Raw genomic sequence first — 175,750 nt, forward strand, 5'->3', positions numbered from 1 at the left:
AAATATTCGTTTTTATAGAAAAAACAAATATTCTTTCATTTTTTCTAGGAATACAGCAGTATTCAATTCGTTTAAAGAAAATAAATTTTAATAAAATTAAAAAACATTTTAACTTTATTAAAAAAAGTATTACTTTCGTAAAAAATATAATCCATGAAGTTACCCATAGTCTGCCCAAGTTGTGACCATACCTTAAACGTAAGCCAGATGAAATGCCCAAGCTGCAAAACAGAAGTAAGTGGTGATTATGAACTGCCGGTTCTCCTGAAGCTGAATCGTGAGGAGCAGGACTTTGTTCTTAATTTTTTTCTATCCAGTGGAAGCATCAAGGAAATGGCTAAACAGGCAGGGCTCTCCTACCCAACCATGAGAAATAAAATGGATGACCTGATCACAAAGGTTGAACAATTGAAAACTAACCTGTAAACTCACTCATATGAACTGGAAATCCATCTTTAACCCGTTTGAAAAGTTTGATGAGAAATTACTCCTCCTTATCGGAATCTTCACAGTAATTATTTCTATTGGAATAGGATATTGGACAGATTCTAGCTTTACTAGTATATACAGAATCAACTATTTAGAAAATGCCTCACTCAAAACGATAGCGTTATCTACTTTATTAAGCTTCTCATTGGCCATTATTGTTCTTTTTATTTTAGGAAAATACCTCAACAAAAAGACAAGATTCATTGATATTGTAAATACCGTTTTAATATCCCAGCTCTTTTTGATTATCTTACAGGTATCTAAAAAGATACCCTATATCCGGACAGCAGGTAAAAACATTGCTCAATATCAGTCGAATACTTCCGGTGCATTTCCCTTTCTGGATTTTATGATCTCGATTTCCACCACTATTATTGCCCTTATCATACTCATATATAGTTTTACCCTTTATTACAACGGATTCAAAACTGCAACCAATATTAAAAAATGGCAGCATATTGTACTTTTTTGTGCGGTGTCACTAATCAGTACCCTGGTCTGCCAGATTACGATAACTAAAATTATTTAAATACTATGAAAATCAAATTATTACTAGTGCTGGTATTCCTGGCACATCTTTGTCACGCCCAAATTGAAGGAATCTGGAACGGAGAAGTAGACACTCAATCCATGAAACTTCCAGTTGTTCTTACAATTTCAAAAGAATCAAAAGGTTATACTTCTTCAATCATCAGCCCAAAACAAAGCCCTAAAGAAATTCCTGTAGATAAAATTGATTTCAACAATAATGAACTCACTTTTGAAATAGAGAAGATTAATGCTACCTACAAAGGGAGCTATAAAACAGACCATTTTGAGGGAAATCTTATCCAGCATGGAAAAACCATGGCTTTAAACCTTTACAGGGATAAAAAATCTGAAAATTCTGACGTTTCTTACCTTAATGGAAAGCCTATCAGTACACAAAAGATTGACGACTTTTTAAATTATATGGTTCAAAACAACCAGGTGATTGGAAGTGTTTCCATCTTCAGAAACGGATCACAAGTCTATCAAAAAGATTTTGGACAACAGCTTTTATCTGATGTTAACTATGATAAAAATATAGCTTATCAGATAGGCTCCATTAGCAAGCTTATCACAGCCGTAATGCTTCTTCAGCTTGTAGAGAAAGGGAAATTAAAACTAAGCGATCCACTTTCAAAATTCTACCCTGAAATTCCTAATGCTAAAATCATTACCATCCAAACTATGCTCAACCACACCAGCGGATTGGGAGATTACGTAGGGAAATCTATTGAAAACAATTGGCTTTTTGGAAAACCGGTAGGTGATCAGGCTATTATTAAAGTTATCAAAAAAGATGGTGTGAGCTTTAAGCCTGGAGAAAAAATGAGCTATTCCAATTCAGCTTACTTTCTTTTGAGCAGAATTTTGGAAAAAATACATAATAAACCTTATAATGAGATTTTAAAGGAAAACATTCTTGAAAAAGTCAAAATGCCTCATACTTTTTCTGTTCTTGACACTCCAAAGAATATTTTTAAATCCTATGAACTTAAAGATAAGAAATGGGCTGAAGTTAAAGATTTCGATTTTCATAACTGCATCGGACTAGGTGATATCACTTCCACTCCTGAAGACCTGAACATCTTTATCAATGCATTATTCAATGGTCAGTTTATACAGAAAGAGACCCTTGACATGATGATTTCCAACAAAAATGAGAAACATTTTGGCTTAGGAATCATGAAAATGCCGTTTTACAACATTACTTTGTATGGACATGGAGGAGATACGGCAGGAAGTCATTCTACAGTAGCTTTCGAGCCGAATGATCAATTATCTTATGCTGTTACCATCAATGGTCAGGAGTTTCCGCATAACAATTTCTATGTTGCTCTTTTGAATTTAATCTATGGCAGAGATTATCAGTATCCTGTATTGGATAGTCCTAAACTTCCGGCAGCTAATCTGGAAAAATATATCGGAGATTATACTTCAAAGGATATTGATTTGGGATTAAAGGTAACTGCTAAAAACGGGGCATTGTATGCTCAAGGCACCAACCAACCCGAGTTCCCTCTGACTTCGGTAGCAAAGGATCAGTTTACCTTTGACAAAGCTGGTTTGAAACTCACTTTCATCCCTGAAAGTAATCAGCTTAAACTTACACAGGGTGGAAAAACTTACCTATTCAGCAAAAAGTAAATAAAATACATTCTAATTACGCTCCTTTGGAGAGGTGGCAAATCAAAGATTTGACCGGGTGATTTCAAAGCATAATAAAAAATCCTTAGATGCATGATCTAAGGATTTTTGTATTTTAAAATATTGTTTTTATTAACATTCAGGAACGTTCACTGCAATAGCTAATCCTCCCTCAGAAGTTTCCTTGAAACGGTCACTCATAGACAAAGCAGTTTCCCACATTGTTTGGATAACTTCATCCAGTGTTACTTTTGCCTTGGTAGGATCACTTTCCAATGCAATATTAGCCGCTGTAATAGCTTTCATAGCTCCCATTGTATTTCTTTCAATACAAGGAATCTGGACAAGTCCCTTGATTGGGTCACAAGTTAATCCAAGATGATGTTCCATAGCGATTTCGGCTGCCATCAATACCTGTCCAACGCTTCCACCCAAAATTTCAGTAAGTCCGGCTGCTGCCATCGCTGATGAAACTCCGATTTCAGCCTGACAACCTCCCATTGCTGCTGAGATTGTTGCATTTTTTTTGAATAAGGTTCCAATTTCTCCTGCTACCAGTAGAAAACGGGCAATATCATCATCACTTATAGATTCTGTAAAGGCTTGTGAGTACATTAAAACTGCAGGAATCACTCCACTTGCACCATTAGTTGGCGCTGTAATGATTCTTCCGAAGCTTGCGTTTTCTTCATTTACTGCCAGTGCAAAACAGGCAATCCATTTATTGATATTGGTAAAGTTTTCTTCGGCATCAACAACCTGCTGAAACCATTCATCTTTATTTTTATAGATTTTCTCACCTAATAACTTTCTGTTGATTCCTGCTGCTCTTCGGGAAACATTTAATCCACCCGGAAGAATTCCTTCTTTATTGACACCTTTATAAATACATTCTTTAATTTGCTGCCAAATATAAAGTGCTTCCTCTCTTGTTTCTTCCTGAGTTCTCCAGCTTTCTTCATTAATTAAAATTAAATCTGAAATTTTATCAAAGCCTAATTTCTGGCAATATTTTGCAATATCAGAAGCCTTATGGCAAGGGTATAATGTACGTACGCATTGTTTTTCTATGGAGTTTTTTTCCTGACTTGCAATAAATCCTCCCCCTACAGAATAAAAATCCTGAACAAGTTCAGTACCATCTTCAAAAACGGCCTTAAAGATCATTCCATTAGGATGAAAATCAAGGGATTTTTTCATATTTAAAATCAAGTGATGTCCATAGATAAATGGAATTTCTTTTTCACCACCCAGATTAATGGTTTGTGTATCTTTTATGTATGCTATTTTCTCATCAATTTTTGAAGTATTGATGGTCTTAAAGTCTTCTCCATTCAAACCGAGCATTCCCGCAATATCTGTTCCGTGCCCAATTCCCGTTTTTGCAAGTGAGCCAAAAAATTCAAGAAAAACTTCTTTAACTTCAGCTATTGATCTTTCTCTTTTTATAATTCTGATGAACGCAGATGCTGCATTCCATGGTCCCATCGTGTGCGAACTGGATGGACCTATTCCTACTTTAATAATCTCAAAAACCGATATTGATTCCATAAATGATTCTTCATTTTCCTCCAAGCAAAGATACATGATAAATCTTAATAAAAATCAGGTTTTAGTAGGGATTAATGATAATTTAAGAACGGAAAAAGTCATTGGAGACTCTCCTCATGCTGAGAAAGATCAAGACCTCTATTTTCAGATTCCTCGGAAACCCTTAATGTAATAATAGAATCTGTAATTTTATATAAAAGCAAAGATCCAAAAAAGGTAAAAATAGAAACCAGAATGAGCGCTGCCATGTGATGAAGAAATACTTCAATACCGCCATGAAGCAGGCTTGCATTTTCACCATGGGCAAAAATAGCAGTCAGGATCATTCCCATAATTCCACCTACACCGTGACAGGCAAAAACATCCAGTGTATCATCAATCTTCTTTAAGGCTTTCCAGTTGACCATCACATTAGAAACAATGGCCGAAATAAAACCTATAAAAAGACTCTCCTGAATACTTACAAATCCACATCCGGGAGTAATGGCCACTAACCCTACAACAGCACCGATGCATGCCCCTAACGCAGAAACACTTCTTCCGTTGATTCTATCAAAAAATATCCAGGTTATCATTGCTGAAGCAGAGGCTATCGTAGTTGTTCCAAAAGCCGTAGCTGCAGATGCTGAAGCACTTAATGCTGATCCGGCATTAAACCCAAACCAACCAAACCACAGCATCCCTGTACCCAAAAGTACATAAGGAATATTAGACGGTTCATGGTGGGGTATTTTTCTGTTTCCTACAACCAAAGCTCCCGCAAGCGCTGCAAAACCGGCACTCATATGCACTACGGTTCCTCCTGCAAAGTCTTTTACTCCAAAATATTTGTTCAAAAGACCGTCAGGGTGCCACACCATATGGCAAAGCGGTGTATAAATGAAAAGGGAGAAAAGGACTATAAATAAAAGATAGGAAATGAAACGAACTCTTTCCGCAAAAGAACCTGTAATAATTGCCGGAGTAATCACCGCAAACTTCATCTGAAACAGAGCAAAAAGGATAAAAGGAATAGTAGAAGCCATCATTTTGTGAGGGAAAACTCCTACTCCATTAAAGAATGGATAACTCAATGGATTCCCTATGATTCCGTAATGCTTCCCATTGATACTGGGGCCTAAAGATTCTCCAAAAGATAAAGAAAACCCTACCACTACCCATAAAATTGAGATAACTCCCAAGGCAATAAAGCTTTGCAACATCGTGGAAATTACATTTTTCTTACCCACCATTCCCCCATAGAAAAAGGAAAGGCCAGGAGTCATTAACAGAACTAGACCTGCCGCAGCAAGAATCCAGGCTACGTCTGCACCTACAATCTTATCTTCACTCAGGAATTCACCAGAACTGGTAATATCTGAAGTCGGACTCCAGAATAAACCACCAACTGCCACAAGGGCAACAATGGAGAACGAAACGATCCATTTTAATCCTATTTTCATAAAATTTCATATTTAACCCTATCAAATTTAAACATAAAACCTTATAAAAATACATTTTTAACAAATCAACCCCATAAAAAACTATTCAGAAAATAATATTATCTATTTTTACTGAAACACTTCATTCAATATTTTAGAAACTTCTTTAGATTTGGTGGCAGGAAATAAATGAGTTCCGCCCTTAATTACATAGTCTGGTTTTGAGTAACGAACCGGAAAAACAATATCCTTATCTCCCAGTATTTGGATCACCTTTGGATTTTCTTCAAATTTCCACTCAGAAACTTTCTCCACAGACCATTTTAAATAATAAGGATCTCTAACTTTGAAATATTGTAGAAGTTTTGGATTTTTAGGATCAAAAAGTTTTCGCACCAAGGCATATACACTGGCTGCTTTGGTATTAAATAATCCAACAGGAAGTATTCTGGGGATCTTCGTTACTTCACCGGTTTTGATAAACTTGGATTTTTCTTTATCTGATTTGATACTTCCCAAGATAACCACTTTTTCTGCAGGTTTCAGCTGATTGATCTCCTGCACCATAATTCCTCCAAAAGAATATCCCAGCAGACAAAACGGTTCTGAAGTATCAATTTTCTCAGCCATCCTTTCTACATAAGCATGAAAGGGCTCGTCTTTTTCAGGAATGAGCCAATCTATAAAAATCAATTCATAATTCTTGGGAAATTCTATTCTTTCCAGTACTTTAAAATCTGCTCCAAGACCGCTTACAATATAAATTTTCATAGTACTAAATTATAAAAAATACAGGAAAAGGAAATGATTTAATTCTAAAGAATTTGATCAATCCGAAAGAGCATCTCCAATAATTATTTTCTTTTGAAAAGATGACAAACTGAAAGTTTTACAGGATGATTCAAACATTATCTTACAGTTATTCAAAAAAAAGAGCGGATTCCTTAGAACCGCTCTTTTTTTATCAATATTATATTTAATTTTATTTCTTCTTTTTCACAGGAACTCTGTTATCATTATCCAGCAGCTCTGTAGAAACTTTGAACTGAATATCCATTTCATTCTTGATGAAATAATCTTTTAATGAAGACTGATAGAATACCTTAAAGTCTCTTCTGTTCAAAGAGAATTTAGCAGATTCAATAGATGTTGTAAACTGAGTAACATATACATTCGCAGGGAAAGATATTGTTTTTCTCACCCCTTTAAGGGTAAGATCTCCGTATACGGTAGAATTGTACTCACTGTTTGCTAAAGGAATAATTTTAGTCAAATGGAACTTGGCTACAGGGAATTTTTTTACTTCAAAGAAGTTGGTACTTTTAAGGTCATCAGTAAGCTTGATCTGATCTTCATCAGAAACATCTCCTGCCATCATACTTCTCATATCTATTATAAACTCTCCGTCTACCAAAACGGTGTGGTCAAAGTTGAATTTTCCGCTCTTCAGTTTTACAGTTCCGGAATGTGAGGAAGCTTGGGTTTTTACAACCTTATAGCCCCACCATCTGATCTCTGATGAAGTCACCTTTGATACTTTATCAAATTTCTTTTGAGCAGAAACAAATGATATACTTGCGCACACCATAGCAAACAATAGTAATCTTTTCATTCTTTTTTATTTACAATTCAACAAAAATAAAAAAAAGTGTAGAACTTCTACACTTTTAATAATATTTTTTTGATTAATTTATTGAGCAGTTACCTTAACTAGCATATCAATATCATCTTTCACAAAAACATCCTGCATCGTAGACTTGTAAGCTACATCAAATTTCTGTCTGTCGAAAGAGAATTTGTTAGATACTAAACTTACTACTCCTTTGCTGTAAGAAATCTTAGCAGGGAAAGTAACCGGGCTTGTTTTTCCTTTTAAAGTAAGGGTTCCTGTTACTAAAGAATTGTAAACTTTATCGTTGTTTTTCTTTACTCCTGTAATTTTGAAAGTAGCTGTCGGGAATTTTTCAACTTCAAAGAAGTCACCGTTCTTAAGGTGTCCGTTTAATTTTTGCTGATATTCTCCTGTAAGGTCAGTAGCATTAATAGAAGTCATATCCAATACGAAGCTTCCTCCTACAAGTTGGTTTCCTTTCATTACCATGTCTCCTGACTTTACTTTTACAGTTCCGTCGTGAGAACTTGCCTCAGATTTTGCTACTTTATATCCCCACCAGTGAACATCAGATGCAACTACTTTTTTTGACTGTCCGAAAGCTAAACCACCAGCTAAAACTGCTAATAAAAATATTTTTTTCATTGATAGAATTGTTTACTTATTTATTGATGCAAATGTAGCTATCTTATTCGATAGATTTCATTGATGTATATCAAGAAATTTAATTATTTTCATGAATAATATCATCCTATAAAAAAACTCCGAATTTCTTCGGAGTTCTCTTTATTCTTGGTAGTATGCAGTATAAAGTGCCATACCTTTTAATGCCGTATGATTTTGCTTGACCAGATAGATCGGAATGTTTCTAAGCATTCCCTCCATTTTATCACTGATCTTGAATTTTTCATAAAATTTAGTCTTATCAACATATTCTATGACCATCTGAGGAATATCTCCCGCAATCAGTAATCCTCCGGTTGCTTTCAGTTTTAAGGTCAGGTTATTCGCTTCTCTTGCCAAAAACTCAAGGAAAGTATCTAAAGCGATTTTGCAGATTAAAACATTATCCTCTACTGCTGCCTTGTAAAGTTCTTGAGCGAAGTTTCCATTACTAAGACGTTCTCCCAGCCATTCCGGCTCCGGATGTCTTTTCACATCTCTTAAGAATCTGTAAATATTGAACAAACCTGTCTTGGAAAGTACATTTTCCCAGCTTACAATTCCATAGATATTATTCAGGAATTGGTAAAATTCAACTTCTACATTGGTTCTTGGTGAAAACTCAGAATGCCCACCTTCCGTTGCAAAAGGTCTTAAGTTTTTTCCATCGAAGAAATATCCAGCTTCTCCAAGTCCGTTTCCGGGAGCAAGGATTGCTACATTTCCTTTTTCAAGATGACCGCTGGTATAGATTGCTTCAAGATCACTGTCTTCAAGAAGAGCCATTCCGTAAGCTGATGCTTCCATATCGTTCAGCATATCTACTTTTTCGAACCCGAAGTCTCTCTTAAACTCTTCAACGTCTAAGCTCCAGCCTAATCTTGCAGGACTACTTTTACCGTCAATAACCGGTCCTGGCACTGCCATTCCCAGACGTTGTACATTTTCAAGCTGATTGTCCTGGATAAACTTTCTTAGAATATCATTAAAGGAAGCATATTCTTTGGTAGAATATGTATTTTGAATTTTTATCTCAAGACCTCCGTTACCGGAAACGAAATAGCCTAAGATTGTTACATCTTCACGGAGGCTTGCCCCAATGATAGAAACATTATCATTATTACTGTTCTCTACTCCTGGTAAATAAAGTGGAAATTTTGGATTCAGAATCATAACCTCAAATTTTACCAAATATAATAATTGTTTTCGTAAATCCTGCACAGAACAAAAAAACCTTTCCACTTTCGTGAAAAGGTTTTGGTTAATAATTGTTTATATATTAAATCTAACTACTTTCCTAATGGAATATTATAACCGAATCCTACTCCGATATTCCCCACATTATAGTCCTGACCAACTAAATCTCCTTTTGTTCCTACAAAAACCTTTTGGTATTGTACGAAGAAGTTCCAATCTCTGTTGTGGTATCCGATCTCCGGTTTAATGTAGAAACCACCGTTAGCTCTCTCTACATTTGTGTTGGAAGCTACTGTTTTATCTCCAACCAAGAACCCGTATCCTAAGTCAGTTCCAAAATAGAAACCTGTTTGCTTTGGATAGATTCTTATTAAAGCTGCTACAGGAACTACTCCTACATCATTATTTTTATAACCGTTATTTTCTTTTCCAAAATAGTGAGTATATCCTGTTGCGATACCTAAACCAAATCCAGGAGTAATCAAGTTCTGATAAGCAACATCCACTCCTACTGCAGCAGAAAGATTATCTGAGGGAACTGCCAAACCAACATTCGCACCTACCTTGATCATATTAGTCATTTTTGAGTCCTGTGCGCTTGCTATACCTGCTGTTAAAATCCCAGCTAGCAATATTGCTTGTTTAAACATTTTCATAACTCTAATTTTTTAAATTTTACTAAACAAGAGGATGTAAAAATCGTGCCAAGCAAGGGTTTATTTGTTGTTTTAACACTTATCAAAATCATAAAACAATGAATATCAATACGTTATTTTTAACTAAATTTAAATGTTTGTTTAACAAAAATTATCAAAAAAGGAGTTAAAAAAAGTAGAATTAAAGAAAATTATGTTCAGAATTAGAAATCGGGAGCTATATTGTAACATCAACAGGAAACAGAATAACATTTGGGAAATAAATACTATTTAATTTTAAACTCAAGTATCCTGCTCTATTCTATAAAAATAATATTAACAAACCTTAACCCGTTATTATTTTAACCTTATACCATCAATTCCATCAAAAAAATAAATGATCTCACCATGGCTGATTCATTATTAAAGAACAAGCATCTTCTTTGGCGAGCCGGCTTCGGTATCGGCATCCATCAGATCGACGATTTGAAAAATAAAAACATCAAAACGTTGATGAATGAATTATTTAAAGAAGACAGCTTTAGTGAGGTCACCTATGACACTCCCGACATAGATTCAACAGCGGATTATATGAACAGTACTGCTCCGGCTGAAAAGAAAAAGGAAATGCAGCGGATTAACAGGGAGCAGAACAATGAGCTGAACCTCAATTTTCTGGATAAAATAGTAAACAGCAAAGAACAAATGAGAGAAAAGATGGCTTTTTTCTGGCATGGACATTTTGCTTCAAGGGTTGTGAATCCAAAATTCAACCAACAGCTTTTAAATACAATCCGGAAAAATGCTCTGGGAAATTTTAAAGAGCTTCTTTTTGAAGTAAGCCAATCGCCGGCAATGCTTAATTTTCTGAATAATCAGCAGAACAAAAAAGATCATCCCAATGAAAATTTCGCCCGTGAAGTAATGGAACTTTTCACCATGGGAAGAGGAAATTATACCGAAAAAGATGTAAGAGAGGGTGCCAGAGCATTTACAGGCTGGAGCTATGATAAAGAGGGAAATTTCAAGGAAAGAAAAAATCAGCACGACGAGGGAACAAAGACTTTCTTAGGTAAAACCGGTAATTTTGACGGAAGTGATGCTTTACATATTATTCTTGAGCAAAAGGCTACAGCCCAATTTATTACTACTAAAATCTATAAGTTTTTTGTGAATGAAAATGTAGATCATGATATAATCAATAAGCTAAGTTCTAATTTCTATAGTTCCGGCTATGATATTAAGAAACTAATGACTGAAATATTTTCAAGCTCATGGTTCTATGATCAGAAAAATATAGGAAACAGGATAAAATCCCCTGTAGAACTAATGGCCGGAATGATGCGGATACTACCTATGAAGATTCAAAATCCCGAAAACCTCATCGTTTATCAAAAATTATTGGGACAAATGCTACTTTATCCGCCCAATGTTTCAGGATGGCCTAACGGAAAATCCTGGATTGACAGTTCTACATTGATGCTGAGACTTCAGATCCCACAGATATGGTCCGGTCTTCGGCCATTAGAATATAGTCCACGACAGGACGATGACATTGATATGGGAATGAAATCTAAGGAGAATGCTTTAAACAAAAGCTTTAAAAATCCCAATATCATCATAGACTGGGATCGTTTAGATAAAATTTTCGCTCATAAAAACTGTGAAGATTATCTGATTCAAAATGCTCAAAGTCTGGATATGAATACGGTAAATAATTTCTCTGACAAGAGTTTAAAAATGAATATTATTAACCTTATGTCTACCCCTGAATATCAGTTAATGTAAACATGGAAATAGCAACTCTATCTATCACCTACGCTCTAAATAAAATGCTATGTTAATCAAAAGAAGAGAATTCCTTAAAATAAGTTCATTGGCAACAGCTTCCTTACTGATGCCAAATTTTCTAAAGGCGATGACTTTAGATGAAGCCTTAGCTCCTAATCAGAATATCCTTGTAGTTCTTCAATTTACGGGAGGAAATGATGGATTGAACACCATTATCCCTATGAAAAATGATATTTATTTCAGAGAAAGGAAAACACTTGCTGTTCAGGATGCTTTATCCCTTACAGATGAAGCAGGAATTAACCCGTCCCTCTCCTACTTTAAGGAACTTTTTGACAATGGTGAGCTTTCTGTGATGAACAATGTGGGGTACCCCAATCCGGACAAATCTCATTTCCGAAGTATGGATATCTGGCAGTCTGCGAGCAGAAGTGATGAATTTCTGGAGACCGGCTGGCTTGGTCGCTTTCTGGATGAGGAATGTTATCGTTGTGAGCATCCTACCCAAGCATTGGAAGTAGATGACATGCTGAGCCTTGCCTTAAAGGGAGAAAACAATAAGGCATTTGCATTTAAAGATCCCAAAAGACTGTATCAGACCAGTCAGGAAAAGTATTTCAAGTCACTTTACGACCATCATCATGATGATGAAACGGTTTCTTATCTTTATCAAACATTAGGGTCTACGATCAATAATGCAGATTATATTTTTGAAAAAAGCAAGGCAAAAAAAACGGAACAGACTTATCCTAACTCTCAACTGGGAAAAGACTTTAGAACAGTAGCATCCCTCATCAAATCAGACATCAACACTCAGGTTTATTACCTTTCTATTGGTAGTTTTGATACTCATGTCAATCAGAACGACAGACAAAAAAAACTATTTGGAGACATCAATGAAGCAGTGAAATCCTTTGTTGCTGACATGAAAAGTAATGGATTATTTAATAACATCCTATTGATGACATTTTCTGAATTTGGACGTCGTGTTGCCCAGAATGCCAGCAATGGAACGGATCATGGAACAGCTAACCAGATGTTTTTCATCGGTGGAAATCTCAAAAAGAAAGGATTATTAAATGCGCTTCCTGACCTGCAAAATTTAAATGAAGGAGATCTTATCTATAAAGAAGATTTTAGAAAAGTCTATTCTACTATTTTGAGAAACTGGCTTAAAGCCGATTCTTCGAAAGTTTTAGGATGGAAAGACGGAATCTATGATTTTATATAAATTCAATGGAATTGAAACCACAAAGTCACAAAAGTTTTTTAAACACTTAAGCTTCTTTTAAGTGATAAGGTTTACGTGTAGGAAGTTCACTTAAGTCTGCTAAAAATCTTTGATTTTTAGGAAAAGATGATATCTATGATTTTATATACTGGTTAATAGATTTTTATATCTATATCATTTATTAACCAAAAAAAAAAGAGACCATCCGCTATAATAGGACAGTCTCTTTTAATAATTTTAAATTTTAACTACTTTTACGTTTAAGCAGTAATCTGCTTAGGTTCTTTCGGTTCCTGATCAACTTTTTTATCAAGTTTTTCAGATATTTTTTTAACGATATATTCAATCGCTATAGGGGCTATAATGGCAATTAATGCTTTAAATATTCTTGATTTCATAGTGCTATTTTGTACCTAACTACTACAATTTCCAAGCCAAGATAAAAAAATGAAGATAATTTTGTGGTCATGCTTCGCGCAGAGCGGATGAATCATCTGTAAGAGCACCCACTATTGATCTTGGATAGTTTCTTCTTTAAGAATGTTCAGATCCTGATAGTTTTTATGTCCCATCCTGAATTTTTCTTCCATTTTCAGTTTTAATTTCTGCGGTTTATGTACAATCAAAGTATCTCCAAATCCTAACAGTAGTCTTTCCAGTTCAAAGTTAATCTGCACACAGATTTTAAACAGAGTCCCATCTTTTGTTTCACTAATGATCTCCTGACTTTTATGGAGTGGTTTTGTTTTCACATAAGGCGCATTAGCTGAATCTACAAAAAATATAATGTTTCTGGGAAGCATAGATTCTGCAACGGTAACACCTACGATATCTTTGAAGTATTCATCGCCATCCAGATCTTTATCTATGTACGAAAGATCTTCATCAATTTCAATATTCTCCATTCTGTCCAGGGCCAGATTATACATTTTCTGCTTGTAAAGGCAGATCAGAAACCAACGGTTGTTAAATTCTTTCAGTAATTGAGGATGAACGGTATAAATACTCGATTCTTTTGCTGTAAAGCTTTTGTAAAGGATTTTCAACACCTTTTTATTGGCAATGCTTTCATACAGTATATCAATATGCTCCAACCCTTTCAACTGCTCATTTTTATCTAAATGAATAATTGATTTCTGGTTGGTTGCATGAATAGAATCTTCCAACTTCTGAATCACCCCATTCATCTCCTTAAACATGGAAAAATCCTTGAACTGTTTCAAAATCTGAATGGCATTATTCATTGCTTTCAGATCACTTTCATTCACAGAAATGTTATGGATACTATAATCCGGATCGCTGTAACGGTAGTATTTTCTTTCATACACCTCAATGGGAGCTTCGTATCCGAACTTTTCACTTCGCATATTCTGCAGATCGAGCTGGATTGTTCGTTTGCTTACATAAGATTCTTTTCCTTCAAACTCAAACAAGGCCTCAGAACATTCGTCAATAAGATCTTCAAGGGTATACTTTCGATACTTATTTTTGAGACATTTATCTAAAGTCTTGTAGCGAATCAGTGCATTTTTATTGGATGACATGATTGTAATATTTAATTGCTTGACTTTAATGCAAAACATAAGTAAATTAGAAAATTCACTTTTTACATTTTTTAGATAAATTATTTCTCTTTCAAAGCTTCACCCTCAAAAGAAACACCCTCCCATCCGAAATTCATAAAGTTTCTGATATTCTGATGATCATTTCCATTAGGATTTTTTAGCACGTCTTCTCTATAAAATTCACCAAAAAGAAAAAGAGTCTGCCCCTTGGTCAATCCCTGAAGTTTGGCAAAGCTGAAGACCTTACACGAACCATTATTTTGTCCTGCTTCGTTTGCAGTGCTTCCATTTTTGAATGCAGTAGGCGTAAAATCATAATGTTGATCAATGTAAGCAATAACTTCATTGAATTCAATAGTTTCCGGAAAATGCTGTAACTGTTCTAATAATACCATAAAAATTGGTTTTAAATTATATTATTTGATAGCTAATAGATGGATCTCCAATTAGCTATTTTGTTTATTTTAATTTGTTTTTGTAAAAATAATCAAAATTTTCTTATCTACGCAAAACTATTGCGCAACAAGGATATTACTTTGCATTATCAAAATGAGAAAACAAATGGAATTTAATGGAAATCACTTAATCGAATTAGGATATAGACCAGCTAAATGGTTCAAAGATGCCATTACTTATATCAATGAAAATAATCTGGATGAACATCAGATCAGAGAATATCTAGAGGATTTCAAACAACCGGAACTTATTCCGCTTCATGAAACACCCAAGGATTTTATCATCAATATCAGGGCTGAACATGAAAGTGAGGATGATAATGTAGAAAAGGTAATCAAAACGATGAAAGTTCTGATGAAAACCCCTACACTAATAGATGGAGCTATCATGCCTGATGCCTGCCCAACAGGCCCTGAGGGTCATATCCCGGTAGGTGGTGTGGTGGTTGCCAAAAATGCAATTCATCCGGGATTCCATAGTGCAGATATTTGTTGTTCTGTGATGCTTACAGACTTTGGAAAGGTAAATCCTAAGGATATTTTAGATGCAGCCCATTCTATAACGCACTTTGGATATGGAGGAAGACCAAGAGGTGAACAGATGCCTATGTCTCAGGAATTGATGGATGCTTTTAGAGAAAATTATTTTTTAAATGATGAGAAACTGATCAGCATTGCACGTTCTCATATGGGAACTCAGGGAGATGGAAATCATTTCTTATTTGTAGGAATCTCCAAAAATACAGGAAATACAATGTTGGTGACCCATCACGGATCAAGAGCTCCTGGGGCGGCATTATATGATAAAGGAATGAAAGTGGCTAACCGTTTCAGACAGGATATTTCTCCTGAAACGTTAAGGGAAAATGCATGGATTCCTTATGATACTGAAGAAGGTAAGGCCTACTGGGAAGCTCTCCAGTTAATAAGAACATGGACGAAGGAAAACCATACATCTATTCACGATGCGGTATTAAACAAACTGGAAATAGAGAAAGAAAACAGATATTGGAATGAGCATAATTTTGTCTTCAAGGATGGTGACTTGTTTTACCATGCTAAGGGAGCCACTCCGTTGGATGATAAGTTCATGCCTGATATCACCGGACCAAGACTGATTCCGTTGAATATGGCTGAACCTGTATTAATTGTTCAGGGAAAAACGAATGAAAGAAACCTTGGTTTTGCCCCTCATGGAGCGGGAAGAAATTTCAGCAGAAGTCAACATAAAAGATCTATGGCTCATAAAACGACCGAAGAGATCTTTGATGAAGAAACTCAAGGGTTGGATATCCGTTTCTACTCCAATGAAGTTGATATTTCTGAGCTACCAAGTGCTTATAAAAGTGCTAAAAACGTAAGAGCCCAGATTGAGGAATACGGACTTTGTGAAGTTCTGGATGAAGTGATGCCTTACGGATGTATCATGGCTGGTGATGTTCAGAAAAATGCACCATGGAAGAAAAAGAAAAAATACAGAAAGGCATAATCTGTAATTTTTAATTATAAAAAAAACTAATAATTATGGATGGGCAGTAGCTCAGCTGGTTAGAGCAACAACAACTTTCCGCTGTTGGCAAATAAAGTTCCTCCACTTGTGGGGCGCAGGTTCGAATCCTGCCTGCTCAGCAAAAAAATGATAGAAAGCACAGGCTTTCTGTTCACAAAAAATAAAGGCAAAGAGAGTTCCTATAATTCACTGGTATTACTCCCCGCTTTTTTCAAAAATTATAGGTAAAAGGAGTTCCTATAACATTTTTCTTTTAAAAAAAATACTCCTCACTTATTTAATTTTTATATCATGAAAACACTTCAACTTTTCAATGCCGTACTGGCTAAAAAAACGGATGAAAAACCTTTTATATCCAATGATGGTTTTATCATTGAACCTGATGCACTTTGGGCAAAGAAAGACATCATCAAATATTATTCAAAGGAAAAATTAAACGGTAATGATCTTAATAAAACCTTCCATAAATCTTGGGAAAAGATAAAGAACAGTACAAGATGGGAACTATTGATGGATCAAATCGAGCATTATCTTTCTACCTATGGAAGTAATTTTCAGGATGAAATTTACATTCCCAATGAGGTTTTGAATATTCCTGAGATGAAACTTACTTTCAAGGTAATTAAAGCTTATTCTGTGGATGAAATGACAGAGAAATGTCTTTCATTGCTGAAATCGGGAATTGCTTTAAAGGAGGAAACCATCAATGATCTTTTGTATATTCTGAACGAAGAACTAGATTATAAATTCACAGGAAAAGAAAACATCAGAAATAAGGAAGCCATTGTAAAAATTGCAGACCTTTATAAGATCTATCCTGAAAATCCTGTGGAATTTTTCAGATATGTTATTTTCAAAACAACAGCGACAAGTCTATTGATCAAAAATAATACATTGATTGAAAGCATCAAAGAAAGTAAATTCAACCCATCTGAATTGTTTGAAAACTTCGGACTGGAAAGACTTGCAGAGATCTTTAACAGATTTAAACCCTTGTTTTTGGCTTATAAAAGTAAATCTCCAAAGACTATTAATAAAATCTCCAAGTTATCAAAGACACACCATAAGCCGCTGGTTTCTAATCCACTGAATAATGCAACCCATATCGTATTGGATGAAAATGATCTGCATTGGCTGGATAATGCGACACCGTTCGCCCTATTCAAAGCTTTATCAGCCTGCTATTTAAGGATGTATGGACAGGATACTTTTGTATATAGAGTCCGAAACGGAAAATCGTGGGTGAAAACCGGAAAAAATAGTTCGGTAAATGAAATGAATTTTGAGTTTATCCTTACCTATTTAAAATCTAGATTTGATCTTTCTGGAAAGTCATTTTACTTCCCAGAAGATGTTGAGTTCGGACTTCCGACTTCTGAAAAGATGTTTGTAGGAAATATTCCTACAGGAACACGATTCTCCGGTGAAAAACTTGCAGTAGGAATCTATTGGGAAGATGCCTGGGGAGCCTATGACCTTGACCTTTCTGCATTAAATATTGGTGGAAAAACCGGTTGGAATGCAGCTTATAATCAAGAAAATGGAAACCTGATGTATTCCGGAGATATGACTTCTGCGCCTAACGGAGCTGTTGAATATCTATATGCCAACAAAGGATTGAATGTTCCTACCCTAATCATGAATAATGTATATGGAGGAAACCCTGAGTGCGGGTATAAGATTGTGATTGGAAAAGGAGATATCATGTCTAGAGACTATATGATAAACCCAAACAACCTATTTGCAGAAGTTAGATGTAATTCTGTCCAAAGGCAGACCATTCTTGGAATGCTGCTTCCAAAGGGAGAAAAACAGACTTTTGTCTTATTGAATTTTGGAGCGGGTCATTCTCATGTTTCAGGAAATACCGAGATTGCAGTGTTGGCAACCAATGCACTATATCAGCAATGGTATGAACCTATTTCTTTCAATGATCTTGTACAGGAATTGGGTGCGACAGTTACCACGGAAAAATCTGAGGCAGATCTTAATTTCTCTCTGGAAAGTTTGGAAAAAGATAGCTTTATCAGAATTTTTAAATAAATATGCGCCATTTGATTGAATCGAATGGCGTTTTTACAGCTCTATTATTTAACATAATTTTTTCTCAATATAGCTCACCCAACCCATTCATTCACAAACAGATCAATTCTAACAAAAGATTTGATTTTTTTTATATATTTGCCAGCCTTAATTTAATAAAACTAAATAACTTAAAAAACTATTATTCATGAAGAAACTATTATTTCTAGTTCTCTCTATTTTTGTTCTCTCATCATGTGGGTCAGATAATGGCGGGGATGATAACAATGGAAATAACAATACCAATGTATATCCAAAGGTCACAACAGGACAGCTTACTTTTAATTTGGCTCAATTCACGTTCCATGGGACGGTAACCTCAGCAGGAACCGGATTTTCATCTCGTGGATTCTGCTGGTCAAAAACAATCAATCCTACAATCAGTAGCTCTAAAACAATCTCTGAATTTAATAATTCTGTGGGAGATTACGCACTTACGGCAGATTATGGTGCAGATTTTGAAAAATCGACCCTTTATTATATCAGAGCTTTTGTTAGGGCTAGTAATGGGGAAACCATTTACGGAGACAATGTTACATTTACCTCTCCTGGAAAAATGGACATTAACTTCAAAATGGTTAAGCAAATCTATACAACATCTGCGACCTTCGATACAGACAAAATTACAGTAAACTATCTTGAGCCATTCTTTCCGGATGAAAAGGGATTCTGCTACAGAACTTCTGCAGGAGTAGACATTTCAAATGGACAAACGGTTAAGGTTACAACGGCCAACAATTATTCACCTTATGAACTGGAGGCTAACGGACTACTTCCTAATACAACCTACTACGTAAAGTCTTATGTAAAAGAAGGGGCACAAGTGTATTATTCAGCTGAAAAGACATTTAAAACAGCCGGTGCAATAGGTGCTTCCGGTGGATATGTTTTTTATGATAAAGGAGAAACTACAGATGGCTGGAGATATTTAGAAGCAGCTCCTGCGAATTTGATCTATAACGGATCTGATAAGGTTGAATGGGGATGTCCTTTCGATGTGATCAATCAGACTCAGTCAGTAATGGGATCAGGTCCTTCCAATACGGTTAGAATTGTTTCTCAATGTTCGGATGCCAACTCTGCAGCAAGATTATGTGATAATTATGCGATCAATGGTTTAACTGACTGGTTCCTTCCATCAGAAGATGAACTCATGGCATTTTATAAAAGTTCCAAGAATGTTTACAATATAGCTTCAAATAATGTATCACAAAAGTATTACTGGAGTTCTACAGAGATACCTGGAAGCAATCAGGTAAAGATTCTGGAAGGATATAATGGATCTATGTGGAGCTACACCAAAGATTATTATTCAGTGAGGGTAAGACCTGTCAGAAGATTCTAAAAATATTTCATAAAAATTAAAACCGCTGAAAGTAGCGGTTTTTTTTATTTTTATAAATCGTTGAAATACACCTATGCATTTACACTTTTGATTGAAAACAAGCCTTTTTCAACTTTCACAATGGCTTTCTTTCCATAATCAATCTGAATGCTGAACATATTCTCAAGAGGAAATTGTAAAACGGTTTGAAGTATCAGACGAATGACTCCTGCATGAGCAATAATCAAAACTTTATCAGCATTTTTTTCCTCCAATAATTCATTCCAGAAACTGAGTACACGAGTCTGCATTTCAAGCAAGTTTTCTCCTCCTGAAGCTTTTATATTGATGAAATCTTTATACCACGGATTGATTTCTTCCTCAGGAATTTCAGTCCATTTCTTCAGTTCCCAGCTCCCAAAGTTCATTTCCCGCAGCCTATCATCTGTGGTATAATCAAACTTAAAGTGATCAGCCAAAAGACAACAGCGTTGGGCGGGACTTGAAATCACCAGGTTAAAATCCTTATCCATATTCAAATGTTTAAAATCTTCAGAATAGTTCTTTCTTAAAGGCATTTCGGCAAATCCATAGCACAGGTTTTCCGGATTTTCTACGGCTGTATGTCTAATCAGATGAATTTCCATACGATCATTGTTCCAAGATAAAATAAAACCTCACAAACCTGCTGTACAGATCCCAAACAGTCTCCGGTATAACCACCGATATGTTTTTTAAAGTACCATCCCATGCAGATCTTTCCCAAATATGCCAGTGCAAAAGCAAAAATCAAACGCCAGTCAGGAATCAGGGCAAAAGATATTAGAACACTAATGAATCCTACCAGCAGAGACATTCCATCCAAGGGTTTATTAGCTAAAGGTTTTGACTTGCTTACATCAATATCTGTAACATATTTGTGGGTATAAATCATGGTTCCTGCAATAAAACGACTTGATGTATGGGCAAAAATGATAATCCCTAAAGTTTTAAACAAATCAATGGTTCCCAACGCCTGAATACTAAAAAACTTTAAGGCAAATAGCAAAATAATTCCTACAGCTCCATAGGCTCCTACCCTACTGTCTTTCATAATGGTAAGGATCTTCTCCTTTCCGTATCCACCTCCAAAACTGTCGCACACATCGGTAAAACCATCCTCATGGAATGCTCCGGTGAGCAAAACACTGCTGATCATCATCAGAACAATTCCTATTTCAAGGTTAAAAAGCTGAAAAGACAAATACAAAACAATAGCATTAATCAATCCTACCAATAGTCCGATCCAGGCAAAGTATTTCTGGGATTTATTCATAATCTCACCGGAATACGGAATGGTAAACGGAATCGGAATTCTTGTGAAGAACATGAGTGCCGTTGCAAAGTAGATCAGTTCATTTTTTACAGTCTTCATTTATTCTTTATTTGAAACATGAGCGTCCTCAAAACTAGACATTTCATTCAGGAAATTTACCGCACTTTGGATGATGGGATACGCCAGTGCGCAGCCTGTTCCCTCTCCCAAACGCAGATTAAGATTCAGCAAAGCTTTTTGTCCCAATAATTCAAGAAGCTGAAGATGCGCATTCTCATCACTTACATGGCAGAATATACAGTTGTTTAGGATTTCAGGATTCTTTTTCCACACGGTGGCAATGGCAACTGTAGCGATAAATCCATCCACCATAATCAACATATTCTGACGGAAAGCTTCTTCCATCGCTCCTATCATCTGAGCAATTTCCAGTCCGCCAAAAGTTTGAGCAATCTCATCAGGCGTTATGATATTGGGATGTTTTTCTATGGCATTTGATAAAATATTGATCTTATTCTGTAACTGATCATCATTCAGCCCTGTTCCACGCCCGATACAGCTTACAATCGGTAGATTAAACAACTTACTCATCATCAGAGATGAAGCAGAAGTATTTCCAATTCCCATTTCCCCAAAGCCAATGATATTACAGCCTGTTTCTGCAATTTCTGCAACGACTGAACCTCCGTTTTGAAGTGCTTTCTGATATTCATCAACGGTCATTGCCGGTTCATCCAGAATATTACGGCTGGATTTTCTGACTTTCTGATCTATTAAATCCAATCCTGCAGGAAAATCAAAATTAACTCCGGCATCAACTATTTTAATTTCAATTCCATTTTGTCTGCAGAAAACATTAATGGCGGCACCACCACCTAAAAAGTTCATCACCATTTGATAGGTTACCTCCTGTGGATAGGCACTTACTCCTGTTGTTGCAATGCCATGGTCTGCGGCAAAAACCACCATATGAGGTTGGGATAGCTGAGGAGAAGTTGTCTTTTGAACCATCCCTATTTTATAGGCAAGATGTTCTAAATATCCTAATGCTCCTAAAGGTTTTGTTTTAAAATCAATTGTATGCTGTAGTTCAGTTGTCAACATGGTTATAATAATAGTTATGTTAAATAGAGAAAGTGCAATATTAGTGAAATGAGGGCTAAGAGCCAAGAATTGAGAAGCAAGAGTCAAGACTAGAAATGCCAGATTTAAGATTATTAAGATGAAAGGAACATTCAACTTAAAAACTCTTCACATAAAATTACTACGTAATAAGATTGCGCATATTACCATTTACTTTGCAATATAAAATTGAAAACAATGACACCAAAAATAATAGAAAAGATAAAAGAAGTTGAGGCTAGTAAGGGCGTAAAAGTTCTTCTGGCCGTTGAATCAGGGAGCAGGGCGTGGGGTTTTGCCTCTCCAGACAGTGATTATGACATACGATTTATATATTGCCATGAAAAAGACTGGTACCTTTCGCCCTGGGATAAAGATGAAACCATAGAATTTATGACAGAGGATGATCTGGATGGTTCTGGATGGGATCTACGGAAAACCTTTCACCTTTTACTAAAATCTAATGCTGCTTTATTGAGCTGGTTCTACTCTCCTATCGTTTACATGGAAGACAAAAGGTTTATGGAATTGTTCAAGCCTTTGGCAGATGCCTGTTTTTCACCAATAGCAGTATCCTATCACTATTTAAGCATGAGCAAAAAATATCTGGAAGCCTGCAGAGCTGATGAAGTAAAGTTAAAAAGCTATTTTTATTGTCTGAGAACTGCATTAACGGGGAAATGGATCATAGAAAAAGGAAGTGTCCCGCCGGTATTATTCAGTGATTTGCTTATATTGGTTGATGATGAAACCAAAGCAAAAATAGAAAACCTTATATCATTAAAAGCCACAAAAGGAGAAAGCTATTATCACCCAAACGACTGGGAGTTATTTAGATTCTTGGAGAAAACGATAGCCTATAATGAAGAAAAATCAAAGAGTTTGACTGGAGGAAAAGCGGATAAAAAAGAAATGGAAAGGGTTTTTAGAGAAATTGTAAAATTGTAAAAAAGAAACAAAATGAAAAACATCGTCGCACTTTCTCCCATATATACGGAAGACAGCAATAACCTGAAAAAAGCCTCTCTCAATTCACCATATGAATTAAACCGTTTCAATGCAAAATGGAATGTCCCAGAGGAATTTCGAGCAGATGTAATTGCAGTGTATGGTGAGGATATTTATGCAGAAATTGTTGCTGAGCAGTGTAACCTAACTTTAATGAAGCCCTCTGATAATTGGCTTGCAGGTATTTCGGAGAAATTTACAAAACGTAAAATTTCCTATGGACAATTAAAAGACTTTGTTCATGAGGAAAACATCTTTATAAAATGCTCTGACTTTAAAAGCTTTAAGGCCGGAGTTTTTGATAAAGTGACTGATATCAAAGGTTTTGATTCTTTGGACCTGAGCTCTACCGTTTTCACTTCAGAAGTTGTGGAATGGGAGCTTGAAGTAAGATGTTTTGTGCTTAATAATGAAATAAAAACACACTCAACTTATTGGCGAAACAACAGCTTCAATACCAATTTACTTTCTGAAACTGAAAGCAATGAGATGTTTGAATTTTTTAAAAACTTTATTGAACAATATTCTTCAACATTACCTAATGCAATTGTTCTTGATTTTGGGATCATTAAGGGAAAAAGCTGGGCTTTAATTGAAGCCAATCCGGCTTGGTGCTCAGGATTGTATGCCTGTGATGCAGAGAAAGCCTTAAAAGTAATTGTAGAAAGTTGTATTAAAAATTAGAATTGTAAATCATGACCATCCAAGACCTCAAAGACAAAAACCTCCTCCTCTTCGAAGCCATCTCCGGAAGCCGTGCTTTTGGACTGGCAACGGAGAATTCTGATACAGATATCCGTGGAGTGTATTATCTACCCAAGGAAAACTTCTTTGGACTGAACTACATTCCACAGATTTCTAATGAGACGAATGATATTACGTATTATGAAATCGGGAGGTTTGTAGAACTTTTACAGAAAAATAATCCAAATATCCTGGAAGTATTGGCGAGTCCTGAGGATTGTATTCTTTATAAACATCCGTTAATGGACTTATTGAAAATAGAAGACTTTCTATCCAAATTATGCAAGGATACTTTTGCAGGATATGCTATTTCACAGATCAAAAAGGCTAAAGGGCTTAACAAGAAGATTTTAAACCCAATTGATAAGGAAAGAAAATCAATTCTTGATTTTTGTTTTATTCTGGACGGTCAAGGTTCTATTCCTTTGAAAAAATGGCTTTTGGAACATGGGAAAGTTCAGGAAAAATGTGGATTAACAGCTATTGACCATACCAAAGGAATGTTTGCCTTATTTTATGACGATTTACAAACATTGGGATATAAAGGAATTATACAACACGAGGAAGCGAATCAGGTTTCTGTATCCTCTGTTCTCAAGAATGAAAGTCCGGAAGCTTATCTATTTTGTAATTTGGATGCCTACTCTACGTACTGTAAAGATTACAGGGAATATTGGAAATGGGTAGAGGAACGCAATGAAGACCGCTACAACGTTAATCAAAATCATGGGCAGAACTATGACAGTAAAAATATGATGCATACCATCCGATTATTGCAGTCATGCGAACAGATATTTACTACTTGTTCTCTACAAATTCGCGTGGAAAACCGAAATGAATTATTGGATATCAAAGCTGGAAACTGGCCCTATGAAACGGTAATGCAGAAAGCAGAACGTCTTATAGAATCCATTGAACATCATCATCCAATCTCCAGTCTTCCCGATTATCCTGATCTGGAAAAAACGACAAAAGTTCTGATTGAAATAAGGAAAAATCTATATGAAGAAAATTAATACATGATGAGTAATGAACAGTGGGGAAACTACAACAATGGATACCCACTCTCATACTCTAAAAACCTCAACCCTATTTCTTCTTTGAAGCCTTAGCAATTGAATTATACTCAAGGCAAATTTTCATCCAATACTCAAAATCTGAGGGCTGCTGAAATCCGACAGGTTCCACATAGCAATAATCTTTGAGCTGCTTTCCTCTCATGATCATGGGAAGAAATCCTTTTTTCTCTGAAACTTCGTCTTCCAATTCGGGGTTATAACGGCACATCAGATTATCATGACTAATGTTGATACACATTTTTCCATTCACCAGAAATGCCAACCCGCTGAACATTTTCTTCTCTTCAACTTCAATATTATCTACACTGGAAAGCCATTCCCGCACTCTGTCTGCAAGTTCAATACTATATCCCATAATACTCTATTTATAATGAAAAGAGCTTATCTGAAAATATTCTGATCTACAATACATCCGGAGATTTCCCACACATTTCTTATTCCAAATCTGCTCTGTTGCCATAGTAAAATTAAGTGATTTAGTTGTAAAAACGTAGTGAATGAAACTATAAAAACGAATATCAACACCGACAGGTTTTAATTTTTATAAAAATATTTTCAGCGGGTTGTAACAAAATAAAAATGTGATCAACAAATTAATTGACATATCAATAATTGATAAGTCATTTTAATTTAAAAGTATGGAAAAATTAAATTCAATCATATTCTATAACATAGACAAAGCGATCAGATCCTATAGAAACTATGCGCAACGCCAGCTGAAAGCACATGGCTTTACAATCACCATTGATCAGTGGCTTATCATCAAAGCTATTCTGGAAAACCCGGGAATTACCCAGAATGAAATTGGTGATCTTGTTTTTAAGGACAACGCGTCTGTGACGAGAATTATTGATTTAATGGTAAAATCTGAATATATCACAAGGCATATTCACCCTGATGACCGTAGGAAAACAAATCTGGAAGTAACAGATTCCGGTAAAAAAGTCATCAAAGAGGTTCAGAATATTGTCGAAAAGAACCGCGAGGTTGCCTTGAAAGGGGTCTCAAAGAATGAGCTTGAGGTGATGTATTCGGCTTTACTTACAATTTCAGAAAACTGTCTTAACCCTAAAAAGTAAAACATTATGACCAGAATATTTTCACTCATTTTTGTCTGGATTTTTATGCTGTTCTGCAACTTGCTTTCAGCCCAGACTATGCAGAGTTTTTCATTGTCAGGAAGTATCAAATCTGACAAAGCAGAACAAATGGAGATTATCCTTTTGGATGCTGATAACAAATTAATTAAAACAGAAATTGCAGATTCCAACGGGAAATTTGATTTCAACGATATCAAAGGAGGAGCCTATCGCTTAAAAATCAACAGAAATGGTTCTGAAGTATATCATTCGGACAACATTACATTGATCGAAAATATGACCCTGCCATCTATTGATCTGAATGTAAAATCAATTGAAGGGGTCACCATCACCAAGACCAAACCGATGATTGAAAGACAGGATGGAAAAATGATCATGAATGTTGAAAACAGCATTGCCAGTACCGGAAATTCGGCCTTTGAAGTATTGGAAAAGGCACCGGGAATTACTATTGATAACAATGATAATATCAGTCTTCGCGGAAAGGGAAATCTTCTGATCCAGATTGATGGTAAAAATACGCCCATGACTGGAAGTGATCTTGCCAATTATCTCAAGGGAATGCCCTCATCCACCATTGATAAAATAGAGTTTATCACCAATCCTTCATCAAAGTATGATGCAGCCGGATCATCGATCATTAATATCAAACTTAAAAAGGAACAGAGAAAAGGCACGAATGGGAGTATTTCCACTTCTTTAGGAATGGGTAAATATGTGAAGAACAATAACAGCTTCAGCATCAATCACAGAGATAAGAAGATCAACATTTTCGCCAATTACAGCTTTGCTTACAGGGAGGCTTACAACGGATTGGTTCTGGATCGGAATTTCTATGTGAACAATAATTTTGAAAAGGCTTATATACAGGACAATTATCTGAAATTCAAGTTTAACAATCATATTGCAAAGGCTGGAATGGATTATTATCTGAATGATAAAAATGTATTGGGCTTTTCGGTAGGATTGGTCTCTAATAAATTCGGACTCAATGGAGATAATGCCAACACAACTCTTGGCAGTGCCTATACTCCCGAAAGCTATTTCAATACTCAAAATACCTCTAATGATCAATGGACCAACGTTTCGGTGAACCTGAATCATAAGTACACTCTTGATTCTTTAGGTTCAGAAATATCTACTGACTTTGACTATATTAACTATTCCAATTCTTCTTTGCAGAATTTTGAAACGAGAACACATACAATAACTCCTCCTCTGGATCAGCTTGATATTATGAAAGGAGATATGAATGGAAAGCTCAATATTTATTCATTAAAATCAGACCTTACCAAGAACTTCAAAAACGACTGGAAACTGGAAAGCGGAATTAAAACCAGCTTTGTGAAAACAGATAATGACCTGAAATTTTTCAATGTCAACTCTGGAATTTTAGTTCCGGATCCTAATAAGACCAATCATTTTATCTATGAGGAAAACATCAATGCATTGTATGGAAATCTGTCCAAAAAATGGGATAAATTTAAGGCTACAGCAGGTTTAAGGGTGGAAAACACCAATGTAAAGGGTACTCAGATTACGACCAATCAGGTGAATAAAAGAAATTATACTCAGTTATTTCCTAGTGCGGTATTATCTTATGATGTAACAGAGAAAAGTAATCTGGAAATTAACTTAAGCAGAAGAATTACCAGACCTAGCTACAATCAGCTGAATCCTTTTAAGCTTTATCTTGATCCTACCACCATGAGAGCCGGAAATCCGGACCTGAATCCACAGACGACGATGAACTATGAGCTGACCTACAGTTTGAGTAATAAATACTTTGCAACCTTAAGCTACAGTAAAACATCAGACAATATCACAGACATCATTAAACCTATTGTAGATGCTGGCCAGAATGTAACGGTACAGACCTTTGAAAACCTGAACACAGCTTCATATCTTGGATTATACCTTATTGCTCCTGTGAAGGTGACCAAATGGTGGGACATGAACAACAGTGCTAATTTTTATTATGGATCATATACCGGAAATGTTTCCGGGACACAGATCAATAACAAAGGGAACTTTACTTTTAATATTAACAGCATCAACTCCTTTAAGCTTGGAAATGGCTACACCGCTGAGCTTACCGGAAATTATAAGGCAAGAGAGGTCTACGCTTATCTGGATATAAGTTCAAACTGGTACCTGAATATTGGAGCACAAAAGAAATTTAAAAATAACAGTGTCCTAAAGCTTTCTTTTACCGACATGTTCTTTACGAGCAATATCAATGGACAAAGTCTTTACAATAATTATATTGAAAACTTCGCTGTAAAAAGAGATACCCGAGTAGTGACACTTTCTTATACCTACAATTTTGGTTCTTCCAAGAATGGACAACCTAGAAAAACAGGTGGTGCTGAGGATCTTAAACAAAGAGTCGGAAGCTAATTTTCATTAGTGGTTTGCATAAGAGTAATAAAAACAAAAATCCCTCAAAATTGAGGGATTTTTTATATCTAAGAATAAATCTTATGCTTCTGAAGAAGGTTCTTGGTTTTCTACAGGTCTTTCATCCTGTGGTTTCTGTCCTTCTGGTCTTCTTTGTCCCTCAGGTCTTCTTTGCCCTTCTGGTCTTCCTTGTCCCTCTGGTCTTCCTTGTCCTTCTGGTCTTTCAGGTCTTGGAGGTCTTGGTAAAAGAACTTTACGGGAAAGTTTCATTTTCTTACGATCATCATAACCCATAAATTTAACTTCTACTTCATCCCCTTCAGCGTAAGGAACTTTGTCTAAACGAGCCCATTCAATTTCTGAAATGTGAAGAAGCCCTTCTGTTCCTTTAGCAATAGCAACGAAAGCACCAAAGTCCATTACTTTTACTACTTTACCATTGTAAACTTCGCCTACAACCGGTACGAAAGTAATTTCATTGATCTTAGCAACAGCAGCATTAATTTTCTCTCTGTCTGTTCCTGCAATTTCGATACGTCCGATCTCACCAATTTCTTCAATGGCAATAACCGTATCCGTATCTTTCTGCATCTGCTGAATGATTTTTCCTCCAGGTCCGATTACAGCACCAATGAAGTCTTTAGAGATCTCCATTACTACCATTTTAGGAGCGTGAGGCTTCACATCTGCTCTTGGCTCAGAAATAGTTTCAGTGATTTTATTTAAGATGTGTAATCTTCCGTCTCTAGCCTGCATCAAAGCTTTTTCCATGATATCCATAGAAAGTCCCTGAATTTTGATATCCATCTGACAAGCAGTGATACCATCTGCAGTACCTGTTACTTTGAAGTCCATATCTCCAAGGTGATCTTCATCTCCTAAGATATCAGAAAGTACTGTGAATTTACCTGATTTTGCATCAGTGATCAATCCCATTGCAATACCAGAAACAGGTTTTGTAATCTTTACCCCAGCATCCATTAGTGCCAATGTTCCTGCACAAACTGTTGCCATTGAAGATGAACCGTTTGATTCTAAGATATCAGAAACAATTCTGATAGTGTATGGATTTTCTTCAGGAATAACTGCCTGTAATGCTCTCTGAGCAAGGTTACCGTGTCCTACCTCTCTTCTTGAAGTTCCTCTTAAAGGTCTTGCTTCACCAGTTGAGAATGGAGGGAAGTTATAATGTAAAAAGAATTTTTCGTCGTGCTGACTGATTACGCTATCTACCATGTTAGCATCCTTAACAGAACCTAAAGTTACAGCTGTTAAAGACTGAGTTTCACCTCTTGTAAACACTGCAGAACCGTGAGCTCCAGGAAGGTAATCAATTTCTGACCAGATTGGACGGATCGTTTGAGGATCACGACCATCAAGACGGATATTGTCTTCCAAGATCATCTGACGCATTGCTTCTTTCTCTACATCATGATAATATACTTTTACGAAAGGAGTTACTCTTTCTAATTCTTCTGCATTATCTGCATATTGAGCAAGGAATTCTTCACGAACTGCTTTGAATTTTTCTCCTCTCTCTTCTTTACCAGATGGAGTTCTTGCTACTTCATATACTTTATCGTAAGTTTCTTTCCATACTTTTTCACGAATTTCTTCATCGTGATTTTCGTGAGAATATTCTCTCTTAGGGAAAGCCTTTCCTACTTTTTCAGCTAATCTCTCCTGAGCTTCGATTTGCTTTTTAATTTCAGCATGACCAAAATTAATAGCTTCCAACATTTCCTGCTCAGAAATTTCTTTCATCTCCCCTTCTACCATTACAATTGAATCTTTAGTAGCTCCAACCATAATATCTAACTCAGAACTCTTCAATTCTTCGTAACTTGGGTTAACAGAAAGTTTTCCGTCAAATCTTACTACTCTTACCTCAGACATTGGTCCGTTGAAAGGAATATCAGTAATAGCAATAGCTGCAGAAGCTGCTAAACCTGCTAAATCATCAGGAATAGTTTTTCCATCATAAGAAATTAACGAAATCATCACCTGTACTTCCGCATGGAAATCTTCAGGGAAAAGCGGACGTAGTACTCTATCTACTAAACGCATTGTTAAAATCTCCTGATCAGAAGGTCTTGCTTCTCTACGGAAGAAGTTTCCAGGGATTCTTCCACCTGCATAGAATTTCTCTCTATAATCTACTGTTAATGGTAAAAAATCTACACCTGGGTTGGCTTCTTTATTGGCTACAACAGTTGCTAAAAGCATTGTTCCACCCATTTTTACTACCACAGATCCATCAGCCTGCTTTGCCAATTTCCCTGTTTCAATAGTGATTTCTCTGCCATCAGCAAGAGTAATCAGCTCTGTAAACGCTTGAGGTATACTCATAAATTTGTCTTCTTAATACTCCGTATTGAGTATGAATTAATATTTAAACTCTTTAAATTTCGTGTGCAAAGGTACTATATAATAATGATATATTAAATTTTTCGATTGCATTAATAGGCCTTTAAAATACAAAAAATTGGCTATCAGTAGATGAAAGATTCAAAAATTTTCATCGGTAATCTGAAGTTATTCATTATTTGTGAAAATAAAAATCTATTTTTTTAAAGATAATACATTGAAAAATCCTGTTGTTTTTGTATTATTGTCTCAAAAAATGGAAATAATATTTTCATTAAACAAAAAGTATACATATCATTATAAAAAATGCTAAAATAATTGCAAAAACATAGGCTGATACCTATATTTGCCCTACTTCAAAAAAAATAATGCTGTAGGCAAAAAAGATAAGGACATTACCTCCTTACCACAGATAAATAAATGTTTATGAATAATAAAGAAGTACAACTACAAAGCAGGAATTATACGGTTCCATTGATTACCATCACCCTGCTGTTTTTTATGTGGGGATTCATCACATGCATGAATGACATCCTGATCCCCTATCTGAAGCAACTTTTCAAGCTTACCTTTTTCGAATCTATGCTGGTACAGTTCTGTTTCTTCGGAGCTTACTTCATCGGATCTCTGATCTATTTTATGATTTCTATTTCCAAAGGAGATCCTATTAACAAATTAGGCTATAAAAAAGGAATTCTATTTGGGATTTTTCTGGCAGCTTTTGGCTGTATTTTATTTTATCCGGCAGCTACATTCTCTTATTACCCATTGTTTTTAGGAGCTTTGTTTATACTGGGACTCGGCTTTACAGTTCTACAAATTACGGCCAACGCTTATGTTTCTTTATTGGGAAGTGAAGAATCCGCATCCAGCCGTTTAAATATGACCCAAGCATTTAATGCATTCGGAACAACGATTGCTCCGGTATTGGGAGGTCACTTAATCTTTGAATTTTTCTCCTCACCGGACGGATCATTCAGTGCAGTAGCAACAAGAATCCCTTACCTGATCTTTGCAGGAATCCTTTTATTGGTCGCCTTATTAATTTCAAGAGTAAAGCTTCCATCATTCCAAACGGGAGAAGAAGAAATTGTAAAAGGTTGGGGAGCTTTAGAATATAGTCATCTGAAATTTGGCGTTTTTGCAATGTTCTGTTACGTAGGCGGAGAAGTTGCAGTAGGAAGCTTTATTATCAGCTTTCTTGAACAACCTCAAATCATGGGGTTCGATGAAATTATCAGCAAAAATTATCTTTCTCTTTATTGGGGAGGTGCAATGATTGGACGTTTTCTTGGAGCCATCTCTCTAAATCAATCATTAAGTCAAGGGAAAAAAGCCATTTATATGCTAGGCGCAGCAGGTGCTGTATTTCTTGTGATCTTCAGCATTGTGAATCTTAGCTTTGCTCAAATCAGCTTTTTCCTTGTATTTATCGTTCTTAATTTCATCGCATTCTTCATTGGCAAGGCAGCCCCTGCTAGAACACTATCCATCTTCGCAGCCATCAATGTTGTATTATTGATCTCTGCAATGGTAAATCAGGGTGAAATGGCGATGTACAGTATCTTAGGAATCGGAATTTTCAACTCCATTATGTTCTCCAATATCTATACATTGGCAATCTCAGGATTAGGAAAATATACCAGCCAAGGGTCATCATTAGTAGTAATGGCCATTTTGGGAGGTGCTATTGTTCCTATTTTTCAGGGATATCTTGCCGATCAGTTTGGAGTACAGCATTCATTTATCATTCCTGTATTCTGCTATTTGGTAATTTTAATTTTCGGAGCCTACTGTACCAAATATCTTGGACATGTAGAAAATACTGAATCTAAGTCAGGACATTAAAATAATTATATCAATTATATAGAAGCGGGATATCTGGAGATGTCCCGCTTTCTTTTTTAAAAGAAACTGAAATGTAACTTTCTTCTGAAAAAAACTACTTATTTATAAAATTCCTTAAACCTAAATTGATGAAAACCCAGCTAAAACTTGAATATGCAGCATTTCTATTGTTAGGAATATTTGCTTTTGCCCACACAGAATACTCTTGGTGGTGGTTTGCAGGGCTTTTTCTTGCTCCTGATATTTCCATGCTGGGATATACCATTAATAATAAAGTGGGTGCATTTTGCTACAATCTTTTTCATCACTTGGGGGTTGCCATTGTTATTTACATTGCCGGAACAGTCCTATCTCTGCCTTATTTACAAATGATTGGGGCTATTTTATTCTCTCATTCCGCTTTTGATAGAATATTAGGCTATGGACTGAAATATCCTGATAGTTTTCAGAATACCCATTTGGGAAAGATTGGAAAAAAGGTTGAATAAGCGATATTACAAGCCTTAATTAACTCCCATTAAAGTTTAACATAAAACAAAAAAGCAACCTCTTTCGAAGTTGCTTTTATTTTGAAAATCTTTATAGATTATTTTCTTAAACCTAGTGCAGCAATAATAGCTCTATATCTTGCGATATCTTTCTTTTTAAGGTAATCTAGTAAACTTTTTCTCTTACCTACCAATTTCACTAGAGATCTCTCTGTGTTGAAATCATGACGGTTAGCCTTTAAGTGCTGAGATAAGTGATTAATTCTGAAAGTGAAAAGAGCGATTTGTCCTTCTGCGCTTCCTGTGTCTTGTGCAGATTTTCCATGTTGTGCGAAAATTTCCTGCTTTTTGTCTGTTGTTAAGTACATTCCAATATTGTTTAATGATTATTATGTAACGGGTGCAAAATTACGACTATTTTTTGATTCTGCAAACATTATTGATTTCATAAATCAAAATTGATAGAAAAAAATGTTAAAAATTTCTTAATAAATTTTATGTCATCCAAGGAAAAGGCAGTAATTTTGCATTCGAATTACAAATGAAAAAAATTATATTCTTTACAGCAGTTACTACTCTTTTATTAGTTGGCTTTACATCTGTAAAAGCACAGAAAAATGCTGACGATAAAATAAAGAAAGTTCTATACTTCAATCCCGAGGTAGAGCCCGATCTTGATGAAATAAAGGAGCCTACCAACAATGCATTTTTCGATGCCGTTTCAGATAATTTCAGTGGAAGAAGAAATAAAATGCTTCGTGCTGAAGTTCAGGTTCCCTTTGACAGCATTGATAAAAAAACGATCGTGGATTACTGTATTAATAATGACGCAGACTTTGCTATTGTCTCTAAAGTACGTTATTTCAAGGTAGGTTTTGGAAAATATGTATTCTCCAATCAGGTTGTGGTAAGTATGAAGCTCTTTGGTGCAGACGGAAATCTAGTGACGGAAACCGATTATGATACCTATCGTAAAAACATGCGCTTATTGGGATCTACAGTAAACTCTGTAAAAATAGGAACCGACGGAGCCATAAAAGGGATTATAAAAAAGCTTCGAAAAATGAAACCTACAGAGAACGAGCTGTAACTTCAGGATTTAATACTTCATTTTTTTCTATTATAAAGTAATTTGTGAATGGTCAATCTTCTTCACAAGTCAAGTCTCAACCATTTACACTGGACAAATTTTCTATATCTCTTGTAGTCTCAATACTCTATTGACAGGTCTGCTAATCTTTAATCAGATCTAAAATACTTCATAATTATTCGTCTTACATTACAAACAGCTTTATATTATAAAGCAAAAAATAAGCTACAAACAACTGATTGTTAATTAAATATTTTCACCAAACAAGGAATAATTAAAAAATATTTACTATTTTAGCTCAACATTAAAACCTAAATCACATGAAAAATCCAAATCTTAAAAAAATCAGTAGACAAGAGCAAAAAGAGATTAAAGGTAGCGGAATTATCAAGCGATGCTTTGAACATTTTGAATGTCCGGGCGGATCATGTTGCCATAACGTATGCGTTTTATATCCTTGCCCATTGGAATAAAGCTCCACAAAATATACCATGACATCTGTTTTCTAGCAGATGTCTTTTTTTTCGGAAAAACCCAATAAAAAACTGAATATCAGTAAAATATTTTCACCAATTGATGAATAATATGAAAATATTTATTATTTTAGTGATGCATTAAAATCTAAATTGTATGAAAAATTTAAAGAAACTCAGTAGAGAAGCAACAAAACAGATTAAAGGTAGCGGTCCAAGAAGATGTACCGAAAATTACGAATGCATTTATGGAGCCTGCTGCAAAGGTGTTTGCATGGAATATGCCTGCATGGAAGATTAAATAACAGTTTTTATTTTAACGAATAAACTCCACAACTATGAAAAATCCAAATTTCAAAAAACTGAACAGAAAGGAACAGAAAGAGGTTAAGGGAAGTATTCAGATTAAAAAATGCAGAAACAGCACACAGTGTAATTCGGGAGAATGCTGTACGGGTGGCTTTTGTCTTCCCTCTCCTATTACAGAATGTGAACCACCTATTCTTGACTAAAGGATATTTTTAAATTTAATTTTTGAACATCTGCTTCGGCGGGTGTTTTTTGCTTTTATTATATGCCTTAAACTTTAATTAATCCTTAAATTTCCCAGTTTATGGCTCAGTCTTAAAAATTTGAATTATTTTTGCATATCCTAAAAATTTCACGTTTTGAATTCTAGAGAAGAACTTATCTTTAATCCTGCCGACATCGCCGAAACTCTCAGCAACCTTCCAGCTGACGAGAGGCTTCTCGCGTTTTTGAAGGTTCCAAAAGAATACAAAGCGGAGGTTTTTTCCCATCTTGATCCAGACTTTCAGGAAGATACCATCAGAAGTATCGGAAGCGACGAGGTTTCTGAGATCCTGAATGCCATGACTCCTGATGATAGAACTGCTCTTTTTGAGGACTTTCCGGATGAACTGATCAAGTATTCTATCAATCATCTTAATCCGCAGGAAAGAAGAATTGCCCTAAAACTATTAGGTTATAATTCAGATTCTATTGCCCGTCTGATGACTCCTTATTACATCCAGATTCGTAAGGAATGGACTGTAAAGAGATGTCTTCAGCAAATCAAAAAGGTAGGAAAAAGGGTAGAAACCATGAATTACCTGTATGTAGTGGATGAAAGGAACCGTCTGATTGATGACCTTGCGATTGGAACACTGCTATTGGAAGAAGAGGATACTTTAGTTTCTGACATTACGGATAATCACTTTGTAGCCATTACTACTACAACTTCAAAAGAGGATGCAGTCACTTACTTTGAAAAGTATGACCGCGGTGCTCTTCCTATTATTACGGAGGCCGGTGTTTTGGTAGGAATTGTAACAATAGATGATATTCTTGACCAGATTGAACAACAAAATACAGAGGATATTCAGAAATTCGGGGGGTTGGAAGCCCTGGATCTTCCCTATATTCAAACTTCCTGGACAGAGATGATCAAAAAAAGAGCAACGTGGCTGATCATTTTATTTGTTTCCGAAATGCTTACTGCTTCTGCAATGGGATATTTTGATAAAGAAATTGAAAAGGCAGTTGTTCTGGCCTTATTTGTTCCTTTGATTATTTCAAGTGGAGGAAATTCAGGATCACAGGCTGCAACGCTAATTATCCGTGCTATGGCTCTTCAGGAAATCGGATTGAAAGACTGGTGGTATGTAATGCGAAAGGAAATTATCTCAGGAATATGCCTTGGGCTTATTCTGGGAACTATTGGATTTGTCAGAATTATGCTTTGGCAGCAAATAGGACTTTTTGATTATGGACAGTACTGGGTTTATGTGGGATTAAGTGTTTCAGTTTCTCTTATTGCCATTGTGTTGTGGGGAACTTTATCAGGTTCTATGATTCCGTTTGTTTTAAAGAAATTAAACCTGGATCCCGCTACATCTTCTGCTCCTTTTGTGGCAACTTTAGTAGACGTTACGGGACTTATCATTTATTTTACGGTAGCCGGACTTTTCTTAACCGGAAAACTTTTGTAATTTTAGGCATCTTCTAAAATGCCAATATGAAAATCGTTTCACTTGTACCCTCTATTACTGAGGCTCTATTTGACTTAGGACTGACCGAAAATGAAGTGGTAGGCAGGACAAAATTCTGTATTCACCCTCAAGACAAGGTAAAGAATGTACCTGTAATCGGAGGGACCAAAAACATTAATATTGATAAGATAAAAGCTTTACAACCTGATTTGATTCTCGCCAATAAAGAAGAAAATATCAAGGAGCAGGTGGAAGCTTTAATGGATGACTTTAAGGTTACAGTAACCAATGTTGAAACCATTGAGGACAATTATTATCTTCTCAAAAATCTTGGAAAGCTTTTAGGAAAGGAAGACAGAGCACAATTATTCAATCTTAAAATCTACGATATTCTTCTTCAATCGAAACTTGAAACTCCTGTAAAAGCAGCCTATCTTATCTGGAAAAATCCTTATATGACCATTGGTGCAGATACGTTTATCAATAGAATTTTATCAGAAATAGGCTTTGAAAATATTTTTAAAGACAAAACCCGTTATCCTGAAATCAAAACTGAAGATCTGACGAATGCTGATGTGATCATGCTTTCTTCTGAACCGTTTCCCTTTAAAGAAAAACATATTGAGGAACTGCAAGCCTTTTACCCTGATAAAAAGATTATGATTGTAGATGGTGAGGCATTTTCCTGGTATGGAACACATATTGCAAAATGTGAGAATTATTTCAAGGAATTACTGGCTGAAATTCATCTGATGCAGCAAAGTTGATTTTTTACCCTCAAACTTTACCTATTAAACATTTACCCCATATGTCTGATACAATTATATTATCTGAAGGAACTGAATTTGATCACGTTATACGAGAAGTTTCAAAATATATCAACCTTTATGTAATGGCCTTTGAAAAGGAAGAACGAACTTTCACACGCATTGATAAACGTGAAAATATGTATGGTGGAAACGGAACTGTACATATGATACAAATGTTTGATCAGGAAGAACTAGCCAATAATCGTTTGGCCGCTTATATGGTTTTACTGAATAAAGGTGACGAATCTGGCTTTCATACTCACAATGCAAGGAATGAAGAAGAATTGTATGTTGTAGTACATGGAACCGGAGAATATCGCGAGAGAACCGGAACAGAAGGACCAGTACGCAAAAAAGAGCTTCAAAAAGGTGATATTACGGCTATCAGCTCTATTGGTTATCATTCTATTGAAAATACAGGAGATGAACCTCTAATCATGTTTGTCATTACCACCAATAATCCATAAGACATAAAAAACTCCAACTAAAAAAGCTGGAGTCTGTTTATTTATTCTTATTGAATTTCAATTATAAAATCTTGGAAACTTCATTACAAAGCCATTCCAAAAGCTCACGATCTTCATTGGTAAAAGGATCTACCGTATGAGAATCAATATCAATCTGACCGATGTTTTTTCCATCTTTAAAGATTGGAACTACAATTTCAGCCTTTGTATCAATTGAACAGCTTAAGTAGTTGCTTTCTTCATGTACATCAGGTACTACAAATGTCTCATTGGAAACAGCAACCTGCCCGCAGATACCTTTTCCATAAGGAATAATGGTATGATCTGTAGGTGCTCCTACGTAAGGGCCTAGGATTAATTCATCCTTATCTCCATTTTTAAAATAGAAACCGGTCCAGTTGAAATAAGAAATTTCCTGATCCAATAAATGACAAACTTTTTCAAGTTTCTCTTCTGTATTGTGCTTAGGACTTTCAAGAATAGAGGAAAGTCTTTTCTTTAATTCTGACATTGTTTTAATTTTTTTTAAGAGAATTGTTTTAAAGGAAGTTCGTCTTTATATCCGAACATTCCACGCTCTTTGATCATTTCGGCAACCCCATCCGGAACCTGAGTTTCCCAACCTTTAACACAACATGCTATTTTTCTCAATATTTCTCGTGAGTAAATTTCCAAAAACTCAGGGTTATGATTGGTAATATCTACAATACGGTTGTTACGTTTGAAATATTTGTATAACTCCTTAAGGTTTTCTTCTACTTTAAGATTTGAAGAGTCTAATAACTGGTGTGTTTCCGGATCTTTATAAGGATATAGATACACCCTCATTCCGTTTCGGAAAAACTTACCAAATGCTTCAAGGATTCCTCCTGAAAGGTTTTTATAATATTTCTCGTCGAATACCATCAATAGGTTATTTACCCCCATTGCTACCCCGATATCTCCACTTGTATAAGATGCAAAATAATCGATAAGTCTGTAATATTCTGAGAAGTTTGAAATAATAACAGTATATCCTAGTTTTCCTAAAATATCTACTCTATCCAGGAAATCCCTTTCATCAATATCCCCATCTGCCCTAAGGTTGGAAATAGTAATTTCAATAAGGACTTCTGTCTCTTCATGGGTACAGATGGCGTCTTTAAAGAACATATCCATCCCATTTCTAAGCATGTCAATATTTACCTTGGTAACGGGCCTGAAACTTCCTCTTACTGCAAAAATATTTTTTTTGTACAACACATCTGCAGGAAGCATGTTACTCCCTTGAGAGTTGAAGATCACCGCATCCGTCATTCCGTTTTTCACCAACTGAAGAGACATTAATCTATTGTCTACATATTCGAAAGCAGGACCACTGAAATCAATCATATCAATTTCAAGATTGTCTTTGGCTACATCATCGTATAAAGATTCTACTAATGTTCTTGGATTGTCAAAGTAATTGAAAGCTCCGAAAATAAGGTTTACACCCAGATTCCCTAAGGTTTCCTGTTGTAAGGTAGCATCATTTTCTTTGAATTTTACGTGAATTACAATCTCATTGTAATCCTCATTTTCCTTTGTTTGAAAACGAATCCCTACCCAACCGTGACCTCTTACTGTCTTATCAAAATTGATGGTAGTTACAGTGTTAGCATAGGAAAAGAACTTTCTATCAGGATTGTTATCCCTTGAAATTCTTTCCTCGATCAATGCTACTTCATAGCGAAGCATTTTACGAAGTCTGTTTTGGGTAACATACCTGTTTTTTACTTCCTTTCCGTAGATGGCGTCACTAAAATCCTTGTCGTAGGCAGACATTGCCTTAGCAATCGTACCGGAAGCCCCCCCTGCTCTAAAAAAGTGACGAACAGTCTCCTGCCCTGCTCCAATTTCTGCGAAAGTACCATAAATAGTAGGATCTAGATTAATTGTTAATGCTTTTTGTTTAGGAGTTAGTTTCTGATACATTAGGACATGAAATTTTTTGTAAATTTACCAAAATTAAACCAACCTCAAAACAAAATGAAGTTGAAATTTTTAGGAACTGGTACTTCGCAAGGTGTGCCCGTTATAGGCTGCACCTGTGAGGTGTGTATTTCCGAAAATCCAAAGGATAAGCGCTTGCGTTCTTCCGTGATGGTGACTACGGAGGAAAATAAAAAAATACTCATAGATTGCGGCCCCGATTTCCGGCAACAAATGCTTACTAATCATGAACATAACGTAGACATTGCACTCATTACGCATGAGCATAATGATCATGTAATTGGTCTTGATGATATGCGTCCGCTTATTTTTAAAAGTGGGAAAGATGTACCACTCTACTGTTATTCGAGGGTTGCCTATGAAATAAAAAATCGTTTTCCCTACGCTTTTGCAGATGTAAGATATCCTGGAGCACCAGCATTTGAACTTCACGAAATTGAAAACAAGCCGTTTCATGTTTTGGATACAGAGATTACCCCTATTGAAGTGATTCATTATAAAATTTCTGTGTTTGGGTATAAGTTTAAAAAGCTTGCCTACATTACAGATGCCGGTTTTATTTCTGATACGGAAAAGGAAAAACTAAAGAATCTGGACGTCTTAATTTTAAACTGTATTAGAAAATTTGATCCACATCCTGCCCATTTTATCCTTCCTGATGTTATCAAGTTGTTTGAGGAGCTAAAACCTAAGAAATTATTTTTAACCCACATCAGTCATCATTTGGGATTGCATGATATTGAAGATAAGCAGCTTCCATCCGGAATGCACCTTGCCTACGATGGTTTGGAAATAATTTTTTAAAAAAAATTCTTCGAAAAGCTTTTGAACATTGAAAAAAGTTCCTATATTTGCACACCAATTTGAAACAAACAGTAACGTTTGGAGTAAACATCAAGCCCAGGTGGCGGAATTGGTAGACGCGCTGGTCTCAAACACCAGTTCTTAGGAGTACCGGTTCGATCCCGGTCCTGGGTACAAAAAACCTCTGAAATCATTTGATTTTCAGAGGTTTTTGCTTTTTAGGATAATCTTCTATTCTAAAATTTCAATTCTTTAGAGATTTAATTAAATCTGAACTGAAAAAGTTAATATTAATTCATAAAAATATTTTTTTCCATTTTCCAATGGTATTACGGCTCATATTGAATTTTAATGCTAATTGTTTATTATTCAATTTATTTATTTTTTGGTAATCGAGAATTTCTAAAATGGCTGTTTTATCATATGACCGATGTTTCTGATTCAAAATAAAATCTTCTTTTTCGCCAAATATTCTTTGGTTTAATTTAATAATATCCAGAGTAGACAATGTTTTCTTTTCCAGCATAGATTTGAATTCTATTTTTTTCTCAGGATACTTCCTATCAATCAAATCATTATAGATTCGTTTGTAATCAGGTTTCAATATTTTTTTCTGTATTTGTCTATCCATTTATGTAAAGTGCTTTTGGGAATTCTATAGTCTTCTATTACCTGTTTTATAGTTTTATCTCCGGACTCTACAAGCTCTACGAGAAAATCTATAACTTCTTTTGTGTAAATATTTTTCTTGAATACGGGTAATGAATACTTTTTACCAGATATCTCTGTTTGCTTAAGGGAAGCCGGTGGAGAATATAATATAAGATGCTGGGAATATAGTCTGAAAAAGTCGTATTCAAGAAGCTTAGACCATCTAAGAAGAATTTCTGAATCTAAAGAGGGTTGATCGTACATATTTTCAATTTCCACAGCATTTAAGCTGAAAAAATTACAAATTCTTAAAATATCTATATCCGCTTCATTGACCCTTATTTTAATCAGGTTCCCTATATGTATTTCTTTATATAAACTCATTGTTCTGATTTATAATTTTTGTTAATTCACTTTCTAAACATAACTGCTGAGCATTATTTAATCTATAAAATTTGAATGATTGGTTATGGAAACTAGATTTGTACATTTCTCCTCGTCTAAATGATATTTTAAGATTTGTTTTAAATAGTGTCCTCTTTATTTTGTATTTAACAAGTCTTTGTTTTGGAAATTCTGTAAGCATCTTTGAGTTATGGATGTGCTTTTTCATGAAAGGATGAGAAATAATAATACTAAGGACTTCACTCGTGCTATCAATTTCAATTTTATTAGTAAAAATCAAATTATTAATTAACCAGATTATGATCAATGTAAGAGAAATGATCATTAATAGTATTTCTGAAATATTATAAAAAACAATTAAAAAAAACAGATATAGAAAAGTAACAATGAGCAGAAAACAATTTATTATTAAAAATGTTCGTGCATGGCTATAGTTATTAAATTTCATGAAAATTCTATAAGGTTTTTGGGAGGATATTAAAAATGTTGCCTTCTTTATTTACTATATATATTGAAGTTGTGTTTTTTTATTTTGAGGAAAATAAGAAGGCAATTAATTTTTATTTATCACTGTTGTTTAATAGCAACAACAGTGATATTAATTGAATAATCGCTTAATTTGGTGCCCAGAAAGACCAAACAGAGCCATTAAAAAAAGCTAATCTTTTAGCACCAATTTTATTAATATACACCATCATTCCAGGTGAGGGACTGGGGATATTATTAACATCGCTTACAATAGGTATAATCATTGCTTTTGTTACAGATTCCAATATTAATACTCCATCTGCAGAACTGGTATTAGATCCAATAATAACTTTTGCATTAGTATTTTCGATATCATTTGTTTGTTGAGTAAGAACCGTTCCCATGTTACCGTCTTTTCCACTTAGATCCTGCCAAGCCCCGTTATAATATTTAATTCTTGCTTTTGAAGAGTTGGAAGCATCCAGCAGGAGTGTTCCAGGAGTAGCTGCACTAGGCAGACTTTTTACGTAAGGCAGGATAATACCTTTATTATTTGTGTTTGCAAATTCTAGCAAAACGGAAGTTTTATTAGCTGCCGTTCCTATTGCATCACCAAAAATTACTTGAGCAAAAAACATTTTATATAGAAATATTGCACTTAGCGTTATAATTTTTTTCATGTCTAATGGTTTAAATTTAAAAGAGGAATAATAATTACGGACAAGACGGGGTAGAAAAACATTTCCAGGTTCCATCGCTATATATTTTCAAGCATTTTGCTGTAGTATCATATACCATCATTCCCTCTTGTGGGGTTGTGATTGCAGATAACCCAGTGGTTGGAATCCTCGAAATCACAAAACCTTTGGTATTGGATTCTAAAACAGCATATGCTGATTTTCGGACCATTGGCCAATTTCCATTATCGGCGCCAGCCCTTTGTTGTAGGGTTATACCAAATTTTGTATCTATACCCGCATTTGTATTTGTAACCGGATTATAGCAAGAGCAATTCCCTACATTTACGACTAATTTTGATTCGCTTACACAGCCACTTGCATTAGTATGATTATAAATAATTTCCGCAGTTCCAGAGGCCCCATAAACGGCTGAAGCAAGTCCTGTATTAGGGTTAATTGTAATTAAGCCGGGATTATCTGAGCTCCAAACTCCTCCTGCCAGAGAATTTGTAAACTGGTATTGTGTAGGGTTATTACTCATATTGCTGCATATAGTTGTCAACCCGCCTGTCATTTCAACGTTGGGTATGTCCGGAGGAGCCGGTGCAAAGGTGATATCATCAATGGCAATATCATTCCCATCACCTCCAACTGAGTTATTCTTTAAAAATATCTCTCCGGTTGTAGAAGTTGCAGTAAACGTAAAGCTATATCTCTTCCAGATAGTAGATGAGATATCTCCTGTATTAATAGAAGCCAATAAAGTTCCATTATTAGGATCTACTATTCCCATTGTAACATTTGGACGTATGGAGAATGACGGGCCTAGATCTGCAACCCAGAAGGCAAATTCATACTTTGTACCTACGGATAAACCTGTAACTGTTTGCCTAAAGAAGTCATCCGTTGCATATGAAGCATTGAAAAGCGCAAAATAGCCGTTAGGATCATTAGGAGTATGATTTAATAAAGGCGGCACCGGTCCACCAGCAAACCATCCGGCACTTGTTTTAGCTAAAGTATAATAGCCATCAGCCACTTGTCCGTTAGCAAAATAATGATATGAAGTAAATCCTTGTGCCGCATTTCCATAGGTAGAAGCACCTTGCCCAAAAGTTAAAATATAGTTTGTAGCACAAACAGCAGGGGTTACTATGGGATTTTCTAAAACATTACTATAAACTATATTAACCACTTCATTGGCAGAAACATTTATTGTAGAGGTGGAACTCGCCAAATTTGCAGAACTGTTATTAGTAGGATCATATAATTTGATATCACTATTATTCCATCCCGACGGAACTATCTCAGAAAGGTTGTAAACTCCTGCCGGAACTGGAATCATGATAGAATTACCATTTGTACTGGTTCTTACTCTTTCATCATCTAGCCAATCCCCTGTTGATGTTCTAGTATAAATAGTATGCTGAATAAGGTTGGAGTTATTTTTATTAATAGACCAAACCTGATCACTAACCCCTGCCGTAAGACCATATAAATTTCTTGACTTTGGGTTTGTAGTCCATGATCCATTGGCATACCGAGAGATCGTTACACCATAATTTGCATACACATTATCATTATTACTAACGGCAATATCACGTGCATTGTCTGGGGCATTACCTGAAGGTGCATTGGTAACGAGAACCGGAACTGCTGAAGAGGGATCCGCAGAGGATATTCTGTAAATATTCCCATCACCTTTGTTCTTTATAAAAACAACATCTCCTGTACCTGGATGTACATCTAATCGAAATGGAAGACTAGTCCCGTTATTCGTTACTTTAGAAAATACAATCCATGAGTCATTAGTTCCATCTCCTGTGTATTTGTAGATCATTCCATTATCACCCACTACGGCTATAATTCCTGTAGGCCCACCAGAAGCAACATCTACAATTCCTACATTAGAATGGGAAGCGGGTGACCAAATAACAATAGAACTTCCATTATTATACAATCCCACATTACCAGATGCATCGGAATATACAGCAGTATTCTGCCCTATTCCATCTACAGATTTTGCATTAGTAATTGAGGTTCCAAGCCAATTAGAGCTACCCACCGGCCTCGTATAAATTGTTCCGGCAACAGTATGTACTTCTTGTGCATTACTATTATTATTGACAACAGTCCATAACTGTCCTTCTCCTGCATTATGACTATTTCCTATATCAAATGAGTTAAATCCCTCTGGTTTATCATTAAGGGTAAAATTGGCAACAGAATTGCCTCCGGAATCAGTTAAATTAAAATTAAAATTGAGCGAAGCCACTTCACTTATAGCCTTTTTGTGAACATAAATATATCCGTTTTGGGCCTTTATGTTTTTACCAAAAAGACAGAAAATAATTAGTCCGTAAATGTGTTTTTTCATTCCCTAAAGTTGTATTTTTTTGATTTCTATTGTATATTAATTAGTGTTTTTAAAGTGGTATTATTAAGGCGTGCGAAAAGTATGTTTAATCTTTTTTTTCATTGGAAACGTCCTTTTTTTTGAATAGATATTCGATCCTATTCCTAGTTGGGATATGGCGATGTTATACAATACAAAATTTGCGTTTCTTATAAAATTTCACGAGGCAAAACTAGTATTGATATTAGAGAATAAAAACAAAAACACTATAAAGCAGCAGGAATTGAGATAGTTCAACCTCATCATAAAACACTAAAAATCAATAGCCTTAAATTGTATAATAGCTTTTTTAAAGTATCATTGAAAATTTAGAATTTTGGAACAGCTAGAATCACGAGGATGCTCATAATTTAGCATCAACTTAAAATTTGTAATTGGAAAGAGATAAAAAATAACATGACAAAGCCATCACTTAAACAGCAAAAACTGAAAATGATGGTATAGATATTTTGATTAAAAAAAATTTCTACTGAACTTAAGATTTATTTTTCTGTTCCTCAGTTAAAAAACTAATATACTGGCTGGGAGAAATATTCTTAATTGATTTAAAAATACTTCCAAATTGGCTATGAGAATTGTAGCCACACATATCAGCTAATACAGAAATCTTATATTGTAGTAAATGAGGATTATCGTGAAGTTCTTTCACAATATAATTAATCCGTTGGGTATTGATGTAGTTGTAAAAATCCGAATTCCTATATTTTTTTATAATGTAATTAAGATATTTCGTATTTGTTTTGAGCATTACAGACATTTGTGCAGCAGAAATTCCTTTCGTTGTATAAAGTCTCTTCTTTTCAAAAGCGTCCAGCTTTTTTAGAATTTCTCTTTCTGTCTCCTCGCTTATTAAGATTTTTTCCTTTGAGGAATCACTTGCACTTGTTTGGGATTCTGAAAAAATAGTAGACTCTGAAAGTGGATTTTCAAGCTCCTTAATGATTTTTTGATATCTTGATTTTATTTTTTTATTTTTTGCTCTAAAAATGAAAATAACACAGATGATTAATACAATGATAATAAAAATAAAAATGATCAGATTTAGCTTTATATTTTCTTTTTTTTCTTTTATGCTGTTTTTATCTTTAGTGGTTTCTTCTATTGTTAGATTCTTTGTAACTGTAATTTGAGAATTGGTAATATCAGAAATGATTTTCGAAAATTTTAATTGCTCTGTGGGTGTATCTATATTGGCTTGTAATCTATTCATTAGAATTTCTTTGATAACAATTCTGTCTATATTAGGCTGAGAATAAGCCAAGTCGAAGTTTTTTCTCGCCTCGGACAAATTATTATCTTTGACATTAATAAGAGCTTTGTCCAATAAATAAAACTCATATAAATTTATAGGAGATTTATCTTTAATTCTTTTGAGAGTAATTTCAGTTTTTTCTAAAGTTTCTTTAGCTTCATCAATTCTACCACATCTAATTTGTTCATAACACAATTGCGCCAGCATTGCAAAATCAAACATATTCTTATACTCTGTGCTTGGTATTTTTCTGATATGATGAATATATTTTTTTCTGCTATCTGCTGCTTTACAAAAATTGTCATCAATATCAAAAATTTTTGCCTGAGTATATAATAAATTTGCAGTCTTAATAAATGGGCTTGATTCCTTATCAAGCTCTTTTACCAATTCCCACGTTTCCTCAGATTCTACTATTAGTCCAGCTCTTCGGTATGAATTTATAAGTGCATATAATATCGTTATTCGATTTTGGGTAGAGTCGGTTTTCTTTATAAGAGAATCTGCTTTTTGCAAAATTTTTACAGATTCCACATAATTTCCTTGTCCATACAAGCAATCGCCCAAATTAGAGTAAGCAAGGGCTTTTTCATAATCATTCTGTGCGTATTTAAGCATGTTTTTTGCTCTTGCCAACAGTTTATCCGGATTATATGATTTATCATCGTAGTGTTGATAGAATAATTTTCTCTTATTTACATCAATCTTAGCCTGAGAAGAGACTTGTATAAACAGGAAAAGAGAGCCAAAACTAAATAAAAATCTTATCATTTTATATTTAGCCTTACATGTTAGTTTCATACCCCACATCAATTATAAAAAAGAATGAATATATATTTTGAGACTAATTTAGTTAATATTTTTTCATTGGTGAGTATTTGTTTTTAAGACCAATCAACATTAGAAGTTATAGGATTACTATTGAATCTCTAAAGACTAAAATTTTTAAATGAGAAGGTTGTTTCGTTAATTGATTAACTCTTTCTACGGTTTTACACTCAATAAATGCTTTATCCCAAACAATTAAATAGTCGTTTTTTGAGATTGGGCTATATAAATTAATTACTTTAGGTTGTTAACTAGATTGTCAATTTTGTTTGCGATTTCATTCAGCATCATCTTGTGTCTAATTATTGCAATCAACCAGCTCATTCCGCCTGACCATAAGAAGCAAAATATTCCAAACCAAACCTCTTGAGAAACTGTCGCCATAAACACGGACATAATGGTCACTGCTATAAATAGATGATACATATAAAACTCATATGTCAATATAGTTTTTTCTCCTTTGTCAACAATATTAAAAACTCCTTTTTCAATAGGAACAAGAATATTAGTATTCAATCTGCCCCATTTGAAAAATTTAGATTTAAACGTCAACTTGTCGTTTTCAATAACTATGTCAACACCTGTTTTTTTCGTTATAAAGGCTTCAATAAATTCAAGGGCTTCTTTGTTTCTACCAATAGAAAAATTGTTGCTAAGTCGTGCTGAATATTTTATTGAAAATGGAAATATCATTGTATTCTCAGTTGTCTGTTAGGGTTGCTTGTAACTTCCAAATTTATGCAGATTTATATAACTTTCGTAAAGCTATTTCTGTTACCATTTTAAAGTTTATTATCAATTCCAAAAGGAAATGATAATATAATACAAAATGATAAAATAACAAATAGAACAGTTAACTGAAAATATTCTCCCTCCAGAAATCAACAGTTTGAAAAAGAAATCCTGCTTTTTCATCTTTAGTGTATCTTGTCATTTCATCAATTTATTATTAACAAATTTAATATCGTAGCATAGGCGCTAAGGAAATTTGTCCACTTTTTTGTAGGAAGCTCAGTAATTCAACCGTAAATTTATCAGTTAAAGAACTCGCTAAAATAAAAAAGCCACCTTAACGGGTGGCTTTATTATTAATTATTTAACATAAGGAAACTTTACAGTAAGATCGGGGCCTGTAAACCCTACTACGCCGTTAATTTTTTCAATAGCTTTTTCATTAAGCATATATACACGTAATGTTTTAGGATCTGGAATATATCTTAGTAGACCATTGTCTAAAAAGTATATTTTACCAGTCCTTGTATCTTCAATTAGCTTAGCGCCAGCATTTACTATTTTTCCCCTTGGTCCAATTAATTCATCTATATTTACTTCAGGGTAATAGTTACCATCTTTAACACCAAATACTCTATTAGCAACCTCCATGGTTTCTAAAATCCTTATTCTACCTTCAATAATGATATATAAATAACCTGTAGTTTTATCTTTCATGAGTAGCCCGTCATGAACCTGGCGAAGTTCTTGTTCGGTTGTTTCGTTTTTTAAGTAGAATGCAATACCCTCATAAACAAATCCAAACTTACCATCCCCTAACTCATTTCTATCTCTTGTGTAAAAATGGGAACTTGTTTTTTGTCTATAGTATCTATATATTGGAAAGCTTCCTGGCTCATCTCCATTATAACTTTTCCCTAGATCATCGTCTTTTCTCCAACCATTTTGCCCATCAAGTTCTTCCGGAGTGGTTGTTAGTAGTAAGTCCTCATTATTAACATTAAACCAAGCAGTAATTTCTTTACCTTTTCCACTTGCTGAACCTAGAAATCTTTCAAGAAAATAATAATATTCACCAGGTTGGGTCCTGGGTAGCATATTTGCAATGGAAAAATGAGAATACAAATGCTTATTAGTATGACTACTGTAAAATCCATAAATTGGATTTTGCGAAGCTGTGCGTAGGAAATATATTCCATTTGATGGCAACTCATCGTCAATAGTGACTCCAACATCGCCTCTGAAACTTTCAGTCGATAGGTCTAAATTCTTTGATTCGCCAAAATTTTGTATATTATCATCATTTGTAGCTGAACAACTTGCTAATATTACAATACATAATCCTATAAAATAATTTTTTATCATAAATAAATTTTTCACAAAAATAGACTTATTTCCTTTAAACAGGCTATTAATGATTAGATGTTATGTTATTTTATTTTCTTTTTTTATCATTCTTTAATAAAATGCATTTATAATTATTTTTCACCATATGGATTGCAATTACCGATTTGGGTCTAAAGTAAAGTAGAGTTTATTATTTAACTGATATACAAATAGTTGAAGTTTTATTTTAATTTATCAATCTCTTGTAACGACGGTTTTAATGTTTTATTCCAAAATTTCACTTCCTGCGCATTGAAAAAAGGACTTATCAAAATAAGAGAAAGTACTATTATTACTTTATCTTTTTTAATGAGATCAATAATATAGGAAAGAGAGTTTACCATTAGAAAATATATTATTTTGATTCTATTCTTGAATGAACATATCTGGGAATCTTTTTAAGATCTTTTTTTTGAGTTTTCATTAAAGTAAGATATTCCTTATAGTAATTTATTGCCTTATCTTTTTCACCTATATTCCAATAGCTGTCTGCAAGGTTAAGATAAGCAACGGTTCTATCAGGGAATTTGGTAATAATCTGTTTCAAAAGCTCAATACCGGCTTTCTGATTTCCATTTTTGGAAAGAGCAAATGCTATGTTATTGTAATCATCCAGATTGCGTTGTGATAAAGTAAATTTCTTTTTAAAATCCAGTAATACTGCTTCATTAAAACGATTGGCAAGCAAAAGATAAACAGATAAATCTGTATAAAGCTTTTTAAGGTCTTTATAAGGTTTGACTATTCCCTGATTATCAAAAAATGTTAGTGATTTAAATCCTTTAGAATCAATCTCCAACTTTTCTGAATTTACATCTTTAACAGAGAGGTTAATACTTTTTGTCAGAATCTTAAAATTCTGATCTTCACATTCCTGGCAGGGATTATAGAAGTTAATATTTTTTATGTACCAGTCTTTTTTATACAAAATATTTAATGCTCCATACAATCCACGGTCTCCTCCATAATAGATGGTGAGTTCCGAGGGATTTGTATAGCCAAGACTTGTGTTACTAAGGGCTGTAATTTCGGGTAATTCGAAACTTCCTGACTTTTTATTTCCGAAATGAACTGTTACCAAACCATTTTCCAATACAACCTCATCCTGAAGATTATCATTATCCAAATCATAATAATTGGATTGAGCTGATAGGAAGCTCAAAGAAAATAAGCAGATTATATTCAGGACTTTCATTTAATTCTTTATTTTAAGACCAGACAATTAAAAAATAATTTTACCATCATTAACCCATCTATTTTGTTTATTCCAGCTTCCTCCACAATCTCCTTGTAGTTCAGTCACCACTTTTCTTTTCGTAATGTCAACAATCACACATAAATAATTCTCATGTAAAGTTTTATTTACGCCATCATCTACATATCCTTTTGATATATAATCCAGTACAATGTATTTTTTATTAGGAGACATGCTTAAGATCTGGCCGCCTGAATAATTCTCGTTATCATATCCTTGTATTTTATATTTCTTACCACCTTTTAAAATAAAAGGCTTTTTATACAGTTTAAATTCTTCGTTATACTCACTAAAACTTAGCTTACAACTTTTCACTAAAGGAATGAGTGGTAACTTATTTTTCGTTTGAGCCAAAATAGTAGTGGTAAATAACAATAAAAATATAATAATAGCTTTTCTCATAATTTTGATTTTAATTTTGTGTATCTATCACTTGCAGAAGTCATTGTATAAGGTTTTCTCCCACGAAGTGGACCATAAATCTCTAAAATATCCTTTTCGTAAGTTGCATGATTTTCTTTCCAATCTTCAGGGTCTTTTGATACCTTTTTATTGGCAGCGAAAAATTGATTAAGGGCATCTCTAAAACAATTTGAAACATGTCCTGGTCTATTCACATCATGATCCAATACCGTAGCTTTTCCAAGCTTTGATTTTACAAAATCCTTGATGCTGTTTGTATATCCTGTAGGTTTTTTATTAATAGCACTATGTAATCTTTTAATAAAGTCGACAATTTGCTTTCCTTGAAAATCTACATCTTTACAAGCATTAATAAAAGGCTCTATAGGTGCACAAACTACATTCTTCTTATTTGTTTTCGCGTCAAACCCTTTTCTGATCAAAGTTTTTAAAGCACTTCCTGTCGTATCATTATAATATGCTTGATATTTCTTAATAACTTTTTTATTTTTTTGAGGAATTTCTATTTCTTTTACTTTCCAACCACAATTCTCAAAAAGCTCTTTAAATTTATCCGGGTAATCCTGTTTAAATTCCCACATTTGTATAGGCAACTCTCCATATCCATCCGTAGTCAATGTTTTCTGCATTGCTCCGACAGTTAAAGCTTCACTGTCATAAGATTGTATAGCATCCATATTTCCTTCGTTCTCTGACATTGCCAAAATAATTTCTTTTTCCTCTACACTTACCTTTCCGGAAGAAACGATTGTGCTCCAATTCTTATAAGATCCCAATTTTAAGGAACCACTATACAACGGTCCATAAGCCGATCCATATTTTACGCAAGTAACATCCTTTCTATACTGAATTCCACATGTTTGTTTTTCTTTCTGTTCCGGCACCGGTGCTCCTTTAGCTTCAATACTTTCCGGCTGATGAATTTGTCCGCTGTCTGTAATTTTAATATCAACTTTTCCGTATTTGCAGGGGATCGTACTTTGCTGTAACAGGACAAGTTGTTCCTGAGACTGGTAAGTTCCTACCCCTTTCCACTCTCCTAAATTCATTACCGTAGCACAAGGGAGTTTAGCATAAGGGCTTTTAAGGCAGTTTCCTGTAAAAACCAAGCTTTTAGGACCTTTTTCCTTTACAGTAGCGGTTTTCTTTTCCTGTATCGTGGGGGTATCATAATTCACGACCATTATTCCCTTGGGATTGGTACATTGTGTACACTCTAGGGTTGCTGTATCTATCACGACTTTCAAACCAGCTTCGGCTTTGTCTTTTCTTTCGTCTTCAGCACGCTTATCATCCATCTTCTGCCTGTTATCCGCTTTCATCTGGTCATTGTCCTGCGTTGTACTTGGATTCTGAGTTGCCGGAGCACCTCCTCCTCCATCGTTATCTAACCTACCCATAATAATGAATGTTTTAAATGGAAATTGTCTTTTTTTATTTCTATAAATCCTTCTTCAAAATGATCTCCTATGCATACAAATAATCCCTTGAAATCTTCAGTATTTGTCTGTTCCAGATTTTCAGCGGAGATCTTTAAAATCATTTTATCGCCGTCTTTTACGGGTGTCATAATTTCTGTAAACCCATCGGAAGATTCTCTTTTTCTTTTCGCATCAAATGATTCTAATAAGCCATTGAAAAGCAGTCCAAACATGGTATAGCTTCCCAGAAAATCAATTAACTTCATTTCATCTTCCAATAAACTGCTGATCTGACTGAAATAACGGTCTACAGCTTCTCCTTGATGTGTTTCAGACAAATCTGCCTGAATCTTACCCCATCTTACTCTCAAAAAAAGCAAATTATCTACCGAAGTAATATTTCCCTCTGCATCTACTTTACATTCTATTTCATCAAATAAATAACTGATCTTTTTTAAAAACTTATCCATTGTACCCTCTTCCTCAGAAAAAATAAAATCAGTAACTAAAATCTGAAAGTCATGTTCATCTTTTACTTTTCCATAATAATAAACCTCAACTTCTCTTGCATAGCTTTTCTTAATGGAATAGAATGGATTTTTCTGCTCTGTGACAATGGTTTCCAACCGAAATGTTTTCTGATGAAGATTCTGCAATATATTTGACATCTTTCTTAATATACCTTTCTTTTGTAATCACTATTCGGATCCATTCCCATCCAGTCTCTGTTAGCTGACCAGTGAAGATATCCGTTTCTTAAAGTTCTTAATAAATCCTGCCATCTGTCTACATGAATGTTCACTCTAGGGATATTCGTAATCTTTTCTCCGTTCTCAATGGTGGTTGTAGGATGCTGAACAGGCTCATTAGCAACTATTCTTTCTTTTTCTTTTTTAAGTTGTTCATCACTAACAAATGTCCATGGTTCTCCACCGTCAAAAACATATTGTTTCAATCTATTTTTTGCCGCAACCAAATTGTCATCGTGGGTTATTGAATAACTGCTTTCTGTTTTTGAAACCAACTGATGATCATATATTTCTTTTCCGTGCTTCTCCATAAAATGAAGTGGAATATAACTGTATTCTTTTCGTAAAAACCGGATTCCTGTTATTTTCCGATATGCACTTCCAAATGTTAAAATATTAAGGGCTGTATTATTAATCGTAAGCTGCGGATCCTTGAACCAATGTTCATCAATAAGCTGTTGTCTGCGATTTTTCAATGCCCAAAGTGGTTTATGGTTGGAGGTTTCTATTTCGTCTACGGTTTCTGTTCCGTTTTCATAAGCTCCTCCAATGTCACAATGAACACCCGGAAATTCTTTTTCAATAACATGAGGATTATCTTTTGGATCTTTTACTCCTTTTGCGGTGAATGTTGTTAATGAAAAATTTTCACGATGTTCATTCTCTGCAGTAAAGTGAACTGCTTTACGGAATGGTCCGGGATTTCTGAGTTGTAACTGCTCTACGTCATCTGCAAAATTGAATTGAGATCCTATGGAAGCATGTAATATTCCTCTATAACCTACTCTTTCCATTGTACCCATATCGCCAAATTCTTCATAAGAGGAAACGGTATCGTATACTCCTATGAAACGAACTTCCAGATCCAAATCATCCAACTGCTTAACGGATACTATTTTTTTGCTTAAAAGATAGTATCCTAAAAAACCGAATTTAGGAAGCTTCCCATCTATAAGATATTTTGGATCTACTTCTATTTTATCTTTATCCAGCCAGGTATCTTCATATTCTGCAACCAATGCATCATTTCCATAGGATCCACTTTCTCTATATCCAACTACTTTTCTTGATTTTTTGATCTCAATATCTTGTGTTCTTTTGTTTCCATTGATCTCGTAGGCAAAGTTTCTTGCAGCAGCGGCACCACGGCTAAAACCAAATGTATCTATTATGATTTTTGTTAATTTCTTCTTAGTATTTACTTCCAGCAAAAGGTCTTTAATTCTATCTGCAACCTGCTCACAGCCGATTCTTACCTTACCCCTTACTCCTGATTTGCCGGATCCGTATTGAAATCCGTCATCCACATCTCTATTATTATTCAGGGTACCAATTCCCTCTACGTAGACTCCGTATTTTTTCTGCTCACAGCTTTTGTACATACGGGCTACATTGGTATGATCGTTACTAAAACTATTATCTACACCCTGACTATCCAGCCATCCTCTGTGACTGGACCTGAGATACTGAGCATATTCGGAATTATCTTTATCATCCAAATTTTCAAATTCTTTTTCCTGCTTTTCTCTTGTTGCTTTTATGGCTTTTTCTTTGGCTTCTATTACTTCTACAGAGTCTGTACTTTCTATTTTATTTTTTCCATCTCTGTAGCTCTCCCGTAGCTCAGTATTCTTTAGATTATTTAAAGTACCATCGAAAAAGACTCCTATTTCCAAATGGAATTCATCTATAGGAGGTTCTGCATTACCTGTGTTATATACAAAAGTCTTTCCCATACTATTTGTTTTAAAAAACCTCTATTTTGTCTGCTTTTATGAAAGCTTCTTTACCGTTTTCACCTTTCAGTTTTATGGTAAAATAACTATTGGCCTCGTTTACTTTAATGACTATTTCAGCTTTGGTTGAATTGGGGTTATCACCAAATACGGTTTTAAATACTTCAAAGCTTGATTTTTCATTTAAATCACAATTGGCGCCATATTCTTTACCGTCAGCACCTACAAAATCAAATACAATTCTTCTTGGTATTGCTCTTGGTTCGTTTTCGGCTAATGGCGCTTTAGCAGTATCAAACTGTTCTTTTTCTCCATTAACTGTGGATAATTTCACATTGGCCAAAGGATTTAATTTAGCTTTCTCAGGAAATTCAAAAACGGGCTTCCAACTGTATCGTATTCTATAAGTATCCCAAAGACCGAACGGAATTGGTTTTCCTTTATTTTCCTCTCTTACTTTTGCAGGAATAATCTGCTCCCGGGTATGAACCATATCCAGATAATCTTTTCTCCAAAAACGATTTTGATGACTGTCTAATTTTGCAATCTCAGACTCAGGGATTGTTACTTTTTTTCCTTGGTACCTACCTATTTCTTTTTGAACCCCAATGCCTTCAACCCAAAGAACGACCACTCCTCCGGGAGCTATTCCTACACAAATCGTTTTATAATTTAAATGTTCAATGTCCCCGCTTCCATTCGTTACTTTTACATCATACCCTTTTTTAAAATATTCTCTAATCTTATTGGTATCAATAGCTGCATCCACAAGATAGAACTGGTTTTCCAGATAAGACATCCAGATAAAATCGAGACGGGTAGGAAGGCTTTTAAAACCCTTTGACATTCCATTATTAACGCTTCCCCAAATATCATTTCCGGGAATCATTCCATCATCTAAACTCACCCATTCTCCTCCTTCACAATCTATTCCTCCTTTATATACTTCCATCGGATATCCCAAAGATGCAGATCTCCCTTCAGACCATTCGTATTTTATCATTGGTTCAGTTTTTTTCTGGTCTTTTTTTTCCTGACACGAGATCTGAGCAAAGAACAAAAAGCCTAATAGATATTTTATTATTTTATTCATTATTAACGTATTGCAACCATTTATTTAAAATGATATACAATTATTTTTATCTGTTTATTTATCCCTTATTCACCTTGGCATCTATTTTACCGAGCATTTTAGCAACACCGGAGCTTTGCAATAGAATATCTCCATTTTTAGCTTTATGGGTTGTGGTAGAAGTAGTTTCTTTTAAATCACCTGTTATATTAACTGTTTTATTTTCATTAACAGTCTGCTTATAATTTTTTGAAGCGAACTTATGATTATTGATGATATTAATAGCGTTGTCATTTCCTACACTGGTTTTCATGTCATTCCCTACATTAATGGCAAGATTTTCTCCTACATTGAAAGTCATATTTTTAGGGGCTGTCACGGTAATATTTCCCTTTCCATCCATAAAATAATTGTTTCCGCTTGGGTCAATAATAGTGACACTTCCCTCTGCATCATTCATTAAAACTCGGATTCCGCTTCTGGTTTGAATGGATTTCAAATGATTATCCATTCCGCCTCCAAGAGCCGTTCCGCCATGAAACATTCCTCCCATTACAAAAGGGCGATCCGGATGATTGTGTACAAAGCCTACCATCACCTGATCCCCAACCTCTGGTATGGCTACATATCCTCTGTTTTGAGTAATCTGATCTGTACCTCCCGCATCGGGAGACATCATTCGAATAAAATTGGTTGTATCATGCAGCTGCCAGTCGAATCTTACCGTAATTCTGCCCTGTCCAAGCGGATCTGTATTGGATATTACCGTTGCAATCTGTGGTTCTGCAATAGGAACAATAAAATCAGGTGTTGGAATATATCCTGTATCTGAGGCAATGGCTTCAAATCTACCTTTATAACGACCTAAAGCATCCACTTCATGAATCACCTCTGTCATCATCAGTTTGGTAAAATAAGAAGTTTTATTACTATCAGTTTGTCGCATATTGATATCTGCCACGCATCCCGGATATAAAAAAGGAATAGTTGTACCTCCTGAAACAGTAAATACATCCACGGCTTTACTTCCTGCAGTACTGGTTTGGGAAATCACTACATCCATATCAGTTGCCGCCTTTATTGGAGCAACTTGCAATGATGGGGTTTTAAATATTTTATCATTATTCTTATACGCTGTTTTTGCAAGATTTCCTACATGTTTAATAGGCGTTTCTCCAGAGGCAAGCTTAGCATTTGAACTGCTGTTATATCCGTAAAAATTGGGTTTAATATGAACCGCTTTCAATTCAACATTAACATCGGAAACATTACTCCCGTAGATCAGTTCCAAAGCTTTATCCTGAGGCGGCATATTTCCAAAGTGAAGAACTTCACCATCATAATAAAACTGCTCACCATAGGCCTCTGCCATTCTACAGAGATAATTGTAATGGGTTTCGTTATACTGAGAGCTGTAAAGGATTTGAGAGGATGCCTTAGCATTGATTTTCACATCAAACTTACTGCTTTCAATTCCTTGCTTAATGACATTCGTGGCAATAATCCCCATATTAACGGGCTGATCTCCGCCAAAACTTTGGGTATGAGGAGCTGCATCCAATAGCATTGTAGGACTATATCCTTTCAAGACAATGTTTCCAAGGCTGTGATTTTCCTGACTGAATCCCACTTTTGTAATGACGCCCACAAAGGTTCTTTCCGGACTCCCTTCTACATCTTTATATTTGAAAACTACAGTTAAACGTTTTCCTAAAAACTGCTGAGCCTCTTCCAGATCATGGTTTTGTACTCCGTCTAAGGTATCATGTGCTAATGTAAGTTCAAAATTATGGTGTTTTTTTACACTTTGCTCCAGACGAAAATGCTTAAAATGCTTAATCATCTTGCCTTCAATCACAATATCCAGCTTCACCACACGGTTGATTCCAGGAATATGATTCTCCGAAATCTTTTCGGAATTCGAGGTATTATTATTCATATTATGTAAAGTGTTTTTGGCGGGCCGTTAGTTTTTGAAAAAAAATCTAAAAACAAACAACCTTTATCTAAAATTATAAATTTATCACAACATAAAACCTGTTTCTATTAATTTAATCTTTAAAATCATGATAATTTCATAAAAAAATTCATCAGTGTATTCAATATTCTGACAAAACGATTTGAGACGAAAAAACAGAATAATATTCTTTATCTCGGAATACCATTCTGTTTTTATATTGATTTAATTTTAAGAAATCAGATTCTTATGCTGAAGGCCAAGCTCCATCATAAGCAGAGTTTCCTAGATCAATTTGTTCAGCACTGATAACAAAGCTGATGTACATACTGTTTTCATCCACTGCATCGAAGTCTACTTCATGCTGGATTACATAACCGTTTTGCCATTTCAATGTTGTTAATGTTCCCTCCTCGTGAGATTTGTTGAATGTTACTTCACCCACGGTAGGCTTGTACTTTCCGTTGAGAAGGCTTTCCAGAATATCAGATTTTTCTGTAGCTTCTACGGTGATCTTGATAAGAGCGTTGGAAGGATCAGATGCTACACGTCCTGAAACGTCTGTAGCTCTTGATACGCTGTAATTAAGCTTTAATAACTTTTGTCCTTCTCCGTTGTTGAATTTTAAAATTCCTCTTGAATTTCTTTCTGCCATGATCGTAAATTTTAATCGTTAATATTTTGTGATTTGTTGTTTTCTATATCACCAAAGATAGAAGTAAATGCAATAACAAAATAACATCTTATTGGAAATTTGAAAAAGTGTCGTATTTCTACTACTAACAGTTGTTAGGCTATATAACCTCTGTAAATCAAAAGATTACCTGATTAAACATTTCTAAAACAGAGATGAATAGGGATATTTTAATTGATGATTTGTATCAAAAGAATTAAGATATATTTACCCCAAAAAGACGACCAACCACTGCTGTAATTCCCATGGCTATGGTTCCCCAAAAGCAAATCCTCAGAACGGCAACTTTTATTCCCGCACCTCCGGTCTTAGCTGAAATTGCACCCAAAAGCATCAGAAATACGATGGAAAATCCATACTGAAAATAAACCATTTGCTTAATGGGGGCGAAAAGAGAAACGGTAAACGGCAATAATGCTCCTACTGCAAATGAACCAAATGAAGCCATAGCAGCTTGTAAGGGTTTTGCCTGGGTAATTTCATTAATGCCCAGTTCATCTCGGGCGTGTGCTCCCAATGCATCGTGTTCTGTAAGTTCAGTAGCCACCTGCATCGCCGTTTCTTTTGTACATCCTCTTTTCTCATAAATTTTGGCAAGTTCTCGAAGTTCAAATTCCGGCATTTCTTCCAGTTCTCTTTTTTCCCGCATTAAATCAGCCTTTTCTGTATCTTCTTGTGAACTAACGGAAACATATTCACCAGCAGCCATAGACATTGCTCCGGCAATCATTCCGGCTAAAGCAGCAAGAATAATGATATCCCGTTCAGGTTGTGCCGCGGCTACTCCAATAACAATACTGGTTGTGGATAATAGCCCGTCATTAGCTCCTAATACTGCGGCCCGAAGCCAACCTACTCTATTTACATAATGTTTTTCAAGTTGATGATGCATATAAGAATATTTCTGTGATTGATTGTTTAATTAATAGGAATAAAGAAATTGAGTTTTAAAAGAGAAGAACTTAAAGTTAGTTCTACACTATTGAATTTTGATCTTCCCTTGTTTAGCTAACTTCATTTTTTCATTCTAAACTCAGGTTAAAGTTATAAAATGTTTCTTCAAGAATCATTTTAAATTATACGATATATAAACCTCATTTATTAAAAATATCCCCGGCCAGAAACATGGAAAATATTATTTTAAAATGTTATAAAACAGGCTATAAGGCTTTCAAAACCGTGCTATCTTAATCAACAGTTCCTATTTTCTTATATTTGCACCCGTAAATCCAACAACACTATCAATGAATTTATTATACATCGATTGGAATGTCAATCCTGAAATCTTTAATATTTTAGGAATTCCTGTAAAATACTATGGTCTATTATTTCTTGCAGGATTAGTTCTGTGCTTTAATATTTTGAAAAGTATTTATAAAAAAGAAAATTTAAGCATGCAAGCCCATGAATCCTTATTTTCATATGCTCTTATCGGGATTTTGGTAGGAGCCAGACTGGGTCACTGTATCTTTTATGATTTTGATTATTACTCTCAGCATATCCTTGAAATTTTCTTACCTATCCAGAAAGGGCCGGACGGGGTATATCACTTTGTCGGATTTGCAGGATTAGCAAGCCATGGTGGTGGTATCGGACTTGTAATAATGCTCTTATTATATTCCAGAAAATTCTCTATACCTTTTATGAAAGTTTTGGATGCCATAGCCATTGTGCTTCCATTAGGAGGTGTTTTTATCAGGCTGGCCAATCTTATGAACTCTGAGATTATTGGTACGCCTACCAATGTGCCATGGGCTTTTATCTTCCGACAGGTAGATGATCTTCCAAGACATCCCGCACAGCTTTATGAAGCAATCTCTTATTTTGTAATTTTCCTTTTAATTTATTTCATTTACAAGAAAGATATATTTAAGATCGGGAAAGGATTCTATTTTGGAATCAGTATTCTTTTAATCTTTATCATGAGAATTCTGATTGAATTCATCAAGGTAGATCAGGTTGAATTTGAACATGGAATGAGCATGAATATGGGACAACTTCTAAGTATTCCATTTGTTCTTCTAGGTTTATTTTTTATTGGAAAAAGTATACTGGAAAAGTCCAAAATGAAAACTTCATAATCTTTAGATACAAATAAGAATAGCCCACTGAAAATGATTTTCAGTGGGCTATTTTTTTAAGTTTAATTTAAATTATCTTGTTGTATAACCTCCATTGGCAAAAATAGTCTGCCCAGTGATCCACCAACCTTCTGTTACCAAGAACTCTACCAGTGGAGCAATATCTTTAATATCGGTAAGCCCTCCTAATGCAGATGCTGACTTATGATAGGCCACTGCATCGTCTGTTTCCTGTCCGTAGAAAAAAGGAGTATCCATTGGGCCGGGAGCAACTGCTGTTACAGAAATTCCTCTTGCTCCAAATTCTTTAGAAGCTGCTCTGGTAAAATGCTCCACAGGTGCCTTTGCTCCTGCATAAGTAGAATACAATCCTGTATAAGCAGCCAATAATGAAGTAACAATCGTACAGATCTTCCCATGGTCGTTCAATTTTTTACCGGCTTCCTGTAAAAAGAAATAGGCAGATTTTGAATTCACATTGAACATGGTATCATATTCTTCTTCTGTAGTTTCTGAGAATGTTTTTTTCAATACCATTCCTACTGTATTAATGGCAATATCTACTCCTCCAAAACGAGAAATTGCTTCATCAAAAAATTGAGTGATATTGTTTACTTTGGTCAGATCTCCCTGAAACAGGAATGCTTCAGCTCCTAACGCCTGAACTTCAGCCAGTGTTTTTTCACTTTCAATTCGGGAGCTTTCACTATTGTAGTGTATGGCCAGTTTCGCTCCTTTTGCAGCAAAATCTTTACTCAATAATCCCCCTAAGTTTTTACCGCCACCGGCTATTAAAACAACTTTTCCCTTTACATCTTGTGTTGACATTATTTTTATATTTTAAATGTTATTGAGGCAAAGATGGATAATAAAAGTCATCTCAACATGGTGAATTTTTCGGAAGTTATCTTAAAATTCAATGTCATCCATAATTAGAGTTAAAAAATTAAGTAAAAAAATATTAAACTTTATGCAAACGATCCATTTTCAATACAACACTATTTACCAGACAGATACAGGTAGATAGTAGGTTTTTCTATTCAACGCTTGTTTTCTTTTTCTAACTTAAGTGAATTTTAGGCATAACATTTGATGCTCTCCCACCCGTATTAACACACACCACTTCAATTTTAATATATTTTTTTAATCCTCAGCTCCCTGAGGATTTTTTATCCCCTCTTGGTTTGGTTATATTCACTGTTATATTCCTACAGCAGCCTATTTTAGCGAAATTCTGTTAAATCCATTTCTGATAATCAATCATTTAAAACTGTATTATTCGTTTTATTGTTGTATATTTGTACATTAATAACTAAGTTAATACTTTGTTTTCTGTAACGACCGGAATATATTTTATTCAGTCATTGCTTTTTGAGCAGTCCTATTTTTAACATCTTATTCTTCTACCAAGAACAATACTTGTCGGAATTTTACAGCTCCGTATGATTGGAAATCCCAGGACAGAAAACATCAGTGGACTTTAAGGTCTAAAGCAGACCAGTGTGAACAATACAATTTATAGAAACTAAATACTAAAAATAATTTATGGCAGATTCTTTTTCTAAAAAGGAAAATTTCAAGAAAAAAATTCAAAAGCAAAAAGAAAAAGCGCTAAGACGCGAAGATCGTAAGACGAACAACAACAAAGGAAAGGATATGGAGGATGTATTCATGTATGTGGATGAATTCGGAAGACTAACCTCTACTCCACCTGAACAGAGACAGGAAGTAAACCTTGATGAAATTCAATTGGGTGCAGCTCCTATTATTGAGGAAGATCCAAGAAAATTAGGAATCATTACTTTCCACAGTGAGAAAGGATATGGTTTCATTACTGAGGACAGTACTAAAGAGAATATCTTCTTCCATAATAACAACTGTACAGAACTTGTAAAAAAAGGAAACAGAGTATCTTTTGAAAAAGAGAAATCTCCTAAAGGGTTTTCAGCTGTTAACATTCAGATTGTTAAATAATACTTATTCATACAACGATCTGTTTGATACAGATACGTTTGAACAATACAAAAAGAGACTGTCCTCAAAAGACAGTCTCTTTTTTATTTGCACAAAAATCAATCTCAGTTCTGAGTACTATTCCCCTAACAGGAAATCTAACTTTATAGCTCTTGGTTTAGATTAAAAATCAAAAGAAGCTGCCTCACTTTGAGACAGCCTCTTTCTTCATCGTAAAAATAAAAATGGTCGGTTTACAAAACCGAAAAACATTATTGTCTTAAACCATTAGGAGAGTAAAGTAAACAAGGTTCTTCTTGAGATCCTTAAAAACTTACTCAACCCAATGATCATATTTAATCTAGTTTACCTCCCAGCGCCTTAAATAGCAGAACATTATTTCTGGTATTCTGATGCTGGAACTGCAACAGATCAAGCTCAGCAATCAGCTTACTTTTCTGAGAATTGATAAGTTCAAAATAATTGGCATACCCTGTAAGGTACAAATCATTGGAAACCTCAACACCACGGTCAAGAAAACCCACCTCTTCTGATTTTAATTTTAAAACACGTTCGTAAATCTTGGTCTGTTTCAAAATAGACTGAAGTTCATTGAATGCAGTGGTAATACTCTTTTGATAATTTAAAAAAGCAATCTCCTGCTCCTTACTGGCTACTTTAAATTCGTATTTCAATTGTCCTTTATTGAAAACAGGAACCATCAGCCCTCCCAGCAACTGCCCAGCTAATGAACTTGGTTTAAAAAGGGTTTCCACAGAAAAGGAATTCATTCCAATACCTGCTCCGAGATCAAGTTTTGGATAAAAAGCAGCTCTTGCAGCCTTTGCATCTGCCTGAGAAGCCTCCAATACATAATAATTCGCGGCTACATCTGGTCTTGAATGAATTACAGCTTCTACATTAATGGTTTTATTTAAAATATCCATATTGGTAGGCATCAGTACTTTTCCGCGTTTTACATCTCCACCATAACTTCCTGTTAAGGTAGTGATGGCTTGTTCAACAGTAACAATCTCTACTTTGATGTGTTCAATTTCTGCAAGCCAGTTATTATTCTGTGCTTTAAACTGCTGAACGGCAAGTTCTGTAGCTTTACCAACTTCACGCTGCGCTAAAACAATTTCAAAGGCTCTTTGCTGAAGATTATAGTTCTTCTGGTAAATGGCAAGACGATTATCCAGAGCTACCAATTGATAATAAAGATTGGCAATATCAGTGAAAAGCTCTACCTGAAGCAATCGCAACCCTTCTGTGGAAGCCAGATATTTCTTCTGAGCAGCGATTTTTTTATTCTTCAATTTTCCCCAGGCATCAATTTCCCAGCTGCTTCGTGCTCCCAGCCAATAATTAGGCGTAAAATCACGGTTGATCTTCTGATCCTCGGTTATATTAGGCGAAAGATTGGTATCATAATTACCAACTCCCTCCATCGTATATTTCCCATATCGGTTTCCTGAAGCTTCCGCTCCTACTTCAAGAGATGGCAAAAGATCCATCTTTGATCTTTGTAAAAAGCTGTTTGCAATTTCTACCCTTTGCTGTGCAATCTGAAAATCCGGATTAGCCAGTACCACTTTATCAAAAAGTTCCAAAAGATGAGAGTCTGTAAAATAGCCTTTCAGATTAAGTTGCTTAAACTCTTCTGAATTTACTGCTTTAGCTGGTATCTCAGGTAATTCCTGAGCTTTTTTCAAATCAGCAACCTTTGGAACGGCACAGGATACTAAGCTTAGTGCTGCAATTCCGTACAATATACTTCTATGATTTAATCTTTTCATCTTTCTTCTTATTTTCAAGTTTTGCAAAGAATATATACAGCCCAGGAATCACTACCAACCCGAAGATTGTTCCGATTAACATTCCTCCCGCTGCTGCTGTACCAATGGAACGGTTTCCAATAGCTCCTGCTCCTGATGCAATACAGAGTGGAATAAGTCCTGCCACAAAGGCAAAAGAAGTCATCAGGATAGGTCTAAGACGTTGTCTTGCTCCTTCAATTGCAGCCGGAATAATATCAAATCCCTGCTTATTTCTGGCAACAGCAAATTCTACAATCAGGATGGCATTTTTCGCTAAAAGCCCGATTAGCATGACCAGAGCCACCTGTGCATAAATATTATTATCCAGCCCCGCCAGTACCAATGCGATATAGGAACCGAATATTCCTGTTGGAAGACTTAATAATACAGGCAATGGAAGAAGAAAGCTTTCATATTGAGCTGCCAATAAAAGGTATACAAACAACAGACAGATCAGGAATATGTAAACGGTTTGGTTTCCTGATAAGATTTCTTCCCTTGTCATACCAGACCATTCAATATCAAAACCTCTCGGCAGGGTTTCTTTAGCTATACGATCTACGGCTGCAATGGCATCACCAGAGCTGAAACCATCTGCCGGCTCACCATTGATCATAGCAGACATATACATGTTATACCTCGTTAATACTTCAGGTCCGTATACCTTTTCAATGGTAATAAATGTTGAAAACGGAACCATTTCACCTTTGTCATTTTTCAGATATAAACTCAGGATACTTTCAGGGGTATCTCTGTGCTCCGGACTTGCCTGAACCATTACTTTATACATCTGACTGAAACGGATAAAGTTGGTAGCATAGTAAGAACCAAGCATCGTTTGCAGGGTGGACATGGCATTATCTACTGAAATTCCTTTTTTCGCAGCCATATCATAATCTACATTAATCATATACTGCGGGAACGTAGCATCAAAACTGGTAAAACTATTCTGTAATTCGGGAGCTTCATTTAGTTTCTTCACAAAATCTTTGGTGATCTTATCTGTATTTTCGATCGTTCCTCCGGTTCTGTCTAATAAACGCAATTCAAAACCACTGGTATTTCCGAATCCGGGAACAGTTGGCGGAGCAAAGATCTCGATCTGTGCGTCTGCTATGCCTTTTGTTTTTTCTGAAAGTTCTGTGATCAAGTCATTCACTGAAATGGACCTTTCTTTCCAGTCTTTAAGGTTGATCATCGCCATTCCATAGGATGACCCTGCAATTTCTGTTACAATACTGTATCCGGCAAGTGTAGTCACGTTTTCCACGCCTTTTATTTTCTTGGCAATGACTGTTACTTCGTCCAATACTTTTTCTGTTCTTTCTACCGTTGCTCCCTGTGGTGTGGTAACACTCACATACACCATTCCCTGATCTTCCATGGGAATAAATCCGGTTGGCAGGAATTTACTGGTCACAAAAGTTAATCCTACAAATAAAAATAATAATCCAAATGTAACTGTAGTTCTTGTGGCAAACTTGGATAGAATTCCTACATAACCGTTTGTTAATCTATCAAAACCTGTATTAAAGCTTTGGAAGAATCGGTCTACAATGGTCTTCTTTTTATTATGATTGTGAGGTTTTAAAATAATAGCACAAAGCGCCGGAGTAAGCGTTAATGCATTCACCCCTGAGATGACAATACTGATGGCCAACGTCAATGAAAACTGGCGATAAAATACTCCTACCGGACCATCAAGGAATGCCACAGGAATAAATACAGCAGACATTACAATAGTAATTGCTACTACTGCCCCTGCAATTTCTTTTGTTGCATTAATAGTAGCATCCATCGCGTTCATCCCTTCTTCCATTTTTACGTGAACTGCCTCGACGACGACAATTGCATTATCCACCACAATTCCGATGGCAAGAACCAAGGCAAACAAAGTCAGTAAGTTTACCGAGAAATCAAGCATATTCATGAACGCGAATGTTCCTACAAGAGCAACCGGAACTGCCAGTACAGGAATTAGCGTAGATCTCCAATCCTGAAGGAAGATAAATACTACAATTCCTACCAAGATAAAGGCTTCAATAAGAGTCGTTAATACCGCACTAATGGAAGCATCAAGGAATCTGGAAACATCATAGGCCATATTATACTCCATTCCAGGTGGAAAAGAAGTACCTTTTAGCTCTTCCATTTTGGTCTTTACACTTTCAATAACTTCAGAGGCATTAGACCCCGGACGCTGCTTCATCATAATAGATGCTGAAGGTCTTCCGTCTGTTTTGGAAACCATTCCATAGTTCATTGCCCCGAATTCTACCTTGGCAATATCCTTAAGCTTTAGAATCGTTCCATCTACATCAGATCGGATCGGAACTTCCTCGTATTGCTTAGGCTCAAAGAATTTCCCTTTATATTTGATTACATACTGAAGCTGACTGGAAGTTTTTCCTGATGTTTCACCCACCTTTCCGGGAGCTGCTGAAATATTCTGCTTTTGTAATGAAGTGATTACTTCATCAGCCGAAATACTATATGCCGCCATCTTCTGCGGATCTAGCCATATCCTCATGGAATATTCTTTCTGTCCCATGATCTCTGCACGTCCTACTCCATCAATACGCTTTAATTCCTGAAGAACATTAATATCTGTAAAATTGTAAATGAACTGCTCATCCTGGCTTGGATCTGTACTTGTGATATTAAGATACATCAGCATACTGTTCACCTCTTTTTCAGTGGTTACCCCTGCCCGAATTACTTCTTCAGGAAGTTCATCAAGGATGGTTGTTACCCTGTTCTGAACGTTTACCGCTGCTACATCAGGATCTGTTCCTACTTCAAAGAAAACCTGAATCAAGGTAAGCCCATCATTAGAAGTTACCGTTGACATATACGTCATTCCCGGAACCCCGTTGATGGCACGTTCCAATGGAAGTGCAACTGCATTTGCTGATACTTCAGCATTTGCTCCTGTATATTTTGCCGTTACCGTTACTGAAGGGGGTACAATATCCGGGAATTGTGTAATCGGCATCTTTAAAAGTGCCATAATTCCCAGTAGTACAAATAATATGGAAATAACCAACGAAAGAACCTTTCGTCTTATAAACATTTCTACCATAGTAAATTGATTTAAAGATTATGAAAGGTTAATATTTCTTTTTGATTTTGATAATATCTCCATCCTTTAAAGACTGAGTCCCTTCATAAATGATTAAATCACCTCTTTTAAGACCACTTTCCACCATATAGGAATCTCTTAACGTGGCTCCGATCTTGATATTGGTCATTTTTACCTTATTCTGCTTATCTAATACAAAAACATAGGTTTTATCCTGAATAGAGAAAGTAGATTTTTGTGGAATAAGAATGGCATTATTCTGATTTTCTGAAATAATCAGTTTTCCGGATGTACCATGTTTAATCAATCGATCAGGGTTCGGGAAAAGTACTTTATATCGAATGGAACCTGTAGTTCTGTCGATTTCTCCCTCGGCTGTCTTTAAGGCTCCGTTAAACTGATAATTCACACCATTTGGTAAGGTAAGTTCAATTTTTTGGTGACTTCCAATCTTATCATTGGCTAAAAGCTCAAAATATAAGTTTTCCGGAATTGAAAAGTAAGCGTAAACTTCATTAAGCTGGGATAGCGTTGTTAATAGCGTACCATTTTCTACCAAACTTCCGTCTTTAAGAGGAATAACGTCAAGAACCCCGTCAAAAGGTGCTGTGATCTTTGTAAAGTTTATTTTTTGAAGTACAGTTCTTTTTTCAGCATCCGCAAAGGCATGCTTAGCTTTCGCTGATGAAAGCTTGGCTTTTACCATTTCCAATTCGTTGTTGGCTACAAACTTTTTAGCATGTAAGCTTTGAATCTGCTTCAGTTCCACTTCTACAATACGAACATCTGCTTCAGCCTGTTTTAAGCTGGCATTTGCTTTCAAAAGTTCCATCTGCAATTCAGCATCATTAATCTTAAATAAAGGCTGTCCCTGATGTACAAATTGTCCCTCATTTACATAAATATGCTGTATAATTCCTCCAATTCTGGAACGCATTTCTACGTTTTTCTTGGCCTGGATATCCGTTACAAACTGATTGCTTACCAGTGTATCTTTCTCCTTGATTTCCAGAACGGGAACTTCCTTTTCTTTCTCGTTGTTTTTTTTCTTGTCTTTACTGCATGACACAGCGAATAATATTGCAAAACTGCAAATTATTACGTTTTTAAAATACATTCTTAAATGTTTAGGTTATAAAATCTTCGTTAAAATAAATTGAAATTCAATACCTTAAACTAGTACAACTGGAGGAGATGGAGAAAGGATTTGACCCCACAGATAATAGAAACTGCAATATTAGGCAGTGTAATTTTTGGAGCAATTTTTAGAATGGCCGAAAAATCACCAATGGCCTGGTCATCCTTACGGGGAGAGTGTTTTACAACTTTGGAAGCAGCAGGCAACGCATGCGTATTCATATCTGCTTCTTCGTAGATATCCAGCAAGTGGATATTACTTACATGCGGTAGATGAGGAATATTCTGTAATGAATTTTCCACCCAATTCGAATTGAAAAGGGTAAAAACCATTATAATATAGAAGTAGATAAATGACCTCAGACCTGCCATGTCAATCAGAACACAATTAGTTTTTTAGTAAAAACGATAGTCCTGCAAAAGTAGGGATTTTTTAATGGAGTTCCTGTGTTTAAAATGTTAAAAAAACTTAAACAATGCAGATTAAACCGCAAAAAGTCACACCGTATTTGATGTTCCTCTATAGTTTTAAAATAATCTGCTTAGTACCCGAAAACGATAATCAAAAATGTATTCCAGTTTATTTTTCACGAATAAAGAATGTGCTATTTCTCCCAAAAATCCCATTGGCAATTCATAATCAATAGTATCCTTCATCAGAACGCCATGTTCATTAGGAATAAACTCATGGTGATGGTTCCATAATTTATACGGTCCTTTTCTTTGGAAATCAATAAAGCTTTTTTGAAAATCTACATGGGTAATTTCTGTCTGCCACTTCATTTTGATGCCAAGCAGGGGTGAGATATAATAATCAATGAGCATTCCTTCATAGATCTCATCGTCTTCCATTTGGGTAAGAACAATAAAACCCATATTCTTTGGGGTAATTTCTGAAAGGTTATTGGCGGATGAAAAAAATTTCCATGCCGTTTCTATATCGCAGTTGAGTTGTTGTTCACGAAAAAGCCTGTGCTTCATAAATAGTTTTCCTTAAATCATTTTTATTTATAATGCTGAAAAATTCCAAAATCAGAGGGTGTCCAAAGTGCTGCTTTTTGCCCTGCAGCTTTCAAAGCATCATTACTCCATGTATTACAGGTATAAAGAAAGCTATAGGTTCCTTTGGCATCGTAGAACGCATCATTATCACCATAAACAGCATTAGTAGGGATCAGCATAAATTTTCCATTTTGATCTCTGTCGAATTTATCTTCTACAAATTTAATCAGATTTTTATACTGGCTCTTGCTGATCATGATCATTTTGCAGTCGTCCCCCTCTTTCATTGTATAATAATAAGTAGAATGCATTGCAGAATCACTCATCCAAAATGCAGCCTTTACAGCGGTTGAAAATTTAAGGTCTGCCCAGGTTGGAGTATCCAGATAAAAACCTTTATCGCCCCATCCTATTCCAATATAATTATAATCTGTTTTTTTCGATCTGGTATCTGCAAACGGAATCATAAGGCTCCAATCTTTCAGATCATTTTTTACAGGCATTACAATATCAGTATGCACCCCATTGGTATAAATATAAATGGGAATATCTTTCTTTTCTCCGTCATCCTTTGCTGAAACCGGTATATAGGGTATCAATAGTCCCAGTAGCACATACACAATTACAATTCCCAGAATAATTCCCAAAACTTTCAGGATAAACATCAATATGGTTTTCAAAGTCATGTTTTTTAATAAAATTTAATATGTGATTTTTCGTAAAAGTATTTGTTTTAATCGGAAAAATGACTAAATTTAGTTACGAAATATTCACAAATATGCGTAAAAATATCAAATCCCAGAAAAGATTTAAAGTTAGAGTAAAAACTGCTCCAAAAAGAGTACAAAAAAAACGTTGATTTTCGGTGAGATCTTAATCTCCTGAAAGTCAATTTTTCTTTTTAGGAAAGGCTTTTAAAGCAATTTATTCTATCAAATCTTAGCCTCCTTACTGTAAAAAACATAGGGAATGGTCAATCGTCAGCTTTAATTTGGAACTCTGAAAAATTCCAGATAAGGGATTATCACCAAAAGTTTAGCCTAAACTTAGTCTGAAGACTTCTGTAAAAATTCAATATTTCTCTTTAAACCAGAGAATTTGGTTCGTTTCACAGGTGATTTTTTGAAGACCTCGGAGAAAATTTCCTGAGTAAGTTCTTTCCATTCTCCTTTTTTAAAGTTCTTTAAAGCTTCATTAGGTTTAAATCTGCTTTGTTGATTAGGAGCTGAAAATCGATTCCAGGGGCATACATCCTGACAGATATCGCAGCCAAACATCCAATCCTCCATTTTATCTTTAAAATGATCCGGAATTTCATTCTTTAATTCTATGGTTGCATAAGAAATACAACGGCTTCCGTCGATAATTTTTTCTGAAACAATGGCATCTGTAGGACAGGCATCAATACATTTTCTGCAGGTTCCACAATGATCTGTAGTTTCATGATCGGGAATCAGTTCCAGATCGCAGATAATTTCAGCCAAGAAATAGAAAGATCCATTTTGTTTTGTAATGAGATTGGCATTTTTTCCGACCCAGCCAATTCCTGATTTTTTCGCCCAACTTCTTTCCATAATCGGTGCTGAATCTACAAAAACTCTAAATCCGAATTCTCCTATCTCCTCCTGCAATTCGGCAACCATTTCACGGAGTATTTCCTTGATTACTTCGTGATAATCTTCTGCATAGGCATATTTTGAAATTTTAAAATTCTCCAGAATAGAGATCTTTTCTTCGGGAAAGTAGTTATAGGAAAGTGAAATAACAGATTTGGAACCCTCTACCAATAATCTTGGATCAAGTCTTTTATCAAAATGGTTTTCCATATACTTCATTTCACCATTGAAGTTATTCTTCAGCCATTTTTCAAGGTGTGGGGCATCTTCTTCCAAAAAATCTGCTTTGGAAATTCCACAACTTTGGAACCCAAAACTTTTTGCCTTGGACTTGATAAGTTGAGAATATTTTTCGGCACCAGCATTCATGAATTTCACACTGCAAAATTAAGATTATTTTATCAATTTTCTAATGGCTTTCCAAATCCTTTCTTTAACGTTAATATGGCTTCATTTCTAAAAATTTATGTTTTAATTAAGATTTTTTTCAAAAAAAAAATACGTAATTTCGTTTATAATTTAATGTTTAAAATAAACAACTATGTCTTTAATAGAAGTAATACAATCTGGAAACTATGAATTAATTGACGTTCGTGAGCCAATGGAGCTTGAAATGGACGGAAATATAGATGGTGCTAAAAATATTCCCCTAGGTGAAGTAGAAGACAGACAAGGCGAAATTTTGTCTATTGAAAAACCGGTAATCTTATTCTGCAGAAGTGGAAACAGAAGTGGAAAAGCATTAGAATATCTTAATTCACAAGGACTAAAGGACGGTTATAACGGCGGAGGCTGGGCTGAGCTAAAGGCTGTTCTTGAAGCAAATAGAGGAACTTTTTAAAAGTTCCTTTTTTTATATCTATCCATCATGAATCTAAAGGATCAATTTGAACAGCTTTGTTTACCATTTTCTGAAGACTCTAATTTAATCAATACGCAATGGCATGAGATTGAAAAAAGATATTCTGAAAAAGGCAGACACTACCACAATCTTCTTCATCTTGAAAATATGTTTAAGGAACTTGAAGCTGTAAAAAACAAGGTTTCAAATTTTACAGTTGTTTCCTTTTCTATATTTTATCATGATATTGTTTATAATGCTACTTCAAAATCCAATGAGGAAAAAAGTGCATTACTTGCAGAAACAAGACTGGCTGAGCTTACCCTAAACAAAGATTATATTACGGCTGTTTCTGCTCAAATTCTGGTTACGAAATTTCATCAAAAATCAGATGATGAGGATACAAATTATCTTTTGGATGCAGATCTTTCTATTTTAGGAAAAGACTTTGAAAGCTATTTAGCTTATACCCAAATGATCAGAAAAGAGTATTCTATCTATCCTGATCTTCTTTACAAACCTGGGAGAAAAAAGGTATTAAAACATTTTCTGGAGCTTAACAGTATCTTCAAAACAGATTATTTTAAAGAAAAGTATGAAGTACGGGCCAAGGAAAATATTTCAATGGAAATTCAGCTTTTATAATATTCGAAAATAAAAAAAGAGATGCAGATCTGCACCTCTTCAACACATTCATACCAAACATATAATTATAAAGATTTTCATCATTATAATTCTAGACTCTTTTTCTCAAACCAATTTTCAATGATATTATTATTTTCTTACATCACTAAAGTAAATTTAAATTACATGATATAAACATGTTACGTTTGTAATTTTAGTGTTTTTTTTATGTATAAAATACTTTCTTATAAAAGAAAAAAAGAGTTCATTATCGTCTATACAATCAATAAATTTTTTAAGTATTTATTTTAAAATCAAAGAACACTTTCCACATAAAAATACAATTGGTGAATGTTTTAATTTGAAGATATAGAGATGATTAAAAAGTCTAAGACCAGATCTCCAGATAATATGCATAGCTTTCTCTTGATTTTTGCATGCAATTTTCCAATAGACAATCAATATGTACAAGATTAGGCCTTAGTGCCCATAAAAAAACACCTTGCAAGCAAGGTGTTTAATTTCATATGGATGTTCTTCTTATATCAATGACTTTTATTGGTAAGTTTTGTCATTTTTTTGTTACCAATCCATCAATTCAATAGATATTCTTTTATTTTTTAATTATTTTTCTTGAAAAAGTTTCCTTTTTATTTTTCACAGATATTATATAATTTCCGGATTTAAGACTTCTAAGATCTACAATATTCTCTTTCCATGAAACATTAATTAATTTCCCACTTATATCGAATAATTCAACGTTCATAATTTTCTCTTTAGAATTAATATGAAGATAGTCTGAGACTGGACTTGGATATACTGATATATCTGATTTAGTATTAGAAGCTTCTGATACTCCTAATGATAAATCACCATTATTTGTAAATCTCAAGTTAACATTATCAACTCCTACATAATTTTGAACCGTATTTCCATCATTAGTAGTTGCAACAATCCTCATTTCAACAGGAATTTTTCCTAAAGTTACACCAGTAGATATAGTTATTTCTTCATTAGGGGTTGTAAATTTATCTATTCCCAGAGCCTTGTCATATTGAAACGAGACATGTATCCAAGTATTATCTGGGTATACTGTATTAAAAATATGTCTTTGTCCAAACACTGCAGGCCACGTATATGTACCTTTCCCATACCCTTTTATTTTTTTAGTAGTATAATCAAAACTGATTCCTACAATTCCATTTTGGGCACCATTAACAACACCACTTTGGTCTTCCAGAAGATAAAACATGAGTTCACCTTTTCCATTAGCTGATCCTGTAAAAAAATCAATACTACCTAAAATTACATTATTATTGGAGGCTGCATTAGTCGTTATTGCTTTTTTAATAACTCTTGCATTAGAATTTAAAACTGGAGGATCAACCCACATATTAGGTACCGAAGTATAGCTATTTCCTGTAGTAAGATATAAAGCTTTGTCATTAACAGCTTTTTCTATAATCTGATAATCGGCTGTACTGCCGTTTTTAATATAATGACCTCCTTGTCCAGGTATGCTTCCTGTAGTATCTGTACCAAGATCGCCTAATGTATATTGATTAAAATCCTCAGTTGCAATAGCCTGACCGTAACTGTAAATTGCCAAAAATAATGGCAAAAAAGTAAATAATTTTTTCATGATTTTATTTTTAGCAAAAATATTAAATAATTTATAAATAGCAATTACTGATATCAAAATTCTATAAGGATTTCGGCCCGTAAAATTATTGTCGGAAAAACAGCATACAAGGAGTTCATAGATGTCAACACATTCTATCTTATAAATAAAAAATATCCTGTCCAAGATAAGATATTTTTTATTTATTTACCTGTAGTATCAAATATTCTTACTGATAAATCCAGTTACTTTTTCCAATACTAATTCCGGAGCTTCCTTATGTGGTGTATGACCTATCTGTGGAATGATGTACTTCTCAGCGCTTCCGCTTACCTGAGAAACTGTTTTTTCAACCTGATCCAAAGTACCATATTCATCAGCTTCTCCCTGAATAAATAAAAGAGGGCAAGTGATGTCTTTTAAAAGGTATTCGATGTTCCAGTTTTTGTAATCATCGCGGGTCCAAGTCTCTATCCAGGCTTTAAACAACATTTCTACTTTATCTCCATGGTATTTTTTCAAGCGCTCAGGCAAATTGGTAGTTTTATAAGCTTCCCAAGCATCATAAACGCCCTTTAGAGTTACATCTTCTACAAAGATATGTCCAGCTTCACAAATAACAACTTCTACTCTTTTCGGATATTTTGCAGCAGTGATTAATGCAATTGTGCCTCCATCACTGTGACCAAATAAAATGGTATTATTAATATTTAATTCAGCCAAAAGATCATTAAGTAAATCGGCCTCCAGTTCCATATAATTAACTGGTCTTTCATGGGTAGACATTGGATTGGATTTTCCATATCCCAAACGGTCATAAGCAAGGACATTACATTTTGTAGCCTCGGATAATTTTACAGGGAAGTCTCTCCAAAGTTCTACTGATCCTAATGAATCATGCAAAAATACAATGGTAGGTCTGTTTTCAAATGGCTTATTGTATTCTATATATAATTTTTTATCCTTTACATCAATTACTCTCCTTTCCATTGAATAAAATTATATTAAAAATTGGGCATTTTTGTTTCTTCAAATTCTTTTAGCAAGTGACTAAAAACTGTTTCTACCGGAAGAATATCATTAATAAGGGCTGAAACCTGTCCTATTTCCAGTTCACCATCTTCCATGTCACCCTCAAACATTCCACGTTTCGCTCTTGCTCTGCCTAATGAAGAAATCAAAGCTTCTTTATTCCTTCCATCCTGATAAATCTCCTCCAGTTCGTTGAAAAATTTATTCTTAACCATTCTTACCGGAGCAAGTTCTTTTAAGGTAAGATGAGTATCTCCTTCCTGAAGTTCTATAATCTTCTTCTTCCAGTTTTCATGGGCACTGGCTTCAGTTGTTGCAGCAAATCGGGAGCCGATCTGTACCCCGTCTGCTCCTAAAATCATGGCTGCTTTCATTTGAGAGCCCAATGCAATTCCTCCAGCTGCAATCAGGGGTTTTGAAATATGTTTTTTCACATTAGGAATCAGGCAGAATGTTGTAGTCTCGTCTCTTCCATTATGTCCACCAGCTTCAAAACCTTCTGCTACTACAGCATCTACCCCTGCTTCTTCACATTTTACTGCAAACTTAGTAGAAGAAACTACGTGAGCAACCTTTACGCCTTCTTTTTGTAAGGTTTCTGTATAGGTTTTCGGGTTCCCGGCTGAAGTAAATACTATTTTCACGCCTTCCTCAAGAATGATCTGAATGATTTCTTCAAGATTAGGATATAACATAGGAACATTCACCCCAAAAGGCTTATCTGTTGCCAGTTTACATTTTTGAATATTCTCTCTTAGGATATCCGGGTACATGCTTCCTGCACCTATTAATCCTAATCCGCCACAATTGGAAACAGCTGATGCCAATCTCCATCCTGAATGCCAGATCATTCCAGCTTGAATAATAGGATATTTTATATTGAAAAGCTCTGAAATTCTATTTTGGTCTCTCTGCATGTCATGTAGTTTTTTTGCCGAATTGAAATCTATAAAATTGCTCATGTGTAAAAATACTAAAAACAATGGTTGCCAAGCATTTCTCTTGATTAAAAAATAGGTGGAAAATGTATTAAATTTTATCTTTTTTATATTGCATCAAGACGCTATCTATAATAAAACTTACTTTTAAAAAATTTTGAACCAGTTTCTGTACGTTTTCCTGTAGGTTCCCTATTTTGAGATCAACCCAACCCTGCATTAAGGTCAATGGACCATATTCTACACTTACATTAGGCCAGTCTTTCTGATATTTCGCAAATTCATTTCTGAAATCTTGTGCAAATTTTCTACTGGATATTGAATAGTTTTTCAGTGTTCTTAATTTCAATGCATGGATATTATAATACATCTTTCCCTCCTGAATAGATTGATCATTGATCCAGATTGAAAAGAAAATTCTTCCTGCTGCATCTAAAGGTGATTGCAGATCTCCGGACCATTCTGGTTTATATACTTTAAGAGCTGCAGACTCTAAAACAATATCTACCGTTACTTCTAAATTACAACGCTCAAACTCTTCTTTAGGAATTATTTCTATAGCAGCGTTGAATTCTTTAAGATAAAAAGCATAATCCATCTTGTGAGTTTTTGTAAAGATATCAAATAGTATTGTTTGAATGTATAGAAATAGAATACTTGAGCTTAGTTGGAAATCATTTATTTATATCCTACTGAATATCATAAAAAAAACCTTCAGAAATTCTGAAGGTTTTGATTTTATTTTTTGATTGACTCTTTCTTCCAATTGGACTTAAAGTTACAACTATCGTAACGTCCGTCTATGGAGATAAAAGTTGTTGGTAACTTAGAGTTAACAAACTTCTCAACCAATTCATTTTTCTTTTTATTAAGAGCCATCTGCTTGATTCTGCTAAAGTCTGTTTCCAGAGTGATCTGGTGTGCAGGAATAACATCATCCATTTTAATAATCTTTACAGCTTTTCTTCTGTTCTCTTCATCGTCAAAAGCAGTTGTAATATCTCCTTTATTCAAACCTGCCAATTCGTAGCTGATTGTTCCTGGGATACTTTCTCTTTCAATTTTATCAGACCCGTCCGCCCCAGGAATTACCCCTGCATTGAACTTTGTCTTTTTATCATCTGAAAACTTAAATGCGGCATCTTTAAATGTAATTTTACCATCTACAATCAGACCTCTAATACTGTCTAGCTTTGTTTTTGCTGATTTAAGTTCTTCATCAGTTGGAGTAGCCTTCAACAGGATGTGTCTTGCATCATATACTTTACCAGATCTCTTCAATAACTGAATGATGTGGTATCCGAATTCAGATTCAATAGGCTCAGAGATCTCATTTTCCTGCAGGTTTAACGCTGCAGCTTCAAATGGCTTTACCATCTGTCCTTTATTGATGTTTTTATATAATCCTCCGTTGGTAGCAGAGCCCTCATCTTCAGAATAAATTCTCGCCTGGCTTTCAAAAGTTTCTCCACCAAGAATATCTTTCTTGATTTTATTCAATCTATTGATAAGATCTTGTTTGTGAGCTTCTGTTAAGGTAGGATAAATCATAATCTGAGCTAAAGTAACCTCATCTTTCACCTGTGGCAACTGCATTTTATACATATTGTAAAAGTCAGTAACCTCATTCGGTGTTACGTCTGCCTTTTCAGTAACTCTTTGGTATTTTGCCTGTCCATAATACTGATCCGTATCGATTTTTTCGATAGCATTCTTCATTTCATACGAGTTTCTGAACTTGTATGCAACAAGTAATGCTTTTTCGTCCGGAAATTGAGAAAGCAACTGACGGTATTTTGCATTAGCCTGTTCTTTGATAGATGCAGAACGGTTTTCAATTAATGTATCCTTTTTTGCTTCGTATACAAGAAGTTTATTGCTGATAAGGTTTTCAAGGAACTCACATTTATCAGTGTTTGAAGCTCCCTGCTGTTTTCCGTAATTCATCTGCTCGGTTACATCTGATTCCAAGACAATCTCATCTCCGATAACAGCAGCAATACCATCCACTAAATCTCCTGGTTTTAGCTGGGCATTCATCATATTGGAAGAAAAAATCATGATGAAAATCCCAAGAAGATAAGTGATTTTTAGTTTATTTGTCATTTTACTATTTTAACAAGTTGCAAATTTAGAATTCTTAACGAATTTCACTCAATTTTTTATTATAAATATTTCTTAAAAAGACTTATTTACTGCAGTTCAATATCAAATGTCGTCAATTCTTTGAATTGTCTCAATCTGTGGAACATATCCGACTCCTCTACTTCCTGAATTCTTTCTGTTCCGAATTTCTCTACTGTGAATGAAGCCATTGCTGATCCTACTATTAGAGCTGACTTCATTGTTTCGAAATCAATTTTCTCTTTTTTAGCAAGATAAGCTGCAAAACCTCCTGCAAAAGTGTCTCCTGCTCCGGTTGGATCAAAAACTTCTTCTAGAGGTAACGCAGGGATTGCAAATACTTTATTATCATGGAACAATAAAGCTCCGTGTTCTCCTTTTTTGATGATTACATATTCAGGTCCCATTGTGTGGATCTTCTTAGCAGCTTTTACTAAAGAATATTCTCCTGAAAGTTGTCTTGCCTCTTCATCATTAATGGTAATTACATCTGTTTTTGCAATCATATCCATTAAGATATCCCAAGCACAATCCATCCAGAAATTCATGGTATCAAGGATAACAAGCTTTGGACGGTTGTTCATTTTTTCTAATACAGATAACTGAACGCCAGGGTGTAGGTTTCCAAGTAATAAAATCTCAGCATCCTGCATTGAATCCGGGATTTTCGGATCAAAATTTTCCAATACGTTCACTTCAGTAGCTAAAGTATCTCTGGTATTCAAATCATTGTGGTATTTACCTGACCAGAAGAATGTTTTTCCTTCTTTAATAATTTCAATTCCCTCGATGTTTACATCTCTGTTTGTAAACATATCAAGGTGTTCCTGTGGGAAATCTCCTCCTACTACAGAAACAATTCCGGATTTAACCCCTAAAATAGATGAAGTGATCCCAATATAAGTGGCTGCACCGCCTAAAATCTTGTCCGTTTTACCAAATGGTGTTTCAATTGCATCAAATGCAACACTTCCTACAACTAAAAGTTTCATATATTTTTCAATGTATATTAAAAATAATTATTTTTTCCATTCAAAAGAGTCCAGCAGATGCTTCATATCGTTTTTGATATAGTTTACTGCAGGAGCCAGAGAGTCCGGTTTCGGTCTCGTATTAAAGTATAAATAAGCAGTTACGAAGTGCTTCGTACTGTCTGTAATGTAAAATTGAAGATTGGAAGCGCTTTGCCCTTTCAGTTCATAGAAATTCCCGTAAACTTTCTTTTCCGGATATTCAAAGGATTTTGTATCTATGGAACTTGCTTTAATGGTATGTTCGTAAACCATTTTTTCGGCTTCCTTAATGTGTTCTGCAAAGTCATTCTGTATCGGATAATAGGTCACGAAAATCTTTGCTTTCATTTTAGGATAATTCAAATAATACCAGCAAGGCTTTTTAGCTGCTGTAATATTAGCAAAATCCGAATATTCAAATGTATAGGCACAGTTGTTTTCAAACTTCTGATATTTCGGTGCCGGATATTCCAGACGCAGTTCTCCGTAAGGTTTTGGAACCGGATCTTTTCCACATGAAATTAAAAGCAGTGATACAAAAATAAAAATGACCTTTTTTATCATTTTGCAAAAGTACAAATTAGATTTTAGATTTCGGAAGACAAATTTCAGTCTTTCAATGAGTTTTGGATGTAATTTTCCAAAGGCTTCGGAAAGGATTTTTCATGGGAGCCCTGAATATCTGTAATTTCATATTGATTTTCAGCAATAAAGTCATTCCAAAGCGCTTCTGAAGTCACATTAACATTAAATATTTCAATGATTAAGTTTTTGTGAGTCAATTTATGAGTGATCGTTTTTGAATTGGTGATAAAAGCTTCCATTTCTGCTGAAATAGATGAAGGAAATTCGAATAATTTTTTCCAGATAAAATCATCACCGCGCTGACGGATCAAAAACTGTTCATTTCTGTGAACAAAATAATAGGTCAGAGCCAAATCTTCTGCCTTTACCTTTTTTGTTTTTACAGGATAATCTGATATTTTTTGCAGAGAAAATGCAATACAGTCTTCATTAATCGGGCATTCTCCACAAAGAGGGTTCTTTGGTTTACAGATTTCGGAGCCAATATCCATCATTGCCTGATTGAAATCACCAACATTTTCCGGCATTACCAAAGCTGCCAATTCTGAGAAATAGGTAAATGCCCTTGAGTTTGAAATATCAAAATCGTCTGCAAAGAAACGACTCAACACACGGTAAAAATTTCCGTCAACAGCAGGCATTCTTCCACCGAAACAGATGCTTGAAACTGCCGCAGCCGTATACTTCCCTACTCCTTTTAGTTTTAAAATCTCTTCATATTGAGCAGGAAATACACCTTGGTAATCATTCATGATCTGCTGGGAAGCCTTATGGATATTGATCGCCCTGGAGTAATAGCCCAATCCTTTCCAGTAAAGCAAAACTTCATTTTCCTCAGCTTCTGCCAAGGTTTTTACATCCGGAAATCTTTTAATGAAATTATTATAATGGTTTAACCCCTGATTGATCCTTGTTTGTTGAAATACAATTTCACAAATCCATATTTTATAAGGATCTTTTGTCTGTCTGAAAGGCAGATCTCTTGCATTATTCCGATACCATTCCAAAAGCCTGTTTCCTACATGAAGAAAATCTGAGCCTGTATTATTTTTTTCCAAAAACCAATCTATTTAAGCCATGAAGAGATTATTTTCTCTTCACATCTGAACATTATTTCAGCGCTGCAAAGATAGGGTTATTTTATTTTTTCTTTACAGAATATACCGGTGCTGCTTTTAACCATTGATATTTAAGGTTTCTGTCTTTTGCAATTAAACGATACCCCTCAAGATTTTTCAGATAAACATACATGGAATCATTTTTCAGCTTTAATTTGTAAGGAGAAAGGAACTCCATTGGAAATTCTAAGGTAGAATCCCTTACTGTCTTCAAAACCTTTCCGGATCTGACTTTATAAATGAAAAATGACTTTCCGCGTCCTTTTGAACTGTCTGCCAGCTTTACATTTGAGCTTGAAAGAACCAGTTCACTGCCATCGAAACATTCTTCTTCGTCCATGATATAGGCCTTTCCTTCTTGACGTTCATCTGCAAAAAGATCTTCTTCGTATTGGCCCGGACTTTGGTATTTTTTTTCACAACTTACCAAAAACACCATCAGTAGAGCCGGCAATCCGATGATAAGCTTTTTATTCATATTAAATTTCATAGATATTGGTAGAAAAAAACCGATGTAAAATTGCATCGGTTTTTATTATTTAAAATAAGTTTTCTTATTCTTGAGAGTATTCTGCATCCCATTCGTTACCATCATCTCCTTTGTGTCCGTCTAGTTTAATAACGAAACTTTTTGTTGGGAAATAAGGGGTCATACGGATATCAAGCCATACTCTGTCTTTGTTTACTCTATCTTGTTCGAAACGTACAATTTTGAATTTTTCGATCAACTTGTCCGGTCCTTTGATGTTATCAAGGAACGTTACAATTTGTCTTCTTAAATCGTCTTCGTTTTTAGCATTCCAGTTTTCAAAAGCTCTTCTGTTCAGGAAGTCTAGTAATACTTTAGTTACATAGTCGAATACACGAACTACGGAATAAGTCTGAAGACCAATATTGTCTCCTGTAAATAATGTCTTTGCAGAGAAAGCCATAATTTTTCCATATTCGTTAACCATTGGAACAAGACCCATTTTTTCTAACTGAGAAATTTCACTTTTCTTCAATTCGAATTTTACGGCATCTACTTCATTGATATTACCATGTTTTTTACCTGCTGCTACCTGAGACATTAGTGTCTTATGGATTTTTCCGGCTAATGAAGTGGAAGGTGGAAGTTCTACGTTTTCTTCTTCACCTACTTCTTCAGCTTTTCCACGTCCTACTAACCAGTTACATGTCATAATAACGTTACTTCTGTGAAGTTCACCACCTGTAAGGTTTGCAGAGTGGAATAAGTCTACTACGTCATCCGGCTTATCAAGGTTAGCGAAGTCTGTAACCATCATTACTTTATTCTCGTTACAGATTTTTGCCCATTTTTCGATCACCTTATTGGATCCTAAATAACCAGGAATGGCAAGGATAGAATAGTTATCTCTAAGGTCTAAACGGTCGTAATAGTTTTTAAATTCTTCAGAAATAGCATCAATGAATAAAGGATTATCTAAATCCGAAACCTGATCGATGCTTGCGTTAACGATACTTACGTTATCCACTTTGTCCAATTCTGTATTTTTGTAGAATTGAGCAACCGTTCTGTAGTTAGTTTCTAACAAACGAACTTCGTCCAGTGTATTCTTAAGATTTTTCTTTAGGTTTTGATCAGCTTGTTGTGCTTTTGTTTTGCACGTTTCAGCCATTTTATCTGCAGATTCACTTCCTTCTAAAAGGCTTACCCAAAGGGCAATCTTTTGAAGAAGTTCTTTTCTTTCTTCTGCTTTATTTCCGTCGTTAAGAAAGATTTCTTTCCTAGCTTTTCTTGTTGGGTTCATATTGGCGATGCCGTCTACAACGGATTCAACAAAGCCAAAACCTCCCATTTTATTGAGTTCCGCAAGCGGATTACCTTTCGGTTGTCCCGAGTGTTGTTGTTGATCCTGCTGCTGGCTTTCTTGTGCCTGTAATTTGCTATCCATGATTTAATGTAAAGTCTTTAATTATTTTTCAAGTTCTTGTGCCACATCTTTCAATACTTCTATGAACGCAGCTCTTGTCTGATCGTTCTCCAGCATATTGCGTAGAATTTTATTTGTTTTCAGTTGGCGTACAATTTTGTTGTACTGCTCCTGCTCCATGCTCAGTTGCTGTAGATAGTCTGATTTCTGAGTAAGGCTTTTGGGAGTAAAGTCTCCAAGATTTTGAAAACGGAATTCTTCTTCAATTGTTCCTCCATCTTCTGTTTCATGTTGTACTGCTACAGAAGGTTGAAAATGTTTGAAAACGTCTTCCACTGTTTTTAATCCTGTTACAATTTCAGGGGTGTAAGATTCTTCTGTTGTAAGCTGGCTTACTATCAGTGATTTATTTTCCTGTATTTCCTGAATAGCTTCATTAGCGTCTACTTTTACTTCGTTTCCGCCAACACCATAATTAAACATTGCCATATTATTATTATTTTGAGATTTACGATTTTGGTTTGGATCTGTTTTTGAATAATTTACAGACGTATCAAATAAATTACCAATCCAATGTTTAAATTTAAAAAAAAACTGTAACATACAAAATTTTGTCAAGATTTTTCTTGAATTATTTAAATTTAACTACACTTATTTAACATAAAATCAAATTCTTATGATGTCACTAAGCTATGAAAAAATAAATAAAAATAAACCAAAGTGAGATAAAATAAAATCGTGGTGAGTTTTGCATTGAGAAAAAACATAAAACTGGTGTTAAAATAAGAATTCTTCCAACTTGAGGAAAAAATATTCTTTATATTTAAATAAAAGTAAACAGAGTAATGAAAGATGTGAAGATTGCGTTTAGAAAACCGATATATCCTGTTTCAGAAGCATTAGAGCAGTATTTGGAAAAACATAACAGAACAACCAAGATTCAGTTTCTATATGAAGACCTATTAAGATTCAGTGATAGTGTAAATATTCTGGATAAGGAGGGCAAAGATACTTTGTGGCTCGGTGTATTGTATTCTGAATATGAGTTTAAAGAAATAGAAGCTAATTTAAATAAGATTTATACTCTCCTTCATTCCGATGGAGATGAAGCTACTTTACCTTATCTGAAAGTGGATACCATTGACTTTTGTACTTTTGGAAATTCTAAACCTTTTCGAATTCGGGTCAGAAATATCCTGAATGATAATTATACTAATTTTTATATTAAACAGGCAGATGCTTCCCGTATCTATGGACTGGAACTTGAAGATCTCCTTTCTCCTAACCGAATTAACTTTCTAATTTACAAAAACACCCTCATCGAAGAACATATTTTAGGAATTCCCGGGGATGTATTTATTCAGAAACATATATCTAACTGTACAGAGTTGGAAAAGGCACAAATTTCCAAGGAATTTGTAAAATTCAATGAGCGCTGTCTTATTGGATTACTGGGTGACATGCGTTCTTATAATTATGTTATTATTCCTATACACGATTTTGATCAGGTTATTTACAGAATTCGCCCCATCGATTTTGATCAGCAAAGCTATGAAGGGAATTTGAAGGTTTATCTTCCTCAATATTTCAAAGAAAACAACCTGATGGTTACTATGGTAATGGAAAAACTGAAGCCTAATTCTATAGAACAGTATCGGAAAGAAGTACGTTCACAAATTGTAAAAAGGGTGACCAGCAGTAAAAACAGATTCGATGAACTCATTTCTATTATGAAAAAAGAAAATATTGCTCCGGAAGCCAATGTTATAGAGCTAAGAACAGCTTTGCAAAAACTCACCTATGATGTCAATTTCAAGTATTGTAAGACTATGGGAGATATTATAGAAACCGGAATAAAATTTGTGATCCGGAATTATAAGAAAGCATATTAAAAGGAGAATCCGCCTCACATATAATGGAGACGGATTCTTTCTTTTCTAACAATTTTATTGGTAATCCTACCAGATTTTTATTCTGTCTTCAGGAGCTTTATACATTTTATCTCCTGGTTTGATATCAAATGCTTTGATGAATGAGTCTTGATTCACTAATGGACCGAAAGCTCTGAACATCCCCGGAGAGTGCGGATCTGTCTTCACCTGATTGATCATATACTGATCAGTTGCCTTTGTTCTCCAAACGGTTGCCCAGCTCATAAAGAATCTCTGATCCTGTGTAAATCCACTAATTTTTCCTGGGTTTCCTTTATCTTTTAAATACATCTGAAGGGCATCGTAAGCTACTGCTACTCCACCTAAATCACCGATATTTTCTCCACTTGTGAATTTACCATTCACAAAGCTTCCTTTTACAGGCTCATAACCACTATATTGAGCAGCTAACTGACCTACTTTTGCATCGAAATTCTTACGATCTGCATCTGTCCACCAATTGTTTAGGTTTCCATCACCATCGAAACGGGAACCACTGTCGTCAAATCCGTGAGAGATCTCATGTCCGATAACAGCTCCAATTCCACCAAAGTTTACCGCAGCATCAGCTTTAGGGTTATAGAAAGGAGGTTGAAGAATGGCTGCAGGGAATACAATTTCGTTGTTTGATCCGCTGTAGTATGCATTTACTGTTTGTGGAGACATTCCCCATTCTGTTTTATCAACCGGTTTTCCTACTTTATCCAAACTTCTTTGGTACTGCCAAGCTGATACATTTTGCAGGTTAGAATATAATGATGCTCCCTGTTTTGGAGATTCAACCTTTAATTGGGTATAGTCTTTCCACTTATCCGGATAAGCGATCTTTACTGTAAATTTGGATAGTTTTTCCTGAGCCTTTACTTTTGTTTCAGGAGACATCCAGTCTATATTGGCAATGTGGGATTTGAATGATTTTAAAAGGTAATCAATATAGGTTTCCATCTGCTGTTTTGCTTCCGGAGTAAAGTATTTGTCTACGTATAATTTACCAAAAGCCTCACCAAGAACGGTATTCACAAGGGTAAGACCTCTTTTGTTCATAGGACGCTGTTCTTTTTGGCCTTGTAATTCTTTTGCATAGAAATCAAATCTGATCTGCTCCAAACCTTCATCAAGGTTACTTGCATTACCATTAATCAAATGATATTTCAGATAGTCTTTCAATAATGGAAGATTCTTCTGAGTCAAGAACTGATCCATGTTCTGGTAATATTTCAGTTCACCAATGATTACTCTGTCTGTGTTTACTCCGGCCTCTTTAAGATATTTGGCAAGATCAACGTTTTTCACTAATCCTGAAAGTTCTGATACATTTTTAGGGTTGTATCTTAAATTGGCATCTCTGTTCTGCTCAAGAGTCAATAAATAATTGGCTAATTGTTTCTCAAAATCGACAACATTTTGTGCTGCCTGAGCTGAGTTTTTATACCCTAAAACGCCAAATAATTTTCCAATATAGGTCTGATATTGTCCTAATGTTTTTGTATTGGCATCATTTACTTTCTGATAATAATCTCTCCCCAAGCCTAGATCCGGACCTCCAAGATATACTGCATTCATATTAGAATTCTTCATATCTGCTCCGGCTCTCCATCCGTAAAAAGAGTTATCGCCTAATCTTGTAGCTTCCAAAAGATACTTCTGAAGATCATTAAGGCTTTTAATACCATCAATTTTTGCAAGATCTCCCTTGATAGGTGCTAATCCATCTGCATTTCTTTTTGCTGTATCCATAAAAGATGCATAAAGATTCTGGATCTTTTGTCCTTCAGATCCTGCAGGATAGTTTTCGGTAAGGATTTTATTTAAAATATCTAATGAAGCATCATCCACATTTTCTCTCAAAGCATTGAAAGACCCCCAATTGGCTTTATCTGAAGGAATCTGAGTAGTTTTCACCCAATTTCCGTTCACATAGCTAAAAAAGTCATCCTGCGGACGAACAGCTGTATCCATATGGGATAAATTGATCCCCTCCTCTTTCACTTGTTCTTTTACAGGCGTTGCAGCAATTGCCGTAGCCTCCGTTTTTTTCTCTGTCCCTGCAGTCTTTGCTGCACCACACGAATTTAGAAATACAATACCCGAAAAGGCAAGTATACCAATATTTAGCTTTTTCATTGAAGATAATTTTTGATTTTACACAAACTTATCAAATATACGAACTTTAACAATATATGATGAGGATAATTAAAATGTGGAATAAGAAATGATTATTAAGCTATTTTGTTAATTTTAACTACCCCGTCAAATCTTCGATTTGCCACCCCCTCCAAAAAAGGGGGATGATGGAAATCGTTTCTTATAGATTATAGTTAACACAACCCCATCACCCTAACGTCTAACTTCTTTCTCCCTAATTCCTATCATCTGATACCTGCAACCTAAAAAACAAAACCGTTCATTGCTGAACGGTTTATATTTTTTACCAGATTTTAATTCTATCCTCTGGTGCTTTGTATAATTTGTCTCCTTTTTTCACATCGAATGCTTTATAGAAAGCGTCAACGTTGATCAGTGGACCAAAACTTCTGAAGTAACCCGGAGAGTGCGGATCTGTCTTCACCTGGTTGATCATATATTTTTCACTTGATAAAGTTCTCCAAACAGTTGCCCAGCTTAGGAAGAATCTCTGATCTTGAGAGAATCCGCTAATCTTACCTGGGTTTCCTTTATCTTTTAAATACATTTGAAGTGCATCATAAGCGATGTTTACACCACCTAAATCTGCAATGTTTTCACCGTTTGTGAAAGTTCCGTTTACAAATGTTCCTTTTACAGGCTCATATTTGTCATATTGAGAAGCAAGAGCTTTTGTCGCTTTTTCGAAGTTAGCTTTATCTTCCGGCGTCCACCAGTCTACCAAGTTACCTTCTGCATCAAACTGTGCACCTGAATCATCAAATCCGTGGCTCATTTCGTGACCAATAACAGCACCAATACCACCAAAGTTCACTGCTGCATCTGCTTTAGGGTTGAAGAATGGCGGCTGAAGGATAGCTGCAGGGAATACAATCTCGTTAAATACCGGGTTGTAATAAGCGTTTACAGTTTGTGGAGTCATTCCCCATTCTGTTTTATCAACCGGCTTTCCAATTTTAGCTAAATCCTTGTTGTACTGCCACTCACCAATGTTCTGAAGGTTTTGGTATAATGTTCCACCTTTAGATTCAGGAGTGATCTCTAGTTTAGAATAATCTTTCCATTTGTCTGGATAAGCAACTTTTACAGTGAATTTATTCAATTTCTGCATTGCTTTTTCCTTAGTTGTAGAAGACATCCAAGCTAAGTTGTTGATGTGAACAGCAAAGCTTTTCTTTAAATAATCGATCAATTCCACCATCTGAGCCTTAGCTTCAGCCGGGAAGTATTTCTCAACATATAGTTTACCAAAAGCTTCTCCTAAGTTTCTGTTGATTAATTCAAAACCTCTCTTGTTAAGAGCTCTTTGTTCTTGTTGACCTCTTAGATATTTACCAAAGAAATTAAACTTCATATCTCCTAGCTTTTCGCTTAGGTAAGAAGCGCTACCATTAATCATGTGGAACTTCAGATAATCCTTAATTACAGGAAGATTCTGAGCGTTTACCAACTTATCAAAGTTTTTATAGTATCCTAGTTCTCCGATGATAATTTTATCTGTATTTACACCCACTTTTTTAAGGTAAGCAGGAATATCAGCTCCTTTTACCAAAGCTGAAAGCTCAGCCATTGTCTGAGGGTTATACTGAAGAGTATTATCACGGCTTTGTTCGTTTGTTAAATAGGTTTTTGCAATGCTCTTTTCATATTCAACAATACCTTTTGCAGCTGCATCAGCATTTTTATAGCCTAACTCTGTTAACATTGAAGCTACATATTTCTGATATTCAGCAATAGCTTCTGTATTTTTTTCGTTTACTTTTTGGTAATAATCTCTACCTAAACCAAGAGAAGCTTCTCCTAAGTAAACAGCATTCATGTTAGAATTCTTCAGGTCTGCATATACTCCCCATCCGTAGAAAACATTTTCGCCTTCCTTAGTTACAGAGATCAGATAATTCTGAAGATCAGCCATATTTTTGATCGCATCAATTTTACTCAGGTTATCCTGAATAGGCTTGATTCCATCAGCATTTCTTTTTTGCATGTTCATGTAAGAAGCATACAAATCCTGAATTTTTTTACCCTCGCTTCCATCAGCAAATTTATCTTTCAAAAGAGAGTTCAGGATGGTCATGGAATTGTTATCCGTGTCTTCTCCAAGTTTGTTGAAACTTCCCCAAGTCGGTTTGTCAGATGGAATTTTGGCTGTTTTCATCCAAGTTCCACTCACATAATTATAAAAATCATCCTGTGGACGTACCGAAGTATCCATTAAGCTAAGGTCTAAACCTTTATCTGTGTTGTTAACTGCTACTTTAGCAGTTTTAGCTTGTGCACTCATCGTATTTTGAGAGCAGATCCCTGCTATTAAGAACAAAGAAAGCGTTAGTTTTTTCATTATGATAACAATTTATACAATATGTATGATTTATTTACTATTTGTTACTTTACCAGAAAACAAATTTAAACAAATCTTAAGAAGTTGCTATCTCTTTTACATTTCCGGTTCGTTTTAAGAATCCCCAGGACTGTATTTCACCTTTCAATGCCTTTCTTAAACTTTTAAACAATACTATATACATCAGCCATCTATACCCGAATCTTTGCGGAATAATATACAGAAGATTCGTTAATTTTTCTCGTTGCAAAATGAACGCGACCAAAGCCAGCGAAGCATCCACTAAAAGGAAAATCAGGTAATAGGTAAATATTTTGTCTCCATTTCCGGATAAAATTCCAAAAAACATGATCAGATCTGCCAGTGGCGAAAAAAACGGAATGATGTATTGAAACAGTAAAATATTTGGCATTGCCCAAAGCCCTAATCCTTTATATTTGGGGTTAAGGAAAGTCTGTTTTTGTTTCCAAAACATCTGCATAATTCCGTAAGTCCATCGGAAACGCTGTTTCAAAAACTGTTTCACGGTTTCCGGAGCCTCTGTTACTGCTACGGCTCTATTTTCATTGGCAACAGTATATCCAGCTTTTAAAATTTTCACCGTGATATCACAGTCTTCGGCCAAAGTATCTGAAGAATAACCACCTGCCTCAAGAATAACCGATCTCTTAAATGCTCCAATAGCCCCAGGAATTACTGTAATTGCATTGATATGTGCATATGCCAGTCTGTCAAAGTTTTGACTTGTAGTGTATTCTATTGCCTGCCACTTGGTAAGCCAGTTGACGGTATTTCCAACTTTTACATTTCCTGCTACTGCTGCAATCTTTTCTTCAGGATTGGAATTTAAGAATCTTGCGATTAAATATTTTACGGCATCCTGCTGTAGCTTGGTATCGGCATCAATACACACTACATATTCAGCATCAGTTTGTGAAATACCAAAGTTGAGAGCGGTTGCTTTTCCTCCATTTGTTTTGGAAAAAATTTTCAGATTCGGGTGATCCGGAAATTCATTTCTTGCTTTTTCATAGGTTGAATCTTTACTTCCATCATCCACCATAATAATGTTGAAATTTGGATAAGTCTGCTTCAACAGATTATGCAGGGAAGAAACAATATTCACTTCTTCATTATAAGCCGGAACAATGATGGAAACCTTTGGATAGGATTCCAGAACGGGAAACTTACTCAGTTGTTTTTCTTTTTTTCTTTCTTTAAAAGCCCAATAAGCCATTAACAGCAATCTGATCAGCCCCAGTACAATAAAAATACTAAACAGAGCAACCAAAAAGTGGCTTATTCCGTAAATTACAGTAGCCAATACAAGATTAAGCTGCATGATATAGTAGGATTTCGTTTTAGGAACTTCGGGCATCAGCTCGCTTTTACTTTTATGCAAAAGACTGGTAAGATTGGTAAAATGATATCCTTGTTTCTGCAGTGTCGGAATTAAAACTTTCAATGCTTTCACGGTCTCTTCTCTGGTATCACCTCCTGCATCATGAAGCAAAATAATATTTCCTCTCTCCTGTTTAATTCCTGCCATTACCCGTTTTATAATTTCATCAGCCTTTATTCCCGGCTGCCAGTCTTCAGGGTCTATGTTTTCTCCAATATCCAGATAGTTTTGCTGTCTTGCCAATGCTACAGGAATAATCTCTTCTGATGTTGTAGGCTCCGAGTCTGCATTATAGGGTGCCCGAAACAGAATGGTACTGTGTCCGGTTACACACTCTATCAGTAATCTCGTCAATTTTAGCTCAAGCAACGCTCTTTCTGGACTTACTTTGGCAACATTCTCATGGGTAAAGGTGTGATTTCCTATTTCATGACCTTCCCGATAGATTCTTTTAACAAGCGGAAGATTTTTTTCTGCATTTAAGCCTACTAAAAAGAAAGCAGCAGGAACATGATACTTAGATAATATATCCAATACCTGCGGAGTATAGGTTTCATCCGGGCCATCATCAAATGTCAATACCAAATCCTTTTGAGGGGCGCTTCCGTATTTCTTTACTTCATAGGAACTTGGGTAGGTAATGTAATTTTCATCTGTAATAATTTTCTCCTTAGGATCTATTTCTAAGGCTATTTTTCCGTCGTGAGGGGTATTTAAAACATCCAGGACTTCACCATCTCCAATATAATCGACCATGGTTTGTCCTTTTACATTTTCCAGTGTTTTCAAATTCAGTTTGGACAGTCCGGCAAACGTAAGATCCTTATCGTAAAAATTCCAAACCCTGCTGTCTTCACTTCCTAATCTCCAAAGTGCAGTTCCCGCCAATGGATATTCCGATGAAAAACGCATCGTATTAAAAATAGAGGCAGCATCATTGAAAAATACAGTATGGGTATTATTTTTAGAATCTGTATAGGAATAATTTAAGTTAAAAGTATTGTCATTGAAATCAATAACTGCTTTACTTGCACTAGCCTTTGTAATAGCCTGCATATAGGTAACGGAATTATTATCATCAGGATTAGAACTCCAGTCGTAACCGTAGGCTCCCAATCCTAAAATAATCTTCTGAGGAGAAGTCTTTTTTACGAGCTTACCTGCCTGCTCTTCTATCCATTTCTGTGAAGAAACCGGACCTGCATCGCCACTGGCAGAATATTCATCATAAGCCATCAATACAAAATAATCTACATAGGGATCTAGTTTTGGGATATTATAATCATCATTATCCGTCATGATATCCATGGTAACCAATAATTGATTCTGCTTGAATGTTTCTGAAAGCTCTTTCATAAAAGCAATCAGGTTTTCATCAGAATTGAGGTTCATATCCTCAAAGTCAATATTAATTCCTTTGAAATGATATTTTTTACACTGCTGGGTAATTTTCTGGATAAGATTTGTTCTTTTCTTCGGATCATTCAATACTTTTCCCAATCCTTCAGAACGGAATTCTCTATCAGAGTTATTACTTAGGATAGGCATTGCTGCAATTCCTGTTCTTTTGATGATTTTATACCCTTCGGGGTCAATGTTCGTTTTCAAATCTCCCGTTTTAGGATCAAGGAAGAACCATTCCGGAAAAACAAGATTAATATGTCTGATATTTCTTTTCAGAGACATCAGAGACTGTGGATCCCACGCTACATAAAATGCAGATCGAATTCCTCCGGGGAACTGTGCCCAGTTTCTGTTTTGATTTTTATATCTCTCTGCTCTTGCCTTTTCGATTTTGGAGAGATTCGTATGAATTGTTTTTTCAGAAATAAAGCTTCTGAATCCTTTATATTCTTTAGAAATTTTGTTCTCTTGAAGATAGGGTTTGTTCGCAGTTATCACTGCCTTATAATCTTCTTTAAAAGGAATTTTTGGACTTCTGTCCAGGGTCATCATCAGTCCCAAGGCCAAAAGAAGAAGCACTGCCATAAAAATAAAGATGCGGCTTCCCCATTGTACACTTTTCCAGCGTTTTTTGCTGTTGGTCTGAAAAATCTGTTTTGAATTTTCCACGTTTATGAAATTTTAATGAATGAATCTCAAAAAGCGTGAAAAAGAAGATAAAAATTAATTAAAAAAAAATTAAAAAACTAAAATCTTAATTTATTGGTTTACAAGAAGTCCTACCAAGTCCTGAATTACCTTTTGGGAAACAAAATTCATAAAATCCAACCTTTCCAGATGAGGCATATATAATTTTGATGTTACTTCCTGATCTTTAATTCTTATTGTATAGAAAACTGTTCCTATGTCCTTGCCATCTTCTCCTTTTCCCGGACCCGCCACTCCGGTTGTAGAAAGGGAAATATCTGTATCAAATAAGTGCTGACATCCTTTGGCCATTTCCTGAGCTACCTTCTCACTAACTACCGTAAATTGGTCTACAGTTTCTCTGGAGACGTTTAGAATTTTAATCTTTTTTTCTGTAGCATAAGGAACCATCCCTCCAAGAAAATATTTTGAACTACCGGAAATTGATGTGATCATTTTTGCCAATTCACCTCCGGTACAGCTTTCCGCCGTAGAAATGGTCAAATTTCTTTCCGTAAGAATTTCTGCCAGAATACTTTCAATTTTATCTTCAGAAACCGCAATAACATTATCCTTTATGAGAGGAAGAAGTTTTTGAATTTCGTCTTCTGTCTGTTGTTTTAAGATATCTTCATTATCACCGGATGCTGTTAACCTCAGCTTTACACGGGTTCCCACCGGAAGATAAGACAAGGAAATGTTTTCAGGAAGGGCAAGTTCCCAATCTTCAATGGTATCTGCAAGAATACTTTCAGGAATCCCAACTACAGAAATAATTCTTCCATGAATATAATTAAGATTGAATCTCCCCTGTAAATAAGGTATAATCTGATCCTTGATTAATGGTTTTACTTCATAAGGAACGCCGGGCAGACTATAGGACAGCTTTCCGTTCAGCTCCATCATCATGCATGGTGCAGTTCCAAAATGGTTTTGAAACACGATGGATTTTGTAGGAACAAAGGCCTGTTCTTTATTTCTTTCGAGAATATCCAGACGTCCGCGTTTTTCCATATATCCTTTAAGGTGATTAAAGGTAACCTCATCCAGTGCAATTTCATCGTTGAAGAACTCTGCAAGCGCTTTTTTGGTTTTATCATCTCTGGTAGGGCCTAATCCTCCTGTTGTGATCACTAAATCACCCATTTCAAAGGCTATATCTAATGTATTTTTGATTGTTTCAATTTCATCTGAAATTGTAAAGATCTGTACAACCTTTATCCCGATATTCTTCAATTCGGTAGCAATAAAATTGGAATTGGTGTCTATCGTATTTCCGGAAAGGATTTCATCACCAATAGTAATCAGAACAGCTTTTTCCATATATCAATTTCTTGAAAAAATTCTCCTGCAAATGACGGGAAAATCTGCGGCTATGGCAATATAAATTGATTTTTTCTATTTTTGACAAAAATTAGTTAAAATTATGTCTAAATATGATGATGCTTCATGGCATTATGGTGGTGATTTTCCCGAAGAACTTCCTGAAAAAAATGGGGCTACCCATACAGGAATGTTTCTGAACTGGTGCATTAATAATGATCTTATTTCTAATGAATTAAAAGAAGACGGAAAAGAGGAAATTGAAAAAGTAAAAAGAAGAGAAATTACTGGTGCAGAATTCGTTATGGATTTTTGTGACGGAAAATTTTCTGAATATGACCTGAGTGATCTTGGAAACAGTTTTGCAAAGGATTATTATGGAGATGACACTGATTTTGGTAATAGATACAGTTCATTTGCAGATGACTATGTTAATCTTTTTGATAACAAAGCAGAGGAGAATGATTATGAATACGAAACTTTCTACCACATTGAAGATACCTACGAGAATTATGATCTGATGAAGCAGGTTATTGATCATCGTTTTGAGGAATGGAAAGAATATATTCAAAGTTAGAAACAAAAAAGTAAAAAGGCAAAATCGTAAAATACATGTTAACGATTTTGCCTTTTCGTTTAGGTATGCTTCACCCAGATCAATTCCTCAGTATTATAACCAATTTTTCTTGCTTTTTCAATAAAGCGTTGTCTGATACTTTCAGGGATTGTAGTCGTTCGGGAAAGGATCCACAGGTATTTTAGACTGCTTCCTGCCACTAGGGCATACTGATAGTCTTCATCTATATCTATGACATTATATCCGGCCCAAATGGGTTTAAAAAAAGAGACTTTAAGTCGGGCTTCGGTTGTATCTTTTACAAATTTGGCTTCACCAATGGATTCGTTCCACAGTTTTTTTACATAATTATAGCCTTTATTTCTCACCTGAACTGTTCCATCGGGATTTTCTGAGTATTCTGCTGTAACATTATCCATATTTTTCTCGAATTTATAGTCAAATCGTGCGATTTCATACCATCTTCCAAGATATTTTTTAACGTCAAAATTCTTTACAGCAACGGCTCCTTTTGGAATTCCCACAGAATATGAATGAAAGGCGATGTATGCCAATGCTCCTAATGAAACGGGAAGTATAATTTTATGAAAGGTCTTCATGACAGAAATATTTTGTGTGATTCTTATAAAAACTTCAAAAATAATGCCTTTGGGCTGTTAAGGAACAATAAATTCTATGAGAATACTCTCAGAAAATTATCCTTAAAGCTTCCCGAAACCTCAATTTCAGTATCATCAGCCAGCATTACGGTTCCACTTTTATGATAGGATTTTACAAAAGTTGTATTGATGATATGGGAACGATGAACTCTTACAAAAGGACTTTCCAACAGATCATCAAAGTGCTTTAAAAAGCGGCACACCATTTTCTTGGAGCCATCGGTAAGATAAACCTGCGTAAAGTTTCCATCTGCCTGAAGTCTTACAATATCTTCGGTTTTTACGACATCAAATCCCTGTAGAGTCGGGAGAATAAGCTGCTGTTTTTCTGGTTTCAGCTTTAGGTTCTCCAATAGAATTTTGTTACGATTAAGCTCATCCTTCTTTTCAAGACTTTCAGCAACTTTGTTTACTGCAAGGATCAACTCCTGGATGTCAATCGGTTTTAGAATATAATAGCTTGCCGACTTATTCAAAGCCTGTAAAGAATACTGTGAAAATGCGGTAATGAAGATTGTTTCATAAGAAAATTCTTTCGTAGCTTCCAATACGTCAAAGGCGTTTCCAAAGGGCATTTCCACATCCAGAAAGACCAATTGTGGCTGCTTTTCAGCAATCAATGGAACGGCTTCCTTGATATTTTCCGCTTCACCAAGAATTTCTACCTGAGGACAGTATTTGGTGATATAACTTCTCAGGACCTCTCTTGCTATGATTTCATCGTCTACGATTACGGCTTTGATCTTCATTAGGTTTTAACTATTAGATTGCAGATGCAAATTAGGGATATTTGACCAACCCTACAATTTTCCTAATACAGGTCATACTTTTTTCCACTTCCAGGCATACCCTACTATCAAGATTGTTATCATGCATTCTACAGCGGCAAGGAAAACATAGAATAGATACCATTCTGAAAAGGATGAAATACCAATAAGCAGCATCACCACAGTAAAAAATATTCCGAAAACTATATTGAGAATCCTATTGATAGCAGGTTTCAAAATAAGGGAAAGAAATACCATGACAGCCGGTATCGCTAAAACGACTGCAGCCATCAGTAAATTCAGTGGAGAATTCAATAAATTATGACCATCTACAAGGCCCTGGGCTTTTCCTGGGGTATACAGCTCAAAGTAATCGCCATATAAGTAACATAGCGTAACAGAGGTCCAAAGCCCAGCAAGTATAATCTTGATATTTACCTGGATGTCTTCAAATTGGGTAGATTTGTTCATGGTTACATTAATTTTGATGAATAGTATTAACAGGTTTACTTCTCACACCTATAATCAGCAGCCATAGGCATATTCCTATTTCTCCTATTGATGCAGGTAATGTTATATAGCTTGATAGTGCATAGCTGGAAAATTCAGGAATCGTTATTCTTCCAAAAACATTGATAACATATCCCAAGCAGCCCAACATTAAAAAGACTCCCAAAACCTTTGGTAAAAAGTTTGACTTGTACACCAGATAGCCAAAGGGATAAAGCCAAAGTCCCCAGAAAATCTGAACAATCAGAATTCCATTATTGTAATTTTTCAACAAAAGCATGACTTGTGCTTGTAATTCTTCTGTTTTATAGATTTTTAGATAATCTGCGGCATCTATAATCGTAAGCACTGAGAGTTTACTTTGAAGATTAATAAAAGAAATGGGCACACTGATAAGCGCCAAAATAACCATTAGTTTAGCATAGGTTCCGTTAACATTTTTCAAGAGCTTATACAAAACCAAAGGGAGCAAAGTAAAAGCCGTATAGCAAAGTATACTGCTCGCAATACTTAAACTGAATAAATATCGTGAAGAAGAAATATTATTAAAAGTCAGTTTGGGATTTTCCCATTCAATCAGCTTTGAAGGTACATACATCAAACTGAAAAGCCCAGTTATGACAACGACAAAATAAATAAAACCTGCCCATCTTGCTATTTTAGTATTAGAATCCATCTGATTAGTTTTTACCTAATAAGACGTTTTTATATAAATTTCGTTACAAAAAACTCAATTAAATAATAAAAACTCAAAACACAAGCAAAAATACCAACACTTTGATAAGCACTATTACTATGAAAAATTTAGTGATAATAACTGCTTTTGAATTTCAGCGTTTTATAGAAAGTTTTTGATGTTTCCTTACTTTCACATTCTCCTTTTACGTCCTTATTTATTGTAGTAACAGAAATCGTTTTTATTTTAAGGTCTGTGAAATTATTGGTTTTGGATTGCTCTAGTATAATATAGGAGTGATTATCTTTAAACTCTCCATTGCATCGCATATCCCATTCTCCGTGGTACTGATCCATAGTAAACTGATCCATAACTTTCTTAAAAGTTTTACCTTCCGGATAATACATAGACATTGTACTTAGCTCATAAGGATTAGGTCTGCTGCTTCCTACAAAATCAGCTTTCACCCCAAAAGCGCGGATATTTGTCCCAATAGTATATAATCCGGTATCAATTGTAAAACTTCTTAAACTAATGGCATCAGAATTTATATCTGTTGGATCTAGATATTTATTCTTTATAGTTCCATTAGCATCTGTAATTAAAATATAATTCCGGACTGTGAACACGTAATCATTATTTTCCTGTTCTATTACAACAGGAATAACTGCAATATAGGAATCTTCTGTATTGGGCATTTTCTTTTCAGTACAGAGCTCTTCTTTGGTTTTTGTCTTATCTAATTTTAAACTTTTCAGAATATTATTCAACCGAATACTATCGAAATCCTGTCCGGATAAAATACCGGAGAATAAACAAACCATTAGTTTTATCAGGAATATATTCTTTTTCATCTTACCGTTTTATATCAGATTAATTTGAATGGTAACCACTACTCCGCTATTATTTTCTTTATCTTTTACAGAGCAGGTAATATTTTTTTTATAGAGATCATTCAAAAGTTGGATTCTTTCCAGCGTATTTTTCATCCCTCTGCCCTCTCTTGTCTTTTGATGTTGGGTTTTCTGTTTTTTGCTTTCTTCAATTCCTATTCCGTTGTCATCAATAATAATTTTCAGATATTGATTACTTTTTTCAAAGCTGAGCTTTAACAAACCTTTTTCCGTTCTGTACCGAAGTCCATGCCAGATAGCATTTTCGAGAAACGGCTGTACGAGCATTCCGGGAACCTGCAGGCTGTGCATATTTAAGCTTTCGTCTACATCTATTTCATAATCAAACTTATCTGTAAAACGTGTTTTTTCCAGAGCCAGATAATTTTGCAGAAGATCCAGTTCTTGTTGAAAAGGGATAAAATCATCCGTAGAATTTTCCATCACCCCGCGCATCAGCTTAGAGAATTTTGTCAGATATTGGTTGGCCTCTAATTCATTATTGGTTGCTATGAAATGATTGACACTATTCAAACTGTTGAAGATAAAATGCGGGTTCATTTCCCGTCGAAGCGACTGTAGCGCAATTTTTTTATTCTTAGTCTGAACTTTTTTAAGTGTTCTGAAAATAAAAATAACCAAACCTGTCAATAAGATCAAAGCTCCAATTAAACCATAATTGAAGACATTTTTCTTACGAATCAATTCGTCTTTCAGTTCTTTTTCCTTTTCCAGTTGTGAAATTCTCTGCTCTGTATCTTCCAGAATCTTATTATCTACAAGGCTTCTGTCTTTCGAAACCAGATTCGGAAGTTTTCCCAGAAAATCTCTGTACAATTGAACAGAAGCATCTGTATTTCCTGAAATGGCATAAAGACTGTCCAGTCTTTTCACACTCTTCTGGGCTTCAAGTGTATGTCCTTTATCTAACGCAATTCCGTAGGCATTTTTCAATAAATCTACCGCTTCTTTTGGATCATTTTTCTTAATATAAATATCCGCCAGTTCTTGAATTTGATTAACCTTTTCCTGTGAATTTTCTTTTACAAAGTCTTCTTTCAGGACTTTCTTTTTGGCTTCAATCGCTTTGTCAAAATTTTTATTTTCAACATAAAGGTCAGTCAATTTTTGATTGATAGCTAAGGCCTGTTGTGGCGCTCCTCTTTTTGAAATTTTATAGGCGTTATTCAGATTTTCTTCTGCCTTATTGATATCTTTCTGCTGTAAATTGATCTCGGCCAACTGACTGTAACCCTCTGCTACGCTAGCCTGCTCATTTTCTTTTTTACTGATATTAATATTATCCTGAATAGCTTCTACTCTAAGTTCCGGTTTCGGGGAAGAAAGCCTTGCCACATCATTAGAATTTACAGCCTTGCTTTTTTCACTGTAATTCATCTGTGCCGCCATGCTGTAATTGCTGAGGGCAGGTGTTATTTTATTCTGTTTTTCCTGTGACTGAGCTAGTTTTCTGGTAACAGATTCCAGGTTTTTCTTATCATTAAGCTTTTGAAAAAGAGTTTTAGCCTTGGTTAAATATTCTTCACTTTTAGCATAGTTTCCCTGATTATAGTAATCACCCGCCATTCCTACATACGTATCGGCAATGGCCTTATCATCATTTTTATCCACCGCTTTCTTTAGCTTTGCAGCAGACTTCAACACTTGTGACACCTTTGTAGAATCCTGTGCAGAAAGGAAATTCCCCACAGCAAGCATTGAAATAAACAATATTTTAAAAACTAATTTCACAGACTTTGAATCTTTACTGCAAAGTAACTAAAACTTTATCTATCGTCTCCCATTCCTTACCAAGTCAAAACCTCACTTCACCAAGTCCCTTAGTAAAACACTAACAATCATTATTTTAAAACCAATACACCTTATTATATATCTTATTATTTACATTAAAGATGAGCCTCCTTATACTTAAAGCAAAGCTTACTTTCATATCCCTACTTTTTACATTTTTAAATATGATACTCTTTTCACAACAACTCACCAAGTGAAAGCTTCATTTCACCAAGTCTCCCGATTTACAGTTTCAGATCTGGCTAATTTTACATCAGAATTTAAACTTAAAAACAGGAAATTATGAAATTGAAACATTTTTTATTAATCGGAATTTTAACGCTGGGAAGTTTTGTAAACGCTCAGGAAGTAAAGAAAAATGCAATCGAGGTAACAGGTGTTGCCGAAATGGAAGTAGAACCGGATGAAATTATCTTCAGTATCGGAATAAAAGCAGATAACAAAAATGATCTGGCAGACAATGAAAAGAAGATGTTTGATATTTTAAAGAGTGCCGGCGTAAAAAACGAGGATATCAAATTCAAGTCGATGTATCAGAATATCTATTCAAAAACAGCAAAGTTTTCCAAGAACTATCAGTTTAAGGCGAATACAAAATCAAACATTAGCAAGATTTTTGAAGACCTGAACCAAAAATGGGTAAGCAGCCTGAACATTTCAGAGGTAAAGAATACCAAGATTGCTGACTTCAGAAAAGCAGTAAAGATTAACGCCTTAAAAGCCGCTAAGGAAAAAGCCGATTATCTATTGGAAAGTATGGGTAAAAAGACTGGCAACGCCATTGAGATTGTAGAAATAGAAGATTACACTAGTGACATGGTAATGCCTGTTGCCTATAAAGGCAGAATGAGCAGTGTACAGATGGAAATGGCCGATGCTTCTGCTGATATTTCCTTTGACAATATAGAAAATATCAAACTGAAATACAGTATCAAAACGAGATACGAAATCCTTTAAAATAACAGATTTAAGAAAGCAGCTCCTTTTGGGGCTGTTTTTTTTTATGTCATTATCGGGTTCACCAAGTGAAAGCTTCACTTCACCAAGTTTCCCCATTTTCAGGGCTAAATACGGGTAATTTTACTTCATAATTTAAAATAATAAACGATGAAACGCTATTTTTTAATACTCATGACATTTTCGGTTGCTTTCCTAAAGGCACAGGAAATAAAAAAGGAAATTGATGTAAAACAGGCTACAGTATTTCTTCAGGGAGCCAAAGTCTTTGGAAGTACCAATGTAAGTCTTCAGAAAGGCCGAAATATGGTAAGAATTGTAAACCTTCCCAATGACCTGGATGAAAACACCTATAAAATTAATCTTGAAAAAAACACCACTCTTCTTTCAATTACCCCTCAAAATAATTTTTTGAAAAATGATGAATTATCTGATGGTGAAAAGAAGCTTGATGATGAAAGAAAAAAGCTTCAAAGACAAGTAAACCTATTGAATATTCAGGTTAAAAACCTTACCGGGGAGCAGAATATCATTAATGATAATTTAAAAGTATCTACCAATGATAAATCTACACCGCAGGAGCAGCTCATTAAGCTTACGGAATTCTACAGAAAGAGAATGCTGGAAATTGATAATCAGGTCTTTTTACTGAATGAACAGAAGTTTGTTCTGGATGAAAGTATTGCAAAGCTCAACAAGCAATCTACTGAGGAACAAACTCATAAAAATACCAACAGAAAAGAACTTTTGCTTGAAATTCTTGCAGATAATGACACCAGTCTGAATCTTGGGGTAAGCTATATTGTTTCTGATGCAGGCTGGGTACCATCCTATGATCTACGCGCTGAGTCTGTAAAGAAGCCTCTCGAAATGGTTTACAAAGGGAAAATCTACCAGAAAACCGGACAGGACTGGAAAAATATAAAATTGTTTGTATCTACTTACAGACCATCCTACAACCAGGACAGACCTATCCTTTCTCCGCTCTATGTTGCAGAATATACAGGTCACAATCCAATGCAGGAGATTTCTGGCTACCAGTTAAAAAACAAAGCAGCAGCAGTAAATGCCTATCAAATGAGAGAGGATGCCGTAGCAAAGCCAAGTCAGGTTCCTATAGCTTCTGTTTCTGATAACCAGATGAATGTAATCTATGAACTGAATTACAATCAAACGATTCTAAGTCAGGAGAAAGAACAATATGTTATTTTGGATAAAAAACAAATTGATGCCACTTACAAATACCATACAGTTCCAAAGGTTAATAATCAGGTATTCCTTATGGCTTTTGTGAAAAACTGGCAGAACCTCAACCTTATCAACGGCGAGGCCAATATTTACTTTGAAGATAATTATATCGGAAAAACCAATATTACCAGTAATTATGTGAAAGATGAGTTCCCAATCTCCCTTGGTGTAGATGAAAGAATAACGGTAAAAAGAATTAAGCTTGAAGATAAAACCTCTCAAAAGCTAATGAACTCTAATAAATGGGAAACTGAATCTTACCAGATAAGCATCCGAAACAACACCAATGAAAGCATTGAACTGGAAGTTCTGGATCAGCTGCTAATTAGTGAAAACTCCAAGATTATGGTAAAAACAACAGATCTGGGTGGTGGAAGTCTTGATGAAAAAACAGGAAGTATTCTTTGGAACAAGAAGATCAGTTCCGGAGGTTCTGAAAAGATCAATTTCTCTTATGAAGTAAAGTATCCGAAAGAGATGCAGATACAATATTACAGCAGATAATCTTTAAAGCGGTGGCTAAAATTTAGTCACCGCTTTTTATTTTGAAACTGTTTGCTTTTTAATAAAAACGCAAACCACAAAAGTCACAAAAGATTAAACACTTAAGCTATTTTAAGGGACAAGTTTTGCGTGTACAGAAACTATCTCCCGAATTTAAAGTATCTGGACAGTGGATGTTTTTTATTCTTTAAAAATGAAGAAACCATTTCCATACCCGCCAATGAAAAAGTAATTCCGTTTCCTCCAAAACCTAGTACGAAATAGGAATTCTTGAATTTTTCATGTTCACCAATATAAGGCAGTCCATCTTTAGTTTCACCAAAAGTTCCTGCCCACACAAAGTCGGGATAAAAATGATAATCTGGTTTTATTTTCTTAAGGTTTTTTAAAATCTCTTTTTTCTTTTTCTCCAATAGGGCATCACGCTTTTCAGCATCATAAAAATCTTCATCACCGCCGCCAATTAACAGCCGCCCGTCATCCGTTGTACGCATATAAATATAGGGGTCGTCTGTATTCCAAACCAATGTGTTATTGATATTTTTAAACTTGTCTTTATCCATTTCGGAAACAACAGCATAGGTACTTTTTAAGTCTACAAAATTCTCTTTCAACAAGTTTTTGCTTTCATAACCAATGCAATAGATTATCTTTTTTGCCTTAATCTGAAATCCACTATCTACCGTGGCAAGGTTAAAACCTTTGTGATATTCCACATTTACCATTTCAGTTTTATCAAATATTTTCAAACCTTTCCTTACATTGTGCTTAAACAATTCATGAGCAAACTGGAACGCATCAATGCTGGCTCCCTGTCTGGATACTATTCCACCATAAGTATTTTCAAATTCAAAATTCTTCAGGATCTGTTCTGTATTTAGCCACTTTACCTCAAAACCTGCATTTTTTCTGGCCTCATATTCTTTTTTCAACCATTCTACATCTTTCTTTTTTGAAGCAAAGTACAGGGACTTTTTACGCTTAAATCCGGCATTGGATCTTATTTGTACTGAAATTTTCTCAATATTATCAATAGCATCTGAGCAAGCTTTGTAACTTTCAACAGCACCTTTCTTTCCTATTTTCCCAATCAGCTCATAGAGAGGAACGTCTATTTCATACTGAAGCATTGAAGTAGTGGCAGAGGTGCTTCCGTTACAAAGTTCCCGTTTATCAATAAGAATTGTTTCATAGCCATCCTCAATCATCTGATGAGCAATAAGGCTTCCGGTAATTCCGCCACCAATAATTAAGACATCACATTTTTCATCGGATTTTAAAGAAGGATAGGAAGCCATCAATCCATTTTTTAAAAGCCAAAAAGGTTCGTTTGATTTGAGATCCATATTAATATTTTACATTAAAAATAACAATATCTATACCTATTTTAACAATTTATGTGGAAATTATGGTGTAGTTATTGTTACTTTATTAAGTTCCAACCACCATAAAATATTCACTATGATAACAATTATTCCAGAAGCTCCGGAGAATGTTGCGGCATTCAGTGCAACCGGAGAAGTAACGAAAGAGGATTTTGAAAAACTGGTAATTCCGCGTGTGAAAGAGAAAGTAGACCAATTTGGTGAACTGAATTACTTACTGTATTTGGATACTGATCTGGATAAGTTTACCATGGGGGCATGGCTTGAAGATTTACTTTTAGGATTCAAAAACCTGGCAAAGTGGAATCGTGCAGCCATTGTTACAGACAAGCAAAGCGTTCAGAACTTTACAGATATCTTCAGTGTTCTGATGCCGGGAGAGTTTAAATCTTTCCCAAAAGAAAATTTATACAATGCGCTCTACTGGTGCAAAAACGGCAATGAAGTAGAGGTATAACCTATTAATAAAAAAAAGAGCCTGTTTCTATGTTGAAAACAGGCTCTTTTTTATTATAAGATTAAATTGATTTCTTTATTTATCACAAGAAATACATTCTTTAACCGCTTCTTCTTCATTAGATGTTTTAGAACTATACAGGTACATATACCTTACACTGATCACAAATCCTATAAAAGTCATCCCCACTCCTACCAGTGACGGGTAATTGAACGGCAAGTTATATTCCAAAGGAATACCGCCAAGAAAAGCTCCCATGGCATTGGCAATATTGAAGCCTGCCTGCATAAAAGCAGCTGCCATCATTTCGCTTCTTGGAGCAGCTTTCATCATCATAATATTAATGGGTGCTGCAATAGACATTGATAAAGCCCCGCACATAAATGTTAATATAAAGGCAATATTCTGATGTTCGGAAAGGAAAAATACGCCTATCAGGGAAATCATCATCAGAAAGATAAGAACAGCACATGTTTTCTCCGGTCCCAGCTTATCGGAAACAATACCCCCAACGAGGTTACCTACCACCATTCCGGCTCCGGCAAGAACCATTACATAGGCCATCTGACTGCTTTGAACTCCTGAAATTACCGTCATTAAAGGCGTAATATAGCTAAGCCATGTAAAAAGTCCCCCAAACCCAATCGCAGTGATGGCTAGTACCAACCAGGATTGTTTATTTTTCAGGAATTTCAATTCTTCCAGAAAATGGGTATCTTGATTTGCTTCCATGGCAGGAAGCCATAATTTTAAAAACAATAAGGCAAAAAGACCAATCACTGCTACAATAATAAAGTACAGTCTCCAATGGAAAGTATGTCCGATATATGTCACCAGAGGAACCATCGCGAGGTTCGCAACCGTGAGCCCTGTAAACATCATTGATATATAGAATGCCTCTTTACCTTTTCCGGCCATTTTTGAAGCGACAACCGTTCCTACTCCAAAGAATGCTCCATGAGGAAGCCCGGACAGAAATCTGATAATCAGCATGGTTGTATAATTCGGTGCAAGAGCGGAAAGCCCGTTAAATAGTGTGAAAAGGATCATAAAGGCAATTAATACCTTTTTTGGCGGAAACTTTACAGAATACCCGATAAGGAGAGGTGCCCCAATCACCACTCCCATAGCGTAGGCAGAAATTAAATGTCCCGCCTGAGGAATGCTAATTTGTAAAGTATTTGCAATGTCCGGTAATAGTCCCATAACGGTAAACTCCGTGGTTCCTATTCCCAATCCGCCTATTGCCAGCGGTATTATTCTTTTATCAATCTTCATTGGTATATTCTTTTTTCTGAATTAATTGGTAGAAATTTTAAATGGTTTCCCATCTACTATTTTGACAGTGCAAAAATCGAAAGAAAGATTGAATTTTACTTCTCTTTGAATGATAAAAATTTGCTCCGTATTAACCTTTTTGTTTAATTTTAAATTCACAAACAATCAAAACAGAACAAAATGAAAATCCAGAAAGAAATTATTGAGTTTGAAAAAGGGAAATCTTTCAAGCTATTTTCTCCTTCTCTGAAAAACTGTTTTTTCTGGCATTATCATCCTGAAATTGAATTGGTATACGTAGAAGCATCTAACGGAATCCGACATGTTGGAAAAAATATTTCAGGCTTTACAGACAATGATTTGTTATTAATTGGTTCCAATGTTCCTCATCTTAACTTTGACTATGGCATTCAGACAGAGTGCAAACAGTTGGTTCTACAGATGCGTGAAAACTTTCTGCAGGACATTATTCTACCTGTTCCTGAGTTTGATAACATCAGAAAGCTGCTGGACAGATCTTATCTTGGATTATCATTCTTCGGAGAAACAAAAAACATTGTTGTTGAAAAACTTCAGATCATTAAAGATAGAAACTCTTTTGAGTCATTGATGGGAATGATTGAGATTTTACAGATTCTTGCAGACTCTGCGGAGGTAAAGGAACTCAACAAAGAGGATACAAGGATCAAATGGTTCTTGAACGACAAGATTAGAATGGGAACCATCTACGACTATATTCATGAGAATCACGATAAGAAACCGAATGTGAATGAAATCGCAAAAATTGTGAGCCTCAGTACCCCTGCTTTTTGTAGGTATTTTAAAAAGCAAACCAATATGACATTCACAGATTTTGTAAATAATTACAGGATTAATCAGGCAAAAATATTTCTGCTAAAAGATTATTCTGTAACGGAAGTATGTTTTCAGGTGGGATTTGAAAGTCTGTCGTATTTTAATAAACTGTTTAAGCAGCATACCGGTGAAACTCCGTCAGAATTTAAGAAAAAACACTTTAAGCCTATCGAAATAAATGGGCGGATAGGAACTATTATGAGGGATTCTTCCTGTAATAAATAAATTTTGAAGATAAAACAAAACCGCTCATCACTGAGCGGTTTATATTTTAATGTATATGTTTTTCTGCGTGGTAAGAACTTCTTACAAGAGGAGAACTTTCAACGTGTCTGAAGCCTAAACTTCTTGCAAAATCTCCGAACTCATCAAACTCTTCGGGTGTAATGAATTTTTTTACGGGAAGATGTTTTTTAGTTGGTTGAAGGTATTGCCCAAGAGTAATAACATCCACATTGGCATTTCTGATGTCTTCAATCGTTTGGAAAACCTCATCTCTAGTTTCTCCCAGACCTAGCATTACACCAGTCTTTGTTCTTCTTTGCCCAGCTTCCTTTAAATATCTTAAAACCTCAAGGCTTCTTTCATATTTTGCCTGGATTCTCACTTCTCTGGTTAAACGTTTTACAGTTTCCATATTGTGAGAGATCACTTCCGGAGCTACTTCTACTAATCTATCAAGATGTTTTGTAATTCCCTGAAAGTCCGGAATTAATGTTTCCATGGTTGTTCCCGGAGAGATTCTTCTTACAGCATTTACTGTTTCACCCCAAAGAATAGATCCCATGTCTTTCAAGTCATCACGATCTACAGAAGTAAGAACAGCATGCTTAATCTTCATTAATTTGATTGAACGAGCCACTTTTTCAGGTTCATCCCAGTTTACATCAAGCGGTTTTCCTGTTTTTACGCCGCAGAATCCACAGCTTCTTGTACAGATATTTCCTAAGATCATGAACGTTGCCGTTCCTTCTCCCCAACACTCTCCCATATTCGGACAGCTTCCGCTCTGGCATATGGTATTTAATTTATATTTGTCCACCAAAGTCCTAAGCTCTCTGTAATTCTTTCCGGTAGGAAGTTTTACACGAATCCACTTTGGTTTTTGAACGGTAGTATCTTGAACTAAATTTTCCATTTCTAAAATTGAAGTTCAAAGTTAAGGATTTTTTAATGGAAACCATCAACTGGAAAAATTGATGAAACTAATAATACAAAAGTAAAATTATTGGAAAAAGTAGGAAAGCTAAGATTTTCAGCAAGAATAATGACTATAATTAATTATCCTCAAACTCATTATTTTTCAATAATTCAGCAAGGACTTTTTTAGCCCGCATCACCCTTACCTTAGTATTGGCTACAGAAATGCCTAATTCCTCAGCAATTTCCTTAATGCTTTTTTCTTCGAAAAACCTGAGTTTAATAATGTCCTGATAATTGGCATCAAGAGATTCTATGGTTTTGATGATCTTTTTTTGTTCTTCTTCAGAAATGAGAAGTTCTTCCGGAGATTTTGCGTACTGGTTTTTAACCTCATCAAGGTTCTCAACAGCATCCTCATTTTCGCGGTTTTTCTTTCTCCAAAAATCAATAACCGTATTTTGGGCAATGGTTAAAATCCAGGTTTTAAACTGAAAATGGGGATCGAACATATCTAATTTAGACAATACCTTGGAAAAAACATTTACAGTAATTTCATCAGCATCATTTTCATCTCTTACTTTCTTCATCACAAAAGAGAAAACATCCACCCAAAAAACATTGATGAGTTTCGTCTGGGCCTTTTGGTCTTTATCTTTGGCCTTTTGGATGAGCAGAAATAGCTGTTCGTCGTTCATTAATAACAAATATAGATTATTTGGGGCGAAAAGACAAATCTGCAAAAAGGTAAAAAAGTAAAGAGGAGAAAGATCGAAATAACTAAATTATGGACATCTCTATAAATTTCTATCAAGAATAGTGATTTGCAATATTGCCTTTTCGTCCTTTTGCCTTTCATACTTCTGAATTTACTATCTTTGCACCGTAAAATTTTAAAGTAAAAATCAATGAATTCCTTTATAGAAGAACTGAAATGGCGTGGTCTATTTGCTGATATGATGCCCGGAACCGATGAACAACTGAATAAAGAGGTAACAACTGCATATATTGGTTTTGATCCAACTGCCGATTCTTTACATATCGGAAGTCTTATTCAGATAAAAATCCTTGCTCACTTTCAACAGCATGGTCACAAGCCTATTGCTTTGGTAGGAGGTGCTACAGGTATGATTGGTGATCCATCCGGAAAATCTGCAGAAAGAAACCTACTGGATGAAGAAACCCTTTTACATTATGTAGATTGCTTGAAAAACCAACTTTCAAGATTCCTAGATTTCGCAGGTAATGAGCCAAATAAAGCCGAGTTAGTCAACAACTACGACTGGATGAAGAATATCTCTTTCCTTGATTTTGCTAAAAATATCGGAAAGAACATCACTGTTAATTACATGATGGCTAAGGATTCTGTGAAGAAGAGATTCTCAGGAGACGGAGGTGCTGATGGGATGAGTTTCACAGAGTTTACTTACCAGTTGATTCAAGGGTATGATTTCCTTCACTTATATCAAAACAACAATGTAAAGTTACAGATGGGTGGTTCTGACCAGTGGGGAAATATCACTACAGGAACAGAATTGATTCGTAGAAAAGCTCAAGGTGAAGCGTTTGCATTAACGGTTCCTTTGATTACAAAGGCTGATGGTTCCAAATTCGGAAAGTCTGAAAGTGGAGAAAACTATTGGTTGGATAAAAAGAAAACTTCTCCATACAAATTCTACCAGTTCTGGCTGAATGCTACGGATGAAGATGCTGAAAGATTCATCAAGTTTTACACATTCCTTGGAAAAGAGGAAATTGAAACTTTAGTTGAAGAGCACAAAACAGCTCCACACGAAAGAAAGCTTCAGAGAAAACTGGCTGAGGAAGTAACCGTTTGGGTACATGGAAGAGAAGAGTACGAAAAAGCTCTTAAAGCTTCTGAAATCCTTTTTGGACGTTCTACAGCTGAAGATTTAGTAAGCCTTGATGAAGAAATATTTCTTGAAGTTTTTGATGGAGTTCCACAAAAAGAAGTTGCAAAAGCAGATGTATTGGGAGTAAATATTATTGATCTTCTTTCTGAAAAATCAGAATTCCTGAAATCTAAAAGTGAGGCTCAGAGAGAAATGAAAGGAAATTCAATTTCTGTGAATAAGCAAAAGGTAAATGATACTTTTACAGCTAACGAAACAGACCTTATTGATGGGAAATTCTTATTGCTTCAAAAAGGTAAAAAAAGTTACTTCATTGTAAAAGTGATCTAATTTTAATACAATATAAAAAATGGGCGCTGAGATCAATCTCAGCGCCCGTTTTATTTAGAAAGTTATTAATTTTTAAAATACGTAGCTTGCAGAAGCTGATAAATACTGGCCACTAGAAGTTCCTTCTTTTTTCAATTCACCATCTACCCAGATCTGAACTTTTAGGGTGGAAGAAGCATTGGTTCCTACTGCATTTACTGCTACATTCGCGTTATAAGCTCCTGCTTCTGATGTTACTTCAGGACTTGTCCACGTCGTTCCGCTAAGGCTTGTTGCTGTTGTAGGATTACCATCAATTCCATACACTGCTACATCAATATCAGCTCCTGAAGAAGCAATGGCTTTAAAAACTACTTTATGACTCTTACCTGCTCCATTCACATTGTTATCATCATCATCTTTACTACAAGAGGTTACAAACCCGAATAACATGGTTGCCAACAATACAAAAAATGTACCTCTCAACAGTTGACTCATTCCCGCTTTTTTCATAATCTTTTTGTTTAAAATTTAGTTACTTTATTTAATATTCTATGATTAGTGATTCTGTACCTGCAAAGCTATTGGAGTCATTAAACTTTATCAATCCTGAAAAATGTGTAATTTTTTCTACCTAAATTCAGGTATTTTCTATGCTAAAATTTTTAATTAAATTGAACAGTTAAAAATATATTCTACAGAACTGATTATCTAATGAAGAGATTACTTATCCTGTTAAACATATTGCTGTCCTTTAGTTTACAATCACAGCAAATAACTCCGCTCAATGAGAAACCTTATTTGGACAGTTTACAAAATATAGTAAAAACCAATTCTTCCGGAGCTTCAAAGTCCAATGCCTACTTTATCTTATCAAATTATTATAGAAATATTGATTCTCTTTTAAGCAAAAAGTATCTGGAAAGTGGAAAAGCATTCATTAAGGGTAATCCTCTTCTTTCCGCAAAATATGACTATTACAAAGCCCAGTATTATCTGGACCGAAACAAAGAGAAAGCCGGAATCTCCTATCAACAGGCAATTAAAGCACTATCCAAGATTAAAAATGAGGAATCGGATCTTCTTCAGGCTTCAGCATGGTATAGTTATGGAGTAACACAGAAAGATAAAGAAGGCTATCCTTTTTTGGTGAAGACAATTCTTGAAAAAAGTATTCCGTTGGCTAAAAAATATGAAAACAGCAGAAACCTCGGATTTTTATATACTCAATTTGCTGTAATTCTTACTTACAATACTGAACTTAAAAAGTCCGAAGATTACAACAACAAAGCATTGGAAATTCTCGAAAAACACTTCCCTAATTCTTCCGAGTTATTTTTCACATACCTAAACTTTGCCAATAATTATTGCTATCAGGCTAAAGGAGATGAAGCCAAAAAGTTTTTGGATAAAGCTGAAACTCTAATCAATCCTTATCCGGAATCTTCAATCAATGCTTTTTATTATTATAGTAAAACACTTTATTATATTACCAGACAAAAAAATTTAGAGGCGCTCCCTGTTATTGAAAAGGGAATCTTTTATACAAAAAAATTCAATCAGAGCCTATTGGCACAGATGTTTTATTTCAACAAATATGACATCCTGAGAAAGTTAAAAAGATATGATGAGGCTAAAAATGTTCTGGAAGATATTTTAACAGAAAAATCTCTTGCCCTTGATCTTAGAAACAGAAAAACCATTTATAAGCAGCTTTCTACGTTGAATGAGGAAATGGGAAATTCTAAAGAAGCTTTAGCATGGGAACAAAAATATTCTAAGCTTAATGATAGTCTGAATACTGAGAATGTAAATCTTGAAATCAATAAAATTGAATCTAAGTTTAATACTGCAGAAAAAGAAAGAAAAATAGCAACCTTAAATGCTGAAAAAAACCAGAAAGATCTTGAAGTTAGCAAGAAAAACTTTTACTTATGGATGCTAAGTCTTGTCTTACTGCTCCTTATAAGTCTTCTGATCTTCCTTTTTATCATCTTTAGAAAAAATAAAAAGATATCTGTACAAAGGATCAATGAGATTAAACAAAAAGAAAAACTCTCATTAACCAAGGCAATTCTGGATGGAGAGGAAAGAGAAAGAGAACGTATTGCAAGGGATCTTCACGATGGTTTAGGCGGAATGCTGGCGGGGGTAAAGATTAACTTTTCAACCTGGTCTGCCAATCATTTGGATGCTGAAAAGGATAAAGAATTTTATAAGATTCTGGGGCAGTTGGACAATTCTGTGAGTGAACTTCGGCATGTTGCAAGAAACCTAATGCCTGAGTCATTGCTTAATTTTGGTTTGGAAACAGCAATCAATGATCTCTGTGAATTTTATACCCGAAAAGATCTTGAAATTGACTTTCAGGCCATCAATATTGAAAAGAATCTGCCTTTAAACATTCAACTCAATATCTACAGGATTGTTCAGGAATTATTAGCCAATGCCATAAAGCATGCTGAAGCTGCCAATATTTTACTGCAGTGTTCTCAATCAGGAAAGAACTTCTTCATTACTATTGAGGACAACGGAAAAGGCTTTGAAAATAATGCGGAGCAAAAGGCTAAAAGCATGGGACTTCGGAACCTAAGAAACAGGGTTGATTACCTGAAAGGAAACATGGAGATCAGTTCGGACAATCAAGGGACAACAATTAACATAGAACTCAATATAGATGGAGAATGAAAGAATAAATATTGTTATTGTAGATGATCACCCTATTGTCATCGAAGGAGTAAAAATGATGCTGAACAGCCAGCCTTTTATCAATATAGTGGAGACTTTTACTTCCGGCTCTGAAATAATCAGTTTTATAAAATCTAACAAGGTAGATATTATTCTTCTTGACATTACTTTACCGGATGCCAATGGTACAGAATTGTGCAGGGAAATTAAAAAAATAAGCCCTAGTATTTCTGTCATTATGTTCAGTAATCGTTCTGAAAGAAGTATCATCATGCAATCTATCCAAAATGGAGCCAGTGGTTATCTTTTGAAAAACACCTCAATACATGAACTGATCGTATGCATCGAAGGTGCATTATCAGGCGATATTGTTTTCTGTAATGAAACGAAAGAGATCATTAGCCGGCCTTCTCAAAACGAACTGCAAATTCCAAGACTGACTAAAAGGGAAAAACAAATTCTGCAATTGGTAGCCCGGGGCAAAACAAGTAATATGATTGCGGAAGAGTTATTTTTAAGCCCACTTACCATAGATACTCACCGTAAAAATCTGTTACAGAAATTTCAAGCAAAAAATTCTACGGAACTTGTTAGCTATGCCATACAGTTTCATATGATTGAAGAATAAAAAAACCGCTCACAGAGCGGTTTTTATTTATATAAAAATATTTTAATTTAAGGTTCTAAGAAACTGAAATCGATTGATGCAACTGCTACACCTTTTCCTTTTTTCTTATCAGTTTTTACGATTTCTCCATCTATCCAAAGATTAATAATAAGCTCTGCATTATCATCCGGTAACGTTGCGTTAGCATCCAGGTTTAATTGTGCCTGACTAGAGTTTACCCATACATCACCACTTGTCCAAGGGGATGTTACAGGAGATGCTGTAGTATTGTAAATGGTATTTTGGGTGGTACCTACCTGTGTTACAACAGATATGATTTTCCCTCCTCCGGTTGTTTTCACTTCAAATTGAACCATATGATCCTGAAATTCTTCATCGTCATCCTTTTTACAGGAATTCAAAACAGTGATTGCAGAAAATAATAAAACGAATAAAAAAGAAAGTCTAAGTAAACTTTTTGAATTGTAAAATTGCTTCATTTCTCCAAATAGATTTTTTAATGTTTCAAATATAAGTTTTTTATTAATATAAAAATAATTTTTATAAAAAATTTCCAATAAAGATTTACAAATAATATCAAATTGATAAAAAACAAAATCAAATTATAAAATCCAATAATACAATTCAAATAACCAATTCTTACACATAAAATAACCGGATATACGTTTAAATAGTGAAAGCCGAAAATAGGTCTTTAGATTTCAATGGCTCACTCCTTTGTATCCTTAGCCTTTTTTATGATTAAAATTGACTATTATATGAATAGCAAAAGTTAGGATTTACAATGTAATTTATTAATTATATTTGCTGTATGAATTTAGATTACATAGTAAGAGAGCCGGAAAATATTACCTCTACTACTCCTATACTTTTTATGCTTCATGGCTACGGCAGCAATGAGCAGGACCTTTTCAGCTTTAGAGAAACGCTTCCGAATGATTGGATCATCGTCAGCTTCAGAGCTCCGAGAGATACGCAGTTTGAAGGATATTCTTGGTTTGATATTAATTTCAATGAACCTGAGAACTTTATGGATGTTCCCCAAGCTAAAGAATCTTTAAATTCTGCATTGGAAAGTATACTAAAAGTGATCAATCATTATGGACTTACTGAAAGCAATGTGCACTTGTGCGGATTCAGTCAGGGAGGAATATTATGCTATGCTCTGGCACTTAAATATCCCGAACTGTTTAATAAAATAGCCTGTATGAGTTCTTATCCTGAAGAAAAAATTCTGGATGGTATTGTAAAGGATAAAAAGAAACTGGAAAGACTTCGATTCTTTGTATCTCATGGTACAGATGATGCTGTTATTCCACTTGAATGGGGAAGAAAAGCGGCTGATCTGTTGTATGATCTAAGCTGCTATTTCACTTTCAGAGAATATATGAGCGGACATGGTGTCAATCAGAAAAACTACATGGATTTAATGGAATTCTTCTCTAAATAGACTAGAATCAATTTCAAATAAATTCAACAAATACCACTACATCATTGTAGTTTATACAAACATTCCTGTATTTGGAATGTTTTTTTATTACAATAAAGATAAATTCAGTAAATTCAGTAAATGAAACCACGGCTCTTTTTACTGGGATTACTTTTATGCATTTTTGCCCATGCCCAGAACTCCTTTGAGTTAATTAATACAAAAAAAGCAGTTATCCCTTTTCAGTTTATCAACAACCTGATCTTTATCCCTATTAATGTAAATGGTGCAGAGCTTACCTTTCTATTGGATACCGGAGTAGCAGAAACCATTCTCTTCAGCCTGGAGAATAAAGACCTTAAACTTGGAAACGTTGAAAAGATAAAATTTTCAGGTCTTGGTGGAAGTTTAAGCATCGACGGTTTAAAGTCTGATCGCAATACCGGACGAATTGGAAGTGTCCTTGTAAACACTTCAATGTCTCTTTATGTGATTATTGATGAAGAATTCAATATTTCATCCCACGTAGGAATTCCTGTAAACGGAGTTATAGGCTACCATTTCTTCAAGGATCATCCTATTTTCATAGATTATATTTCAAAAAAAATTACAGTTTATGAAAACACAGATCTTTTAAAAAAGAAAATCAGAAAATTTGAAGAACTCCCAATCACCATTGAAAGAGACAAACCTTATCTTTATGCCGGTGTGGAAATGACCAGTGAAAAAAAGGATTCAAAGCTATTAATTGACCTTGGAAACAGTGATGCTATATGGCTCTTCCCTACTCTCATCAAAAACTTCGTGTACAACCGACCTAATATTGACGATTTCCTTGGCCGGGGATTCAATGGAGATATTTATGGCAAAAGAAGTAGAATTCATAACTTTTATCTTGGAGATTTTAAATTTGAAAAACCGCTTACCGCAATGCCTGATGAATTTTCTATTCAGCATGTAAATCTGGTAGAAAACAGAAAAGGTTCCATTGGTGGAGAAATTACACGTCGGTTTACAGTTATTTTTGATTATCCCAACAAAAAACTATATTTGAGGAAAAACAGAAACTTTAATGATCCTTTTCATTTTAATATGAGTGGATTAGATTTCAAACAGGATGGTCTGGAATGGAAGCAGGACAAAATTAATATTGAAACCCAGAACTTAGCAACTATGGGATCTGAAGGATATAAAAATTCCTTTCAATACAAATTCAGTCTCAAACCTATATTCTCCATTGCTGGGGTAAGAAAAGATTCTCCCGCCTATGAAGCTGGTCTACAAAAAGATGACAGAATTATCAGTATCAATGGGAACAGATCTTCAGATATGACCCTGGAAAAAATCATAGAACTTATGAAATCTGATGAAGGACGAAGTATTATTATGGTTATTGAAAGAAAAAACAAAGAGCTTACTTTACGTTTCACTTTAGAAGACCCAATACCCTATCAAGAATAGAATATGAAAACCGAAGAAACCACCTTAGACAGAATAAGAACCCGACCGAGATTTAAGATGTTTACCCATCTCACGAAAGAAGAATATGCAGAGAATCTTAAGAAATATCTCGTAGAACATAAAGATGAATTTTCTGGTAATATCAACAAAGAAGTTGCTACCATTTGGGTAGAAACAGAATATGATAATTACTGGAAACCCCGCCTTGCCCTAAGAGTTGAAATGGAGGATGATGACATTGCAATACGCGGAGTATTTGGTCCCAGCTCTGCGGTTTGGACGTTTTTCATGTTTCTTTACTTCTCCTTTTCTATTCTTTGGATGACCTTTTTCACCATGTACTATGTAGAAAAGCAAATAAAAAGCGCTGAATACCCTTGGGCACTGAGCGCTTCTTTTGTTATGTTATTTTTTATTCTTCTTACCTATCTCGCTGCAAGATTCGGGCAGCATAAAGGGAAAGATGAAATGCTTAAATTAAGACGGTTTGCTGAAGAATCTACTTTACAATTTGAAAAGAAGATTATTTAGACAGCGTATCTGTAGGTCTTTCGTTTGGAACTGGTGTCGCCATAGCTCTTGCTGTTTTAATGGAATCGGCTACTTTTTCTCTATTAGCCTGTTCTTTCAGCATTTTTGAAACATCCGGTTCCAATAGCTTCGTAAGTTCTTCCACTGAAATGTTATTGGCATTGGGATCATCCAGAAGTTTCTTCCAAGGTCTTCTTCCCCCCCAGTTATAATCACCAAAGACCATTACTGCTGTACCTTTTGCCTTTGTGGTGGCACCACCAGGATTCAGGATCCAAGTATCAGCATAGGAATATAACCATTGTGCATCTTTTCTTAGTAATCGCAGGCAAGAATGGGAAGCCGGATATCCGGGAAGAGTATATTCATGCCATCCAATACCTCCTATGTTGTGGATATTAAAGTTGTAAGGAAGCTTCCATTCAGTGCTTACTGTGGAAATAGATAATTTCTTTTTCCAGTTGGCAAATGTAAGCCCTCTCGTCGTCTGTGCTGTTTTCTTCCCCATACTCGTTGGCCCCCATTTAACAAGGCTTCCGTTGGAGTATACACCATACGCCTGAATAGGATATGAGAATATTACAAATTTTTTCACGCCACTTAGTACATCCAATTGCATTGGAAATGGTGAATAAGCCATTAATGTAGTATCTATTTTAGCAGGAACTACCAATGTATCAGCATTCCATTTGCTTTTAGAATCTAGCCTATTTAGGGCTAAAATAGCTGTGCGCTCTTTCTCATCATACTTCTTGCTGAACTCTGCATATACTGAGTCCCTCATTTTTTTATCTTTTGGAAGTACAAATGCATTATAAAAGCCATTTTCCTGCATAACAGGTGGAGCAGATTCTTTTTTCACCACAGGAACAGAATCTTTCTTTATAGAATCTTTTTCTGCTTCCGGAATCTCAGAGGCAGAAACAGTATCTTTAAAAGTATCACTTATTTTTTCTATTTCTTTCTTACAGGAAACAAGAAATACTGCACATAAGCAAGCATATAGAAATGATTTTTTCACAAGTATGTTCTTCATAAATAAATTAGGTCATTTAGTTTGGCTACCCAGTACAAATATCAGACCTAAAATCGAATCCCAAAAGACATTCTGAAAAATACCGTAAAAAAACGGTGGTAAAGGAGGTTTCCTAAAGCAGTTTATTAGTTTTAGCGTAAGATAATGCCTCTGCAATATTATTAACTCCAATTTTTTCAAAAAGCTTTTTACGATGAAATTTTACTGTATCTGCCGTAATAAAAAGCTTAGCCCCTATTTCATTGATTGTTAACCCACTAGCATATAAGCTTAAAATTTCATATTCTCTGGAAGACAATTTTATTTTTTCGCTTTTCTCCCATTTTTCTGCTGTCAGGTCATATTTCCAAATATCATTGGAGCCTTCCTTGCTAAGCATTACATTTCCTGAAGAGCTATTATTAGAAAGGGATACAGCACACAAAGCTTTCCAAACCTGCCCCTCTTCTGTAAGAAACATTGGAGTAAGCTTATGATTAACAAGCACAAGGTTCTTTTTACTGTTGATAAGATAAAAATCATAGGAAATAGAATACAGCTTTCTCTCTTCTATCGGAGTTTTGTCAAAAAATTCAAATCCTACTTCATTAATTTTAATGAGCATTTCTACATCCTCAGATTTTACATTTTGAAAATAGAAAACATAGCCCAACTCTTTTACTTCCTCCGAGGTTTTGCCACACAGAAAAAGAGGATTTTCCGATACATATTCAAATCCCTTGGTTTGATAATTGATGACATACAGACTTTGATATGTGGTTCTTGCAAGTGCCTTTATAGCCTCCAGATAATCTCCGGACTGGCTGAAATCAATATCGGCATCTTTGCTGATCTCATTTTTATCATTAAAAAACCTTTTAATTCTTTCCATCTTTTCTTAAAAACATCTACTTACTACCCTAAAGGATAGTTTTCGATTTAATACTACAAATCTACACAAAAGTGTAGCGACTTTCAAAATGGCGTGATATAGATTTGCAAACGATTTGCATGATTGTATCTTTTGTTAAAATACCACCTAGGGTGAGTATAAAAACAAGTACATACAGGCTTATATAACATTGTCATCAATAACCATGATATAAAGAAGCTGCCCAAACAATTCGGTCTAAAAAAGTTGACTCGTCAAATGAAGTTTTTATCGTAAATAACTCAGACAACGACACCTAATTCAGACAAAAATATTAAATGACATTGACCGAATGTAAAGCAGTTCAAAAAGATCAGCCTTTTAATCAGCATAAATCTCTGCTTAGAAACACACACTGATCTACACCCTATCACAGACTATTATTATTTATTATTACTGTCTCATTGACAGTAATTTTTTTTGCTTTATATTATACAAGAAGATCTCCCCTACAATCCATAGAAATAAATCTCTTTTTATGACTCTTTATGGATGATTTGAATGAATCTGTAATAAAAAAATGTCCAAAGGGCAAGCCACGGAAAGTTCGCAATCAGAAAAAATAGAATGTCTTCTCCATTGATTTTTTGTCCTTCAGTAATCATAAAGAAATAATAGATGATGAAAAGAATTGGAAGAAAGAACCAACACAGAGCTGTTTTTATTTTGCTCTGACACGATTTTAAAAGAGAAAACAGACTGCTAAATGAGGCTATACTTAGAAATAAAATCCAAATAATTACAAGACCATAAGCCAAACCACTCATATCGCAATTTCTCGGATGTTCTCCCTCTTCGGGTTTAGTCAGGTTCATAAACACAATGAGAAGAACAGCTGAAACAACCGTTGAAAAAAACCAGGTCTTCAATATTGACAATAATATGAACTTCTTTTTTGACATCAAATTCTGCTTTAAATGCTAAAGTAATAATAACTTTTCAGTTTTACAAAACCCTCCTCCATTCATTTCTAGATTGATATTTAATAATTTGTTAAAGATACCATGTACATATTATCTATAATTTTGACAAAATATCAGTTATCATGTTATACATCATTATGGTAGTTGTACTACAGGCACTCATCACCCTCTCTTTATTATTATCTCTCATCAAAAACAGAGAATCTGTCCTGAATATGCTGTTATTGTATATCGGAGTGGTTGCACTGGACATGGGATATGAATATTTCATTATTCAAAGATTCGGCTATGAGTCTGTTTTATATGAAATTCCGGGAAGTCTGCGTGTTTTTAAAGGTCTCATTTTCCTGTATATTACCACTTATTTAATTCAGGCAAAATGGAGAGATAAGCTTAAGTATTTGATTTTCCCACTCACGTTAGTAGTTTTTCATCACGCAATTGCTCTGACTGCAAAAATCTTTGATCTGTCTTGGGCAAATATGATCATAAAATCTTACCAGGTTTATTTTATTTACTATAGCTATTATTGGATTGCTTGTCTTGTTATCTGTATTTATTTTCTAACAAAATACCGTAAAAATATCATCCATCCCATGTCCCGTAATTTCCGTTATCTGGTTTGCTATGTATTATTGGGAGTATTGGTTTTTTGGGCTGTTTATCAATTGGGCTGGAATACACTGATTTATCAGAAAATCTATAGCCTGCTATTCCTTTTCCAGTTTGGATGGATTTTGTACGTTTATATTTTAACGCACCAGTACAAGCTGCTGGGACAGCAGAATACTCTTCACCTTTCTGCCCCTAAAGAAACCTATCAGTATAAAGATCTTTCAAAAATAGATTTTGATACTGTACAAAATGCCATTGTCTCTTTTTATCAGGAAAGTCATATTTATCTGGATGAAGAATTTACATTGGATCTGCTTTCCAGCCATTTAAAAATAAGTAAGGCCAATTTAAGCATTACCTTTAATAAACACCTCAATACCAATTTCCACGAATATACCAACAGAAACCGTATTCAGCATTTTAAACAGATATTATCGGAGGATCCATCTGCCAGTGTCATTGATCTTGCTTTTCAATGTGGATTTAAATCCAAATCTACTTTTTATAAATATTTTAAAAAGGAATTTGACTGTCTTCCTTCTCAACTTATTCACTAAGTTACAATTATTTAATATTAGTAATTGTCTGATTTACAACACAGTTCACTTCAGACTCTAAAGAAATGGTAGTCTGAAATTTAAATGAACTAAAACTTTTTGGTGACCTGACATCTTTGCAAAAAATTTCACTAAGATGTCACGAGAAAGTCTTTTTCTAACAAAAGCAGCATTTTTTCTTTTGGGTCCTTTGGCCTTTGCACAGAGCTCAGTTCACGGAACTGTAGTAGACAATCAGGGAAACCTTCCTAATGCTTTGGTTTATATCGAAAACAGTGGGCAAAAGGTTACTTCCGACACTGATGGATCTTTTGTTCTGAATAATGTTCATGATGGAAGTTACCAACTTGTTGTAGAATACAAAGGGTATGACACGGTTTATATTCCTTTCAATGTTACAGACAAAAAGGAAGTAGACCTTGGATTGGTTAAGTTCGGAACTAAACTTAAAGAAAACAACATTCAGGAAGTAGTTGTTACCAGTGTCTACAAAGCTTCGCAGGCCAGAGCGATTACCATGAAGAAAAATTCCAATACCATCACAGAAGTGCTCTCTGCGGATGCCATTGGAAAGCTTCCGGATCGTAATGCTGCTGATGCAGTACAACGGATGCAGGGAGTATCTATTGAGCGTGATATGGGAGAAGGACGCTTTGTAGCAGTAAGAGGTACTCCTATACAATGGACCGCTTCTACTCTAAATGGCAACAGAATGCCAAGTGCAAGTGGCGATAATGCCAACCGTGGTGTACAAATGGATATCTTCCCCTCAGAACTCATTCAGAATGTTCGTTTATCTAAAGCCTTAACTCCTGATCTGGATGGAGATGCTATTGGTGGCAATGTAGATTTCATTACCAAAACTTCTCCCAATAAAGAAACCTTGGCAATCAGTATGTCTTCCGGATACGTTAATATGTCGAAAGCCCCAACATATAACTCTTCAATTGTCTACGGAAACAAGATTACCAATAAACTAAAATTTATTAGTTCTGCAGTTATCTGGGAGCGTTCTACTGCCCTAGATCAGATGAGAAATATTTTCAACTACGGATTGAAAGACAAAACAGCCTCCTACTCTATCAATCAACTGCAGCTTCGTGATTATCTTGCCAACCGAAGAACACTTGGACTTAATTTAGGCTTTGATTATGAGATAAACAGCAGAAATAAACTCTATTTTAAAGGTTTATACAGCCAATACAAAGATGGGCAATCGGTAAGGGAAACCTATTTTAATTTTGATAATAAAAATGTAACCCTTCAGGCTCGTCATGCGGATTATCTTACAGACCTCTATTCTATGCAGGTAGGTGGAAATCATCAGGTGGGGCAACGTCTTGAAGTAAACTGGTCGTTATCCAAAGCCCGTTCAGAGTTCAGATTCAATTCCCCGGAGAACCTTGATAAAAATGAAAGAGGCTATCCTATGGTGAATTTTGTACAACCTATGACCTATGGGGGACTTTCCACTGATGGAAGAAAATATATGGCTATGGATGCTCCTGATGGCATTGGAGATACCGGAAGCTATACTTTACCTTATAACCAGCAAATGATAGCAGCGGATAAATTAAGATTAAATCAAATTATCCTAAGCCAAAATCATAACAGTGAAACAGACCTTAGAGGGCAAATGGATTTAAAATATAAAGTATCTGATAACTTTGAACTTAAATTCGGAACAAAATATAACAATAAAAATAAAATTGTCGACAGCTCTTTACTGGTATGGATGCCTAAATCGTCTCTTGGAGTCCCCGGAGCTCCTATAACCTATATGAACCAGCTTGAACGTGAAGCATTCCCTTACAGAGGTGGTTTTATGAACCCTCTTGGAAATCCTTATAATTCGGCTATCATTGATCAGATTACCAATGGACAGATCGATCAAATGTACCATCCAACAACACAGAATAACTTAGGTTTGATGCAGGTAAGTAGTAAAGACAGCAGTTCCAATATCACAAGTTCTTATCGAGGTACCGAAAATGTATGGGCTGCTTACATGATGGGAACCTGGAGAGTAAATGATCAGCTTCAGGTATTGGGAGGTTTCAGAAATGAATACAATGACATTACATTCTGGGGTAAAAAAGTAGTTTCAGACAAGAATAGTAAAACAGAAGAGATCAAGGATAGTAAAACCTACAATGTCCTGCTTCCTATGGTCAATATGAAATGGAATATCAGCAATGACCGTATTCTAAGACTGGCTTACACCCGCTCTTTTGCAAGACCAGATTTCAACGATCTGAATCCAGGGACTATCGTAAACGATATTACCAACACCATCACCCAGGGAAATACTAAACTAGATCCTACATTTTCCAACAACTTTGACCTTATGTTTGAGAACTACTTTGGAAAGTTGGATCTGATTACAGCAGGAGTATTCTACAAAGACATCACCAATCTCATTTATAAAGATCAGTCCGTAATAGATACTGGAGGCAGAACCTATACTTTCACCTCTCCTAAAAATCTGGAAGCAGCAAAATTGTTTGGTTTTGAGTTTGGAATCTCCAAGCGCTTTGAAAATCTGCCAGGATTTTTGAAAAATATAGGCTTTGAAGGGAATTACACCTATATCTCTTCCAAAATGAATATGCCAATCTATGAAAACGGTCAGCAGATCGGAACCATGTCCACTACAATTCCTAATCAGGCTAAACATATCTTTAACACCATATTATTTTATGAGACCAGTAAATTTATGCTTCGTGCTGCCGGGAATTATAAAGGGAACTATGTAAGTGAGATCAGGGCTGCTGCCGGTGCAGATCATTATCAATATTTCGATAAAAACTTTACCGTGGATCTTTCTACCTCATACAGCATTTCAAAGAAAGTTCGACTGTTTTTAGAGCTTAATAATATTTTCAATGAACCCAACCGCTACTATATGGGAGTAAAAGACCGTGTAGAAAATATTTCCTACTCAGGAATGCGAGGGCAAATGGGATTCACCTACAACTTTTAATCAAAAATTTTATTCATCAATGAAAAAGTATATATACGGAGCTGCATTTTGTATGACAGCATTAGTACAGGCCCAAAACCAATGTCAGAATCCAAAGATCAATCAATTGCAGATTGTGGGAACGCATAATTCATATGCTCAACCGGTAGATCCCAAAGTTTTGGATATGGTGAACCCAATCATTAGCGGAATGATGCAAAAATATGACAGCATGATGTCCGAAGAACAAAAAGCTAAATTCAAAGAGTATCACCCCAACGGGATGGATCTAAAAGAAGGGTTAAATTATAACCATCCTGATTTTATAGAACAGCTGAATGCCAATCTCCGTGGTCTGGAAATAGACGTTTATTATGATCCGGAAGGCAACAGGTTCAGCCACCCTGCCTCCTATGAAGTTTTAAAAGCAAAAAAAGTAACGGATTTAGCTCCTTTTAATACTAAAGGATTGGACCAGCCAGGATTTAAAGTATTGCATATGGCTGATATTGATTTCAGAACCCATTACCCTACTTTAAAAGATGCGCTTACTACCCTTCGTACATGGTCAGATCAACATCCTGGACACACTCCTATCTTTATGATGATTGAAGCAAAAGATTCAGGATTTCCTATTCTTGAAAACAGTACAAAGGTTTTACCATTCGACAAAAAGGCTTATGATGACTTGGATGCAGAAATTATAAAGTATCTCGGAAAAGATAAGATCATCACTCCAAAAGAAGTCCAAGGAAAATACAGCACATTAAAAGAAGCCGTTATCCATAACAATTGGCCAACATTGAATGAGAGCAAGGGGAAATTCATTTTTATGTTGTTACCTGGAAGTGCAGGTACCTTATCTTCTAAAAACAATCCTTACCTTATAGATGGTTCTCTAAAAGAAAGAATAATGTTTTTGAACAGTGAACCAGAGGACTCCTTTGCCGGATTCATATTGCGGGATAATGCCATTGTAAGACAAAAAGAGATTCAGGATCTGGTAAAGCAGGGTTATATGGTGAGAACAAGGTCAGACATTGAGACCTATGAAGCCAAGAAAAATGATTTCACCCGCGCTAAAGCAGCTTTCAGCAGTGGTGCCCAGGTTATTTCCACAGATTTTTTCCGGACAGGAAATACCTATGGTACTCCTTACTTCGTGCAACCACCTCAGGGGGAAAGTTATCTTAACAATCCGATCAATACTTCATGTAAATAATTTACCACCCGGCTCTGTTTCAGAACCGGGTGTGTTATCATTAAGATTCCTTATATTCTTTACAGTAAATCATCTTTCTTTTTTACAAGCTTATGATATACAAAAGCTATAGAAATAGAACGTATGATATAAACAAAAAAAAGTCTTCTATTTCTAGAAGACTTCTTGCGATCCGGACGGGACTCGAACCCGCGACCTCCGCCGTGACAGGGCGGCATTCTAACCAGCTGAACTACCGGATCAATTTTTTTAAAGTAAATTGACAAAACTTATGCGATCCGGACGGGACTCGAACCCGCGACCTCCGCCGTGACAGGGCGGCATTCTAACCAGCTGAACTACCGGATCAATTTTTTAAAGAAATTGATAAAACTTCTGCGATCCGGACGGGACTCGAACCCGCGACCTCCGCCGTGACAGGGCGGCATTCTAACCAACTGAACTACCGGATCTGATTTGTTAAAGAACTTCGTTTCTTTTTCGTGGTTGCAAAATTACACCTTTTTTTATTACCCGCAAATTATTTTCAAAAAAAAAGCCTCCCAATAACGGAAGGCGTTCATTATCACAATAGTTTTTTTTATAAGTGAGCGCTTAATTTCTCAGCGATTACCTCTTTTGGAGCTACACCTACTAACTTATCTACTACCTCTCCGTTCTTAAAAATAAGAACAGTAGGAATATTTCTGATACCATACTGCATTGAAATTTCCTGGTTGTTGTCTACATCCACTTTTCCTACTACTGCTTTTCCTTCAAAATCTGAAGCAACTTCTTCGATGATTGGTCCCAAAGTTCTACAAGGTCCGCACCACACTGCCCAGAAGTCAACTAATACTGGTTTGTCTGATTTTAAAACTGTATCCTGGAATGAGCTGTCTGTAATTTCTAAAGCCATTTTGTTTCTTTTATTTTAATTAATATTATTTTCTTGTTTTTCCCTTTGTTGAGTCTTCAAAATTACAATTTTTACATCATAAGACTATCTATGCTCAACATTAGTTTTTTCTATAGTGTAATCACTTGAAATTTCCTTTAGAGCATTCGCCAATGCGTCAATTTCTGCCTTTGTAGTCATATGGCTAAAAGAAATACGTAATGGAGTACAATGATCCATTTCATCTTCAGAAAGCACCATCATCATAACCATTGACGGTTTAGATGCGCCAGAAGAGCATGCACTTCCCTGAGAAATTGCAATCCCTTTCATATCCAACTGAAGGCCGATCAAAGGATTTTTGTATGGAAGCAATGCGCTTAAAACACTGTCAACACTATGATCCATTTCTCCACTTCTTCCATTGAATTTAATATGAGGAACCTCTGCAGATAATTTTTCGATAGCGTATTCTTTAATTTCTCTGATATGGGCAGCATAAGCCTCCATATTGTTGATGCAAAGCTCTAAAGCCTTACCTAAACCTACGATACCGGCAACATTTTCAGTTCCAGCTCTCAAGCTTCTTTCCTGAGGTCCACCAGTAATAATTCCTTTCAAACCGGTAGCTTTTCTAATAAAAGCAAAACCTACTCCTTTTGGACCATGAAACTTATGAGCACTGCAAGAAGCAAAATCTACAAGGATATCTGAAAAATCAAATTCCATGTGAGCCATAGTCTTTACAGTATCGGAATGATAAAGAGCATTATTCGCTTTGCATAATGCAGCAATTTTTTTAATATCAACGATATTTCCAATCTCATTATTGGCATGCATTAAGCTTACCAACGTCTTTTTATCTGAAGCTTTTAAGAGTTCTTCTAATTTATTCAGGTCAATATCTCCTTTCTCATTAGGACGGATGTAGTTTACTTCTACCCCTTTTCTGCTTTTCATGTCCAAAATACTTTCAGAAACACATTTGTGTTCTAAAGGAGAGCTTATGATCCTTTCTACCCCTAGATGTTCTACTGAGGATTTGATGATCATATTATTGGATTCTGTTCCGCAAGATGTGAAAATGATCTCAGCAGGAGTTACATGAAGATAGTCTGCAACCTGTCTTCTTACATTTTCAATAAGGATTTTTGCTTCCTGGCCAAAACTGTGGGTTGAAGACGGATTTCCGAAGTTCATCTTCATTGTACCAATCATTGCATCTATAACTTCATCTGCAAGCGGAGTGGTTGCGGCATTATCTAAATATATTTTATCCATTATTATTTTGAATATTTTAATTCTACGGAGGTAAACTGGTAATCTGCAGGAACAGCAAAAAGAAACCAAGGATTAGAAAGCACCTGAATTTCCATTCCACCGGATGGTTCTCCTGCCGGAACTTCTACATATAGGACATTATCCTTTACAGAAATGCTTTTAATTTCACTAATGGTATGGCTTCCTGATCTGAAACTTCCCAAATTATATAAAACAACTTTTTTATTTTTAGGGAATTTTGGATAGTTGATGGCAGATTCTTTTCCTTCTTCTACAAAGTTAAAGCCCCCCTTTACAACAGCAAGGAACTCTTTTTCATCCTTAATGATTCTAAAGCCACTTTCCTTTGCTCCGCCTTGAGATTCAGAGGCAATAAGTTCTGCGTTTTTCTGCATATCAGGCGATTTTTGTTGAGATGATGTTGCACTGGTACAGCTCATAAGCAGGGCTGTCAATGCAATTAACAGGCTTTTCATTTTTTACACTTTTATCACCCAAAATTAGTGAAAAAATTGGTAATGTCCCTCATTTGCCCATTTCAACATTGGCTTATCTCCGGAAGTATCACCAAATGCGATAATTTTATCATATCTAGAATCATTGATTTCTTCCTTTATTCTGACTAGTTTTTCCTTTCCGTTACAATTTTTACCGATAAAATTTCCTGTGAAAACACCGTTTTTAAACTCTGCACGCGTAGAAACAAGCTGCATTTTCAGTTTCTCGGCAAAAGGTTTTACCCAGATATCTAATGAGGCTGTTACTAATAAACTCTGTGTATTATTCCTATCGATATTTTGTATAAAGTCTAAGGCATTTTCTCTTACAATCTTAGGGTAGTGTTGCTCAAAAAATTGCTTAGACTTTAGCTCAATTTTTTCCTGGGTCTGTCCCTTTAGGATAGATCCGATAAAACTTTTCTTTACTTTTTCTGTTTCTGCCAATTTAAGCTTTAACAGGATAAAGAGAGGAACGTGTCTTAAAAATTGTATTCTATATTTTGTAGAATCATAGAATTTAAGATACATAAACATGGTATCCTTATACGTCAGGGTTCCGTCAAAATCAAAACAATACAATTTTTTCATTTTTAAAGCTTTAACTTTTTAAATATAAATTCAGGAATATTCCTGATAATCATCATAATAATACTCCAAATCGGCAAGACATATGCTACATCTTTTTGCTTATTAAAAGCTTTATAAATGCAGGCTGCTGCTTGTTTGGGAGTGGCTGTCAACTTAGGATTCAAAGGTAATCCTTCTGTCATTTTGGTAGCCATAAATCCTGGTTTTATTGTCAGAACATGTACTTTTTTACTAAAAAGATAGTTTCTCAAACCACTCAGATATGCTGTAAAAGCAGCCTTTGCACTTCCATAAATAAAGTTACTCTGTCTACCTCTATCTCCTGCCACTGATGAAAGACCGATGATTGTTCCCGACCTTCTGCTTTCAAATTTATGAGCAAAATAATTCATTAACGGAATCAGCTTGGAGTAATTGATATTAATAATACGCTCTGTATTCTTATTATCATACAAACCCTCCTCTGTTCCATCACCTAAATATCCTACGGCACAAAATAATACATTTGAATTGATATTATCAAATCTATTGTAATCAATTTCTTTCATCAGATCCAGTTCTATGACTTCCGACTGCTGTAGAAACTTTACATCAATATGTCTTGCAAATCTTTCTGTAGTTTCTTTATTTGAGGTAAATAGATAGATTTTTTCAAACTTTTCTCCTTCCTGAAGTGTTTTTTCCACAAATGCTTGTGCTACTTCAGATGTACTTCCCAGAACTATCATTATGAGTTATTATTTATGATTCTTTTGTGCTGTAAAGACACAAATTTAGGACTTTGAATATTTTTCAGGTAATTGGTCAATGATGATCTACTCATACTGTCCTTGGTAAGATAAATTCTTCCACCAAACTCCTGTACGATGCTGTCTAATTGATCCACCAGTTTCTTTAGTTTTGAATTCACTTTAAAGTCAAGTGCCAATGTATATCCTTCAACCGGGAATGAGTTGTAAGCTTCCGGATTATGTTTTCCAAAAAGCTTTAAAACCGCCAGGAATGAACCATTTCCACTATTGGCTATTGTTTCGAGAATTTTTTTCATTCCCTCTTTTCCTGCTTCTTTAGGAATAACCATCTGATACTGTATAAATCCTGATTTTCCATAGATTTTATTCCATTCATTAATGGCATCCAAAGGATAGAAGAACGTTTCATAATCGATAAAGTTCTTCACCTCTTTTTTAGATTGTTTTTTATAGTACAGCCAGTTGAAGATTTTCACCGTCAATGCATTCAATACAAATCCAGGAAAATAGAACGGAATTGTTGGTTGTAATTTTTCCTTTAATCTTAAAGGAGTTTTTGCCATATTTTGTGGCAATTCATGTTGAAAGGCGTGCTCACCTCTCATCAGAATACTTCTTCCGATATTTTTTCCTTTTTGAAGACAATCAATCCATGCTACCGTATACGTCCAGCTTTCGCTTTCATCAAACAGTTTAAAGATCTCATCCAGATTTTCTGCTTTAATACTTTCCTGACGAATGTATGCAGATTCTATGTTTTTAAGCTTAAATTTTGCAGTAAGAATAATTCCTGTAAGTCCCATTCCACCAATGGTAGCCCAAAATTTTCCAGAATTTTCTTCTCTTGAACAGGTAATAATTTCCCCGTTTTCAGTCATTAATTTAAATTCAATAACATATTCTGAAAAGCAGCCCTCTGCATGATGGTTTTTTCCATGAACATCAGAAGCAATGGCTCCACCTACGGAAATAAATTTTGTTCCCGGGGTTACATAAAGAAAATACCCTTGTGGAACTGATATTTCAAGTACATCCGAAAGTAAGACTCCGGATTCGCACTCTATAATTCCGTTTAAGCGGTCAAAACTGATGAATTTATTTAATTTTTTGGTAGAAAATATGGTCTCTCCCAACGAAGCATCTCCATAGCATCTTCCGTTTCCTCTTGCGATAACTTCATTGTGATTGAGTACAAACTCTTTTATTTTTTTGAAGCTGTCTTCAGATCTCATTTCTTTTTCCACTACCGGGAAATTGCCCCAGTTTGTAACTTTCTGTGTGAAATTCGGCTTCATTTCTTAAAGTAAATTTGAATTAAAAATGCGGCAACCCAAAGTAATAGGGTAACCTGTATATAACGATCTCTATACACAATTTTTGTGGGAGATTCTGTTCTGTTGTAAACAAGTGTCTGTTGCAGGTACCTCAAAAGGGCAAAAACTACAAAAACCACTGTGTAGAAAACTCTTTCATGGAATCTTGCCTGAACTTCCGGTGACAGGGTAAACATCAGGTAACATACGATAGCAAGCGTTATGGAAATAGACAGCGCAATATCTGCAAACTGAACATTATATCCATCTAATGCTTTTCTTGTTTTTCCTGAAACCTGAGCGTTAATAAGTTCTCCTCTCCTTTTTCCAATGGCAAGCACCAAAGCTAATACAAACGTAAGCAAGATCGCCCATTGCGAAATACTAATCCCGGTAATATAACCACCCGCAAGAACTCGTAATACAAACCCTATGGCAATGATAAAGATATCAATAATCGGAACATGTTTCAACCTGAATGTATAGGCTAGATTCATCACTACATAAAAAGCGATGATGGTACCGAACTTCCATAAAAACTGATGGAAATAAAGCTGAGCAATGAACACAAGGGCAATGTCTGCGATGACAAGCCCGATGAGAATTCCTATTGCCTTAGATTTTGAGATTGCACCACTTGCTAATGGACGTCTTCTCTTCTCAGGATGCTTTCTATCTGCTTCAATATCATTATAATCATTCAGGATATAAACGACACTCGCAGCTAACGAAAAGATAATAAAAGCAAAGATACTTTTGGCAAGGAGTTCTACATTGGTAATGTTACCAGAAAAGAATAGAGGGACAAATACAAAAAGGTTTTTCACCCATTGCTCCACACGGAGCAGTTTAAAATATTTCTTCATTTATGTTATTTCAATTGCAAAAATAATAAATTCAAAATTACCAGCCTAAAAATACAAAAAAAACCGCCGAAGCGGTCTTTTACGAAAATATTTATATGTTAAATTAATTACTGCCCTTGCTTGGCATCGTTAATCATTTTTTCATTTGCAGTAATAGCGAATTCAACTCTTCTGTTTTTAGCTCTTCCTTCGTCTGTATCATTGCTTGCAACTGGCATGTTTTTACCTTCACCTTTTGTGAACATTCTGCTTCCAGCAATTCCTTTTCCTACTAAATACACTTTTACAGCATCTGCTCTTCTTTGAGAAAGGGCTACGTTGTAAGCATCTTTACCAACGCTGTCTGTGTGACCATAGATGTTGATATTAGTATCAGGGTTGTTAATCAATACCTGAGCTAGTTTTTCAAGGTTACCTTGAGCTACAGAAGTAAGGTTTGAAGAGTCAAAAGCAAAGTTTACAATACTTTCATTCATTGTAACTTTGATACCATCTCCTACTCTTTCTACTTGAGCACCTGGTAAAGTTTCTTTAATATCTTTAGCCTGCTTATCCATTTTGTTACCGATAACGTTACCTGCAACACCACCGATAATACCTCCTAATACGGCACCAATAGCACCATTTCCACCTCTACCTACATTGTTTCCAAGGATGCCTCCTAATACGGCTCCTGATGCAACACCTACAGCGGTACCTCTTTGTTGGTGATTTGAATTTTGAACGGCTTCACAACTTGTCAATAATAATGCTGATGACAAGAATAGAGCTCCTACGTATGTTTTAGTAAATTTCATTTTTTTATCTTTTATGTTGTTAAATTATTTCATTCCAGCTCTTTCAAAGTTGTAAACAACTTTTACGCTTCCATTTTCAAATGGAACGTCTTGCTGAAGAGAGAATTGATCTGTACTTTGGTTGATTACTGTTAAAGTATAACCTGCAGTATTTTGTTTTGCTTTTGTACCCTCCATAATTTTTTTAAACATAAACGTATCACCGTTTTTTATTTCAAATTTGATAGGCTGTGTAATAGCTGGGCAGCTTCCACCTCCATTCAAGGTATAAGCACCTGTCCAGTTATTAGGGATCAGTCTCCAGTGGCTTCCTACGAAACACTGAGCATCGGCACCTTCGTCAAAAGGTTTAATTTTATATCCTTTTTCGTAATCTACGCTCACAATCTGCCAATCTCCTTTTAATTTAAGAAATTCAGCTTTTTGATTTTGAGCTGTAGCTGCGTTATTCACAGAGGAACAAGACACTGCAAAAAGTGATGTTCCTAACATCCCTGCAAGTAGTAACTTTTTCATTTTGTTGTTTATTATTTTGTTACAATAAAGTTACAAAAAACCGTGCCAAAATTTCAATTTAAAAATAAAAAAGTCCGAAAAAATTCGGACTCCTTTATTAGGTAATTAAAAATGAATATTTTAACATGTTTCCATTTGGTAATTTTTATACTGCTGCATTGGCTTCCCATCCGAAACCTACAGATTATCTGATTACGAAAATGGATATTATAAACATATTTTAATAATTATTTTCTAACAGCTTTAGTTGCTTTTTTTACAACAGGAGCTTTAGTTCCGTCATAAAAATTGTTATACGCATATTCTGCTGCTTTTTTTACATCTATAACTCCTCCTGCTCCAGAAAAATCATTAAAACCATTTGATTGACTTAGGTTACTTGATTTTTTCAATGCTTCAATAATCTGAACCGGTTTCAGATTTGGCATATAAGCCAATAAAACCGCTGCCGCTCCTGCTACTACCGGAGATGCCATGGATGTTCCATCCAGATATTCATATTTGCTTCCTTTAACGGTAGAATAAATTCTTTCTCCCGGAGCAAAAACATCAACCATTTTTTTATTATAATTTGAAAAGCTTGCTCTTAAAGCATTGTTGTCATTTGTACTTGCTCCAACTACAATTACGTTATTGACAAACGGTTTTTCATCGGTAACGTTTTTAAAGTTTGTAGGATATGCTAAATGTTCAGCTACATCTTCGTTCTCATTTCCGGCAGCTTTTACTAAAAGCACTCCTTTGTCTTCTGCATATTTGAAAGCATCCCAAACTACATTTTTACCTGGAGAAACCGGTTTACCAAAACTCATATTCAGAACTTTAGCACCGTTATCTACGGCATATCTTATGGCATTAGCTACGTCTTTATCTCTTTCATCACCATCCGGAACAGCTCTTACTGTCATTATTTTAGCTACCTTAGAAGCTATACCATGCTGTATTTCTTTTCCTTGTGGAAGTCCGGCAATGATTCCGGCAACGTGTGTTCCGTGCTCAGCATCAGGGCCTTCATAATGATTATTTCCATAGTTCTTTTCAGAATAATCATCATAATTATCTCCTACAATTTCTTTTCTTGGATCGTATGAAAGATCATATTGTTTTGCTGAAGGGGCATAATGATCGATTGCTTCTTTCATTTGCTCTTTCATCAATTTTTCAAATTCGGCAGATGATTTTCCTTTAAATTCAGGTCCTTGAGATACCTGTCCCAGAATTTCTAAAGCAATTGCATCTTTCTGTTCTGTAGGTTTCTTAATTGCTGAAATATTTTCTGCAGTAACTGATTTTCCTGCCAATAACTTTACCATATTCGGGATAAGGTCATTAATCATGGAATAAGTTTGGAAGTTTTGCTTTGCTTCGATGCTTTTCTTTGTGAAAAGTTCTCTAGCCTTCATGTACATAGCAAATTCTTCGGGCATTTTGGCTTGATTTGCTTTGTTTTTAGCAGAATCATCTCCTTCGAAAAGTGGTTGATATTTCGCAACAACTCTGGTTACTTCCATGTTATCAATTCCAATATCGCCATTCTTTCCCCCTATAAAGTTCCAACCGTGGATATCATCAATATATCCGTTTCCATCGTCATCTTTTCCATTTCCAGGGACTTCATTAGGATTTGTCCACATATTTTTCACCAATCCTGGGTGATCTACCTGTACTCCACTATCCAAAACCCCTACGATTACTGTTTTCGGCTTCAAACCTTTTGATTCCAGATATTTATATGCATTTTCTGTATTTACACCATATACTTTTGAAGTACCAAAATCTTTATGATACCACATCATCAGATCTTTATCTTCTTTTGGGTCAATACTTTTAGTTTTAGACTCTTGTGCAAAAGAGAAGCTAAAACCTGTCAAAAAAACTGCAGCTAATAATACCTTTTTCATATGTTGATATTTATTTTATTATAAAGTCACATGTAATCGTCAAGGTCATCTGTTTTTACTTATCAGAAAATCCGGTTCTACGATTTCATATTAATATGACTGTTTTATTTTCTTTATATAGGTAAGTGATTCGGGGCCTTTGTTACAAATAAGATCCAGAATCGATAAATCTTCCAAAAATCCTAATTTATCTGAGAAAGTCTGATAATAGTCTTCCATTTCAAATTCTGAGGAGGTCTTCGCAGAAAATCTCTCTCTAAAATTGATACTTTCAGGATTTTTGATATATTCTTCATTCAAAGAGTGTGCCTTTTCTGTTTTAAGTATCTGTTGGATTACTTCCAGCCCTTTAAGGTTAAAGTCCAAAAGAAACTTTTCTTTGAGGTCAAATATCTTTTTGAATTTATCTTCGTAGTATTCAAAATATGGAGAACTCTGATAGGCTGTTTTGATTGACTTCCAGTGAAGTTCTCTCCAATCTTCTCTGTAAGAGATTTCTATATCTTTTATCTCTCTCTTCCCATTATGATTGATAGGGATAATAAGAGATAGTTTTCCGTTGGCTCCATAGATATTGGCTCTGTTTCTATAGGTTTGCTTTGGAAAGTTCTCAAACTGTTCAAATACAACTTCGTTTTCAGCATCCAAAAACACTGAAAACCATGAAACCGGTGGCATGTAGAATACCGGCAATAAAACATTCTTCATATTCATAATGTAAAAATGAAGTACTTTTTCAAATACTTCATTTTATTTTAAGTTTAATTTTATTTTTATGCTTCGTCTTCTGACTTTTTCTTATTAAATAATTTCATAAAGTATTCCCAGCCGAAGAACAAGATCAGAATCATTGCTGCAATCCACCAGTATGAAGTTTTATTGGCTTCTCCTGTGTTTGTTGCCTTAAACATTCTTTCCCAACGGATTTTCTTAGGGGCCTGATACGTTGAGCTTGCATCTGGGAATACCCCCTGTACACTCATCCAAGTAAACATTGGTTTTCCTACAATATTTTCTTCAGGAACAAAACCAAAGAACCTTGCATCTAATGAAGCGTCTCTGTTATCTCCAACCATCATATAATAATCCTGTTGAATGGTATATTGATTAGCTTCTTTTCCATTGATAAAGATTTTTCCGTTCTTTTTCTCTAAACTGTTGTGTTCATATTCAGAGATAATCCACTGGTACATAGGAAGTGTTTCATTATTGATGGCAACAACATCTCCTTTCTTAGGAATTCTTACCGGGCCATACCAGTCCTGATTCCAAGGTTTATTGATCGGAAATATAGATTGTGTTGTATCAATTTTTGTTTTAGCTTCATCTTTATAGTATACGGCAGCTTCTCCTTTAACAGAAACATCCTCTTTCATATCAATAACCTGAGGAAGTTCTTTAATTTCTTTAGCTGTTTTATCTGTCAATCCCTGGAAAGCATAAAGATACCCTCCATTGGACTGCTGTACCTCTTGAACCGGTAAGAATCCATAGGCTTTGTATAAAGTTGGAATATCCAGTTGATTTTCTGTAGTTACAATATATCTGTGCTGTACTTCCTGATCTCCTAAAACAGTTTCCGGTTTTCCGTTTACAAAAAGTCTTCCCCCTCTCATTTCAAAACTATCACCTGCAGCGGCAACACATCTTTTAACGTATGGATCTTTTCTGTCGATCGCTGTATGTACAGAATCCTGAGGATAGTTGAAAACAACCACATCATTTCTTTGTGGTTTATTGAATTGTAAGATTCTTGTGTAAGGCATCTTTACTCCATCTACGTAAGACTTCGGGTCATCTTTTGGATTTCCTTTTTGTCCGGTATCCATGATCGTTCCCTGAAGGAAAGGTATGGCTAGAGGACGCATTGGAAGTCTGTATCCGTAGCTCCATTTATTTACAAAAAGGAAGTCACCTACCAACAATGTTCTTTCCATGGATCCTGTAGGAATCCCGAACGGCTGGGTTACAAAAACGTGGATAATTGTTGCAAAAACAACAGCAAAGGTAATAGAACCTAAGAATGTGTCTTTCTTCTTTGCTTCTTTTTCTTCATCTGTAAGGAATAGGTCATTTGCATTTTCCTCTTCCAACTCTACATCTTTAGAATAGTTTACAGTGGCCATATAAATAAACGGCAGGATTACTGTAAGGATCTGATCTTTGAAAAGAGTTTTTCCAAATTTTTTCATCAAATAAAGATGAAAAACAGACATCATGATTGGTCCTACAATCGGAAGATACGACAGGATAGCCCACCACTTTGGATGTTTGGTTTCTTTTAAAATGATAAAGTAGTTGTAGAAAGGTATAAATGCAAATAAGGGGCTATACCCCATTTTCTTGAACAACTTCCAAGTTGAAACCCCCATTAATATGGATAAAATGAGGACATACACTGTATAAGTTAAAAAATAATTCATAAATTTTTGTGCCTATTCTTATGATATAAAATGATAAATGATGAGTAATAAATGATAACAGCTATATGCTATTTATAATTCACTATTCATCATTCATCTGTATAATTTGTCTGCAATTTACAGAATTTGTTACAAATTAAAGCCCCAAAACATCTTTCATTCCGAAGTTTCCTTTTTTATCTTTGATCCATTCTGCAGCGACTACAGCTCCTAATGCAAAACCATTTCTATTGAATGCAGTATGTTTGATCTCGATTTCATCTACTTCACTTCTGTAGAAAACGCTGTGAGTTCCCGGAACCTCATCCTCACGAATGGCAAAAATTCCAAGTTGATCCCCTTTGGTTTCTTCCAGTTTCCATGCTTCAAATTTCGGGTTGTTATTGATAATTCCCTCAGCTATTGAAATAGCAGTTCCGCTTGGTGCATCTTTTTTGTGAATGTGATGAATTTCTTCTAATTGACAAGAATATTCATCTACATTTTTCATTAGATCCGCAAGTCTTTCGTTTAGGGCAAAGAACAGATTAACTCCTAAGCTGAAATTTGAACCATATAGGAATGCTGTATCGTTTTCTACAGCCAGTTTTTCTATTTCATCTCTTTTCTCAAGCCAGCCTGTGGTTCCACAGATAACAGGGATTTTATTTTCAAGGCAAGCCTTTATATTTTCAAATGCAACTTCCGGCAAGGAAAACTCGATAACAACATCGGGATTATTAAGATTTTCAGAAGTTGGGGTTTCCTTTAGGCGGGCAACTACTTCATGACCTCTTTTTTGAGCAATCTCATCAATGATCTTACCCATTTTCCCATAACCAACTAATGCTATTTTCATATAATCTCTTATTTTTATTACTACCCAGACTTTTTCAGTCTGATGTATTTATTATGTTAAAATCTATAACTTAAAACAAATCCTGTTTTTGGCGCATCATAACCATATTGATCTTGGATAACTGATGGCTTAAAGGTAAGATCCGGATCATGGCGGCTTTCATAAAGATGAGCATCCACTACTGCATCTACAATATTTAAAATGTAGATTAATCCTGTAATGGCAATGGCATAGTCTCTTTGTCTTTTAGCCCTGTCCTGTGCATTTCCTAAAGCTTTCTTGTCCAGCCAAGGATGGCTGTCTACGAATTCATTAGGTGTACCGTTAAGCTTAGCAACATAGTATTCACGGTATTTCCTGTACTGGCTGTCATTCCAAGCTGCAATACCAACACCTGCTCCTACTGCACCCCAAACAATTGGAATCTTCCAGTATTTTTTATTGTAAAACTGCCCCAATCCCGGTAAAACGGCTGAATACAGTCCTGCTCGGGTAGGATTTAACTTTACGGTTTTTCTTGTGGGCCCATTGGCATTTTCTAAGTCAGCAATGATCTTAGATTCTGTTTTTCCAGGTTTTACTGCAGGAACATTCTCTTTCGGAGGTGTTTGTACCTGAACAGTATCAATAGGGGCTACAACTTGTGAATAAGCCATTACAGCGATACACAAGAAAAATGTGAAAAATATTTTCTTCATTTATTTAATATGGGATAAAATATATTCCAGCTCTTCTTCATTTTTGAAGTCCAGAACAATTTTACCTTTTTTACCATTTCCAGAAGCCTTGATTTCCACTTTTACATCCAGGATGTCAGCGATGGTCTTCTGTGCTCTTTTATAGTTATTGGAAAGCTCAGCATTTACTTTTTTTGCTGCAGGAGATTTCGGGTTTTTCAATGCAGCAGCAGCCTGTTCAGCCTGACGAACATTTAATTTTTCCTTGATAATAAGGTCAAATAAAACCTGTTGATCTTCCTCACTTTCAAGACTGATGATTGCTCTTCCGTGTCCTGCAGAAATTTCACCGCTTCTGATGGCATTCTGAATATCCGGGTTCAATCTTAAAAGCCTGATGGAATTGGTAATTGTACTTCTATCTTTTCCAATTCTCTGGCTCAGATTTTCCTGAGTAAGACCAATTTCCTCCAAAAGTCTATGATAAGTAAGGGCAATTTCGATGGCATCAAGATCTTCTCTCTGAATATTCTCAACAAGAGCCATCTCCAGAAGTTCCTGATCGTTTACTAAACGAATATAAGCAGGAATAGTCGTTAAACCGGCAATTTTAGTTGCTCTGTAACGTCTTTCCCCAGATATAATTTCAAACTTCTCACCATCTTTCCTTAGGGTAATAGGCTGGATTACACCCAGATTCTTAATAGACTGCGCAAGTTCGTTTAATGCTTTTTCATCAAAATAAGTTCTCGGCTGCGTCGGGTTAGGATAAATATCTTCAAGCGCAACTTCTACTATATTTCCCACAAACTTATCTGCTCCCTCATCGGTAGCTGAATTAATAGTTGCTTTAGATTCTGCACTTAAAATGGCGCCCAAACCACGTCCCATAGCTCTTTTTTTGTCCTTCATAGATATAATTGATAAATGATGTTTAATAAGTGATGCTCAGCATTCACCCATTTCCCATTTATTATTAATTTAATTCTTTATTAAGTTTTCGTTCTTTAAAAGAACTTCTTCTGCTAACTGAATATACTGAACTGCACCTTTACTTTCGGCATCATAATTCAGGATACTTTCTCCGAAGCTTGGTGCTTCACTCAATCTTACATTTCTGCTGATTATTGTTTCAAAAACCATTTCCGGGAAGTGTAGGTTTACTTCTTCCACTACCTGATTTGACAATCTTAGTCTGCTGTCATACATGGTAAGAAGAAGTCCTTCTATTCCAAGGTCTTTATTATGGATCTTCTGAACATTCTTAACGGTGTTCAAAAGTTTCCCAAGTCCTTCTAATGCAAAGTATTCGCACTGGATAGGGATAATTACAGAGTCAGCTGCAGTAAGAGCATTCACTGTAATAAGACCTAAACTCGGCGCACAGTCGATAATGATATAATCATAATCATCTCTTACACTCGCTAAAGCTTTTTTCAGCATATATTCACGGTCTTCTTTGTCTACCAGTTCGATTTCTGCTGCTACCAAGTCAATATGTGACGGGATAATATCCAGATTCGGGGTAGCAGTTCTCTTGATACAAACTCTTGTATCAGCACTATGCTCCAGTAGATTATATGTAGAATACTGAACATCTTCAACGCCTAATCCTGATGTGGCATTAGCCTGAGGATCAGCGTCAATAATTAATATTCTTTTTTCCAATACTCCTAATGCTGCTGCTAAATTTACAGCGGTGGTAGTTTTCCCAACACCTCCTTTTTGATTAGCAATACCTATGATTTTTGCCATTATTAGAACTTTAAGTTTCAAAAATACACTTTTTTCTTTGCTCTCGATGAGTGGCGAAAATCAAAATTGAGTTAAAGTATTGTTAATAAACATTTTAACTGTTAAAAAAATTATCCACAAAAAAAAATCTTTGTGGATAACTTTAAAAAAATCGTTTTTTGATATTAATTATCAAACTTCATGGAAATTGGAATTTTGAAGTAACTTCTTACAAATTCTCCTTTTTTATTTTTGGCAGGAGTCCATTTTCCTTTGTTGGAAATTAATTTCACTGTTCTGATTGCCTCATTATTAAAATCGGCGTTGGTTCCATTAGCTTTTACCCCTGATATTGTTCCGTCCATTTCTACAATAAAGGTTACCGTAGTTTTCATGACATCTCCTGATTCAAAACCAGAACTGTCGAAGTTGCTCATTACTTTATTTCTGAAAGCATCTATTCCTCCATTAAAATTGGCTTCTACACCTAGTTCTCCAGCATCTACAATTTTATTTTTATCCACCGGATCAGAAACTACTGGTGGAGTTGTATTAATTACAGGGCCTGTTCCAACTGATACAGTTGGGACATTTGGTGTATTAGGAGCCACTGGATCTCCTTTAAAATGATTTACTAAGCCTGCAACTGCATCATCAGGAACAGGGTCTTTTTTCACATTATCCCGAGCTGTACTTGATGGTGTAGGAACTGTACTGTCAAACGTTTTCTTATTTGAAGATACTGTAGGTTTCACAGGAGTAATTGTCACTGGTGGAGCAACCGGATCATCAGGAATGATCACTGGTGGAGGAAGCTTCCAGGTATCTTCTACAATTTCCGGAGTTTTAAATGCTGAAATTACAAACGGCGTAATTGATACGGCAGCCATTAAACTCGCTCCTATAAAAAGCGCTTTGGTTAAAATTCTATCTGATTCGTTTCTTAATGCATAGGCACCATATTCTTTGTTCCGGTGCTCAAAAAGAACTTCGTTGAAGCGAAATTCTTGATTTTGGTTCAGGTGTTTCATCACTATTACTATTTAAACTGTTAAAAAAAGTGATTATTAGTTTTATTAGTTCTTATCGATAAGCAATGAGTCAATATCAAAATATCTGCCATAATTTTATCAAAACAACATAATTTTACAAAAATTTATGACAAAGTTGAAAATTTAACATTTAAAACATGAACACTTTCTTGAAATTCGCATTATTTTTTAGAGGAATGAGAATACTACAATAAGCTTATAGCTGCTGAGTTTGAGAATATTGAATTATGTAAAAGCCACCAACAAGAGAGCCAGAGGAATTAATAATCCTAGTGAATTAATAATGATCAGAATAATTGAACTCTTCTTTACCTCTTTATAACTTTTTGCTGCGAAAAAAATAGCTGCTAAAGTAAACACCAAACCACAGACAATAAATAGTTTGAATCTAAAATTACTGATTTGATCAAGGGGCATTTCATTATATATAAATAGCAAAACTCCATAAGCCACTGTAAAAAGCAAGCTGAATAGGATATTGTTCAGCATATTATGAGATTTATTATTATCCTCCATTTGATAGAATTAATTGATTAAATATAGGCATTATCAACAACTATGAGAGATAATCGGGGGTGATTTATAAAAAAAGAGACCGTCAAAACTGACAGTCTCTTTTTTATTTTATGTTCAAAGAATATTAGAATAATTCTTTTCTGATAATGTTCTGACTTCTTTCAGGTCCTACAGAAACCAAATACACATTGATTCCTAAATATTTCTCGATAAATTCGATGTATTTCTGAGCATTGTCGGGAAGTTCATCGTAGCTTCTTGCTTTTGTGATATCTTCCTCCCAACCTGGTAAATCCTGATAGATTGACTCGTAGTTATATAATTTCTCTGTAGATGAAGTGAAATAATCGATGATTTTTCCGTCTTCAGTTTTATAGTGAGTAACGATTTTAAGATTTTCAATTCCTGTAAGAACGTCTAATTTTGTTATTACAAGGTTATTGATCCCGTTAATCATACAAGCGTGCTTTAGAGAAACAAGGTCTAACCAACCTGTTCTTCTTGGTCTACCTGTAGTAGCTCCAAATTCACCACCAATTTGTCTGATTTTTTCACCTAATTCGTTATCCAGTTCAGATGGGAAAGGCCCATTCCCTACTCTTGTACAGTATGCTTTTGCTACACCGATTAAGTTCTGAAGTGAAGTTGGCGGAACACCAGCTCCTGAACAAACACCTCCTGTAGATGGAGAAGATGAAGTAACGTATGGATAAGTTCCAAAGTCGATATCAAGCATCAAAGCCTGCGCTCCTTCGAATAAAACGTTTTTACCATCTCTGATCGCTTCGTTCAGCTCTAATTCAGTATCAACGATTCTGTCTTGAAGTTGTTTTCCGATTTCTAAATATTCGTTGTAGATTTCTTCAACGTCTAATGTTGGCTTTCCGTAATATTTTTCAAAAAGAGAGTTCTTAACTTTTAAGTTTTTCTCGATTTTGTCTCTTAAAATCTCAGGATTTAAAAGGTCTACCATTCTGATTCCAACTCTTGCTATTTTATCTTCATAACAAGGTCCGATTCCTTTTTTGGTAGTTCCGATTTGTGTTCCTCCGTGTTCCTCTTCACGGTAAGTATCCAAAAGGATGTGGTAAGGCATGATAACATGCGCTCTTCTACTGATAAAAATATGATCTGTTCTCAAGCCTTTGCTTTCGATCTGACCAACTTCCTTAATGAAAGATTTAGGGTTTACCACTACTCCGTTCGCAATGATACATTTCCCTTTGCATTGAAGAACTCCTGAAGGAAGAAGGTGTAAAACGAATTTCTCTTCACCCACATAAACCGTGTGACCAGCGTTGTCTCCACCTTGGAAACGTACTACATAGTCCGATTTTGCTGATAAAACATCCGTGATTTTTCCTTTGCCTTCATCTCCGTACTGAAGACCTACAACTACATAAGTTGACATAATGTACTTTTGTTTTTAGATTCATGCAAAATTACTTTTAAAAAAAATGACGGCCAAATTATAGGGGATATTTATTTTCGGTTGGGGTGAAAATCATGAGGTTGAGAGTACAGAATAATTATGTATATTTGAGTATTACCTCAGGAGGTTAAACATCAATTTTAGCTTTTAACAGGAAGAATTTTGATTATTTTCATCAAAAAAATTATACTTCAACAGGTCTTTTCAAACAAATTAAGAAATAATGAATTTCGAAATAACAGATCACATTCAACTAAGCATTAAAAATCTCAAGGATAATTTAAATAATGATTATAATTTTTCTCCTGTTGCCACTGAAAAAGAAGTAGAAAATTTTGAAAAAAGATTCTCAATAATAATTCCTGAAGATTTCAGATGGTTTTTACTCAATATTGCGAATGGTGTTGAAAGCTCTGATCCGATGCAATATGATTTGTTCCAAAAGATTGATTTTTCAGATTATTATTTTGAAGAAGATATGCATAATCCATCATTACCATTTAAGCTGACAAGGTCATTTAATTATCATCATGATGAGTTTGAAGATTTTAATAATGGAACGATTCATTTGGCAGGATATGGCTGTGGCTGTTATTCATTTTTAGTGATCAACGGTGAAGAATATGGCAATATATGGACTGATAATTATGCTTCAAACTCTGAAGTTTATCCTGAAAAAACTGCGCATAGAAAAAGGATGAAGTTTTATGAATGGCTCAGTCAGGAAGTAGAGCAAGCAGTTCATCGGAAAAGAAACTATGAAAAGGAGAACCATGGCAAAATACAAAAAGAAAAAAAACTTGTTATGAACTACTCACCCCACAAATCAGCATACCTAGCCTCAAAAACAGATAATAAATCTAAACTTTTCTACTCCCTATTTTCTCAGGAAATAGTAAAAGCCACCCTCCTCATCGTTCACGGTATGCAGGAACATAGTGGAAGATATGCAGAAATTGCAGAATATTTTGCCAACCACGGAATTGCTGTATTGACCTATGATCACCTAGGGCATGGAAAGTCTGTAAAAGAGAAAAAAGACATTGGGTTTTTCCAGCTTGAAAAGCCAGATGAGAGATTGGTTGCAGATGCAGAATTGATGGCTGACCATCTTGCAGAGCAATATCCCGATGTACCTCATTTTATTTTGGGGCATTCTATGGGTTCTTTCATCACCCGTTGTCTTCTTCAAAAGGCAAGTGCTAAGTTTTCTGGTGCTATTATTACGGGAACCGGTGGTCCTTTGCCGGGAATAGATATTTTAAGAGGGTATTTATCATTAGCAAATGCCATTGCTCCACGTCATCGTACTTTTTTGAATTCTGTTTTCACGAATGTTAATAACAAGCATTTTAAAAAGGATAAAGATTTTGGTGCCACCAGCTGGCTGAGTATTAATCCTAAAAACAGAACTGCTTTTGAACAGGATGAGCTTTGCGGAATTCCATTCACTCACAACGCGTTTTACACTTTGTTTACGGTTTACAAAAGAGCTACGGCAAGAGATTGGGCTTCTTCTATTTCTCCGTCATTTCCGTTATTGTTTGTAAGTGGGCAGAATGATCCGATTGGAGATTTTAGTAAAGGTGTGATCTATACTGTTGATCATTTAAAAGCTGATGGATTTCAGGATGTGAGTACCAAGATTTATCCGAATATGCGTCATGAGATTTTAAACGAAGAAATACGAGAAGAAGTACTGAATGAAATTTACAAATGGATTTTAAAACATTGTAAATAGTCTATTACAGGTTTAAAGGATTTTTGCAGATCTCTATTTTCAAAAGAAATTACTATTTTAGGACACTGAAAAAACAAAAATCAATCACTGTGACCATAGAAGATCTTTTTAAAGACAAGACTACAAAAGCAAAGGAAAAAACCGAAATTCTCAGCAAATGGATCATTGAAACATCTCTTCCTACCGATGAACTGATTGTTTTTGCAGAAAAATCTAAGGATCCCATAAAAGGAACCTGCATAGAAGCTATTGAATATGCTACCAAGCAAAACCCTCCCATCGCAGATGAAACAGTATTTACATTTGTTACCCATACACTTACTGAAAAAGCACCAAGAATAAAATGGGAAAGTGCTAAAGTGATAGGCAATACTGCCTATTTATTCACTGAAAATTTGGGCGAAGCGATTACAAACTTACTAGCCAATACAGAACATGAAGGAACTGTAGTACGTTGGAGCGCAGCTTTTGCATTGGGCGAAATACTTAAGTTGAAAACCAAGCACAATACAACTCTTCTTCCCTCTCTTGAAAGCATTAGTGAGAAAGAGGAAAAGAACAGCATTAAGAAGATTTATCTGGATGCGATTAAAAAGACAAAGAAATAACACTTTTTAAATCCAATAAAAACCTAATAAACAGAAAGCGGACTAAAGTCCGCTTTTATTGAATTTATATAATCTGTTAGAATATTTCCTGCTATTTCAGCTTCACTTCCCTATCAATTCCTATCTCATCAAGAAAAATCTCATCATGAGAAATCACCAGTAAAGTTCCGTGATAATCTTTAATAGAGTTGGTCAAAATCTCCACATTTTGTAAATCCAGATTGTTCGTTGGCTCATCCAAAATAATTAGATCCGGAGCTTTATTGCTTATTGACAAACCACACAGAAGTAATCTTAAACGTTCTCCACCACTCAAAAATTCACATTTTTTGTCCCATGTTTCTTTACCAAACAAAAATCTGGATAACAAAGTTTTTACTTCCGATTCTTGTAACGCACTGTCATTAAAAGTCTGAACAAACTCATAAACCGTTAATTCAGGATTAATCAAGGAATACTCTTGATCAACATACATGCTTTGAAACTCTGTTCTGCTTAATTCCCCCTCAAAAGGCTCAATATTTCCTAATAAAAGCTTTATTAAAGTAGTCTTCCCGGATCCGTTTGATCCTTTAATAGAAATTCTTTCACCACTGCGAACTTCAAGATTAAGATTTTCTGCCCAAAGCTTCTCCGTTCCGTATTTAAAATTGATATTCTTCACAGCTAATAAAAGCTTACCAGAATGCAGGCTGGAATCATTAAAATTCACTTTCATCTGATCAGAGTTCCTTACAGTAGAACGTAGGTCACGCAGATCCCCTGAAATATCATTGATCTTCTCAGCATGTACACTTTTCAGTTTGGAAGTATTTTTTTCTGCATTGTTTCGGAGCGTGTTCATCATAATTCTGGCAACTCCGGATTTCTCCTGCTTCTGTTTTCCTCTTGCGTCTAATTTTTGTTTACGCTCCAAGGTTTCCCGCTCCTTTTCTTTTGCCTTTTTTAAAGCACGTTCCTTAGCATTGATATCATTGTGTAAAGCCTCCTCTTCAACTTCTTTTTGTTCTGTATAGAAATCAAAGTTTCCTCCATAGGTAGTGATTCCCTGATTGCTTAGTTCAAATATAGTATCAACAAGATTCAACAATGATCTGTCGTGGCTTACAATAATAACCGTAGCATTTATTTTTTCTATAAGGTCATACAATAGTTTTCTTCCCTCCAGATCCAGATGATTGGTAGGTTCATCCAAAATAATAATGTCTGGTTGATTAATTTGAATTCCGGCCAGAAAAACTTTTGTCTTCTGCCCTCCGCTTAATCCTTCTAGTTTTTGGTTTAATTCAAAATCCTGAAGTCCCCAATATTGCAAGGTATTCTTGCATCGTTCCTCAATATCCCAGTCGTCATTTAAAGTTTCAAAATATTTTTCATCGACTTCTCCCTTTGTTATTTTTTCAAGCGCATTGAGCTTTTGATCTATTTTCAGGCACTCTGAGATCGTTAAGTGATTAAAATTTCCAAACATCTGGGGAACGTAGAATATTTCGCCATGAATATGCTTATTCCCGCTTAAAGGTTGTATTTCATGAGCGATTATTTTCAGCAAGGTAGATTTCCCCATGCCATTACTTCCTACTAAAGCTGATTTAGTATGAGATTGTATCGTTAAATTGATATGATTAAATAGAAGATTTCCTCCCGGAAACCCAAAGGATATATTTTGCAGTAAAATCATGATTTCTTTCTTAATAATGGTTAAACACCAGTAACTTATTGGTTACTGCTTGAATGATTCTGAAAGAAATTATATCCTACATGTCTGTATTTATGGGTTTTGAAAGAACAAATATAGGGCAAATCCGGGATTAAACACAAAAAGATTTTATTCAAAAATCAAAAATCCGTAACTTTGCCTCCTACTAAAAATTTTATGGATAGCATTAGAGTTCACGACAAAAATTTCGTTCCTTATTTAACGGATGCCGAAATTCAGGAAATTGTAAAAGAGACAGCGTTAAGAATTTATGAAGATTACAAGGATGAAGTTCCTGTTTTCATCGGAGTATTGAATGGAGTAATCATGTTCTTCTCAGATCTTTTAAAATATTACCCGGGTGAATGCGAAATTGCTTTCATTCAAATGAGTTCTTATGTAGGAACAGAATCTACGGGGATTGTTTATCAGAAAATGGAACTGACTAAAGAAGTAAAAGACCGTCACATTATTCTTGTAGAGGACATTGTTGATACAGGAAACACTGTAGAAAGTCTTTTTAAATATTTCAAAGAAACCCAACGTCCAAAATCTATAAAACTGGCAAGTTTCTTATTGAAACCTGAGATTTATCAAAAAGATTTCAAGTTGGATTATATTGGAAAAGAAATTCCAAACAAATTCGTACTTGGTTACGGATTGGATTATGATGAATTGGGAAGAAACTTACCTAATTTATACCAATTAGAAGACGGACAAATCAACCATTAATTATTGTCATTAGCTACCGGCTATTGGCCTTTAGCTTTAAAACTTAATCGAAATAAAAGTAAAATATTAACTTAAAAAAGCTAAAGGTCAACTATTATACGATTACTAGACCGGAAGCGAATCAAAATTATGATAAACATTGTTCTGTTCGGCCCTCCAGGAAGTGGAAAAGGAACACAAGCTCAGAATCTAATCGAAAAATTCAACTTAAAGCAGGTTTCAACAGGTGATCTTTTCAGATACAACATGAAAAATGACACTGAACTTGGAAAACTGGCTAAGTCTTACATCGATAAGGGAGAATTGGTTCCGGATCAGGTAACAACAGATATGCTGATTGATGAGATTAAAAAACCTACTGATACCAATGGTTTTATCTTTGATGGTTACCCAAGAACAACTGCTCAGACAGAAGCCTTGGAGACAATCGTTAAAGAAGAACTGAATGACGAGATTGATATCTGTCTTTCATTGATAGTAGAAGATAAAATTTTGGTTGAAAGACTTCTTAAAAGAGGAGAAACCAGCGGTAGATCTGACGACAGCAATGTTGAGATCATCGAAAACAGAATTAAAGAATATTATGCTAAAACAGCAGAAGTAGCCGAACTTTATAAGCAGCAAGGAAAGTATGTAGAAGTAAACGGCGTAGGTGAAATTGATGAGATTTCCCAAAAACTTTTCGCTGAGGTAGAGAAAATTAAATAAGGATTTAGGATTTAGGGATTAGGATTTAGCATAGTTAAATATCTATTCCCTAACCCCTAAGGCCTAAACCCTAAAAATTATGTCAAACTTTGTAGATTACGTAAAGATTCATTGTAAAAGCGGACACGGAGGAGCAGGATCTGCCCACCTTCGCCGTGAAAAATATATACCTAAGGGAGGTCCTGATGGTGGTGACGGAGGTCGTGGAGGACACGTTATCATGAGAGGGAATGCCCAGGAATGGACTTTACTTCCGCTTCGTTATACCCGTCACATAAAAGCTGAACGTGGTGAAAACGGAGCGAAAAACCAGCTTACCGGAGCTGATGGTTCTGATATTTACATCGATGTTCCCATTGGAAGCATCGCTAAAAATGAAGAAGGAGAAATTATCGGAGAAATCCTTGAAGACAAGCAGGAAATTATTTTAATGCAAGGTGGAAAAGGAGGAAGAGGAAATGAGTTTTTCAAATCTTCTACCAATCAGACTCCAAGATATGCTCAACCCGGAATGGATGGTGAGGAAGGCTATGTTGTCTTCGAGCTTAAGATTTTGGCAGACGTAGGGTTAGTAGGGTTTCCAAATGCCGGAAAATCCACACTTTTGGCTTCTGTTTCGGCAGCTAAGCCTAAAATTGCAAACTATGCCTTTACCACATTAACTCCTAACCTTGGGATTGTTGATTATAGAAATTACAAGTCATTTGTAATGGCTGATATCCCGGGAATTATTGAAGGGGCAGCAGAAGGAAAAGGATTAGGACACAGATTCCTGAGACACATTGAAAGAAACTCAATTCTGTTGTTTTTAATTCCTGCAGATTCTGAAAATCACTTCCAGGAATTTAAAATTCTTGAAAATGAATTAAAAGAATACAATCCGGAGCTATTGGATAAAGATTTCATTATTTCGGTTTCAAAATCCGATCTTTTGGATGATGAGCTGAAAAAAGAAATTTCAGCAGAATTTCCAGAAAACAAGCAACCACTATTCTTTTCAGGAGTAACAGGGGAAGGGCTTGTAGAATTGAAAGATGCTATCTGGAAACAGTTACATGGATAAAATAATTTTGATCACAACCCGTGATTAATATTGTAAGAAATAAAATAAAGAGGAGCAATCATGCTTCTCTTTATTTTTTTATCATTTTCACTTTATAACTTTTTCTCCGATTCAATTGGAATAATTATTGAAAGACCATTCTGAAATTTAAACTATGAAATATTTACTAGGCCTTTGTGCATTGATCTTTCTATTTTCGTGTACTTCACAGACAACAAATTCAAAATATACTAAAATTGAATATCAGGCAGGTGCTTGCTTTGGATTTTGTCCTGTTTTTAAAATGACCATCAATCCGGATAGAACTGCCATTTTTGAAGCTGAGCATTTTAATTTCAATGATAAGCCATCAAAAGATGAGTTTTCAAAACCTCGCGAAGGCACTTTTACGGGAACAATCAAAGAAAAAGATTACAATAAATTGATCCGTTTGCTTGACGGCTTGGATGTAAAAAACCTAAAGGATAAATATGGAAGCAGAAATATTACTGATCTTTCTACAGCTTATTTAAGAATTAACTTCAATGATGGAACTTCTAAAAATGTAGAAGATTATGGGAAACGTGGGAGTGAAAAGCTTTCGGAAGTTTATCATTTTATTGAGGACTTAAGGAAAAATCAACAATGGACTAAAGTTCAATAGTTCCTTTTAAAGTATTTAAATTATTTTTGTACAATAATTCTTTCATTTTGGGGGAATTATTTTTTTATAAAACAGTAATCAATTAATTCAAAAAATAAACATGAAGAAGAACATTTTTTTCGTTGCACTATTAGCTGCTTCATCATTCCTTAATGCACAAAAGACACCGGATAAATCTATCAGTTTTGGAGTAAAAGGAGGATATAATTTATCCAGTATGAAGTTTTTTGATGAAAAGCTGGATTCAAAATCTTATTTCTATGCAGGTATTGTAGCAGAACAAACATTATCACCTAAATTTGGATTACAGGCTGAAGTTCTTTATACTCAATTAGGAGGTAAAATTACATTTCCTACAGTAGACGTAATAGGAAATGAAGTTGTGAATACAGGAAATACAACATTCGAATACCGTCTTAATCAGATTCAGGTTCCTATTTCTGTAAAGTATTATATTATTCCAAATCTTTCTGCATCTGCAGGGATGAATTTTGGATTTAATATTTCAACAAAAGCAGAATCAAAGAACGCTATTATTGGGACTGATAAGAGAAACTATGATGGAATAAAGACATTAAGCCTTTTCCCATTTTTAGGGGCAGAATATAAGATCAATGATCATTTTTTTGTGGATGCAAGATATAATTTCAACTTCATTGAAGTTAACAAAAACAATAGTATTCCTGTGAAAGTCGGCTTTCTGCAGGCTGGTGTAGGGTATAGATTTAAATAATATCTATTTCTTAATAAAAAACAAATGGCTGCCATATTTGGATAGCCATTTTATTTTCCAAGGATAAGCCATCCAAGGATGAATTTTCAAAAACTCGCGAAAGCACTTTTACAGGAACAATCAAGAAAGCTTTCGGAAGTATATCATTTCTTCGAGGGCTTAAGGAAAAGTCAGTAATGGATAAAGATCAAATAATCTTTATAAAATATTTAAACTATATTTGCAGAAATAATTCCCTCCATACGAAGGAATTATTTTTTTATAAAAACGTAATCATTTAACTCAAAAAAATAAACATGAAGAAGAATCTTTTTTTCGTTGTACTATTAGCTGTTTCATCATTCCTTAATGCACAAAAGACTCCGGACAAACCTATCAGTTTTGGAGTGAAAGGAGGATATACTTTATCCAACATGAAAATATATGACACTAGTTTGTCATCAAAATCTTCTTTTTATGCAGGTGTTGTAGCAGAGTATCCCTTATCTCCTAAATTTGGCATTCAGGGTGAAATACAATATACACAACTAGGAGGCAAAGATGTATACCCTTGGTTTGTTGTTATGAACCAACAAATTATATACATGGGAGACAGAACTTATGATTATCAAATAAACCAAATACAAGTTCCCGTGTCCCTAAAATATTATTTTATCCCTAATTTTTCGGTTTCCGCAGGTGTAAATTTTGGATTTACAGCCTCCACAAAGATAGTGGTAAAAGACAATACAGGGAATACTTACGAAGATGCTGCTGACAATGATGGGATAAAAAAAATGATGATATTTCCTTTCCTGGGTACAGAATATAAAATTAATAAGCATATTTTCGTTGATGCTCGATATAATTTCAATTTCTTTGAAACCTCTTCTCCAGTTAATATTGGATTTTTCCAGGCTGGATTAGGGTACCGATTTAAATAAGAATTTAATAATTACAGTAAAAAAAAAAAAGTGGTTGCCTAACATTGGTAACCACTTTTTTTTACTATTAAAATCCTACTCATTATTTGGTAAACTGTTTTGAAAATGAGGAATATTTCTTAATTTTTTTTAAACTACCTTTGCAAAATGTAATTCTTTCAAACAGAAGGAATTTTTATATAAATTTTAAAATAATTCATTTGAATTTTACAGACTTAAACTTAATAGAACCTATTGCGAAAGCAATTAAGGAACAAGGATATACAACTCCAACCCCCATTCAGGAAAGATCAATTCCTGATATCTTAGATGGCAGAGACTTTTTAGGCTGTGCACAGACAGGAACTGGAAAAACAGCAGCTTTTTCTATCCCTATTTTACAGAACTTATCTAAAAATAAAATTCCTAATAAACATATAAAGGCATTAATCCTTACTCCAACCAGAGAGTTGGCTATTCAAATTGAGGAAAACATTAATGCTTATGGTAAATACCTTCCTTTAAAACAACTTGTTATTTTCGGAGGAGTAAAACAAGGAAGTCAGGAAGCAGCTTTAAGAAAAGGAATCGACATTTTGGTTGCAACACCAGGAAGACTTCTTGATTTTATTGCACAGGGAATTATCAGCTTAAAAAATATTGAGATATTTGTCCTTGATGAAGCAGATAGAATGCTTGACATGGGCTTTGTACATGATGTTAAAAGAATCATTAAGCTTTTGCCTCAGAAAAGACAAACTTTGTTCTTTTCAGCAACAATGCCTGGTGAGATTCAGAAGCTTGCTAACTCAATCCTAAACAATCCGATAAAGGTAGAAGTTACACCAGTTTCCTCTACTGCAGATACTATCAAACAATCTGTTTATTTTGTAGAAAAGGACAATAAACTGAACTTATTATCCCACATCTTGGAAAATGATATTTCAGAATCTGTATTGGTATTCGCGAGAACAAAACATGGGGCCGATAAAATCGCAAGAAAGCTTCAAAAAGACAATATCTCTGCAGAAGCCATTCACGGTAACAAATCTCAAAATGCAAGACAGAATGCTCTTAATAATTTCAAATCTGGAAAAACAAGGGTTCTTGTAGCAACAGATATTGCAGCAAGAGGAATTGATATTGATGAGCTAAAATTTGTTATCAACTTTGAGCTATCAGATGTTTCTGAAACTTATGTGCACAGAATCGGAAGAACGGGAAGAGCCGGTGCTGAAGGGAATTCTATCTCATTTGTAGATGGACTAGACCTTTTAAACCTAAAAAATACAGAGAAACTTATTGGAAAAAAGATCCCTGTTATCAAAAATCATCCATTCCACACTGATGACTTGATAGCACAGAAAAGAGATTCTAATAACAAGCCTTTTTCTGGAGGTTCTGAAAGACCTAAGACTTCTAATAATAACTCCAGACCGAATAACAACAAGAAACCGGCTGGTGCTGGTGCTCCGACTGGATTTAAAAAGCCTAAGAATAAAAACTTTACTAGAAAAAAATAGTTCTTAGCGGGACGCTGTTCTATACTTATTTTTTAAAACAAGAAATCTCTTTTCAAAGTATTGATATGAGAGATGGGAAATGAGTATAGTAATCAGTATTACTGAAAGGAAACTGGAAATAATAATTACGGGATCACTTAATTTGTATTTGGAAACGATCTTAAGGAGGATAAATCCTACAGGTTGCATTACAATAGCATGATACATGTAGATCCCGTAAGAAATTTTCCCAAGATGAATCAGTCTTTTATTCTCAAAAAAACGGATAGGTTTATGGGTGAAAAAAATAAGAAACACGCCAAATAATACCATTCCAAAAATATGATATTGTAAATCTGACATATTATTGACGAAAATATCAGTTGTAAAGTAAATGAGTAACAAAATACTACTTACAACACACATAAAGCTATTGTACTTACTGTCTTTAATTCTCAACAAAGAACACCACCCCGTAAAAGAAAAATAGAAAAACATCATTTGATATTTACTTAAAAAGCTTAAGGCTGGGGCAAAGTATAAACCTATAAATAAAAAGCTAAAAATAAATAAAAAGGCTTTGATATATTTTTGTGGGACCACAAGAATGAGAGGTGCTACCAAAAGATAAAACTGCTCTTCAACCCCTATAGACCAAAGCATTTCTAGAATTCCTCCAGGTCTTGCAACAGCAAAAACATTAGGAAAAAATGTAAACAGAAGAATGGCACCCTCTATGAGGTTATAATTGCTCTCAAAATCAAATCCCATATTAGGAAGGATAATATGATAATAAACCATTCCTATGATGGCAACAAGATAATATAACGGAAAAATCCTGAGCATTCTTCTTATATAAAAATTCTTCAGATCAATTCTTCCGGAAATTGTCTTCTCTTCAAATAGCTGTCTGATAATAAGAAAACCACTTAAAGAAAAAAACATATATACAGCTTCGCTTCCTTTATTAAATATAGGTAAATCATTGAATGTCGCTAGCCCTCTATTTCCAAAAAATTGTGGGATATGAAAAATCATAACCAGAAAAGCCAGGAAAAACCTTAATGAAGTAATGTTAGGAAGCAATTTCATATTTTTTAAGTATGAAAGATATTTCTTGCGTTCTCAGTAGTAATTCTATCTATCTCTGAAAAGTCCTTGCCATAGATATCCACCAGCTTCCCGGCAACTAAATCAAGGTATGAACTTTCATTTCTTTTTCCTCTATGGGGAACAGGAGCCAAATAAGGAGAGTCTGTTTCAAGTACAATTTTATCTAAAGGAATTTCTTTTAGAAACTGGTCTATTTTCCCATTTTTAAAGGTTACTACTCCACCTATTCCTAAAGTAAAATTCAGATCAATGGCATGTTGTGCCTGCTCCAGATTTCCAGAGAAGCAGTGAAAAATCCCTCTTAATTTTGGATGTTTTTTTCTTTCCAGCACTTCGAATGTTTCATCAAAGCTTTCTCTCGTGTGAATCACAATGGGAAGATCTTTTTCTACGGCCCAATCGATCTGTTGCTCAAAAGCCTTTACCTGAATATCAAGGGTAGTTTTATCCCAATATAAATCAATTCCAATCTCTCCTATCGCAGGAAAATGTCTTTGATCAAGATAATTTTTAACAATCTCAAGCTCCTTTTCCCAAGATTCCGGCTTCACATAACAAGGGTGAAGTCCCATCATTGAAAAAATCTGCTTTGGATACTCTGCTTCCAATTGCAGCATTTTCTCATGAGATTCAGAATCAATGGCTGGAAGATAAAACTCTGTAATACCTTTGTCTAAACCTCTTTGAATTGCTTCCTTTCTATCTTCATCAAATTCTTCTGCGTATAAATGTGTATGTGTATCAATCATTTTTTTATAATTTTAATAGATCTTCGTAGGGATTTTTCAGATTCATCAGCATTCCAAATGCCGGCTCTGTTTTTATCCCTTGCTTTTTAAGATCTATTATTCTCTGTTTAAAATCCTCTCCTCTTTCCTGCAAAATATTGTATTCTGCAATCATATGTCTGTAAGCATTCTGTTCTGTAACAGATTTATTTTGTCCGAAAATCTCAATAGGAAACTCTTCAAGCATAAAGTTCAGAACAATACTTTTCTCTCCGTTTACGGTTATATTTTCGATCTTAACATCCGTATCAAATGGAATTAAATTGCTAAGTGTCAAATATTCCAAAAAATCTTCTTCAAATCTCAGATCAACCTCACAAATAATATCAAGATCGCTGCTTTCAACATCAATTTCAATAGGAATGGTTCCGGCCAGAACAGCAGAATAAGGTTCTAGTTTTTCTAAAATATGATATTTTTTAAGAACATCATAGACTCTTTTTTGCCTTTCATTTCCATTTTTCAAATAGTCAATTCTTGTAAAATCAATCATCTGAATATAGTATGTTTTACTTTCTTACGCTGATTTTCTATCCTTTGATCCAGCTTTTCCCTGAATTCTATAAACTTCGGATCTTTCTTATCATTGGTTTTGTGTTCCAATGCCTTGATGATTTTAAAGTTTTCTTTGATAAAGTTTTGGGTTTCTTCTGAAAAATAGGAATCTCCGAATTTGTCAAAAATATAATTAACAGCCTGCATACTTGGATGAATCATATCTTCCTTGTAAAAACGGTAATCCCTCAAATCATCCATCAAAATCTCATAGACTGGCAAATAATGACAGTCTTCAAACAAAGAAATAGATTCATGGATGGCCGTAATTAATTTTGATTTGCTCAATTGATTTTCAACCATTCCATCCTTGGTATGTCTTACCGGTGACACCGAAAACAGTATTTGTACATTTTCCTTACAAATATCCTTAAGCTCCAGGATTGTATTGTAGATAGAAGCCGTTAGTTCCTGATGGGAAAGCAGCCTCTTCTCAAAGAATTTCTGTGGAATTTTATGGCAATTAGCCACCAGTTTATTCTTTGGAAGAAATTCATAGATAAAAGATGACCCGTACGTGATGATAATCCAGTCAGCTTCCTGAAGAAAGGCATTTCCCTCTTCAATGTTTCCGTTAATTTTATCTAACGTCTGATGAATATACCTTGTGTCAAAACTGGTATGATGATCCAATGAAATATATTCCTCATTGTATATAATCAACTCCTCTTCCTCATAGAATGCAGAGTCATGAAGTCTCTTTACAGCATTATTGATCGAAAAAGGATTAAAAATTGTACCGAAAGAATTATTAAGCGTCTGAAGCTGCCCATCTTTCAGTAAATCAGTCATTTCAGTAGCAAAACAAGACCCGATTGAAAATATTTTATCTTCAATCTCAATTTTCTTTTCCGATTTTGGGATGTCAACCTCTGTTCTGAATTTCATTATGTAGATATTAGGTTGCAGGAAATAGGTAACAGATCATTTACTGATAACCGCTACCTACCCTCTGCTGCCTATATTTAGCTTTCTCTTCTCAATAAATAGTTTGCCAATTCAATGAATGGTTTTTTCTTCTCGTCAGGAATATCAATTTTCTGAAGATAGCTTTGACCGATTTCGTTATGTTTTTCAATTAAACGGAGTGCTTTTTCATCTACTTTTGTTCTTCTGAAGATCTTTTCAACACCGTAGATTTTATCGATATTATCTGTCTTTTTAGAATACCAGTAATCCAGTTCTTTTCTTTCCTCCTCTGTAGCATGCTCTTTTGCCAAAAGATAAAGAACTGTTTTCTTGTTTTCGTAGATATCCCCTGCATGCTTTTTACCAAATTGTGCCTGATCTCCGAAAACATCAAGATAATCATCCATGATCTGGAATGCAATTCCGATGTGTTTACCGAAGTTGAAGATAGCTTTTGCATCCTTGAAGTCAGCTCTTGCAATCAAAGCTCCGATCTCAAAAGAAGAAGCACTTAATACCCCTGTTTTATAGGTGATCATTCTGATATAATCATCAAAGGTTACATTTTCCTGAGTTTCAAAATTGATATCATATTGCTGCCCTTCACATAATAGAAGTCCGGTATGGGTAAAGATTCTGATACAAGCCTTGAAGATTTCTGGTTCAAGATCCTCAAAGAACTTGTATGCCTTAAGCATTAATCCGTCTCCGGAAAGAATCCCAACGTTTATACCGTGTAATGTATGAATTGTAGGCTTATTTCTTCTTAAAGGAGCCTCGTCCATAATATCATCATGGATCAGGGTGAAGTTATGGAAAAATTCAATAGCCAAAGCTGGTTTTATAGCCTGTTTAAGGTCTCCCCCAAACAGATCACAAGCCATTAGCACCATAATAGGACGAAGACGCTTTCCACCATGGGAAATAATGTAATTCATCGGATCATACAGCTCTGTAGGTTTATCTTTAAAAGTGTACTTATTAATGGCGTCAGCAACAATCTGTTGGTATCTGTCTAAAAATTCCATAAAATCTTATAATTTGAACAAAAATACGATTTTTCGAGGCTTTATAAAACAAAAAAACTCATCGTTTCACCATAATTTTTGATATTATAGATTTAGCAGAGCATTCATTATAAAAGCCCCCTTATGATCACCATAAGAGGGCTTGACTTTGAAGATAAATCCAGATATTGACTGATTATGGTTTAAAAAAATAAGTACTCAAGTCGAAAATGTTGGAAGAAATATTTTTGTTGAAATATTTTTTCTTTATCTCTGAGGAGCTATCATATTTCTCAATTTGTTCTCCAAAATATATAATCTTGGCTTTTACCATAAATTTTTTCTGTTTCTTAAAGACTAAACTATTATTAAAATCAGAAACATTATAAATGATTTCTTTTTTATCAAAAGGCTCAAGGATTATAGTATTCTCAGCAACATACTCTGAGGCGGAAAGATTTTGATGTATCCCGTACATTTTTTCTCTTTCTCTCATAGGTACAATACTAGATTGATAATTGTAATGTTTCGGATATTCAAAACAGATTGCTAACCTTGCAAAATTACTGGGTGACGACCATCTGTTTTTATAATCACAAGAGTATTCTAAAGCTTTATCATCTATTATCAGCTTAATTGTTTCAGTCTCACTGACATTTTTAATACTCACTAAAATATTTGATTCATTTAGCTGTTTTGCCTCAATACTTAAAGATTGAGCAAATAATATGTTACTGATTAATAATAGTAAATACTGGATTTTCATTACTTTTTTATGATATAAATGTTTATAATTTTCACACACATTAGTTCAGCTCGAAAAAGAGGACTTAAATAGTACAACAACAATTTCACCATCTATAGTTGAAGTAATACTTCTACCATTTATTTCTTTACTGGTTATTTTAATATTCTCGCTGCATCTTGTATCTGCTTCAAAGTCATCATCTTTATTGAGAATACTCTCTAAATCTAACTTAATATTACCAATAGGAATAGCTTTTACTACCAATAGCATTGCTTTAGTAAAGAAATGTTCTATTTTCCCATATGTCTCTTTTACTTAGGTAAGGCTTCAGCTTACTTATAAGGCTTTCCTCTGCAATACCAATCGTGTCTAATAATAGTATCCTTTTTGTGAATAGCAAGCATTAAATCTCCTCTTTTCTTAATTATTGTATCTCCCTCTTCAACTTCATTATAATCGTCAATCCAATTATTATGTACCATAATATTAGATTTTTTATTTGTTATGGGATCATAACCTATAATTTTGATCCATGAATTATCTATATTTGATTCTCCGACAATCAAATTGTATTCATCCGGGTAGTATGCTTGTTTCACAATATTACAATCAGGCTCTCCACATGCAGATAGCAACATTAAAAAGCTTAAAAAAACAAATATTTTCATAATTTAATCTAATTGAGGTCTATGACCAACATAACGTCCAATATTTTTTTTAAACGAACTTTCAAGAAACAAAAAACTTTGCCCAAATGGACAAAGTTTATATAATAAGCTGTAATTTTTATCTTAGGAAAGGAAAGTTACCAAAAGATAAGTAGTTGCTGCTACAATAGCTGAAATTGGAATGGTTAGTACCCAAGCCCAAAGTAAGCTTACTGTAATCCCCCATCTTACGGCTGAAATTCTTTTCGTTAGTCCAACCCCGATGATAGAACCTGTGATCGTATGTGTTGTAGATACAGGAATACCGAAGTGGTCTGTAATGAATAGAGTGATTGCTCCTGCAGTTTCTGCACTTACTCCTTCCAATGAGGTTACCTTAGTAATCTTAGTTCCCATTGTTTTGATGATTTTCCATCCTCCACTCATGGTACCTAAAGCAATAGCGATAAATGAAACTAAAGGAACCCAAATATAGTGTTGAGCAAAGTAATCAAAACGTCCTGCAGAAGGAATATTCAAATACTGTGCATCCTGAAGCATATTAACGTGATAATAAATTACCGCTGCTCCAATGATTCCCATTACTTTTTGAGCATCATTCAAACCATGTCCTAAACTAAACAGAGCTGATGAAACCAACTGTAGTCTTTTAAAAGACTGGTCTGCTTTATGTGGATTTGATTTTTTATAAAGGTGTACAATAATCAATGTAATAATGATTGAGATAATCATCCCTATGATCGGTGCCATGAAAATGAACAGGAAGATAGGAATAACTTTATCAAACTTTACAACACCCTGATGAGTTACCTGGCTGAAAGCTTCTTTAATGGTATCCCACATCCCAAGCTCTGGCTGTGCTGCTGCAACATCATGATAATCCATCATGAAAGCATGCATAAGAGCAGCCCCTAAGAAACCTCCAATCAACGTATGCGATGATGATGAAGGGATCCCGAACCACCATGTCAAAAGGTTCCAGGCAATTGCAGCTATAAGACCGGAAAATATAACCTCAAGAGTGATAAAATTCTCATTAACTGTTTTGGCAATTGTATTACCAATTTTGAATTCTCCAATAATATAAGCAGCAATAAAGAATGCTGCAAAATTCCAAAGCGCCGCCCAAAGTACAGCCTGGAATGGAGTTAAAACTTTTGTAGAAACTATAGTTGCAATTGAGTTAGCTGCATCATGAAAACCATTGATATAATCGAAGATCAGAGCCAGCGCAATAATAACTATAAGTAAAATAGGAAATTCCATTTTTTGCTATGTTAAATATTGTTTAGGCGTATTTAATCATGATGTTCTCAATCGTATTGGCAACATCTTCTGCTTTGTCAGTTACAATTTCAAGATAGTTTAATACAGATGAAACTTTAATAATGTTAATAGCATCATTGGTTTCAAATAATTCTACCATTGAGTTGGAAAGCAAGTCATCTGCAATATTTTCAATAGAGTTTACTTTAATACACGCTTCTTTCACCTGCTCCATGTTCTTGAACCCTTTAAGGTTCTTCATTGCATTCTGAATCTCAAGACATGCTTTGTGGATCAATAGAGAGAAGTCTGAGTAAGCTTTCATCTCCGGAGATTTGTATAGGAAGATATATTTTGTAGAAGCGTAGATATAATCAGCAATATCGTCTAATCCGGTTGCTAATGTGTGAATATCTTCACGATCGAAAGGTGTGATGAAGTTTTTCCCTAGTTCTACGAAGATCTCGTGAGTAAGTTCGTCATTTTTATGTTCGAAATCACTCATTTTTTTCAACATTGAATCGTCATTAAGATCGAAATCCTTGATTCCAGTGTTGAATTCCTCAGACATTGCAACTAGGTTTTCAGTTACCTTTTCAAAAAGTACAAAGAAGATTTTATCTTTGGGTTGAAAAGCGTGGAAAATATTACCAATTCCCATTTTTTAGTATTTATAATTCGAGTGCAAATTTCCTAAAAAAGGATCGCACGTGAAACTATATAACATTAAGTTTTGTTAACATTCGCTTACCATCTGATTATCAAATAAAAAAACCGGCAGTAATGCCGGTTTTGTATAGTATGAACAAGGGGTTAGTTTGCAACTTCAGCCCTCATATCTTTTCCTTTGAACTTCATAGATTGGATATTGCTCAAGACATTGTCTTTGAACGATTTTTCAACCTCGAAGAAAGAGAATTTTTCTAAGATTTCGATATCACCGATTTCAGCTCTTCTCTTGCTTTTTCCATCGTCTGTAGCTTTATTGATAATATCTAAAACATCAAGCTTCTTCAAGTGATCTTTTTTTCCAAGATTGAAGAAGAACCTTACCATGTTCTCATCTTTTCTTCTTGGCTTTCCACCACGATCTCTATCTCTTCCGCGATCTCTGTCTCTGCTATCTCTTACATCTCTGTCACGACCTCTATCTCTGTCTCTGTCTCTATCACGTCCACGATCTCTTCTTGAGTAATCATCATCTCTGTTGCTCAATTTCTGCTCAACAAGATCATGTTTATCTTTGTAATACAAAGCAAGATCCTTTAATTGGAATTGTAGCAACTGGTGCACCAATTCTTCTTTCGTGAATTTACTTAGATCTGGGATTAAGCTATCGTCAAATTCGAATAAGTCTTCGTGTTCCGTGAATAATTTCTCGAAAACACCTCCTACCTGAGCCTTGATAATCTGGTCTCCTGTCGGGATAAACTTTTCGTTAATTTCAATCTTTGTTGCAGACTTGATTTGTTTCAATTTTCTGCTTTCTTCAGGCTTAATTAAAGCCATAGAAATACCATCTTTTCCAGCTCTACCTGTTCTTCCACTTCTGTGAACGAATACTTCTGGATCATCAGGTAAAGAGAAGTGAATAACGTGAGTCAGAGAGTTTACATCCAATCCTCTTGCTGCAACGTCTGTAGCTACAAGAATATCAATGTTCTTCAATCTGAATTTCTTCATTACCGTATCTCTCTGTGCCTGAGAAAGGTCACCATGAAGAGCATCTGCTGCATAACCGTTCTGCATCAAGAAGTCAGCAACTTCCTGAGTTTCCATTCTTGTTCTACAGAAAATAATGGAATACTGGTTAGGGTTTGCATCGATCAATCTCTTCAATGCTTCTTTTTTCTGACGGTACCCCACCACATAATATTCGTGCGTAATGTTCTTCTTCACTTCGTTGATAGAACCTACTGAAATACGGTGTGGTTTTGTAAGGTAATTCTTGGAAATTCTTTCCACTTCTTTATTCATCGTAGCCGAGAATAAGAAAGTTTGTTTTGTTTCCGGAGTTTCTCTTAGAATGGTTTCCAATTCATCTTTGAATCCCATGGAAAGCATTTCATCAGCCTCATCTAATACCAACCAATGAATAGCAGAAAAGTCAAGTGCTTTTCTGTTGATAAGATCAATTACTCTTCCTGGAGTTCCCACAATAATCTGTGGTTTGTCCTTCAAAGATCTCATCTGCTCTACAATACTACTTCCACCATAAACCGCTGTGGTTTTGATGTCTTTCATGTACTTAGAGTAATTCTTTATGTCCTTCGAAATCTGAAGACATAATTCCCGTGTCGGACAAAGCACCAATAATTGGATTTTGCGACTCGTATCGTCAATCATATCCAAAATCGGAAGCGAAAACGCTGCTGTCTTGCCTGTCCCTGTTTGCGCAAGTGCGATCAAGTCGCGAATATCTGAAAGAATAAAAGGGATAGTCTGTTTTTGGATTTCTGTTGGGCTTTCGTAGCCCAGTTCGCCAATTGCCTTAAGGATATCAGGACTTAAATTGGTTTCCGTAAATAAATTCATTAACTATTTTAAAATTTTTGCAAAGATACAATAAATATTTGACTTGTTTTTAAACAAAGTTTTAAATATACAATCTTAAATTCACAATTCTTTAATATTTTCTTAATTTTTAAAAAATAAAACCCAAAAAAACGCCTCTATAATTAAGAACTTGCTAAACAATATTTTTTTTTATTAAAGTAGATTGATTTTTTTGGTACTATTTATGAATTTTCAAACAAAACCACATAATTGTACTTTTTTATTTTGATTTTCTTCCTTATTATGTAAATTTGAATACTGGAATGATTTTGAAATTCAGGAGATAAGGTTCAAAATAAGAAAGAAGAAAGAATTCCAAAAAGCACAAATCCCCAGTAAAACCAACCAAAATAAAAACACCAATACTATATGTCAGCCAGTATTTCTCCCCAAACATTTGATTTTCTAAAAAAACTAAGCAGCAACAATAACCGTGAATGGTTCAATGAAAATAAAAACCTGTATACAGATTCCCAGGAAAACATTATTTCTTTTCTGGATGACCTGATCAGGGAAATGTCCGATTTTGATGAAGAGCTTGCTAAAATCGACAGCAAAAAAGCATTATTTAGAATTTATCGTGACACCCGGTTTTCAAAGGATAAAATTCCTTATAAAACCAATTTTGGGGCTTCCCTAGGAATGGGCAAAGGAAATCAGAAAGGAGGATACTATCTTCATCTGGAACCTGGCAAATCATTTTTAGCAGGGGGAATCTATATGCCTGAATCTTCTGTATTGAAAGAAGTACGAAAGGAAGTATCATTATATGGCGATGATTTCCTTAAAATTCTAAACAATAAAGATTTTAAAAAATATTTCCCAGAACTTGATCAGGATGATAAACTGAAAAAAATCCCTCAAGGTTTTGAAAAGGAAGATCCAATGGCTGAATATTTAAAGCTTAAAAACTTTATCGTACTACATCATCTAAAAGACGAAGAGGTTCTGGACAAAAATGCAGTAAAAACAATGACTAAGATCTTTAAACTGATGAAACCGTTTAATGATTTTTTGAATACGCCTTTTAACTAATTTACTCATATTATTAAAATATTCTAGGGAATTTCATTGTTTGGAATTCCCTACATTAATTTTAAGCATCAAAATACTTACCCCTTATTTTTTTAATTTAAATCTTTTTTACTTACCGTTCGCTAACCAGAGGTGTCTATGTGACAAATCAATAACCTGTTAAAACTCATTTTTTATGAAAAACAGCCAGCAAAGCCTTTTCATTGAAAATCAACAGATTATATTTAACATTTTTTAAGATAAGTTTTACATTTTTGTTTATCTTTGCTATTCGTCAAAAAGCTAAGGATGTCTTTATACCAAAAAATTGCAGAAAAACTACAATATATAAGTCCGAATTTTTACAAAAAAAGATATTTTAAGACCCTAAATAATCTTAATAAAGATAATTTTTCGGAACGCAATGTAGAACCAGAACTGGTATGGATCAAGGAATACCTTCCTAAAAGTGCTATTATACTGGATATTGGTGCCAATGTAGGGACTTTCTTATATCAACTGGAGAATAAATTGGATCATGAGCATATCTATGCTTTTGAACCTAACAAAAGGCTTTATAGAAGATTGAAAAGGCTATTCCCAACTATGAGAATACTCCCTTTAGCGCTTTCTGATGAGAATACGGTAGCCGAGTTTAAGGTTCCGATTATCAATGGAAAAACGATTGCTTCTCGTGGGACTTTAAATACCTCTTACAAAGAAAAAGGTGAAGAAAAAAGCTACACCGAAAAGGTAAAGGTCATCAAGCTAGACGAATGGGCAGCCATAGAACACTTCAGCAGATTAGATTTCATCAAGATTGACGTTGAAGGAAATGAAATAAAGACTCTTTTGGGAGCCAGCGAAACCATCAAACAGTTTCTTCCAACCCTTATGGTTGAGATGGAACAAAGACACCACCAAACACCAATATGGAATGAAATCTCTAAAGTAAAAGACTGGGGATATGAAGCAAAGTACCTTAACAGAGAAAGCTTCATCCTGGAAACACTTACGGAAGACATTCTGCTACAAAATACAAACGACGAAAAAAATAAAACTCAGTACATCAACAATATTATTTTTATACCTAAAAACCCTTAAAACAACTTTATGAGTGTAGTAGCGAGACAAGGCTTCAAATATTCCATTATCGGTTATATTGGTTTTTTGCTGGGCACAGTTTCCGCAATATTCATTTTTCCTAATGATTTTGAATTTTACGGAAAGCTTCGCTATATCCTTCCTACTGCTGAAATGTTGGTTCCTTTTGTGGTATTGGGTATCTCCTATTCCAATGTGAAGTTTTTTCACACAGTAGAAAAGGATGGCAAAAAACAGAATATGTTATCGCTATCATTACTTACTGTTTTTGTTAACTTTCTTATTTTTACGGCTGTATTTTTTATACTGCCTTATTTTTATCCAAAATTCAGACATTCGGAAGCATGGAAGATTAAGGAAATGATCCTTCCTTTGATTTTAATTCTTTCATTCTGTGCTATTTTCAATAAATATACATCCAATTACAAAAGGATTGTTGTCTCTAATATTTTCGACAATTTATTTCCGAAAATAGCCAATCTTGGAGCTTTCTGTCTGTTTTATTATTTTGCTTTATCTCAAAAGATTGCATTTGCATTTTTCTTTGGCATATTTACCCTGATGCTTTTCGGGTATATTTACTATACTAACAAGCTGGAAAAAATTCAGCTCGATTTCAATACGGATTACTTCAAGAAAAATAATTTCTGGCAGCAATTTTTCAATTATAGCTTCTTTGGATTTTTGGGAACTTTTGGAAATTATCTGGCCATTAATAGTTTTATGATTGGGGAATTTATGGGTATGGAAGAGGTTGGAATTTATTCTGTCCTGTATGCCTTAATCTCCTTGATTTCAATCCCACAGCTGGGGTTGTTCAATATTTCTGCTCCTATCATCAACAAGACACTGGCTGATGGAGACATGGAGGAACTAGACAGGTTTCACAAGAAAACCTCGTTATCTTTATACTTTTTAGGCGCTGTTCTATTCTCATGCATCATGGTTGGATTCCCTTATCTTACTCAGTTTATGCCCAAAAACGGGACAATGCTTAGGGAATACGAACCTGTAGTATGGATCTGGGGTTCTGCGGTTTTAATAGATCTGGCAACCGGATTCAATGGAAATATTATTTCACTTTCAAAATATTACAGATTCAATATTCTGGTGATGCTTTTATTGGCAGGATTAACGATTGGACTGAATTATTATTTCATCAAAAACACAGATCTGAAGCTTATTGGAATTGCTTTATCTACCGCAATTTCTCTAACCATTTACAATGTGGTTAAGATTGTCTTCAACTACTTTGTATTTAAGGTTTCGCCTTTGACGATTGAAATGATCTTTGTTTCCATTATCTGTACTCTAGCTATTACAGTAGCTATTGTTTTACCTAATTTCCACAGCAATTTCATCAATCTGATTTATAAACCAGCTGTAGTTTTAGCGTTGATCTATGTAGGAAATTACTTTACAAAGATATTCCCGATAGAAGATTACCTGAACGCCAGGTTTATTAAGAGTATTTTTAAGTTTAAATAATGAAACTAAGAAAGCCGGGAGGATTAAATTCAGATTCAAAAAAGACTTTTATTTGGAAATAAGCTTATTCAATAGCTGTTCTAATCTTTTTTGGATTTCTTCTTTGCCATAGCTTTTTTGGAAGTCAAAATAATTATTTGAAAGCTCATTCAATTGCTCTTGAATGCTTTCTTTTTCAGGCAGAATAAAATCTAGTTTTGAGGGATAGTTATTAGGAAAAACAGCCAGTTTTCCATAGGCAATAGCGTCTCCAAGGTTTCCTGTCATCTTGGTCTTTCCATAAACCTCCTTGATGCTGAAAAATTCTGTTTCTTGTTGAATAGGACACCAAAGAACATCAGCTTTTTGCATCCATTTCTCAAAGTCTCCTACAGAAACTCTTTCTGAAAAATAAGTAATTGTGATATTTTGGGGTAATGTTGAGGATAAGTTTTCAAGTTGTTTTAATTCGTGATCCTTTGCTTTACCAAGGAAAACAAATTCACAGTTCATACCTACTCCTATTTCCTGAATGGTTTTAAAAATATGATTATAATCCCTCCTTTTCTGCGAAACACCTCCAGGAATAACAATAACCCGATTTTCATTTTCAGTTTTATCAAAGGTTTTTGTATAAAAAAGAGGTAAAAACTGATATCTGTCTGAAATCAATGCCTCATCCAATACAACAAGAGATCCGGATTTCTGATATACCTTGGTTGAGTAAAGCAAGCCTTCTTTCCACCAAAGTTTCAACCTGTACATGATATCTCCTTTGAATACACTTTTTATCAAATCAAGTCTTGAAGCTTTTGTAAAGTTCAGATTATGTGTAACAATAGCGGTATTGTATTTTTTTGTTACGGCTAAAAATGTATTGAAAAAACGATGAACAGTTCCAATAATAACCAAATCATATTTCTTGGTTTTCAGCTGATCTAAAATCATAGAACTATCCGAAAGAAATACGGCTGCATCAGATTCATTGATCTGATCCTTGATTTTTTTTGAATAATAATAATCTACACTGAAATGTTGATTTCCCTCCATGATATTCATAAAGGCCTGTGCTATTTCTGCATGGGTGTCAATTTCTATGTAGGCTATTTTTTTCACTGATTAATTGGATTAGATAGTTTTGGCTTTGGCCAATTGAATTTTTGTTTTATTATTAAATGGGTTAAAGCCCACTCCTATTGATATTGATAAGATTTCGAAAACCACTTTAAATCATTTTCTATTCTGTGATTTTCCAACTCTCCTCTATATCTTCAGCCATTTTTTCTTCAACATTCTCCAACGTTGATCATTGACTGCTTTTTGTTCTTCTTTTGTGATTTTCAATTCCAGCTTTTGAGATTTGCAGGTTTCATAAGCATTAATAATATCAAAGAAAAACGATGGTGACTTACTTTTCATTGCTTCTTTTGAAGAGGCAATATAGGCCAGAAATCTACTTAATCCTAGGAAATAAAAGTATCGACCATAATAATCGGCAGGTCGTATGGTATAGTCTGCGCCTTTTACCTTGATCAGCTTTACATGAAGTTCCGGTAAGACAACTTCTTTCCATCCCAAGTGTTCCAACAGTATGGAGTCTATATTATCCCAGCCTAAGGTTTCCCTTAAACCACCCATTTGAACAAAGCATTCCTTTCGATACGCTTTCATTGGACCTCTTACATGGTGTTTATTGGAATTTCCCTCGTACACCCAGTTTCCCTCTTTTTCTACATAGAGCAACCCTCCTACTAACCCATATTTTGGATTGTTTATAAAGGCATTAGCTACAGCTTCTAGATAATTTTCAGGTAGAATAATATCGGCATCAAATTTACAAATGATATCAAACTCATCAAGAGATTGGGTCTGTAAGCCGTTTTTAAAGGCATGAACAACCTTAGATCCGGGCTGATGCTCTGATTTTTGAAGATTAATGGTTTCAAAACGGGAATCACTCTCTGTATATTTTCTGATGACTTCAGGTGTCTTATCAGTGGAACCGTCATTAACGACCACTACTTTAAAGTCCCTGCTACTTTGCTGCTGCAAGGAATCCAGAGTGAATGAGAGGTTCTGCTCTTCGTTGTGGGCAGGAATAATGATTAAAAACCTCACGAATTATTTTATAAATGTTGAATAATAAGTGCTAAGTGACATAAAGCTGCCACTTAACACTTATTTTATGTTATTTGTTATGCGGTTTCAGCATGTTTTTCGGATCAAGGATTTCGTCCAGTTTTTCCTGGGAAAGAATTCCTTTTTCCAATACAAGGTTGTAAACGCTTTTTCCTGTTTCTAGTGCTTCTTTTGCAATCTCTGTGGATTGTTTGTAGCCGATGTAAGGGTTAAGAGCTGTTACAATTCCAATGCTGTGTTTTACCATGTTCAGGCACACTTCTTTGTTGGCTGTAATTCCTACTACACATTTTTCACGAAGGGTATCCAACGCATTGCAAAGGAAATTGATGTTTTCCATAATGGCATGGGAAAGTACCGGCTCCATTACGTTAAGTTGTAGTTGTCCTGCTTCTGCTGCAAAAGTTACTGTCAGATCATTTCCAAACACCTTAAAGCAAACCTGGTTTACTACTTCCGGAATAACAGGGTTTACTTTCCCTGGCATAATGGATGAGCCTGGCTGCATTGGAGGAAGATTGATTTCGAACAATCCTGCTCTTGGTCCTGATGAAAGTAGTCTTAAATCATTACAGATTTTAGATAGTTTTACTGCAAGACGCTTCATCGCAGAAGAATAAATCACATAAGATCCGGTATCCGGAGTTGCCTCCACCAAGTTAGGTGCAGAAATAACCGGGTAACCTGTAATCTGAGCCAGATTTTTAGCACAAAGAACGGCATAACCTACCGGAGCATTTAATCCTGTTCCGATAGCTGTTGCTCCCATGTTAACCTCTACAAAAAGGCTTGCATTATTATTCAGCTTGGAAATATCTTCTTCCAAAGTGGCTGCGTAGGCTTCAAATTCCTGTCCTAATGTCATGGGAACAGCATCCTGAAGCTGTGTACGTCCCATTTTAATAACATCCTGAAATTCTTCTCCTTTTGCACGGAAAGCTGCTATAATTTTTTCTAGTTTTTCTACCAGACCGATATTCATCTGCAACAATCCCATTTTGATTGCTGTAGGATAAGCGTCATTGGTAGACTGCGAAAGGTTGATATGATCATTTGGTGAGCAAAATTCGTACTCGCCTTTATTTTTTCCTAATTTTTCTAATACAACGTTAGCAATTACTTCATTCGCATTCATATTGATTGAAGTTCCTGCCCCACCTTGAATCATGTCTACCGGAAACTGGTCATGATATTTCCCATCTACAATTTCGTCGCACGCTTCTGCTATCTTGAAATACAGGCTTTCTTCAAGAAGACCTAATTCATAGTTTGTTTTTGCGGCTGCTTTTTTTACAAAAGCCAATCCTTTGATAAAATCCGGATATGAAGACAAAAGCTGTCCCGAAATCTTGAAATTATTGATTGCTCTTTGTGTCTGAACCCCATAATAAGCATCTAAAGGCACGTTCAATTCGCCTAATAGATCACTCTCTTTTCTGAAATTTTCCATTACAGATATTTTACTGTTTTTGATCGTTTAAAGATAGCAAAAACGCATCTAACCGATGCGCTTTACTTGATATTTATTTTATTGAATATTTTACGTTTAAAGCTTGCAGTATTGCCCATGTCTCGGCATCCATGATTCCGTCATAATTTTGTGGACGGAAGTGATACTGAAATGCTTCAATCGTCTTCTTGGTAGCATCATCCCATTTTCCACTAGGTTCTACTCCATATCCGAATTTTTGCAATGCAGTCTGAATACCGAAAATAAATGATGGATCACTATATTTTACAGCAAAGTCTTCCTGTGCAAGATCAAAGTAATCCTGCTTGGTAGCTTGGTCATACCACATCCCTATTTGATACTCATCATAAAGCTTTTTCCAAGGGAACATTGGACCCGGATCCTGCTTTCTTGTAGGGGCAATATCTGCATGAGCAAGAACATTAGTTGCCGGAATTTGATATCTTGTAATAATATCCTTTGCCAATGCTGCTACTTTTCTTACCTGATCGTCACTAAAAGGAGCAAATACTCTTGTACCTGTTCCGTTAGGGAAACCTGCATTCACAATTTCAATTCCGATGGAAGTATCGTTAAGATTTTTATCGCTTCTCCAAGAGCTCACTCCTGCATGGTAGGCACGCTTATTCTCATCCACCAGTTGATAGATTTCATTGTCTCCGGTATTATTTACCAGATAATGGGCACTTACAGCCTGTTGTGTAAGGACTGTAATGGATTTGTCATCCGGAAGTGCTGTATAATGTAATATAAGGTAACGCTGTCTGAAATTCTGAGCAACGGCAGGAAAATAAGTTTTTACTACTTTATATCCGGCCGGTTTTGCAGATACAATAGAACCGTAACTTGCCGTATTATCATTTTTTGTTGCGTCAGCTATATTAGTAGTAAAAAATTCTACTCCGTGCTCGTTTGTAATTTTTGGTTTTGGAGCTTCCTGAGTTTGTGTTTTAACTACAGTTTTTGGCTGTACCACTGGAGTTTTCGGTTTGTATGTATTTTTTTTTACATTTTGCTGGGAAGTACATGAAAAAACGAATGTGCTTAATCCGATGATATATAATGTTTTACGCATCAGTTTGGTTTTTGAATGATTTATTACCTCAAAAATACACAAATTTTTCTTGAATTTTATTTGGTAAATAAAGAAATCTATTCTATATTTGCACTCGCAATAACGGAACAACGATCATTAAAAAATAAACAAAAAGGAGGGTTGCCAGAGTGGTTAATGGAGCAGTTTGCTAAACTGTCGACGCGAAAGTGTCGCAAGGGTTCGAATCCCTTACCCTCCGCACTCTTATATATTCGGGGCGTAGCGTAGTCCGGTCATCGCGCCTGGTTTGGGACCAGGAGGTCGCAGGTTCGAATCCTGCCGCCCCGACTGTTTTAGTAATTTTTTCAAAATTACAAATGGGTGCGTAGCTCAGCTGGATAGAGCATCTGCCTTCTAAGCAGACGGTCAAAGGTTCGAATCCTTTCGCGCTCACAAATAACGCCATTTAAAACATATGTTTTGAATGGCGTTATTTTTTTATATATGGTTCTCTAGAATTTCCATTCATTGTCAAAAATCTACTTCACTCTAAAAATTACGATACCTATTATTATTCCTACTTATTTCTTTAAGGAAGCTAGACATTTTTCGTATGTATCATTTAAAGCTTTTGCTACAATTTTGGGATCCTGCTGGTGTATTCCATGGCTGTAACGCGGTAACAGGATAAGCTGACTATTGCTATTGTTTTTTATCATCTCTGCATAATGCTTTATTCTTAATTCATCCAACTCTTTCCACCACGGGGCTAAATTGATCCCTAATTTCAGTTTTTCGTTCATTTTTGTTTCATAATCTTCAATATGTTTGTTATATGAAATCATTACGGTTACAGGAATATCTTTAAGAGGCTGTAAAGATTTGTACCTTTTAAAGAACTCCGGTGAATTCTCATTCAACTCTCTCTTTGCTTCATTTCGAAAACCCTCTGATGTTGAGCTATCATTGATGATATTTTTAAGATTTATCTCAAATAATTCTCTATACCCTGTTGAGCTTGATGTATTTATTTTCACTTTGCTGTCTTCATCTTTTGTAAGCATAAAATCTGTTGGATCTATGAAAAACAGACCACAAACTTCATTTGGATACATTGAAGCGTACAAACGTATAAACGGCCCGCCTATCGAGTGTCCTACTAATAAATAAGGTGGGCTTATTTTCAAAGCTGCTAACAAATCGTGAAGTCTTTTTATAACATCTTCATCTGTTTTTATAGAAGTATCAATTTCCGATTCTCCAATTCCATTTCTATCATAAACTATTCCTGGATATTTTTTTTGAATAAAAGGGAACAAACTCCCATAACCACCACCACCTGAGCCTAGTCCACTTTCAAAGACTACAATTGGCTCATTAGCTTTTCTTTCATCAAGCCCAAAGGTTTTATATGCCATTTGTTTATTGTTAATGGATACAAATTTCCTTTCAGAAGCCTGCGAAAAAACTAATGTAATTGAAAAGAAAGTAATAAATACAGATATTATTATAGATTTCATCTCTATTATTTTTTTGTATAAGTATAATGAACTTAAAAGTGCTATGAGCTCAAAAATACACGCAATGTGTATTCTTAATATTTTAAACAATATTAATGAATTTTTAAAGGCTACAATACACTTTATCAATATCATCATAAAAAAACCGCTTCAAATGTTGAAGCGGTTTTTTTCTTTAAATCTACAATCTATTTCAAAACTTTATCATAGATTGTATTGAGTAGGTTTTGTCTCATTTTTGAGTTTCTTTGGTTTAAAAGAATGATAAATCCCCATTTTTTAGCCCTATTGTAGCAGATGATTGAAGATTGTCCCATAGAGTCTCCAGACTTTAAATAGATTGTATTCTGATCATCAGTACTAATGCCAAGCCCTAACCCCATTTCTCTTTTTTCATCTTTATAATAGATCTTTTCTGTTATTAATGCAGCTTCAGATATAGGATTTCCTTGGTTTAAAATTGCTTTCAAATAGATTACCATATCAGAAGCATTTGATTTTACCAATCCGGCAGGTGCAGTAACGTTCCATTTGAAAAATTCCTGAGCACCACCATCAGGATTGTAACCTGTTGTTTTATTTTTCACATTAAATTCCTTTGTGAATGTATTTCTCATTTTTAAAGGCTGAATTATTTTCTCACGGATTATTTCATCATAACTTTTACCGTACACTGTTTCCAGGATTTCTCCCATTAAAGTATATCCAATGGTAGAATAACGAAACTTCCCATAGTCAATAAGTTCAGTACAGCTATTGATCATAGAAGCCAAAGATTTCTCAGTAACACTACTTACAGGCTGCTGTGGATTCAATTCCATTAATTTTCCAAAATCCAAGTCAGGTAAGCCTGATTGATGAGATGCCAGATCTGAAATTTTTATCTTGTTTTTAAGATTCGCGTTTAAAACATATCTTTTTGGTAGATAGTTGTCAATATAATCATCTACTTTAAATTTATGATCAATAACAGCCTGCGCAATTAAATTGGAAGTCAAAATTTTAGTAATAGAAGCAATTTCGAAAATGGAATTTTTATCAATATCAACTTTGCTTTCTTTACTCAGCTTACCATATGCTGTGAAAAATTCTTTATTGTTGTTGATAAACCCAACACTAATTCCTACACCAGGATTCTTTTGATAATTATCCTTTACGATGGAATCAATTTTCTTGGAGAAATCTTGCCCAAAAGAAAAACTGCTGATTAATAATAGAACTGCTAAAAAGGTGAATGAAGTTTTCATTGTATTGTTATTTAATGTTATAAAATTATTTCGATACAAATTTGAAAAAGTAAAACCTCTTATGCGACCGAATAAAAATATTCGACCTTATTTATCTAAAAAAATGAGTATGAATAGTTAGAAAAAAGAGTACGAATAATTACAAACCACTATAAAACAAAATGTTACAAAACGAATTCAATACACTTTTAGTTTATCTTCAAAAGAATTATTAAATGAATATTATAAAGTAAAATCCACTTCAGCCAATATTTCTATTATTAATTTTTGGCAACTTGATTTTTTTTACTTCGCTGCTCCCTCTTCATTTTCCTGTACTCCCATGGAGCCATCGCATGAACATCTTGCCAAAGACCAATCTTAGTACGTTGTGCATTTTGCTGTAATTGTCCCAGAGAAGCATCTTTGGAATAAGAGAAGTACCACCACCCCATTCCTGCTTTTATCAGCTCTTTTGAAAGGTACTTGCCATTATCATAGTAGACCTTGGCTACGGAACGGCCATAGCGGTCTTTATTGGTTTCAATAAATTTAACTGTTTTACCAAATACCTGAGCTGAGGTAAACTGCTTGGCATTTTTACCAAACGGCTGTCCACTTTCCGGACAATCCACCTCAGCAAGTCTTAGCTTTTTTTGTTCGTTTCCTTTTAAAAGTAAGGTAATAGTATCTCCATCTGAAATTTTAATTACTTTTCCGCTTGTTTGAGAAAACATGATTACCGGAAAAAGTAAGCTCATCAACATTAATCGTTTCATCCGGCAAATATAGGAATTAAGGAGGATTTTAGTATTCTTAGATTAGAAAAAGAAGCTCATGAATTAACTTTCCTCCTTTTGTGCTGACTTAATAATTTTATTCATTTTAAAAATTCTGCCCTTGCTATCTTTTGCTCTATTTCTTCATCATAGTTTAAAAAATAAAAAATAGCATACATCATAAATCCATGGTTATTAACTCAATAAAGACAATCAAAAGTCTTCACAAAAAAATAATTAAAAATTCTTATCATTTTATTTTTTTTATTCCAAAAAGTATTGCAACTTTGCAACCCCAAAAACGATGTAAAATTCGTTATTGATGGCCATCTCGGGGCGTAGCGTAGTCCGGTCATCGCGCCTGGTTTGGGACCAGGAGGTCGCAGGTTCGAATCCTGCCGCCCCGACTGTTTTAGTAATTTTTTCAAAATTACAAATGGGTGCGTAGCTCAGCTGGATAGAGCATCTGCCTTCTAAGCAGACGGTCAAAGGTTCGAATCCTTTCGCGCTCAC

At 35.0% G+C, this 175,750-nt stretch carries 163 protein-coding genes and 10 tRNA genes; 61 read left to right on the top strand and 112 right to left on the bottom strand.

Annotated elements, in window-relative coordinates; translation table 11 throughout:
• The first annotated feature begins 153 nt into the window (after positions 1-153).
• From C1638_RS09245 to C1638_RS09255, 3 genes are read left to right on the top strand one after another with little or no spacing between them, the layout of a single operon-like run.
• Positions 154-426, top strand: coding sequence for a DUF2089 family protein (locus tag C1638_RS09245; RefSeq protein WP_076353689.1), 273 nt, complete (start codon positions 154-156; stop codon positions 424-426).
• Between the two features lie 10 nt (positions 427-436).
• Positions 437-1,018, top strand: coding sequence for a YIP1 family protein (locus C1638_RS09250; protein WP_109620259.1), 582 nt, complete (start codon positions 437-439; stop codon positions 1,016-1,018).
• 5 nt (positions 1,019-1,023) lie between these two features.
• Positions 1,024-2,661, top strand: a complete 1,638-nt coding sequence (locus C1638_RS09255) for a serine hydrolase domain-containing protein (protein WP_109620262.1) — start codon at positions 1,024-1,026, stop codon at positions 2,659-2,661.
• Between the two features lie 132 nt (positions 2,662-2,793).
• Here C1638_RS09255 and C1638_RS09260 read toward each other — a convergent pair whose 3' ends face one another.
• From C1638_RS09260 to C1638_RS09290, 7 genes are all read right to left on the bottom strand, one after another.
• A complete protein-coding gene (locus tag C1638_RS09260; protein ID WP_109620658.1) occupies positions 2,794-4,212 on the bottom strand; it encodes an L-serine ammonia-lyase in 1,419 nt (472 codons plus the stop codon).
• 98 nt (positions 4,213-4,310) lie between these two features.
• On the bottom strand, positions 4,311-5,654 hold the full coding sequence (locus C1638_RS09265) for an ammonium transporter (protein WP_109620263.1): 1,344 nt from the start codon (positions 5,652-5,654) through the stop codon (positions 4,311-4,313).
• Between the two features lie 108 nt (positions 5,655-5,762).
• Positions 5,763-6,404, bottom strand: coding sequence for an alpha/beta hydrolase (locus C1638_RS09270; protein ID WP_109620266.1), 642 nt, complete (start codon positions 6,402-6,404; stop codon positions 5,763-5,765).
• 211 nt (positions 6,405-6,615) lie between these two features.
• Positions 6,616-7,245 carry a YceI family protein gene (locus tag C1638_RS09275; RefSeq protein WP_109620268.1) on the bottom strand — a complete coding sequence of 210 codons (630 nt, stop codon included), beginning with the start codon at positions 7,243-7,245 and terminating at the stop codon, positions 6,616-6,618.
• 78 nt (positions 7,246-7,323) lie between these two features.
• The gene (locus C1638_RS09280; RefSeq protein WP_106916551.1) at positions 7,324-7,890 is read right to left on the bottom strand and encodes a YceI family protein; all 567 of its coding nucleotides are present in this window, start codon (positions 7,888-7,890) and stop codon (positions 7,324-7,326) included.
• Positions 7,891-8,031: 141 nt separating this feature from the next.
• On the bottom strand, positions 8,032-9,081 hold the full coding sequence (locus C1638_RS09285; RefSeq protein WP_109620270.1) for a glucokinase: 1,050 nt from the start codon (positions 9,079-9,081) through the stop codon (positions 8,032-8,034).
• A 116-nt stretch (positions 9,082-9,197) separates the two neighbouring features.
• Positions 9,198-9,761 (bottom strand): hypothetical protein, encoded by a 564-nt coding sequence (locus tag C1638_RS09290; RefSeq protein ID WP_109620273.1) that lies wholly within the window; start codon positions 9,759-9,761, stop codon positions 9,198-9,200.
• Between the two features lie 387 nt (positions 9,762-10,148).
• Here C1638_RS09290 and C1638_RS09295 point away from each other — a divergent pair, with 387 nt between their 5' ends.
• Positions 10,149-11,528: a DUF1800 domain-containing protein gene (locus C1638_RS09295; protein WP_109620275.1), complete on the top strand. Its 1,380-nt coding sequence runs from the start codon at positions 10,149-10,151 to the stop codon at positions 11,526-11,528.
• Between the two features lie 49 nt (positions 11,529-11,577).
• Positions 11,578-12,762: a DUF1501 domain-containing protein gene (locus tag C1638_RS09300; RefSeq protein WP_109620277.1), complete on the top strand. Its 1,185-nt coding sequence runs from the start codon at positions 11,578-11,580 to the stop codon at positions 12,760-12,762.
• Between the two features lie 260 nt (positions 12,763-13,022).
• Here the strand turns inward: C1638_RS09300 and C1638_RS22305 are convergent, their stop codons facing one another.
• The 3 genes from C1638_RS22305 to C1638_RS09310 form a co-directional block, all read right to left on the bottom strand.
• Complete coding sequence (locus C1638_RS22305; protein WP_164463093.1) at positions 13,023-13,160, bottom strand: hypothetical protein; 138 nt, start codon at positions 13,158-13,160, stop codon at positions 13,023-13,025.
• A 111-nt stretch (positions 13,161-13,271) separates the two neighbouring features.
• Positions 13,272-14,306 (bottom strand): helix-turn-helix transcriptional regulator, encoded by a 1,035-nt coding sequence (locus C1638_RS09305; protein ID WP_109620279.1) that lies wholly within the window; start codon positions 14,304-14,306, stop codon positions 13,272-13,274.
• 80 nt (positions 14,307-14,386) lie between these two features.
• On the bottom strand, positions 14,387-14,722 hold the full coding sequence (locus C1638_RS09310) for a HopJ type III effector protein (protein ID WP_109620281.1): 336 nt from the start codon (positions 14,720-14,722) through the stop codon (positions 14,387-14,389).
• Positions 14,723-14,888: 166 nt separating this feature from the next.
• Here C1638_RS09310 and C1638_RS09315 point away from each other — a divergent pair, with 166 nt between their 5' ends.
• From C1638_RS09315 to C1638_RS09330, 4 genes are all read left to right on the top strand, one after another.
• A complete protein-coding gene (locus C1638_RS09315; protein WP_109620659.1) occupies positions 14,889-16,271 on the top strand; it encodes an RtcB family protein in 1,383 nt (460 codons plus the stop codon).
• Between the two features lie 40 nt (positions 16,272-16,311).
• A tRNA-OTHER gene (locus tag C1638_RS09320) sits at positions 16,312-16,411 on the top strand.
• Positions 16,412-16,583: 172 nt separating this feature from the next.
• The gene (locus tag C1638_RS09325) at positions 16,584-18,335 is read left to right on the top strand and encodes a hypothetical protein (protein WP_109620283.1); all 1,752 of its coding nucleotides are present in this window, start codon (positions 16,584-16,586) and stop codon (positions 18,333-18,335) included.
• 187 nt (positions 18,336-18,522) lie between these two features.
• A complete protein-coding gene (locus C1638_RS09330) occupies positions 18,523-19,719 on the top strand; it encodes an Lcl C-terminal domain-containing protein (protein WP_109620285.1) in 1,197 nt (398 codons plus the stop codon).
• Between the two features lie 71 nt (positions 19,720-19,790).
• Here C1638_RS09330 and cobC read toward each other — a convergent pair whose 3' ends face one another.
• Genes cobC through cobT form a run of 3 tightly spaced genes read right to left on the bottom strand, consistent with a single transcriptional unit; the run spans position 19,791 to position 22,129 of the window.
• Complete coding sequence (gene cobC, locus C1638_RS09335; RefSeq protein ID WP_109620287.1) at positions 19,791-20,345, bottom strand: alpha-ribazole phosphatase family protein; 555 nt, start codon at positions 20,343-20,345, stop codon at positions 19,791-19,793.
• Entirely contained in the window at positions 20,330-21,112 is a 783-nt protein-coding gene (locus C1638_RS09340) for an adenosylcobinamide-GDP ribazoletransferase (RefSeq protein ID WP_109620289.1), read from the bottom strand. Before C1638_RS09340 ends, cobC begins: the two co-directional genes overlap by 16 nt.
• Positions 21,113-22,129, bottom strand: a complete 1,017-nt coding sequence (gene cobT, locus C1638_RS09345; protein ID WP_262509806.1) for a nicotinate-nucleotide--dimethylbenzimidazole phosphoribosyltransferase — start codon at positions 22,127-22,129, stop codon at positions 21,113-21,115.
• Between the two features lie 204 nt (positions 22,130-22,333).
• On the opposite strand from cobT, the gene C1638_RS09350 reads away from it, so the two are divergent.
• Genes C1638_RS09350 through C1638_RS09360 form a run of 3 tightly spaced genes read left to right on the top strand, consistent with a single transcriptional unit; the run spans position 22,334 to position 24,903 of the window.
• Entirely contained in the window at positions 22,334-23,083 is a 750-nt protein-coding gene (locus tag C1638_RS09350; RefSeq protein WP_109620293.1) for a nucleotidyltransferase domain-containing protein, read from the top strand.
• A gap of 12 nt (positions 23,084-23,095) precedes the next feature.
• Positions 23,096-23,827, top strand: a complete 732-nt coding sequence (locus tag C1638_RS09355) for an ATP-grasp domain-containing protein (protein ID WP_109620295.1) — start codon at positions 23,096-23,098, stop codon at positions 23,825-23,827.
• A gap of 11 nt (positions 23,828-23,838) precedes the next feature.
• Complete coding sequence (locus tag C1638_RS09360) at positions 23,839-24,903, top strand: nucleotidyltransferase domain-containing protein (protein ID WP_109620297.1); 1,065 nt, start codon at positions 23,839-23,841, stop codon at positions 24,901-24,903.
• 73 nt (positions 24,904-24,976) lie between these two features.
• Here the strand turns inward: C1638_RS09360 and C1638_RS09365 are convergent, their stop codons facing one another.
• On the bottom strand, positions 24,977-25,321 hold the full coding sequence (locus tag C1638_RS09365) for a TfoX/Sxy family protein (RefSeq protein ID WP_109620299.1): 345 nt from the start codon (positions 25,319-25,321) through the stop codon (positions 24,977-24,979).
• A 283-nt stretch (positions 25,322-25,604) separates the two neighbouring features.
• Here C1638_RS09365 and C1638_RS09370 point away from each other — a divergent pair, with 283 nt between their 5' ends.
• Positions 25,605-26,045: a MarR family winged helix-turn-helix transcriptional regulator gene (locus tag C1638_RS09370; protein ID WP_109620301.1), complete on the top strand. Its 441-nt coding sequence runs from the start codon at positions 25,605-25,607 to the stop codon at positions 26,043-26,045.
• Between the two features lie 6 nt (positions 26,046-26,051).
• Positions 26,052-28,466 carry an outer membrane beta-barrel family protein gene (locus tag C1638_RS09375; protein WP_109620303.1) on the top strand — a complete coding sequence of 805 codons (2,415 nt, stop codon included), beginning with the start codon at positions 26,052-26,054 and terminating at the stop codon, positions 28,464-28,466.
• 81 nt (positions 28,467-28,547) lie between these two features.
• Here the strand turns inward: C1638_RS09375 and C1638_RS09380 are convergent, their stop codons facing one another.
• Positions 28,548-30,815: a polyribonucleotide nucleotidyltransferase gene (locus C1638_RS09380; protein WP_109620305.1), complete on the bottom strand. Its 2,268-nt coding sequence runs from the start codon at positions 30,813-30,815 to the stop codon at positions 28,548-28,550.
• Between the two features lie 444 nt (positions 30,816-31,259).
• Here C1638_RS09380 and C1638_RS09385 point away from each other — a divergent pair, with 444 nt between their 5' ends.
• Complete coding sequence (locus C1638_RS09385) at positions 31,260-32,681, top strand: sugar MFS transporter (protein ID WP_228428098.1); 1,422 nt, start codon at positions 31,260-31,262, stop codon at positions 32,679-32,681.
• Between the two features lie 128 nt (positions 32,682-32,809).
• Positions 32,810-33,169 carry a DUF4260 domain-containing protein gene (locus C1638_RS09390; RefSeq protein WP_109620308.1) on the top strand — a complete coding sequence of 120 codons (360 nt, stop codon included), beginning with the start codon at positions 32,810-32,812 and terminating at the stop codon, positions 33,167-33,169.
• A gap of 98 nt (positions 33,170-33,267) precedes the next feature.
• Here the strand turns inward: C1638_RS09390 and rpsO are convergent, their stop codons facing one another.
• Entirely contained in the window at positions 33,268-33,537 is a 270-nt protein-coding gene (gene rpsO, locus C1638_RS09395; protein ID WP_045494446.1) for a 30S ribosomal protein S15, read from the bottom strand.
• Positions 33,538-33,710: 173 nt separating this feature from the next.
• Here rpsO and C1638_RS09400 point away from each other — a divergent pair, with 173 nt between their 5' ends.
• From C1638_RS09400 to C1638_RS09415, 7 genes are all read left to right on the top strand, one after another.
• Positions 33,711-34,259, top strand: a complete 549-nt coding sequence (locus tag C1638_RS09400; protein WP_109620310.1) for a pyruvate decarboxylase — start codon at positions 33,711-33,713, stop codon at positions 34,257-34,259.
• A gap of 320 nt (positions 34,260-34,579) precedes the next feature.
• Positions 34,580-34,732, top strand: a complete 153-nt coding sequence (locus C1638_RS22310) for a bacteriocin-like protein (protein ID WP_165826515.1) — start codon at positions 34,580-34,582, stop codon at positions 34,730-34,732.
• A gap of 157 nt (positions 34,733-34,889) precedes the next feature.
• Positions 34,890-35,033 (top strand): bacteriocin-like protein, encoded by a 144-nt coding sequence (locus tag C1638_RS22835; RefSeq protein ID WP_423775437.1) that lies wholly within the window; start codon positions 34,890-34,892, stop codon positions 35,031-35,033.
• Positions 35,034-35,070: 37 nt separating this feature from the next.
• Positions 35,071-35,244 carry a hypothetical protein gene (locus C1638_RS22315; RefSeq protein ID WP_165826516.1) on the top strand — a complete coding sequence of 58 codons (174 nt, stop codon included), beginning with the start codon at positions 35,071-35,073 and terminating at the stop codon, positions 35,242-35,244.
• A 156-nt stretch (positions 35,245-35,400) separates the two neighbouring features.
• Positions 35,401-36,723 (top strand): magnesium transporter, encoded by a 1,323-nt coding sequence (gene mgtE / locus C1638_RS09405; protein WP_076353649.1) that lies wholly within the window; start codon positions 35,401-35,403, stop codon positions 36,721-36,723.
• Positions 36,724-36,749: 26 nt separating this feature from the next.
• Complete coding sequence (locus C1638_RS09410; RefSeq protein ID WP_109620312.1) at positions 36,750-37,490, top strand: ABC transporter substrate-binding protein; 741 nt, start codon at positions 36,750-36,752, stop codon at positions 37,488-37,490.
• Positions 37,491-37,531: 41 nt separating this feature from the next.
• Positions 37,532-37,999 (top strand): cupin domain-containing protein, encoded by a 468-nt coding sequence (locus tag C1638_RS09415; protein WP_109620315.1) that lies wholly within the window; start codon positions 37,532-37,534, stop codon positions 37,997-37,999.
• A gap of 61 nt (positions 38,000-38,060) precedes the next feature.
• Here the strand turns inward: C1638_RS09415 and C1638_RS09420 are convergent, their stop codons facing one another.
• Together C1638_RS09420 and C1638_RS09425 are read right to left on the bottom strand one after the other, a co-directional pair.
• Positions 38,061-38,510, bottom strand: a complete 450-nt coding sequence (locus tag C1638_RS09420) for an XrtF-associated fRMsr-like GAF protein (protein ID WP_076353643.1) — start codon at positions 38,508-38,510, stop codon at positions 38,061-38,063.
• 14 nt (positions 38,511-38,524) lie between these two features.
• Positions 38,525-39,952, bottom strand: a complete 1,428-nt coding sequence (locus C1638_RS09425) for a nicotinate-nucleotide adenylyltransferase (RefSeq protein WP_109620317.1) — start codon at positions 39,950-39,952, stop codon at positions 38,525-38,527.
• A gap of 54 nt (positions 39,953-40,006) precedes the next feature.
• Here C1638_RS09425 and C1638_RS09430 point away from each other — a divergent pair, with 54 nt between their 5' ends.
• Together C1638_RS09430 and C1638_RS09435 are read left to right on the top strand one after the other, a co-directional pair.
• A complete protein-coding gene (locus C1638_RS09430) occupies positions 40,007-40,774 on the top strand; it encodes an MBL fold metallo-hydrolase (RefSeq protein WP_109620661.1) in 768 nt (255 codons plus the stop codon).
• A gap of 94 nt (positions 40,775-40,868) precedes the next feature.
• Positions 40,869-40,948: transfer RNA gene (locus C1638_RS09435), tRNA-Leu, on the top strand.
• A gap of 121 nt (positions 40,949-41,069) precedes the next feature.
• Here C1638_RS09435 and C1638_RS09440 read toward each other — a convergent pair.
• The 16 genes from C1638_RS09440 to C1638_RS09520 form a co-directional block, all read right to left on the bottom strand.
• On the bottom strand, positions 41,070-41,405 hold the full coding sequence (locus C1638_RS09440; protein WP_109620319.1) for a transposase: 336 nt from the start codon (positions 41,403-41,405) through the stop codon (positions 41,070-41,072).
• A complete protein-coding gene (locus C1638_RS09445; RefSeq protein WP_109620320.1) occupies positions 41,375-41,809 on the bottom strand; it encodes a transposase in 435 nt (144 codons plus the stop codon). The genes C1638_RS09440 and C1638_RS09445 overlap by 31 nt, the downstream gene beginning before the upstream one ends.
• A 635-nt stretch (positions 41,810-42,444) precedes the next feature.
• Complete coding sequence (locus C1638_RS09455; RefSeq protein ID WP_109620324.1) at positions 42,445-42,978, bottom strand: phage tail-like protein; 534 nt, start codon at positions 42,976-42,978, stop codon at positions 42,445-42,447.
• Between the two features lie 34 nt (positions 42,979-43,012).
• On the bottom strand, positions 43,013-45,355 hold the full coding sequence (locus C1638_RS09460; RefSeq protein WP_109620326.1) for a phage tail-like protein: 2,343 nt from the start codon (positions 45,353-45,355) through the stop codon (positions 43,013-43,015).
• A 514-nt stretch (positions 45,356-45,869) separates the two neighbouring features.
• Positions 45,870-47,447, bottom strand: coding sequence for a helix-turn-helix domain-containing protein (locus C1638_RS09465; RefSeq protein ID WP_165826517.1), 1,578 nt, complete (start codon positions 47,445-47,447; stop codon positions 45,870-45,872).
• Positions 47,448-47,708: 261 nt separating this feature from the next.
• Positions 47,709-48,167 (bottom strand): hypothetical protein, encoded by a 459-nt coding sequence (locus C1638_RS09470; protein ID WP_109620330.1) that lies wholly within the window; start codon positions 48,165-48,167, stop codon positions 47,709-47,711.
• 399 nt (positions 48,168-48,566) lie between these two features.
• Complete coding sequence (locus tag C1638_RS09475; RefSeq protein WP_109620332.1) at positions 48,567-49,571, bottom strand: hypothetical protein; 1,005 nt, start codon at positions 49,569-49,571, stop codon at positions 48,567-48,569.
• A gap of 376 nt (positions 49,572-49,947) precedes the next feature.
• The gene (locus C1638_RS09480) at positions 49,948-50,787 is read right to left on the bottom strand and encodes a tetratricopeptide repeat protein (RefSeq protein WP_109620334.1); all 840 of its coding nucleotides are present in this window, start codon (positions 50,785-50,787) and stop codon (positions 49,948-49,950) included.
• Positions 50,788-50,814: 27 nt separating this feature from the next.
• Positions 50,815-51,249, bottom strand: coding sequence for a hypothetical protein (locus tag C1638_RS09485; RefSeq protein WP_076353625.1), 435 nt, complete (start codon positions 51,247-51,249; stop codon positions 50,815-50,817).
• Positions 51,246-52,670, bottom strand: coding sequence for a PAAR-like protein (locus C1638_RS09490; protein WP_109620336.1), 1,425 nt, complete (start codon positions 52,668-52,670; stop codon positions 51,246-51,248). The genes C1638_RS09485 and C1638_RS09490 overlap by 4 nt, the downstream gene beginning before the upstream one ends.
• Positions 52,658-53,359, bottom strand: coding sequence for a hypothetical protein (locus C1638_RS09495; RefSeq protein ID WP_109620338.1), 702 nt, complete (start codon positions 53,357-53,359; stop codon positions 52,658-52,660). Before C1638_RS09495 ends, C1638_RS09490 begins: the two co-directional genes overlap by 13 nt.
• A 5-nt stretch (positions 53,360-53,364) precedes the next feature.
• Positions 53,365-55,176, bottom strand: coding sequence for a phospholipase effector Tle1 domain-containing protein (locus C1638_RS09500; RefSeq protein WP_109620340.1), 1,812 nt, complete (start codon positions 55,174-55,176; stop codon positions 53,365-53,367).
• Between the two features lie 10 nt (positions 55,177-55,186).
• Positions 55,187-56,269, bottom strand: coding sequence for a DUF2931 family protein (locus C1638_RS09505; RefSeq protein WP_109620341.1), 1,083 nt, complete (start codon positions 56,267-56,269; stop codon positions 55,187-55,189).
• 58 nt (positions 56,270-56,327) lie between these two features.
• Entirely contained in the window at positions 56,328-58,187 is a 1,860-nt protein-coding gene (locus C1638_RS09510) for a type VI secretion system Vgr family protein (RefSeq protein ID WP_109620343.1), read from the bottom strand.
• A gap of 265 nt (positions 58,188-58,452) precedes the next feature.
• Positions 58,453-58,860 carry a type VI secretion system tube protein TssD gene (gene tssD / locus C1638_RS09515; RefSeq protein WP_109620345.1) on the bottom strand — a complete coding sequence of 136 codons (408 nt, stop codon included), beginning with the start codon at positions 58,858-58,860 and terminating at the stop codon, positions 58,453-58,455.
• A gap of 235 nt (positions 58,861-59,095) precedes the next feature.
• On the bottom strand, positions 59,096-59,791 hold the full coding sequence (locus tag C1638_RS09520; RefSeq protein ID WP_109620347.1) for a VIT1/CCC1 transporter family protein: 696 nt from the start codon (positions 59,789-59,791) through the stop codon (positions 59,096-59,098).
• 352 nt (positions 59,792-60,143) lie between these two features.
• Between C1638_RS09520 and lgt the strand changes: the two genes are divergently transcribed.
• Positions 60,144-60,980: a prolipoprotein diacylglyceryl transferase gene (gene lgt / locus C1638_RS09525; protein ID WP_076353615.1), complete on the top strand. Its 837-nt coding sequence runs from the start codon at positions 60,144-60,146 to the stop codon at positions 60,978-60,980.
• Positions 60,981-61,052: 72 nt separating this feature from the next.
• Here lgt and C1638_RS09530 read toward each other — a convergent pair whose 3' ends face one another.
• Positions 61,053-61,808, bottom strand: a complete 756-nt coding sequence (locus C1638_RS09530; RefSeq protein ID WP_109620349.1) for an SDR family oxidoreductase — start codon at positions 61,806-61,808, stop codon at positions 61,053-61,055.
• A gap of 717 nt (positions 61,809-62,525) precedes the next feature.
• Here C1638_RS09530 and C1638_RS09535 point away from each other — a divergent pair.
• Positions 62,526-62,954 carry a cold shock domain-containing protein gene (locus tag C1638_RS09535; RefSeq protein WP_076353611.1) on the top strand — a complete coding sequence of 143 codons (429 nt, stop codon included), beginning with the start codon at positions 62,526-62,528 and terminating at the stop codon, positions 62,952-62,954.
• Positions 62,955-63,289: 335 nt separating this feature from the next.
• Here C1638_RS09535 and C1638_RS09540 read toward each other — a convergent pair whose 3' ends face one another.
• The 7 genes from C1638_RS09540 to queG form a co-directional block, all read right to left on the bottom strand.
• Positions 63,290-64,732, bottom strand: a complete 1,443-nt coding sequence (locus tag C1638_RS09540; RefSeq protein ID WP_109620351.1) for a TolC family protein — start codon at positions 64,730-64,732, stop codon at positions 63,290-63,292.
• Positions 64,713-67,835, bottom strand: coding sequence for an efflux RND transporter permease subunit (locus C1638_RS09545; RefSeq protein ID WP_109620353.1), 3,123 nt, complete (start codon positions 67,833-67,835; stop codon positions 64,713-64,715). The genes C1638_RS09540 and C1638_RS09545 overlap by 20 nt, the downstream gene beginning before the upstream one ends.
• Positions 67,836-67,863: 28 nt before the next feature.
• A complete protein-coding gene (locus C1638_RS09550) occupies positions 67,864-68,904 on the bottom strand; it encodes an efflux RND transporter periplasmic adaptor subunit (RefSeq protein ID WP_228428099.1) in 1,041 nt (346 codons plus the stop codon).
• A 107-nt stretch (positions 68,905-69,011) separates the two neighbouring features.
• On the bottom strand, positions 69,012-69,344 hold the full coding sequence (locus C1638_RS09555) for a hypothetical protein (protein ID WP_109620357.1): 333 nt from the start codon (positions 69,342-69,344) through the stop codon (positions 69,012-69,014).
• Between the two features lie 156 nt (positions 69,345-69,500).
• Positions 69,501-69,953, bottom strand: coding sequence for an SRPBCC family protein (locus C1638_RS09560; RefSeq protein ID WP_109620359.1), 453 nt, complete (start codon positions 69,951-69,953; stop codon positions 69,501-69,503).
• 23 nt (positions 69,954-69,976) lie between these two features.
• The gene (locus C1638_RS09565; RefSeq protein WP_438829977.1) at positions 69,977-70,654 is read right to left on the bottom strand and encodes a TIGR02117 family protein; all 678 of its coding nucleotides are present in this window, start codon (positions 70,652-70,654) and stop codon (positions 69,977-69,979) included.
• Between the two features lie 366 nt (positions 70,655-71,020).
• Positions 71,021-71,959: a tRNA epoxyqueuosine(34) reductase QueG gene (gene queG / locus C1638_RS09570; RefSeq protein ID WP_109620362.1), complete on the bottom strand. Its 939-nt coding sequence runs from the start codon at positions 71,957-71,959 to the stop codon at positions 71,021-71,023.
• Between the two features lie 172 nt (positions 71,960-72,131).
• Between queG and C1638_RS09575 the strand changes: the two genes are divergently transcribed.
• Together C1638_RS09575 and C1638_RS09580 are read left to right on the top strand one after the other, a co-directional pair.
• Complete coding sequence (locus C1638_RS09575; RefSeq protein WP_109620364.1) at positions 72,132-72,431, top strand: rhodanese-like domain-containing protein; 300 nt, start codon at positions 72,132-72,134, stop codon at positions 72,429-72,431.
• 27 nt (positions 72,432-72,458) lie between these two features.
• A complete protein-coding gene (locus tag C1638_RS09580) occupies positions 72,459-73,076 on the top strand; it encodes an HD domain-containing protein (protein ID WP_109620366.1) in 618 nt (205 codons plus the stop codon).
• Between the two features lie 592 nt (positions 73,077-73,668).
• Here the strand turns inward: C1638_RS09580 and C1638_RS09585 are convergent.
• From C1638_RS09585 to C1638_RS09635, 11 genes are all read right to left on the bottom strand, one after another.
• A complete protein-coding gene (locus tag C1638_RS09585) occupies positions 73,669-74,697 on the bottom strand; it encodes a T9SS type A sorting domain-containing protein (RefSeq protein ID WP_109620368.1) in 1,029 nt (342 codons plus the stop codon).
• 198 nt (positions 74,698-74,895) lie between these two features.
• Positions 74,896-75,666, bottom strand: coding sequence for an alpha/beta fold hydrolase (locus tag C1638_RS09590; protein ID WP_109620369.1), 771 nt, complete (start codon positions 75,664-75,666; stop codon positions 74,896-74,898).
• Positions 75,667-75,680: 14 nt separating this feature from the next.
• A complete protein-coding gene (locus tag C1638_RS09595; RefSeq protein WP_109620663.1) occupies positions 75,681-76,625 on the bottom strand; it encodes an NAD(P)H-dependent flavin oxidoreductase in 945 nt (314 codons plus the stop codon).
• 112 nt (positions 76,626-76,737) lie between these two features.
• Positions 76,738-77,244, bottom strand: a complete 507-nt coding sequence (locus tag C1638_RS09600; protein ID WP_109620371.1) for a hypothetical protein — start codon at positions 77,242-77,244, stop codon at positions 76,738-76,740.
• Positions 77,245-77,384: 140 nt separating this feature from the next.
• Positions 77,385-78,752 (bottom strand): peptidylprolyl isomerase, encoded by a 1,368-nt coding sequence (locus C1638_RS09605; protein ID WP_109620373.1) that lies wholly within the window; start codon positions 78,750-78,752, stop codon positions 77,385-77,387.
• A gap of 86 nt (positions 78,753-78,838) precedes the next feature.
• Entirely contained in the window at positions 78,839-79,762 is a 924-nt protein-coding gene (locus C1638_RS09610) for a PfkB family carbohydrate kinase (protein ID WP_076353587.1), read from the bottom strand.
• A gap of 27 nt (positions 79,763-79,789) precedes the next feature.
• A complete protein-coding gene (gene gldD / locus C1638_RS09615) occupies positions 79,790-80,347 on the bottom strand; it encodes a gliding motility lipoprotein GldD (protein WP_076353585.1) in 558 nt (185 codons plus the stop codon).
• Between the two features lie 44 nt (positions 80,348-80,391).
• Positions 80,392-81,426: an A/G-specific adenine glycosylase gene (locus C1638_RS09620; RefSeq protein ID WP_109620375.1), complete on the bottom strand. Its 1,035-nt coding sequence runs from the start codon at positions 81,424-81,426 to the stop codon at positions 80,392-80,394.
• Between the two features lie 82 nt (positions 81,427-81,508).
• Positions 81,509-81,964: a hypothetical protein gene (locus C1638_RS09625; RefSeq protein ID WP_228428100.1), complete on the bottom strand. Its 456-nt coding sequence runs from the start codon at positions 81,962-81,964 to the stop codon at positions 81,509-81,511.
• Positions 81,965-82,040: 76 nt separating this feature from the next.
• Positions 82,041-83,402, bottom strand: a complete 1,362-nt coding sequence (locus C1638_RS09630; RefSeq protein WP_109620379.1) for a DUF5458 family protein — start codon at positions 83,400-83,402, stop codon at positions 82,041-82,043.
• Between the two features lie 21 nt (positions 83,403-83,423).
• Entirely contained in the window at positions 83,424-83,870 is a 447-nt protein-coding gene (locus tag C1638_RS09635; RefSeq protein WP_228428101.1) for a type VI secretion system contractile sheath small subunit, read from the bottom strand.
• 356 nt (positions 83,871-84,226) lie between these two features.
• On the opposite strand from C1638_RS09635, the gene C1638_RS09640 reads away from it, so the two are divergent.
• The gene (locus tag C1638_RS09640; protein ID WP_109620383.1) at positions 84,227-85,273 is read left to right on the top strand and encodes a hypothetical protein; all 1,047 of its coding nucleotides are present in this window, start codon (positions 84,227-84,229) and stop codon (positions 85,271-85,273) included.
• 66 nt (positions 85,274-85,339) lie between these two features.
• On the opposite strand, the gene C1638_RS09645 is transcribed toward C1638_RS09640, so the two are convergent.
• The 4 genes from C1638_RS09645 to C1638_RS09660 form a co-directional block, all read right to left on the bottom strand.
• Positions 85,340-87,436 carry a M13 family metallopeptidase gene (locus C1638_RS09645; RefSeq protein ID WP_109620384.1) on the bottom strand — a complete coding sequence of 699 codons (2,097 nt, stop codon included), beginning with the start codon at positions 87,434-87,436 and terminating at the stop codon, positions 85,340-85,342.
• 304 nt (positions 87,437-87,740) lie between these two features.
• Positions 87,741-89,798 (bottom strand): M13 family metallopeptidase, encoded by a 2,058-nt coding sequence (locus tag C1638_RS09650; RefSeq protein ID WP_109620386.1) that lies wholly within the window; start codon positions 89,796-89,798, stop codon positions 87,741-87,743.
• A 76-nt stretch (positions 89,799-89,874) separates the two neighbouring features.
• Entirely contained in the window at positions 89,875-93,273 is a 3,399-nt protein-coding gene (locus C1638_RS09655; protein ID WP_109620388.1) for a trifunctional glycoside hydrolase family 18/polysaccharide deacetylase/glycosyltransferase family 2 protein, read from the bottom strand.
• A 90-nt stretch (positions 93,274-93,363) separates the two neighbouring features.
• Positions 93,364-94,614, bottom strand: coding sequence for a CinA family nicotinamide mononucleotide deamidase-related protein (locus C1638_RS09660; RefSeq protein WP_109620390.1), 1,251 nt, complete (start codon positions 94,612-94,614; stop codon positions 93,364-93,366).
• Positions 94,615-94,717: 103 nt separating this feature from the next.
• Between C1638_RS09660 and C1638_RS09665 the strand changes: the two genes are divergently transcribed.
• Complete coding sequence (locus tag C1638_RS09665) at positions 94,718-95,191, top strand: DUF7832 domain-containing protein (RefSeq protein ID WP_109620392.1); 474 nt, start codon at positions 94,718-94,720, stop codon at positions 95,189-95,191.
• Positions 95,192-95,250: 59 nt separating this feature from the next.
• Here the strand turns inward: C1638_RS09665 and C1638_RS09670 are convergent, their stop codons facing one another.
• The 6 genes from C1638_RS09670 to C1638_RS09695 all read right to left on the bottom strand — a co-directional run bounded on the left by C1638_RS09670 (position 95,251) and on the right by C1638_RS09695 (position 100,448).
• Positions 95,251-95,790: a lipocalin family protein gene (locus C1638_RS09670; protein ID WP_109620394.1), complete on the bottom strand. Its 540-nt coding sequence runs from the start codon at positions 95,788-95,790 to the stop codon at positions 95,251-95,253.
• Between the two features lie 74 nt (positions 95,791-95,864).
• Positions 95,865-96,599, bottom strand: a complete 735-nt coding sequence (locus C1638_RS09675) for a LytR/AlgR family response regulator transcription factor (protein ID WP_109620396.1) — start codon at positions 96,597-96,599, stop codon at positions 95,865-95,867.
• A gap of 72 nt (positions 96,600-96,671) precedes the next feature.
• Entirely contained in the window at positions 96,672-97,088 is a 417-nt protein-coding gene (locus C1638_RS09680) for a DUF6326 family protein (RefSeq protein ID WP_109620398.1), read from the bottom strand.
• 7 nt (positions 97,089-97,095) lie between these two features.
• Positions 97,096-97,803 (bottom strand): DUF4386 domain-containing protein, encoded by a 708-nt coding sequence (locus tag C1638_RS09685; protein WP_109620400.1) that lies wholly within the window; start codon positions 97,801-97,803, stop codon positions 97,096-97,098.
• Positions 97,804-97,931: 128 nt separating this feature from the next.
• Positions 97,932-98,657: a PA3715 family protein gene (locus C1638_RS09690; RefSeq protein ID WP_109620402.1), complete on the bottom strand. Its 726-nt coding sequence runs from the start codon at positions 98,655-98,657 to the stop codon at positions 97,932-97,934.
• A 9-nt stretch (positions 98,658-98,666) separates the two neighbouring features.
• Complete coding sequence (locus C1638_RS09695) at positions 98,667-100,448, bottom strand: histidine kinase (RefSeq protein ID WP_228428103.1); 1,782 nt, start codon at positions 100,446-100,448, stop codon at positions 98,667-98,669.
• 342 nt (positions 100,449-100,790) lie between these two features.
• Here C1638_RS09695 and C1638_RS09700 point away from each other — a divergent pair, with 342 nt between their 5' ends.
• On the top strand, positions 100,791-101,465 hold the full coding sequence (locus C1638_RS09700) for an SIMPL domain-containing protein (RefSeq protein WP_109620406.1): 675 nt from the start codon (positions 100,791-100,793) through the stop codon (positions 101,463-101,465).
• 150 nt (positions 101,466-101,615) lie between these two features.
• Positions 101,616-103,217: a DUF4139 domain-containing protein gene (locus C1638_RS09705; RefSeq protein WP_109620408.1), complete on the top strand. Its 1,602-nt coding sequence runs from the start codon at positions 101,616-101,618 to the stop codon at positions 103,215-103,217.
• Positions 103,218-103,357: 140 nt separating this feature from the next.
• On the opposite strand, the gene C1638_RS09710 is transcribed toward C1638_RS09705, so the two are convergent.
• Entirely contained in the window at positions 103,358-104,563 is a 1,206-nt protein-coding gene (locus C1638_RS09710; protein ID WP_109620410.1) for an NAD(P)/FAD-dependent oxidoreductase, read from the bottom strand.
• A gap of 115 nt (positions 104,564-104,678) precedes the next feature.
• On the opposite strand from C1638_RS09710, the gene C1638_RS09715 reads away from it, so the two are divergent.
• Positions 104,679-105,059: a SpoIIAA family protein gene (locus C1638_RS09715; protein WP_109620412.1), complete on the top strand. Its 381-nt coding sequence runs from the start codon at positions 104,679-104,681 to the stop codon at positions 105,057-105,059.
• A gap of 75 nt (positions 105,060-105,134) precedes the next feature.
• Here C1638_RS09715 and C1638_RS09720 read toward each other — a convergent pair whose 3' ends face one another.
• On the bottom strand, positions 105,135-106,337 hold the full coding sequence (locus C1638_RS09720) for an MFS transporter (RefSeq protein WP_185140420.1): 1,203 nt from the start codon (positions 106,335-106,337) through the stop codon (positions 105,135-105,137).
• Between the two features lie 180 nt (positions 106,338-106,517).
• On the opposite strand from C1638_RS09720, the gene C1638_RS09725 reads away from it, so the two are divergent.
• Positions 106,518-107,417 (top strand): AraC family transcriptional regulator, encoded by a 900-nt coding sequence (locus C1638_RS09725; protein WP_109620414.1) that lies wholly within the window; start codon positions 106,518-106,520, stop codon positions 107,415-107,417.
• A 46-nt stretch (positions 107,418-107,463) separates the two neighbouring features.
• Here the strand turns inward: C1638_RS09725 and lipA are convergent, their stop codons facing one another.
• Positions 107,464-108,330 (bottom strand): lipoyl synthase, encoded by an 867-nt coding sequence (gene lipA / locus C1638_RS09730; protein ID WP_065396933.1) that lies wholly within the window; start codon positions 108,328-108,330, stop codon positions 107,464-107,466.
• Positions 108,331-108,469: 139 nt separating this feature from the next.
• Positions 108,470-109,030 carry an RNA polymerase sigma factor gene (locus C1638_RS09735; RefSeq protein WP_076353541.1) on the bottom strand — a complete coding sequence of 187 codons (561 nt, stop codon included), beginning with the start codon at positions 109,028-109,030 and terminating at the stop codon, positions 108,470-108,472.
• Positions 109,031-109,240: 210 nt separating this feature from the next.
• On the opposite strand from C1638_RS09735, the gene tyrS reads away from it, so the two are divergent.
• Complete coding sequence (gene tyrS / locus C1638_RS09740; protein ID WP_109620416.1) at positions 109,241-110,536, top strand: tyrosine--tRNA ligase; 1,296 nt, start codon at positions 109,241-109,243, stop codon at positions 110,534-110,536.
• Positions 110,537-110,608: 72 nt separating this feature from the next.
• Here tyrS and C1638_RS09745 read toward each other — a convergent pair whose 3' ends face one another.
• A complete protein-coding gene (locus C1638_RS09745; RefSeq protein WP_109620418.1) occupies positions 110,609-111,028 on the bottom strand; it encodes a hypothetical protein in 420 nt (139 codons plus the stop codon).
• A gap of 201 nt (positions 111,029-111,229) precedes the next feature.
• Between C1638_RS09745 and C1638_RS09750 the strand changes: the two genes are divergently transcribed.
• Positions 111,230-113,203 carry an ATP-binding protein gene (locus tag C1638_RS09750; RefSeq protein ID WP_109620420.1) on the top strand — a complete coding sequence of 658 codons (1,974 nt, stop codon included), beginning with the start codon at positions 111,230-111,232 and terminating at the stop codon, positions 113,201-113,203.
• On the top strand, positions 113,193-113,831 hold the full coding sequence (locus C1638_RS09755; protein WP_109620422.1) for a response regulator transcription factor: 639 nt from the start codon (positions 113,193-113,195) through the stop codon (positions 113,829-113,831). The genes C1638_RS09750 and C1638_RS09755 overlap by 11 nt, the downstream gene beginning before the upstream one ends.
• Before the next feature lie 47 nt (positions 113,832-113,878).
• Here C1638_RS09755 and C1638_RS09760 read toward each other — a convergent pair whose 3' ends face one another.
• On the bottom strand, positions 113,879-114,310 hold the full coding sequence (locus tag C1638_RS09760; protein WP_228428105.1) for a hypothetical protein: 432 nt from the start codon (positions 114,308-114,310) through the stop codon (positions 113,879-113,881).
• A gap of 332 nt (positions 114,311-114,642) precedes the next feature.
• Between C1638_RS09760 and C1638_RS09765 the strand changes: the two genes are divergently transcribed.
• The 3 genes from C1638_RS09765 (at position 114,643) to C1638_RS09775 (ending at position 117,252) form a co-directional block, all read left to right on the top strand.
• On the top strand, positions 114,643-115,281 hold the full coding sequence (locus C1638_RS09765) for an alpha/beta hydrolase (protein WP_109620425.1): 639 nt from the start codon (positions 114,643-114,645) through the stop codon (positions 115,279-115,281).
• 120 nt (positions 115,282-115,401) lie between these two features.
• Positions 115,402-116,721: a PDZ domain-containing protein gene (locus C1638_RS09770; protein WP_109620427.1), complete on the top strand. Its 1,320-nt coding sequence runs from the start codon at positions 115,402-115,404 to the stop codon at positions 116,719-116,721.
• A gap of 3 nt (positions 116,722-116,724) precedes the next feature.
• Positions 116,725-117,252, top strand: a complete 528-nt coding sequence (locus tag C1638_RS09775) for a hypothetical protein (RefSeq protein ID WP_109620429.1) — start codon at positions 116,725-116,727, stop codon at positions 117,250-117,252.
• On the opposite strand, the gene C1638_RS09780 is transcribed toward C1638_RS09775, so the two are convergent.
• The 3 genes from C1638_RS09780 to C1638_RS09790 form a co-directional block, all read right to left on the bottom strand.
• Positions 117,245-118,288, bottom strand: coding sequence for a L,D-transpeptidase (locus C1638_RS09780; protein WP_185140421.1), 1,044 nt, complete (start codon positions 118,286-118,288; stop codon positions 117,245-117,247). The genes C1638_RS09775 and C1638_RS09780 overlap by 8 nt on opposite strands.
• 112 nt (positions 118,289-118,400) lie before the next feature.
• Positions 118,401-119,159 carry a response regulator transcription factor gene (locus tag C1638_RS09785; RefSeq protein WP_109620431.1) on the bottom strand — a complete coding sequence of 253 codons (759 nt, stop codon included), beginning with the start codon at positions 119,157-119,159 and terminating at the stop codon, positions 118,401-118,403.
• A gap of 515 nt (positions 119,160-119,674) precedes the next feature.
• Positions 119,675-120,100: a hypothetical protein gene (locus C1638_RS09790; protein WP_123838364.1), complete on the bottom strand. Its 426-nt coding sequence runs from the start codon at positions 120,098-120,100 to the stop codon at positions 119,675-119,677.
• 143 nt (positions 120,101-120,243) lie between these two features.
• On the opposite strand from C1638_RS09790, the gene C1638_RS09795 reads away from it, so the two are divergent.
• The 3 genes from C1638_RS09795 (at position 120,244) to C1638_RS09805 (ending at position 125,477) form a co-directional block, all read left to right on the top strand.
• A complete protein-coding gene (locus C1638_RS09795) occupies positions 120,244-121,293 on the top strand; it encodes an AraC family transcriptional regulator (protein ID WP_109620435.1) in 1,050 nt (349 codons plus the stop codon).
• Between the two features lie 136 nt (positions 121,294-121,429).
• Positions 121,430-124,276 carry a TonB-dependent receptor gene (locus C1638_RS09800; protein ID WP_109620437.1) on the top strand — a complete coding sequence of 949 codons (2,847 nt, stop codon included), beginning with the start codon at positions 121,430-121,432 and terminating at the stop codon, positions 124,274-124,276.
• Between the two features lie 19 nt (positions 124,277-124,295).
• On the top strand, positions 124,296-125,477 hold the full coding sequence (locus tag C1638_RS09805) for a phosphatidylinositol-specific phospholipase C domain-containing protein (protein ID WP_109620439.1): 1,182 nt from the start codon (positions 124,296-124,298) through the stop codon (positions 125,475-125,477).
• A gap of 168 nt (positions 125,478-125,645) precedes the next feature.
• Here C1638_RS09805 and C1638_RS09810 read toward each other — a convergent pair.
• The 22 genes from C1638_RS09810 to C1638_RS09915 form a co-directional block, all read right to left on the bottom strand.
• Positions 125,646-125,719: transfer RNA gene (locus C1638_RS09810), tRNA-Asp, on the bottom strand.
• Positions 125,720-125,751: 32 nt separating this feature from the next.
• A tRNA-Asp gene (locus C1638_RS09815) sits at positions 125,752-125,825 on the bottom strand.
• Positions 125,826-125,855: 30 nt separating this feature from the next.
• Positions 125,856-125,929 (bottom strand) — tRNA-Asp (locus C1638_RS09820).
• Between the two features lie 128 nt (positions 125,930-126,057).
• Positions 126,058-126,375, bottom strand: a complete 318-nt coding sequence (gene trxA / locus C1638_RS09825; RefSeq protein ID WP_027374941.1) for a thioredoxin — start codon at positions 126,373-126,375, stop codon at positions 126,058-126,060.
• 84 nt (positions 126,376-126,459) lie between these two features.
• Positions 126,460-127,635, bottom strand: coding sequence for a cysteine desulfurase family protein (locus C1638_RS09830; RefSeq protein ID WP_109620441.1), 1,176 nt, complete (start codon positions 127,633-127,635; stop codon positions 126,460-126,462).
• Positions 127,636-127,637: 2 nt separating this feature from the next.
• Positions 127,638-128,111, bottom strand: coding sequence for a hypothetical protein (locus C1638_RS09835; RefSeq protein ID WP_109620443.1), 474 nt, complete (start codon positions 128,109-128,111; stop codon positions 127,638-127,640).
• A gap of 24 nt (positions 128,112-128,135) precedes the next feature.
• Positions 128,136-128,723 carry an HAD family hydrolase gene (locus tag C1638_RS09840; RefSeq protein WP_109620445.1) on the bottom strand — a complete coding sequence of 196 codons (588 nt, stop codon included), beginning with the start codon at positions 128,721-128,723 and terminating at the stop codon, positions 128,136-128,138.
• A 2-nt stretch (positions 128,724-128,725) separates the two neighbouring features.
• On the bottom strand, positions 128,726-129,451 hold the full coding sequence (locus tag C1638_RS09845) for an SDR family NAD(P)-dependent oxidoreductase (RefSeq protein ID WP_109620447.1): 726 nt from the start codon (positions 129,449-129,451) through the stop codon (positions 128,726-128,728).
• Positions 129,451-130,770 (bottom strand): FAD-binding oxidoreductase, encoded by a 1,320-nt coding sequence (locus C1638_RS09850; protein WP_109620449.1) that lies wholly within the window; start codon positions 130,768-130,770, stop codon positions 129,451-129,453. Before C1638_RS09850 ends, C1638_RS09845 begins: the two co-directional genes overlap by 1 nt.
• Complete coding sequence (locus C1638_RS09855) at positions 130,767-131,654, bottom strand: decaprenyl-phosphate phosphoribosyltransferase (protein WP_076357493.1); 888 nt, start codon at positions 131,652-131,654, stop codon at positions 130,767-130,769. The genes C1638_RS09850 and C1638_RS09855 overlap by 4 nt, the downstream gene beginning before the upstream one ends.
• A 107-nt stretch (positions 131,655-131,761) precedes the next feature.
• Positions 131,762-132,451: a YiaD family glycine zipper/OmpA-like lipoprotein gene (locus tag C1638_RS09860; protein WP_109620451.1), complete on the bottom strand. Its 690-nt coding sequence runs from the start codon at positions 132,449-132,451 to the stop codon at positions 131,762-131,764.
• Positions 132,452-132,475: 24 nt separating this feature from the next.
• Positions 132,476-132,967: a lipocalin family protein gene (locus C1638_RS09865; RefSeq protein WP_076357488.1), complete on the bottom strand. Its 492-nt coding sequence runs from the start codon at positions 132,965-132,967 to the stop codon at positions 132,476-132,478.
• A 227-nt stretch (positions 132,968-133,194) separates the two neighbouring features.
• Positions 133,195-134,868, bottom strand: coding sequence for a S8 family serine peptidase (locus C1638_RS09870; protein WP_109620453.1), 1,674 nt, complete (start codon positions 134,866-134,868; stop codon positions 133,195-133,197).
• Positions 134,869-134,958: 90 nt separating this feature from the next.
• On the bottom strand, positions 134,959-135,582 hold the full coding sequence (locus C1638_RS09875) for a WbqC family protein (protein WP_438829978.1): 624 nt from the start codon (positions 135,580-135,582) through the stop codon (positions 134,959-134,961).
• 59 nt (positions 135,583-135,641) lie between these two features.
• Positions 135,642-137,291 carry a signal peptidase I gene (lepB, locus tag C1638_RS09880; protein ID WP_109620455.1) on the bottom strand — a complete coding sequence of 550 codons (1,650 nt, stop codon included), beginning with the start codon at positions 137,289-137,291 and terminating at the stop codon, positions 135,642-135,644.
• A 136-nt stretch (positions 137,292-137,427) separates the two neighbouring features.
• A complete protein-coding gene (gene dapB / locus C1638_RS09885) occupies positions 137,428-138,129 on the bottom strand; it encodes a 4-hydroxy-tetrahydrodipicolinate reductase (RefSeq protein ID WP_109620457.1) in 702 nt (233 codons plus the stop codon).
• A 56-nt stretch (positions 138,130-138,185) separates the two neighbouring features.
• On the bottom strand, positions 138,186-138,827 hold the full coding sequence (locus tag C1638_RS09890; protein ID WP_109620459.1) for a DUF5683 domain-containing protein: 642 nt from the start codon (positions 138,825-138,827) through the stop codon (positions 138,186-138,188).
• Positions 138,828-139,718: a ParB/RepB/Spo0J family partition protein gene (locus C1638_RS09895; RefSeq protein ID WP_076357478.1), complete on the bottom strand. Its 891-nt coding sequence runs from the start codon at positions 139,716-139,718 to the stop codon at positions 138,828-138,830.
• Positions 139,719-139,787: 69 nt separating this feature from the next.
• Positions 139,788-140,561 carry a ParA family protein gene (locus C1638_RS09900; RefSeq protein WP_002981269.1) on the bottom strand — a complete coding sequence of 258 codons (774 nt, stop codon included), beginning with the start codon at positions 140,559-140,561 and terminating at the stop codon, positions 139,788-139,790.
• A gap of 164 nt (positions 140,562-140,725) precedes the next feature.
• Positions 140,726-141,571 (bottom strand): energy transducer TonB, encoded by an 846-nt coding sequence (locus tag C1638_RS09905; protein WP_109620461.1) that lies wholly within the window; start codon positions 141,569-141,571, stop codon positions 140,726-140,728.
• 246 nt (positions 141,572-141,817) lie between these two features.
• A complete protein-coding gene (locus C1638_RS09910) occupies positions 141,818-142,081 on the bottom strand; it encodes a hypothetical protein (RefSeq protein WP_165826518.1) in 264 nt (87 codons plus the stop codon).
• Between the two features lie 151 nt (positions 142,082-142,232).
• A complete protein-coding gene (locus C1638_RS09915) occupies positions 142,233-143,519 on the bottom strand; it encodes an adenylosuccinate synthase (protein WP_109620465.1) in 1,287 nt (428 codons plus the stop codon).
• Between the two features lie 244 nt (positions 143,520-143,763).
• On the opposite strand from C1638_RS09915, the gene C1638_RS09920 reads away from it, so the two are divergent.
• Together C1638_RS09920 and C1638_RS09925 are read left to right on the top strand one after the other, a co-directional pair.
• Positions 143,764-145,281 carry an alpha/beta fold hydrolase gene (locus C1638_RS09920; RefSeq protein ID WP_109620467.1) on the top strand — a complete coding sequence of 506 codons (1,518 nt, stop codon included), beginning with the start codon at positions 143,764-143,766 and terminating at the stop codon, positions 145,279-145,281.
• Positions 145,282-145,370: 89 nt separating this feature from the next.
• Entirely contained in the window at positions 145,371-145,889 is a 519-nt protein-coding gene (locus C1638_RS09925; RefSeq protein WP_109620670.1) for a hypothetical protein, read from the top strand.
• A gap of 91 nt (positions 145,890-145,980) precedes the next feature.
• Here the strand turns inward: C1638_RS09925 and C1638_RS09930 are convergent, their stop codons facing one another.
• On the bottom strand, positions 145,981-147,570 hold the full coding sequence (locus C1638_RS09930) for an ABC-F family ATP-binding cassette domain-containing protein (RefSeq protein WP_109620469.1): 1,590 nt from the start codon (positions 147,568-147,570) through the stop codon (positions 145,981-145,983).
• Between the two features lie 195 nt (positions 147,571-147,765).
• Here C1638_RS09930 and C1638_RS09935 point away from each other — a divergent pair, with 195 nt between their 5' ends.
• The 7 genes from C1638_RS09935 to C1638_RS09965 all read left to right on the top strand — a co-directional run bounded on the left by C1638_RS09935 (position 147,766) and on the right by C1638_RS09965 (position 153,892).
• Positions 147,766-148,320: a phosphoribosyltransferase gene (locus tag C1638_RS09935; protein WP_109620471.1), complete on the top strand. Its 555-nt coding sequence runs from the start codon at positions 147,766-147,768 to the stop codon at positions 148,318-148,320.
• 129 nt (positions 148,321-148,449) lie between these two features.
• Complete coding sequence (locus tag C1638_RS09940) at positions 148,450-149,028, top strand: adenylate kinase (protein WP_109620473.1); 579 nt, start codon at positions 148,450-148,452, stop codon at positions 149,026-149,028.
• A 79-nt stretch (positions 149,029-149,107) separates the two neighbouring features.
• Positions 149,108-150,091, top strand: coding sequence for a GTPase ObgE (gene obgE / locus C1638_RS09945; protein ID WP_106918251.1), 984 nt, complete (start codon positions 149,108-149,110; stop codon positions 150,089-150,091).
• 154 nt (positions 150,092-150,245) lie between these two features.
• A complete protein-coding gene (locus tag C1638_RS09950; RefSeq protein ID WP_109620475.1) occupies positions 150,246-150,734 on the top strand; it encodes a DUF6438 domain-containing protein in 489 nt (162 codons plus the stop codon).
• A 100-nt stretch (positions 150,735-150,834) separates the two neighbouring features.
• On the top strand, positions 150,835-151,467 hold the full coding sequence (locus tag C1638_RS09955; protein WP_109620477.1) for a porin family protein: 633 nt from the start codon (positions 150,835-150,837) through the stop codon (positions 151,465-151,467).
• A gap of 296 nt (positions 151,468-151,763) precedes the next feature.
• On the top strand, positions 151,764-152,390 hold the full coding sequence (locus C1638_RS09960; RefSeq protein WP_109620479.1) for a porin family protein: 627 nt from the start codon (positions 151,764-151,766) through the stop codon (positions 152,388-152,390).
• Between the two features lie 200 nt (positions 152,391-152,590).
• Positions 152,591-153,892 carry a DEAD/DEAH box helicase gene (locus C1638_RS09965; protein WP_109620672.1) on the top strand — a complete coding sequence of 434 codons (1,302 nt, stop codon included), beginning with the start codon at positions 152,591-152,593 and terminating at the stop codon, positions 153,890-153,892.
• A gap of 3 nt (positions 153,893-153,895) precedes the next feature.
• Here C1638_RS09965 and C1638_RS09970 read toward each other — a convergent pair whose 3' ends face one another.
• The 10 genes from C1638_RS09970 to C1638_RS10020 form a co-directional block, all read right to left on the bottom strand.
• Positions 153,896-154,963: an acyltransferase family protein gene (locus tag C1638_RS09970; protein ID WP_109620480.1), complete on the bottom strand. Its 1,068-nt coding sequence runs from the start codon at positions 154,961-154,963 to the stop codon at positions 153,896-153,898.
• Between the two features lie 5 nt (positions 154,964-154,968).
• Positions 154,969-155,733 carry a TatD family hydrolase gene (locus C1638_RS09975; protein ID WP_109620482.1) on the bottom strand — a complete coding sequence of 255 codons (765 nt, stop codon included), beginning with the start codon at positions 155,731-155,733 and terminating at the stop codon, positions 154,969-154,971.
• A 4-nt stretch (positions 155,734-155,737) separates the two neighbouring features.
• A complete protein-coding gene (locus C1638_RS09980) occupies positions 155,738-156,265 on the bottom strand; it encodes a DUF4269 domain-containing protein (protein ID WP_109620484.1) in 528 nt (175 codons plus the stop codon).
• Positions 156,262-157,215, bottom strand: coding sequence for a GSCFA domain-containing protein (locus C1638_RS09985; RefSeq protein WP_109620486.1), 954 nt, complete (start codon positions 157,213-157,215; stop codon positions 156,262-156,264). Before C1638_RS09985 ends, C1638_RS09980 begins: the two co-directional genes overlap by 4 nt.
• Before the next feature lie 77 nt (positions 157,216-157,292).
• Positions 157,293-158,264: a polyprenyl synthetase family protein gene (locus C1638_RS09990; RefSeq protein WP_076357444.1), complete on the bottom strand. Its 972-nt coding sequence runs from the start codon at positions 158,262-158,264 to the stop codon at positions 157,293-157,295.
• Between the two features lie 175 nt (positions 158,265-158,439).
• Entirely contained in the window at positions 158,440-159,009 is a 570-nt protein-coding gene (locus tag C1638_RS09995) for a hypothetical protein (protein WP_109620488.1), read from the bottom strand.
• A 314-nt stretch (positions 159,010-159,323) separates the two neighbouring features.
• Positions 159,324-159,659: a hypothetical protein gene (locus C1638_RS10005; RefSeq protein WP_123838365.1), complete on the bottom strand. Its 336-nt coding sequence runs from the start codon at positions 159,657-159,659 to the stop codon at positions 159,324-159,326.
• Between the two features lie 123 nt (positions 159,660-159,782).
• Positions 159,783-160,925: an inorganic phosphate transporter gene (locus C1638_RS10010; RefSeq protein WP_109620494.1), complete on the bottom strand. Its 1,143-nt coding sequence runs from the start codon at positions 160,923-160,925 to the stop codon at positions 159,783-159,785.
• A 22-nt stretch (positions 160,926-160,947) separates the two neighbouring features.
• Complete coding sequence (locus tag C1638_RS10015; RefSeq protein ID WP_027374906.1) at positions 160,948-161,586, bottom strand: DUF47 domain-containing protein; 639 nt, start codon at positions 161,584-161,586, stop codon at positions 160,948-160,950.
• 152 nt (positions 161,587-161,738) lie between these two features.
• A complete protein-coding gene (locus C1638_RS10020) occupies positions 161,739-163,460 on the bottom strand; it encodes a DEAD/DEAH box helicase (protein ID WP_109620496.1) in 1,722 nt (573 codons plus the stop codon).
• Between the two features lie 390 nt (positions 163,461-163,850).
• Between C1638_RS10020 and C1638_RS10025 the strand changes: the two genes are divergently transcribed.
• The 3 genes from C1638_RS10025 (at position 163,851) to C1638_RS10035 (ending at position 167,087) form a co-directional block, all read left to right on the top strand.
• Positions 163,851-164,516: a DUF2461 domain-containing protein gene (locus C1638_RS10025; protein ID WP_109620498.1), complete on the top strand. Its 666-nt coding sequence runs from the start codon at positions 163,851-163,853 to the stop codon at positions 164,514-164,516.
• A 288-nt stretch (positions 164,517-164,804) separates the two neighbouring features.
• Positions 164,805-165,599 carry an FkbM family methyltransferase gene (locus tag C1638_RS10030; protein WP_109620499.1) on the top strand — a complete coding sequence of 265 codons (795 nt, stop codon included), beginning with the start codon at positions 164,805-164,807 and terminating at the stop codon, positions 165,597-165,599.
• Between the two features lie 9 nt (positions 165,600-165,608).
• Complete coding sequence (locus C1638_RS10035; RefSeq protein ID WP_109620501.1) at positions 165,609-167,087, top strand: lipopolysaccharide biosynthesis protein; 1,479 nt, start codon at positions 165,609-165,611, stop codon at positions 167,085-167,087.
• A gap of 48 nt (positions 167,088-167,135) precedes the next feature.
• Here the strand turns inward: C1638_RS10035 and C1638_RS10040 are convergent, their stop codons facing one another.
• The 4 genes from C1638_RS10040 to C1638_RS10055 form a co-directional block, all read right to left on the bottom strand.
• Positions 167,136-168,182: a hypothetical protein gene (locus C1638_RS10040; RefSeq protein ID WP_109620503.1), complete on the bottom strand. Its 1,047-nt coding sequence runs from the start codon at positions 168,180-168,182 to the stop codon at positions 167,136-167,138.
• A gap of 147 nt (positions 168,183-168,329) precedes the next feature.
• Positions 168,330-169,184: a glycosyltransferase family 2 protein gene (locus C1638_RS10045; protein ID WP_109620505.1), complete on the bottom strand. Its 855-nt coding sequence runs from the start codon at positions 169,182-169,184 to the stop codon at positions 168,330-168,332.
• A gap of 70 nt (positions 169,185-169,254) precedes the next feature.
• Complete coding sequence (gene aspA, locus C1638_RS10050; RefSeq protein WP_109620507.1) at positions 169,255-170,655, bottom strand: aspartate ammonia-lyase; 1,401 nt, start codon at positions 170,653-170,655, stop codon at positions 169,255-169,257.
• A 73-nt stretch (positions 170,656-170,728) separates the two neighbouring features.
• Entirely contained in the window at positions 170,729-171,751 is a 1,023-nt protein-coding gene (locus tag C1638_RS10055) for an N-acetylmuramoyl-L-alanine amidase (RefSeq protein ID WP_109620509.1), read from the bottom strand.
• A gap of 135 nt (positions 171,752-171,886) precedes the next feature.
• Between C1638_RS10055 and C1638_RS10060 the strand changes: the two genes are divergently transcribed.
• From C1638_RS10060 to C1638_RS10070, 3 genes are all read left to right on the top strand, one after another.
• Positions 171,887-171,971, top strand: a tRNA-Ser gene (locus C1638_RS10060).
• A 14-nt stretch (positions 171,972-171,985) separates the two neighbouring features.
• Positions 171,986-172,060 (top strand) — tRNA-Pro (locus C1638_RS10065).
• 31 nt (positions 172,061-172,091) lie between these two features.
• Positions 172,092-172,165 (top strand) — tRNA-Arg (locus tag C1638_RS10070).
• Between the two features lie 128 nt (positions 172,166-172,293).
• On the opposite strand, the gene C1638_RS10075 is transcribed toward C1638_RS10070, so the two are convergent.
• The 3 genes from C1638_RS10075 to C1638_RS10085 all read right to left on the bottom strand — a co-directional run bounded on the left by C1638_RS10075 (position 172,294) and on the right by C1638_RS10085 (position 175,219).
• Positions 172,294-173,370: an alpha/beta fold hydrolase gene (locus C1638_RS10075; protein WP_109620511.1), complete on the bottom strand. Its 1,077-nt coding sequence runs from the start codon at positions 173,368-173,370 to the stop codon at positions 172,294-172,296.
• A gap of 50 nt (positions 173,371-173,420) precedes the next feature.
• Positions 173,421-174,479 carry a serine hydrolase domain-containing protein gene (locus C1638_RS10080; protein WP_109620513.1) on the bottom strand — a complete coding sequence of 353 codons (1,059 nt, stop codon included), beginning with the start codon at positions 174,477-174,479 and terminating at the stop codon, positions 173,421-173,423.
• A gap of 260 nt (positions 174,480-174,739) precedes the next feature.
• Complete coding sequence (locus tag C1638_RS10085; protein WP_228428107.1) at positions 174,740-175,219, bottom strand: thermonuclease family protein; 480 nt, start codon at positions 175,217-175,219, stop codon at positions 174,740-174,742.
• Positions 175,220-175,569: 350 nt separating this feature from the next.
• On the opposite strand from C1638_RS10085, the gene C1638_RS10090 reads away from it, so the two are divergent.
• Positions 175,570-175,644: transfer RNA gene (locus tag C1638_RS10090), tRNA-Pro, on the top strand.
• A gap of 31 nt (positions 175,645-175,675) precedes the next feature.
• Positions 175,676-175,749: transfer RNA gene (locus tag C1638_RS10095), tRNA-Arg, on the top strand.
• Position 175,750 lies beyond the last annotated feature (1 nt).

This window comes from Chryseobacterium oncorhynchi, from assembly GCF_002899895.1.
GTDB lineage: Bacteria > Bacteroidota > Bacteroidia > Flavobacteriales > Weeksellaceae > Chryseobacterium > Chryseobacterium oncorhynchi.

What these genes read in the sequence shown, in the direction of transcription:
- C1638_RS09455 (WP_109620324.1), bottom strand. Translation starts at nt 42,978, where the DNA reads ATGAAAAAAATTATAACGCTAAGTGCAATATTTCTATATAAAATGTTT.
- C1638_RS09680 (WP_109620398.1), bottom strand. Translation starts at nt 97,088, where the DNA reads ATGAACAAATCTACCCAATTTGAAGACATCCAGGTAAATATCAAGATT.
- C1638_RS09895 (WP_076357478.1), bottom strand. Translation starts at nt 139,718, where the DNA reads ATGAAGGACAAAAAAAGAGCTATGGGACGTGGTTTGGGCGCCATTTTA.
- C1638_RS09900 (WP_002981269.1), bottom strand. Translation starts at nt 140,561, where the DNA reads ATGGCAAAAATCATAGGTATTGCTAATCAAAAAGGAGGTGTTGGGAAA.
- C1638_RS10085 (WP_228428107.1), bottom strand. Translation starts at nt 175,219, where the DNA reads ATGAGCTTACTTTTTCCGGTAATCATGTTTTCTCAAACAAGCGGAAAA.
- C1638_RS09755 (WP_109620422.1), top strand. Translation starts at nt 113,193, where the DNA reads ATGGAGAATGAAAGAATAAATATTGTTATTGTAGATGATCACCCTATT.
- C1638_RS09420 (WP_076353643.1), bottom strand. Translation starts at nt 38,510, where the DNA reads ATGTCAGAATTAAAGAAAAGACTTTCCTCTATTCTTGAAAGTCCTAAG.
- C1638_RS09910 (WP_165826518.1), bottom strand. Translation starts at nt 142,081, where the DNA reads ATGCTGAACAATATCCTATTCAGCTTGCTTTTTACAGTGGCTTATGGA.
- C1638_RS09720 (WP_185140420.1), bottom strand. Translation starts at nt 106,337, where the DNA reads ATGAAGATTGATAAAAGAATAATACCGCTGGCAATAGGCGGATTGGGA.
- C1638_RS09365 (WP_109620299.1), bottom strand. Translation starts at nt 25,321, where the DNA reads ATGGGATATAGTATTGAACTTGCAGACAGAGTGCGGGAATGGCTTTCC.
- C1638_RS09380 (WP_109620305.1), bottom strand. Translation starts at nt 30,815, where the DNA reads ATGAGTATACCTCAAGCGTTTACAGAGCTGATTACTCTTGCTGATGGC.
- C1638_RS09350 (WP_109620293.1), top strand. Translation starts at nt 22,334, where the DNA reads ATGACACCAAAAATAATAGAAAAGATAAAAGAAGTTGAGGCTAGTAAG.
- C1638_RS22310 (WP_165826515.1), top strand. Translation starts at nt 34,580, where the DNA reads ATGAAAAATCCAAATCTTAAAAAAATCAGTAGACAAGAGCAAAAAGAG.
- C1638_RS09845 (WP_109620447.1), bottom strand. Translation starts at nt 129,451, where the DNA reads ATGATAGTTCTGGGAAGTACATCTGAAGTAGCACAAGCATTTGTGGAA.
- C1638_RS09470 (WP_109620330.1), bottom strand. Translation starts at nt 48,167, where the DNA reads ATGATATTTCCATTTTCAATAAAATATTCAGCACGACTTAGCAACAAT.
- C1638_RS09725 (WP_109620414.1), top strand. Translation starts at nt 106,518, where the DNA reads ATGAAAATCCAGAAAGAAATTATTGAGTTTGAAAAAGGGAAATCTTTC.
- C1638_RS09955 (WP_109620477.1), top strand. Translation starts at nt 150,835, where the DNA reads ATGAAGAAGAACATTTTTTTCGTTGCACTATTAGCTGCTTCATCATTC.
- C1638_RS09975 (WP_109620482.1), bottom strand. Translation starts at nt 155,733, where the DNA reads ATGATTGATACACATACACATTTATACGCAGAAGAATTTGATGAAGAT.
- C1638_RS09285 (WP_109620270.1), bottom strand. Translation starts at nt 9,081, where the DNA reads ATGATTCTGAATCCAAAATTTCCACTTTATTTACCAGGAGTAGAGAAC.
- C1638_RS09325 (WP_109620283.1), top strand. Translation starts at nt 16,584, where the DNA reads ATGAAAACACTTCAACTTTTCAATGCCGTACTGGCTAAAAAAACGGAT.
- C1638_RS09640 (WP_109620383.1), top strand. Translation starts at nt 84,227, where the DNA reads ATGAAAGATGTGAAGATTGCGTTTAGAAAACCGATATATCCTGTTTCA.
- C1638_RS09300 (WP_109620277.1), top strand. Translation starts at nt 11,578, where the DNA reads ATGTTAATCAAAAGAAGAGAATTCCTTAAAATAAGTTCATTGGCAACA.
- C1638_RS10080 (WP_109620513.1), bottom strand. Translation starts at nt 174,479, where the DNA reads ATGAAAACTTCATTCACCTTTTTAGCAGTTCTATTATTAATCAGCAGT.
- C1638_RS22305 (WP_164463093.1), bottom strand. Translation starts at nt 13,160, where the DNA reads ATGAAATCAAGAATATTTAAAGCATTAATTGCCATTATAGCCCCTATA.
- lepB (WP_109620455.1), bottom strand. Translation starts at nt 137,291, where the DNA reads ATGAATTATTTTTTAACTTATACAGTGTATGTCCTCATTTTATCCATA.
- C1638_RS09805 (WP_109620439.1), top strand. Translation starts at nt 124,296, where the DNA reads ATGAAAAAGTATATATACGGAGCTGCATTTTGTATGACAGCATTAGTA.
- C1638_RS09290 (WP_109620273.1), bottom strand. Translation starts at nt 9,761, where the DNA reads ATGAAAATGTTTAAACAAGCAATATTGCTAGCTGGGATTTTAACAGCA.
- C1638_RS09950 (WP_109620475.1), top strand. Translation starts at nt 150,246, where the DNA reads ATGAAATATTTACTAGGCCTTTGTGCATTGATCTTTCTATTTTCGTGT.
- C1638_RS09370 (WP_109620301.1), top strand. Translation starts at nt 25,605, where the DNA reads ATGGAAAAATTAAATTCAATCATATTCTATAACATAGACAAAGCGATC.
- C1638_RS09645 (WP_109620384.1), bottom strand. Translation starts at nt 87,436, where the DNA reads ATGAAAAAGCTAAATATTGGTATACTTGCCTTTTCGGGTATTGTATTT.
- C1638_RS09440 (WP_109620319.1), bottom strand. Translation starts at nt 41,405, where the DNA reads ATGGATAGACAAATACAGAAAAAAATATTGAAACCTGATTACAAACGA.
- C1638_RS09430 (WP_109620661.1), top strand. Translation starts at nt 40,007, where the DNA reads ATGAAGTTGAAATTTTTAGGAACTGGTACTTCGCAAGGTGTGCCCGTT.
- C1638_RS09555 (WP_109620357.1), bottom strand. Translation starts at nt 69,344, where the DNA reads ATGGCAGGTCTGAGGTCATTTATCTACTTCTATATTATAATGGTTTTT.
- C1638_RS09870 (WP_109620453.1), bottom strand. Translation starts at nt 134,868, where the DNA reads ATGAAAAAGGTATTATTAGCTGCAGTTTTTTTGACAGGTTTTAGCTTC.
- C1638_RS09415 (WP_109620315.1), top strand. Translation starts at nt 37,532, where the DNA reads ATGTCTGATACAATTATATTATCTGAAGGAACTGAATTTGATCACGTT.
- C1638_RS09920 (WP_109620467.1), top strand. Translation starts at nt 143,764, where the DNA reads ATGAATTTCGAAATAACAGATCACATTCAACTAAGCATTAAAAATCTC.
- C1638_RS09520 (WP_109620347.1), bottom strand. Translation starts at nt 59,791, where the DNA reads ATGCATCATCAACTTGAAAAACATTATGTAAATAGAGTAGGTTGGCTT.
- C1638_RS09590 (WP_109620369.1), bottom strand. Translation starts at nt 75,666, where the DNA reads ATGGAAAGGAGAGTAATTGATGTAAAGGATAAAAAATTATATATAGAA.
- C1638_RS09465 (WP_165826517.1), bottom strand. Translation starts at nt 47,447, where the DNA reads ATGAAACTAACATGTAAGGCTAAATATAAAATGATAAGATTTTTATTT.
- C1638_RS09545 (WP_109620353.1), bottom strand. Translation starts at nt 67,835, where the DNA reads ATGGTAGAAATGTTTATAAGACGAAAGGTTCTTTCGTTGGTTATTTCC.
- C1638_RS09580 (WP_109620366.1), top strand. Translation starts at nt 72,459, where the DNA reads ATGAATCTAAAGGATCAATTTGAACAGCTTTGTTTACCATTTTCTGAA.
- C1638_RS09460 (WP_109620326.1), bottom strand. Translation starts at nt 45,355, where the DNA reads ATGAAAAAACACATTTACGGACTAATTATTTTCTGTCTTTTTGGTAAA.
- C1638_RS09360 (WP_109620297.1), top strand. Translation starts at nt 23,839, where the DNA reads ATGACCATCCAAGACCTCAAAGACAAAAACCTCCTCCTCTTCGAAGCC.
- C1638_RS09670 (WP_109620394.1), bottom strand. Translation starts at nt 95,790, where the DNA reads ATGAAGACCTTTCATAAAATTATACTTCCCGTTTCATTAGGAGCATTG.
- C1638_RS10005 (WP_123838365.1), bottom strand. Translation starts at nt 159,659, where the DNA reads ATGAAAATATTTGTTTTTTTAAGCTTTTTAATGTTGCTATCTGCATGT.
- C1638_RS10035 (WP_109620501.1), top strand. Translation starts at nt 165,609, where the DNA reads ATGAGTGTAGTAGCGAGACAAGGCTTCAAATATTCCATTATCGGTTAT.
- C1638_RS09585 (WP_109620368.1), bottom strand. Translation starts at nt 74,697, where the DNA reads ATGAAAAAATTATTTACTTTTTTGCCATTATTTTTGGCAATTTACAGT.
- C1638_RS09960 (WP_109620479.1), top strand. Translation starts at nt 151,764, where the DNA reads ATGAAGAAGAATCTTTTTTTCGTTGTACTATTAGCTGTTTCATCATTC.
- C1638_RS09575 (WP_109620364.1), top strand. Translation starts at nt 72,132, where the DNA reads ATGTCTTTAATAGAAGTAATACAATCTGGAAACTATGAATTAATTGAC.
- C1638_RS09770 (WP_109620427.1), top strand. Translation starts at nt 115,402, where the DNA reads ATGAAACCACGGCTCTTTTTACTGGGATTACTTTTATGCATTTTTGCC.
- C1638_RS09270 (WP_109620266.1), bottom strand. Translation starts at nt 6,404, where the DNA reads ATGAAAATTTATATTGTAAGCGGTCTTGGAGCAGATTTTAAAGTACTG.
- C1638_RS09305 (WP_109620279.1), bottom strand. Translation starts at nt 14,306, where the DNA reads ATGTCATCCAATAAAAATGCACTGATTCGCTACAAGACTTTAGATAAA.
- C1638_RS09790 (WP_123838364.1), bottom strand. Translation starts at nt 120,100, where the DNA reads ATGTCAAAAAAGAAGTTCATATTATTGTCAATATTGAAGACCTGGTTT.
- C1638_RS09905 (WP_109620461.1), bottom strand. Translation starts at nt 141,571, where the DNA reads ATGAAACACCTGAACCAAAATCAAGAATTTCGCTTCAACGAAGTTCTT.
- C1638_RS09700 (WP_109620406.1), top strand. Translation starts at nt 100,791, where the DNA reads ATGAAATTGAAACATTTTTTATTAATCGGAATTTTAACGCTGGGAAGT.
- tyrS (WP_109620416.1), top strand. Translation starts at nt 109,241, where the DNA reads ATGAATTCCTTTATAGAAGAACTGAAATGGCGTGGTCTATTTGCTGAT.
- C1638_RS09890 (WP_109620459.1), bottom strand. Translation starts at nt 138,827, where the DNA reads ATGAAGAAAATATTTTTCACATTTTTCTTGTGTATCGCTGTAATGGCT.
- C1638_RS09830 (WP_109620441.1), bottom strand. Translation starts at nt 127,635, where the DNA reads ATGGATAAAATATATTTAGATAATGCCGCAACCACTCCGCTTGCAGAT.
- C1638_RS09980 (WP_109620484.1), bottom strand. Translation starts at nt 156,265, where the DNA reads ATGATTGATTTTACAAGAATTGACTATTTGAAAAATGGAAATGAAAGG.
- C1638_RS09495 (WP_109620338.1), bottom strand. Translation starts at nt 53,359, where the DNA reads ATGTCAAATATATTGCAGAATCTTCATCAGAAAACATTTCGGTTGGAA.
- C1638_RS09535 (WP_076353611.1), top strand. Translation starts at nt 62,526, where the DNA reads ATGGCAGATTCTTTTTCTAAAAAGGAAAATTTCAAGAAAAAAATTCAA.
- C1638_RS09625 (WP_228428100.1), bottom strand. Translation starts at nt 81,964, where the DNA reads ATGAATAAAAAGCTTATCATCGGATTGCCGGCTCTACTGATGGTGTTT.
- C1638_RS09860 (WP_109620451.1), bottom strand. Translation starts at nt 132,451, where the DNA reads ATGAAATTTACTAAAACATACGTAGGAGCTCTATTCTTGTCATCAGCA.
- gldD (WP_076353585.1), bottom strand. Translation starts at nt 80,347, where the DNA reads ATGATAAAAAAGGTCATTTTTATTTTTGTATCACTGCTTTTAATTTCA.
- C1638_RS09865 (WP_076357488.1), bottom strand. Translation starts at nt 132,967, where the DNA reads ATGAAAAAGTTACTACTTGCAGGGATGTTAGGAACATCACTTTTTGCA.
- C1638_RS09505 (WP_109620341.1), bottom strand. Translation starts at nt 56,269, where the DNA reads ATGAATAAAATAATAAAATATCTATTAGGCTTTTTGTTCTTTGCTCAG.
- C1638_RS09745 (WP_109620418.1), bottom strand. Translation starts at nt 111,028, where the DNA reads ATGAAAAAAGCGGGAATGAGTCAACTGTTGAGAGGTACATTTTTTGTA.
- C1638_RS09760 (WP_228428105.1), bottom strand. Translation starts at nt 114,310, where the DNA reads ATGAAGCAATTTTACAATTCAAAAAGTTTACTTAGACTTTCTTTTTTA.
- C1638_RS09385 (WP_228428098.1), top strand. Translation starts at nt 31,260, where the DNA reads ATGAATAATAAAGAAGTACAACTACAAAGCAGGAATTATACGGTTCCA.
- C1638_RS09510 (WP_109620343.1), bottom strand. Translation starts at nt 58,187, where the DNA reads ATGAATAATAATACCTCGAATTCCGAAAAGATTTCGGAGAATCATATT.
- C1638_RS09855 (WP_076357493.1), bottom strand. Translation starts at nt 131,654, where the DNA reads ATGAAGAAATATTTTAAACTGCTCCGTGTGGAGCAATGGGTGAAAAAC.
- trxA (WP_027374941.1), bottom strand. Translation starts at nt 126,375, where the DNA reads ATGGCTTTAGAAATTACAGACAGCTCATTCCAGGATACAGTTTTAAAA.
- C1638_RS09250 (WP_109620259.1), top strand. Translation starts at nt 437, where the DNA reads ATGAACTGGAAATCCATCTTTAACCCGTTTGAAAAGTTTGATGAGAAA.
- tssD (WP_109620345.1), bottom strand. Translation starts at nt 58,860, where the DNA reads ATGGCAGAAAGAAATTCAAGAGGAATTTTAAAATTCAACAACGGAGAA.
- C1638_RS10055 (WP_109620509.1), bottom strand. Translation starts at nt 171,751, where the DNA reads ATGCGTAAAACATTATATATCATCGGATTAAGCACATTCGTTTTTTCA.
- C1638_RS09355 (WP_109620295.1), top strand. Translation starts at nt 23,096, where the DNA reads ATGAAAAACATCGTCGCACTTTCTCCCATATATACGGAAGACAGCAAT.
- C1638_RS10020 (WP_109620496.1), bottom strand. Translation starts at nt 163,460, where the DNA reads ATGAATTTATTTACGGAAACCAATTTAAGTCCTGATATCCTTAAGGCA.
- C1638_RS09600 (WP_109620371.1), bottom strand. Translation starts at nt 77,244, where the DNA reads ATGGATTATGCTTTTTATCTTAAAGAATTCAACGCTGCTATAGAAATA.
- C1638_RS10075 (WP_109620511.1), bottom strand. Translation starts at nt 173,370, where the DNA reads ATGATGATATTGATAAAGTGTATTGTAGCCTTTAAAAATTCATTAATA.
- C1638_RS09315 (WP_109620659.1), top strand. Translation starts at nt 14,889, where the DNA reads ATGGAATTTAATGGAAATCACTTAATCGAATTAGGATATAGACCAGCT.
- C1638_RS09255 (WP_109620262.1), top strand. Translation starts at nt 1,024, where the DNA reads ATGAAAATCAAATTATTACTAGTGCTGGTATTCCTGGCACATCTTTGT.
- C1638_RS09835 (WP_109620443.1), bottom strand. Translation starts at nt 128,111, where the DNA reads ATGAAAAGCCTGTTAATTGCATTGACAGCCCTGCTTATGAGCTGTACC.
- C1638_RS09530 (WP_109620349.1), bottom strand. Translation starts at nt 61,808, where the DNA reads ATGTCAACACAAGATGTAAAGGGAAAAGTTGTTTTAATAGCCGGTGGC.
- C1638_RS09800 (WP_109620437.1), top strand. Translation starts at nt 121,430, where the DNA reads ATGTCACGAGAAAGTCTTTTTCTAACAAAAGCAGCATTTTTTCTTTTG.
- C1638_RS09940 (WP_109620473.1), top strand. Translation starts at nt 148,450, where the DNA reads ATGATAAACATTGTTCTGTTCGGCCCTCCAGGAAGTGGAAAAGGAACA.
- C1638_RS09540 (WP_109620351.1), bottom strand. Translation starts at nt 64,732, where the DNA reads ATGAAAAGATTAAATCATAGAAGTATATTGTACGGAATTGCAGCACTA.
- C1638_RS09410 (WP_109620312.1), top strand. Translation starts at nt 36,750, where the DNA reads ATGAAAATCGTTTCACTTGTACCCTCTATTACTGAGGCTCTATTTGAC.
- C1638_RS09245 (WP_076353689.1), top strand. Translation starts at nt 154, where the DNA reads ATGAAGTTACCCATAGTCTGCCCAAGTTGTGACCATACCTTAAACGTA.
- C1638_RS09970 (WP_109620480.1), bottom strand. Translation starts at nt 154,963, where the DNA reads ATGAAATTGCTTCCTAACATTACTTCATTAAGGTTTTTCCTGGCTTTT.
- C1638_RS10010 (WP_109620494.1), bottom strand. Translation starts at nt 160,925, where the DNA reads ATGGAATTTCCTATTTTACTTATAGTTATTATTGCGCTGGCTCTGATC.
- C1638_RS09875 (WP_438829978.1), bottom strand. Translation starts at nt 135,582, where the DNA reads ATGAATATGAAGAATGTTTTATTGCCGGTATTCTACATGCCACCGGTT.
- C1638_RS09710 (WP_109620410.1), bottom strand. Translation starts at nt 104,563, where the DNA reads ATGGATCTCAAATCAAACGAACCTTTTTGGCTTTTAAAAAATGGATTG.
- C1638_RS09930 (WP_109620469.1), bottom strand. Translation starts at nt 147,570, where the DNA reads ATGATTTTACTGCAAAATATATCCTTTGGGTTTCCGGGAGGAAATCTT.
- C1638_RS09660 (WP_109620390.1), bottom strand. Translation starts at nt 94,614, where the DNA reads ATGGAAAAAGCTGTTCTGATTACTATTGGTGATGAAATCCTTTCCGGA.
- C1638_RS09780 (WP_185140421.1), bottom strand. Translation starts at nt 118,288, where the DNA reads ATGAAGAACATACTTGTGAAAAAATCATTTCTATATGCTTGCTTATGT.
- C1638_RS09665 (WP_109620392.1), top strand. Translation starts at nt 94,718, where the DNA reads ATGTCTAAATATGATGATGCTTCATGGCATTATGGTGGTGATTTTCCC.
- C1638_RS09425 (WP_109620317.1), bottom strand. Translation starts at nt 39,952, where the DNA reads ATGTATCAGAAACTAACTCCTAAACAAAAAGCATTAACAATTAATCTA.
- C1638_RS09480 (WP_109620334.1), bottom strand. Translation starts at nt 50,787, where the DNA reads ATGAAAGTCCTGAATATAATCTGCTTATTTTCTTTGAGCTTCCTATCA.
- dapB (WP_109620457.1), bottom strand. Translation starts at nt 138,129, where the DNA reads ATGAAAATAGCATTAGTTGGTTATGGGAAAATGGGTAAGATCATTGAT.
- C1638_RS09610 (WP_076353587.1), bottom strand. Translation starts at nt 79,762, where the DNA reads ATGAAACTTTTAGTTGTAGGAAGTGTTGCATTTGATGCAATTGAAACA.
- C1638_RS09775 (WP_109620429.1), top strand. Translation starts at nt 116,725, where the DNA reads ATGAAAACCGAAGAAACCACCTTAGACAGAATAAGAACCCGACCGAGA.
- lgt (WP_076353615.1), top strand. Translation starts at nt 60,144, where the DNA reads ATGAATTTATTATACATCGATTGGAATGTCAATCCTGAAATCTTTAAT.
- C1638_RS09650 (WP_109620386.1), bottom strand. Translation starts at nt 89,798, where the DNA reads ATGAAAAAACTAACGCTTTCTTTGTTCTTAATAGCAGGGATCTGCTCT.
- C1638_RS09750 (WP_109620420.1), top strand. Translation starts at nt 111,230, where the DNA reads ATGAAGAGATTACTTATCCTGTTAAACATATTGCTGTCCTTTAGTTTA.
- C1638_RS09275 (WP_109620268.1), bottom strand. Translation starts at nt 7,245, where the DNA reads ATGAAAAGATTACTATTGTTTGCTATGGTGTGCGCAAGTATATCATTT.
- C1638_RS09635 (WP_228428101.1), bottom strand. Translation starts at nt 83,870, where the DNA reads ATGGCAATGTTTAATTATGGTGTTGGCGGAAACGAAGTAAAAGTAGAC.
- C1638_RS22315 (WP_165826516.1), top strand. Translation starts at nt 35,071, where the DNA reads ATGAAAAATCCAAATTTCAAAAAACTGAACAGAAAGGAACAGAAAGAG.
- C1638_RS09690 (WP_109620402.1), bottom strand. Translation starts at nt 98,657, where the DNA reads ATGAAAAAGAATATATTCCTGATAAAACTAATGGTTTGTTTATTCTCC.
- C1638_RS09735 (WP_076353541.1), bottom strand. Translation starts at nt 109,030, where the DNA reads ATGAACGACGAACAGCTATTTCTGCTCATCCAAAAGGCCAAAGATAAA.
- C1638_RS09310 (WP_109620281.1), bottom strand. Translation starts at nt 14,722, where the DNA reads ATGGTATTATTAGAACAGTTACAGCATTTTCCGGAAACTATTGAATTC.
- C1638_RS09295 (WP_109620275.1), top strand. Translation starts at nt 10,149, where the DNA reads ATGGCTGATTCATTATTAAAGAACAAGCATCTTCTTTGGCGAGCCGGC.
- C1638_RS09990 (WP_076357444.1), bottom strand. Translation starts at nt 158,264, where the DNA reads ATGGAATTTTTAGACAGATACCAACAGATTGTTGCTGACGCCATTAAT.
- C1638_RS09265 (WP_109620263.1), bottom strand. Translation starts at nt 5,654, where the DNA reads ATGAAAATAGGATTAAAATGGATCGTTTCGTTCTCCATTGTTGCCCTT.
- queG (WP_109620362.1), bottom strand. Translation starts at nt 71,959, where the DNA reads ATGAATGCTGGTGCCGAAAAATATTCTCAACTTATCAAGTCCAAGGCA.
- C1638_RS09500 (WP_109620340.1), bottom strand. Translation starts at nt 55,176, where the DNA reads ATGGGAAAGACTTTTGTATATAACACAGGTAATGCAGAACCTCCTATA.
- C1638_RS09400 (WP_109620310.1), top strand. Translation starts at nt 33,711, where the DNA reads ATGAAAAAAATTATATTCTTTACAGCAGTTACTACTCTTTTATTAGTT.
- lipA (WP_065396933.1), bottom strand. Translation starts at nt 108,330, where the DNA reads ATGGAAAATTTAGTTCAAGATACTACCGTTCAAAAACCAAAGTGGATT.
- rpsO (WP_045494446.1), bottom strand. Translation starts at nt 33,537, where the DNA reads ATGTACTTAACAACAGACAAAAAGCAGGAAATTTTCGCACAACATGGA.
- C1638_RS09485 (WP_076353625.1), bottom strand. Translation starts at nt 51,249, where the DNA reads ATGAGAAAAGCTATTATTATATTTTTATTGTTATTTACCACTACTATT.
- C1638_RS09280 (WP_106916551.1), bottom strand. Translation starts at nt 7,890, where the DNA reads ATGAAAAAAATATTTTTATTAGCAGTTTTAGCTGGTGGTTTAGCTTTC.
- C1638_RS09915 (WP_109620465.1), bottom strand. Translation starts at nt 143,519, where the DNA reads ATGTCAACTTATGTAGTTGTAGGTCTTCAGTACGGAGATGAAGGCAAA.
- C1638_RS09705 (WP_109620408.1), top strand. Translation starts at nt 101,616, where the DNA reads ATGAAACGCTATTTTTTAATACTCATGACATTTTCGGTTGCTTTCCTA.
- C1638_RS10015 (WP_027374906.1), bottom strand. Translation starts at nt 161,586, where the DNA reads ATGGGAATTGGTAATATTTTCCACGCTTTTCAACCCAAAGATAAAATC.
- C1638_RS09715 (WP_109620412.1), top strand. Translation starts at nt 104,679, where the DNA reads ATGATAACAATTATTCCAGAAGCTCCGGAGAATGTTGCGGCATTCAGT.
- C1638_RS10030 (WP_109620499.1), top strand. Translation starts at nt 164,805, where the DNA reads ATGTCTTTATACCAAAAAATTGCAGAAAAACTACAATATATAAGTCCG.
- C1638_RS09685 (WP_109620400.1), bottom strand. Translation starts at nt 97,803, where the DNA reads ATGGATTCTAATACTAAAATAGCAAGATGGGCAGGTTTTATTTATTTT.
- C1638_RS22835 (WP_423775437.1), top strand. Translation starts at nt 34,890, where the DNA reads ATGAAAAATTTAAAGAAACTCAGTAGAGAAGCAACAAAACAGATTAAA.
- C1638_RS10025 (WP_109620498.1), top strand. Translation starts at nt 163,851, where the DNA reads ATGTCAGCCAGTATTTCTCCCCAAACATTTGATTTTCTAAAAAAACTA.
- C1638_RS09375 (WP_109620303.1), top strand. Translation starts at nt 26,052, where the DNA reads ATGACCAGAATATTTTCACTCATTTTTGTCTGGATTTTTATGCTGTTC.
- C1638_RS09995 (WP_109620488.1), bottom strand. Translation starts at nt 159,009, where the DNA reads ATGAAAATCCAGTATTTACTATTATTAATCAGTAACATATTATTTGCT.
- C1638_RS09260 (WP_109620658.1), bottom strand. Translation starts at nt 4,212, where the DNA reads ATGGAATCAATATCGGTTTTTGAGATTATTAAAGTAGGAATAGGTCCA.
- cobC (WP_109620287.1), bottom strand. Translation starts at nt 20,345, where the DNA reads ATGGAAATTCATCTGATTAGACATACAGCCGTAGAAAATCCGGAAAAC.
- C1638_RS09605 (WP_109620373.1), bottom strand. Translation starts at nt 78,752, where the DNA reads ATGACAAATAAACTAAAAATCACTTATCTTCTTGGGATTTTCATCATG.
- obgE (WP_106918251.1), top strand. Translation starts at nt 149,108, where the DNA reads ATGTCAAACTTTGTAGATTACGTAAAGATTCATTGTAAAAGCGGACAC.
- C1638_RS09795 (WP_109620435.1), top strand. Translation starts at nt 120,244, where the DNA reads ATGTTATACATCATTATGGTAGTTGTACTACAGGCACTCATCACCCTC.
- C1638_RS09340 (WP_109620289.1), bottom strand. Translation starts at nt 21,112, where the DNA reads ATGAAGACTGTAAAAAATGAACTGATCTACTTTGCAACGGCACTCATG.
- C1638_RS09850 (WP_109620449.1), bottom strand. Translation starts at nt 130,770, where the DNA reads ATGAAGCCGAATTTCACACAGAAAGTTACAAACTGGGGCAATTTCCCG.
- C1638_RS09985 (WP_109620486.1), bottom strand. Translation starts at nt 157,215, where the DNA reads ATGAAATTCAGAACAGAGGTTGACATCCCAAAATCGGAAAAGAAAATT.
- C1638_RS09785 (WP_109620431.1), bottom strand. Translation starts at nt 119,159, where the DNA reads ATGGAAAGAATTAAAAGGTTTTTTAATGATAAAAATGAGATCAGCAAA.
- C1638_RS09390 (WP_109620308.1), top strand. Translation starts at nt 32,810, where the DNA reads ATGAAAACCCAGCTAAAACTTGAATATGCAGCATTTCTATTGTTAGGA.
- C1638_RS09765 (WP_109620425.1), top strand. Translation starts at nt 114,643, where the DNA reads ATGAATTTAGATTACATAGTAAGAGAGCCGGAAAATATTACCTCTACT.
- C1638_RS09935 (WP_109620471.1), top strand. Translation starts at nt 147,766, where the DNA reads ATGGATAGCATTAGAGTTCACGACAAAAATTTCGTTCCTTATTTAACG.
- C1638_RS09675 (WP_109620396.1), bottom strand. Translation starts at nt 96,599, where the DNA reads ATGAAGATCAAAGCCGTAATCGTAGACGATGAAATCATAGCAAGAGAG.
- C1638_RS09475 (WP_109620332.1), bottom strand. Translation starts at nt 49,571, where the DNA reads ATGATAAAAAATTATTTTATAGGATTATGTATTGTAATATTAGCAAGT.
- C1638_RS09630 (WP_109620379.1), bottom strand. Translation starts at nt 83,402, where the DNA reads ATGGATAGCAAATTACAGGCACAAGAAAGCCAGCAGCAGGATCAACAA.
- C1638_RS09560 (WP_109620359.1), bottom strand. Translation starts at nt 69,953, where the DNA reads ATGAAGCACAGGCTTTTTCGTGAACAACAACTCAACTGCGATATAGAA.
- C1638_RS09595 (WP_109620663.1), bottom strand. Translation starts at nt 76,625, where the DNA reads ATGCAGAGAGACCAAAATAGAATTTCAGAGCTTTTCAATATAAAATAT.
- aspA (WP_109620507.1), bottom strand. Translation starts at nt 170,655, where the DNA reads ATGGAAAATTTCAGAAAAGAGAGTGATCTATTAGGCGAATTGAACGTG.
- C1638_RS09490 (WP_109620336.1), bottom strand. Translation starts at nt 52,670, where the DNA reads ATGGGTAGGTTAGATAACGATGGAGGAGGAGGTGCTCCGGCAACTCAG.
- C1638_RS09445 (WP_109620320.1), bottom strand. Translation starts at nt 41,809, where the DNA reads ATGAGTTTATATAAAGAAATACATATAGGGAACCTGATTAAAATAAGG.
- C1638_RS09840 (WP_109620445.1), bottom strand. Translation starts at nt 128,723, where the DNA reads ATGAAAAAATTGTATTGTTTTGATTTTGACGGAACCCTGACGTATAAG.
- C1638_RS09330 (WP_109620285.1), top strand. Translation starts at nt 18,523, where the DNA reads ATGAAGAAACTATTATTTCTAGTTCTCTCTATTTTTGTTCTCTCATCA.